The following is a 170,701-nucleotide window of genomic DNA, read 5'->3' on the forward strand; positions in this document are numbered from 1 at the left end:
CTTGGAGATGGTCGAGCAACTGTTTGAGCTTGATGGCCGCTCTGTGAGAACTGCGCAGAGCGCCAGAGAGGCTATCGAATCCATGGAACGTTTACACAGTGACGTGGTATGGATTGATGAAGACCTTTGGGACATGGTGGGGAATGACCTTGCGAAAGCTTTGAAAGCTATTTCTCATTCTCGGCATGGTGCAGCAGTGACGGCGCTGGCGGTCCGAAGTGACTACGTGCACGTCGATCTGGTGATGCTCGACGGTTTTGACGAGATAGTTGCAAAGCCAATCGACTTCCAAGCGCTTCAGCAACTGCTGTCGCGTATTGATCGACAACTTGCTGATAGGCCGAAGAAGTGAAGTGCTTCTATGCGATGAAGCGAAATACATATCGTCATCTCAATAGCCAATCACCGGCTCCTTCGTCATCACTTTGTCGTTTACCGATCTGGTCCGATTGCGCGGGTGTCGTATCTCTGACGGTCTTATGCCGCGTTAAGAAATCGAAGTGTGATTCGGACCAGTCATTCATGGCGTGTTCCCGTGCTGATAGCGTTTTGGGTCGACGCAGTCATCTGGAACGCGACGCGTAGGACTCTTTCACGCAAGCGCTGTGGATCACTCCTACACGGCCGAATCAATTGGAAGGTGAACATGATGGGCTATGATGTTTGTACAAATCTTTAGAATAGCTAAGCAGTCAGTCATTGAGTGGGTGGACGATTTCGCCCCCAGCATGGGTGCGGCTATCTCTTACTACACCGCGTTCTCGATTGCACCGTTACTGATCATAGTCATCGCTGTCGCCGGATACTTTTTTGGAGAGGATGCGGTGCGAGGATCTCTTCACAGCCAGATTTCTGGGCTCGTAGGCAAAGATGGTGCGAGCGCAATCCAAGGACTTATCAGCACGGCCAGGGAACCAGCTGAAGGAGTCATCGCTAGTGGGCTGAGCATTGTGATGCTGATTGTCGGCGCGACAACCGTCTTTGCAGAGCTTCAGAGCGCGCTTGATCGCATCTGGCACGTTCCGGAAAAGGCGCGGCCGAACGGGCTCTGGGGACTTTTGCGGGCACGCTTCTTGTCGTTCGGGCTCATACTGGGTTTGGCGTTCCTTTTAACTGCGTCCTTGGTGGTGAGCGCTGCAGTTGCAGCTACCGGCAAGCTGTTCTCTGCAATGCTTCCAGGTTGGGAGATTCTTCTCCAAGGTTTGAACCTTGCGCTGTCTTTAGCGCTCGAAGCCGCTATATTTGCGATGATTTTCAAGTTGATGCCTTCGATCAAGATTGCGTGGAGCGACGTCTGGATCGGTGCAGTTGTGACTGCCATTTTGTTTGAAATCGGCAAAGTGCTCATCGCCCTTTATGTCGGTAAAGCGGGGGTCAGTTCAACCTATGCAGCCGCAGGGTCGATAGCGGTACTACTTATATGGGTGTACTACGCGGCCCAAATCTTCCTGCTTGGCGCTGAATTCACCAAAGTCTATGCTCGAGAAAACGGCTCGCACAGACTACCAGCCGCACACCCCCAGCCCGCAAGCCCTGCGGCTGAGGGTGCTGAGACAGTTCAATCTCTTGACGAAAAGCTCTCCAAGATTGTGTATTCACTCTCTGTGGAGACACTCACCCCTGCTCGCGTAGGCTTAGCTGTCGTTGCCCTTACAGCGCGGTTCGCAGCACGACATAAGTCGTAAAGGCCAACACAGGGGGCACCTCGGCCCTCCTAGAGACTGCGCAAACCTATCTTCTGTTGCCCGGTTGCGCTCCACCTGGATTTGCGTATCGCTAATGGACCGGACAGGCGGGCACCCGGCCATCTCAAAAAGACTGGTGTATGGTTATATACCTACCGCCCCCCATTCGGTGCGTCAGGGGCGCCCTGGCGTCACCGCACGCATTGCTATCGCCGAATCACGGACCAAGATGGCCAAGTAGGTTTGATCACGTCTTTAGCGAGCGTGGTCGCAGGCGTGCGCTCATACCCCTCTGGTCGCTCAATCGCCACCACTACAGCAGACCCTTCATCGCGCACAAACGAGTATGACCACCCGGGTCTCATCGCATCTTCCATCACCAAGTCGTGGTGAACGTCTTCGTATCCGGCGTGTCGTTGTAGAGCGACCAAGACAGAGAAAAATTGGGTCATCGTTGGGTCTAAGATGCGTTTGTCGACGCGAGCATGTTGCCAGAGGTTACGGCATCTGAACACGAAATTCGACGAGTTGCTGCCTCGCTCATGACCCTATAGCGCGAGGCTTGGATTTTTGCGGACGCTGGCGTTTCAAGCAAGTCCCAACTTAATTCCTATGATTGCGTTCGGCCTGTACGATTTGCTTGAGCACTGCCGTGGGGTCGGTTTCATGAGCAAACTGGCGGACTTCCTCAGTGTCCTGTTCAGATAAGCCTGAGCGTTCGGCCACTTTGACCAACAGTCGCATCACAGCTGTGATTTCTCGCTCGGTAAGCAGATTCATCTGCAAGTCCAAGTGATGACGCCTCTCGCTTTCGGCTGCATCCATATTCTGACTAATGAGAATTAGTACAGACAAAAATATGGCCTCCAGTGACACTCCAAATAATAAAAAAGTGTACGGATAAGGATCAAATGCGTAGATGAAGCGATTGAAAACAACCCAGCCGACAAAAAAGGCTGCATTCGCCATTAAAAAACCAATGGTCCCGCAGGCACGTGCAATGTGAGTTACCACACGGTAACGCAAGGGTTTACGTCTTCGTCGCCTATCTTCTGTACAAAGCAAGTTCTCTATATTTTGCAGGGTTACATCTGCAATGTGACTGTTGACGCTGGCCATGTAAGTACGAAGGCAGTTGAGCGGCTTAGGTATACACCTGCAACTGAGTCGACCATGTCGGCAAACTGCTCAAAGGTTCATCAGCAACTGTGGTGCAGCCCGTTCATTTTTCCTATGCGGACGGTCTTGCCAAGACCATTCCTGTAGGCATCAGAACTATCTGCAATTGGCATGTTCGGTGAGCGTGGACCTGGCGCACTCCGCGCAATAAAGGATGGACCATCTGCGCCCATGCAAGCAGCGGTAACCCCTGGACGTTCTGCGTGCTTGGGTCCTGGGGGGACACGTGAAAAGTGCTTCAATGGAGCTCCTTACCATCAACCTGCTTGCCCTTCTGTGAATATTTTCGTCTCTTGGCCAAACCGAGTACGCGTGTCGGCCATACTGGCCCTGTCACTTGCGGGTGCGACTCTCCCCAATCTCTCCCAAGCCCGCATTGCGCAGTTCGACAACACCGCTCTGCTGACGCCACAGCCGTCCAGCTTCGCGCAGTGCCCCCAGTTTTTTGTGAATGGCAGCCCTCCCGCCATCAAACCAAGGCCGCAGTTGCGGGAGCTTTGTTATGAAGCTTTTGCGGTGCTGCACTCAGGGAGCACCAAGACTCCAGTCTACGTGGCGCAGCGCCTGAATCGCCGGATCCTTGAAGACGCCAACGAGAAGCGGTCCAAGCGATTCTTTGCCGATGCGCGGCTGCCTGGCGGTGAACGTGCAGAGTTGGAGGACTACAAGAACTCCGGCTACTCCCGAGGGCACATGGCTCCGGCGGGCGATATGGACACCCCGACCGCCATGGCCCAGAGTTTTAGCCTAGCTAACATGGTGCCTCAAAACGCGCAGCACAACGGCGGCGCCTGGAACAAGATCGAGCAGGACACCCGACAATATGTGAAGCGTGCCAAGGGGGACGTATATGTGATCACCGGGCCCGTGTTCACAGACAGCGGTCCACGCATTGGAGCCAACGGCGTGAAAGTGCCAACCTACTTGTACAAGCTGGTCTACGACGCCGTGACCCAGAGAGCCTGGGCGCACTGGCAGGAGAACCGTGAGGGTGAGAGGGTGAGCCGGCCCATCAGCTATCCAGACCTTGTCAAGCGCACGGGAGTGGAATTTTTGCCAAGAAGTGGCCTGCCTCACTAGCGGCAGTGGGCGGTGTGTCGGTGGTAGCACGGTAAGCGGCCCGTCCTCCCCCAATTGCAAGTGAGATGCTCAATATCGGCGTGATCTCAATGCCGCTCAGCGCGAGATAAATGAAAGATTGACCTCGGCTTGTGCGCAAACTCGCATCGCGTGCTCTGAAGCAAACCCTGGTCGAACGGCCAGCTTGGCAACCATTCCATATGTACCCCTTCATCAATGACCGGCCGGCCCCTGAAGTGTTATCGGAGCCAAAAACGAAGTTGCACCACTGGCGCATACTGAAGCGCGGCAACTGCGCGCTGCATATCACTGCACAGCTCCCTTCAGGATCGCTCCGAGTCACCTCGGCCCTGATTGCAATAGATGTCGAGCAAGGCACTGTCAGAACTGAATCGGGCCGGAGCTATCAGCTGTCCGCCCCACCAGAAGAGAGCCGAGGTCTGCGAGTACTGATGACCGCCAATGCCTCGCGCATGCTCGGTGTTATCGCAGATGACCTAAGTGACTCGATCTGGGATGCAGTCTGTGCTGGCGCGTGGCCAAGAGGGATGAAAAGTCTGTTGCCGCCCTCTCAATGAGCTGCATAGGCCTTCCACATGGAGGCAGATCTCGGGCAGCAATTCCTAGGTCAGCTATCGGGAGAAGACCGTCGCCGCCGGGGCGCATGCTTTTGCAGGAGTTACGCCGCAAGCCTGCTTTGCTTAGATCGCATCAGCGAGCGCCTGCAGATTGCCAAGCGCTCTTACGGCCATGGCTCAATCACGGCTATGGTACCGATCCTGGCCATGAAGGCGTCGGCAGATGCCGAACCTGACCTACCAAAGCCCTCTCTTGTTCACTTGGGCGAGAACCGTGGACAACGCAGCGAGAGATTGCGGCTCGGTCAGCACTTCGCTGAGCTTGAATGAATGTGGCAACGCAATCCCGGCGGCTTCGTGCGTACGCCTGAGCACTTGTTCCAGCAAGCTGGTCCGAGGGACGAACGTGTAATAAACATCGCAGTCGAGGCCCTGGGCCAAGCGCTCAAGGGTATTGAGCGTAATCGTTCCGTTTTCTTCGGCTTGCTCCAGCTTGCGAGCGCCCTGAGCGGTCACGCCCATGCGCTCCCCCAACGCTTTTGAGCTCATCCCCAGAGCCAGGCGCACCGTCTTGGCCCATCCGCATCTGGGCGTGGTGGGGCGCTGCAGTTTCGCGAAGTCGCAAAACTGCCTGTCGAGTTCGGCCAGGCGGGTGAGATCTAGGCGATTCTTCAAGAGGGTTAAATAGTATAGACAACAGACCGGTTGCCGGTAAAGACGGTTGGGCAACCCCTAGCTTTCCATTGAGTGCCAGGCAAACTTTGACGCTTCCGACCGCACTCCTGTTCCGGTATCTTCGCACGCCACGGTCCCGAATGGGACCAATTGGTCTCATATTAACTTGAATGGCGAATGATGCTGCGTTTGGAAAAATCGACTCTCGGACACTTTGGAGCCCACGACATGATGGACTTGGTCAGGTCGCGTGGGTGGGAAGCCGTCTTGCCGGACGCGCTTGACGATAAGCAGTTGTTGCTGGTGTCAGACCAGTTTAGAGATCTCCTATCCGGAGTCGCCTGGAGCGGAGACCAAGATCCAGCCCGAGCCGCTTTGCCGCTGACACTGCTACTTCTCGCAAAGGCGGGTGGGAAAGGATCAGACGACAGCTTCGAGGTCGGAATGGATACCCTGCAGGCGGCACTGTGCTTAATGAACACTGCAGTTGACCGGGAAATCGTCAATCGAATGCTGCACCGGAGTGATCCCCTGACATTGCCCTTGGGTCAAGATCTGATGCAGGCCCTGGTCATGCTGGTACAAGATGCCGAGGAGAACGCCCGACCGGCATGTGCGGCTTAGTTGGGACCGATGCTCTTGAAATCTGCTTTGACGGTGTTGAGGAGTTCGATGACCGACGCCTCATCCAGGTCCGGGCAGTACGCGGCAACCACCAGCGTCAAAGGATGAATCTGCATGTGTTGGGCTAACACTTCGACAGTGCGCAGGCTCGGCACTTGATGACCTTGCTCAATGCGGCTGATGTGCCGGCGGCTAGTTGCGAGCAACATGTCCTCCTGAACGAGGCCCCGTGCCGCGCGCAATTGCTGCAGCGCCCGACCAAAGTCGGCTTGAGGACGGACGCGCTTTCGGGAAGACATTCCCCCGATTTCCGCCCAGCGAGACCAAAAAGACCACGACCAACTAGTCTCATTGAAGCGTTAGTTGTATTCATCCCTGTCCGAAGTCTCCGTCTGAGCTAGCGCTATGCCCATACTCTTTCTGGACTTTCACGGTGTCCTGCATCCAGAGCATTGCCATGAGTCCAAGCATTTCTGCTGCCTACCCTTTCTAGAGGGCGTGCTGCGCGAGGTTCCGGACTGCGAGCTCGTGATCACAAGCACATGGCGGTTGCACAAGCCACTGGATGATCTGCGCAGCTATTTCTCCAGCGATGTAGCGAATCGGATTGCGGGGGTGACGCGCCGATTTAGCGAACTGCAAGATGTGCCAGACACATTAGTCTCGTACCAGCGACAAGCCGAGTGCCATGCTTGGCTATCAGAGCATGAAATGCGTCACAGCCCGTGGCTGGCTCTAGATGATCGATCGTGGCTGTATCGACCGTTAACGACATCTCTGTTTCCTGTGGATGGGCGAACTGGACTCACTAAGCATCAAGCGCTCCACCTTGCGGCGCGCCTGCGACAGCTTGCTTGAACCGAATCAGATAGCTGCGCAGTGGGGAGCTAAAAAAGCCGGATCCACTGAACGCCCAGTCCGCTCTGTTCTAAACCGACACTAGAGCTCGCCCAAGACGCCAAACCGGCTGATTGGGAACGCAAGTGGGAACGCCCAATGTGTCGGATCCACATAGGGTTAACCCTGTTCAGCAAGCGTAAAGATTGCACGGAAAACAGGATCACCCCCAACAGAATAACTTTAGCCAGTGGAATAAGCAGAGATCTGCAAATTTCAACATCTAATTTTCAATAATAAAATCTATCAACTCAAAAAGTCTTGCAAAATCGAATCGACATAATATTGCCTCATCATTTTATTTGCAAAAATAGCCTAGCGCTTAATCACTTTACAATACTGGTTGCCGCTAGCAAAAATCGACTATGGCCAGCAAATCTACGGCTTTATTGCAGACTAGTTCCGTAAGCATGATTTTTGGTACAGCATAGCAGCTTGTTTTAAACGAATTACTCCCTCACGCGTAGTACTCGAAAAAACCAAAATTGGCAGATCTAAGCACCGCAGTACCCAACGTTCGCAGTGCGCCACCAAATTACGCGGCAGTTCGGCGACGCAAAAGCGATAATAATTTCCATTGCCCATCACAAGGCGAGAACACCTGATCATCCCGTGTGCAAGATCCGACAGGTCTCCACGATATTGCCAAGAAGCGTCATTCCGGAATTCAATGACAGGGGCGATTATTTTTTTGTGCAGTTCCAGTTGGCGTGATATGTGCTTTTTCTCAGCTTCCGCAGTTCGCACAGTCTTAGATGGCGCTCTCGATGCGACACGATGCCAAAAAACGGATTGGCGCTGCATCACCGCGAGTCTCAAGCGATGATCGACGCCGCACCAAGCCCACCACTCTAAAGGAGTCCTCGGAGAAGTACCCCGCGATTCATCTATAAATCCTTGGTCCGTACAGCATCTTTGCAAATCCTCCGGTGTGGGAAATAGATCTAAAAGTGAGGCGGCATTAACTCGGTTTTCGATCCAAAGTTCGGACTTTTCTTGAGCTCCCGCAAGAATAACTCTTTGCGCTCCGTAAGTGCGCTTTTGATAGCCACCAAAAAAATAGTACTCAGAATCCTCTTCGTCTAGAAAGCCTTTAAACCACCTATCCACGACGACAGTACGCCAGATAGACGAACGCATCCAATGCAATATTGCCCAAGCGACAGCCACATAATAGCTTGCCTCCACTTTGGCTCTTAATAATCTCGCACTTTGATTTCTTTCAATCCAATGGATAAGATTAACCCTTTTCCCCAGCAAATGCTTAACTGCATAGCGCAACATACTCTTAAAAATGACAAAAGACGATATTTTATGTTTATCCAAATTTTCAAAATCAATTTCAACGCTATAGTTTTTAATTTTCAATCTAGAAATATCGTCAAACACAAATCCCGAATCAAATACACGTTTCGTTCGACCTCTAACCTTGATGACCACGCTTGAGAAATCGAGAATGGATCCAATCGAGAAAGGGCGATACCGAGGCGTCATGAATTGAGCATCCGGAGGAATTTTCATATCAACCCAAGCGGGCATCGATTCGTTAAGTTCAGAAAGCCCTAACGACAGATGGCGATAGCCCACAACAGAATTATCATATTCCTTAGAATATGGAATGTAGATCCAACATTTACTCGCCGAGTCTTCGATCCATTTAACCATATCCGACAGCAAATTGTCTCTATCTGGATTTTTGGGCGGGCATCGCGCCACTTCTATTGACATCCACTGATTATTACAATTGCAAATGGAGGCTGCGAATTTTTGCCTTGCCCTCATTGCGGATTTTAGTGACTTCCCACAGATAGGGCAAACGTATATCAGCTTCTCGTCATGCAAGGGGCATTTGTCAAACCACTTTAATGAATAAATGGCAGAGTGAAACCCATGTGATATACACTTCAAGCATATAGCCGGACTCTCGGAAAATATATTTAATTGAAAACCAAAAGGGAAATCACTCAAACTTGCCCATCGAAAGGAATCACGATTTTCTCGAAGTGATTCGACAAAAAAATCAACGTTAATGCATTTGCCTATAAGTTCAGGTGGTGCATCAATATAAATACACTTTTGCAGTTCGAATGTGTGACGATTTTTGCACACGTCGGCCACAAAAGTGGGAAAGTCCGGCCGATTCAAAATGAAAAACCTAAGTGCCGTGACCCAGAGGGATGCGTACTTATGTACGTAGCCAGGGCGCCACGCGTAGGCTGGTAGCTGTCCAAGGCGCAGCGGGTTAGCCCGAGCCGTCAAATCATTGACGACGACTGCCCGTTCAATGGCGCGCCCAGTTTCAGTCACATCAAATATCTAACGCGACTGCGCGCATATGATCCGCCAACCTATGAGTTGTCAGCGTATCCACCCAAGCTTCTACAGACGTGACGTCCTCCCAATCCGCACCAAAGGCCAACTGAAAGAGTACATCCTCAACGGCAAGGGCGATGTGCTTCATAGGAAAACTAATGCGACCTTCGTGATCGGATGGCAGTAAGGCAACAAGTGCTCGCCACATGCTGGGCGCTGCCCCTGCGAGGCGCTTTTGATGCCCAAAGTATGCTGGGGCGAAATGCTCCAAGTACGAAACACCACCGCTAGCTGGCCATCGACTTTGCTCGTCATACCCATCGAGTATGAAAGCAAGTTCTTCTTCACTTTCTACACCCGGGAATCGCCATTGGTCTACAAGGAAACGAGCACCGACGTGAGGGTTACCGGTTCTCGTCAACAGATCGAACTCATACGCCATCTGATGCGATGCGATTGAAAAGACGCTTAAGACATATCCTTGCTGATCCATCAAATTCTGCAGACTCAAAAGCCAGAGCCACTCCTTGGTTGTCATGCCTTGTGCTTCGTCAATGATTAGGATTACAGTCGTGGTTCTACAGTTGTCTGCGGACGCAAGAAAAAACTCTCTAAGCATTATTAATCGATCATTTGGACTGATGCGACCTTTGCTGAATTGATGTGTTACCCCGACATGTAGACTTTTGTAGAACTCTCCAGGCGTATTGAACGTCAGGGGGCGAATCCATATATGTAAAGGCTGATCTCCACCAAGGCGCTCCTCCAGCAGACTTTTTAGATACCATTGCACTGCACGCGTTTTACCCCACCGAGAAGGCCCATATATATAGGCCCCCGTTATTTTTTTGTCTAGCCAGTCACCTAGCGTATCTGCAAGTGCTGCAACTGCAGGAGTAAAAATCGCATACCGACCTGTCACAATCGGGTGGTCAGACGATATGTGATCAGGCAGTCTTCTCATTTCAATCCTTGGCTAAACGTTTAGTCGGGAGAGCCCTTTTACCGGCATCTTTACCAATTTTACGAATTTTCGATTCGTTGGAATTTGATGCAGATTCAGGATGTTTCTCCTCTCGGCTGGGGACTGGCGCCATTCCCTTAAGACTCTCTAGTGCACGTGCTGCGGCGCTATCACCTTCAAAACTCTCTGCCTGCTGTGACAATATTCTACGCACCTCTAGATATGTTGGATGAACTGGCAAAGTATTGTTTTTCTGAGCCTCAACAAACTTCATAAATGTACGGATTGCATCATTATTAAGGGATTCAATTTTCTTAATATTCTGAAATGACTTGATACTTCGACGGATGGATATCGTATGCGGCAATTTATCCCAAGGCGGTGCTACGCGTAATACACCAACAAGCTGCCCATTAATTGTTGTACAGCGGGCAACCCTAGCATCATCCTCGATATGGTTTGTCATCCACACTTTTGTTCCAACAAGATCTTCCCGGTCAGCGATTGCTGGACCACCATAGCGCCCATGATCAAAGTTCACGAATGGAGCCCTGCCCTCAGCTGCCCCCCCATGCACCAAACATAGCTTACGGTAACTGAGCAGACTTTGCACCAATTCTGGATCGGCGCGCCTCTCTGGTAGCATCCCCTGTTCAAAATAATACTTGATCATCTGGAGTGGAGATCTATAACCAAGAGCACCGTGTTTTGCAGCGTTATAATTACAAATCAATGACTGCAACAGCTCAATTAGGTATTCGTATTGAAACTGGCTTTCTAATGCCACCCCAGTAGGATTGATTTTCTTAGGATCTGTGGATTTAGATCCGGTCGTATTAGATAACCTCTGAAGTGCGCGATCCCCTAGCGTGCGGAAAAAGCTCTCTATATAAGGCCGATCGTCTAAGCTTCTTCTGACAGAAAAACTGTTTTCCGGGGAGAGCAGTTCTGCACCTACAACATTAGCCAGCTTGTCTTTAACAGTTTTGCAAGTTTCTGCAAGTGCTCCGTCGACACTCGTTTCTTTCCAGCATATACCAATAAAATCTTTGCCTAGAATTGGTGGGAGACCAGCGCCTTCCACTAGAGGTTTATCGCAGTATGAGACTTCTAACGGCTGCCAGTTAGTCAACGCGCATTTTATTGTTCTTAAAACGTCTTCTTTGTTCACTTCCTTTCTGATACTCAGATGATAACCAAGTACAGCGCGCGAAACCACTTCAACGATTACGATAACCCATAGACGATGAATAATGCGTGGAACCCAACCTCCACCAGGAGCCGGCATCAAGACACAAAACCGGCCATCTAATTTGTGCGCATCCATTTCTACCCGTTGAAATAACGCTAAATTTGGACGATTAACTCCATCGCCAGCGCGCAATTTACGTACGGCATCTTTTCCACCAACAGTATGGGCGAGGACTGTAGGTTTTGACTTGAGAAGCGCGTCTGTGTAATTTCGAAGTGCGTGGTAGCCGAGCGAGACTGAATTGAATGGCCACTCGTTTCTCAATTCATACCCACGAGCGCGAAGCTCGTCAAGAAACCAGCCCCAGAGCGCGCCCCGATGGCGCTTACCCTCCGCCAGCAGGGTGTCCTTGTGTACTCTCAGGATTCTGGAATCGAGCTTTTTCCGGAATTCCGGGTCCCCGAGTAGAAGGGCGCCCATCGCCCCGGTCCCGCCGTATCCGAACTGGTCGAGTACCACCGTTTTCTTCCTAACGGGGGCAGCAATGCGCTGATGCTTCACTAGACCACGAAAGCCAAAAATTAGACCATCGGGACTAGGAGCCATACAGCGCTCTTTAATCAAACGTGTAGCTTGCTTCAGCCCAATTCCGCATTTGCGCTTGATCGTAGCGTCCGATGCTCCCTCAATGCAGAGCTCTACAGCACGTTTGCGCCTAAAGTAATCTGCTTGGACGTCTGTTGAGAGGGAGCCGACGTCAGGTGTAGGCCAAGCCTCGAGAGAGAAGTCCGCTTGATCAGTCACCCCGCGAATCCGACGTCCGACTAGGACATTTGACATAGTCGTCCTTGAATCGTTGACCCGAGGAACAATAATACACAAATGATGAGCTAGGGAACAAACATCATCAAAAAGTGTCGCGGATAGTTGATCTTTTTCGCTTCTTTCTATAGCTACAGGAGAAGAGGAAACGGAACAACTTTAAGAAAATGAACGCACGCCGTGCAGATCGTCGTGATCGGCACAGGCCCCGTTCGCGCACTTCAGGCTTCGAGAGCCGAGCCGCTACCTTGCATTCGATATCAACCATCATCGCGTACAGACAGCAATCTTCTCAGCGGGTGACGGGCATTCACAGCCACCAAGCTGCTGCTCACGTGCGTCACCCAGTTGAGATGCTGAGCTATCGGCCATGTGCATGGCGATCTCACCCAGTCGGCCTGTCAACGGTAGGCCTGTACCCCAAAAGCTCTCTGGCTCACCTTGCGCGCTTGGCGAGATGCGGGTTGTGCACGGGGCCATCCCACGCCAGGCGCCAAAACTTGCCAGATTGGGGAATGGTGCTCGGTGGCGGCATATTTCAGCTTACAACCGGTTCCTTCGGCAGTTGGCCGCGTGATGGTGCTCTCCACTGATTGCCAGTGTTGCAGGTCTCGCGCCCTCCTCCCGCACAGAAGCCAGTGCCATGTGCGTCAGCGGAGCTCTGTGGAAGTTGCGGCTCGACCGTAATCACGCAACGCGTTTGCACCACTGGTTGATCCAGTTCATCGCCTCGGAGCTGTTGCCCGTTTCCAACGCGGTCATGACATACGCGAGGGTTCCAACGGCCTCATCTTTCGTGATTTCTCGAACTTTGTAGCTGTCGAGCACCCGGCCTAAAAAAGCATTCATTTCTTTTCTATCACGGGGAGTGCGGCTCCCATTTCTATCCGGCATACCTAGCGCCTCAATGCGATGACTATCAAGATCGCGCCCTTCGCAGTTCTAGCGCTTTCAACATATATTGCCCACGTACCCAACTATTCAACACTTGGCATCTCCAGTCAACTTCCGGTAGCAAAAAAGCGCAGCAAAAAACAAATTTGCGAACTTTTATATTATTCGCACAAAATAAAATGATAAAAACAGTTGAAATTCGATAGATCCAAGTGCGAGCGGCCCTTTGAAAAACACAGCGTTGACCACAGCAATACCTCCTCTTCAGCTCGTGTGCGCAATGGATCGTCTCAAAGTCATTGACGGCGTTTCGCCAAATTTTTTTGTGTATTGCGCTGAGAATGATGACATGTGGGGAAAGCCCCATGACATGGCCACATGAGAAACGGATTTTCCCAACGCCCCATTCAACAACTCCGCTCTCACACCGTTTAATCTGACCAGCCTCAGATATGCCATGGGAGTCATGGACTTGAAGTTCATGAAACCCATTTGAAGCGCGCGAACACCGACTCCAGACGCTTCCGCAATGTCTACCACCCTCATAGGTCGTGATGCATTCTCGACCATATAGTCTATTGCGCGCTTGACACTTCCCGGGCTTGGCATCGGCCCAGAGTTTTTCATCATGTCTGTGTAGCTGTGATACACGCCTTCCAGGATGACATTGATTACGTATTCGTTCATGCTGGTCAGCGCAGCCTGATATCTGAAAAGGGGCGTTGTGCCATCCTTTTCTTGGTGTACCATGTTCATCATCGACTTGATGACATGAGATTCATAGCTGTTGGTGTCAAGAACGGGATTGAACAATATCCTTTGGGTTGCAGGCCGCTCAATCAAATCGGACAGTCGTTTGTGGATTGCTTCTTTTTCGACCGAAACCCGATGCAGTGTGGTTCGTGGAGAAATATTCGCAATTTTGGTCAGTGATGAGTCCAAGACCAAGCCGCACGACCCGCTTGTTGCGTTTGCCTCTCCTCCGAAACGCACTGCCTCCAGCGTTCCACCGTCCGAAAAAGAAATTCCGTATCCGTCGTACGCTTCTTCAAATTTAATTTGAACATCGGACTTCCAGAATGTCCGGGAAAAACACAGCCCGCCAGTCAGTATTACGTCAGACCGCATCTCGAAATCACTCAAATTTCTGGTTCTCGCGGAGCCTGCGGAGTGATGGCGTGACACTATGGCCGTGTACTCGTCCAAATCAGATGTGAAGAGTTTTATTCTGTTAATCATATGCCTCATTGGTTTTTTGATTTTCAGAGCGATTTGAGGACCCAAGCTTCTCACCGTCATGATGGCAATCAAGTCACCGGTCGGCGTGCGTCCCCAAAGGCTTTGGGCGCGTCCTGCAGGCAGGCAAGCCGCAGCCCTCGGCACGAATGCGGCGGACATCGCACCTGTATCCGCACACCCATCCATCCACACCGCCGGTGCAGCGCTAGATCATCTCGCGAACGCGCATGCTGAAATCGTCGATGGAGAAAGGCTTGGTCATCACTGCCATGCCCGGCTCCAGGTGGCCGTTGCCGACGAGTGCATTCTCGGCATAGCCGGTGACGAACAGGACTTTCAGCTGCGGGCGCGCCGTGCGGGCTGCGTCGGCGAGTTGGCGGCCATTCATGCCGCCGGGCAATCCGACGTCGGTAACCAGCAGGTCGATGGCGGCATCGGACAGGAGCGTACGCAGGCCGGTGCTTCCATCGCTGGCTTCCAGCACGGTGTAGCCCTGCTGCTGCAGCACCTCGCCCATCAGCATGCGCACGGCGGATTCGTCGTCCACGACCAGCACCGTGCCATTTTGCGGGCCCAGCGGCACGGGCTGTTTTTCCGATGAGGGGCCGTCGTCCTTGGCGCCGGTATGGCGCGGCAGATAGATGCACATCGTGGTGCCGACGCCCACCTCCGAACGAATGCGTACCTGGCCGCCCGACTGCTGGGCAAAGCCGTAGATCATGGACAGGCCCAGGCCGGTTCCCTGGCCCATGGGCTTGGTGGTGAAGAACGGGTCGAATGCCTTCGCCTGGACTTCCGGCGTCATGCCGGCGCCGGTGTCCGTCACGCTGAGCGTCACGTAGTGTCCGGCACCCAGGCCCTGCGCTCGCGCCGCACGGTCGTCCATCCAGACGTTCTCCGTTTCCACGGTGATGCGGCCGCCGTGCGGCATCGCGTCGCGGGCATTGATGCAGAGGTTGAGCAGCGCACTTTCGAGCTGCGATGCGTCGACGAGTGTCGCCCAAAGGTCGGCCGCTGCGACCGTCTCCATGTGGACGGCGGGGCCCACTGTGCGGCGAATCAGCTCTTCCATGCCGGCCACCAACTGGTTCACATCCACGGCCTTGGGGTCCAGCGTCTGGCGACGGGAGAACGCCAGCAATCGATGGGTCAAGGCCGCTGCGCGGCGCGCCGCGCCCTGGGCCACCGTCACGTAGCGGCCGATTTCGGTGGTGCGGCCCTGTGCAATCTGCCGTTGCATCAGCTCCAGCGATCCCGTGATGGCTGCCAGCAGGTTGTTGAAGTCGTGGGCCAGGCCGCCGGTGAGCTGGCCGACTGCTTCCATTTTCTGGGCTTGGCGCAGAGCATCCTCGGTGGCCATCAACTCGCGCACCGTGGTGTTCACCCGCTGCGCCAGGTTCTGGTTGGCTTCGGCCAAGGCACGCTGGGCCCTGACCTGCTCGGTCACGTCATAGCCACCGACGAAGATGCCGCTGACGGCGCCACCCGGGTCGCGGACGGGCTCATACCGCAGGTCGATGTACCGGTCTGCCTGGTCTGCGGCCCGGTTGTCGAGGTGGATCGGCATGGCCTGCGCGGAATAGGACTCTCCCGTCGCATAGACCTTGTCGAGCAATTCATAGAACCCCTGGTTATGCAGTTCCGGAAACACCTCGCGCACCGTGCGCCCGAGAAAATCGCGGGCTCCGGATATCTCGACATACGCGTCGTTCACGTACTCGAACCTGTGCTCCGGTCCGCTCAGGATGCTGACGAATCCAGGCATCTGCTGCAGAGTCTGACGCTGGCGCTCGGTGCTTTCGCGCAGGGCCTTGTCTGCCAGGACCTTGGCCGTCGTTTCGTTGGTGAAGATGAAAAGCCCCGCTACTTCGCCATCGGCGCCAAGGATGCGTGAGTAGGAGAAAGTCCACCAGGTATCCGCCATGCCGCGATCGGTGGCCAGCTTCCAGTAAAGGTCATTGAAGCGCTGGCTTTTGCCGGACATCGCGTCGGCAATGATGGGATGGGCCTGCTCGAGCGCGTCCGACCAGACCTCGTCGAACAAAGCCCCCATGGCCCACTCCACGCGGGGGCCGAGCAATGGGATGTAGGTTTCGTTGAAGAAGAAGTGCAGCTGGGGTCCCCAGCACAGGATCATGGACTCGGGCGAGTTCAGGACCAGACTGAGCGATACCTTGAGTCCCTCCGGCCATTCTTCCGGCTGCCCCAGAGGATGGTTCGACCAGTCACGGCTCAGGATCAGTTCCGTGGCGCGGCCGCCACCGGAGAGGAAGGGGATCGGGGCGTCATGGCGCATACCTGATTTGAGAACTTTGTGCAGCAGCAGATTGTCGAGAATGGCAATGGGAACGCATCCACTGGACACCGGCAACACCAGCGGACTGTGCTTTGTGGATGCGCTCAGGCGCTCGTCATTGCCGAATCGGTCCTGCCGTACGCTGGCACGGGATGCGGCGCATGCGAAGCGCAAGACTGGATGGTAGCGGTGCCGAGCGACAAGGCTTGACAGGGCGCTTCAAAAAACTTCCCAATCCTCTGATTTCGCAGGAGCCGGCGGCACTGCGTGGACTCTGCCCCCGATTGTCGTCGTGCCTGAGGCCGAGGAACGCTAGGACCTGTTCGCGAACCCGCTGGCCGATAATCCGCCCCCATGAGCAGAACCGCCGCAATCCGCACGCATGCGCCGACATCGGGGAAGCGGCGTCCTGCAGCCAGCCTGATTCGATGGGTGCTGCTGTGGTTCGCGCTGTCTGTCGGCTCGGCCATTGCCTCACCGATGGTCCATGCGCAAACCCTGGAGCTGGTCTGCTCTGGGGCCGGTCTGGTCAAGGTCATCGTGCACACCGATGACGGCGTGCAGGAACTCGGGGCCGCCCACATGGACTGCCCGCTGTGCGTGCAGGCGGTCACGCCGCCCGCCACCACAGCCGTCGGACTGCCCTCGCCCTTGGCGCTTGCCTACGGGTTATGGGCAATCGCAGCCACGCACCTCATGGCGGCTGCCGCGGCTCCCATGCCGGCGCGCGGGCCGCCCTCCCCCTCGCTCTTCTGACGCTTCTTCTTCCGTTCGTCCGCGCGTGATGCCGCCTTCGGGCGCGCTTCGCGCCGCGCGTTTTCGCATCGAGTCGGCGCCCGCCGTGGGCGCCAGAGAGTCATTCATTCCATGAACCCCCATCGACGTCACGCCTTGTCCGCCCTCAGTGCGTTGTCCGCACTGGCGTCCCTCCACGCTTCAGCGGCGACCGACACCATCGCCCCAGCACTGCCACTGCCCAACGCCAACTCGCGCCCCCGGCTGCAGATCGTGATGGTCGTGCACCCTGACATGACCGCCCTCGATCTGGTCGCCCCCCAGCTCGTCTTCGCAACCATGGGCGACGCCGACACACACCTGGTCTGGAAAGACCTGTCCCCGGTCGCGACGGACAGCGGCTTGAAGATCTTGCCGAGCACGACTTTCGCCGATGCGCCTGCGACGCCTGACATCCTCTTCGTGCCCGGCGGGCTCAAGGGCACGACTGCGTTGCTGAAGGACGAAGACACGTTGCGCTTCCTGCGCGAGCGTGGCAAAGCCGCGCGCTGGGTCACCGGCGTGTGCACCGGGGTGCTGCTGCTCGGCGCGGCCGGCCTGCTGCGGGGACACCGCGCCACGGCCCACTGGTATGTGCGGGACCTGTTGCCGATCTTTGACGCGACTCCCGTGGCGCAGCGCGTGGTGGTCGACCGCAATCGTGTAACCGGCGGCGGCGTGACCGCGGGCATGGACATGGCATTGACGCTTTCCGCGCTGCTGCGCGGCGAGGCACATGCGCGTCTCCAGACGCTGCTCTTCGAGTACGACCCCCGGCCGCCCTATCCGTCAGGCACGCCCGAGCTGGCCGGCCAGGCCCTGACGACCACAGTCCGCGAGCGACGGGGCACCGCCATCGAAACCGCCCGCCAGGCAGCGCAGAAAGCCCGCGACCGCTGGCCCAATTGAACGGGTGAACACAACCACAGCACGGGTGGGATGCCGTCTGACGGCGCGTGCTGCTGGCCGCACGCGCCCAGGGCCCTGGCCCGCCCTACAACGACGCTCTCGCTGCATCGTGAAGAACTTTCGCGATCAGATCGAGCAACGCTGGCGACAGCTCCTTCGCCACCTCATCCATGGGTTCTGCAGTCGATAGGCTCACGTTGATCACGTACTGAGCGCCAGCGACCTCCAGCGGAGCGGCCAGCGCAACAACTTCGGGCTGCCATGATGCTGCGCAGTAGCCTTTGTCGGCGACATCAACCCGTGCCTGTTCAATGGCTGCCTTCAGCGTTGGCCAGGCCTCTGCACGCCGGCTGCGGAAGACATGCATCAGCGCATTGCGTCGAAGCTCCGGAGCGACGGCCAAATAGGCACGCCCGAGCGATGTCAGCTCCATGGGCACGCGCTGACCCGACACCACATGGCGCAGCGCTGCCCGCCGGGCGTAGCGGATGGATTCCAGGTACACCATCTCGTCGCGGTCGGGTGCGGCCAGGCCGACGTTGATGCGCCGCCCTTCTGCCAGAGCCCGCATCCTCGGAGCCGCAACCGCCAGAACGCGAGAGCCCGATCGCATGGCGTGCCCCAGGCTCAGCACAGCAGGGGCCAATCGATAGGCCCGGCTCGGCGCATCCAGCTGCAGCATGCCCGTGCCCACAAGAGTCTGGGTCAACCGGCTGACCGTGGACTTGGACAGGCCCGTACGTTCCGCCAGGTCGCCATTGCCCAGCAGCTCGGAGCCTTGCCTGAAGGCTCGCAACAGCTCGATGCCTCGCTCAAGGGAACGATTGGCCGGCGACATCCCTGGCTTGTCGTCGGCGATCCCGTTTCTTCGTACTTCCACACGGCTTCTCCATTGCCTGGCAACCATTCTAGTTCCACTGCATGGAATTGGCAGGGTTACTTTTCCGGCCTGCTTTCCTAAGCTACGGGCACGGTGCTCGAACGCCGACGCCGCAACCTGCCAAGGCCCTGCTGCCATGACTACTACGGAGACAAATACATGCGCCCATTGAACTTCCGCCTCTTGCGATCCTGCACCAAGCCCCTGCTCATCAGCACCTTGCTTTTGGCAGGCGCGGCATTCGCCAACACATTTCCGCAAAAGGCCGTGCGCATCGTGGTGCCGTTTTCGCCTGGAGGCGGCACGGACCTGATCGCGCGCACGCTGGGCCAGGAGATGTCCAAAGACCTCGGTCAGCCGGTCATCATCGAAAACAAGCCCGGCGCGGGCACGGTCATCGGCACTGACGCCGTGGCGAAGACCGCGCCTGACGGATACACGCTGGTCATGGCGAGCTTCGCGCACGCCGTCAACCTCAGCCTGCAGCCCAAGCTGCCTTTCGCCAACGACAAGGCGTTTGCGCCGGTCATTCTGGTCGGCCGCGGCCCTAACGTTCTGGTGGTGCGGCCTGCGAGCCCGTTCAAGACGGTGCAGGACATTCTGGCCGCTGCCAAGGCCAGCCCGGGCAAGCTGACCTACGCCTCGCAAGGTGCGGGCACGTCGGCCCATCTGGCCGGTGAAATGTTCGACAACCTGGCCAAGGTGAAGACCGTGCACATCCCCTACCGGGGCGCGGGTCCTGCAATGACCGATTTGATGGGGGGGCAGGTCGACATCTTCTTCGGTACGGCTGCCGCCGTCGCTCCTTTCGTGGAACGTGGCCAGCTGCGTGCCATCGCTGTGACCAGCGCCCAGCCCTCCCCTGCTTTCAAGGGCATTCCCATCATTGCAGAGAGCGTTCCGGGCTACGCGGTGGAAAGCTGGTACGGCCTGTACGCACCTGCAGGCACGTCCAAAGACGTCATCGCCCGCCTGAACGCCGCTGCGCGCAAGGCGGCCCGCGCGCCAGACTTCACGCGCAAGGTCGAGCAAGAGGGCCTTGCCGTGAGCGCTGGCGATCCTGCTGAACTCGACACCTACGTGCGTGGCGAAGAAGCACGCTGGGCTCGCATCGTCAAAGAAAACGGCATCAAAGCCGACTGATCACCACATCGAGGAGAACTGCCAATGAGCTTCGCTCTGATCCACCTGGAGGTCGCCGACGGCATCGCGACCATCACCCTCAACCGCCCCGACAAGCGCAACGCCATGAGCGATGCCATGCGCAGCGAGTTCATCGAAGCGCTGGAACTTGTCTCTGCCGACAAGGCGATCAAAGCCTTGGTGCTGACCGGGGCCGGTAAGGGTTTTTGCGCTGGAGGAGACATTGCCGGCATGGAAAAGCGCATGAACGCACCGGCCGGAGACGTGGGCTTCAACGGCTGGCATCGCCAGCAACGTGTGCATCACGCCCAGGCTTTGCTGCACACCATGCCCAAGCCGGTGATTGCCGCCGTCAACGCCGCCGCATCGGGGCTGGGCGCCGACACCGCGCTGGCTTGCGACTTCATCATCGCGAGCGAATGGGCCAGTTTCACTTGGTCGTACATCCACCGCGGGATCATTCCAGATGGCGGCGGCATGTACTTCCTGCCACGCCGTGTGGGGTTGCCCAAAGCGAAAGAACTGATCTTCACAGGTCGGCCGGTCAAGGTGGACGAAGCGCTGGCTCTGGGCATCGTGGATCGCCAGACCTCGGCCGACTCGCTGCTGGCCGATGCAAAGGCCTGGGCCGCCGAGTTGAGCCAGGGTTCGGCCACTGCGCTGGCGCTGACCAAGACCATCCTCAACCAGAGCTTCGAGATGTCCGCGCAGCAGGTCTTTGCTCAGGGCAGCCAAGCCCAGGGTATCTGCTACACGAGCACGGAGCACCGCGAATCGGTGATGGCGTTTCTCGCCAAATCCGCTGTTGCGACAGCCGCCAAGGATGAAGCACCATGAACGCTATTTCTCGCTTGCTCAATCCGCGCAGCGTGGCAGTGATCGGCGCTTCGGCCGATGCCAGCAAGACCGCGGGCCGCCCGGTCTCCTACCTCGTCAAGCATGGCTTCGCGGGCGACATCTACCCGGTGAACCCCAAGGCCGACCGAATCGGCGACCTGCCGTGCTACAGCGACGTCGCCTCTCTTCCTTCAGTGCCTGACGTGGCCATTGTCTTGCTGGGCGCCGAGCGCGCTCATCTGGCGGTACGAGAGCTGTCTGCCCGCGGCTGCGCGGCGGCCATCGTATTGGCCAGCGGCTACACCGAGACTGGCGAGGACGGCGCACGCCGCCAACAGCAACTGGTAGAGGCAGCCGGGAGCATGCGCATCCTGGGCCCCAACACCATCGGACTCGTGAACCTGACGGACAGCATTGTGCTGTCGGCCACCGGAGCGCTCGAAATGGAGCACTTCCCCGTTGGCGGTATCGGCGTGGTATCGCAAAGCGGCGGCATCCTGGGCGCGCTGTTGTCGCGCGCTGCGGCCCGGGGCATCGGCCTGTCCAAGCTCATATCCACCAGCAACGAGGTGGATCTTGAACTCGCGGATTTCATCGACCACCTCGCCGACGACGACGCCACCAAGGTGATCGCGCTGTATGTGGAAACCGTGCGCAATCCCGCCAAGTTCCGCAACGCCTGCCTGAAGGCAGCGCGCAACGGAAAACCGGTGGTGGCTTTCAAGATTGGCCGCTCCGAGGCCGGCGCGCAAGCGGCGGTTTCGCACACCGGCGCCCTGGCCGGGGCCGACCGCATGTACGACGCACTGTTCCAGCAGATCGGGGTGATCCGTGCGCAGACGTTCTCAGACCTGCTGGACATTCCCGCAGCGCTGGCCACAGGCCGCAAACTGCACGGCAAGCGGGTGGCTATTCTCACCTCCACCGGCGGCGCAGGCACACTGGTATCGGACGACCTCGGCATGGCGGGCTTTGACACGCCCGCACCGGATGCTGCCACCGCGCAGGCGCTGCGCGCCTTGCAGACCGGAGACCATGCGGTGCTGGACCGCAACCCCATCGACGTAACGCTGGCAGGCCTGAAGCCAGACCTGCTGCGCGGTGCCATCAATGTGTTGCTCAAGAGCCCGAGCTATGACGCGCTGACCATCATCGTCGGCTCCTCCAGCCTCGCCATGCCCGAGCTGCTGGTGGGAGCCATTCAGGACTGCCTCCCAAACTCTGACAAGCCTGTCATTGCGTACGTCAGCCCGCATGCTCCCGAAGTCGGCGCATTGCTGACGAAGCGTGGCGTACCGGCATTTGCGGCGGCCGAGAGTTGCACTGCGGCGCTGCAGGCGATGTTCAATGTGGCGCAGCTCAAGCCGCAACTCGACGCCGTCGTTCCCCCCCAGGCCATCGTGGTGGACGATCTGCCCAACGGGTCGCTCGACGAATACCAGGCCAAGCAGCTGTTTACACGCTTCGGCATACCCTGCGCGGGAGAGCGCATCGTGGCAACGCCAGCCGAAGCACAGGTTGCGGCACGCGAAATGGGTGGCCGCGTGGTGCTGAAGATTCTCTCCGCCGAGATCACCCACAAGAGCGATGTGGGTGGCGTGGCGGTCAACCTGACGGCCGACACGGTGGGCGAGCGCCTGTCTGCCATGGCAGCCGAAGTGCAGACCAAGGCCGGCGTGCGGCCCGATCGCTTCCTCGTCCAGGAAATGGTCGGCGGCGGAACAGAACTGATCCTGGGCATGCACCGGGACTCTCTGGGCACAGCCATCCTGCTGGGTATGGGGGGCGTGACAGCGGAACTCTTCAAAGACGCGGCCATGCGGCTGCTGCCACCGGGCAGTGGTCTATCGCGGGAAGACGCCCTGTCGATGGCGCAGCAACTCAAGACATGGCCTCTGCTGGACGGCTTTCGCGGCAGGCCCAAAGCCGATGTGGATGCACTCGTATCAGCCATCGTGGCCTTCTCTCTGATGGCTGCGCAATTGGGCGACCGGCTGCTGGAAGCGGAGATCAACCCGGTGTTCGTACTGCCGCAAGGCCAAGGTGTCCGGGCAGCCGACGGTGTCGTGGTGCTGGCCTGATGAGCGCTTTTTCTACAGACCAGGTGCGTCTGGAGCGCGACGGTGACGTGGGCGTGATCTGGATCGACAACCCCCCGATCAACGCCGGCTCGGCGGCCGTACGTGCGGGCCTCATGCGCGCAGTCGCTGAAGTGGCATCCGACGACCATCTGACCGCTGCTGTTTTGATCGGAGCGGGCACTACATTCATCGCCGGCTCGGACCTGCGCGAGTTCGGTCAACCGCTGGTCGATCCGCAGCTTCCCGCCGTGATCGCTGCCATCGAAGCCTGTCACAAGCCGTTCGTCGCCGCGCTGCATGGTGCTGCGCTGGGAGGTGGGTTCGAGCTTGCGCTCGGCTGCGACGCTCGCTTGGCGGCACGGGGCACGGTCGTAGGCCTGCCCGAAGTCACGCTGGGCATCATCCCCGGCGCGGGTGGAACGCAAAGGCTGCCTCGCCTGGTCGGCATACCTCGCGCCATATCGATGATCTGCGCTGGGGAGCGGATCCAAAGCGCCGCGGCGCTCGACTCTGGACTGGTCGATGCCTTGACCGATGGCGATCTGCTGGAAGCGGCGGTGGCGCTTGCACGAAGCTTGGCGGGCACCAAGCAACGGCTGCGGGACCGCGTCGTACCGGCGGCTCCACCGCACGCGGTGGCGGACGCTGCGGCCGCCGCCCTGAAGGCAGGCAAAGCACGGCCGGCAGTCATCGCCGCCATCGCAGCCGTGAAGGCGGCGGCCGAGCCGGACTTCGACGTGGCTCTTGCCAGTGAGCGCGCGGCATTTGAGCAACTTCGGCTGTCGCCAGAGGCTGCGGCGCTGCGCCATCAGTTTTTCGCAGAACGAGAAAGCGCAAAGCATTCGACACTGGCGCACATCGCCCCCCGCGCCGTGCGCTGCGCAGCGGTCATTGGCGCCGGCACCATGGGCACAGGCATCGCCATCGCCGTGCTGGATGCAGGCTTCGATGTGTTGCTGCTCGAGCACGATGGCATGGCACTGGAGCGTGGCCGCACCCGCATCTCCGACCACTACTCGGGGCGCGTGAAGGCTGGCAAGTTGGCACCCGCGCTCGCACAGGATCGCCAAAGCAGGCTTAGCGCAACGCTGGACTGGGATGGCCTCTCTGCTGCAGATCTGGTGATCGAGGCAGTATTTGAAAGCCTGGACGTCAAGCGCCAGGTCTTTGCGCGCATCGATGCACTGGCCCGCCCCGGTGCCGTGCTGGCCAGCAACACGTCCTACCTGGACCTGGATGCCATCGCCCGCGCGACCACCCGGCCTCAGGATGTCATCGGGCTGCACTTCTTCAGTCCTGCCAACGTGATGCGACTGGTGGAAGTCGTACGGGGAAAGGCCTCGTCGCCAGACGCCTTGGCCACCGGGCTGGCGTTCGCCCGCAAGCTCCGCAAGTTGCCACTGTTGACAGGCAATGCTTTCGGATTCGTCGGCAATCGGCTTTACGCCGCATATCGGCGCCAGTGTGAGTTCCTGATCGAAGAAGGCGCCTGGCCCGAACAGGTGGATGCGGCCTTGCAAAGCTTTGGCTTTGCGATGGGCCCCTTCGCCGTGGCCGACCTGTCGGGCCTCGACATCGCTTGGCGAATGCGACAAGCCCAGGCCGCCACACGCGGTCTTGCAGGGCGCTATGTGGACATTGCCGACCGGCTGTGCGAGGCTGGCCGATGGGGTCGCAAGACAGGCGCAGGCTACTACCGCTACCCCGACGGCCGAACACCAGAGGTGGACGGCTCCACGCAGGCGCTGATCGCAGCCGCTCGCGCCGACAAGGGCATCGTGGCACGCGCCATCAGCGACGAAGAGATCCAGCGCCGCGCGTTGTTGGCGCTCGTCAATGAGGCGCTGTTGTTGCTCACCGACGGCATCGCTGCCCATGCCACGGATATCGATGTCGCGCTGGTCAACGGCTATGGTTTCCCACGCTGGGAAGGCGGGCCGGTGTTCTGGTCGCGGATGCGCGGCAAGGACGCCCTCGCGAAGGATCTCGACATGCTTGCGGACTGCAGCGGGCCAGGCTTCGTGCGCGGAGACATTCACCAATTATTCCAATGAGACAGTCCCCATGACCTTTCATGCCTATATCTGCGACGCAGTTCGCACTCCTTTTGGACGCTACGGCGGCAGCTTGTCGACCATGCGCGCGGACGACCTGGGCGCCGTGCCCTTGCGCGCTCTGATGGCGCGCAATCCGACACTCGACTGGGACGCCGTCAACGACATCGTCTACGGCTGTGCCAACCAGGCCGGTGAGGACAACCGAAACGTCGCGCGCATGTCCGCACTGCTGGCCGGCCTTCCTGTCAGCCTGCCGGGCAGTACCGTGAACCGGCTGTGCGGCTCGGGCCTTGACGCGCTGGGCACGGCGGCGCGCGCCATCAAGTCTGGAGAGGCGCACCTGATGCTGGCCGGTGGTGTGGAGAGCATGAGCCGCGCACCCTTTGTGATGGCCAAGGCCGAGGCAGCTTTCTCGCGCGCCGCCCAGATCGAGGACACGACGATTGGATGGCGCTTCGTCAATCCACGCATGAGGGTCTTGCACGGTGTGGACAGCATGCCTCTAACGGCAGAGAACGTCGCTGCCGACTTCCGCATCTCCCGGCTGGACCAGGATCGCATGGCACTGGCGTCTCAACGCAAGGCTGTCGCTGCGCAGCAGCGCGGGTTCTTCGACGCGGAAATCGTGCCGGTCGCGGTACCTCAAAAGAAAGGCGACCCCTTTGTCGTGGCGCGCGATGAGCATCCGCGCGAGACCAGCGCGGAGGCGCTTGCCAAACTGAAAGGGGTCGTGCGTGCGGACGGCACCGTCACGGCGGGCAATGCATCTGGTGTCAATGACGGCGCCTGTGCTCTGCTGCTGGCCAGTGAAGACGGTGCTGCGCGGCATGGCCTCAGCCCACGCGCCCGCGTGGTGGCGATGGCCACGGCCGGCGTGCCTCCCCGGATCATGGGCATGGGCCCCGCACCTGCCACGCGCAAGGTCTTGGAGCTGGCCGGTTTGACGCTGGCGAAGATGGATGTGATCGAGCTCAACGAAGCATTTGCGGCGCAGGGCCTGGCCGTGCTGCGCGATCTCGGTCTGGACGATGACGACCCTCGCGTCAATCCCAATGGCGGAGCCATCGCCTTGGGCCATCCGCTGGGTGCATCCGGGGCGCGGCTTGCCACCACGGCGGTGAACCAGCTGCACGCCAGTGGCGGCCGCTATGCCTTGGCCACCATGTGCATCGGCGTCGGCCAGGGCATCGCCGTGGTATTGGAGCGCGTATGAACCGCGGAATGACGAATCGTCGCGCCCTATTGGCTGGTGCTGCTTGTGCCCTTGTGGCGCCCTGGGTATCAGCGCAAGCGTTCCCCAGCAAACCCCTGCGGCTCATCGTGCCCTTCCCTGCAGGCGGGGGTACGGACGCCATGGCAAGAGCACTCGGTGACGCGCTGTCTCGCGACCTGGGCCAGTCCGTGATCGTCGACAACAGGTCCGGCGCGGGCACCGTGATCGGCAACGACGCTTTGGCCAAGAGTCCGCCAGATGGGCACAGCTTGCTGCTCAATACCAGTGCGATCGCCATCGTGCCCAGCCTTCACCCCAAACTGCCCTACCCTGCGGACACGGCCTTCGCGCCGGTCATGCTGCTGGGCCGCGCGCCCAACGTAGCGGTCGTGCGCATGGACAGTCCCATGAAGTCCGCCGCAGACTTCATCGCGCAGGCCCGAGCCCATCCGGGAAAGATGGCCTATGGCTCGGCCGGCAACGGGACCTCCACGCACCTGGCGGCAGAACTGCTCAAAAGCACGGCCAAACTGTTCGTCACCCATGTGCCGTACCGTGGCGCGGCACCGGTCATCAACGATGTGGTGGCCGGACAGATCGACCTGGCTTTCGGCACCCTGCCCAGCGTGGCCCCGATGCTTACCAGCGGCAAGTTGCGGGCGTTGGCAGTCACAAGTGCCAAGCGCTCCCCACTGCTTCCGGATGTGCCCACCTTTGCCGAGTCGGGCGTGACCGGCTACGAAGCAGATGTCTGGTACGGGGTGTTCGTGCCGGGCGCAACGCCTGCAGGTATCGTTGATCAACTGTATGCCGCCGTCCAGCGTGCGGCCCAGACCGATTCATTCCAGCGCCGTGCTGCGGCGGAGGGCCTGGTGCTGACCATGGACCGCCCCCAGGAGACTGCCCGCATCGTGCGTGCCGAAGAGTCCAAGTGGCGGCGTGTAATCCAGGCCCAATCCATCAAAATCGAATGATTCAAATGCCTGTGCGTGCACAGAACGATGAGCAAGCGGCCGACGAGCAACTCGCTGCATTGAGGCGTTTGACGCAACGCCACGTTGTTCACAGCCACGGTGGTCGCGTCGTGTGGCGGATGCTGGGTGCCGGTCGACCCCTGGTCATGCTGCACGGCGGCCACGGCAGCTGGCTGCATTGGGCACGCAATATCGAGGCCCTGGCTGCGCAACGAAGCGTCTGGGTACCCGACATGCCCGGCTACGGCGAGTCGGATGCTCCGGCCGACGCCACACTGGCATCCTTGCTACAGCGCCTCGGCGGCAGCCTTGACAGGTTGTTAGGCCCCCAGACTCCGATTGACCTTGCCGGCTTTTCGTTTGGCGGCCTGGTGGCTGCCCATCTGGCCGCGGTTCGGTCCGGCGTAGATCGCCTGGCTTTGCTCGGTGCCGCGGGCCATGGCGGCGCTCGGCGTCCATCCGCCCCCTTGATCGCATGGCGCGACGTGGTGGGCGATGCTGCTGCACTCAGGCATGTGATGCGCCACAACCTGCTGGCCCACATGCTTCATGAACCGGACAACGTTGACGCGCTGGCATTGCGCATCCAAACCGATGCCTGCCTGCACACGCGCTTTCGCAGCAAGAGCATTTCGCGCGCCGGCGGTCTCCAGGCTTTGCTAGGAAGGGTTCGAGGAACCGTGAGGATGGCCTGGGGCGCGCACGACTCCACGGCCACCCCTGAGGTGCTGGCCCCCCAACTTGCAGCCTGCCATCCAAACGTCGGATGTGTGATCGTGCCAAGCGCGGGTCACTGGGTGCAATACGAATCAGCGCCTGCAGTCAACGCGATGCTGCGCGACTGGCTGGCATGAAATCCAATCTTTGAAAGAACATATCACCATGCATGCCACCGAAGTGTTCGGCCGCTACGCCGAAGAATACCGACAGTCAGTCCTCGACGACGATGTCATCCACCACGCCAAGCGGGCTGTCATCGATTGGTACGCATCTCTGTTTCCAGGATTGGCGGCCGATCCGCTGACGCAGCTGGAGCAGGTGCTGGCCGACGACCTGGACCATGGCCGCGCTCGGCTGGGAAATGGCCGCAGCGCTACGGCCCGGGCTGCCGCGCTTTACAACGGTACGGCGGCACACGCCGCCGAAGTGGACGACAGTTTTCGCGACGCCATGTACCACCCAGGCGCCGCCACCATTGCGGCGGCCCTCGCGGTCAGCCAGGATGTGAACGCCAGTGGCTTGGCTTTTCTGCGCTCGCTGGTGCTGGGCTACGAGGTCTCGACGCGCATCGGCGTGGTGATGGGCCGCCGTCACTACCGGTTCTGGCACAACACCGGCACGATCGGCAGCTTTGGCGCCGCGGCTGCCGCTGGTGGCGCACTCGGGCTGGGGGCACAACCCTTCGCTCATGCACTCGCCACCGCCGCCACGTTTGCCGCGGGCCTCCAACAGGCGTTTCGCATGGACTCCATGTCCAAACCGCTGCATGCCGGGCGGGCGGCCGAAGCGGGCCTGCTGGCCGCGCAGCTGGCCGCCAAGGGCGTGACAGGATCTCTGGACGTGCTCGACGGCGAGGCCGGACTGGGCCGCGCCATGAGCAATGGGCCGGACTGGTCGCAGGTCGGTGACGGTCTCGGCAGCGATTTCCACATCAAGCGCCTGACGTTCAAGAATCACATCGGGTGCGGCCATACTTTCGCGGCCATTGACGCGGCACTGGCACTGAGAGAGCAGCACAGCCTGCAGGTGCAGGACATTGCGCACGTCCAGATCGACACCTACAAGCCTGCGCTGGACATCGCATGCTACGAACGCCCCAGCACCGCAAATGAAGCGCGTTTCAGCCTGAGATATGTGGTGGCAACCGCATTGGCACGCGGCAGTGTTCGGTTGGCCGCCTACGAACCGCAGCAACTCGAGCACCAGCAAACACGCGATCTCATGACGCGCATCGAAGCCCGTGTTGACCCTGACATCGACGCTGCATTCCCTGGGCAACGCGCCGCACGCGTCGAGATCACGACCTGCAGCGGCGACAAGTTGGTGCACTTGCAGCCCAACCGCAAGGGTGACCCGGAGCTGCCGCTGTCCGACACAGAACTGGAGAGCAAGTTAATCGAACTGGCATCTCCGGTGATCGGCGGGCAGCGGGCTGCGCAACTGCTGCAGCGGATCTGGAGCCTCGAACAAGCCTTGGACCTGCGAGGTTTGAACTGAGTCCGTTTTCGATCCTGGCCTATCGGATCATGGGCTGACATCCGCCGAATGGGCGGCATGCAACCACAAAAGCTACCATTGGCGTATGAATACATTTTCCAACGCCTTTCGCGCTGAAGTCGTCCGCATGGCGCGCAAGGAGCTCAAGCCCGAGCTGCAAGGCATGCGCAAGGCGATCACCAGCCAACGCTCCGAGATCGCGGCCTTGAAGCGGGATGTGAAGAACCTCACCTCGCAACTCAAGGCTGCGCAACGCCAGACCCAGGCCGCGGCAGCGGCCGAGCCGTCCAATTCTGTCAAGGCCCCGAAACAGGCCGCCAGCGACACGTTCGAGTTTGCGCCCGAGATGCTCGCACGGATGCGCCAGGCGCTGGGCGCGACTCAGCTCCAAATGGCAGCGCTGTTGGCCGTCAGCCCGCTGTCGTACTCCAGGTGGGAAAAGGGCCAAACCCAGCCCCGTACCAAGCAGCTTGCGAAGATCGAGGACGTCGTGAGGATGGGGCTGGTCAAGGCAGGAAAGAAGATGCACCGGGCAGCAGCGAAGGCCTGAGTTCAGAGCCGCGGTGCGCTGAGGATCACCCCTCTCGCCCGGCGTACGCGCTGGATCCACATTGCAGTTACGTTTTCAGCAGATGAAGGATCTGCGCAAGAGACTGCTTTTTAACCCCCAGGCACTGGGCCTCAGATTCTCAAAGTCATCAATGCTTGGAGGCGTTGTCGATTGATCGACCAATTGACGACTTGGGGTTGCGTCTTGATGAACTCTATACGCGCGATTTTTCGGCGCTGCCGTGGTGGGCGCCAACAAGAAGGCCGTCTTTGGCCATGTGGACAAATCGCGCGTGATCGCCACGCTCACCAGGACGCTGTGACAAGCGCTGGGCTTGCCAGCATGGCTTGGCTCAGGGCTTGCACTGGCGGAGTGCCCCCCGAGAAGCACCGGCTGTGGCGGCGCGAACGCCCTGCGCTCTTGGGTCGTCACAACGGCTACCCTGGCGCCCATTGCGAACGATGGTGTCGCCGCAGCTCCTGCATCGCATGACACCGGCCCCGCGCTTATGCCAGACATAAACGCGGGGCGCTTTCTTTGCTGCACGCGGTCTGCCATCATTCGCCACACTGACGGGAGGGAGTTGCAGGTTCCTGGTGTGCGGGTGATCCGCAGACTGTCCGCACACCAGGCGGCTTGCTTCCCTGCACCTTCACTTCGCGTTATCTACCATGCCCATCGACCCAGACGCACAACGAGAACTTCAAGCCCTGATCCGCGGCGGCTTCGAGGACCGACATCGCATCATCGAAATCCTGACCGAAGAGATGTATGAACCTGGCGAACTCGACGCCGCCGAGGTCGAACACGCATTGGACGCGGCGATTCGAGCGCACGAGGAGTCCAAAATTGGTTGGCCTGCAATCACAGACTGCGATCGGCTGGACGCAACATTTGATGCGCTCGGCCAGCGCGGCATCATCGCGCTACAGAATGCAGGCTACACGCAAAGCGATGGCTATGACGACGTGATCAGCGAGCACCAGGAAGCTGCGGATCCGGACCGTTTTTTCGGCTACTGCTTCTTTCACGGACAGGACTTGGCGCGCGCAATCGAGGGCGGCGGGCTCTTTCTGGCCTTCGGGCCACTGGACGCCAGCAAGGAAGACATCGAAGGTCCGCGTGTTGGCGAACTGGTGGCTGAGGAGCTGCGCCGTGCAGGGTTCGAAGTGCGGTGGAATGGGTCGTTCCAGCAGCGCATTCATGTGCCAGCCTTCGACTGGAAAAGGCGCTGACGCCCTCATTCTCAACCGCGTCAGGCAGTGCCCCAGCCGTGCAGCAGTGGGCGACCTCCTACGGGTTCAGGGCCTGGAAGACCTCGAGAGTGGTTCATCGAGACATCACGGCGTAACGCCACGCTCATGCGACCAGGCAAGTGCCTGCATGGCTTTGTGAATGTCGGCGGGACGTGCTCCCTCGCAGCAATGATATTTGACATACGTAACGTATGCGAAATAACATACGCCACGTATGTCTAGAGATTCATTGCCCAAACCCCAACGCCGCACCAGAGCCGACATGGCCGAAGAGACCCGGGCCAAACTGGTGGCTACCGCACGGCGGGCGTTTGCCGAGCAGGGCTACGCGCAGACGTCGATGGACGACTTCACCAGCGAGGCCGGCCTGACGCGTGGCGCGCTCTACCACCACTTTGGCAGCAAGCAGGGTCTGCTCGTCGCGGTCATCGAGCAGATCGAAGCCGAGGTCGGCCTGCGTCTGGACGCTGTGTCTGCGGCAGCGCCCAATCTGTGGGAGGGCTTTCGCAGCCGGTGCCGCACCTACCTGGAGCTGGCGCTGGAGCCGGAGATCCGCCGGGTCATCCTGCAGGATGCGCGCGCGGTGTTCGGGGACGTGCCGCAAGCCGCGCAGTCCGTGGGAATCTCCGCGTTGCAGGCAGCCCTGCAGCGGATGGTTGACGAGCAAACGATCAGGCCACTCCACGCCGGTGCGATGGCCCGCATGCTCTACGGCGTTGTCACCGAGGCATCGTTCTGGATCGCTGAACCGGATGGCGATCAGCCCGAGCGCCTGGCCCAGGCGCTCGCCGGCCTGGACCGCCTGCTCAGCGGATTGCTTGCCTGACTGGGCCGCGAACCGCCTCCCCTTCTCCTGTTTCTCTTGATCAGCCGGGAATCATCCATATATCCATATGCAGTGGCATAACTCCGCCGCCCGCTTCGGCGCGCTTGCCAAGCTTTTTCATTGGACCAGCGCAGCCGCATTCATCGGTGCCTACCTCGTCGTCTATTACGTAATCTGGTTCATGGACGACACCACCCCCGAAGCACTGCCGGTGCTCAACGTCCATTGGGCACTGGGCCTGTTGGTGGGATTTGTCACGCTGCCGCGCTTGCTGTGGCGCCTGTGGAACGTGCAGCCACAGCAGCCTCCAGGGACAGCCGTGGAGCATGTGCTGGCCCACACAGCGCACGCCGGCCTGTATGCCCTGCTGATCGCCATGCCCTTGACCGGCTACATCGGCACCGGCGCTCCCACCGACATGGGCCTGTTTGCGGTGCCAGGCTTCAACGAGACGCAACTGTTCAGCTGGATCAGCCAAACCTTTGGTGTGGACTGGGACACGTTCGAGGCGCCGGTTGATGCGGTGCATCACTTTCTCGGCAAATTCGTGGCCTGGGTAGTGGTGGCGCTGCATGTGGCGGCGGCACTGATCCACCACATGGGGCGGCGGGACGACGTCCTCACACGCATGCTGCCTTTCAAGGACTGAGGCGCTAGGCGCTTCGCAACACCAAACACGCCGTCAGTTGCAGATCGCGGCCCATTTGGGGGGCATGCACTGCGGCTTGCGTTTCCCGCAGTCCGATGACGTGGCCCATAGTCATCACCAGCTCCGGCAGGCGGGCTCGGGTGAGAGTTTTCGATCCCAGGGAAAAGCGCAGACCGACGCGATTCAATCGGCCGACCTCACAAGGCCCAAGCCACCACCACCGCGCTCATTCACACGTCCACCGCTGTGCTACAGCTACGCAGGGCGGTCGCTTGTCAAACCGTAAGCAGTCGCTTCGATGCTAATTGGCAACGGTATGGCTAGTAGAAATGATAGCCCTCTCATTCCTGATGGTGGCACTGCGGCGCCGCGTGCGTAGAGTTGCCGCGATGTCGCCGCTCACGACCCACCTACGTCAACAACCCCAGGCGGAATGCAACCGCTATTGCCTGGGAGCGGTTTTTCACGTCCAGCTTCTCCATGACATTCTTGATGTGAAACACCACGGTGGGCTCTGCGATGGACATGATCTGCCCGATCTCGGCGGATGTCTTGCCCAGGGCGACCCAGCTGAGGCACTGGGACTCCTGCGCCGACATGGGGGGTCTGCCTGCGAGTGCTGCCTCCGTGGCGATCAACCCTCTGTGCGCAAAATGAGCGCAACTGGCAAGCACCTTTCCCGCCGCCAGCAGTTGTTGCTGCTCCCGAGGGTCAGAAATGGGCTGGTCGCGGGCCAGGCTGACCATGGTTTTGACACCCCGCGCCTCGTGCACAGGCACACTGAGTCCGAAGCCCAGGCCGTGCGAGCGAGCTTCTTCGAAGAAGTGAAGCGTCCCGGACTGGGCAAAAAAGTCTTCGGACCACACAATCGCGTCTGTGGACGTCCGGCAATGGTGTACGGTGGGGTCGAGCGCGGCATACTGCCGCTCGGCGTAAAGGCGTTGCCATCCGGGCGGATACCCGCTCGCAATCTTGTACACAGGGGCCCCGTTATCGTCGAACCACTGCGTGCCCACCATGAATCGTTCAAAACCGATCTCGCGAGAAATTGTCTCCATGGCCGAAAAAAACGCTTGATCAGTCGACGCGTCAAATATCTTCGACATCAGGTCGAACGAACCGGGCATTGAAACGCCTGTCGACATTGGATACTCCACCTCTCAGTTGGTAACAACTCCATGATAGGCGTCAGCAGAGCAAACCACGACTACTATGTGCGCATACCGGTGGGTGAAATTCATCGCATCGGCCTCGAGCACCACTCCACCGAGACCAGCTGCGCCATGGCGCGAAGCGGGTTCACAGAGTGGATTGCGCGCTGTGACAGCGCTTTGGTGGTGGTGAGCTGGGATTGGACACGGCTGGACGACGGGTCGATCGTGCATCCTCACCCGCGCATCGTCCTGTCCAACCTCATGCTGTTGAATGACCATGCTTTTGACCAGGGAATCGACCGGACCGAGGCAGAGCTGCTGCTGCTGCTCGACCGGATCGACTGGAAGTCCGCAGTGTCCAGCACCTGCGAACGGGTGATGCGCGGTCTCAGTGGCTACGCTGAGCTTGGATGGCCGAGAGTGTGATGTGATCGATTTCAATCATCAGCGCCACTGCCGACGCAACTCCGATCCGGATGGAAGGACCCATCCTGTGCACGTTCAGCCCTTGGTGGCGGAGCATTCTTTCCATGACGGGGGTGGTCACCGTCACGTACCGGGCAATGTTGTTCTCGATCGCATGCTGGGCGGTCTGGCGCATCAACGCCATCGGCATCTCACCGAAGGTGGCGTTCGCAGTCCCCACGCGGTCGGTCGCTACCGCGAACCGGCTCAGTTCCCAGCAGTCGTCACTCGCAGGTGCCGCCTGACCATGAAGCAGCTCCGGAAAGCTGTCCTTGAGCATGTAGGAGCCTGTCGTGGGAAGCAGTCTCCAGCAGGCGTCCACCGACCCGTTGGGATGTTTGGCCAGAACGTAGGCCACATCGGGCAGATCATCGAAATGGTCTCTCTCCATTCCGTCCTGCGCCTTCACGTCCCAACCGAGCCTTTCGTGGAAAACAGCATACCGAAGCTGGAACATCGCTCGCAGGTCGCCGTGGTCGATGTGCGCGGGTGTGAAAATTTGGATGTCGTAGTTCATCTGGCTTTTGCGGAAGTGGTCCGAAAAGCTATTGAACCCAGCAGCGCACGCCGTAGAAACTGTCAGAAGAGGTAGCTTGCGCCCTCCTTCAACTTGAGGCTGCGAAGCCTGCTGTTCGTCGACAATCGCGATTTGCCGTTCGCTGTTTCGACCATGTTCTCCATCCACCTGCCCCGCCGCGCCACCGCCTACTTCGCCCCCTTTCTCACCATCCTCGCGCTGCTTTGGCTCGCAGCCTTGGCGCCCGTCCACGCAGCACCGGCCATCAGCTACAGCAAGGATGGGGTGAGCTTCGAGCACCCCGAGGGATGGAAGGTCACCGAGGACGTGGTCGCGCAGGATGAAACCCGCTTGCGCAGCATCGACATCGAGGGGCCCGACGAAGCCGTCGTGACCTTGATGTTCAGCCCACTGCTGGCCGGCCAGGACATCGAGAAATTTGCAGCGACTGCAGCCCGCAATCGCGAGGATGCGGCGCGGGCCAATACCGCCCAGAAGGTAAAAATGGGCCCTGCGACCACCGCACCCATTGCCCGCCCAGTGGGCGGCAAGGACACCAAGGGTGTGTCCCAACGCTTCGTGGTCAGCCTGCTTGGCCAGGACCTGCCCCACGAGGCGCGTTTCTTCAAGGCGACGCTGGGCGGAACCACCGTCATCATCATGACCCAGGTGGCCGACGAAAACGCCCGGGCTGCCGAGCCCGGCTTTGCGATGGCGCTCGGTACGTTGCGCTACAGCGGCAGCAAGCGCTGAGCCGCCACAGCGCACAGCGCGCGATACAGGCTGTGTGAACGCGTGGACTTCGGTGGTCTTGCGGGCGCTGAAAAGACGATGACGATGACGGTGACGACGGCGCGGCTCCCGCATCGCTCAGCAGGCGCCCGCCCCTAGCCTGCACCTTCCCCCCGCGAGGCTTTCCATCGCTCCAGCAGTTCAAAGATGCCCATGCCCGCCAGCATCGCGATCGCAAAGATGATGGCCTTGGCCTGCCCCATTCCCACCGCCACCATCGCCGGCCCTGGGCAAAACCCTGCAACGCCCCAGCCCACGCCAAACAGCAGGCTTCCGCCGATCAGGCGGCGATCAATGCTGCGAGTCTGAGGCAACTTCATCTGTGCACCCAGGAAGGACTCCCTGCGGCGTTTGGCGACGGAGAAGGCCACGAGGCCGATACTGATGGCCCCGGCCATCACCAACGCGAGCGACGGGTCCCAGCGGCCGGCCAGATCCAGAAAGCCAAGCACCTTGGCCGGATCGGCCATGCCGGAGACGATCAATCCGATGCCAAACACCAGGCCAGCCACGAAAGTGGTGAACAGTTTCATCTGAATGCCTCAGGTCCCGACGATGTGCCGGGCAACGAACACGGTCGCGAACCCCGCGCCCATGAAGATTGCGGTGGCGGCCAGCGACCGCAGCGACAGGCGGGAGAGCCCGCACACGCCGTGGCCGCTGGTGCAGCCAGAGCCGTAGCGCGTACCCACCCCCACCAGAATGCCGGCCATCACCAGTGCGCCAGTCCCCACATCGATCTGGGGCTGGGGCAAGTCCAGGCACAAGGTATACATCAGTGGCGCCACGAGCAAGCCTGCGACAAAAGCCGCGCGCCAGGCGACCTCCCCTTTGACGGGCTGAAGCAAGCCCCCCAGGATTCCGCTGATGCCGGCTACGCGCCCATTCAGCAGCACCAGGATGCCAGCGGCGATGCCGATCAGCACACCGCCCGCCAGCGACGACCAGGGGGTGAACGCATTCCAGTCGATGGTCATGGGTCAGTCTTTCGGGCAGTAAAGGCGATAGAGCACCGCCAGGATTTCAAGGAGCGCAGCGTCGGCCACGCTGTAGTAGATGTTCTTGCCCTGGCGGCGCGTGTTGACCACGCCTTCGGTGCGCAGCACGCCCAGTTGCTGTGACAACGTGGGCTGGCGGATGCCCAGGGCTTCCTCCAGTTCGCTCACGCACATCTCGCCTTGGGAGAGCTGACACAGCAAAAGCAGCCGATCCTCATTGGCCAGGACCTTGAGGGTTGCGACCGCCTGGCCAGCAGCACTTCGCAATGCCTCGGGGTCCAGGGTCAAAGACTTGTGTGCCATGCGCTTGATTTTTCAACTTGCAAACAATATATTGAATTATATAATCAATGTCAACATATTGAAACGGATCCCGCATGAGCCGCATCTCCATCCAGGCCTTCTTCGACAATGAGACTGGCACCGTCTCGTACGTGTTAACGGACGTGGCGAGCCGGCGCGCTGCCGTCATTGATCCCGTGCTGGACTTCGACTTCAAGTCGGGCCGCACAGGCACAAAGTCGGCCGACGCCCTGCTCGACCATCTGCAGGCGAACGCCATCACCGTCGATTGGATTCTGGAAACGCATGCCCACGCCGACCACCTTTCCGGCGCGCGGTACATCCAGCAGCAGGTGGGCGGCAAGATCGGCATCGGAGAGCGGATTCGCGAGGTGCAGTCCACGTTCAAGAAGCTCTACAACCTGGGGCCTTCATTCCTGCCCGACGGCACACAGTTCGACCATCTGTTCACGGATGGCGAGGTCTTTCATGTCGGGCAGATTCAAGCCACTGCCCTGCTGGTGCCGGGCCACACGCCTGCGGATTTGGCGTACGCCATCGACGGCGCGGTTTTCACGGGCGACACGCTGTTCATGCCCGACATCGGTACAGCGCGGGCAGACTTTCCCGGAGGCGATGCGCGCACGCTGTACCGGTCTGTTCAGCGCCTGCTGAGGCTGCCGCCCGACACCCGGGTATTCGTCTGCCACGACTATCCGCCAGAGGGACGCGAGGCCGCATGGGAAACCACGGTGGCGCAGCAGCGCGCCACGAACATCCACGTGCGCGATGGCATCAGCGAAGATGAATTCGTGGCCTTGCGAACCGCCCGCGACGCCACTCTGGACGTGCCTGCGCTCATCCTGCCGTCCATGCAGGTCAATATCCGGGCCGGCCTGCTGCCTCCGGCGGAAGACAATGGGGTCGCTTATCTGCGCATCCCGCTCAATGCCCTGCCGCAGGCACAGCCGCAGCGGTGATCGTGATGCTGGTCTGTACGTTCTGCGCAAGACACTGCCTGCCTCCCGCGGGCAGCACTGCGCAGTGCTCTCGGTGGAGGAAATCCGCTGCATGAATGTTCTGGCAGCCCTTTTCCGCGTGGACCAGCGCAACGGGATCAGCGGCTGCCGCAGAGATTTTGCTGAGTCGGCGCCGGTGCAACCGCTAAGCGGGCGATGACAAGGCCTGCAAGAGCAGGTGTGGTTGCAGTGGTTTGCCCAAGTGCAGGTCGAAGCCTGCGGCCAGCGCCCGGTCGCGGTCCTGGGGCCGCGCAAAGGCCGTGAGCGCGATGGACCGCAGGCGTGGCCGGCCGGCGGACGCTTCCAGCTCCCGGACCTTGGCAATGAGCTCGTACCCATCACGGCCCGGCAGGCCAATGTCGCTCACGAACAGGTCGGGCCATGCCTGCTCGAACTGGGCGATCGCAGCCTCGTAGCTGTCGGCCACCCGCACCCTGGCCCCTTCGTCCGACAGCACGATGCTCAGCATCTCACTGGTATCGGCGTTGTCGTCCACCACCAGGACGTCCTTGCCTTGCAAGATGCGGGATTCGTGCATGGGCAGTGCGCCATGGCCGTCTTCGGATGCCGCCTGGGACTCCTCGTACGCCACCATCAGCCGCGCGGTCATGGCCGTCCCGTGGCCCGGCCCCTGGCTGGCGGCGGAGATGGTGCCGCCGTGCAGGTCTACCAGGTGCTTGACGATGGACAGGCCCAGGCCCAGGCCGCCGTGGGCCCGGTTGCCTGGCGCTCCGCTCTGCGTGAACCGCTGGAAGAGATAAGGCACGAAGGCGGCATCAATGCCTGCGCCGTGGTCCTGCACCACCAGGGTCAGTTCGTCCCCCGTTCTGTGCAGGCGCACCTCGACCAGGCCGCCTTGCTCGGAGAACTTGATGGCGTTGGTCACGAGGTTCCACACGATCTGCTGGAAACGCGTGACGTCGAGCCACACAGGATCCTGCATGTCGGCGCAGATCACCTCCAGTTTGATCTGCCGGGCCTGGGCCGCGTCGCGCAGGGCGTCGATGGACACGCGCACCAGCTCTGCGGGGTTGGCCCATTCGCGGTGAAGGCGCAGCTTGCCAGACGCTATGCGCGAGACATCGAGGATGTCCGAGATGATCCGCCCCTGCGCCTTGGCGCCCCGCTCGATCGCGTCGATGCCGCGTGCCAGCATCTCCGGCTTGGTGTTGGGGCGCTTGAGCATGTGCACCCAGCCGGTGATGAGGGTGAGCGGGGTGCGCAGCTCATGCGACAGCACCGCCACGAAATCGTCCTTCGTGCGGCTGTGGCGCTCGGCGAGTACCCGGGCTGCCTGCTCGCGCTCCAGCAGTTCCTCGCGCCGGCGCTCGAAATCCATGCGCTCGGACAGGTCGGTGGCGATGCCGATGCGCAAACCCGGCTCCACGTGGTCGGACATGCTCCAGTCGAGCAGCACTTCCTTGCCGTCGCCCCGGATGAGCGGGAACTCGCCCTTCCAGTCCACCGCGGAACCAGACTCCATGCAGCTTTGAACGAAAGCCTGCCATGCCGAAGGCGCAAGCGATGTCACCACCTGGCCGATGAGATCGCTGCGGGGGCGCTGCAGCAGCGCCTCGGCTGCCGGATTCAGGTCGGCAAAACGCCCGAAGGCGTCGATGAGCATCATGGCCACCGGCGCCTGGTCGTAGATGGCACGAAACCGTGTTTCGCTGCGCCGCAGTTTTTCTTCCGCGGTGCGCGCACGGATCAGCGCCTGCAGCGTGGCCACCATGAGCGCGGGCTCGGCCGGGTGCACCATGTACGCATCGGCACCGGCATTGAGACCGGCCACCTTGTGCTCGCTTTGCACATACGTGGCAGACAGGTGGATGATGGGCGTGAGCTCGGTCTTTGCACCAGCGCGCAAGACCCGGCAGACTTCAAACCCGTCCATGTCCGGCAGGTGCACATCCAGCACGACAGCCGAAACATCGCGCTGCGCAGCCAGGATCGCCGCTGACCCGGTGTCCGCTTCTTCGGTGTGGAACCCCGCGGCACGGATCACCCGCGCCGTCGCATACCGGGTGACCGGGTTGTCGTCGACCACCAGCACCGTGTGCAGGCTGCGGTCGATGGTCGGCGAAATCATGGCGGATGTGGGCATGCTCTAGCTCGTGGTGCCGTCCTTGCCAGAGGGCATCTGGACAGGAACGATGACCGAAAAAACCGACCCCTCCCCAACCACGCTGTGCACGCTGACATGGCCGCCCAGCAGCTCCGCCAGCTGTTTGGACAGTGCCAGGCCCAGCCCGGTGCCGCGCAGCCGCTTCTGAATGGGGGCATTCACCTGCGTGAAATCGCTGAAGAGACTTTCCAGATGCTCGGGCGCGATGCCGATGCCGGTGTCGGAGACCGAAAAGCGCACCATGCCGCCGCCCTCCAATGTGGCAGACACCCGCACTTCGCCACGCGCCGTGAACTTGAGCGCATTGGACACGAAGTTGCGCAGGATCTGCGACAGCTTGCGGTCGTCGGTAAACAGCCGCGGCAGGCCCATGGGCTCTTCGAACACCAGGTGAAGTTCGTCGTTGTCCAGCAGCGGCTTGAACATGCCGCGCAGCGCTGCGAACAGGTCCATCATTTCAAACCATGCGGGCGATACGTCGAGCCGGCCTGCCTCGATCTTGGCCAGGTCGAGCAGGTCGTCCACCATCGTCGAGAACTCTTCGCAGGTGCTCTGGATGAACCGCACCTGGCGCTCCTGCTCCGCAGTGAGCGGCCCGTCCACATGGTCGAGCAGCAGGCGAGCGATGCTCAGCGTGGCGCCGATGGGCGTGCGGAACTCATGGCTCATGTACGACAGGAACCGGCTCTTGAGCTGGGTGGCATGCCGCAACTGATCGGCCTGCTCGTCAAGTTCTGCATACAGCGCCACCACGCCACGGTTGGTCTCTTCCAGCTCTTCCCGCAGGGCCTGAATTTCGCCCTGCAAGGCCAGCACTTCGGCCTGGCTTTGCTCCAGCCGCATTGTCAATTCTTCAGTCAAGCGCATTCCCCTGTTTCACCACCAGCACGGTGGCGTCATCACGACCCCTAGCCTGCCGCCACAGCAGCGAGGCGGCGATCAGCGTGGGGTCGCGTTGCAGCAGCGGCACCACTTCATCGGACCTCCACCGCGAGGCAATACCGTCGCTGTGCAACACCGCCAATGCATGTTCCGGCATCTCCTGCGTCGCCACCTCGGTCTTGCGCAGTTGCACGCCCACGGTGCCGTGCTGGGTGAGCATGGACCGGTCGAACACGCCAGAGAGCACACGCCCTATCACGTTGCCTGCACCGGTGTACTGCAGCCGCTGCGCCTCCATCCGCATGACGAACAGTGCCGCACCGCGCGTCGTCTGCAGGCCGGCGTGTGCATCCTGCACCAGGGTTTCCAGCGACGCAAATGGCGCTTCGGCGAAAACGTCCAGCGCAGCATCGGAGGCCTGCGCCGCATGCGGCCCATGGCCGAGGCCGTCTGCCACCACGGCGGCCAGCTTGTCGCCGTCCACCGCAACAGCCCAGCCGTCACCACATACCGTCTCGCCCGGCGCAGCAATGCTGATGGCGCCCCAGCGGCGTTGTGCCACTGCTGGCGACCCCGATGTGCGCACGCGCACCAGGCAGGCCGTGCCTTGCGCGGTGGAGTGGATGTCGAAATCGCTGGCCAACCGGCGTATGGCACCCAGGCCCGTGCCTGGCGACCCCACGCCGGTGGACACGCCGTCCTGGCTGGAGCGCTGCACGTCCGCCATCCCGGGGCCCTTGTCCAGCGCGATCACTTCCACCTCGTGCCCGGTCGGCAGCAAGGCAATCCACAACTGGCCCTCTTTCGCATGCCGGACCAGGTTGGTCCCCAGCTCCGTGACCACGATGGACAGGCGCCCCGCGTCGATCTCGCTCCAGCCCCAATCCTGCACCGTACGCGCGCAAAAGCGCCGTGCCTCGCCGACGCAGCTGCCATCGGTCATGGGAAAGGGGCGGTGGCTCCACCCGCGGCTCACTTCCACTTGGTAATGCTCACGCGTGTGCCTTGGCCAGGGGCCGAGTCCACCAGGAAATCGCTGACAAGCCGTTTGCTGCCCGGCAGGCCCAGGCCCATGCCGCCGCCAGATGTCCAGCCGTCCGTCATGGCCAGCTTCATGTCGGCAATGCCGGGGCCTTCATCCTCGAAGTGCAGCGCAAGGCCTGTCTTGGCGCCCGCTTCGAGCACCTCCCAGCGCATGCGTCCACCACCGCCATGGATCAGCGTGTTGCGAGACAGCTCGCTCGCCGCGGTGATCATCTTGGTCTGCTCGACAAGGGAGAACTTGAGCAACTGGCAGAGCGAGCGCACGGTCTGGCGGCTGGCCACGATGTGTTGCTCCGACTCCAGGGGCAGCGTGCCGGAGCGTTCAACTGACAAAGCCAGCCTCCTTGCGCACCCGGTCGAGCAATGCCAGCCCGCGCTCCACGTTCAGGGCCGTCTTCACGCCATCGAGCGACAAGCCCAGCTCCACCAGCGTGATCGCCACCGCCGGCTGCATGCCCACGACCACCGTGGTGGCCGAGAGGATGCGCGCGATGCCCGAAATGCTGGCCAGCATGCGGCCCACGAACGAGTCGACGATTTCCAGTGCAGAAATGTCGATCATCACACCGCTCGCGCCGGTCTTGGCGATGCGCTCGGCCAGGTCGTCCTGCAGCGCCAATGCGGTCTGGTCCTGCATGTCCACCTGGATGGTGACCAGCAGAGTCGAGCCCATGCGCAGTATTGGTATGCGTTCCATAAATGTGCGGGTCCGGATCAGGCCACCTGGCGGGCGATGCGCCAGCCCGTGCGCTGCAGGGCGAGCGCCAGCGCATCGGCCAGCGTGGCCTTGGTGCTGACGCCCTGCAGGTCGATGCCCAGGTGCACGATGGTCTGAGCGATCTGCGGGCGGATGCCGCTGATGATGCAGTCCGCGCCCATGAGGCGGATGGCGGTCACGGTCTTGAGCAGATGCTGGGCCACCAGCGTGTCCACGGTGGGCACGCCGGTGATGTCGATGATGGCCAGCTCCGAGCCGGTGTCCACGATGGACTGCAACAGCGTTTCCATCACGACCTGGGTGCGGTTGCTGTCCAGCGTGCCGATCATCGGCACCGCGAGCACACCCTCCCACAGCTTGACCACGGGGGTGGAGAGTTCCAGCAGCTCTTCCTGCTGGCGGGAGATGATTTCCTCGCGTGCCCTCTGGAAGGTGGTGGCGGTGAATTGCGCCATGCCGTCCACCAGCGTTGTAAGGCCCCAGAACGACGCTGGCAACTCCCCGGTGTTGGCGTTGCCTTGCGCCAGGGCTGACAGCAGCGGCTTCTTCAGCGCCAGGATGAAAACGCTGGTATTGCCAGCGCTTTGCCCCTGCGCTGCCCCCGATCGCGAGAGATTGACCAGCAACTGTTGCAGTGCAGACCACTTCGGGTCCTTGAAGGAATCGGCCTGCGCACCCTCGCCCAAACCACGGGCCAGCAAGGAGGCTATTTCCTCCGCATCGGCCACCGCCGACCGCGGGAGGCTCGCATTGTGGGTTCTGGCTTCTTGGATCCACTCCGCAATGATCGCTGCCCGCTTGCTGTCCTGCAGCGCATCCAAGATCTGGGTCGTCAAGTTGTTCATTGGGTTCTCGTTGAAATGAATGCCAGGCCAGCCAGCACGCCTGACAGCCTTGTAAGTCATTGTAGGAGGCGGCGGGCGCAAGCACGGTTTTTGCAATCAATGCGCGCGATGTCGAGGCGTTGTCCTACGCCTGAATGCGCTTGAAAACACCGAACTCCTGTCACCATCGCCGTCGCCAGGTGATCCGCCTCCCCCTCACAGCATCGTGTGTCTCAAGCACTTGTCCTGCACAACCGCCCATTCCTTTTTCGGTCCAATACCGCATGAGCTCCGAACCAGAAAAGCCGCCCATCACTGGATCCACAGCGCCCGAGGTGTCGCTGATAGGGTCGAATGTGAACACCATCACTGACCACTCCAGCGACATCTTTTTCACTGCCATCGAAACCACGCGCATGCCCATGCTCGTGACGGACCCCCGGCAACCCGACAACCCCATCGTGTTCGCCAACCGCGCATTCCTGTCGATGAGCGGCTACTCGCGCGAAGAAATCGTGGGCTCCAACTGCCGTTTTCTCCAGGGCCCCGGCACCGACCGCACCACGGTGGCATCGCTGCGGCAAGCGATTGCGGACCGCACCGAGATCACCACGGAAATCCTGAACTACCGCAAGGACGGCACCTCCTTCTGGAATGCGCTGTACATATCGCCGGTCTACAACAAGGATAAGGAACTCGTCTACTTCTTCGCATCGCAACTGGACGTGAGCCGGCGCCGCGACGCGGAGCAGGCCTTGGCCCAGGCGCAGAAGATGGAAGCGCTCGGGCAGTTGACGGGGGGCATATCGCACGACTTCAACAACCTGCTGCAGGTGATCTCCGGCCACCTGGAAATCCTCAAGCGCCGTGTGAAGACCCACAAAGGCGACGAAGCAGTGCTGGCAAGCGCCGACAGCGCCGCGGCGGCCGTCAAGAAAGCCTCGACGTTGACCCAGCAACTGCTCGCTTTCGCGCGCAAGCAGCGCCTGGAGGGCCGGCCCATCAACCTGAACACGGCGGCCGAAAACATCCGCAGCCTGATCGAGGACACCGTGGACGGCGGCATCGCGCTGCAGATGGACCTGGCGCCTGACCTGGCCAACTGCCAGGTGGACCCCACGCAACTTGAACTGGCCATCCTCAACATCATCACCAACGCGCGCGATGCGATGCCGCACGGCGGCCAGGTGTCCGTGTCCACCTCCAATGTGCAGGTCACCGGGGCCGACGTGACCGCGTTCGGAGGCCTGCGGCCCGGAGCCTACGTGTCGATGACCATCACCGACACCGGGGAAGGCATCCCGCCCGAGCTCATCAAGCAGGTGGTCAACCCCTTCTTCACCACCAAGCCCGAAGGCAAGGGCACGGGCCTTGGGTTGTCGATGGTGTATGGCTTTGCCAAGCAGTCCGGCGGCACGGTCAACCTTTATTCAGAAGTCGGCATCGGAACGACGGTACGGCTGTACTTTCCGGCCACCACCCAGGCATCCAGCTACCGCGAAAGCCGCGACGACGAGTCGTCCGAGCGCGGCGGCTCCGAGAAAATCCTGGTGGTGGACGACCGCCGAGAGGTCGCCGACCTGGCGGGCGCCATGCTGGAGAGCCTGGGCTACAGCGTCCACATCGAGACCGATGCCGCCACTGCGCTGGCGTGGATCGGAGAGCCCGGCAGCGACACCAGGCCGGACATGGTGTTCTCGGACGTGTTGATGCCAGGGGGCATGAACGGCTTCATGCTGGCGCGCGAACTGCGCAGGCGCCACCCCCAGATCGCCATCCTGCTCACCACAGGGTATGCCGGCGACGGGAACATGACGGACGACATCGAGGGTGTCGAGTTCGACATCCTGAAGAAGCCCTACGGCATGAAAGACCTGGCCCGGCGCGTGCGGCTGGCGTTGGACGGCCACACCGGTGCGCGGGTGAAGTCACAGGCGCCCAGAGTGCGCCCGGCCAACGAGGGCCCGGCGACGGAATAAAGGAACAGCCGACCTGCAGCAGCCGGCCAAGACTCGGCGACGCGCGCAGGCCGCTCGCGTCGGCCCGGCAAAAATCAGCAATGTGACTGACCGAGGTCGCCATGCCCATCATGCGCCGCAGCGGTGCGGTGGCCGTTGAGTCCAAGCTTGGCCAGCAGTTGCACGTCGGCATCGACATCCGGATTGCCGGTGACCAGCAGCTTGTCGCCGTAGAAGATGGAATTGGCACCCGCCAGAAAGCACAGCGCCTGCACGGCCTCGCCCATCTGCTGGCGGCCCGCCGACAGGCGCACGCGCGCCTTGGGCATGGTGATGCGCGCCACGGCGATCATCCGCACGAAGTCCAGCGGGTCGATGGGCTCGCTGTCTGCCAGCGGCGTGCCCGGCACACGCACCAGGCTGTTGATGGGCACGGACTCGGGGTACGGGTTCAGGTTGGCCAGTTGCGCGATCAGGCCTGCACGGTGCACGGGCGCTTCACCCATCCCCACAATGCCGCCGCAGCACACGCTGATGCCGGCGCCGCGCACGTGTTGCAGGGTGTCCAACCGGTCCTGGTAGGCGCGGGTGCTGACGACATCGGTGTAGTACTCGGGTGCGGTGTCCAGGTTGTGGTTGTAGTAGTCGAGCCCGGCATCCTTCAGGGCGTGCGCCTGGTGGGCTTCCAGCATGCCCAGCGTGGCGCAGGTCTGCAGGCCCAGGTCCTTCACGGCCGTGATCAGCTCGCTCATCTTCTCGATGTCACGGTCCTTGGGCGCTCGCCAGGCCGCTCCCATGCAAAAACGGGTGGCGCCCGCATCCTTGGCAGCCTGGGCGGCGCGCACCACCTCGTCCACCTCCATGAGCTTTTGCGCCTTCACGCCGGTGTCGAACTCGGCCGCCTGCGGGCAATAGCCGCAGTTTTCGGGGCAGCCGCCGGTCTTGACCGACAGCAGCGTGGCCAGTTCGATATCGCCTGCGGGCCAATGCTGCCGGTGCACGGTCTGCGCTTCGAACAGCAGGTCCATCAGCGGCTTGTCGAGCAGCGCCTGGATGGCTTCGAGCGACCAGGCGCCCTTCTGAGCGGCTGGCGGGGTGCGACGGTGCACCTGCACCGTGGTGTGCGAGGACGACTTCGGCGTAGCGGCAAGGGTAGACATCGAGTGGTTTCCTTTCGAGACGTCTGCAGAACACCATGTGGCACATGGGTGACCCCGGGTTTTTCTGCAAAAGGTGGTCAAGCCTGACGCCCACGGTGTCGACGGGCCATCGGGCTGCGAGTGAGAGCGGATTCTGGAGGAGAAAAAGGTGCGGATGATTCCCCTGTGGTCACAAAAAGTGCCAACCCAGAGAGTGCGCTAACGCCGCCCAATTCACAGATCCTGTTGGCGTCTGTAGCCTGCAAATCGCCGGCATTTGCGCTGCGTTGAAAGCAGGGAATTTTTTGATGTGCGTGGCGCTGCGTAACGTGCGCTCTTCTGACGCGATCTGCCGTGGATACGGACCACGAACCTGCTGAAATTGAACGGAGTTGCCGAGTGATCGCATCCAAGCCGGCGGCTCACCGTTGGGTTGTGATGGCGCGGTGGGTCTGGCTCCGTGGCTATGATCGAACCCATGAAATTCATCCGTGCTGCCACCCTGGGCCTCGCGCTGTTCGCTGCGGCCCTCCCGTCCCAAGCGGGCATCTACTCGGACGACATGGCCAAGTGCCTTGTCTCCTCCACCACCGATGCCGATCGCACCTTGCTCGTACGCTGGATCTTTGCAACGACTGCGCTGCACCCGGATTTGGCGACCATTGCCTCGGTGACGTCAGCTCAGCGCGATGCCATGAACCAGGACGCGGCGAAGCTGCTGGAAAGACTGCTCACCGTCACCTGCCGCCAGCAGACGAAGGAGGCCCTCAAAAACGAAGGGAACATAGCGCTGCAGCAGAGTTTTCAGGTGCTGGGGCAAGTGGCGATGCGATCAATGATGACCAATCCCGCAGTGGCGCGCGGTTTTGAAAGTCTCGGCAAGCATCTGGACGAAAAGAAAATGCAGGATCTTTCCAAGTAACTGCGTGCGCCGCGCAAAACCGGCACAGTGAACGCCCCTCGGAGTGCGCCGTCCATAGCGCACCCATCCGGACTGCGGCCTCAGCGCCGCACCAACTCTTCCAATGCTTGGCGGATGGCCTGGGGTTTGTCGTTGTCGCCCTCAAACGCACTGCAGCTCGGGGCGTAGAGCTGTTCGCGCCCCCTGGCGCCCACCACCGCATAGGCTTTCTCGCAGTCGCACCGCAGTTGCGCCAGTGTCTGCTGCGTCCTGACGTTCTTCACACGGGCGACCCAGCAGCTGTCCGCGCAGCCGCAAGACCGGTACTCCAGCACCTCGCCCGAGTGTGCCCATTCCAACGGATAAGTGCCCGAGCCGCCCGCAGCCACCGCCAGACCGGATGCGCTGGCAACAGCCGCGGCCAGCGCAATGGCGACCAGGCCGGGGAGGTTTTTCACCTTTCGCAGGCTGCCCAAGGCGCGGGTGGTACCCACAGGCAGCCGCCATCGCGGTGGGCATCTGACCGCCATGGGTTGCATGGATGGTTCAGCCCAGGGCCGCGATCACGTCGGCGGGTGCCTGCACCAGTTCGATGAGCACACCCTCGCCCGCAATCGGAAACTCGTCATTGCTCTTGGGGTGCAAAAAGGTGATGTCGTAGCCCGCCGCCCCCTTGCGAATTCCGCCCGGCGCAAACCGCACGCCCTGGGCGGTGAGCCACTCCACCGCCTGGGGCAGGTCGTCGATCCACAGGCCGATGTGGTTGAGCGGCGTGGTGTGCACTGCCGGCTTCTTGTCGATGTCCAGCGGCTGCATGATGTCCACCTCCACCTTCCAGGGCCCCTGCCCCATCGCCAGGATGTCTTCGTCGACGTTCTCGCGTTCGCTCTGGAAGGTGCCGGTCTGTTCCAGGCCGAGCATGTCCACCCACAGGGTTTTCATGCGCTGCTTGTCGGTACCGCCGATGGCGACTTGCTGGATGCCCAGCACTTTGAAGGGGCGTGTGGAAATGGTCATGGGCCGGTCTACCTCTTTGCAATCTTGTGAAAACGTGTCACACCTCGCGCAGCAACCAGCTGCTGGCCATGGCGAAATACTCGCGCAGCCAGGCGTTGTAGCGGATGTAGAGCGGTGTGGGTGCAGCCACCGGAATGGCCTGCGTGAAGCCCATCTTGCGGGCGATGCGCTGGGCGCGCACGGTGTGGAAGTCGCTGGTCACCACGGCCAGGGCCGAGTCCAGGCCCACGCCCTGCGCCTGCATCAGCGGCAGGCTGTACTGCAGGTTCAGCTCGGTGCTGGTGCTGCGCTCTTCTTGCAGGATGCGGCCCGGCGCCATGCCCTGCTCGCGCAGGTAGTTGCCCATGACCTGACCTTCACTCAGGGTCTCGCCAAAGTCCACGCCCCCGGACACCACCAGCCAGGCCTGCGGATGCAGGGTCGCCAGTTCGCGCGCCTTGTCCAGGCGCGCGCGCAGCGCGGGCGACGGCTGTGCACGGGGTGTGCCGCTGCCCAGTACCACGATCGCCTTCAAGGGCGCAGCATGGGCAGCGCCCTCGAACTGGCGCACCTGCTGCGCGAGCCAGGCCCAGAACACCGCCACGCTGATGACCCACACGGCCATCAGCAGCCAGCCTGCGCGCCACGCCAGCCGACCCCAGCGCCTGCCGGACAGCCATGCCTGCACGCGGTGCCACGACAGCGCCAGTGCACACAGCGCCAGGCCCAGCACGCCCGGCAAGGTCACGCCGAGCATGAAGAAGCCTTGGCCCATGAGCGCCAGCGCATCGGCCAGCAGCACGACACCTGCCAGCAAGCTGGCTGCGCGCGCCCAAGGCCAGCGGCGCTGGGAGCCGGCGGGACGCCCCGGGAGCAGGTCTAGAGTGATCCGCGTTGACGATGCAGCCTGGATCAAGCGAACTCCAGAATGACTTGGTCCACCGCCAGCGACTCACCCTTGCCGGCCATCACCTTGCCCACCACTCCGTCCTGTGCGGCAAACAGGATGTTCTCCATCTTCATGGCTTCAATGACCGCCAGCTTTTCGCCGGCCTGTACATTCTGGCCTGGCTGCACCGCCACATCCACCAGCAGGCCGGGCATGGGCGACAGCAAAAACTTGGACAGATCCGGCGGTGCCTTGAAAGGCATCAGCTGGTGCAGGCGTGCCCCCAGCGGCGACAGCACGACGGCGTCGATCTGCGTGCCGTTGTGCACAATGCGCAGCGCCAGCGGGTTCTTGCCAGCGCCCCGCTCCACCTGCGCGGTGAAGCCCACGCCGTTGCACTGGCCCTGCACGCGGATCTGGCCCAGCGTGGCGGCGCTACTGATTTGATAGCTTCTGCCGCCCACTGCCACGACGCTGGAGCCTGATTTGTCCTGAAAATCGGTCACCGACACCGCGTGGTGTTCGTTCTGGCCCTCGGCGCCCATTACCACCACCACGAACTGCTCGCCCACCTTGACCTCGTGCCCCGCCAGTTGCCCGCTGATGCCGGATGCCCGCGCGCGGTAGCGGCGGTTCATGAAGGCGGCCAGCGCCACCAGGAACAGCGGGTCTTCGTGCGGCACATCTTCGGCATGGAAGCCCTTGCCGTAGTGCTCGGCGATGAAACCGGTGTTGAACTCGCCCGTCACGAATTTCGGGTGGGCCAGCAGGGCGGCTTGGAAGGGGATGTTGCTGCTGATGCCGCGGATCACGAAGCCATTGAGCGCCGCGCGCATCTTGGCAATGGCGTGGTTGCGGTCGGTGCCGTGCACGATGAGCTTGGCGATCATCGAGTCGTAGTACATCGGGATCTCGCCGCCCTCGTACACGCCCGTGTCCACGCGCACACCGAGCTTCTTGTCGGTGTCGCCCTGGAACATGGTCTCCTCGGGCGGCTGAAAGCGCACCAGGCGGCCTGTGGAAGGCAGGAAGTTGCGGAACGGGTCTTCGGCGTTGATGCGGCACTCGATGGCCCAGCCGTCGCGCTTCACGTCGGCCTGGGTCAACGGCAGTTTTTCACCCGCAGCCACGCGGATCATCAGCTCCACCAGGTCCAGGCCGGTGATGCATTCCGTCACCGGGTGCTCCACCTGCAGGCGCGTGTTCATCTCGAGGAAGTAGAAGTCCTGGTCCTTGCCGACCACGAACTCCACCGTGCCGGCCGACTGGTACTTGACCGCCTTGGCCAACTGCACCGCCTGCTCGCCCATGGCCTTGCGCGTGGCATCAGAGATGAAAGGCGATGGTGCCTCTTCGATCACCTTCTGGTGGCGGCGCTGGATGGAGCATTCGCGCTCGTTCAGGTAGATCACGTTGCCGTGGCTGTCGCCCAGCACCTGGATCTCGATGTGGCGCGGCTCCTGCACGAACTTCTCGATGAAGATGCGGTCATCGCCAAAGCTGTTGCGGGCCTCGTTCTGGCAGCTGGTGAAGCCTTCGAACGCTTCCTTGTCGTTGAAAGCCACGCGCAGGCCCTTGCCGCCGCCGCCGGCCGACGCCTTGATCATCACGGGGTAGCCGATGCCCTTGGCGATCTCCACCGCCTGCTCGGGGCCAGCAATGGCGTCGTTGTAGCCAGGGATGGTGTTGACCTGGGCCTCGTTGGCCAGCTTCTTGGACGCGATCTTGTCGCCCATGGCCGCGATCGAATGCGCCTTGGGGCCGATGAAGGCAATGCCCTCGTCCTCGCAGCGTTTGGCAAAGGCCTCGTTCTCCGACAGGAAACCGTATCCGGGGTGGATGGCCTGGGCGCCGGTCTCTTTGGCGGCCGCGATGATCTTGTCGGCCAGCAGGTACGACTCGCGGCTGGGTGCGGCACCGATGTGCACGGCTTCGTCGGCCAGCTTGACGTGGCGGGCCTCACGGTCGGCGTCGGAGTAGACGGCGACGGTGGCGATGCCCATTTTCTTGGCCGTAGCGATGACCCTACACGCTATTTCGCCCCGATTCGCGATCAGGATTTTTGTGAACATGACGAGTTCCTCAAAAGAAATTCAAAAACCAGTAACTAGTACAGATGGGCAGCGCTCGCGCAGAGCATCGATAAAGCGTTGCTTTTCGCGCGGCGATATCAGAATGCTGCGGCCTTGGCCGTAGCGGATGCGCAGTCGGTCCAGCGACAGCGCCGGCGAAGACACCCAGCTGCGGGACGGCAACACCTCGCGCACGTCGCCGAGCGCAATGCGCCAGCGCAAGGGGCCACTGCGAACCAGCAGTTCCTCCGCGGTCAAGGTGTAGCTGGTGTCCAGCAGCAACCACAGGGGCAACACCAGCGTCAGAGCAAACACCACGGCGATCAGGCTCAGCATTGTCTTGTCGTGCAACACCCCGGCATTGAACGCCAGCGGCACCACCGTCACCGCCACCGAGGTGATGGCAAACAGGCCCGCCAGCGGACCGATGGCCAGTAGCCAGGAGTCCACCCGGGAAGTGAAGAATGCGCGGGACTGGGCCATGGCCTGACTTGTGGAGGCCAGCGTTTACAACGGGATGTTCCCGTGCTTGCGCCACGGGTTCTCGAGCTTCTTGTCGCGCAGCATGACCAGTGAACGGCAGATGCGCTTGCGCGTCTCGTGCGGCAGGATCACGTCGTCGATAAAGCCCCGCGCACCCGCCACGAACGGGTTGGCAAAGCGTTCCTTGTATTCCGACTCGCGGGCGGCCAGCTTGACGGGGTCGTTCTTGTCTTCGCGGAAGATGATCTCCACCGCGCCCTTGGCGCCCATCACCGCGATTTCGGCCTGCGGCCAGGCCAGGTTCACGTCGCCGCGCAGGTGCTTGGAGCTCATCACGTCGTACGCGCCGCCGTAGGCCTTGCGGGTGATGACGGTGATCTTGGGCACGGTGCACTCGGCGTACGCGTACAGCAGCTTGGCGCCGTGCTTGATGATGCCGCCATATTCCTGGCTGGTGCCGGGCATGAAGCCGGGCACGTCGACAAAGGTGACCACGGGAATGTTGAACGCATCGCAAAAGCGCACGAAGCGCGCGGCCTTGATGCTGGACTTGATGTCCAGGCAGCCGGCCAGCACCAGGGGCTGGTTGGCCACGATGCCCACGGTCTGGCCTTCCATGCGGGCCAGGCCGATGACGATGTTCTTGGCGTAGTCGGGCTGCAGCTCGAAGAAGTCGCCGTCGTCCACCACCTTGGTGATCAGCTCCTTCATGTCGTAGGGCTTGTTGGCGTTTTCGGGCACCAGCGTGTCGAGGCTGCGGTCCATGCGGTCGGCCGGGTCGTTGCTCGGGCGCACGGGCGGCTTTTCGCGGTTGTTCAGCGGCAGGTAGTTGTACAGGCGGCGCAGCATCATCAGCGCCTCCACGTCGTTCTCGAACGCCATGTCGGCCACGCCGCTCTTGGTGGTGTGGGTGCTGGCGCCGCCCAGTTCCTCGGCCGTGACTTCTTCGTGCGTCACGGTCTTGACCACCTCGGGGCCGGTGACGAACATGTACGAGCTGTCCTTGACCATGAAGATGAAGTCGGTCATGGCCGGGGAGTACACGGCGCCGCCGGCGCAGGGGCCCATGATCATGCTGATCTGCGGGATCACGCCGCTGGCCAGCACGTTCTTCTGGAACACGTCGGCATAGCCGCCCAGGCTGGCCACGCCTTCCTGGATGCGCGCGCCACCGGAGTCGTTCAGCCCGATGACCGGCGCGCCGACCTTCATGGCCTGGTCCATCACCTTGCAGATCTTCTCGGCATGGGTTTCAGACAAGGCACCGCCGAACACGGTGAAGTCCTGGCTGAAGACGAACGCCAGGCGCCCGTTGATCATGCCGTAGCCGGTGACCACGCCGTCGCCCGGAACACGCGAGTCTTCCATGCCGAAGTCGGTGCAGCGGTGCTCGACGAACATGTCCCATTCTTCGAAGGTGCCGTCGTCCATCAGCAGCTCGATGCGTTCGCGCGCGGTGAGCTTGCCCTTGGCGTGCTGCGCGTCGATGCGCTTTTGCCCGCCACCCAGGCGTGCCTGGGCGCGCTTTTTCTCCAGTTGATCCAGGATGTCTTGCATGGTCGTCCTTTGGTGAAATTTCGGTGAAATGGTCAGGGGAGCTGTTTGCTACTTATTTGATAGCTGGTGGCGCTTGCGGGGATTGCGCAAGCAGCAAATTTCTGGCCGCAGTGGACGCAGCGATGCGCCCTGCGATCACATCGGCTTGCATCTGGGGCAGCAGCTCTTTCACGGCGGCGTGCTGGCGGAACGCGAGCTTGAGGCCCGCGTCGATGCGCTCCCACATCCAGGCGAGCGATTGTTTTTCGCGCCGCGCTGCCAGGCGGCCGTTGGTGGACTGCATGTCGCGAAACAGTGCCACGGTGGTCCAGAAAGCATCCACCCCCTGCCCCAGCAAAGCGCTGATCTGCAGCACGCGGGGTTGCCACAGTGCGCCGTGCGTCGCGTGGTCGGGGTTGCCGTGCATGCCGAGCAGGCGCAGGCTGGATGTGATCTGCGCCTCGGCCCGCGTGGCGGCGTTCTTGTCGATGTCAGCCTTGTTGATGACGACCAGGTCGGCGATCTCCATCACGCCCTTCTTGATCGCTTGCAGGTCGTCGCCGGCGTTGGGCAACTGCATGAGCACGAACATGTCCGTCATGCCCGCCACCGCGATCTCGCTCTGGCCCACGCCCACGGTCTCGACGATGACGACGTCGTAGCCCCCGGCCTCGCAGACCAGCATGGCCTCGCGGGTCTTCTCTGCCACGCCGCCCAGGGTGCCGCTCGACGGGCTGGGGCGGATGTAGGCCTTGTCGTGCACCGACAGGTGCTCCATGCGCGTCTTGTCGCCCAGGATGGAGCCGCCCGAGACGGTGCTGGACGGGTCGATGGTGAGCACGGCCACGCGGTGGCCCAGGCCGATGAGGTACAGGCCGAGGGCCTCGATGAAGGTGGACTTGCCGACGCCGGGTACGCCGCTGATGCCCAGGCGAAAGGCCTGGCCGGTGTGGGGCAGCAGCGCGGTGAGCAGCTCGTCCGCCTGCGCGCGGTGGTCGGCGCGGGTGGATTCGAGCAGCGTGATGGCCTTGGACATGGCGCGGCGCTGGATGGGGCCGGCGGGGCCGGTGATTCCATCGAGCAGTGAGTGCAATGGTTTGGGCCGGCCTTCGACAGGCTCAGGCTGAACGGTCGGGGGTGTGCAGGCGCCCGCGGCGATGGGCATGCGTCCACTCAACCGTTCGGGCTGAGCTTGTCGAAGCCGGGAGACATCCGCAACCTTGCCGCGTGAACTTGCCAGCACCTGCAGACGCTCCCAATCACCCGCCATCAGCGCTTCCTTCTTGGCCCGAGACCAGCCTTTGACCTGCTGCTCAAACGCAATGGCGCCCTCACGGGTTTCAAACTCGCCCTGCCAGACAAGCTCCACAGGCTTTCGCAGCGGCGTGTAGCCGATGTCTCCATTGGCATGCTGCTGCATGCGCGGATCCATGTCATCGGTGTGGCCCACGTAATAAGACCCGTCGGCACAACGAAGGATGTAGACGTAGAAGGGGCGCATGCTTCAGTGATTGACCAGACCGGACGTTCGCACCCCGCCACGGCGTTCAGTCCCAGCCACCCAAAGCCGTTCAGCCTGAGCCTGTCGAAGGCCATCAAAGGTCTGCGCCCTGGCTTCGACGAGCTCAGCCCGAACGGACAGGAACCCACCGTGGTCAAGGGTGCGCTCAGCCTGATGACTCCCAAACCGTTCAGCCTGAGCTTGTCGAAGGCCGTCACGGGTTCCGGCCCCTGCTTCGACAGGCTCAGCCCGAACGGATGGGGTGACCGAGAGCTGGCTCGTCACGCCGCCACCGCCTTGCGAATCTGCTCCAGCACATCCTTGGCGCTCGCCGGGATGGGCGTGCCGGGGCCGTAAATGCCCTTCACGCCCGCTTCGTACAAATGCTCATAGTCCTGCGCCGGGATCACCCCGCCCACGAACACGATGATGTCGTCGGCGCCCTGGTCCTTGAGCGACTGGATGATGGCGGGCACCAGCGTCTTGTGGCCGGCGGCCAGCGTGCTCACGCCCACGGCGTGCACGTCGTTTTCAATCGCCTGGCGCGCGCACTCCTCGGGGGTCTGGAACAGCGGGCCCATGTCCACGTCGAAGCCCAAGTCGGCAAAGGCCGTGGCCACCACCTTGGCGCCGCGGTCGTGGCCGTCCTGGCCCAGCTTGGCGATCATGACGCGGGGCCGGCGGCCCTCGGTGTCGGCAAATTCGTTGATTTCAGCCTTGAGCTTGTCCCAGCCTTCGGCCGAGTCATAGGCGGCTGCGTACACACCGGTCACCTTTTGCGTATCGGCACGATGGCGGCCGAAGACCTTCTCCAGCGCATCGCTCACCTCGCCCACCGTGGCGCGCAGGCGCACCGCCTTGATCGCCAGGTCGAGCAGGTTGCCGCTGCCGTCTTCTGCTGCAGAAGTGAGAGCATCCAGCGCTTGCTGGACCAGCGCTGGGTCGCGGCTGGCCCTGATGTTTTTCAGGCGCTCGATCTGCCCGTCGCGCACCTTCACGTTGTCGATCTGCAGGATGTCGACCCGGTCTTCCTTGGCCAGCTTGTACTTGTTGACACCGACGATCACGTCCTTGCCGCTGTCGATGCGTGCCTGCTTTTCAGCCGCAGCCGCCTCGATCTTGAGCTTGGCCCAGCCGCTGTCCACGGCCTGGGTCATGCCGCCCATGGCCTCGACCTCTTCGATGATCTTCCAGGCGGCGTCCATCATGTCCTGGGTGAGCTTTTCCATCATGTAGCTGCCGGCCCAGGGGTCCACCACGTTGGTGATGTGCGTCTCTTCCTGGATGATGAGCTGCGTATTGCGCGCGATGCGCGAGCTGAACTCGGTGGGCAGCGCAATGGCCTCGTCGAGCGCATTGGTGTGCAGGCTCTGCGTGCCGCCAAACACGGCGGCCATGGCCTCTATGGTGGTACGCACGATGTTGTTGTACGGGTCCTGCTCCGTCAGCGACCAGCCCGAGGTCTGGCAGTGCGTGCGCAGCATCAGGCTCTTGGGGTTCTTGGCACCGGTCTCCTTCATGATGCGGCACCACAGCAGGCGCGCGGCGCGCATCTTGGCGACTTCCAGGTAGAAGTTCATGCCGATGGCCCAGAAGAAGCTCAGGCGCCCCGCGAACTCGTCCACGTCCAGGCCCGAGGCGATGGCCGTCTTCACGTATTCCTTGCCGTCGGCCAGGGTGAAGGCCAGCTCCAGCGCCTGGTTGGCGCCCGCCTCCTGCATGTGGTAACCCGAGATCGAGATCGAGTTGAACTTGGGCATATTGCGTGCCGTGTAGCCAATGATGTCGCCGATGATGCGCATCGAGGGCTTGGGCGGGTAGATGTAGGTGTTGCGCACCATGAACTCTTTCAGAATGTCGTTCTGAATGGTTCCCGAGAGCTGGTCTTGCGACACGCCCTGCTCTTCCGCCGCCACCACGTAGCCCGCCAGCACGGGCAGCACGGCGCCGTTCATGGTCATGGAGACGCTCACCTTGTCCAGCGGAATCTGGTCGAACAGGATCTTCATGTCCTCCACCGAATCGATGGCCACGCCGGCCTTGCCCACGTCGCCGGTCACACGGGGATGGTCGCTGTCGTAGCCGCGGTGGGTGGCCAGGTCGAACGCCACGCTCACGCCCTGCCCGCCCGCGGCCAGCGCCTTGCGGTAGAAGGCGTTCGATTCTTCGGCGGTGGAAAAGCCCGCGTACTGGCGGATGGTCCACGGCCGCACCGCATACATGGTGGCCTGCGGGCCGCGCAGGTAGGGCTCGAAGCCCGGCAGCGTGTTGGCGTACGGCAGGCCCGCGGTGTCTTCGGCGGTGTACAGCGGCTTGACGGTGATGCCGTCGGGCGTCACCCAGTTGAGCGCTTCGACATTGCCACCCGGGGCGGACTTGGCTGCGGCCTTGGCCCAGGCCTGCAGCGACGCGGGTGCAAACTCGGGCGTCGGCGTTGCGGACGGTGCGTTGTGGGGCGTGTCACTCATGGCGAAGCGGTCTCCGAAGATGGCAGTGGGCTGGGGGCGGGCGATGCGCTGCAAGCTGCGCCGGGAGCCTCCCCCGATGTGGCGGCGAGTTTACATCATTCATAATTATTGATTCAAAATATTCCTCCCCGCTTACAATCCGCCCATGTCCGCTGTCACCCTCACGCCCCGCGCCCTCTATGAAGAAGTTGCTGAGCAACTGCGCCAGCGCATCTTCCGGCGCGAGCTGGAGCCCGGCAGCTGGATCGACGAGCTCAAGATCGCCGAGGAGTTCGGCATCAGCCGCACCCCTCTGCGCGAGGCACTGAAGGTGCTGGCCGCCGAGGGCCTGGTCACGATGAAGGTGCGCCGTGGCGCCTATGTGACCGAGATGAGCGAGAAGGACCTGCGTGACGTGTACCACCTGCTGAGCCTGCTGGAGAGCGATGCCGCCGGCGTGGTGGCCACCACGGCCAGCCCTGCCCAGTTGCAGGCGCTGCAGGACCTGCACGCCGAGCTGGAGGCCGCGGCCAGCGAGCGGGAGCGCTTCTTTGCGGTGAACGAGCGCTTTCACATGCTGCTGCTGGAGCTGGCCGACAACCGCTGGCGCAGCCAGATGGTGGCCGACCTGCGCAAGGTGATGAAGCTCAACCGCCACAACTCGCTGTTCAAGCAGGGGCGCATCGAGGATTCACTGAACGAGCACCGCGCCATCCTGGCCGCCATGGTGGCCCGCGATGCCAAGGCGACGATGAAGGCCATGCAGGCCCACTTTGCGCACGGACTGGAAGCCGCGACCTGAACTGATCCACCCTCCTGCCCCGCCGGCAATGCAACCCCGGCTATGGGCCGCGGCGCATCAGCCCGCCATCTCCACCCTATTGCGCCCCGCGGCCTTGGCGATGTAAAGCGCCTCGTCCGCGCGGCGCAGCAGGTCGCTGAAGCTCCGGTCGCCCTCGCCTGCAGCGGCCACGCCCATCGACACGGTCATCGGGATCAGCGCGCCGCCCGCGTGCAGCGGCTCCCGGGCCACCAGCGCGCGCAGGCGCTCGCCGGCGGTCAGCGCGGCGGCAGCGTCGAGCCCGTCCCACAGCACCACGAACTCCTCGCCCCCATGGCGCGCCGCCAGGTCGCTGCCGCGGCACGCGGCGCGCAGGTGCTCGGCCACATGGCGCAGCGCCACGTCGCCCAGCTCGTGGCCGTGCCGGTCGTTGATGGCCTTGAAGTGGTCGATATCGATCACGGCCAGGGCCAGGCTGCGCCCCTGCGGCTGCTGCCGCTCGGCGAACCGCCGCTCCCCCACGGTGACCAGCGTGCGCCGGTTGGGCAGGCCGGTGAGGTAGTCGGTGGATGCGGCCAGCTCCCATTGGCGGCCGATGCGTTCGGAGCACATCAGCAAGAAGGCCGTGGTGCCCACCACGGGCAGCAGCGCCGTGACCATGGGGCTGGCGATGTTGATCCAGGCCCCGTCGCCGGTGATGTCGAACGACGGGCTGACGCCCCGCCCCACGAAATACGCCGCCCGGAACACCATGAACCCCGCCACCATGGCAAACAGCCCAGCCACCACGCGGCGGCTGTGCACGCCCTCGGGTGCCTTCTGCGAGACCAGCAGCATGAAGCTTGCGAGCAGCAGCAAGGTGCAGCAGGCCGACAGAATGAACACGCGCATCCGGGTGTCGGGCGCAACCACCGCAAACCACAGGATGCCGATGAACCCGACCAGGGCCGGGGCGAACAGCCAGCGGGGGTCGGGCAAGCCGTAGAACTGGCGCAATGCGCGCAGGTAGCCCGTGCAGCCCAGCATGACCAGGCCGTTAGCCAGTGGCGACGCCACACCCAGCGGCATCTGGTACTGGAACGCGTACAGCACTGCGCTGCCCGCCAGCAGCAGCGTGGCGGTGCGCCAGGTCTCGGTACACGGGCGCAGCGCCGCCGGAAAGTCCTTGCGCATCAGGCCCAGCACCCACCCGTTGGCCAGCATCATCAGCATGACGACAATGAAGATGGTGACGGGATCCATGGCAATGACGGGGGATGTGGGCAGGGTGCGGTGGGTCAGGGTCGATGGGCGTGCGGCCAACGGCCTGGCGGCCCGTGGCCGGAGCGTCCAAGGTGGGGCATTGTGGCTGAGCCGGGCCCGGGGCACGCCGGGGATTTGCGCTTGCCCTTCCGGCCCGAGTGCCATGCCGCCACGCAGCGGGGCCACCCTGACTGTGACCAGATGCACAGGTGCCAGCAGGCGGGCCGTGGGTACGGCACCCCGGGTTCGGCCGTTCCGGCCCTGCGCGGCGGCACGCCATGCTGTGGCCGGCCCGGCCGATCATTCCGGGAATCGGAACGCACCATTTGCAACACAAGAGCGGTCGGCCAAGGCGTTTTGCCCGGGCGTGATGGGTATGATCCCGCGGGTTTTCACCGAGGCGGTGCGCCTTCGGCGCGCACGGCCTTCACCGCAGGTTCCATGGCTTCCACTCCTTCCGATATCGCCAGCGTCCAGACGCTGCCGCAGCTTCTCGCCTACCGCGCCGCGCGCACCCCCGACAAAGAGGCCTACCGCGCCTTCGACAGTGCCACCCAGGCCTGGACCAGCCTGTCCTGGTCGGACACCGCCCGGCGCGTCGACCAGTGGGCCCAGGCTCTGGCGGCCATGCAGTTGCCCCCGGCTGCGCGCGTGGCCATCCTGCTGCCCAACGGCCTGAACGCCATGTGCGCAGACCAGGCCACGCTGGCCACGGGTTGCGTGCCCGTGCCCCTGCACGCCATCGACAACCCCGGCAGCATCGCCTACATCCTGTCGGACTGCGAAGCGTCGATGCTGATCGTGGGCCAGGCGGAACAGTGGGCCAAGGTCCAGGCGGTCGGCACGCCGTTTCCGGCGCTGCGCGCCGTGGTCATCGCCGACGACGATGCCGCGGCCATCGCCGCCCTGCCACCCACCGAAGGCGGGCCCATCGTGGGGTCGCTGGCACAGTGGCTGGCGGGTGCGCAGCACGCCGCCACGTCGGCTTCGACACCGGCCACGTATGTGCCGCCCGCAGAGGACGACCTGGCCGCCATCGTCTACACCTCCGGCACCACCGGCAAGCCCAAGGGCGTGATGCTGACCCACCGCAATGTGGTGAGCGACGTGAAAGCCGTGCTCGACCGCATTGCGCCCACGGTGGACGATGTGTTTTTGTCGTTCCTGCCGCTGTCGCACACCTTCGAGCGCACGGGCGGCTACTACCTGCCCATCGCTGCGGGTAGCTGCGTGGCCTATTCGCGGTCGGTGGCGCTGTTGGCTGAAGATTTGAAGACGGTGCGCCCCACCGTGCTGGTGTCGGTGCCGCGCATCTATGAGCGCATCCACGCCAAGCTGCTCGAAAAATTGTCGCCCTCGCCCTGGAAGATGCAGCTGTACGAGGCCGCCCAGCACAAGGGCTGGACGCAGTTTTGCGCCACGCAGGCCCTGGCTGCGCCGGCGGCAGACGAGGGCCGCGCCGCCGGGTGGATGGCAGCCCTGCCCTGGCCGCTGCTTCAGATGCTGGTGGCCAAGCCGCTGCTCGCGCAGTTCGGTGGGCGTGTGCGCGTGGCCGTGAGCGGCGGCGCTCCCCTGTCGCCCACCATCGCCAAGTGCTTTCTGGGCCTGGGCCTGCCGCTCATCCAGGGCTACGGCATGACCGAGACCGCGCCCGTGGTGTCGGTGAACTCGCTGGACGACAACGACCCGGCCTGCGTGGGCAAGGCCCTGCCGGGCGTGGAAGTGCGCATCGGCGACAACCGCGAGTTGCAGGTGCGCGGCCCCATCGTGATGAAGGGCTACTGGAAGCGGCCCGAAGACACCGCCCGCATCCTGAGCGCCGACGGCTGGCTGGGCACCGGCGACCAGGCCGACATCGTGGGCGGGCGCATCTACATCAAGGGCCGCATCAAGGAGATCATCGTCACCTCCACCGGGGAAAAGGTGCCGCCCGGCGACCTGGAACTGGCCCTGCTGGCCGATCCGCTGCTGGAGCAGGCCTTTGTCGTGGGCGAAAACCGCCCGTTTATCGCCTGCGTAGCGGTGCTCAATGCGGGCGAATGGCAGCGGCTGGCCGCGGACCTGGGCCTGTCCGCGCAAGATGCCGACAGCCTGAACCACCCCAGCGTGCACCGCGCGGTGCTGGCCCGCATCGAGAAGAACACCGCCAGCTTTGCCCGCTACGCCGTGCCACGCGCCGTGCACTGCACGCTGGAGCCGTGGACGATCGAAAACACCTTCATGACACCCACGCTCAAGCTCAAGCGCAACAACCTGATGGCGCATTTTGCGCAGGCGGTTGACGGGATGTACCAGAAGCCGGGTGGGCGCTGAGGCTTGCACCTTTGCCTCAGGACAGTAGCATTCCCTGGTCGAGCAGGGATTGAACGATATCGGCCTGGCGCCGATCCCGGTTGCGCTTGAGTGGCTCGCGCGCCGGGGCCTTTTCTGCCATCCAGCGCTTGAATTCCACAAAGGTGGCAGGCGCAATGGTGCGCATCATCGCCATGTGCCCAGTGGCCGATGCCACCACGTGCTCAAAGCGCGGTGCATTGGTCAACACCGACGCGCGGACCGCCTGCACAGGCCACAAATCGTCTTCGTCGGCGGAAAAGCGAAACGGGTGTGGGTCGTCCCCCTCGGCCATTCTGCGCAAGAAATCCACTTCGAAGCCTTTTGCGTTGATGGCGGTTTCGTTCTGCCCTTCCTTGCGCTGGAAGGTGGAATCCGCGCGCTGCAGTACCTGCAGCATCGACACGTCGGAGCGCTTCATCTCGGTGATGAACCGCACCTTTCTGCGCGCGTCCCACAGCAGGTCCACGTCTTGCGTAGCCAGTGCGCCCTGCACGATGCGCACGCCCGCCGCGCTTTCGTACGCGTACAGCGAATGGGTGCCGACTACGGTGAAGTGCTCCGCAAGGCCCGACGTTTCGAGCGCCTGCAGAATGTCGATCACCGTGGAAGGCGTGCGGCCCACTTTCAGCGCTTTGTTCAGCCGCTGCGCATCCGTGAGGGCTGCGCGCAGGGTCTTGAGACGATCTTCCAGCGCGGTCTTCCGGCCGGTGAACTCCTTGTAGATGGCCTCGGTTTGTTCGTTGCGCGGTCCGACGCGCTCCTGGCTGTTGTCGCGCTGGGTCTTCACCAGGTACTCGTAGGCGCCCTGCACCTTCCAGTAAATGCCACCCGCGTACTGGGCCGCCTGTTTGCGTGTGCGCTGGTACTCCTCGAAGATGGTGATCGAGTCTATGAACTGCCGCGCAGCACTGTCTGGAAGTGGCAGAAAATCCATTGGCCGTATAAATAGTGTTTTTTAATTTTATACGGCCATTCTGCTCAGGGGCAACTCTGAAGTGCCATGACCCCTTTCTCCGCATACGCCATCCCGAACCGATTCGCCAAGAAATCCCCCAGCTGCACTGCCTCTTGCCCCACAAACCCGCGCTGCGGCAGCCGCCCCTGCGCCACCAGATCCAGCGCCGTGCAAATGCCCGCGGCCGTGGTGAGCTGGATCGCGCTCAACCTGTGCCCCGCCACCTCCGTGCCCACGATGCGGGCCGAATACGAGTCCTGGACCAGCCGCCCGCCGCGCGTGCCTGCCGCCGTGGCAAAGATGACGATCACATCCTGGTCGGTGGTGGGCACCGCCGTTTCCAGGATGTCTTTTAAGAGGTCTCGCCGCTCGCGCAGGCGCAGGTCGTTGAGCAGCAGCTTCAAGATGGCGCAGTGGCCGGGATAGCGGATGGACTGGTAGTCCACTTGGCGCGCCTGGCCCGCCAGCGTTTCGGTCAGCGTACCCAGGCCCCCCGAGGTGTTGAAGGCCTCGTATTCGACGCCATCCAGCGCAAAAGTCTCCAGCCCTTCCAGCGCCGGCACGCTAGTGCGCACGCCGTCCACAATGGCTTCGCAGGGGTTGCAGTACTCGTTGATCAGGCCTTCGGTGCTCCAGGTCAGGTTGTAGCGCAGGGCGCCCTGCGGATAGCGCGGCAGTGCCCCCACGCGCATGCGCAAGGTGTGCAGGGTGTCGAAGCGGCGGGCCAGGTCGTTGCCCACGATGCCGATGAACCCCGGCGCCAGGCCGCACTGGGGCATGAGTACGCTGCCTGCGCCACCAGCCGCCAGCGCGCGGATGGCCTGGGTGCTCTGCACGTCTTCGGTCAGGTCGAAGTAGTGGACCCCGGCCGCCACACACAGGGTGGCCACCGTCACGGCGCGGTGAAAAGGCAGCGCGTTCAGCACCGCGAAGCGGCCTGCAATGGCGGCCTCCAGACTGGCGTCATCGGCAGTCAGCCGCGTAGCGATACCGAGGGCGGCTACCTCTGCCAGGCGCACGGGGTCGCGGTCTGCCACTTCGATGTCGTAGTCCCCAGACTGCTGCAACAGCAATGCCATGGCAAAACCGATGTGACCGGCGCCCAATATGGTGACGGCAAGACGCCCTGCTGACGGATGGCGGAGTGTTGGGAGAGACGTGGATTTCATGGTGTGCTCCTGGTGGGATTGCTGCCGGCGGCATGCCGGGCCATCGAATGCAGATGCAGTGATGCTAAGCGGGACAACTGACAATGTGTAGCAGGCAAAACGTCGAAAAGCTCTTCGCAATTGGTCATATCGGCGATTAACATCGCCATCATGATTTTTTGATCGATAAAGGTGCTGCATGACCCCCTTGGACGACACGGACCGCCAGCTGTTGAGCCTGCTGCAAACCAACGCCCGCGAGGGCACGGCGACCCTGGCGCGCAAGCTGGGCCTGGCGCGCACCACGGTGGTGGCGCGCATTGCCCGCCTGGAGCGCTCTGGCGTGGTGGCGGGCTATGGGGTGCGCCTGGGGCCACAGCTGGAGGCCCTGGCCGTGCGGGCATGGTGCTCCCTGAGCGTCTTGCCCAGAACCGCACCGGCCGTGCTGCGCGCGCTGCAGGCCATGCCCGAGGTGGAAGAGGTCTCGGCCGTGAGCGGGCCGTTCGACTACCTGGTGTTTCTGCGCTGCACCAGCCACGAGCAACTCGACAGCCTGCTCGACCGCCTGGGCCAGCTCGACGGGGTGCACCAGACGCAGACCAGCATCGTGCTCAGCCGCAAGATCGACCGGCGCAGCGTGGGGTGATACCCCTCGCAGACGCGCCTCCAGCCTGGTATCTGAATTGCTACAAATACAGTAGCGTCTGGCGCTTTCCTATCAAGCGGCAGGGGCGGTTTTTACCTTCAATTTACTCACGCATCGAACTGCGTGGGGTTCTTGCCCTGGATGGGCGCGTAAAACGCCTTGATGCTCGCCATGTCGCGCTCCACATCGCCTGTGGGTTCGAACACCGGCCCCAGTCCGCCCACCTTGCGGCCGTAGTCCACAAAGGCCAGCACGATGGGCACGCCGGCCTGCTGGGCAATGAAATAAAAGCCCGTCTTCCAGTGCCGCGTCTTGCCGCGCGTGCCCTCGGGCGGCACGATGAGCTGCATGGGCCCGTCCGCATCCCGCATGGCCTGGGCCGAACTGGCCACCAAGTTGTTCGCCTGATTCCGATTCACCGGAATGCCGCCCAGCCAGCGCATCACGCCGCCAAACGGCGCCCTGAACAGGCTCTGCTTGCCCATCCAGTACACCCGCAGCCGCAGCGAAAACGCGAGCATCAGCGTGAACGGCAGGTCCCAGTTGCTGGTGTGCGGCGCGGCGATCAGCACGCTTTTGGCGGCGTGGGCCGGCAAGGCGCCCTCCACCCGCCAACCCGTCAGGCGCAAGGTGGCCCGCGACAGCGCGCGCAGCAGGGTGTTGACAACCGGCGTGTCAAAAATCGTGTGGTGCATGGGGAATACAGCGGCAAGCAGGGCCGCAGGACGCGGCGGCACGACCGGTTCTGCAGACATCACAGGTCGTACATCAGAAGAAAAGCGCCGCGAGTATCGCCGATGCCGCCTTGGCCCTGCCTTGCGGCTGGACAAGGGCTGGAGTCATTCTGGCGGTGCATACGCCAAGCACTACTGTTTTGATAGCTATTGGCGCTTGCCTAGCAAGCGGTAGCACCGAATTTTTCTCATATCCACAGGCTGGCGCGGCCGGCAAGCGGGTGGGATAATCGGGCCGTCCTTACCCCTGCAGCCTTGCGCGCGCCCTGCGGGTGTGCGCCGCTACAGCCCTCTCTTTTGTCTTGCTTCTATCTCCCCTGCCTTTTGTGACTGCCGTGGAATCCCCTGCTTTGAGCCCCTGGCGCATGTCCGTCGCGCCCATGATGGATTGGACTGACCGCCACTGCCGGTACTTCCACCGCCTGCTGACGCGCCAGACCCTGCTGTACACCGAGATGGTGAACGCTGGCGCCATCATCCACGGCGGTACCGAGCGCCACCTGCGCTTCAACTGCGAAGAGCACCCGGTGGCCCTGCAGTTGGGCGGCAACGAGCCCGACAAGCTGGCCCACGCCGCGCGGCTGGGCGAGGAATGGGGCTACGACGAGATCAACCTGAACTGCGGCTGCCCCAGCGACCGGGTGCAGCGCGGCGCCTTTGGTGCCAGCCTGATGAAGGCGCCACAGCTGGTGGCCGACTGCGTGAAGGCCATGAAGGACGTTGTGGATGTGCCGGTGACGGTCAAGCACCGCATCGGCATCGACAAGGCCGAAGACTACGGCTTCGTGCGCGACTTCATCGGCACCGTGGCCGAGGCGGGCTGCACCGTGTTCATCGTGCACGCGCGCAACGCGTGGCTGCAGGGCCTGAGCCCGAAGGAAAACCGCGACATTCCGCCCCTGCGCTACGAGGTGGTGCACCAGCTCAAGGCCGAGTTTCCGCAGTTCACCATCGCCATCAACGGCGGCATCCAGACCGACGATGTGGTGCTGCAGCAGCTGGAGCACCTGGACGGCGTGATGATCGGCCGCGAGGCGTACCACAACCCCTGGTGGATGGCGCGCTGGGACCAGCTCTACTACGGCAGTCAGGGTGGTATGCCCTGCCCCCTGACCCGCGAAGAGGTGGAGCTGGCCATGGTCGAGTACATGGAGCGCGAGGCCGCGCAACACGGCACGCCCTGGCCCCACATCGCCCGCCACATGCTGGGCCTGCGCCACAGCCTGCCCGGCGCGCGCATCTGGCGCCAGGTGTGGAGCAACCATTTGCTCAAGGACCGCCCGGCGCGCGAGGTGCATGCGCTGGCCATGGCGTCCTATGCCAACACGGCGCCGGACGCTGCTGCAGAACCATTGGCGCAGGCCGTGGCCTGACCCGGCGTTCTGGCGGGATGCAAGGTGCTGGAACCCGAGCCTTCCGTGACGCCAGGCGCGCGGCCCGCAGTCTTTGTGCGCCCGCCGGTGATGGCCGATGCGCCCAGCTTCATCGCGCTGGCCTGCCAAAGCCGTGCGCTGCACGCGCCCTGGACCACCGCACCGTGCGATGCAAAGGCGTTCTCGGACTTCCTGGCAACAATGGACTCGCGCAACAACCACAGCTTTCTGGTGTGCCTGCGCTCCGCTGACGGCGCCGAAGCGATGGCCGGCGTGATCAACATCACCCAGATCGTGATGGGAGCGTTTTGCAGTGGTTATCTCGGGTACTACGCGTTCGCCGGCCATGAGCGGCAAGGGCGCATGCGCGCAGGCCTGCTGCAAGTGCTGCTGCACGCGGTTGGGGTCTTGAAGCTGCACCGCCTGGAGGCCAACATCCAGCCCGGCAACCTGCGCTCCATCGCACTGGTACGGTCCTGCGGGTTCGTGCAGGAGGGGTTCTCGCCGCGCTACCTCAAAATCGACGGACACTGGCGGGACCATGAGCGCTGGGCTGTTCTGGCGGACTGAGTGCTGTGGCGGGCCTTGGCAGTGGTGGCCGTCCGCACCATGATGGGCAATCGTCCGGCACGGCGCCTTTGCATTTGCGAACACACTCGGGGGAAGCGATCCACCACTACGCTGACAGCTATGCTCTGTGGGCGCGGAACCCACGCGTGCGATTGCACTCTTCACCCATTCAACAACAACATCCGAGACACGGCATGCCATCGCTTGATTTCGACCTGGAGGAATCCGCCTTCCGCGCGTTCTACGCGCAACAGTCCGCCGCGCTGCAGGATGCCTGTGCGGCACTGACCGGCCTGGTCGCGGCCACCGTGACGCAGGCTGGCGGGGTGGACATCACCAAGGTCGAGGGCCGGGTGAAGGATGCCGACGAGTGCATCCGCAAGTTCATCCGCAAGTACCGCCCGGCGCTGGAAGAAAGCAACACGCCGTACGACATCCAGAGCTACATCACCGACCTGATCGGCGTGCGCGTGGTGTGCCTGTACGAAGACGAGCTGGAAAAAATCGCCCAGATCATGCGCGCGCACTTTGCGGTGATCGACGTGACCGACAAGGTCAGCGCGGTGGAGAGCACCGAGGCATCGTTCGGCTACAAGGGCCTGCACCTGGACTTGCGCCTGTCCGCCGCGGAGCGCTCGTTGCCGGAGCATGCGGCCTATGCGCACCTGCCCTTCGAGCTGCAGGTGCGCACCATCATCCAGGACTCCTGGAGCGTGCTGGACCACCGCATCAAGTACAAGAAGTCGATCCCGGGCCAGCTCAAGCGGCGCATCAACGTGCTGTCGGCGCTGTTCGAGCTGGCCGACCGCGAGTTCCGCCAGATCCGCGACGCCACCGCCGCCGAGCTGTTGCAGGCGCCGGACGAGACTGCCGAGCCCCTGCCCGGCGATGACGCTGCGGCGGAAGGCAATGTCGATGGCGCCCAGGCACCGGCCAAGGCGGCAGCGCCCAGCAGCGAGCTCAACGCGTTCACCTTCCTGAAGATCGCCACGCACTTCTTCAAGGACTTCGAATTCGAGCCCTCCAAGGTGGACGGCTTCGTGGACGACATCCAGGCATGGTCGCCCGGCATGACCCGCGCACGCTTCAACGCGCTGATGCGGGAGACGGTGGGCGTGGTCAAGCGCTACAAGCAGCACTTTGAGGAGCAAAACCCTAAAGCCAGCTTCAACCCCTACACCGTGATCCGGCACTGCCTGTACCTGAGCAACAAGGCAGCGTTTCGCCCCGCCCTGCGCAACTCGGCGCGGGAGTCCTTCGAGTCGTGGATGCAGGAACAGGGCGAGCCCAAACCGCATTGACCACGCTCGAAACATGCAGTGGCGCTGGCCTGCTCAGCGCAACATGCTATTGATTTGATAGTGGACCAATGATAGTGCGGCCGAGCAGGCCGGCACACTGCAGGCCGCACGCCATGTCGCATACGCGACTTGAGACTGGTGGTTTTCCTCCATGCGCTTGTTACCAAGTGCTGCTATATTGCACTGCAACATAACGGAGTTTCGCCCATGCTGTACCACATCTACGAGACACAGCGCTCTCTGATGGAGCCCTTCACTGATTTCGCTCAAGCAGCTGCCAAGCTCTACAGCAATCCTCTGTCGCCCTTCAGCCAGAGCCCCCTGGCGCAGCGCATGTCCGCTGGCTACGACCTGCTGTACCGGCTGGGCAAGGACTACGAAAAGCCATCGTTCGACATTCCCTCGGTGGACGTGAACGGCGTTGGCGTGGCAGTGCACGAACGCATCGAGCTGGACAAGCCGTTTTGCGAGCTGCGCCGCTTCAAGCGCTTCTCGGACGACCCGGCGACGCTGGTCAAGCTCAAGGCCCAGCCCGTGGTGCTGATCGTGGCTCCGCTGTCGGGCCACTACGCCACGCTGCTGCGCGACACGGTGCGCACCATGCTCAAGGACCACAAGGTCTACATCACCGACTGGAAGAACGCGCGCCTGGTGCCCCTGTCGGACGGCGAATTCCACCTGGACGACTACGTGAACTACGTGCAGGAGTTCATCCGCCACCTGCAAGGCATCTACGGCAACTGCCACGTGATCAGCGTGTGCCAGCCCACGGTGCCCGTGCTGGCCGCCGTGTCCCTGATGGCCAGCCGCGGCGAGACCACGCCGCTGACCATGACCATGATGGGTGGCCCCATCGACGCGCGCAAGTCGCCGACGGCGGTGAACAACCTGGCCACGAACCGCAGCTACGAATGGTTCGAGAACAACGTGATCTACCGCGTGCCCGACAACTTCCCAGGGGCCGGCCGCCGCGTGTACCCCGGCTTCCTGCAGTACACCGGCTTCGTGGCCATGAACCCCGACCGGCATGCCACCAGCCACTACGACTATTTCAAGGACTTGATCAAGGGCGACGACGCGAGCGCGGAAGCCCACCGCAAGTTCTACGACGAGTACAACGCCGTGCTGGACATGGACGCCGACTACTACCTGGAAACCATCGAGACGGTGTTCCAGGAATACAAGCTGGTCCACGGCACCTGGGACGTGCGCTCGCCGGACGGCAAGATCGAGCGTGTGCGCCCCGAGGACATCAAGACCACCGCCCTGTTCACGGTGGAGGGTGAGCTTGACGACATCTCCGGCTCCGGCCAGACCGAGGCAGCCCACGGACTGTGCAGTGGCATCGTGCACAAGGAGCAGCGGCACCTGGAAGCCAAGGGCGCAGGCCACTACGGTATTTTCAGCGGCCGCCGCTGGCGCGAAGTCGTGTATCCGCAAGTGCGCGCTTTCATCCACGGCCACGAAAAGCCCCAGAAGAAAGCCGCTCCCCGCGTGATCGAAACGCCGGACGACAACCCACCCGCACCCGCTGCGCCGGCTCCGAAAGCGGCCGTCGCAGCCAAGGCGGTCGCGCCAAAAGCCGCTCCAGCCAAGTCGGCACCGGCCAAAGCAGCCACCAAGACAGCGCCCCAGCCTGCGGCCAAAGCCACGAAAGCAGCCGCAAAGACTGGGTCCAAGCCAGCCGCCAAGGCCGCATCGGCCGCTGCTGCCGCATCGTCGGCCGCAGCGCCTGCCGTGGCCACCCGCTGGGTGACCCCGGCCGCGGCAGGCCGCGGCAAGGCGACGGCCACCGGGGCTGCCAGCCCTGCTGCTGCAGCCGCCGCCGATGCGCCCGAAGCGGCCAAGGCCTCCGTTACCGCAGCGGCCACGCCCCGCACCCGCCGCGGCGCGGCGCGCAAGGCTTGATCGCCGCGCTTCGCACGCCACCCACGCCGCCTGCCGCCACCGCCGCGCTCGCGGCGCGGATCAATGCGGTCCTGCCGCAGACGCAGTGCACGCGCTGCGGCTACCCGGACTGCAGCGCATACGCCCAGGCGATCGCGGACGGCCTGGCCGCCATCAACCAGTGCCCACCGGGGGGCGCCGAAGGCATCGCACGGCTGGCGGCCATCACCGGCCTGCCGGCAGCGCCCCTGAGCGCGGAGCACGGCCAGGAAGCACCGCGCGCTGTGGCCTTCATTGATGAATCCTGGTGCATCGGTTGCACGCTGTGCATCAAGGCCTGCCCCACCGACGCCATCGTGGGGTCTAACAAGGTGATGCACACCGTGATCGAGCCCTACTGCACGGGGTGCGAGCTGTGCATTCCGGTCTGCCCGGTCGATTGCATCCAGCTGGAGAACGTGACAGGCACTGCGACTGGCTGGGCGGCCTGGTCGGCCCCTCTGGCCCGGCAGGCGCAGCAACGCTACGCGGCACACCGCGAGCGCTTGCCGCTGGACGCGATAGCGGACGATGAGCCCGCCGTTGATGCCGTGACCACCGCGCCATCGGCCCCGCGCAGCGATGCCACGGACGCTGCTGCGCCCGCACCAATGGGCGCAGTGGACGACGCCCAGGCAGTGCGCAAGGCGGCCATCGCAGCCGCGATGGAACGTGCCCGGCAACGCCGGGCGCAGGCGCCCCGCTAGTACGCGAACGGGCCGGCACGCGGCAGCCGGCGCATGCAGGCAACTCGCTCGATCCCGCCCCGTTGCGATCAGCGCGCGGCCAGCTTCTTGTACACGCCGCAGCCCAGGTACAGGTCGCCCACGCGGCTCACATACGACATCTTGGTCTGCACCGCGCCGGAGGCCGGGTTGACGATGTCGTACTCCACCCAGCCCGGTGCATGGTCGGCCTGCGCCACGATATCGCTCACCAGCTGGTCACCCGCAATGCCCGGAATGTCCTGCACCCGCGTGCCCACCTTGGCAGGGTTGCCGCCGAAGGCCCGGTAGGTTCCGCCGGTGTCGAGCGCGAACACGTACATGTCGCGGTCGTGGTAGGGCTGGCTTTTGTCCGTGATGCTGCGCAGGAACTGCTCGCGCGAGGAGCTCTTGTGCAAGGCCACGGCCCGGTGCACCAGCGCCACCGCCTCCTCGGCTGTCCCCTGCTGCAGACGAAACGCCGACACCGCGCGCGACAGCGTGGACGCGCGGCTTTCCAGCGCCTCGGCCTGCTGCACCGCCTGGCCCACCATCTGCGCGTTGTGCTGGGTGATCTGGTCGAGCTGCTGCACGGCAGCGCTGACCTCGCGCAGGCCGGTGCTTTGCTCGGTGCTGGACCCCGATATCTCGCTCATGCTGGCCGCCACGCTGCGGATCCCGCTGGCCATGTCCGCAATGCCCTCGCCCGCGGACCGGATCAGGCCGGCGCTGGTTTCCACCTGGCTCACCGACGCGCCGATCAACTCGCGGATCTCGCGGGCTGCATCGCCCGAACGCTTGGCCAGCGTGCGCACCTCGGCCGCCACCACCGCAAAGCCCCGGCCCTGTTCGCCAGCGCGCGCAGCCTCCACCGCGGCGTTGAGCGCCAGGATGTTGGTCTGGAATGCGATGCTGTCGATGACCCCGATGATCTCGGTCATGCGGCGCGCGCCCTGCTGGATCGCCTCCACCGACTGCACCGCGCGGTCCATCGCCTGCGCGCCCTGGTCGGCCGCCTGGCGCACCTGGGCAGCGCGCGCGTCGGCACTCTGGGCCGTCTGGGCGTTGTTCTGCACGGCGGACGAAAGCTGTTCGACGCTGGCCGCGGTCTGCTCGAGGTTCGCGGCCTGCTGCTCGGTGCGGTCGGCCAGCGAGCGGTTGCCCTGGGCCAGGCTCTGCCCGGCATGGGCCACCAGCGCGGCGTTGCTGCGGATGTCTGCCACCATCGATGACAGTGTGATCACCATGCGGTCGAGCGACTGGGCCATCTGCGCCACCTCGTCCCTGCCATGGCTGGCACCCGCACGCGCGCACAGGTCGCCTCCCTGCGTGCGCTCAATGGCCTGCGCGAGGGTGCTCAGGTCGGCCGACAGGCTGGCGTAAAGCGCCACCAGCGCATACAGCACCACGGCGGCCGCCAGCGCCAGCAGCCACCAGGGCGCGCCGGCCACGGCGGCGGCGAGTGCCAGCGCCACCAGCACGCCCAGCGTCAGCAGCTTTCCTGGCAAGCGCCACCTGCGCATCCACCCCAGTCCCGGCCTCAGCGGCAGAAATGCTGACATCTTGTCTCCTCTTATCGTTCTGGTAGTGGCCGAAATCCTAGGGGGACGCACTTACTGTGAATTGACAGCGGGCGTCGCTGCGGGTTTGCACCAATGCGCGCGCCGGGCCCTCGGACGGCGTGCCGCACCCATCGCCCATAATGACGCCCCATGAATCCCCTGCTTTCCCATCTACAGCCCTACCCGTTCGAGCGGTTGCGGCAGCTCTTTGCCGGGGTCACGCCCCCCGCCAACTACGGCCCCATCAGCCTGGGCATGGGGGAGCCGCGCCATCCTACCCCTCAGTTCATCAGGGATGCACTCAGTAACAACCTCGATGGCCTGGCCAGCTACCCGGCCACCGCGGGGGATTTGAAGCTGCGCGAAGCGTTCACCGGCTGGATCGCACAGCGCTATGCGCTCCAGCTCGACCCTGCCACCCAGGTGCTGCCGGTCAACGGCTCGCGCGAGGCGCTGTTCGCATTTGCCCAGACGGTGATCGACCCGTCCCGGGGCCAGGCGCTCGTGGTCTGCCCCAACCCGTTCTATCAAATCTACGAGGGCGCGGCCCTGCTCTCGGGGGCGCAGCCCTACTACGCGGCCAGCGACCCGGCCCGCAACTTCGCGGTCAACTGGGACACCGTGCCGGAATCCGTCTGGAAGCAGACGCAGCTTCTGTTCGTGTGCTCGCCCGGCAATCCCACCGGCGCCGTGATGCCGATCACCGAATGGCAAAAGCTGTTCGACCTGAGCGACCGCTATGGCTTCGTCATCGCCTCGGACGAGTGCTACAGCGAAATCTACTTCCGCGACGAGCCTCCCCTGGGTGGACTGCAGGCCGCCCACCGGCTGGGCCGGCACGATTTCAAGAACCTGATCTCGTTCACCAGCCTGTCCAAGCGCAGCAATGTGCCGGGCATGCGCAGCGGTTTCGTGGCAGGCGACGCGGCCCTGATCAAGGCCTTCCTGCTGTACCGCACCTACCACGGCAGCGCAATGAGCCCCATCGTGCAGGCGGCCAGCATCGCGGCCTGGGGCGACGAGCAGCACGTGGTCGAAAACCGCGCGCGCTACCGCAAGAAATTCGCCCAGGTCACCCCCCTGCTGGCGGGCGTGATGGACGTGGCCCTGCCCGACGCAGGTTTCTACCTGTGGGCCAAGGTGCCCGACGCCCTGGGCATGACGGACGCCGAGTTCGCGCGGGCCCTTCTGGCTCAATACAATGTCACGGTGCTGCCCGGCAGCTACCTGGCCCGCGAGGCCCAGGGCAGCAACCCCGGCGCCCAGCGCGTGCGCATGGCCCTGGTGGCCGAAACCGAAGAATGCGTGGAAGCCGCGCTGCGCATCGTGCAATTCATCCAATCCCGTACCGCCTGATCCGATCCCTGATCCACAGACGACCGACTTACCGACCGATCGATAGACCGACGACAACCATGACACAACAACTGCAAACCCTCATCGACAACGCCTGGGACAACCGCGCCAGCCTCTCTCCCGCTGCCGCCCCCAAGGAAATCCAGGACGCTGTCGAGCACGTGATCGCCGAGCTGAACAACGGCACGCTGCGCGTGGCCACCCGTGAAGGCGTGGGCCAGTGGACCGTGCACCAGTGGATCAAGAAGGCCGTGCTGCTGTCGTTCCGCCTGAAGGACAACGAACTCGTGAAGGCCGGCGACCTGGGCTTCTACGACAAGGTGCAGACCAAGTTCGCGCATCTGTCCGAAGAACAAATGAAGGCCACCGGCGTGCGCGTGGTGCCGCCTGCCGTGGCCCGCCGCGGCAGCTTCATCGCCAAGGGCGCGATCCTGATGCCGTCGTACGTGAACATCGGCGCCTACGTGGGCGAAGGCACCATGGTCGACACCTGGGCCACCGTGGGCTCGTGCGCGCAGATCGGTGCCAACGTCCACCTGTCGGGCGGCGTGGGCATCGGCGGTGTGCTGGAGCCGCTGCAGGCAGGCCCCACCATCATCGAAGACAACTGCTTCATCGGCGCGCGCTCCGAAGTCGTCGAAGGTGTCGTCGTGGAAGAGCACTCGGTGCTGGGCATGGGCGTCTACCTGGGCCAGAGCACCCCCATCTTCAACCGCGCCACGGGCGAGATCACCTACGGCCGCGTGCCCTCGGGCTCGGTGGTGGTGAGCGGCAACCTGCCCAAGACCGCCGCCAACGGCGCGCCGTACAGCATGTACGCCGCCATCATCGTCAAGCAGGTGGATGCGCAGACCCGCTCCAAGACCAGCATCAACGACCTGCTGCGCGACTGAGCCATCGAACGGTTGACCGGGCCACTCGCCGCGCGGCACGATCAGCGCCACAGACGATAACGACACCAGAGGGACACACCATGAGCACGATGGAACGGATTCTTCGCCTGATGGCCGAGAAAAAGGCGTCCGACGTCTACCTGTCGGCCAATGCGCCTGCGCTGATCAAGATCAACGGCGAGTGCGTGCCGATCAACAACCAGATCCTGCCCGCCGACGCGCCGCGCAACCTGCTCTCCGAGGTGGTCCCCCCGGACCGCATCGAAGAGCTGGAAGAGACCGGCGAACTCAACATGGGCGTGCCGCTCAGCGGCGTGGGCCGGTTCCGGGTCAGCGCCATGCGCCAGCGTGGCAGCTACGCGGTGGTGATCCGCTTCATCTCGCAGCACATCCCCGAGTTCGACTCGCTGGGCCTGCCGCCCGTGCTGCGTGAGCTCATCATGGAAAAGCGCGGCCTCATCCTGATGGTGGGTGCCACGGGCTCGGGCAAGAGCACCTCGCTGGCGTCGATGATCGACACCCGCAACGAGTCGCTCACCGGCCACATCCTCACCATCGAGGACCCGGTCGAGTACCAGTTCCGCAACAAGAAATCCATCGTCAACCAGCGCGAGATCGGCAGCGACACCCAGTCGTTGCAGACAGCGCTGAAGAACGCGCTGCGCCAGGCGCCCGACGTGATCCTGATCGGCGAAATCCGCGACCGCGAGACCATGTCCGCCGCCATCGCCTACGCGCAGTCGGGCCACCTGTGCCTGGCCACGCTGCACGGCAACAACAGCTACCACGCGCTCAACCGCATCCTGAGCTTCTACCCGGTGGAAGTGCGCCCCACCATGCTGGGCGACCTGGCTTCCGCGCTCAAGGCCGTGATCTCGCAGCGCCTGGTGCGCAAGATCGACGGCTCGCGCGTGCCCGCCGTGGAGGTCATGCTCAATTCCAAGCTCGTTTCCGAGCTGATCGAAAAGGGCGACTTCTCCGGCGTGAAGGAAGCCATGGAAAAGTCCATGGCCGAAGGCTCCCAGACCTTCGAAGAAGCCTTGGCCCAGCTCATCATGGACGCCAAGATCGACCGCAAGGAAGGCATTGCCTACGCAGACTCGCCCACCAACCTGATGTGGCGCCTGCAAAACGACTTTTCCCTGGCGGCCAACGCCGCCAAGGCCCAGAAGGAAGCGCGCGATGCGCCCGATGATCAGCCCTCGTTCACCGAGATCGTGCTGGACGTCAAGCCCGCCGCCTGAACGACACTTTTCACGCCCCGATGTCCCGCACACTGCACCTCGCCGAACAGCTCATTGCCCTGCCCTCCATCACCCCCGAGGACGCCGGGTGCCTGGATCTTCTGGCCGCCCGCCTGGCGCCCCTGGGTTTCGTGTGCGAACGCCTGGACAGCGGCCCGGCAGACTTCCGCGTCAGCAATTTATGGGCAAAAAGGCCTGCAGCGCTCGCTAAGCGTGCGCAAGCAGCTATCAAAACCATAGTATTTGCAGGCCACACCGATGTCGTTCCCACCGGGCCGCTGGCACAGTGGAGTAGCGACCCCTTTGTGCCGACGCACCGGGACGGCAAGCTCTTCGGCCGCGGCGCCAGCGACATGAAGACCTCGATCGCCGCCTTCGTGGTGGCGGTCGAAGAATTCCTCGCCGCCACGCCCGAGCCGCTGATCACGCTGGCGTTCCTGCTGACCAGCGATGAAGAAGGCCCGTCCGTCGACGGCACCAAGGTCGTGGTCGAGCAGCTGCAGGCGCGCGGCGAGCCCCTGCACTACTGCATCGTGGGCGAACCCACATCGGTGGAGCGCACCGGCGACATGATCAAGAACGGCCGCCGCGGCACCCTGAGCGGCAAGCTCACCGTGCGCGGCATCCAGGGCCACATTGCCTACCCGCAACTGGCGCGCAACCCCATCCACCAGGCGCTGCCGGCACTGGCTGAGCTGGCCGCTACCGAGTGGGACCAGGGCAACGCCTTCTTCCCGCCCACCAGCTGGCAGATCAGCAACATGCACGGTGGCACCGGTGCCACCAATGTGATCCCGGGCGAAGCGGTGATCGATTTCAACTTCCGCTTCTCCACGGAGTCCACGGCCGAAGGCCTGCGCGAGCGCGTGCATGCCCTGCTCGACCGCCACGGCCTGGAGTACGACCTGCGCTGGACGCTGGGCGGCCAGCCCTTCCTCACGACGCCCGGCGAGCTGGTCAGCGCGGTGCAGCAGGCCATCGCCGCTGAAACCGGCCTCACGACCGAGCTGTCCACCACCGGCGGCACCAGCGACGGGCGCTTCATCGCCCAGGTCTGCCCCCAGGTCATCGAGATGGGGCCGCCCAACGCCACCATCCACAAGATCGACGAGCACATCGTCGTGGCCGACATCGAGCCACTCAAGAACATCTACCGCCGCACGCTGGAGAACCTCGACGCTGCGGCGAGGGCCGCTGCATGACGACCGTGCAGAAGCTCATCGACTCCGTCGCCGCGCGCCTGGATGCCGCGGGGGTGGCTTTCGGCCACGGCACCACCAACGCGTTCGATGAAGCCGCCTGGCTGGTGCTCTGGCAGCTGGGGCTGCCGCTCGATGATCTCGATAGCGTGGAAGGCATGCCCATCACTGGCGAGCAGCGCGACGAGGTCGAGGCCCTGCTGAACGAGCGCATCACCACCCGCAAACCCGCCGCCTACCTGACGCAAGAGGCCTGGCTGCAGGGCATACCGTTTTATGTGGACGAACGCGCCATCGTGCCGCGCAGCTTCATTGCCGAGCTGCTGGCCGATGGCAGCGTGGACGAATTCCTGAGCGAGAACACCCGCCGGGTGCTCGACCTGTGCACCGGCAACGGCAGCCTGGCCGTGTTGGCCGCCATGGCGTGGCCCGAGGTGGTGGTGACAGGAGCGGACATCTCGCCCGATGCCCTCGCCGTCGCGCGCATCAACGTCGACAAGCATGGCCTGCAGGAGCGCATCACCCTGCAACTGTCGGACGGCCTGGCAGCCCTGCCCGGCCCGTGGGACCTGATCCTGTGCAATCCACCGTATGTGAACGCAGCCAGCATGGCAGCACTGCCCGCGGAGTACCGCGCGGAGCCAGAGCTCGCACTGGCGGGCGGCAGCGACGGCATGGACTTCATCCGCCAGCTGTTTGCGGCTGCGCCGGCGTGCATGAGCGAAGACGCTGTGATCGTGCTGGAGATCGGCAACGAGCGTGAAAACTTTGAAGCAGCGTTCCCCCAACTGCCGGTTTTTTGGCTCGACACCAGTGCAGGCGAAGACCAGGTTTTGCTGGTGACCCGGCAGGCCCTGATCGCCGAAACCCGCCTCACGGCACAATAGAGGGTTGCGCGCCACGGGTTTGGGCACCGGTTAGACCGGTTGCAAAGCCTTGGGCCCCCTTGATTTTCAATGCCACCCGCCCCGTGCGGGTGCGCCTTTTTCTGAGCTCCGGATGATCACCCTCAAGAACGTTACCCTGCGACGCGGCGCCAAAGTCGTGCTCGACAGCGTGTCTGCCACCATCAACCCCGGCGAGAACGTCGGTTTGGTGGGGCGCAATGGCGCGGGCAAGTCCAGCCTGTTTGCGCTGCTCAGCGGCAAGCTGCACGAAGACGGAGGGGACTTTCACATCCCCAGCAGCTGGCGGATGGCAGAAGTCGCGCAGAACATGCCCGAAACCGACCAGTCGGCCACGGACTTCGTCCTGGAGGGTGACACGCGCCTGGCCGAAGTGCAGCAGCAGTTGCTGGACGCCGAGGCCAGCGACGATGGCATGGCCATCGCCCACGCCTACTCGGACCTGCACGACGCTGGCGCGCACGACGCAGTCGCGCGGGCGCAGGCGCTGATCCTGGGCCTGGGTTTTCGGGTCAGCGAACTCGACAACCCGGTCGACAGCTTCTCGGGCGGCTGGCGCATGCGCCTGCAATTGGCGCGCGCGCTGATGTGCCCCAGCGACCTGCTGCTGCTCGACGAGCCAACCAATCACTTGGACCTGGACGCCCTGGTCTGGCTGGAAGCCTGGCTCAAGCGCTATGCGGGCACCATGATCGTGATCAGCCATGACCGCGAGTTTCTGGATGCCATCACCAACGTGACCCTGCAGATCCAGGCCGGCCAATTGAACCGCTACGGCGGCAACTACAGCAAGTTCGAGGAGCTGCGCGCGCAGCAGCTCGAGCTGCAACAGGCCAGCTTCTCCAAGCAGCAGGAGAAGATGGCCCACCTGCAAAAATTCATCGACCGCTTCAAGGCCAAGGCCAGCAAGGCCAAGCAGGCGCAAAGCCGCGTCAAGCAGCTGGACCGCATGGAGAAGATCGCTCCGGTGCTGGCCGAGGCCGACTTCACCTTCGAGTTCAAGGAACCGGCCAACCTGCCCAACCCGATGCTCGCCATCAGCGATGCGTCGTTCGGCTATGTGGACGACGAGGGCGTGCCCACCACCATCCTCTCGGGCGTGAACCGCTCGGTGCTGGCAGGCCAGCGGATCGGCATTCTGGGTGCCAACGGCCAGGGCAAGTCGACCCTGGTGAAGACCATCGCGCGCACCATGAAGGCGCTGGGCGGCAGCGTGACCGAGGGCAAGGGCCTGAACATCGGCTACTTCGCGCAGCAAGAGCTCGATGTGCTGCGCCCCGCGGAGAACCCGCTGGAGCACATGATCCGCCTGGCCAAGGAGCTGGGCCCAGACCTCAAGCAACCCAGCCGCGAACAGGACTTGCGCAGCTACCTGGGCACGTTCAACTTCACGGGCGACATGGTCAAGCAGGCTGTGGGCACGATGAGCGGAGGGGAAAAAGCCCGCCTGGTGCTGGCGATGATCGTCTGGCAACGCCCCAACCTGCTGCTGCTGGACGAGCCCACCAACCACCTGGACTTGGCCACCCGCGAAGCCCTGGCCATGGCGCTCAACGACTTCGACGGCACCGTCATGCTGGTCAGCCATGACCGCGCGCTGCTGCGCTCGGTCTGCGAGGACTTCTGGATGGTGGGCCGCGGCGTGGTGGGGCCCTTTGACGGGGACCTGGACGCCTACCAGCGCTACCTGCTCGATGAATCCCGGCGTCTGCGCGAAGAGGCACGACTGGCCGATCAGGCGCAGACGTCCACAGCGCGTGCGGACGCCCCCGCTGCGGCTGCCACGCCGCCCGCAGCAGCCGCAGCGGCTGCACCACCGGCCCCTGCAGCCGCCCCCGTGCAGAGCACTCCTGTGGCTGCCCCATCCCCTGCTCGCGATGGACGGGAACAGCGCAAGCTCGATGCCCAGGCGCGGCAACAGCAGGCCGAAAAGACCAAGCCGCTGAAAAAAGAGCTGGAGCAAATCGACAAACGCCTGGCAGCGCTCTCGGCCGAACGGGCCACCCTGGAGCACAAACTGACTGAATCGCTCGCCCCGGCCGACATCGCAGACTGCGGAAAACGGCTGAAAGCCGGCCATGACGAGACGGCGCGACTGGAAGAAAGATGGCTTGAAATTTCTTCGCTGCTGGAGGAAATTCAGGCGGCCGTCGCCGGATAAAAATGTAAAACCCTGTAAGAGATGCTGGATGATTTTGGCATCCAGCGCTTTCTGGGCAACAACTTTTTGCTACAAATAGAGTAGCGGTTTGGAAGCTGAAGAACAGGGGCGTTGCGGTTGCATTTTTTTGCGAAACGCTGTCAACGCATCCGGATGGGCCCGCGTTGTTGGTACATCACAGGAGTTTTTCAGTATGAATACCACCGCAATCTTGTCCGCTTGGCCCGAAGACGAACGCGACCGCAAGCGCGCTCCCGCCCGCTTCTAAGACCGCCGTCCGGCCTCTGTCCTGAATCCCGATCCAAGGATTCCAACCCATGCAAGCCCTGAGCCTTGTTCGCAGACCGTGCATTTCGTGCGCAGGTGCGGCTAGCTGTCTGGCTTCATCCAGGAGGCGTATCCATCAGCAGCGGCTTTGATGCCCTGCATCCATGAATGCACTCCCCCAACAAAAAACCCCGCACTGCGGGGTTTTTGCTTTTTGGGGAAACAGGCTGGGTTTGCGCGGCGCACTTGGCCTCCCATCCTCCTACCCCAAGATCAACCAAGGCCCACCGCTGCGCGCCGCCTTGGGGCGCCTGGGCAGCGGGGTCCTCGCGATGGCCTGTCAGCCCATGTGCAGGCCGCCGTTGACGGAGAAATCGGCACCCGTGGCGTAGCCGCCCTCTTCCGATGCGAGCCAGGCGATGATCGACGCGATCTCGCTAGGTTCACCCAGACGCTTGACGGGCACAGTGGCGACGATTTTCTCCAGCACGTCGGGGCGGATGGCCTTGACCATGTCCGTCCCGATGTAGCCAGGGCTCACGGTGTTGACGGTCACGCCCTTGGTGGCGAGTTCCTGGGCCAGCGCCATCGAAAAACCGTGCATGCCGGCCTTGGCGGCTGAATAGTTGGTCTGGCCTGCCTGGCCCTTTTCGCCGTTGACGGAGCTGATGTTGATGATGCGGCCCCAGCCTTTTTCCACCATGTCCGCCACCACTTGCTTGGTGACGTTGAACATGCTGTTGAGGTTGGTTTCGATCACTGCATCCCAGTCTTCGCGCGACATCTTGAGGAACATGCGGTCGCGGGTGATGCCGGCGTTGTTCACCAGCACGTCGATGGTGCCGTGCTCGGCCTTGGTCTTGCCAAATGCTTCCACGGTGGAATCCCAGTCGCCGACATTGCCCACCGATGCGTAGAAAGTGAAGCCCTGGGCCTTTTGTTCAGCCAGCCATTTGGCATGGTCACGGGTCGGGCCGCAGCCTGCGATGACCTTGAAGCCCTCCTTGTGCAGGCGCTGGCAGATGGCGGTTCCGATGCCGCCCATGCCGCCGGTGACGTATGCGACTTTCTGGCTCATGTGATTTCTCCTTGTTGGTTGTGTAAAGCGCTCACCGCCACTCTAACCAAGAAATCAGACACTGCCGTGAAGGAAAACACTGAACCCCTTTCGTTTTCGACATATTGATATGCCCGCCATGAGCCCTATCTCCGTCTCCTGCGGTTGATCACTGTTTTGGTGCGTTTTGGCAGCCCCGCGATAGCGACATCCGGAAACAAAAAAAGCCGCGCAATGCGCGGCTTTCTCATGGCAGGACCGGGGCCAATGCGGGTCGCAGAGGCTTTCTCCGTGGCCTGGTCGATACCCGATCAGCGCTCCAGCGCCAGCGACACGCCCATGCCGCCGCCAATGCACAGCGCGGCGACGCCTTTCTTCGCGTCGCGGCGCTGCATTTCATGCAGCAGCGTGACCAGGATGCGGCAGCCGGATGCGCCGATGGGGTGGCCGATGGCGATGGCACCACCATTCACGTTGACCTTGGCGGGGTCGATGGCCAGTTCTTTGTTCACAGCGCAGGCTTGCGCGGCAAAGGCTTCGTTCAGTTCGAACAGGTCCACGTCGGCAGCGTTCCAGCCAGCGCGCTCCAGCGCCCTGCGCGTGGCCGACACGGGGCCCATGCCCATGGTGGCGGGGTCAAGGCCCGTGGTGCCAAAGGACGCGATGCGGGCCAGGGGCTTGAGGCCCAGGGCCGCCGCCTTCTTGGCGCTCATCACCACCACGGCGGCCGCGCCGTCGTTCAGGCCCGAGGCATTGCCAGCGGTCACGCTGCCCGCCTTGTCGAACGCGGGGCGCAGGCCGGCCAGGGCTTCTGCATTGGTCTTGCGGTTCAGGTATTCGTCGGCGTTGAAGAGGATGGGATCGCCCTTCTTTTGCGCCAGGCTCACGCCCACGATCTCATCGACGAACTTGCCGGCATCCTGCGCGGCGGCCGCCTTTTGCTGGCTGCCCAGCGCCAGCGCGTCCTGCATGTCGCGGGTGATGCCGTATTGCTTGGCCACGTTCTCGGCGGTGATGCCCATGTGGTACTGGTTGTAGACGTCCCACAGGCCGTCGACGATCATGGTGTCGACGAGTTTCCAGTCGCCCATGCGCTGGCCTTCGCGCGAGCCGGGCAGCACGTGGGGGGCCAGGCTCATGCTCTCCTGCCCGCCGGCCACCACGATCTCGCTGTCGCCCCAGGCCACGGCCTGGGCGGCCAGCATCACGGCCTTGAGGCCAGAGCCGCACACGGCGTTGATGGTCAGGGCCGGGGTTTCCTTGGCCACACCGGCCTTGATGGACGCCTGGCGCGCGGCGTTCTGCCCCACGCCGGCGGTCAGCACCTGGCCCATGATGACTTCGCCGATCTGGTCGGACGACAGGCCCGCGCGGGCGATGGCTTCGCGTATCACGATAGAGCCCAGCTCGGTGGCCGGGGTCTTGGCCAGCGCGCCACCAAACTTGCCCACTGCAGTGCGGGTGGCCGAAACAATGACGATGTCTTCCATGGAATGTCCTTCTTTGTGGTTGGGTCGGTGCGTGCCCGCACAGGCGGGCTTGTCTGGTTGGCGTGAACGGCGGTCTCGCCGGGTAAGGTAATTCTCTCAGGCCTTCAAGTCAGGACTTTTCAGGACTTTTGCTTAACGTAGCTGCCTGGTGCGGGCTCGATGGCCTTGAATTTGGTGCCCTTGCCATACGCCTTGGGCGCGGCGATCTGCTTGCCGGCGTGGCCCTTGAGCCAGCCCGACCAGTCGGTCCACCAGCTGCCAGGGTGCTCGGTGGCACCTTCGAGCCACTGGTCCAGCGTGGCCGGGAACTTGCCGTCGGCGCGTATCCAGTGGCTGCGCTTGCCTTTGGAGGGCGGGTTGATCACGCCGGCGATGTGGCCCGATGCGCCCATCACGAAGCGCTTCTTGCCCGGCAGCACCTGGGTGGAGGCATAGGCGGCAGTGGCTGGCACGATATGGTCTTCGCGCGAGCCGTAGATGTACACGGGCAAGGTCAGCTGGCCCAGGTCCATCTTCTCGCTGCACACGGTGAGCTTGCCGGGTTGCACCAGGCTGTTTTCCAGGTAGAAATTGCGCAGGTACCAGGCATAGAACGGGCCGGGCAGGTTGGTGCTGTCGCTGTTCCAGTACAGCAGGTCGAACGGGGGTGGCGTCTCGCCCTTGAGGTAGTTGCCCACCACGTAGTTCCACACCAGGTCGTTGGGCCGCAAAAAGCTGAAGGTCGATGCCAGGTCCTGCCCCTTCATCAGCCCGCCCTGGCCCATCTGCATCTCGCGGAACTTGACGAAGGCTTCGTCGATGAACACATCGAGAATGCCGGTGTCCGAAAAGTCGATGAGCGTGGTGAGGAAGGTGGCGCTGGCCACAGGCTCTTCGCCCCGCGCCGCCAGCACCGCCAGGGCGTTGCTCAGGATGGTGCCCCCCACACAAAAGCCCAGCGCATTGATCTGCTCGGCCCCGGTGATGCTCTGCACCACGTCGATGGCCGCCATCGCGCCGTCTTCCACATAGTCGTCCCAGGCCTTGTGGGCCAGGGTGTCGTCAGGGTTGCGCCAGCTGACGACGAAGGTGCGGTGGCCCTGCTCCACCGCATAGCGGATGAGCGAGTTCTCGGGCTGCAGGTCCAGGATGTAGAACTTGTTGATGCACGGTGGCACCAGCAGGAAGGGCCGCTCGTACACCTTGGCGGTGAGCGGCTTGTACTCGAGCAGCTGGAACAGCTCGTTCTCGAACACCACGGCGCCCTCGGTGGTGGCCACGTTGCGGCCCACTTCGAACAGGCTTTCGTCCGTCATGGAGACATGGCCCTGCGTGATGTCGTGCAGCAGGTTCTGCATGCCCTTGGCGATGCTCTCGCCCTTGGTTTCGATGGCCTTCTTCTGCGCTTCGGCGTTGAAGGCCAGGAAGTTGCTGGGCGCCATGGCGGCCATCCATTGCTCGACGCCGAAGCGGATGCGCGCCTTGGTCTTCTCGTCGGACTCCACCGCGTCGGCCAGGCCCATCAGGGTGCGGGCGTTGAGCAGGTAGGCAGCGGCAGAAAATGCGGCCACCGGGTTGCTGGCCCAGCCTTCGCCGGAAAACCGCCGGTCCTTGACCTCGGGCGTGCCCTGCAGGCCCTGCGCCCACAGTTGCTTGGCTTCGTCCAGGTACTGCTGCTGCAGTGCCTGCAGCTTGGAGGGAGAAAATTGAAGCTGCGGGGCCGCGGGTGCGGATGCGCCCAGATCCATCTTTTGGAACGACTGCAGTGCCTGCGACCAGCTTTGCCCGAAAATCTGTTGGAACTGCTGGGCGCTATCGGCCCAGGGTGATTCAGAATTCATGCTCTTTCCTCGGTGGTTGGTCGTTCGCAGCGGCTGGGCTGTGTGTCTCGGCTTCATTGTTGCCCACCGGCTTGTGCAAGGCAACGGCTTCACCCCACTCTTGCATCCAACCGCTTGTTCAATACCCGCAATCAATGTACCTGATCGTCATCGTCTGGACCTACGTCACCCTCATGATGGCCGTGGCCGAAGCCACCAGCCCGGTCGGCACCGTGCTGGGGGCCATCGTCACCTTCGTGCTGTATGGACTGCTGCCCATGAGCATCCTGGTGTACATCCTCGGAACACCGTCCCGCAAACGCAAGATCAAGGCGCGCCAGGCGGCCGAGCAGGCTGCGTACGACGCACAGCAGGCGGCAGCCAAATCAGTGGATGCAGACGTCAGCGGCGATGTGGTTGACCTGACACCTGCACCAGGGTCAGTCGCGCCAGATGCAGGCGGCGAAGCGCCCGCTATTCCCCAAGGTGCCGCTGTCGCGCCGGTGCGAAAAGAACCGTGAGGCATTGGTCACCGTGCACCAGGCCAAGCTGCTGTCGTTGCCGTAGATGCTGGTGATGCCCAGCGCCTGCAACCGCAGCCGCGCCAGCCCCGCCAGATCGCACAGGTACTTGCCCGGCATGCCGGCGCGGGGCGTGAAGCAGGCCTGCGCAGCCGCAGACACGTCGCAGAACGCGGCCCGCACCTCGGCACCGACCTCGAATGCGGTGGGCCCGATACAAGGACCTAACCAGGCCATGGTCTCCGGTGCGGCACCAGGGGTCGCCCTCGCAGATGCTGCCAGGAAGCTCGCTTCGATATTGATAGCGACTGGCGCTTGATGGGCAAGCGCAAGAGCACCAAAGCGCCCTACCACAGCCTCCAGCACACCTTGGCCGCCCTGACCGGCCAAGCCTCGCCACCCTGCATGCGCTGCAGCCACCACAGTGCCTGATCGATGGGCCAGCAGCACCGGCAGGCAGTCGGCCACCATGATCGTGCAGGCCACGCCGGTGTCCGTGGCCACGCAGGCATCGGCATCGGTGCCATCGGCCGTGGCGTGGTCAAGCTGCACCACGCCGTCGCCATGCACCTGGTTCAAAAAGACGGGCCGCACGCCGGCGGACACGGCCTGCACACGGGCCTGCAAGCGCAGGCGGTTGGTGTGCACGGCCGCGGGGTCGTCGCCCACATGGGTGCCCAGGTTCAGGCTGTCGTAGGGCGGCTGGCTGACTCCGCCGGTGCGCGTGGTGCACAGCGCATGCACGCCCGGTGGCGCAGGCCAGTCGGGCACCAGCCAGTCGGCGCTGGCCCCTGGGGCAGCAGTGTGGCCGGTCAAGCTTCGTGGTCCGGGCAGGCCGAAGGCTGGGCCTTCTGGAATGCAGGCAGTGCCATGCACGCCACGTGCACGCCCATGGTGAGCGGCAGGCCGTCGAGGTTCACCTTGAAACGCTGGGCATTGAAGATCTGCGGCACCAGGCAACAATCGGCCAGCGTGGGCGTGTCGCCCCAGCACAGCAGCGACGGCGGCAGGCCCTGGCTCTCGCGCTCCTGTGCCAGCAGGCCCAGCTGGCGCTCGAAGGCCTCCAGCCCGCTGCGGGCCCAGTGGTGGTACCACGTGTTCTTGGCCTCTTCGTCCACCTTGAGTTCATGCACCAGGTACTTGAGCACCCGCAGGTTGTTGATGGGATGGATCTCGCACGCCACCATCTGTGCCAGCGCACGCACCCGTGCTCGTGCCAGCGGGTCGGCGGGCAGCAGCGCGGGCGTGGGATGCGTTTCGTCGAGGTATTCGATGATGGCCATCGACTGCACCAGCGCTGCGCCATCGTCGGTTATCAGCGTGGGCACCAGCGCATCGCCCACGCGGCTGGCGTAGGCCGGTTGTCGGTGCTCGCCTTTGACCAGGTGCACCGGCAGGTAGTCGTAGTCCAGGCCCTTGATCGCCAGCGCGATGCGCACGCGGTAGGACGCGGAGGAGCGAAAGTAGTTGTAGAGCTGCATGCGAAGGTCTCGGGATGGGTACGGCGCACTGCACGCCGGGGTGGTGGGCGGGGTGCGCCGTCGGCGCGTGTCGCCGGGCCGGGTGCAATCAGGCGCCCGAGGCGCCCGCGGGGTCCTGGTGGTGGTAGACCACCTTGGTCAGCATGGCCATGAGGTCGCTGCGCTCCTGCGCATCGAGCGGGGCCATCAGGCGCTCCTGCACGCGCTGTGCGGCGTCGCGCATCTGCAGGGCCGCGACTTCGCCCTCCGGGGTGATCCACAGCAGCTTGCGGCGGCGGTCGCGGGTGTCGGGTTCGCGGCGGATCCAGCCGCGCTTTTCGAGCCGGCCGATCACCGAGCCCGACGTGGCCGCATCGAATGCGACGCGCGATGCCAAGGTGACCTGGTCCTCGCCCGGCTGGGCCAGCAGCTCGTGCAGGATGGCGAACTGCACCGGCGTCACATCGAACCCGGCCGTCTCTTCCATGAAAAGTGCCACGGTCCGCTGGTGTGCGCGGCGAACCAGGTGGCCTGGCGTGTTGTGGAAATCGAAGCTCTTTGCCATGGGCGCGAGTGTAGCCTCTGGCAGCGCGGGCCTTGCAGCCATGGCACACTGCCACTTTCGGGCTGGCTGCGGTGCCCCCGGGTCCACAGACCCCGTCGCCGCGCTTGTCACGGCCCGTTGCGGCCCGTGGCGGCTGGACAACGGCCGGGCCCGTCATTCACATCATCGAGCGACACAAGAAAAGAAAGGCAGACATGAGCTACGTGTTTTCTCCCGCGCCGGTGGCCAGCGTGCCCGTGGTGGGCAGCGGCGACCGTTTTCCCGTCCACCGCATCTACTGCGTGGGCCGCAACTACGAAGAGCATGCCAAGGAGATGGGCTTCACCGGCCGCGAGCCGCCCTTCTTCTTCATGAAGCCGGCCGATGCCATCGTGGTGGTCAACGCGGGCGAAACGGGCCAGCTGCCCTACCCCACCCTCACCGCCAACCTGCACCACGAGATCGAGCTGGTGGTGGCCATTGGCAAGGGCGGCAAGAACATCGCTGCCGCCGACGCGCTCTCGCACATCTACGGCTACGCCGTGGGCCTGGACATGACGCGCCGCGACCTGCAGAACGACATGAAGAAGCAAGGCCGCCCCTGGTGCATCGGCAAGGGCTTTGACGCCAGCGCACCCATCGGCCCCATCACGCCCGCAGCCCAGGCGGGCGACGTCTCCAACGCCGGCATCTGGCTGCAGGTCAACGGCGCCGACAAGCAGCGCAGCACCGTGGCGCAGCTGATCTGGAACATCGCCGAGACCATCGAGCACCTGTCCGCAGCCTGGGAGCTGCAGCCCGGCGACCTGATCTACACGGGCACCCCCGAAGGCGTGGGCGCCGTGGTGCGCGGTGACGTGCTGGAAGGTGGCGTGGAAGGCCTGGGCACGCTGCGCCTGACCGTGGTGTGACCACCGACGGCGCGCGCACCGTGGCCCGCTGTGCACGGCCTTGCATTGGCCGGCCCTGCGCACAGGCCTTGGCGCCCGCGCCGCCCGCTACACTATGCTTTTCATAGCTGCTTGCGCATGCTGAACAAGCGGTAGCGGCCTATTTGAACCAAAAACCACGCATGACCTTCCGCAGCCCCATCCAACACTGCCGCGCCTGCGGCACCGCCGTGGTCTACCGCCTGCCCGACGACGGCGATACCAAGCTGCGTGCCGTCTGCCCTGCCTGCAACACCGTGCACTACGAAAACCCGCTCAATGTGGTGGGCACGGTGCCCGTCATGGCGGATGGGCGCGTGCTGCTGTGCAAGCGCAACATCGAGCCGCGCTGGGGCAAGTGGACGCTGCCGGCCGGGTTCATGGAGCTGGAAGAAACCACGGCCCAGGGCGCCGCGCGCGAGACGGATGAGGAAGCCGGTGCGCAGATCGAGATGGGCCCGCTGTTCAGCCTGCTCAATGTGCCCCGCGTGGGGCAGGTGCATTTCTTCTACCGGGCCCACTTGCTCAGCGACCAGTTCAACCCGGGTTTCGAGACCATCGAGGCGCGCCTGTTCACCGAAGACGAGATCCCGTGGGACGAGATCGCCTTTCGCACGGTCAAGGAAACGCTGGAGGCCTACTTCGCGGACCGCAAGGCGGGCAGCTTCGGACTGCACTGCATCGACATCGAGTAGCGAGCCGCGAGCCGCACAGCGACACGCTGGCGGTCGCACCCCACCCCACCCTACCCACCATGCCCTTGCCTTCTGCCCCACCCACTGCGGCGGCACCACCGGACGGGATGCCCAGCTACCGGTTGCTCACCGGCCCCGACGATGCCGCGTTCTGCCGCCGGCTGAGCGATGCGCTGGCGCTGGGCTACGTCCTGCACGGCTCGCCCGCAGCCACGTTCAACGGCTAGACCGTGATCGTGGCGCAGGCGGTCATCTGGCCGGGCGTTCGGCACACAACGCTCTAGGCAGGCATCGGCGAGGCAACGCTGCCACGACCAGAGCGATGACTCCAGCGCTGCGCATGTCTGACCGCTAACCGCCCGTGCGTTCCTCGGCGGGCACCGGTGGTGCCGTCGAACCCGGTGGGTCATGCGTCACCGGTGGCAGCCCGCCGGGCCCTTGCCCCGGCATCTGGGGCTGCGACTGCGGGTCGCCGCCGAACAACCCACGGATCCAGTCGCGCATCGCGCCGAGCGGGGCATCGGCCGGAGGCGGCATCTGCGACGGCGGCGGCGTGGTGTCGAACTCGTCGAAGAAGCGCTCCTGGCCATCGATCACCTTGGTGCGGATGGCCTGCTGCATGAAGTCGCCCACCATGGGCAGCGCGCTGCGGGCGCCCTGACCCCAGTGGTCGCTGCGCAGCGTGATGCGGCCGTCGTTGAAGCCCGCCCAGGCGCCCGCCACCACGTGCGGCTGCATCAGGATGAACCAGCCGTCCGTGTTGTCCTGCGTGGTGCCCGTCTTGCCCGCCACGTCGGCCTGGATGCCGTAGCGCGAGCGGATCGCCGTGGCCGTGCCCCGGTCCACCGCACCGCGCATGGTGTTGCGCAGCACCTGGGCGGCGCGCGCGTCGAAGACGGCCTCGGGCACGGGCTTGGCAAAGGTCTCCAGCACCTTGCCGTGGCGGTCCTCGATGCTGGTGATGAGCACCGGCTCCACATAGCGGCCCAGGTTCACGATGCTGCTGTAGGCCGAGATCATCTCCTTGAGCGTCACCGGGCTCGTGCCGAGTGCCAGCGAGGGCACTTCTTCCAGCGGCGACTGGCGCACGCCCAGCGCCCGCGCCACCTCGGCCACGCGGGCCGGGCCCACCTGGTGCATCACCTGGGCGGTGATGGTGTTCTTGGACAGCGCCAGACCGTCGGCCAGGCTCATGGGCTGGTCGCTCGGCGGGCCGCCGTCGGTGGGGCGCCACACGCGGCCGCCGCCCAACGGGATTTCCACCGCAGCGTCCATCAGCATGTTGGTGGGCTGGGCACCCTGCGCAAACGCGGCGCCATAGACGAAGGGCTTGAAGGTGGAGCCCGGCTGGCGGCGCGCTGCCTGCACATGGTCGAACGGGTCCTGCGCGAAGTCGCGGCTGCCCACCCAGGCCAGCACGTGGCCGGTGACAGGGTCCTGCGCCAGAAAGCCGGCCTGCACCCGTGTCTTCTCGGCACGCAGCTTCTGCAGGAAGGCCTCGTCCGCCAGCAGCGCCTTCTGGGCGTCCTCGGGCGTCTCGCCCTTGTCGACGGCCGCGCGGAACTCAGCGCTTTCGCGCACCAGCGTCTGCACCAGCTCGTTGCCCGGCCCCCAGCCGTCGCGCTTGCTCCAGGCGGCGTCGGCCACGGTTTGCAGCTGCTTGCCCTGGCGGGCCACGGCCTGGTTGGCAAAGTTCTGCAGCCGAGAGTCGATGGTGGTGCGGATCACCAGGCCATCGGCATACAGGTTGTAGCCATGGCTGTCGGCCCAGTCGATGAGCTGCTTGCGCAGCTGCATCGCAAAGTGCGGCGCCGGGCCCATGACCTCGGTCTGGCGCTCGAAGTTCACGCGCAGCGGGCGCTTTTGCAGATCATCGAACTGCGCCTGCTCCAGCTTGCCGCGCTTGACCATCTGCGACAGCACGGTGTTGCGCCGTGCCTGGGCGCGCTCGGGGTTGAGCACGGGGTTGTAGTAGGCCGTGCCCTTGAGCATGCCGATCAGCGTGGCGCTTTCGAGCACCGTGAGCTTGTCGGCCGACTTGTCGAAGTACGTGCGGGCCGCCATCTCGATGCCGTAGGCGTTGTACAGAAACGGTACGGTGTTGAGGTACGTCTCCAGCACCTCGTCCTTGCTGTACGAGGCCTCGATCTTCACCGCCGTGATCGCCTCCTTGAGCTTGCGCGTCAAGGCCTGCGGAAACACCCGCGAACGGCCGATCTCGTCCGGGAACAGATTGCGCGCCAGCTGCTGTGTGATGGTGGAGCCGCCCTGCGGGTCGCCGCGCAGCGTGTGCACCACCGACGACGCCGTGCGGCGCCAGTCGAGCCCGAAGTGGTTGTAGAAACGGTGGTCCTCGGTGGCGATCAGCGCGTCCACCACGTGGGGCGAGATCTTGTCGAGCTCGACCCATTCGCGGTTCGCCCAGCGGTACTCGGCCAGCAGCTTGCCGTCCACCGACATGAGCTGCGCGGGCAGCTCGCTCTTGGCCTTGCGGATGTCGGCGGTGGACGGCGTGAACGGGATCAGCGCCAGCGTGTACACCAGCACCGCCGCGGGCACCGACAGCGCCCCCCAGAACAGTGCCAGGCGCAGCGGCCGGGGCATCCAGGCGAACAGGCCCGCCAGCCAGCGGAAGAACGCCGCGGCACGGGCCTTGAAGGAAAGCAGCAATGTGCGCATCAAAAACTCGAAAAAATGAAAGGTGCCTCAGGCACCAGGGCCGGACAGCAGAGCCAGCATGCCGGCTTCGTCCAGCACCGGCACGCCCAGCTCTTCGGCCTTGGCCAGCTTGCTGCCCGCCTCTTCGCCAGCCACGACGTAGCTCGTCTTCTTGCTGACGGAGCCCGAGACCTTGGCGCCTGCGGCCTCCAGCATGTCCTTGGCCTCGTCACGGCTCAGGGTGGGCAGCGTGCCCGTGAGCACGATGGTCTTGCCGGCCAGCACCTGCGGTGCCTTGTCGGCACGGGCCGATTCGGACCAGGTCACGCCGCAGGCGCGCAGTTGCTCGACCACTTCGCGGTTGTGTGGCTGTTGAAAGAAGGTGTGCACGCTCTGCGCGACGATGGGGCCCACGTCGGGCACCTCCAGCAGTTGCTCCACGGTGGCGGCGGTCTCTTGCGTTGCGCCCATCAGCGCGTCGAGCGTGCCGAAATGCTTGGCCAGGTCCTTGGCGGTGGATTCGCCCACCTGGCGGATGCCCAGGCCGAACAGAAAGCGCGGCAGCGTGGTCTGCTTGGACTTTTCGAGTGCGGCGAGCACGTTCTGCGCAGACTTCTCGGCCATGCGCTCCAGCGCCACCAGGGACGACAGGCCCAGGCGGTACAGGTCGGGCAGCGTGCGGATGACGTTGGACTCGACCAACTGGTCCACCAGCTTGTCCCCCAGGCCCTCGATGTCCATCGCGCGGCGGGCGGCGAAGTGCAAAATGGCTTCCTTGCGCTGCGCGGCGCAGAACAGGCCGCCAGTGCAGCGGTGGTTGGCCTCGCCCTTCACCCGCACCACATCGCTGCCGCACACCGGGCAGGTCTTGGGCATGTGGAAGTTGGGCACATAGCCGACCCGGTTGCCTGGCATCACACCCACCACTTCGGGGATCACGTCGCCGGCGCGCCGCACGATGACGGTGTCGCCCACGCGCACACCCTTCTTGCGGATCTCGAACAGGTTGTGCAGCGTGGCATTGGTCACGGTGACGCCCCCCACGAACACCGGCGCCAGGCGCGCCACGGGCGTGATCTTGCCGGTGCGGCCCACCTGCACGTCGATGCCTTCCACCTTGGTGGCCATCTCCTGCGCAGGGTATTTGTGGGCCACCGCCCAGCGCGGCTCGCGCGTCTTGAAACCCAGGTCGCGCTGCAGCTGCAGCGCGTTGACCTTGTAGACCACGCCGTCGATGTCGTAGGGCAAGGCGTCGCGGCCGGCGCCCACCTGCTGGTGGTACGCTACTAATTCTGTAGCGCCTGTCGCAATCTGGACCTGCGCCGCGACCGGAAAACCCCAGGATTTGAGCGTCTGCAGCAGCTCGAAATGCGTGCGGAACACCGGCCCGCCCTCCGCGGCCGGGGTGATGGCGCCCAGGCCGTAGGCAAAAAAGCTCAAGGGACGCTGCAGCGTGATGTTCGAATCCAGCTGCCGCACCGCGCCCGCCGCCGCATTGCGCGGGTTCACAAACGTCTTGCCACCCTGCTCGCGCTGGCGCTCGTTGAGCGCGTCGAAGTCGGCGCGGCGCATGTAGACCTCGCCGCGCACTTCCAGCAGGGGCGGCACGCCGTCGGGCAGCGTCAGCGGGATCTGGCGGATGGTGCGGATGTTGTGGGTCACGTCCTCGCCCACCTCGCCATCGCCGCGCGTGGCGGCCTGCACCAGACGGCCTTTTTCGTAGCGCAAGTTCATGGCCAGGCCGTCGAACTTGGGCTCGGCCACGTACTCGATGGCCGGGTCGGCGTCCGACAGGCCCAGCTCGCGCCGCACCCGGGCATCGAACGCCTGGGCCCCCGTGGCCTCGGTGTCGGTTTCGGTGTGGATGCTCAGCATCGGCACCGCATGGCGCACCGCCGTCAGGCCCTCCATCACCGCCCCGATCACGCGTTGCGTGGGCGAGTCGGAGGTGATGAGGTCGGGGTGCTCGGCCTCCAGCGCCTGCAGTTCGCGAAAGACCCGGTCGTACTCGGCATCGGGCACGGTGGGCTCGTCCAGCACGTAGTACTGGTGCGCCCAGCGCTGCAACTGGTCGCGCAGCGCTTTGGTTTTGATAGCTGCCTGCGCTGGGCTGGTCTGCGCTGCGGCGGAAAAAAGTTGGGATTGTTCAGTCATGGGGTGCCCCACTGGGATTCTCTCGGGCAACACCGGGTTCCTTGCGCGCCAGCCGGACCAGCGTTGCGCTCATGTCTTGCACTAGCTGAACAGCCTGCGCGCCAGTACGGACCCCGCCGACAGGTCGCGCCCGTCGAGCTGGTCGTACAGCAGCTCCAGGTCGGCCGTGATCGGGTCCATGGCCATCGCGGGCAGCGGGTGGCCGTTCTGGTCGCACAGCACGCCGTCCATGGCGTCGCACAGGGCCTTGCCCACGTCGCGCAGGCGGGCGAAGGGCTGCTCGGAGCGGTGCACCTGGGCAACGTCCAGGCTCAGGGTGATGTCGCGGATGGCGGACTGGTCCGGGTCGTCCGCCAGTGCGGCGGCGGTGTCGTAGCCCAGCGTGAGCAGGGGCGGCAGGCCCGCGGCGCTGGTGGCGGGCAGCACCAGCCGGCCGGGCATGGCACCGGCCACAAAGCCCAGGCGGCCGGCGTTCTGCTGCACATAGCCGGGGCTCCAGGCAGCCTGGCGGGCGCGCAGCATGAAGGCTAGTTGCGCGTCGTGGTCGCTGGCGAACTGGTCCAGCTCGCGGGCGCGGGCCACCTCCTGCAGCATGTCGGGGAAGTCGGGCGCGGCATTGATCGCGTCCGCAAACGCCTGCACCTTGACCACGAACTCCGAGAATTCGATCTCATTGAGCGCGCCCATGCGGTTGGCCAGTTGCACCCCCGCCTGGAAGGCCTGGTAGCGTTGGCCGGGCGCGGGCGTTTCCCACTGCTGGGTGGCTTCGTTCAAGCCTTCGATGGCAAAGGGCTTGCTGCCTGCGCGCCGCGTGGGCGGCAGTGCCGCCAGTGCGGCGTCGCCCGAGACGACATGCTCAGGCTGCAGCGGCGCGATCACATCGATGAGCGGATCCAGCCCCGGGCGGCGCTCCACCGAGAACGAGGGCACGGGCATCTGCAGCGCATCGGTCGGGTCCACCGCGTGTTCGGACGACGGGTCCGTGCCGCGGTCCAGGGCCTGCAATTCGTCGGGCGTGAGCTCCACCGCACCGCCCCCCTCAAAGCCGGGCTCCTGGCGCAGCGCGGGCTCGGCCATGCCACTGCCGGGCGTGCCCCGCTCGGCCTCCTGGGGCACCGCGCGCTTGGGAGCGTTGCGGCGCGATGTCCAGGTGTTGTAGGCCACGATACCGGCCAGCAGCAGGCCACCGATGATCGCCAGACTGAGTTGAAGTGTGCTCATAAAAATGTTTTTCTAGCTATCCCATGGCCCGGTGTGCCACCCAGCCACCTTCGAGAGCCCCACGCGCCGCGTTGCACCACCGGCGCAAGCCGACCCGCGCCACTTTAGGCGCTGCTGGGCCGGCAGGCCGTAGGCGGCACCCCCGCCCGGGCGCAGGTGCACCGCGAATCATGCGGGTTCCGCTCATGCCTCGGCCATCGAGAGTGCGCTTTCCATGTCCACCGCCACGATGCGCGAGACGCCCTGCTCCTGCATGGTCACGCCGATGAGCTGCTCGGCCATCTCCATCGCGATCTTGTTGTGGCTGATGAACAGGAACTGCGTGCCCTTGGACATGCTGGACACCAGCTTCGCGTAGCGCTCGGTGTTGGCATCGTCGAGCGGCGCGTCCACCTCGTCCAGCAGGCAGAACGGCGCGGGGTTGAGCTGGAAGATCGCAAACACCAGCGCGATGGCCGTGAGGGCCTTTTCGCCGCCGGACAGCAGGTGGATGGTCTGGTTCTTCTTGCCGGGCGGCTGCGCCATCACCTGCACGCCGGAGTCCAGGATTTCGTCGCCGGTGATGATGAGCTTGGCCTGCCCGCCGCCGAAGAGCTCGGGGAACATGCGCCCAAAGTGCGCGTTCACGGTGTCGAAGGTGCCCGACAGCAGCTGGCGCGTTTCGCCGTCGATCTTGCGGATCGCGTCTTCCAGCGTGTTCATGGCTTCGGTCAGGTCGGCGGTCTGCGCATCGAGGAAGATCTTGCGCTCGCTGGCCAGCTTGAGTTCGTCCAGCGCGGCCAGGTTGACCGCGCCCAGCGCGGTGATCTCGCGGTGCAGGCGGTCGATTTCGCCCTGCAGACCGGTCACGCGCACATTGCCATCCCCGATCGACTGGGCGATGGCGTCCAGGTCGGCCTGTGCGTCGGTCAGCAGCGTGGTGTACTGCTCCAGGCCCAGGCGCGCGGCCTGCTCCTTGAGCTGGAATTCGGTGATGCGGGCGCGCAGCGGGTCCAGGGCCCGTTCGAGCTGCATGCGGCGTTCGTCGCTCGCGCGCAGCTTGGTGGTGAGGTCGTCGTACTCGCTGCGCTGGGCGCCCAGCGCCTTCTCGCGCTCCATCTTCACGTCCAGGGCCTGCTGCAGCCCGCCCTGCGCGGCGGCGTCGGACAGGCGGGCCAGCTCGTCGCGGGCGCGCTGCTGCTCGTCGGCCAGAGCGGTCGCCTGCTGGGTGGCGGTCTCGATGGAGCGGTTGAGTTCGCCGCGCCGTGCCTCCAGGCTGCGCTGGGAGAACGTGGCCTCCTGCGCCTGGCGCTCCAGCGCGCGCTGCTGCTCGCGGCAGGCGGCCAGCTTGCGCTCGGCCTCGATCACGTTGTCGCCCAGTTGGGCTTCGCGCTCCTGGCTGTCGGCCAGCTGCATGTCCAGCTCTTCGAAGCGCGCCTCGGCCGCCACGCGGCGCTCCTGCAGGTCGGCCAGCTGGGCCTCCACCTCGGCCAGGTCGGCGTCGATCTGCTGGCTGCGCGCCCGAGTCTGCTCGGCCAGTTGCGCAAGGCGCATGGTCTCGACCTGCAGCTCGTGCGCGCGGCTCTGGGTTTCGGTGGCTTCGCGGCGGGCGGCCACCAGTCGCTGCGAGGCGTCGGCATAGGCAGCCTCGGCGCGGACCAGCGCGGCGCGGGATTCTTCGGCGATCAGGGCCTGGGCGCGCAGCTCTTTCTCCAGGTGCTCGATCTCCTGCGCGCGCGCCAGCAGGCCCGACTGCTCGGAATCCTGGGCGTAGAAGCTCACGCTGTGGGCGCTGACTGAGTGCCCGGTGGGCACGAACACGACCTCGCCAGGCTGCAGGCTCGCGCGGCGGCTCAGGGCTTCGTCCAGCGTCGGGGCGGTGGTGCAGCCCTGCAGCCAGTCGGTCAGCACGGCGCGCAGGCCAGCATCGTTCAGGCGCAGCAGGTCCGACAGGCGCGGGTTCTGCGATGGCGCATCGGGCTGGCCGGCTGCCGGCGCGCTGTAGAACGCCAGCCGTGCGGGCGGTGCATCGGTGCCGCCCGATCCGAGAAAGCCGCGCACCATGTCCAGGCGACCGACTTCAAGGGCGCCCAGGCGTTCGCGCAGCGCGGCTTCCAGCGCGTTTTCCCAGCCCTTTTCGATGTGGATGCGGCTCCACAGGCCCTGCAGGCCATCCAGGCCATGCTTGGCCAGCCAGGGGCGCAGCTTGCCGTCGGTCTTGACCTTTTCCTGCAGCGCCTTCAGGGCCTCCATGCGGGCCGACAGGTCGGCCTGGCGCGCGCTTTCAGTGTTCACGGCCTGCTGGCGCGTGCGGCGGTCGTCGTCGAGCTGGGGCACGGACTCCTGCAGCTCGTGCAGGCGGGCTTCGGTGGTTTCGGCGATCTCCTGGGCTTCTTCCAGTTGCTCGCGCAGGTTGGCAAGGCGCGCCTCGTCCGGGGCGGCCAGCGCGTTGCGGTCGGTGCGCAGCCGCTCGAAGCGGCTGTCGAGCTGGCGGCTTTGCTCGTCGATGCTGCGCTGCTCGGCGGCCAGCACGCCGATCTGCTGCTGCACCTGCACCACGCTGCCGCGCTGCTCGCTGGCCCGGCTCTGGGCCTGGCGCAGAGCGTCTTCCAGGTCGGGCAGCTGCATCGCCTGTTCTTCGACCTGGGCGGCCAGCATCTCGGCGCGCTCTTCGGCATCCACACCGGCACCGGCCAGGTTTTCAAGCTCGATGTCGGCCTCTTCCTTGCGCGACTGCCACTGCGCGATCTGCTCGGCCAGCGTGACCAGCCGCTGCTCCACGCGCTGGCGGCCTTCGACCACGTAGCGGATCTCGGCTTCGAGCTTGCCGACTTCGGCCGTGGCTTCGTACAGCCGGCCCTGGGCCTGGTTGACCTGGTCGCCGGCCGCATAGTGGGCCTGGCGGATGGTTTCGAGGTCGGACTCCACCGCGCGCAGGTCGGCCATCCGCGACTCGAGGTCGTTCACGGCCTGCAGGCCATCGAGGCGCACCTTGGTCTGGTCGGCTTCGGCGTCGGCGCGCTTCAAGAACCACAGCTGGTGCTGCTTGAGCGTGGCGTCAGCGTTCAGCGCGTTGTACTTGGCGGCCACTTCGGCCTGCTTTTCCAGCTTTTCGAGGTTGGCGTTGAGCTCGCGCAGGATGTCTTCGACCCGCGTGAGGTTCTCGCGCGTGTCCGACAGGCGGTTTTCGGTCTCGCGGCGTCGCTCCTTGTACTTGGAGACGCCCGCGGCCTCTTCGAGGAACAGGCGCAGCTCTTCGGGGCGCGATTCGATGATGCGGCTGATGGTGCCCTGGCCGATGATGGCGTAGGCCCGCGGGCCCAGGCCCGTGCCCAGGAACACGTCCTGCACGTCGCGGCGACGCACGGGCTGGTTGTTCAGGTAGTAGCTGCTGGTGCCGTCGCGCGTGAGCACGCGGCGCACAGCCACTTCGCCGTACTGGCCCCACTGGCCGCCGGCGCGGTGGTCGGAGTTGTCGAACACCAGCTCCACGCTGGCGCGGCTGGCCTGCTTGCGGGTGGTGGTGCCGCTGAAGATCACGTCCTGCATGGACTCGCCGCGCAGCTCGCTGGCCTTACTCTCGCCCAGCACCCAGCGCACCGCGTCCATGATGTTGGACTTGCCGCAGCCGTTCGGACCCACCACGCCCACCAGTTGGCCGGGCAGCATGAAGTTGGTGGGTTCAGCGAACGACTTGAAACCGGAAAGCTTGATGGAGGTAAGACGCACGGGTCAGGGGGCGGGCAATGAGGGGCGGGACTTCAGTGGCAAAAAGTGGTGCCGCAGGGGCGTTCCAGGCAAGGAGCGCACAGGCTGCGGCAAGGCCGGAATGATACCGCGCCGCCTGGGCGGCTCCCCCACGGGCCGGCCCCGGCAACGCTCCAAAAGCAAACACCTGGGAAATATTTGGCAAAAACAGCCTCTACCGCTTGTGGTGCAAGCGCCAGCTGCTATCAATTTTGAACATCTCGGTGCCGCGTGGCTGCCCGGAATGCCGGCTCGCGCAACCAGGCCATCAGGGCAGCACGCACACCTGGTTGCGCCCGTCGGCCTTGGCCTGCAGCAATGCCTGGTCGGCGCGGGCCACGGCGTCCGCCAGGTGCTGCAGGCAGGGAATCTCGCTCACGCCGATGGATACCGTGAGCGGCACCGGGTCGGTGATGGCCGCCACGCTCTTGCGCAGCTTCTCGGCCACGACCAGGGCGTCCTGCAGGGGCGTCTGCGGCAGGCAGACCATGAACTCCTCGCCGCCCCAGCGCACTACCTCGTCGCCGCGCCGCAGGGCATGCTGCAGCGTGCGCGCCACCGCCTGCAGGGCCTGGTCGCCCACCGAATGCCCGTGCTGGTCGTTGATGCTCTTGAAGCGGTCCATGTCCAGCATGAGCAGCGACGAAGGCGGCTCGAACAGCGAGGTGCGGTACACGCGCCGGTCGATGAGGTCGAGCGCATGGCGGTTGAGCAGGCCGGTGAGCGCATCGTGGTAGGCCGCGCGCTGCAGCTCGCTGCGCTCGGACGCCACCGTCATCAGCGAGCCGAACAGCTCGGCCAGCGTGGCAAACAGGCTCACGCCCACCTCGTCGAAATAGCCGTCGCGGTCCGCGTACAGCACGAAGATGCCGCTGTAGCCGTTGAACGCGGAACTGATGGGCAGGGCCACCACGTGGTGGATGCCGTGCTGGCGTGCTGCGTCGCGCCACGGGCCGAACAGCGAGAACTGCGACACCGTGAAGGGCTCGGCCGGCGCGCCGCTGTCCAGCGCCGAGAACGCGGGGCCGATGCGGGTGAGCAGGTTGCGCTCGATGCACAGCGACTCGGCGTAGGCTGACGCCGGGCCGGCGAACACCTGCGGGCGGATGGTCTGCGTGTCGGACGGACCGAACCACGTCCAGGCCAGGCGGATGTGGGGGGTGATCTCGACGATGGCCTGGCAGATGCCGCGGATGATCTCCAACTCGCCACGGCCCAGGATGAGCTGCGCGGAGCGCTTGAGCAGCATCTCGGCGATGGCGGACTTTTCGCGCTGCGCGTCGAACTCGCCGGAGTCGGTGGCCGACGGGCCCGCGGGCGGGGCCGCCGCTTTTTTCTTCAACAGGAACATGGTGGTCAGGGCCCTGGCTGGCGGTGGCAATCGGAGGGCCGCAGCCCATCACGCATGCTGCAGCCCGCTGGCGTTGGTGTTGCGCACCAGCGCCTCGAACTCGGCCACCGGTACCGGCGGGCTGAACAGGTAGCCCTGCCAGGCGTGGCATTGGTGGCGCTCCAGAAACTCGCGCTGGGCTTCGGTCTCCACCCCCTCGGCGATCACGCGCAGGCCCAGGCTGGTACCCAGCGCCACCACGGTGCGCGCGATGGCGGCATCGTTGGGGTCGGTGAGCACGTCGCGCACAAAGCTCTGGTCGATCTTGAGCTGGTCCAGTGGCAGCCGCTTGAGGTAGGCGAGCGAAGAATACCCGGTGCCGAAGTCATCCAGCGAAAAGCCCAGTCCATAACCCTTGAGCTGCCCCATCTTCTCGATGGTGTCTTCCACATCCTGCAGCAGCAGGCCCTCGGTCATCTCCAGCTTGAGCTGGTGTCCCGGCGCGCCCGAGCTGGCGAGCGCCTCCAGCACCTGGGCCACGAAGTTGTGCTGGTGGAACTGGCGCGGGCTCACATTCACCGCCAGGCTCAGCGCCGCCAGTTCGGGGTATTCCGCCCAGGCCGACAGCTGGCTGCAGGCCATCTTGAGCACCCATTCGCCCAGGGGAAGGATGAGGCCCGTCTCTTCGGCCAGCGGGATGAAGTGCGCGGGCGAGACAAAGCCGTCGCGCGGGTGGCGCCAGCGCAGCAGCGCCTCGGCCCCGGTGATGCGGCCGCGGTCGATCTGCGGCTGGTAGTACAGCTCGAACTGGCCCAGCGCCAGGCCGATGCGCATGTCGCGCTCCAGCGTGGCCCGCGCGCTCACGGCGGCCTGCATCTTGGGGTCGTAGTAGCGCAGCGTGTCGCGGCCTGCGCTCTTGGCCTGGTAGAGCGCGAGATCAGCGCGCTTGAGGAGTTCGTCCACCGTCTCGCGCATGCCGCTGAACACGGTGACGCCCATGCTGAGCGAGCTGTGGTGCGCGGCGCCGTGCAGCATGTAGGGCGCGCGCAGCGCCGCCAGGATGCGCTGGCCCACCTCCTCGCTGCGCGCGGCGGCTTCTTCGGGGTTGTCGCCCAGGTCTTCCAGCACCACGACGAACTCGTCGCCCCCCTGGCGGGCGACGGTGTCGTCCTCGTGCACGCATTCGCGCAGGCGCTGCGCCACCTGCAGCAGCAGGTGGTCGCCGCTGTCGTGGCCGCGGGTTTCGTTCAGGGTCTTGAAGTTGTCCAGGTCCAGCAGCAGCAAGGCCCCGCTGCGGTGGTGGCGCGTGCTCGCCGCCAGCGCCTGCTGCAGCCGGTCCATGAGCAGGCGGCGGTTGGGCAGGCTGGTGAGCGGGTCGTAGTAGGCCAGGTTGTTGATTTCCTCCTCGGCCGCCTTGCGCTGGCTCAGGTCCTGCATGGTGACCAGGTGCCCGCCTTCCACCTGCACGCCCGAGACCTCGATCGGGCGCTTGGTGCCGTCGCGGCAGGTGATGAGGTATTCGGCACCGGGGATCACGCCGTCCACGCCCGCGGCGCGCTTGACCGCAGCGCGCCAGCCGTCGCGCACGGCCTCGCGTTCGGCCACATTGGGAAAGGCGCGCTGCCACCAGGTGTCCACGTCGGGCACCTCGGCCTCGGTGTAGCCGCAGATCTCCACATAGCGCTGGTTGCGAAAGCCGATGCGCCCGTCCGGATGGACCAGGCACAGGCCCATGGGCAGCCGCTCCAGAATGCCGCGCAGCCGGTGCTCGTTGGTGCGCAGCGTGTCTTCCATGTGCTTGCGCGAGGTGATGTCCTGCACCACGGCGATGTGGCTGTCAGGCGTGGCGCCGGGCGACACCGTGAGGTCCGCCCAGACCAGACGCCCTTCCTTGTGCAGGTAGCGCTTTTCGAGCCGGTACTCCGGGATCTCGCCGACCTTCAGGCGTTCGAGCTGCTGGACGTCCGCCGCCAGGTCACCCGGGTGGGTGATGGCCTGAAAATTCAGGGCGAGCATCTCGTCGGGCGTGTAGCCCACGATGTCCGCATAGCGCTGGTTCACGCGCAGGAAGCGGCCGGTGGTGCTGTCCAGCATGGCCACGCCCACGCTGGCCTGGTTGAACAGCGCGCGAAAGCGTTCTTCGCTCTCGCGCCGCGCGTCGTCGGACGCCTGGGCCCGCACGAGGGCCAGCGTGCGCTGGCGCACCAGCAGCCCCACGGTGGATGCCAGCAGCAGCGACACCAGCACCCCGCCCGCCCCGGCCAGGATGGGCAGCCTCGCCTCCGACGCCGACAGGAACGAGCGCGTGGGCAGAAAGGTCAGCCGCCAGCGCCGGTCGTGCACCGGCAGGTCCCGCACGAAGGGCACCGAACCCGGCAGCGCCGCGGACGACTGCGTGAGCAGCGTGCGCACCGTGGTGTCGGTCGTGCCCACGCGCACCGATCCGTGGTCGGCCATCGATACCGCAATGCCGTTGAGCAGGCCCTGGCTGCCCAGCGCCTGGACCAGGTCGTACACCCGGATGGTGGAGGCCACCGCACCCAGAAAGCGCGGCTCCGGCGTGCCCGCGGTGTAGTCGAACACCGGCACGCGGATCACGAAGCCGGGGCGGTGGGTTTCTTCCTGCAGCAGATCGAACGGCGCCGACGCCACGGTGTGGCCGCTGTCCCGGCTGTACTGCATGGCCGCCAGGTTGGTGGGCTGCGCGCTGATGTCGAGGCCCAGCACGCTCTCGTTGCCGGACATGGGCCAGAGGTACTCGGCCACGAAGTACTCGGCCCGGTCCCCCGGCGGGCGGATGGCGAAGTCGGGGTAGCCATTGGCGGAGATGGACCGGTCGGCGCGCACCCGGGCCTCGTAGGCAGCGCGCTCGGAGCCCGGCACCCAGCGGGTGAACGACAGGTTGCGCACGCCGGCGTAGCGCTGGCCCACCTCCAGGTCGCTGGCGGCGCGCTCGAACTCGGCGCGCGTGAGGTGGGGGTTGGCAGTGAACAGCCCGCGCAGGCCGTTGACGACCTCGGTGTGCCCCTCGATGCGCTGGCCCAGCGCATCGGCGAACGACCGGGCCTCCTGCACGAACCGCGCCTGCCCGACCTGGGCCACGGCCTGGGACTGCTGCCAGGCCAGCCACAGGCTCAGCGCGATGCCAAGCGTGGCCACACCTATCCCGGACAACCAATGCCGGTAGCTACCTGAATAGGTGAAGGAGGACATGGCGTGGCGTGCTGGGCGGGCAGTGTTCGGCGAGGGTGTCGCGGTGGCCGGATCGGGGGGCTCAAACCCTGTGTTCACGCGCAGGATAGCGGCAATCGAACGGGCTTTTGGGGCCCGGTGCGCGATAACAACTGGTTACCACCCATTATTGAGACAAAAGCGCTTCCACCGCAATACGGTCATGCGCAAGGCGCTATGAATTCATGAGCAAACTGCATAGACCCTGCACCAGCACATCGCCAGCCCGAGGGTCTACCCTGCCCCCACGGTGGCAGCCACCGGGTAGGGCGCGAACCGGCTGCGGTTCTCGTTCACATCCAGCGCCCGGCCGATGGGCGGAAAGGCGCGCTGCGGGCAGGCCGGCCGCTCGCACACCTTGCAGCCCATGCCGATGGGGACGGCCGCGTCGGGGTTGGCCAGGTCGAGCCCTTGCGAATAGACCAGCTGCGGCGCGTGCCGCACATCGCAGCCCAGCGCCACGGAAAACTCCTTGCCCGGCAAGCCCCACCCCATGCCGGCGCGCGACACGGTGCGCGCCACCCACAGGTAGGCCCGCCCGTCGGGCATGCGGGCGATTTGCGGCACGATGCGGCCCGGCTGGGCGAACGCCTCGTACACGTTCCACAGCGGGCAGGTGCCGCCGATCTTGCTGAAGTGAAAGTGGGTGGCCGACTGGCGCTTGCTGATGTTGCCCGCCCGGTCCACCCGGATGAAGAAAAACGGCACACCCCGCGCGCCGGGCCGTTGCAGGGTGGACAGCCGGTGGCACACCGTCTCGAAACCCACGCCGAACTCGTGGCCCAGGCGGTCGATGTCGTAGCGCACCGCCTCGGCCGCGCGCAAGAAGGCGGTGTAGGGCAACACCAGCGCCCCGGCGAAGTAGTTGGCCAGGCCGATGCGCGCCAGCGCCCGCGCCTGGTCGCTCGACAAGCCCGCCGCGTCCGCGAGCCGCGCCAGCGGCGGGCCCATTTCCAGAAACGCCAGCTGCGTTGCCATCTGGAAAGCGCGCTGCCCGGGCTCCAGCCCGGCCGCGAGTTGCAACACGCCGGAGCCGGGCTCGAACACCCGCTGGGCCTGGCCCGGCAGATCGATCGCGCTCACCACCCGCACCCCGTGGGCCTGCAGCAGCCGCTGGGCCAGCGCCTCGCCCGCGCGGCCCGGCTGCAGGGCCCATTCGGCGGCGCAACGCTCGGCCGCATCGTCCAGCTCTGCGATGTGGTTCTGGCGCGCGAAGAAGAAGTCGCGCACTTCTTCGTACGCCATGGGCAGGTGGCCGCCCGCCAGCGGCGGCGCCGCCGCCGCGCCGCGCTCGTCGCCCAGGCCCCACTGGGCGTTCTGGGCGCTCAGCGCCTCCAGCCGCTCCAGGGCCTGGCGGTGGCGCTGGTGCAGCGCCAGCAGCGTGCGGGCCACTGCCGGCATGCCGGCGGCCAGCTCGCGGATTTCGGCCAGCGACACGGCGTCGCCCGCGCCCTCGCCGCCCAGGCCCGCGGGCAGGTCGGACAGCACCTCGCGCAGGCCGGTGATCAGGCGCGCCTCGTCATCGTCCGAAAAGCGCTGCACATCCACGCCGAACACCGCGTTGATCTTGAGCAGCACCGGCACGGTGAGCGGCCGCTGGTTCTGTTCGAGCTGGTTGAGGTAGCTCGCCGACAGGTCCAGCGCGCGCGCCAGCGCCACCTGGGTCATGCCCCGCTCCTCGCGCAGGCGGCGCAGGCGCACGCCCATGAACGTCTTTTTCATCGATTGGCCTCGGCAACAAATAACTTCGCAAAATTTGCAATCTGCGGGGATTTCATTCGCAAACATTCGCCAATTCAGCCCTTCTGCAGGGCCGCTATTGTGCGTAGATTGCGAAGCATGACAACCCCCAACGGCACCCTGGAGCTCACGGAAATCATCTTTCCCGAGCACGCCAACCACTACGGCACCCTGTTCGGCGGGCATGCGCTGCTGCTCATGTCCAAGGCGGCGTTTCTGGCCGCCCGCAGCGCGGCCGGCAGCAACGTGGTGATGGCCGGCGTGAGCGACGTGCGATTCGTGGCGCCCGTGGGCGTGGGGCATGTGCTCACCCTGCGCGCCTGGGCGACGCGGCTCGGGCGCAGCTCGCTCACCGTGTGCGTGGCCGGCTTCGCGCAGGCGCTGGGCTCGCCCGCCGAAGAGGTGCTCCAGGGGGTGTTCGAGATGGTGGCGGTGGATGCCAAGGGCCGCCCCGCACCCATCGCCCATGCCTATCTGGCACCACAGTGACACCCCAGGAGACCCCATGACCATGGAAACAACGACCCCTACCGCAGGCTTCAAGCCCAAGAAATCCGTCGCGCTGTCGGGCGTGACTGCCGGCAGCACTGCGCTGTGCACCGTGGGCCGCACGGGCAACGACCTGCACTACCGGGGCTATGACATCCTCGATATCGCCGAGGTCTGCGAATTCGAAGAGATCGCCCACCTGCTGGTGCACGGCAAGCTGCCCACGCGCGCCGAGCTCAAGGCCTACAAAACCAAACTCAAGGCCCTGCGCGGCCTGCCGGCCAGCGTGAAGGACGCGCTGGAAAAGCTGCCTGCCAGCAGCCACCCGATGGATGTGATGCGCACCGGCGTCTCGGCCCTGGGCTGCGTGCTGCCCGAAAAGGACGACCACAACACGCCCGGCGCCAGGGACATCGCCGACCGGCTGCTCGCCTCGCTCGGCTCCATGCTGCTGTACTGGTACCACTGGAGCACCCAGGGCAAGCGCATCGACGTCGAGACGGACGACGACTCCATCGGCGCCCACTTCCTGCACCTGCTGCATGGCGCCCGCCCCGGCGCGGCCTGGGAGCGCGCGATGCACACCTCGCTCAACCTGTATGCCGAGCACGAGTTCAACGCATCGACCTTCACCGCGCGCGTCGTGGCGGGCACGGGCAGCGATGTGTATTCGTGCATCACCGGCGCCATCGGAGCACTGCGCGGCCCCAAGCATGGCGGGGCCAACGAGGTGGCCTTCGAGATCCAGAAGCGCTACGACAGCCCGGACGAGGCCGAGGCCGACGTCCGCCGGCGCGTGCAGGCCAAGGAGGTCGTGATCGGCTTCGGCCACCCGGTCTACACCGTGAGCGACCCGCGCAATGGCGTCATCAAGGGCGTGGCGCGGTCCCTGTCCGAAGAGGCGGGCAGCACCAAGATGTTCGACATCGCCGAGCGGCTCGAGTCGGTGATGTGGGACGCCAAGAGCATGTTCCCCAACCTCGACTGGTTCAGTGCGGTGAGCTACCACATGATGGGCGTGCCCACCGCCATGTTCACGCCGCTGTTCGTGATCGCGCGCACGAGCGGCTGGGCGGCGCACATCATCGAGCAGCGCCTGGACAACAAGATCATCCGCCCCAGTGCGCATTACACCGGCCCGGACAATCTGCCGTTTGTGCGGATCGAGGACCGTGTTTGACAGCCATGAGCGCTGCATCGTCTCCCTCTCCCTCTCCCTCTCCCTCGAGGGGAGAGGGGGAATCGAAAGACAGTGACGAACTGACAGGTATTTGAAGCCGAGCGACACAACACCATGATGAACACCCGACATCGCCGGCCCTTGCCCGGCACCGCACTGGACTACTTCGACGCCCGCGCGGCCGTCGATGCCCTCACGCCCGGCGCGTGGGCCACCCTGCCCTACACATCGCGTGTGCACGCCGAGAACATCGTGCGCCGGGCCGACCCGGCCATCGTGGACGACTGCCTGCGCCAGCTGATCGGGCGCCGGCGCGAGCGCGACTTTCCGTGGTTTCCGGCGCGTGTGGTGTGCCATGACATCCTGGGCCAGACCGCGCTGGTGGACCTGGCGGGCCTGCGCGACGCCATCGCGGCCGCGGGTGGGGACCCCGCCCAGGTGAACCCCGTGGTGCCCGTGCAGCTGGTCGTGGACCATTCGCTGGCCGTGGAATGCGGCGGGTCCGACCCCGGTGCATTCGCAAGAAACCGCGCCATCGAAGACCGCCGCAACGAAGACCGCTTTCACTTCATCGAGTGGACGAAAAAGGCCTTTTCCAATGTGCAGGTCATCCCCGCAGGGAACGGAATCATGCACCAGATCAACCTGGAGAAGATGTCGCCCGTGGTCCATGCCGACAACGGCGTGGCCTACCCCGACACCTGCGTGGGCACCGACAGCCACACGCCGCACATCGATGCGCTGGGCGTCGTTGCCATCGGCGTCGGCGGCCTGGAGGCCGAGAACGTGATGCTGGGCCGCGCGTCGTGGATGCGGCTGCCGGAGATCGTGGGCGTGCAGCTCACCGGCCAGCGCCAGAGCGGCATCACCGCCACCGACGTGGTACTGGCGCTGACCGAGTTCCTGCGCCGGTCCAAGGTGGTCGGCGCCTACCTGGAGTTCTACGGCGAGGGCGCCGCCAGGCTCACCATCGGCGACCGCGCGACCATCTCGAACATGGCCCCCGAGTACGGCGCGACCGCGGCCCTGTTCAGCATCGACGACCAGACGCTCGAGTACCTGACGCTCACGGGCCGCACGCCGGTCCAGGTCCGTCTGGTGGAGACCTATGCCAAGGCCGCAGGCTTGTGGTCCGACACGCTGAGCGATGCGGTGTACGAGCGCACGCTGAGTTTCGATCTGTCCAGCGTCGTGCGCAACATGGCGGGCCCGTCCAACCCGCACGCGCGCGTGGCCACCAGCGACCTGGCGGCCCGCGGCATCGCCCGCGCATGGCAGATGCCGGCGGCCCACGAAGGCACCCTGCCCGATGGCGCCGTGGTGATTGCCGCCATCACAAGCTGCACCAACACCTCCAACCCGCGCAATGTGATCGCGGCGGCGCTGCTGGCGCGCAACGCCCACCGCTTGCGCCTGGCGCGCAAGCCCTGGGTGAAAACATCGCTCGCCCCCGGCTCCAAGGCCGTCGAGCTGTACCTGCAGGAAGCAGGCCTGCTGCAGGACCTGGAACACCTCGGCTTCGGCATCGTGGGTTTTGCCTGCACCACCTGCAACGGCATGTCGGGCGCGCTCGACCCCGCCATAGAGCAAGAGATCATCGACCGCCAGCTGTACGCGACCGCCGTGCTGTCGGGCAACCGCAACTTCGACGGCCGCATCCACCCGTACGCCAGCCAGGCCTTCCTGGCCTCGCCGCCGCTGGTGGTGGCCTATGCGATCGCGGGCACGGTGCGCTTCGACATCGAAAACGACGTGCTGGCGGTGGTGGACGGCCGGGAGATCCGCCTCCAAGACATCTGGCCGAGCGATGCAGAGATCGACGCCGTGGTGAAATCCGCCGTCAAGCCCGCACAGTACCGCGCCGTCTACGAGCCCATGTTCGCGATCCGCGCCGACACTGGCGACGCGGTGAGCCCGCAGTACGGCTGGCGCCCGGAGTCCACCTACATTCGCCGCCCGCCCTACTGGGACACCGACGGCGTGGGGGCCCTGGCGGCCCAACCGCGCACGCGCCAGGGCATGCGCCCGCTGGCCATCCTGCCGGACAACATCACCACCGACCACCTCTCGCCGTCGAACGCCATCCTGCGGGACAGCGCAGCCGGCGAGTACCTGCACCGCATGGGCGTGCCCGAGGAAGATTTCAACTCCTACGCCACGCACCGCGGCGACCACCTGACGGCCATGCGGGCCACGTTTGCCAACCCCACGCTCCGAAACGAGATGGTGCGCAACCCCGACGGCAGCGTGCAGCCCGGGTCGCTGGCCCGGGTGGAGCCCGAAGGCCAGATCCTGCGCATGTGGGAGGCCATGGAGACCTACCTGAACCGCCGCCAGCCCTTGATCATCATCGCCGGCGCCGACTACGGCCAGGGCTCCTCGCGCGACTGGGCCGCCAAGGGCGTGCGCCTGGCGGGTGTGGAAGTGGTGGTGGCCGAGGGCTTCGAGCGCATCCACCGCACCAACCTGATCGGCATGGGGGTGCTGCCCGTGGAGTTCCAGCCCGGCACGAACCGGCTGACGCTGGGCCTGGATGGCACCGAGGTCTATGGCGTGGAGGGGCTGTGCACGGCGCGGGCTGACTTGACGCTGGTGGTGCGGCGCCGAAGCGGCGAGGTGCTGCGGGTGCCTGTGGCCTGCCGGCTGGACACGGCGGAGGAGGTGTCGGTGTATGAAGCGGGGGGCGTGCTGCAGAGGTTTGCGCAGGATTTTCTGGAGCGGGGTGGCGGTGGTGCCTCGGCCCCCTCTCCCCAACCCCTCTCCCGCGAGGGGAGAGGGGCTTCCCTGGATAAGCACGGCTGACGATCATTGGCTGGGCCCACTTCAATCATCCGAGAGAACATCCCGAACAACACCAGCGCCATGCACCCCTCCCCTCTCCCCTCGCGGGAGAGGGGCCGGGGGAGAGGGGGCCTCAGCGCAACCACCAACCCATTGGCAAAGCCCACACGCCCTTCCCGCAAACGTAGACCCGCCACCCCATGACACCCCCCTCACCCCAACTCAAAATCCCCGCTACCTACATGCGCGGCGGCACCAGCAAAGGCCTCTTCTTCCGCCTGGACGACCTGCCCGCCCCGGCCCGCCAGCCTGGCGCCGCCCGCGACGCCATCCTGCTGCGCGCTCTGGGCAGCCCGGACCCGTACGGCAAGCAGATCGACGGCCTGGGTAATGCCTCGTCCAGCACCAGCAAGGCCGTGATCCTGTCGCGCAGCCTGCGGCCCGGGCACGATGTGGACTACCTCTTCGGCCAGGTGTCCATCGACCAGCCGTTCGTGGACTGGAGCGGCAACTGTGGCAACCTCTCGGCCGCCGTGGGCCCCTGCGCCATCCACATGGGATTGATCGATGCAGCGCGCATCCCGAGCAACGGTGCCTGTGCCATGCGCATCTGGCAGGCCAACATCGGCAAGACCATCGTGGCGCATGTGCCGATCGCGAACGGGCAGGTGCAGGAGACCGGGGACTTCGAGCTGGACGGCGTCACCTTTGCAGCGGCCGAAATACCACTCGAATTCATGGACCCCGCCGACGGTGCGGAAGGCGCGGGATCGATGTTCCCTACCGGCAACGTGGTGGACACGCTGGAGGTCCCAGGTGTCGGCACCTTTCCCGCCACGCTGATCGACGCGGGCATTCCCACCATTTTTCTCAATGCCCACAACCTGGGCTACGCCGGCACCGAGCTGCAGGACGCGATCAACGGTGACGCCGCGGCGCTCGCACGCTTCGAAGCCATCCGCGCCCACGGCGCGCTGCGCATGGGCCTGGTCCGCGAACTGGCGGATGCCGCCACCCGCCAGCACACGCCCAAGATCGCTTTCGTGGCGCCGCCCGCGGCCTACACCGCCTCCAGCGGCAAGCGCATCGAAGCCCGGGATATCGATCTGCTGGTGCGCGCCCTCTCCATGGGCAAGCTGCACCACGCGATGATGGGGACCGCCGCGGTGGCCATCGGCACAGCCGCCGCCATCCCTGGCACGCTGGTCAACCTGGCCGCGGGTGGTGGGGCGCGCAACGCGGTGCGCTTCGGGCACCCCTCGGGCACGCTGCGCGTGGGCGCCGAGGCCACGCATCACGGTGGCCAATGGACGGTGACCAAAGCCTTGATGAGCCGCAGCGCCCGCATTCTCATGGAAGGGTGCATTCGCATCCCCGCCGACTGCTTCTGACACACCCTTATGAACACCCAACAACAACTCAAGGCCCTGGCCGAAGCCCGCCGTGGCGTCATCGTGCCCGGCGCGTTCAATGCCCTGTCCGCCCGTGTGGTGGCCGACCTGGGGTTCGAGGCGCTCTACGTCACTGGCGCGGGCGTCACCAACATGTGGTTCGGCCTGCCCGACCAGGCGTTCATGGGCCTCACCGACATCGCCGACCACACGGCACGCATCCGCGACGCGGTGGAGCTGCCGCTCATCGTCGATGCCGACACGGGCTTCGGCAACGCGCTCAACACGTACCACGCGGTGCGCACGCTGGAGCGCGCAGGTGCAGACTGCATCCAGCTGGAAGACCAGGTCTCGCCCAAGCGCTGCGGGCATTTCAACGGCAAGGAGGTGATCTCCACCGACGAGATGCTGGGCAAGATCAAGGCCGCCGTGGACGCGCGCCGCGACCCGGGCACCCTGATCATGGCGCGCACCGACGCCTGCGCCACCCAGGGTTTCGAGGCGGCGGTCGAGCGCGCGCAGCGGTTTGGCGAGGCGGGGGCCGACATCCTGTTCGTGGAAGCCGTCACCACGGCCGACGAGATCCGCGCCCTGCCCCGGCGCCTGGCCGACCGGCCCCAGCTCATGAACATGGTGATCGGCGGCAAGACGCCCATCTTCAGCGCCGACGAGCTGGCGGGCCTGGGCTACGGCCTGGTGCTGTACGCCAACGCGGCATTGCAGGGCGCAGTGGCCGGCATGCAGAAGGTGCTGACCGTGCTGCGCGACGAGCGCCGTGTGGATGAGGACCCTGCGATGGTGGCGCCGTTTGCCGAACGCCAGCGGCTGGTGTGCAAGCCGCAGTGGGATGCGCTGGAGAAAAAGTACGAGTAAAAATGGGCGCTATCGCTTGTCCAACAAGCGCAACCAGCTACACATTTGATAGCAAACCCTGCCCTGCCCCGCCGCTGCCTGCAAGCCCTCTCGCGCGGTGCCGCGGTGCCGCGGTGCCGCTGTGGCGGCGCATGCCCGCAGCCTCTTGAATGCGCCAGCGCGCCACACTAAAGGCAGCGCTCGGCCCGCCCCGGTGACGGGAGCCGCGGGAGCCGTCACCGTCACCGTCACCGCTCACCCATCGATTGCGACAACGTCTTGGTCAAGGGCTTGGTCAGGTAGCTCAACACCGTCCGCTCCATCGCCTTGATGTCGACGGAGGCCGTCATGCCCGGCCTGATCTTGACGTCGCTGCCCTTGGTGAACTCCTTGCCCCGGATGCGGATCTGCACCCGGTAGTAGGGCTCCATCTTGCCCTGGCGGTTTTCCTCCAGCGTGTCGGGGCTCACGTAGAAGACCTCGCCCTTCATGGTGCCGAAGATCGAGTAGTCGTAGGCATCGAGCTTGACGCTGGCGACCTGGCCGACCTCGACGAACGCGATGTCGGCCGTGCTGATCTTGGCCTCCACGATCAGGTCCTCACCCGTCGGCACGATTTCCATGATCACGTCGCCGGGCTTGACCACCGCGCCCACGGTGGTGAGCTGGATGCTCTTGACCTGGCCGTTCAGCGGCGCAAACAGCTCGGTGTGCTCCATCACCTGCTTGCGGTCCCGCACGGTTTCGATCTGGGTGTTCAGGTCCTCCTGGGCCTTGGTCATCTCCGCCTGGGAGTCCTGGAAATACTTGTTCCGCTTGTTGGCGATCTGCGCCTGGATCTCGGCGACCGTGCGCTTGAGCCGCAGCACGTCCGCCAGGCTCACGTCGCCGGTGGCCACGAGCTTCTGGTTCATGTCGAGCTCCTGCTTGGCCAGGTCCATGGCGCCGCGCAGCGAGGCCACGTCCTCGTCGATGGCCTGCTTGCGCCGCTCGTACAGGGCGCGCTGGTTGCGCACATATTCGGGATAGGCCAGCAGTTCCGCGTCGAACTTCAGGGGCTCGCCATACACCTCGGCGCGCAGGCGCACCAGCGCGGACCGCAGGGCGGCGACCTTGGACTGCGCGTCGTCCACCGCGGCTTCGGCCCGGGCCTTTTCCAGCGTCACCAGCAACTGGCCTGCCTTCACGTCATCGCCCTCGCGCACGTGCAGGCGGCTCACCACCCCCTGGTCCACGGCCTGGATGACCTGCGTGCGGGCACTGGCGATCACCTGCGCCTGTGCGCGCGTGACCTGGTCGATCTTGGAAAACGCGGCCCATGTGACCAGGGCGACGATGCCCACCATGGCCACGCGCAGCGTCCAGCGGGAGCGGCGCTGCGGCGCGAGCAGGTCGGCGATGTCTGCATCGGCGCTGGCATGGGCAGCGTGGCGGTGCGGCTGCACCGCCAGGCCGCGGGCGGTTGCTTCAGAGTCCATCCTGGGTTCGATCCTCATGCGGTCACTGTCTCCACGCCGGGTGCTACTGCATCGTGCCGCTGCACCGGTACGGGCTCTGAGGCTTTCTTCAAGCGCATCAGCACGGCATCACGCGGTCCATCCATCACCACCTTGTGGCCGGACACGACCACGATGCGGTCCACCAGCGGCAGCACGCTGGGCTTGTGGGTCACGACCACCAGCGTCTTGTCCGGGCCCACTTCCTCGGCCAGCACCGACAGGCAGCGCTTTTCCTGCGCCGAATCCATGTTGGCCGTGGGTTCGTCGAGCAGCAGCACCGCCGGGCGTGTCAGCAGCAGGCGGGTGAAGGCCACCAGCTGCCGCTGGCCGCCCGACAGCCCTTTGCCGCCTTCGTGGATGGGCAAGTCCAGCCCACGGGGGTGGCCCGCCACCAGCTGGATCAAGCCCGAGCGCTGCAAGGCCGCCTGCATGGCGTCGTCGCCCGGATCGGGCATGCCGATGAGCAGGTTCTCGCGCAAGGTGCCCTGGAAAAGGCGGTGCTCCTGCTGCAGGTAGCCGATGTGCTGGCTGATGACCTGCTGGCTCACCTGGGCCATGTCCAGGCTGTCGATCAGCACCCGTCCCGCGGTGGGCCGGTACAGCCCCGCCAGCAGCTTGAGCAGCGAGGACTTGCCGGAGCCGATGGGCCCGATCACCGCGACTTTCTCGCCGGGCTGGATCGTCAGGCTCTGGATGGAGACGGCCGGGCCGGCATTCTGGCCGTAGGCGAACGCCACCTCCTGCAGCACATAGTGGCCGTGCAGCTTGTGGGGCAGCAAGGGGCGCGGCACGCCGTGGTTGTCGGCCTGCAGCGCATAGAGCTTCTCGAGCGAGCGCGTCGCTGCCTGCGCGTGGGCGTGCTGCACGATCAGGCCCGGCAGCGCCACCAGCGGCGCCATGATGCGGCCACCAATGATGGAGCAGGCGATCAGGGCGCCCATCGTCATGCCCCCATTGATGATGACCCAGGAGCCGAGCATCACGATGCCCACATAGCTGAACTGCTGCAGCATGGCCGCCAAGTACCCCGCGCCCTCGCTCACATGGCGCATGTCCAGGTCCTGCCGGATGGTGTCGCTGTTCACCCCGATCCAGCGCGAGAGGAACTTCCAGCCACCGACGCCCGCCTTGATGGTCTCGGCGCCCTCCACCACCTCGACCAGCAGGCCGGTCTTGCGGCTGGCGGCCGACAGCCCCTGCTGGGCCAAGGCGTTCACCCGCCGGTGCCGGCTCACGCCGACCAACAAGGCCAGCAGTCCGCAGACCAGGGGCACCAGGGCCACCAGCGGGTGCCCGATCACCATCAGCACCGCCAGGAACAGCAGCGCCATCGGAAAGTCCACCAGCGCGAACAGCGTGCTGCCGGTGTAGAACCCCCGCACCTGCTCGTACCCGCGGATCTGCCCTGCCAGGCTGCCGACCGACCCAGGCAACTGGTCGACGCGGATGCTGAGCAGGCGCTGGAAGATGTCCCGCGACAACCGGCTGTCCAGGCCCGCCGTGAGCGAATCCATGACCCGGGAGCGCGCGAACTTCATGGCCGTCTCCAGCAGGATGGCCAGCAGCACGCCCAGGCCCAGGATGATCAGGGTGTACTCGCTGCGCGTGGGGATCACCCGGTCGTAGACCTGCATCGAGAACAGCGAGATCGCCAGCGCCAGCAGGCCCATGAACACCGACGCGAGGGCGGCCTCGACCAGCACGCCCCGGTACTGGCGCAGCGCATGCTGGAGCACCGCCTCGAAGGTGTCGGACTGCGCGGCAGCGCCCCGCTGGCGCATCGCCACCATGGCGGTCTGGCTCAGCGCGGCCTCGTCCACCGGGCGGGTGCCGTGCGCAAACTCCACCACCCACCGCTGCTGCGGGTCGCGGTCCACGACCACGCCCCAGCCATCGCTGCGCGTCTGGCACAGCAGCGGCAGCATCACGCGGTCGGGGTGGTCCATCGCCACGGGTGCCGACAGGTCGAGACTGGCGCACACCGCCGCCACGTCCGGCGCCGAACCCAGGCGCGCCGGGCGCTCCACGGCGGAGCGCAGGCGCATCACATTGATGCTCACGCCCTGCAGTTGGGCCAGCCGCTCCAGCGCCCACGCCAGGGAATCCTGGGTCTTGTTGTTATTCATGGCAGAGGCACCAAGCCGGACACGGCCTCACACGCATCGCGCGCGCAGCCAGGGGGTTGACAAGCGGCCACACAGGTTGGCGAAGAAGACGCAGCAGCGACGGGTGCGCGGGTGCCGTCGCACTTGAAGGGCCAGATTGGCCCAGAGCGTCTGCAGGGCCCGCGGGGCCCGCCGGACCCGCGATGACGATGGCGATATCACGGGGCATTGCGCTGCCAATCCATGTCGCCACGCACCACCTGCAGCCGATAGGACGCCGCCAGCAGCGCCGCACGCGCATCGACCAGCGCCAGGCGGTTGTCGCCGCCCTCCCGCACGGTGTTGAGGACTTCCTGCCAACTGCGCTTGCCCGCGACGAACAGCTTTTCGTTGGAGCCGAGCACCGCCGCAGACGACTCCACCGCCGTGGCCAGGGCCTCGGCACGCATCTGGGCGCTGGCCATGTTCTCCAGATCGGTGCGCATCTGCTCGTTGAGCTCGCGCTGCACTGTCTCTGCCGCGAAGGCCTGCCCCTGGGCGCGTTCCGACGCTGCCCGGCTCAACGCGAGCGAGGACAAGCCCGCGCCCGGCTGGTAGCGCACGCCCACGAAAACGCTGCGCTCACCCGGCACCGCTGCGCCACCGGCCCGGTACTGGGCCCTGAGGTACACCTCGGGGCCGAGCCCGGCGCGCTGAATATCCGCCTGGTACTGCACCACCCGCGCCCGCTCCCGGGCCTTGCGCACAGAGGGGTGCACGTCGATGGCGTCGTCGATCTGCAAGCCCAGCGCCTGCCGGGTGTCGGAGGCAGCCAGCGCGAGCGCCGCCAGGGGCTGCTCGGCATCCCACTCGGTGTCGCTCTCGGGCTCGCGCCCCACCAGCTGGCGCAGGCGGTTGCGGGACAGCGTGCGCGCCGTGCGCGTCTGCTGCAGGTCCACCCGCGCCTGGAAGGTGCGCCATTCGAGCAGTGTGAACTCGATCTGTGGCGACACCTGGGCTTCCACCCGTCGGCGTATCAGCGCCTTGTACCGGTCGAGCTGCTCGATGGTGCGGGTGGTCTCCCGAATGCGCTCATCCGCCTGCACCATGGCGACCCAGGAGTCGACGACCTTGGAGGCAAGCTGGTACTGCACCTCCTTCTTCTGGGCCGCCTGCAGAGCCTCTTGCGCCCGGGCCATGTCCCGCTGCGCATCCAGGCGCCCGCCCGTCCACAGCGGCTGCTCCAGGCTGAGCTGGGTGGACAGCCGCGGGGTGTTGGACGACGTCTGGGCGGCCAGCGTGGGGAAACGCTGCCAATCCGCTGCCGACACATCCTCCTTGGCGGCCCGCACGAAGGCGGACTCCATCCGCACCGATGGATGCGACTCCACCGTCTGCCGGATCAGGTTCATCAACACCGGGGAGACGGTGGGCTGCGCGAGCGCCGCCCCGCCCACCTGAAGGCACAGGACCAGGCCCACGCCCCTGCATCCGCGCAGCGCGGCCGCGGCCACGGCCACCAAGGCACTACTCTTTTTCAATCCGCACTCACTTGCTTGCTTGCTTGCTTACTGGCTCAATTGCTCACTGGCATGCCTGCATGCTGGCCTGCCGCGCCCGTCCGCGCCCGTCCGCGCCCACAGCAGGGTTGGCGGGCATTCGATGCACAGAGGAGAAACAGCCACGGGCCTCATGGCCCGTGGCTTCGGTCGCACCCAGCGTCAGAGGACCGGGTGCAGCGTGGCGTGCTGGTCGACCAGCAGTTGCGCCAACGTGCCGTTCCACGCCTCATGGGTGGGGTTGTCCACAGAGGCCGTCGCACCCCCGCTCTTCGCGCCAGCGTCATCCAGTCGCCCTGCATCGTGGCCGTCCACCGTCACCAGCAGCGGCTTGAGGGCATAGGCATTGACCTCCGAAGGTGTGACCGCCGTCGCGCTGGCCGCCGCCCCGCCCTTGCTCGCATCCGCGCCCTGGGTGCCCATGGCGTTGTGCAGCAGGGAGTCCAGCGTTTCGTGGGCGAACATCGCATCCGCGACCAACATGGACGAACCGTCCGCCATCGTGGCGGAGGTGCGGCCCAGCTCGATCACACCGTCGCTGTGCCGCACCTGGCCATCGCTGGTCAGGCCGATGGAGGTGATGCCCCAGTCGGCCAGCGACCGGACCTCGCCCGCATCGCTCACGCCGTTCTGGTTGGCGTCGCGCCACACCGCAAACTGCGAGAACTGCCGGTCGTGGGCATCGAACACGCCGTCCTGGTTGGTGTCAAAGCCCACCGCCAGCCCCTGCAGGTCGGTGCTGCCGCCGTACTGGGTGAAGGCGTACTGGCTGCTGTCGTGCACCAGGCCGTCGCCATGCTTGTCCCACACCAGCACGCCATCATGGGCGCCCGTCCAGGTGGTGCGCTCGGCCACGCCGTCGCCGGTCACGTCCATCACCACATGGCCGTATTCGATGCGGCCATCGTGGTTAAGGTCCAGCACCACGGGCGGCGTGAAGTTGATGGGCTTGGTCACGCTGTTGCCAGCCTTGTCGACCACGGTCGCGTACAGCGGCTTGGTGCTGTCCTGCACATCGCTCGTCGTGATCTGCCACTGTCCTTGCGCATCGGTCACCGTCGTACCCAGGACCGTGCCGGCACCGTCCTTCAGCGTCACCGTACTGTTCAGTTCCGCCGTGCCATTGACCACTGTCGTGGCTGGCATGTCGATGATGGCCTGATAGACAGCGGCACCGCTGCCGTCCCTGGCATCGTCAGCCTCGGTGTTCCAGGACACCACCACCTTGCCACCGACCAACGCGGTGACGTGCAGCGGTGGCTGCTCTCCGGCGTCGCTGAGTTCCGCCCGGTAGTTGCTCACCAGTATTTCGCTACCGACCTTCGCGCCCTGGGCATCGAAATACTGACCGCGGATCACGGAATTTCCGGGGTCAGCCCAGGAATCGTCATACCAGGCAGCAAAGAATCCGCCGGTGTCCAGTCCCACCACGGTCGGTGGGGACTGGTTACCTGCCGTGGTCGTATTGATCATGGTTTGGGCACTCACCGTCACCGCACCAGCGTTGTTGCTCACCACCACCATCGCTGCCTCGTTGGTATCCGTGGGGCCGGTGTTGTTGGTACTGTCTTCGGTTTGCCAGCCCACAGCGACCTTGCCACCTTTGAGCGCGGTGGCCGTCAGGAAGGGCATGTCGACCTGGGTGTTTTCATTGACCACCCAGGTACCCAGGGCCACTTCACCACCCACCTTGCTGCCACTGGCATTGAAGTACTGGCCGCTGATCTGGCCTTGGCCGCCTTTGACGCTGCTGTCGTCGTTGAACCAGGCGAGGAAGTAACCGCCATCGCTGGTCGCCACCATCACCGGCGCGCCCTGGTTGCCTGCTGTCGTGGTGTTGGCCACGGATTGCGGGCCCACCGTGCCCGAGCTGGACACCACGACCTGGGCTACTTCGGTCGATCCCGTGTTGGGGCCTGCTGTGCCGCCTTCGGCCGTCCATGCCACAGCGATGCTGCCATTGCTGAGTGTCACGGCGCTCAGCGGTGGCTGACCCACAGCCCAGGAATCACCATTGACCTGCCAGCTACCCAGTTGGAGCTCCCCACCGGTCTTGCTTCCATTGGCGTCAAAGAACTGCCCACGCACTACGCCTTGAGGGTCCGCGTCGTCCGCGTTGTACCAGGCCATGAAGAATCCGCCGTCCTTGGTAGCCACCATGGCCGGGCCGGACTGGTTTCCAGCCAGTGTCGTGTTCGCCAACGTAGGCGCACCTGCCGAAGCCGTGCTGCCTGTCAGGGTGGCCGTTGCATAGGCCACTTCGCTGGTGGCGTTGGAGCCGCCGCCACCCACACCGCCGTTGGAGTCCTCGGTCTGCCACGACAGTACCACCTTGCCATTGTCCAGCGCCACGGCGCTCAGCATCGGCATGTTGGCATAGCCATTGCCGTTGACCTGCCAGTTGCCGCCACCAAAAGTCAGCTCATTGCCGATCTTGATGCCATTGGCGGTGTAGTACTGCCCGTGCACTGCGCCTGCAGGGTCGTTCAGTGCGTTGTCGTACCAGGCTGTGAAATAGCCGCCGTTGTTGGTCTTCACCGTGACAGGACCGGACTGATCGCCCGCCGTGGTGGTGTTGACCTGCTGCCCAGTCAGCACAAAGGACGGCGTGGTACCAACGAAGACGTTCTGCGCCGTTGTCTGGCTGGGCGCAGCGGTGCTCGTGTCCAGAGTGAATGACACCGAGTTGCTGCCGCTCACATTGCCCGCTGCATCGATCTGGCGAACACTGATCGTGTTGGCCCCCTCCACCGCGGTGGGTTTGCTCGCGCTCCAGTTGGTACCGTCCTGGCTGTACTGGACGACCGCGCCTTGCTCCACGCCGCCTGCTGTGTAGCTTCCGTTCCTGGTGTAGGCGTCGCTCGACGAACCCGTCTGAGTGCCTGCAGTGTCCTGGTCCAAGGCAATCGTGGGCGCCGCCGGTGGCGTGGTGTCCACCTTGAGCACCAAGGGGCCGCTCTGGGCACTGTCCGTGCCCGCGCTGTTGGCGGACGTGTAGGTCAGGTTGTAGGTCCCGTCGGCCAGCGCGACGTTGGGCGTGAGTGTGCCCGTCGCCGCGTTGTAGGTCGCGGCCACCGCCGTGCCATTCACGTACAGCTTGGGGTTGGTCAGGCCGGTGCCGATGTTGATGCCGGGAGTGGTGTCGTTGGTGGCCGGTGACGTGCTGTTGGCATTGGTGACCGGCGCGGAATTGTCGTCGTAGCTCGTCGGCGCTGCTCCGGCCACTGGGGCACCGGTGTCCACCGTGATGCTCAGTGCCGGGCTCTTGCCGCTTTCGTTGCCCGCCGCATCGGTCAGCGTGTAGCTGAAGGTGTGTGCGCCGTCCGCCAGCCCGGCCGTGGGCGTGAGCGTGCCGGTGGCCGGATCGTAGGCTGCGGCCACCGCCACGCCATCGACATACAGCTTGGGGGTGTCCGTCAGGTTCTGGCCCACCAGGATGCCGGGGCGGGTGTCGTCCGTGGTCGGCGCCGTGCTGTTGGCGCTCTGCACCGCGCCGACATCGTCCTTGTAGCCCACAGGTGCGGACGCGGGCGTGGCCGGTGCCGCCGTGTCGACCCGGACCGTGTACGCCGCACTGGGCGTGCTTTCGTTGCCCTGCGGGTCGGTGGCAGTCACCGTCAGCGGGTGGCTGCCTTCGGTCAGCGGTGCCGTGGGCGTGAAGCTCCAGCTGCCGTTGGCCTGCACGGTAGTGGTGCCCAGCAGCGAGCCGTTGTCGTAGACCTTGATGGTGTCGCCGGCCGTTCCGCCCAAGCCCGACAGCGTGGGCGTGGTGTCGTCGGTGCTGGCACCGTTGGCCACCGGGCCCTGCACCGTGCCCACGTCGTCCGAGACGCTGGCGATGGACGGCACCGCTGGAGCCGTGGTGTCAATGGTCAAGCCAAAGGTCGTGCTGCCGGTCGTGCCCGCGGCGTTGCGCGCCTCCACGGTGTAGTTATGGGGGCCTTGCGCCTGCGCCGGCAGGGTGAAGTTCCACGCACCGTTGGCGTCGGCCGTGGCCGTACCGAGGGTGGTCGCTCCTTCCTTGATGGTGATGGTCGCATTGGCCGCCGCCGTGCCCACCAGCGTGGGCGTGGTGTCGTCGGTGCTCGCGCCGTTGGCCAGGTCGCCCTGCTTGCTGCCGGCGTTGTCCGTGGCCTTGCCCACCGACACGGTGACGTTGCTCGTGTCCACCGTGAAGTTCAGCGGGTCGCTCGTGGCGCTGGTGTTGCCCGCCGCATCGGTCGCCGTGGCGGTGATGGCGTGCGCGCCGCTGGCCAACTGCGTGGTGGGGGTGAAGCTCCAGCTGCCGTTGCTTTGCACGGCGGCGCTGCCCAGCAGCGTGCCGTTGTTGTAGACCTTGACGGTGTCCCCTGGCGTGCCCGAGCCGCTGAAGGTCGGGGTGGCGTCGTCGGTTGTGCTGCCGTTGGCGACGGTGCCTTGCACGGCGCCCTGGTCGTCCGTGGCTGTGGGCGCGCCCGGCTTGGCCGGACCAGTGGTATCCAGCACGATGGCATAGGCACCCGTCTCGGCACTGGACTGGCCCGCGCCGTCGATGGCCTTGGCCGTCAGCAGCTTGGTGCCGTCGCCGGCCAGGGCATTGCTCGTCACCGTCCAGGTGCCATTGGCCGCCACGGTGGTGGAGCCTACTTCCTGGCCATCCGCATACAGCTTGATGGTGGTGCCGGCCGTGCCCGTACCGCTGACGGTCGGCGTGGTGTCGTCCGTCGTTTCGCCCTTGGCGATCGGTCCCGTCACGCTGCCTGCGTTGTCGCTCACGCCGGTGATGGCCGGCTGAGCTGGCGCGTCGCCCAGCAGCTTGAAGTTCCAGCCTGCACTGGAGGGGCCTTCGTTGCCCGCAGCGTCCACGGGACGCGCGGTCAGGTTGTGGTCACCGCTGGCCAGCGGGGTGGCGGGCTCGAAGCTCCATGCGCCGTTGGTCACCACGGCGCTGCCCAGCAGCGTGGAGCCGTCGTAGACGTTGACCTTGGCCACGTCCGCACCCACACCCGTGCCCTTGAAGGTGGGGCGCGCGTCGTCCGTCATGCTGCCACGGGCGATCTCGCCCTTGACCGCGCCCACGTCGTCCAGCAGCGTGAGCGTGCCTTCGCTGCCGGCGGCCGGGCCGCTCGTGTCCACCGTGATGTTCAGCACCGGGCTCTTGGCGCTTTCGTTGCCGGCTGCATCGGTCAGCGTGTAGCTGAAGGTGTGTGCGCCGTCCGCCAGCCCTGCTGACGGTGTGAGCGTACCCGTGGTCGGGTCGTAGGTGGCGGCCACCTGCACGCCGTCCACGTACAGCTTGGGCGTCTCCGTGAGGTTGGCGCCGACTTGGATGCCCGGGCGGGTGTCGTCCGAGGTCGGTGCCGTGCTGTTGGCGCTTTGCAGTGCGCCCACGTCGTCCTTGTAGGCCGCGGGTGCGGCCGGCGCGGCCGGTGCGGTCGTGTCGACCCGGACCGTGTAGGCGGCGCTCGGGGTGCTTTCATTGCCCTGCGGGTCGGTGGCGGTCACTGTCAGCGGGTGGCTGCCTTCGGTCAGCGGTGCGGTGGGCGTGAAGCTCCAGCTGCCGTTGGACTGCACCGTGGTGGTGCCCAGCAGTGCGCCGTTGTCGTAGACCTTGATGATGTCTCCCGCCGTGGCTGCCGTGCCGGTGAGCGTCGGCGTGGTGTCGTCCGTGCTGGCGCCGCTCGCCACCGGGCCCTGCACCGTGCCCACGTCGTCCGTGACGCCGCCGATGGACGGCACCGTGGGGGGTGTGGTGTCGATCGTCAAGCCGAAGGTGGTACTGCCGGTGGTGCCCGCCGCATTGCGCGCCTCCACGGTGTAGTTGTGCGGGCCTTGCGCCTGCTGCGGCAGCGTGAACGACCATGCCCCGCTGCCGTCCGCGGTGGCGGTACCCAGCGTGGTCCCGCCTTCCTTGACGGTGATCGTGGCGCCGGCCGCCGCGGTGCCCACCAGCGTGGGCGTGGTGTCGTCGGTGCTCGCGCCGTTGGCCAGATCACCCTGCTTGGTACCTGCGTTGTCCGTGGCCTTGCCGACCGAAACGTTCACATTGCCAGTGTCCACCGTGAAGTTCAGCGGGTCGCTGGCCGCACTGGTGTTGCCCGCCGCATCGGTGGCGGTGGTGGTGATGGCGTGCGTGCCGCTGGCCAGTTGCGATGTGGGCGTGAAGCTCCAGCTGCCGTTGGCCTGCACCGATGCACTGCCCAGCAGGATGCCGTTGTCGAACACCTTGACGGTATCGCCGGGGGTGCCCGATCCGCTCAGCGTGGGGGTGGCGTCGTCGGTGGTACCGCCGCTGGCCACGGGGCCCTGGACAGCGCCCTGGTCGTCGTTGGCCGTGGGCACGCCCGGCTTGGCCGGTGCCGTGGTGTCCAGCACGATCGCGTAGGCACCGGTTTCGGTGCTCGACTGGCCTGCGCCGTCGAAGGCCTTGGCCGTCAGCAGCTTGGTGCCGTCGCCTGCCAGCGCGCTGCTCGTCACCTGCCAGGTGCCGTCCTGCGCCACGGTGGTCGAACCCACCTGCACACCGTCGGCATAGAGCCTGACGGTGGTGCCGGCGGCGCCCGTTCCGCTGACGGTGGGCGTGGTGTCGTCGGTGGCAGCGCCCTTGGCGACATTGCCTTGCACGCCGCCCGCGTTGTCGCTCACGCCGGTGATGGCGGGCTCCCGCGGGGCGTCGCCCAGCAGCTTGAAGTTCCACGCGGTGCTGGCGGGGCCTTCGTTGCCTGCAGCGTCGACAGGGCGCGCCGTGAAGTTGTGGTCGCCACTGGCCAGGGGGGTGGAAGGCTCGAAGCTCCAGCTGCGGTTGGTCACCACCGCGCTGCCCAGCAACGTGGCGCCGTCGTAGATGTTGACCTTCGCCACGTCGGCGCCGGCGTTCATGCCCTTGAAGGTGGGCTTCGCGTCGTCGGTCATGCTGCCCGGGGTGATCTCGCCCTTGACGGCGCCCACGTCGTCCAGCAGGGTCAAGGTGCCTTCGCTGCCTGCGGTCGGTGCACTGGTGTCGACCGTCAGGTTCAGCGCCGGGCTCTTGCCGCTCTCGTTGCCCGCCGCGTCGGTCAGCGTGTAGCTGACGGTGTGCGCACCTTCGGCCAGCGCTGTGCTGGGGGTGAGAGTGCCCGTGGCGGGGTCGTAGGCCGCGGCCACCTGCACGCCGTCCACGTACAGCCTGGGCGTGTCGGTGAGGTTCTGGCCCACCAGGATGCCCGGGCGGGTGTCGTCGGTGGCGGGCGCCGTGCTGTTGGCACTTTGCACTGCTCCCACGTCGTCCTTGTAGCCAGCGGGTGCGGCCGCCGGGGTGGTCGGAGCCGCCGTATCCACCCGGACCGTGTAGGCCGCGCTCGGCGTGCTTTCGTTGCCCTGCGGGTCGGTCGCAGTCACCGTCAGCGGGTGGCTGCCGTCGGTCAAGGGTGTCTGCGGCGTGAAGCTCCAGCCGCCACCCGGCCTGACTTGTGTGCTGCCCAGCAGCACGCCATTGTCATAGACCTTGATGGTGTCGCCCGCCGTGGCACCGGTACCCGACAGCGTGGGCGTGGTGTCGTCGGTGCTGGCGCCGTTGGCGACCGGACCTTGCACCGTGCCCACGTCGTCCGCAACGTCCCCGATGGACGCCACCGCGGGCGCCGTGGTGTCGATCGTCAAGCCGAAGCTGGTGCTGCCGGTGGTGCCAGCGGCGTTGCGCGCCTCGACGGTGTAGTTGTGCAAACCCTGCGCCTGTGTGGGCAGGGTAAAGCTCCAGGCTCCGTTCGCGTCGGCCGTGGCGGTACCCAGCGTGGTGGCGCCTTCCTTGACGGTGATTGTGGCGTTGGCCGCAGCGGTGCCCACCAGGGTGGGCGTGGTGTCGTCGGTGCTGGCGCCGTTGGCCAGGTCGCCCTGCTTGCTGCCCGCGTTGTCCGTGGCCTTGCCGACCGACACGCTCACGTTGCTGGTGTCCACGGTGAAATTCAGCGGGTCGCTGGTGGCGCTGGTGTTGCCTGCCGCGTCGGTCGCCGTGGTGGTGATGGCATGCGCACCGCCGCCCAGCGGAGCCGTGGGGGTGAAGCTCCAACTGCCGTTGGGCTGCACCTGCGCAGTGCCCAGCAAGGTGGCGCCGCTGCCGTTGTTGTCGTAGACCTTGACCGTGTCGCCCGGCGTGCCGGAGCCGCTCAGCGTCGGGTAGGCGTCGTCGGTGGTGCCGCCGTTGGTGACCGGCCCCTGCACGGAGCCCTGGTCATCCGTCGCCACCGCCACGCCCGGCTTGGCGGGTGCCGTGGTGTCCAGCACGATCGTGTAGGTGCCGGTCTCCGGGCTGGCCTGGCCCGCGCCGTCGATGGCCTTGGCCGTCAGCTGCTTGGCGCCGTCGCCTGCGAGCGCAGTGCTCGTGACCCGCCAGGTGCCGTCCTGCGCCACCGTGGTCGAGCCGACTTCCACGCCGTCTGCGTACAGCTTGACGGTGGTGCCCGCCGTGCCCGTGCCGCTGACCGTGGGGGTGGTGTCATCGGTCGTCGCCCCCTTGGCGATGCTGCCGGTGGCGCTGCCCGCGTCGTCGCTCACCCCCGTGATCGCTGGCGCTGCCGGCGCGTCGCCCAGCAGCCTGAAGTTCCACCCGGCGCTGGCCGGGCCCTCGTTGCCGGCCGCGTCCACCGGGCGGGCGGTCAGGGTGTGGTCGCCGCTGGCCAGCGGTGTCGCCGGCTCGAAGATCCAGTTGCCGTTGCTGACCACGGCACTGCCCAGCAGGGTGCTGCCGTCGTACACGTTGACCTTGGCCACATCGGCACCGGCGCCCGTGCCCTTGAAGGTGGGGCGTGCGTCGTCGGTGACGCTGCCGCGCGTGATTTCGCCCCGGACCGCGCCCACGTCGTCGAGGAGGGTCAGGGTGCCTTCGCTGCCCACCGCAGGAGCACTGGTGTCCACCGTGAGGCTCAGCGCGGGGCTCTTGCCGCTTTCGTTGCCGGCTGCATCGGTCAGCGTGTAGCTGAAGGTGTGCGCGCCGTCCGCCAGTGCGGTGCTGGGCGTGAGGGTGCCTGTCGCGGGGTCGTACGCGGCCGCCACGGCCACGCCGTCCACGTACAGCTTGGGCGTATCGGTGAGGTTCTGGCCCACCAGGATGCCGGGGCGCGTGTCATCCGTGGCGGGCGCCGTGCTGTTGGCGCTTTGCACCGCGCCCACATCGTCCTTGTAGCCTGCGGGTGCGGCCGTGGGGGTTGTCGGAGCCGCCGTGTCCACCTTCAGCGTGTAGGCTGCGCTCGGCGTGCTTTCGTTGCCCTGGGAGTCGGTGGCAGTCACCGTCAGCGGGTGGCTGCCGTCGGTCAGCGGCGTGAGCGGCGTGAAGCTCCAGCTGCCGTTGGCCTGCACGGTGGTGGTGCCCAGCAGCGAGCCGTTGTCGTAGACCTTGATGGTGTCGCCGGCCGTTCCGCCCGAGCCCGACAGCGTGGGCGTGGTGTCGTCGGTGCTGGCACCGTTGGCCACCGGGCCCTGCACCGTGCCCACGTCGTCCGTGGCACCACCGATGGCTGGTGCCGAAGGGGGCGTGGTGTCGACCGCGAGCGCGAAGCTGGTGCTGCCGGTGGTGCCCGCCGCGTTGCGTGCCTCGATGGTGTAGTTGTGCTGGCCCTGCGTCTGCACTGGCAGCGTGAAGCTCCATGCACCGCTGGCGTCGGCGGTGGCCGTGCCCAGCGTGGCACCGCCTTCCTTGACGGTGACGGTGGCGCCGGCCGCTGCGGTACCCACCAGCGTGGGGGTGGTGTCGTCCGTGCTGGCGCCGTTGGCCAGATCGCCCCGCTTGCTGCCCGCATCGTCAACCGCCTTGCCCACCGATACGGTGACGTTGCTGGTGTCGACCGTGAAGTTCAGCGGGTCGCTGGCCGTGCCGGTATTGCCTGCCGCGTCGGTGGCCGTGGTGGTGATGGCGTGTGCGCCACTGCCCAGTGGCGCCGTCGGCGTGAAGCTCCAGCTGCCGTTGCCCTGCACGGCGGCGCTGCCCAGCAGCGTGCCGTTGTCGTAGATCTTGACGGTATCGCCCGGCGTGCCGGAGCCACTGAGCGTCGGGGTGGCGTCGTCGGTGGTGCTGCCACTCGTCACGGGGCCCTGCACCGCTCCCTGGTCATCGGTCGCCGCGGCCACGCCCGGCTTGGCGGGCGCCGTGGTGTCGAGCACGATGGGGTAGGCACCGGTCTCGGCGCTGGACTGGCCCGCACCGTCGATGGCCTTGGCCGTGAGCAGCTTGGTGCCGTCGCCGGACAGGGTGTTGCTGGTCACCCTCCAGGTGCCGTCCTGCGCCACCGTGGTCGAGCCCACTTCCACGCCGTCTGCGTACAGCTTGACGGTGGTTCCGGCCGTGCCGGTCCCGCTGACCGTGGGGGTCGCGTCGTCGGTCGTCGCGCCCTTGGCGATATTGCCCTGCACACCGCCCGCGTTGTCGCCCACGCCGGTGATGGCCGGCTGCGCCGGTGCATCGCCCAGCAGTTTGAAGTTCCACCCGGCGCTCGCCGGGCCTTCGTTGCCCGCAGCGTCCACGGGTCGCGCAGTCAGGGTGTGGTCTCCACTGGCCAGCGGGGTTGCGGGCTCGAACGCCCAGCTGCCGTTGCTCACCGTGGCGCTGCCCAGCAGCGTGGCGCCGTCATATACGTTCACCTTGGCCACGTCGGCACCGGCCCCCATGCCCTTGAAGGTGGGGCGTGCGTCGTCGGTCATGCTGCCGCGGGCGATCTCGCCCTTGACGGCACCGACGTCGTCCAGCAGCGTGAGGCTCCCCTCGCTGCCTGCCCCAGGCGCGGTCGTATCCACCGTGATGTTCAGGGGGTCGCTGGCAGCACTGGTATTGCCGGCGGCATCCGTTGCCGTGCTGGTGATGGCGTGCGCGCCATTGCTCAGCGGCGCGGCTGGCGCAAAGCTCCAGGTGCCGTTGCCCTGCACCTGCGTGCTGCCGAGCAAGGTCCCGTTGTCGTACACCTTGATGGTGTCGCCGGGCGTGCCCGAGCCGCTCAACGCCGGGGTGGTGTCATCGGTCGAACCGCCGTTGGCGATGGTACCGACGACTGCGCCCTGGTCGTCGGTCGCAGCGGCCACAACTGGCTTGGCCGGGGCCGTCGTGTCCAGCACGATCGGGTAGGCGACCGCCTCGGCACTCGACTGGCCGGCGCCATCGATGGTCTTGGCCGTCAGCAGCTTGGTGCCGTCGCCGGTGAGCGCGCTGCTTGTCACTGTCCAGCTGCCATCGGCCGCCACCGTGGTGGAGCCAACTTCCTGGCCGTTGGCATACAGCTTGACGGTGGCACCTGCCGTCGCGGTGCCGGCGACCGTGGGGGTGGTGTCATCTGTCGTTGCGTTTCTGGCAAGGCTCCCCGTCATGCTGCCTGTGTTATCGGTCACGCCCGTGATGGACGGTGCCTGCGGCGTGTCCCCTTGCACCTTGAAGTTCCATCCGGTGCTGGCAGGGCCTTCGTTGCCTGCCGCGTCCACCGGGCGCGCCGTCAGGGTGTGGTCGCCGCTGCTCATCGGCACCGTGGGCTCGAAACTCCAGTTGCCATTGCTGCCCGTGGCGCTGCCGACCAGCGTGTTGCCGTCATACACATTGACCTTGACCACGTCGGCCCCTGTCCCCGTGCCCTTGAAGGTGGGTTTTGCGTCATCGGTGACTCCGCCGCGTGCAATTTCGCCCCGGACAGCGCCCACGTCGTCCGTCACCGTCAAGGTGCCTTCGCTGCCTGCCACCGGCGCACTGGTGTCGACGGTGAGGCTGAGCGCCGGGCTCTTGCCGCTTTCGTTGCCGGCCGCGTCGGTCAGCGTGTAGGTGATGCTGTGCGCACCCTCGGCCAGCGCGGTGCTGGGCGTGAGCGTGCCTGTGGCAGCATCGTAGACTGCGGTGACCTGCACGCCGTCCACATACAGTTTGGGCGCATCCGTCAGGTTCTGGCCCACCAGAACGCCTGGCCTGGTGTCGTCGGTCGCTGCAGCGGTGCTGCTGGCGCTTTGCACAGACCCCACGTCGTCCTTGTAGCCCCCAGGCGCCGCGGTCGGCGTGGCCGGGGGCGTCGTGTCCACCGTCAGCACCAGGGGGTCGCTGCGCTCGCTCAACGTGCCCGAGGCGTTGGTGGTGGCATAGGTCAGGCTGTGCCGTCCTTCGGACAACGGCGACGTTGGTGTGAGCGTGCCCGTCGCTGCGTCGTAGGTGGCGGAGACCTCGGCGCCGTCCACATACAGCTTCGGGTTGCTCAGGCCCGTGCCCACTTTCAGCCCTGGCGTGGTGTCGTTGGTGGTGGGTGCCGCGCTTTGGGTATTGATGATGGGTGCGGCATTGTCGTCGTAGCCCGTGGGCGTGGCCGGCTTGGGCACCGTGACGGTGTTGACAGAGACCGATATCGGATCGCTCTGGACGCTCTCATTGCCAGCCTCATCGCTGACGGTGTACGTGATTTTGTGCGCGCCGTCCGCCAGCGGGGTGCTGGGCGTCAGGGTGCCTGTTTCTGCATCGTAGGTTGCAGGCACCTGTACGCCATCCACGTACAGTCTGGCCCCGGCATGGCCCAGGCCGATGTTCAGCCCCGGGGTGCTGTCGTCGGTCGTTGCGGCGGTGCTGCTGGCGTTTTGCACTGTGCCGACGTTGTCGTTGTAGCCCGTGGCCGCGGCAGGCTTGGCCGGTGCCGTGGTGTCCACCACGAACTCCAGCGGGGGACTTTGCTCGCTGTAGACGCCGTCGCTGTTGGCGTAGGTGTAAGTGAGCTTGTAGGAGCCTTCAGGCAAGGGCACGTTGGGCGTGAGTGTGCCGGTGGTCGCATCGTAGGTAGCTGCGACCTCCTTGCCATTCACATACAGCTTTGGATTGATCAAGCCGGCGCCGATGTTCAACCCAGGCGTGGTGTCGTTGGTGGCCGCCGAAGTGCTGCGGGCATTGACGACGGGCGCGGAATTGTCGTTGTAGCTGGTGGGCGCGCCGGGCTTGGGGGGTACGGGTGCCGCAGCCGGAGGCGGGTTGGTATTTTGCGTGGCAATGGCCACGGTCGACAGCGCTGCCCCACCCACCAGCAGCATCGGCAGGGCGGCGAACCCCTCGCCCGCACCGGCTAGCGCAGCCGAATCGCCCAGAACCTGCACGGCGCCTTCGCCACCGTCGATCAGTCCAGCCACCCCTTGGTCGGCACCGCCGGCCTGGGGCATGTAGTCATAGACGACACCGTCCTTGCCATAGCCCACCAACCGCGAGCCATCCTGGTCATAAAAGTCCTCGATGATCAGGTCGGAACTGCCGGTGCCGTCTTCCAGGAAGTCCACTTGCAGATCAGTGCCGACCCGGCGCACCTTGACTACTTGAGGGGCTCTCTGGGTATCCGCCTGCATGAGTTCGATGGTGACGCCTCCCCGTGCGCTGATTCTGGCCACGCCTTGGCCTGGGGTCGCCACTGTTTTCGGCGCCAGTGATCTTTCGATGCTGACCCCGCCAGATGCAGAGGATTTATCTATTTTTACTACGGATGCATAGACTTCAGCGTTCATTTTATTTCAATCAGGTAATATAATAAGCACAAAGTATTGCCCAGCCGACATAAGCAGCGGCAGGAAAATAAATCAATACTACAAATTTGATGAAGCCGCAAAAATGAAAATCAAATGAGACGATCCACACGGATCGTTCTTGTTATTTGGCATTCCATTCGTACGCGCGATTACAAACCAGCCCAAATAGCCAAAACCCCCATGCGCCAGAGTTGCCAAGCATTTGCAAATCGCTGGCGGCAGGCATTGCGCAAGAGATGGTCAAAGCCGTTGAATCGAGGTTTGAAGCATTGAAAATAAACTGCATGAACGCTGATTTCACGATGCATGGAGCCCCATGGCTTTGCACTGCAGTTATTGTTGGAGCCTGCCCTGATTTGGGGGGGCTATCGTTATGGCACGATGAATCTGCTCTGGCCATCAACCACCCGACTGCCTGGCGCGCCGCACGTGACTGACGGCGACTTGCCACACCCGTGGGACTGAAAGCAATGGTCGAAATCATGAAGCGCGAGCCGTTCCAACATGGCCAAGGCCACCCGGACAGGATGGGCCATGACTGCATGCCGTGCAGGTTCAGAACATTCAACGAGGCGGTCAAGGATGGAGCGATTCAACAACCGTGATTCAACAAGAAAGTGAATTATCTTTGTGGACCGGATGCCGCAAATTCCAAAAAGACGCCATCAACACAACAATGTGCTGATGAGAACGATTGCAACAGGCATTTTTTTTGAAAAAACACTTTTAGCTGAAAAAACCAAGTGCAACGGCATATTGTTTTGCAATACCGCGCAACAGGATTTCAGTTCTTCGTGACACCCTGCCTCCGCAGCTTCTACCAAATGCAGGCACATGGCAGGGGTGATTGCAGCGTTCCGTCAGCAAGCCGTGCCAGCACTGATGGAACTCGGTTGAACTGCTGCCGGCGCGGAGGGCAGCGCCATCCCACGCGAGGGCGTGGACAACGTCAGCAGTGAATGGCACGCAGCCGTCCTGGCGTACGCAACCCGGCACCACTTTGTGTTGTTCAACAGGTATCCAGCCAGTAGCGCATGGGGGCTGTGCGCACACAGGGGACAGCAATCGCCGCGCAGCACTGCACAATGGGCGTTCTCCCTTCGCACACCCAGTAACGCCCAGCGCATGCAAAGCATCTCCTCCGTGAATGTCGTCGATCTGTTGCTGGACGCGGTCTGCATCGTCCAGCCGGACAGCACCATCGTTTTCGTGAGCCCGGCGTTCGAGCGCATCTTCGGCTACACCCCGCAGGAAGCGGTCGGGCTGCGCATGCTCGACCTGGTGCACCCCGAGGACCTGCCCACCACCAGCCAGCAGGCGCAGCGTGTGATGGACGGCCAATTGCAGCTGCAGTTCGAAAACCGCTACGTGCGCAAGGACGGCAGCGTGGCCCACATCCGCTGGACGGCCCGCTGGTTGCCCGACCGGCAGGTGCGCCTGGCGGTGGCGCACGACATCACGGAGCGCAAGTTCACCGAGTCCATGCAATCGGCGATCTATGAAATCTCCGAAGCCGCGCATGCCGCGCGCACGCTGGAGTCGCTGTTCCAGCGCATCCACGAGATCGTGGGCGTGCTGCTGCATGCAGCGCACTTTTCGGTGGCGCTGTACGACGCGGGCAGCGATACGCTGAGCTTTCCATACCACGTGCATCCCGGCGACGCACCCGCATCTGCGGCGCCGGCGCCCGTGTCCGAAGAGCAGATCCGGCTGTGCCGCGAGGTCATCCACACCGGCACCACCCTGCTCATCACCCCCGATACCCACCGCGTCCTCCCCACGCCGCAACCCGCGCCGGGCGCCCCGCTCTACTGGCTGGCCGTGCCGCTGTCCACCCAGAACGGCGTGCTAGGCGCGCTCGTGCTGCAAAGCTACAGCGACCAAGGGCGGTACACCCACAAGGACAAGGAGCTGCTGCAGTTCGTGTCGACCCAGGTGGCGGCAGCCATCGAGCGCAAGCAGATGCACGAGCGTCTCGAACGCATGGCGCAGTACGACCAGCTCACCCAGTTGCCCAACCGGCAGCTGTTTCTGGACCGCCTGGGCACGGCACTGGCCCGCGCGCGGCGGGACGACCGCCTGCTGTCGCTGCTGTTCATCGACCTGGACCGCTTCAAGGACGTCAACGACACCCTGGGCCATGCGATGGGGGACCTGTTGCTGCAGCGGGTGGCGCAGCGCCTGCAAGGCTGCGTGCGCGGCTCCGACACCGTGGCACGCCTGGGCGGCGATGAGTTCGTGGTGCTGCTGGAGTCCGGCCACGCGAGCGACCACGCCAGTGCCGTGGCAGGCAAGATTCTGGCGGCGTTTGGTGACGCCTTCGACCTGGGCGGCCACAGCGTGGCCATGCAGCCGAGCATCGGCATAGCCGTCTACCCCGAGCACGGCACGGACGCCCACCTGCTGCTGACCCATGCGGACGAGGCCATGTACCTGGCCAAGAAAAACGGGGGCAACCAGGTGTGCGTCGCGGTACAGCACCATATGGCCGCGCCGTGACCCGCGTGAATCACCGGCTCGCCCGCAGTGGCGCGCCCATTGACGCTGCCTGCAAACGGGGTCCAGCCCTTGGCACTACCGGCCCCGCCACGCCACGTTGCCCGCCGCCTCCCGGTGTCGACATCCGAATCCATATGGCCCTGCGCTGCCTAGGGTGGCTGCAAGGCACTACCACGGCACAATCGGCAGCGGGCTGAAAGTCCGCACACCCTCCCCGGCTCCGGGCCGGCGCATCCCCACAAGCTCCCACAACCACGCACGACCATGCTCTACAACGCCCTCAAGCTCGCTCACATCCTGTCCATCATCGTGTGGATCGGCGGCATGGTCTTCGCCCATTTCTTCCTGCGCCCCGCTGCCCAATCGCTGGAGCCGCCGCAACGACTGCGCTTGATGCACGACGTGCTGCAGCGCTTTCTGGCGGCCGTGACGGTGGCGGTCGTGGTGGTGCTCGCCAGCGGGCTCTGGATGATCGGCCGGGTGGCCAAGCAGACGGTGCAGTCCGGCGGCGCCTTTGCGATGCCGCTCGACTGGACGATCATGGCCACGCTGGGCATCGTGATGATGGCCATCTTCGGCCACATCCGCTTCGCGCTGTTCAAGCGCCTGCAACGCGCGGTGGCAGCGTCCGACTGGCCCGCGGGCGGCCAGGCCATGGCCAGCATCCGCCAGTGGGTGGGGGTGAACCTGGCGCTGGGCGTGGTGATCGTGGTGGTCACCGTGCTGCTGTAGCGCAGCACCAGGGATCATTTCCGCTGCGGGCGGCATGGGGCTGCGCGCACAAAAACGCGGGCGCTGCCAGGCGGCCCCAAGGTTCACCCACACAAGTGGCGGACAAGCTCTCTGCTGACATACCCCGGCCTTGCGGGTCCTCTACCATCGGGGATTCACAAACCTGATCCCTGTCTTTTTGAAGCCGCGCGGGCACCGGCCCCGGTGGCATGCACGCTGGCGCGCAGGTATGCAGCACACGGTGCCGCAAAGCCGCACAGCCCCGTAGCGCACAGACCCGACGTTCGGACTGATATCGCCAAAAAGACACGCGACGGGTGCCAAGGAGCCCTGCTACGTGTTCAAGTATTTCGAAAGCCGAATTTCCCCCTACCCTCCCGCTGAACCCCATTTGCCCCCGAAGGACTTCATGGCCTTCGTGTGGGACGGCACGCGCGGCGTGCGCGGCTACGTCGTGGCGATGGCGGCCCTCTCTGCGGCGATCGCCGTGTTCGAGGCGCTGCTGTTCGCCGTGCTCGGGCACGTGGTCGACTGGCTGTCCACCGTGGCGCCGGCCGCGCTGTGGGACGAGCGCAAGGGTGCCATCCTGGGCATCGTCGCACTGCTGATGGGCACGCTGGTGCTGGTGTCGCTGCAGACCAGCCTCAAGCACCAGGCGCTGGCCATCAACTTCCCGCTGCGCCTGCGCTGGAACTTCCACCGCTTGATGCTGGGCCAGAGCATGGCCTTCTATGCCGATGAGTTCGCAGGCCGCATCACCACCAAGATCATGCAGACCGCGCTGGCGGTGCGCGACATGATCTTCACCACGACCGATGTGGTGATCGGCATGGGCATCTACCTGGCCACCATCCTCATCCTGCTGGCAGGTTTCGATGCGCGCCTGATCGTGCCCTTCGCGGTGTGGATCGTGGCCTACGGCCTGGCCTGCTGGTACTTCGTGCCCCGCCTGGGCAAGGTCGGCAAGGCGCAGGCCGATGCGCGATCGGTGATGACCGGGCGCATCACCGATGCCTACACCAACATCGCCACCGTCAAGCTCTTCTCGCACACGCGGCGCGAGTCGGAGTTTGCACGTGCGGCCATGGATGCCTTCAAGCTCACGGGCTACGCGCAGATGCGCCTGGTGAGCCGGTTCGAGATCGTGAACCAGGCCCTGGTGGTGGCCATGATCCTGGGCGCCTGCGGCACGGCATTGTGGCTGTGGACGCAGGGCCAGGTGGGCGCAGGCGCGGTGGCCGCCGTCATCGCCATGACGCTGCGCGTCTCCGGCCATGCCCACTGGGTGATGTGGGAGATGACCACGCTGTTCGAGAGCGTCGGCACCATCCAGGACGGCATCAACACGCTGACCAAGCCGCGCACCGTCGTGGATGCGCCCGACGCGCAGCCCCTGCAGGTGACCCAAGGCCAGGTGCACTTCGACAATGTGAGCTTTGCCTACGGCAACGGCCGCCCCGTCATCGACCAGCTGCAACTCACGATCCGGCCCGGCGAGAAGATCGGCCTCATCGGCCGGTCCGGCGCGGGCAAGTCCACGCTGGTGAACCTGCTGCTGCGCTTTCATGACGTGCGCGCCGGCCGGGTGCTGATCGACGGCCAGGACATCGCCCATGTGACGCAGGACAGCCTGCGCCGCAACATCGGCATGGTCACACAGGACACGTCCCTGCTACACCGCTCGATGCGCGACAACATCCTGTACGGCCGTCCTGATGCGACGGAAGAAGACATGCATGCCGCAGCGCAACGCGCCGAGGCCGCCGAGTTCATCGAGAACCTGAGCGACCTGCACGGGCGCTCCGGCTACGACGCCCAGGTGGGCGAGCGCGGCGTGAAACTGTCGGGCGGGCAGCGCCAGCGCGTGGCCATTGCGCGCGTGATGCTCAAGGACGCGCCCATACTGCTGCTGGACGAAGCCACCAGCGCGCTCGACTCCGAGGTCGAAGCCGCCATCCAGCAAAGCCTGGACGGCCTGATGCAAGGCAAGACCGTGATCGCCATTGCACACCGCCTGTCCACCATCGCGGCCATGGACCGGCTCATCGTGCTGGATGCCGGCCGCATCGTGGAGGAAGGCACCCACGCGCAACTGCTGGCGCAAGGCGGCGTGTACGCGCGGCTGTGGGGCCACCAGAGCGGCGGGTTCCTGGGCGAGGAGGAGTAGGCCCCTCAAGGCGCTGAGCGCCTCCCCCACCTGGGGGTCGCACCTGTGGCGCGGAAAAGTGCGATCCAAGGGTGCGCTCGCGGTGGGGGCTGTTGAGGTTGCCGCGCGCTGGTTGGCGCGGTGACCGGGCCATTCAGGCTTCACGGCCCTCGTGCAGCAGCGTGGCGCCAGGCCTCGGCGCGTGGCGTCACATGGCGGCGCAGTGCTAGGCTCGCGGCTTCCCCTTGCCAAGACGCCATGCTCCAATCCCTGCTTCCCGTGTACTACGTGCAGCTCTCGCCGGCCGAGGTCAGCGTGCTCAATGTGAAGTCCAACGTACTGGTCCGCAACCTGCCGGAGGTGGCGTTGTCTGCGGGCGCGACGCCGAGCGTCCTGGCAGTAGGCCGCGCAGCCAGGCAGGCTGCGGCGCAGTCGGGCGGGTCGTGGGCCAACCCGTTCGGACATCCGCGGTCGTTGGTATCCGACTTCGTGCTGGCGGAAGCGGTGCTCAAGCACTTCGTCATCCAGGCCGCTCCCGCTGGCTGGAAGCGCCTGGTGGCGCCATCGCCGCGCATGGTGATCCACCCCCTCGGAGACCCCGAAGGCGGCTACACCCAGGTGGAGATTCGTGCCTTGCGCGAGCTGGCCGTCGCGGCGGGCGCCGCGCACGCCACCGTGTGGCAGGGCCGCCCTTTGACGCGCGAGGAACTGAAGTCAGGCGCCTTTCCTGCCGAGGGTCGGGTGCTGTTGTAGCGCCTCTCCAACGCCGCGCTTTTCCCTCGAAGGAGGCTGCGTGCACGCACCAAGGAGGTTTGGCGGCACCGAGCAATGCACTCCCATGACGCCCATCATCGGCCCCGTCGCCGTGCACTGTCGCGCAGGCGGCTGCAGACACGGGCCGCGCGCCCTTACCGCGCAAGCCGCAGGCGGGCATGGCGGCGGCCTTTGACGGGACACACGCTGCATGATCAAGATCACTGCCCTGTACCGCTGGCGCGAGGGCGCCAGCTTCGACCACGACTACTATCACAGCGAGCATATGCGCATTGCCCGCGCGGCCCTTCAGCCGCTGGGCTTGGTGAGGCTGGAGAGCGACCGCATGCTCTACCCTGGCGAGCCCCGCCCCGGTCAGGTGGTGGCGCTGACCAACGCATTCTTCAGCGACCTGAAGCAGGCGCAGACGGCCGCACGTCAGACCGCGGCGGAGCTGACGGCGGACATCTCGAACTACACCAATATCACGCCGGAATCTTACGTTGCGCAGATGCTGCCGCACGAGGTGTCGGCCGTTTGACGGCAATGCCTGTCTGCCCGGTCGGCTTTCGCAGGCACCTGAAGGGGGGCGCCGCGGTCACGGTGCCGGATCACCCGCGCTCTCGCACCGCCTTGAAGAGCAAACTCAGGCACACGGCCGTGCCCAAGATGGGCACGGCCGCCAACACCGCCGCCACAGCGCGCGCAGGCACCGACCAGTCGAAATCGCGCGCGGTGCGCCAGGCACCGAAGGCTGCGACCAACCCCAGCGCCGCCATCGCCATCCGAAAACTCGCGCCAGGCTTCACGAACGCAATGAGCAACACCACATTGGCCACACCGATGGCCAGCGCCACATGGCCCAGGTGCAACGAAAAACCCGAAGTGGCGGCCGGGCTGTGTCGCCCGCGGCGGCCTGCGCTCCCCGGCAGGCCTTCGCTGTCGCCGTCGTCCAACGTGGCTGGAGGGCGCGGCTTGGCGGTATAGGTAGCAGGTGCAGAGGGTGTATTGCGCGGACTCCCGGCGGGCTGTGGCGCGGCCTCGCCCGTGCGGCCCCACTCCGTGGCAGACAGGCCTGCTGACGCAGTGGCCGCCAGGGGCTTGCCGGCTGACGGAGGAGGCGCCACAGGTGCAACAACTGCCGCTGGGGCCAAAAGGCTACGCTCATTCAGCACTGCGCACAGGCGTCCCGGCTCGCGCAGCGCGGCCACCAGGGCGCGCACGGGGCTCTGCTCCTCACGCCGGATTCGCAGGTCGGCTACCTGCATGGTGGTGCCGCGCGTGTTGGCCAGCATGAACAGCGCCTTGGACATCAGCACGTCCTTGGCGCCGCCCTTGCCGCTCTCGATGAAGTTCCCCAGGTTGTAGGTGGCATCTGCATGGCCCGCCTCTGCCGCACGGGCGTACCAGGCGCGGGCCTGGGCCAGGTTGACAGGTGCGCCATAGCGGCCGTGCTCGTCACTCGTCCCCAGGTGAAAGGCGGCATGGGGGTTGCCTTCGCGCGCATACCAGCCTGGCAGGTCGCGCAGCACGTTGCCGGTCCAGGCCACAGGTGCTGCTGCGCCCGGCGCAGGTGAGGCGGGCGCCATGGGCACGAGGCTCAGGCCGCCGGGCGATTCGGCCTCTTTCAGTGCCTGCTGCGTTGTCTGCGCCCGTTGCCGCTGCTCTTGCGCGGCGGCGCTCCACTTCATGGCTTGCTGCGTGTCCACCGTGCCGCCCCAGCCCCGCTCATGCATCACGGCCAGCAGGCGCTTGGCGGGCTCGTGGTCCCATTCGGCCGCGCGCTGGCACCAGTAGCGGGCGTTTTCGTAGTTGGGCTGCTCCCAGCCGATCACGGTCTCCAGCGCATGCAGGAAGGCTGCGACCTCGTGGCCCTGGGCCGCAGCAGGCTGCAGGGCATCAGTGGCTTCGATGTGTTTGCGCGAGTACAGGGCCAATTGCTCGCTGCGGGCCACGGCGTCGTCCACCGCTTTGCGATCGTTGTCGATGATTTGCAGCAGTTGCTCGCCTGGCGCCGACTTCAGGCGCGCCATCAACACCTGTATGCGCGCCTTGGCTTCGTCGGGAAACCGCTGGAAAAACGTCTGGGCATCCTGACGAGTTTCCGCATCGTGTGCGCCCATGAGCTGCAGCGCGGCTGCCAGGTCAAAGTGCCTGCGCTGTCCCATGGTGCCAAAGCGCAAGGCCCGGCCCAGCGCGTAGACGGCATGCGGGTTGCCCCGCGCAGCCCAGCGGCGGTACTCCGCCCAGGCTCCGGCATCGTCGCCAGCCTCGCGAGCGCGCGCCGCGCGCCGCACCGGCAGGTCCGGCTCTTCTGGCGCATCGCCGTTGGCCAGGTAATGCACACCGCTTTGCGGGTCATACAGGTTCAAACCCAACCGGACTGCCTGCTCCCAGCCATCGTCAAACGGCTGGCCCCAATCCGAAGAGCGGGTGTTGATACCCACACCCCAGGTGGGATCGGTCAACTCCGGGCCACCGAGGTAGACGTCCCAGAACCCCGGAAACCGCTGCTCGACGGCTTGGGCCCAGGCTGCGAACTTGGGGTTCATGAGCACCTGGGGAGCAGCCTCCGCACGCTCGTACTGCGCGTCCGCTTCGGCCTTGGTGGTGGGCCAAGGCCAATCCGCGGGCTTTTCCCAGATCTGGATGGTGTAACTCACGAATCCCTCCTCGGATGCCGCTGGGTGCGCGGCTTGTTGTCGGTGTTGACGCTCGTCAAGTAAGAATAAATTCTAGAAGCTGCCCACGTCGACAGGCATCGCGGCCGTTCCTCATCTTCTCCAATGACGCGCCTGCGCCACACTTATATGTCGGCATGCGATTTTGACTAAGAATGGCCTCTGACGCGCCCTCCTGCAGCGTAAAAAGCTCTCATTTTCATAGCAAAACCATGCCCGAGTCTTCACGCCCTGCCATCCCCCTGGCCATGCCCATCCCCACCGGCGACCAGCTCAAGGCCAGCCGCACCGCCGCCGGGCTCAGCCAGGCGCAGGCCGCGGAACTGATGGGTTACCCGCTGCAGACCGGCAGCCGGGGCGGCGTGCAGTCGCGCACCTGGCAGGCGCTCGAGAGCAATACCGACGAGCGCAACATGCAGGGGCCCGCGTACGCGATGTTCCTGCTGCTCACGGGGCAGCACCCCGACTACGTGCTGGCCCGGCGCTCCGGCGCGGCCCACCCTGCCGACGCGCCATAAAAAAAGCGGAATGGCCCGAAGACCATTCCGCAACCTACTTACAGGGAGATCGCTGAAAAGTGCTGGTGGCTCAGTCCACCTTGATGTTGGCGGCCTTGATCACCTGGGCCCACTTGTCTACCTCGGCCTTCTGGAACGTGGCGATCTGGGCGGTGGTCATGTCGGCAGGCTCCATGCCGAAGCCCTTCAGGCGGGTCTGCATGTCGGGCTGGGCCAGGATCTTGCGGATCTCGTCATGCAGGCGCGTGACGATGGGCGCTGGGGTGTTGGCCGGCGCGAAGATCGCCTGCCACGACTGCACCTGAAAGTCCGCCAGGCCGTTCACGCCCGACTCTGCCACCGTGGGCACGTCGGGCATCGACGCCAGGCGCTTGGGCGAGGTCACCGCGATGGCGCGCAGCTTGCCGCTCTGGATGTGCGGGGCGGCGACCACGGTGGTGTCGAACATCATGTCGACCTGGCCGCTGATCACGTCCTGGATGGCCGGGCCGCTGCCCTTGTACGGGATGTGCGTGAACTTCACGCCCGACTTGTAGGCCAGCAGTTCCACGGCCAGATGCTGGGAGCTGCCGGTGCCTGCAGACGCGGACGACAGGCCGCCTTCCTTGCCCTTGGCCGCGGCCAGCACGTCCTTGAGCGTCTTGTGCGGGCTGTTGGCCGACACCACCAGCACCACCGGGTTGGTGCCGATCAGCGTGACCGGGCTGAACGACTTGATGGGGTCGTAGCCCAGCTTGGGGTACAGGCTCACGTTGATGGCGTGCGAGCTCACGGTGCCGCCCAGGAGCGTGTAGCCGTCGGGTGCGGCACGTGCCGCGGCTTCCGAGCCGATGCTGCCGGCCGCGCCGCCCTTGTTCTCGACCACGACGGTGGTCCCGAGGGCCGTGCCCAGTTGCTGGCCGATCAGGCGGCCCAACGTGTCGGTGGTGCCGCCTGCGGCAAACGGCACGACGTAGCTGATGGTCTTGCCGGTGGGCCAGGTGCCCTGGGCCGCAGCCGGCAAGGCGGCGAGGCCCACAGCGGCGGCCAGAGCGGCCGTGTGGATGAGGGTTCTGCGTTGCATGGAAAGTCTCCTGGTTTGTGGATGATGGGATGAAACGGGTGGAATGAGGGGCTAGGCCCGGGGCCAGGCAGGCGCGCGATGGCGCCTAGACGGCGCCTAGACGGCGCCCCGCGTCTCCACGTACAGCGCGTAGACGGAATGGCTGCTGGCCATGAACAGGCGGTTCTTCTTGGGCCCGCCGAACACCAGGTTGGCGCAGCGCTCGGGCAGGCGGATGTGGCCGATGGGCTTGCCCGCGGGGTTGAACACCATCACGCCGTCAAGGTCGGCCGCACTGGCGCTGGGCGAGCCATTGCTGCCCCAGCCGCACCACAGGTTGCCGTCCTCGTCGCACTTGATGCCGTCGAGCGCGCCCGGGCCACCGGCGTCGATGTGCACGCGCTTGTTGGCAAGGCGTGCGCCGGTGCCCACATCAAACGCCCAGACCAGGCGGTTCGGTTGCGCGCGGCCTTCGACGATGTACAGGCGTTTTTCGTCGGGCGAGAAGCACAGGCCGTTGGGGCCGGCCAGGTCATTCAGCACCAGCTCGGTCTTGCCGCTGCTCGGGTCGATGCGGTAGACGGAATGCGGCAGCTCGGCCGCGGCCTTGTCGCCCTCCCAATGGCCGCCGATGCCGAACGGCGGGTCGGTGAACCAGATCGAGCCGTCGCTCTTGCAGACGATGTCGTTGGGCGAGTTCAGGCGCTTGCCGTTGAAGCCGTCGGACAGCACGGTGATGCTGCCGTCGTATTCGGTGCGGGTCACGCGGCGCGTGAGGTGCTCGCACACCAGCAGGCGGCCCTGCCGGTCGCGCGCCAGGCCGTTCGAGAAATTGGCCGGGTGGCGGAACACGCCTGTCTGGCCTGTGGCCTCGTCCCAGCGGACGATGCGGTTGTTGGGGATGTCCGAGAACAGCAGGTAGCGGCCGTCGCCCACCCACACAGGGCCCTCCACCCAGCGAAAGCCGGTGGCGATCTGCTCCACGCTGCTGCTGAACAGGCGGTACTTGGCAAACGACGGGTCCAGCACCTGCACGGCCGGATCGGGGTAGCGCTGGTGGGGCTTGAAGTCGAAGGACTGGGCCTGCGCCAGGCCGCCGGTGCCTGCGGCGGTGGCGGCGATGGCGCCGGCCATGAAGGCACGGCGCGAGGCCGGCGCTGCGGTGGGGGCCGTTGAGGCTGTGGGGTTGGAGGCCTGGTCGGTCGGTGGCTGCGGGCTCATGCGGCGGTGTCTCCTCGGGTTGTCATGGGGTTCGCTTCGGTGCCAGTGCGTTGTCGGACGCCGGGGCTCAGGGCAGGTCGACGATCTCGACCCAGTTGGGGTTCTTGCCCGCGGGCACGCGCGTGGGCGCACCGGGGATACCGGTGGCGGGGTCGATGGGGTGCAGCGATACCTGGTGCGACTCCTGCCCTGCGGCGATGAGGAAGCGGCCGGACGAGTCCACCGCAAAGCCGCGCGGGGATTTTTCGGTGGGCAGCTGGCCCAGCGGCTGCAACTGGCCCGTGGCCGCATCGACCCGGAAGCTGCTGAGCGTGCTGGAGGTGCGCTCGGACGCATACAGCGTGCGGCCATCGGGCGACAGGTGCAGGTCGGCCGCCCAGGGCTTGCCGGTAAAGCCGGCGGGCAGCGCACTGGCGCGCTGCACCGAGCGCAGGCCACCGCGCGCAGCGTCGTAGGCCATCACGTGCACGGCGGCGTCCAGTTCGTTCAGCACGTACATGAAGCGCTGGCCCTTGTCCCACACAAAGTGGCGCGGGCCCGATTTCTCAGGCGCCACCGTGGTGAGGGCGGGCTCGTTCGCAGAAAGCTTGCCGGTTTCGGCATCGAAGCGCCAGGCCGACAGGTTGTCGCCGCCCAGGCTGGTGGCAAACACAAAGCGGTTGGTCGCGTCGGCGTGAATGGCATGGGCGTTCGGTGCCGTCGGGATGAGCTGCTGCACCGCCCCCACCGCCCCGTCCTTGCCAATGCTGTTGACCGTGATCTTGTGACCGGGGTAAGACGCCGCAAACAGCCAGCGCCCCGTGGCATCGGTGTCGATATTGGCCATGCTGTCGGCCAGCGGGGCTTCGCCCAGCTTGCGCAGCTTGCCGCTGGCGGGATCGATCGCCAGGCTCACCACGCGAAAAGGCTGCGAGCGCAGCGCCACATACAACACCTTCTTGTCCGGGCTCACAGCCATGGGCATGGCCATACCGCCGACCGCCGTGGTGTCCACGGGCTTGAGCGCCGCGGCGCTGCGGTCCAGCTCATAGACCGACACGTCCTGGCTGTCGGCATTGGACACATAGACCCAGGTGGCGGCCCAGGCACCGGGGGTGGCCAGTGCGGCGCCCACGGCAAAGGCCAGCTGCGCCAGCCGTCCCGGACGGCGGTGGGTACGAAGTGCTGCGATCATTCCTATCCCCTTTGGTTGTTGCTTGCGTCCCGGCGTGACCAGGCGTTGTTCGGCCGCGGTTCGTTGCCATGCGGCGTCGGTTTGTTATATGTCGTCATACAACATGGGCGCCATTGTGGCCCCACACATGCGGGGCATGACAAAGGGATTACCCGAGGTTTTCAGTGATCAATCCAGCGCCTTTTCCCTCGACAGCGCAGGGAAATTCGTCCCTGAAATATCAGTGATTACCCTGATTTTTTACGGGTAAACCCGTGGTTTGAGGGATTGATCATTGCGCTTTGCCGGTCTTAGTTGTACGATGACTAACAACAACCTAACGAACGGAGACATTCCATGACTTTGAAGCGTCGCGCCATCCTTCTTGCCTGCACTGCCGCCCTGTCCGCAGCATCCGCCACGGCCCAGACCGCTGAATGGCCTGCCAAGACACTGCGCATCGTGGTGCCCTACCCTCCAGGCGGCAGCTCGGACATCATTGCGCGCTCCATCAGCCAGTCGCTGTCCGAAGCGCTCAAGCAAAGCGTGATCGTGGAGAACAAGCCCGGCGCCAATGGCAACCTGGGTGCCGACTTCGTCGCCAAGGCAGAACCGGACGGCTACACCGTGCTGCTGTGCGACGTGGGCGCGCTGGCCATCAGCCCCTCGGTTTACACCAAGCTGTCGTTCGACCCCTCCAAGGACCTGCGTGGCGTGACCATGCTGGCCTACTCGCCCCACCTGCTGGTAGTGCACCCCTCCGTGCCGGTGAGCAACCTCAAGGAGCTGGTCGCCTACTCCAAGAAGAACGACCTGAACTTTGCCGTCACGGCCACCGGCAGCGCCCCCCACCTGGCCGGTGTGGCGCTGGAGCGCGCCAGCGGCGCGCGCTGGCAGTACATCCCCTACAAGGGCGGCGTGACCGCCATCCAGGACACCGTCGCCGGCCAGACCCAGGTGCTGATGAACGGGATGCTGGCCACCCTGCCCCAGGTGCAGAACGGCAAGCTCAAGGTGCTGGGCGTCTCCAAGGCCACGCGCATGCCGCTGATCGGCGACGTGCCCACCATCGCCGAGCAGGGCGTGGCGGGCTACGAGTCGGGCACATGGCAAGGCATCCTGGTGCCGCGCGGCACGCCCGAGGCCGTGGTGCAAAAGCTCAACAAGGCACTGATCACCGCCATCCGCGCTCCGGAAATCCGCTCGCGCCTGGCCGGCCAGGGTGCTGAAGTCGTCACGATGACCCCCACCGAGCAAGACCAGTTCTTCGCCAAGGAGCGCGCGCGCTGGGCCAGCGTGGTCAAGGCCGCCAACATCAAGCTCGACTGAGCCCCTGACACACCTGTTTCATCCACCTTTCTCCCCTCGTTGCAATGACCATGAACCCGCAAGAACTCAAATCCATCATGGGCTCCGGCCTGCTGTCGTTCCCCATCACCGACTTCGACGAGCAGGGTGAATTCCGCCCCAAGACCTACATCGAGCGCCTGGAGTGGCTGGCTCCCTACGGCGCCAGCGCCCTGTTCGCCGCCGGCGGCACGGGCGAGTACTTCTCGCTGTCGGGCCCCGAGTACGGCCAGGTGGTCAAGACCGCGGTGGACACCTGCCGCGGCAAGGTGCCGATCATTGCCGGCGCCGGCGGTCCCACCCGCACCGCCATCGCCCATGCCCAGGAAGCCGAGCGCCTGGGCGCCCACGGTATCCTGCTCTTGCCCCACTACCTGACCGAAGCCGGCCAGGAAGGCCTGATCGAGCATGTGGCCCAGGTGTGCAACAGCGTGAAGTTCGGCGTCATCGTCTACAACCGCGACCGCACCAAGCTCACGGCCAACTCCCTGGCCATCCTGGCCGACCGCTGCCCCAACCTGATCGGCTTCAAGGACGGCGTGGGCAACATCGAGACCATGTCTTCGATCTTCATGAAGATGGGCGACCGCTTCTCCTACCTGGGCGGGCTGCCCACGGCCGAGGTCTATGCGGCTGCCTACAAGGCGCTGGGCACGCCGGTGTATTCGTCGGCAGTGTTCAACTTCATCCCCAAGACGGCGATGGAGTTCTACAAGGCCGTGGCGGCGGACGACACCGCCACGCAGCACAAGCTGCTCAAGGAGTTCTTCATGCCCTACCTGGCCATCCGCAACCGGGTGGAAGGCTATGGCGTCTCCATCATCAAGGCGGGCGCCAAGATCGTGGGCCACGACGGCGGGCCGGTGCGCGCGCCGCTGACGGACTTGAAGCCCAGCGAGATGGAAGAGCTCAAGGCGCTCATCGACAAGCTCGGCCCGCAGTAATACCCACGCCCCCCCAGAAACAGGAAATCCCCCGCGTCCGGCCGTGCACGGACGCGGGGTTCTGCAGCGGCACGCCTTTGCACTCTTCATCCATCACACATAACAACGGAGACAGACAAGATGTTCAGAAAGCTCATTCTCGCCACGGCCACCATCGTGGCTGTCGCGGCCCTCGCGGGCTGCGCCAACCACGCACCCGCCACGTCGTCGGCATCGGCCGAGCAGGCCGTGGCCGCTGCGGCCGAGCGCCTGCGCGTGGCCATGATCGACCCGACGCCTGCGGCCCTGGCCCAGTTGGTGGCTGATGACCTGAGCTACGGTCACTCTGGCGGCCGCGTGGACACCAAGGACAGCTTTATCGGTGACCTCGTGGCCGGCAAGTCGGACTTCGTGACCATCGCCATCACCGAGCAGACCATCAAGGTCGTGGGCAACACCGCCATCGTGCGCCACACGTTGACGGCCGACACCAACGACTCAGGCAAGCCCGGCAAGGTGCAGATCAAGATTCTGGGCGTGTGGCAGGATCAAGGCGGCACCTGGAAGCTGCTGGCCCGCCAGGCCGTGCGCGTCGCGGCTTGAAGCGCAGACCCGACCAAGGGCCGCCGATGCGGCCCTTTTTTCTTTAAGGGCCGTTTGCGCCCACCATTCTTTCCCGCACCCATGACCACCACCGCCCTGCCCCGCATCCTGCAAATCGGCCGCCTGCCCCTTCCTGCGCTGGAGACAGAACTGGCCGCCCGCTACCACGTCACCTGCCTGGCGGACCAGGCCGACCCGGCCGGCTACTTGGCGATGCATGGGGCGGAGTTTTCGGGCGTGGTCACCACCGCGTCCATCGGACTTCAGGGCGAGGTGATTGCCGCCCTGCCCCACCTGCAGGTCATCAGCAGCTTCGGCGTGGGCTTCGACGCGCTGGACATCGACGCCGCCAAGGCGCGCGGCGTGCAGGTGGGCTACACGCCCGGCGTGCTCAACGACTGCGTGGCCGACATGGCCTTCGCGCTGATGCTGGATGTGTCGCGCGGCATCGCCGCCAGCGACCGCTTCGTGCGGCGCGGCGCATGGACGCAGAGCCGCTTCGCCCTGGGCAGCCGCGTCTCGGGCAAGCGCCTGGGCATCGTCGGCATGGGCCGCATCGGCCAGGCCGTGGCCGAGCGCGCCAGTGGGTTCCGCATGGAAGTGGCCTACCACAACCGCCGCCGCGACCCCGGCATCGCGCAGCAGTACTTCGAGTCGCTGGTCGAGCTGGCGCGCTGGGCCGACTACCTGGTGCTCACCGTCGCCGGTGGACCGGCCACGCGCCACTTGGTGGACAGCACTGTGCTGCAAGCGCTGGGCCCGCAAGGCTTCCTCATCAATGTGGCCCGCGGCAGCGTGGTGGATGAAGCGGCATTGATCGATGCGCTGACACACCGCCGCATCGCCGGCGCCGGCCTGGACGTCTTCGAGGACGAACCCCGCGTGCCCGAGGCATTGATGGTGCTCGACAACGTGGTGCTCACGCCCCACACCGCCAGCGCCACGCACGAAACCCGCCGAGCCATGGCCGACCTGGTGCTGGAGAATCTTGACGCGTTTTACACACAGGGCGCGGTGAGCGTGCCCGTGCCTGGGACCACTCGGCCTCAGTAGGGATTGCCACATCAAAGATATTGCATAGGACATTCAACGGCATCGTCGCCGAGTTCAAACTCGCCGCAGCGCCAAACGACCGCATAATTGAAAATAACTGGCAGCAATCGCCGAAGCCACGCCACAGCGGCCTGCCAGCCAACGCAAATGGTCGCACCCAAATCAAAATTTGGTTGATATTAAATATTCATAAATATGAATTTATTATCACGACTAATTGACATCGAGCGGTTGAAATCGACTTTCCCACGCCTTGTCAAGACTGTGCTGAAAGGTACTATCTTTGAACGGAACAATCGCCGCCCCGAAATCAGCATCGGAGAGGGCTTGGCGAGCAGCTGGCGTCAGTCGAGACCACGCAATGGCGGGTTGAGAGCCGCCCAGATGGTCCGTATAGGTCAAGCTGTGGTTGAAAGGGAAATCTGTCTCTGTGTATTTCACCAGTGGCCTCGACCCGTAAAGAGGTGGACGGAAAAGCGTTTGATACCCGCCATGTGCCGAGTAAGAAACTGCATTGATTTGGGCTTGCGAAGAACATTGGCTCAGCCAAACGACGACGGCCTCCCAATCATGGGTATGTCCCTGACCGAGAACAACGATATCCTTGGGGAAATACCATGCATACATGACAGCACATTCATTGTGGTAAGGCTCCGCCCGAACATATACCTGGCCAATGCTTTGTGAACACCCTCCATTGACGGGATAGGTAGGACGCAAACCCCGGCCTACATTGCCGTAGGCATCCACGGCAGGGTACGGTACACAGCCTCCATCCACAAAAAGCCTGGGCTTGAAAGTGGCTTCAAATTCATCCACGCTCTCCGGGAAGTTCACAATTTGGTTATGGGGCAGGCTATGAAAATAGACCGATGCTCCACCGTCTTCAAAAAATTCGTCGGCTTCGTCCAATCCACTTTGCGCGTGCGCGGCTCCACAAGACATCGCCGCGATACATGCGGAAAATATAATTTGGGTAAAATTGCGATTTTTGACCATGATCCGCCTCCAAATGAAGTGGTGTAGGAAAATTCAGGGCTCAAGCATCCCGGATAAAAACCGTCCAAATCTTATAAGCAGTACATCAATATTTAATATTCAAGATCAACCTACTCATACCATTAAATACTCTTTTCAAGCCCGACGACAGCTACATTAACCATAGGTCCCGCATCGCAATGCGCTGCGCTGCACGGCGGGTCCATAGCAGGTCACCACCCACCTACCAACGGATTCGTCCCACTGTGCGTGTGCCCTGCAGCCAATTCAATTTCAAACTACAACCATCCCGCCGATCGGGCTGCGCGCGAGATGGTGATAGCGACAAACTCAGGATATGGCGTCTATGTGCAGCTGCACCGAATCATTCAGGTACACCGGCGTCACCTTGAAGCCCTTGACCGTGACCGAGCCGAACGTGCCACGCACCATGGTGCCCCGCACGATGGTGATGGTGGAGCCCACTGCGGGGACGTAGCCCGCCCGGAAGCTGACCAGCAGCGAACCTGCAAGCGTCGCGGGGCCGCTGGCGTTCAACTGGCCCGCGCCGTTGGCGCCCAGTCGCAGATCCAGCGTGCTGCTGCCGCCTTGGGTGTACGCACCGCCAATGACCACCGCGGAGGCTGCGTTGCTGATGAAGGTGCCGCCGCTCAGGTACACGTCGCCCTTGCCTGCTGCATTGGCAGAGTCCGCCTGCACGGCGCCAGCCGCGACCTCGGTGCCACCGGTGTAGGTGTTGGCCCCTGACAGCGCCAGCGTGCCGCTGCCGCGCTTGGTCAGCTTGCCGGCGCCGGCAATGTCGTTGCGCCAGGTGTCCAGGGCGTGGAAGCCGCCTTGCGCGGCGTCCATCGCCACCGCCACATCGCCGTTGAAGTTGCCGTAGCCGTCGCCTGCCGCAAACAGGTTCAGGCGCCCCCAGCCTTCGGCGTCGTCCATCACCGGGTAGCCCGAGGCGATGGCCGTTGTCTTGAGCACCACGCGGCGCTGGCTGGCATCCAGGTACGGAAAGCGGGTTTCGAGCAGCACTTCTGCGCCCTTGGGCACCACGGCAGCGCGCGTGGTGTCGCCGATCGGTGCGAAGCCGAAGGTCATGCGGCGCAGGTACTCGGCCTTGTTCGTGGCGCGGTCGGCAAAGCGGTCAGTGCCCACGGGCTGCGAATGTGCGAACTGCTGGAACTCGGCGGGCGTTTTCGCGCCGACGGCGGCCATCAGCGTGCCGCGGGCCTGCGCCAGCGCGGCGGCCTTGCGCGGGGCGTTCACGCCGGTGGCGATGCTGGCGGCAGCCACGGCCTGGCCGTGGATGCGGCCGCTGATCACGTCCAGGGGCGAATGCATGCCGGCCAGGATGCGGCTTTCGCCCAGCTCCAGCCCACGGGCGAGCATTTCCTGGAAGCGTTCGGGCACCACGTACGCCATGGCGATGGCGTCGCGCACACCCTCGGCCGTGTGGCCGCTGGTGAAGCCGCCATCGGTGGCGGGGGTGGTGCTCTTGGCGGGCACCAGGGTCGGCAGCACCATCACGCTGGCGCTCCAGCGCCAGGGGCGTGCGTATTTGTAGAACCGCTTGGCAGGTTCGGTGGAGCCGTTGTCGCCGATGCCCCCCAGAAAGTCCACCACCGTGCCGAAGCTGGTGTTGGCACTGCCGCCCACGCCCACGTTGTTGCCGCTGTCGTTGTACACGACGCTGGTCGCGTCGGTCGGAACGTTGGTGATGGAGGTGGTCTGCTGCGCGGCGGTGCGCCACGCGCTGGTGAGCGGGCCCAGGCCATCGGTCACGCTGTAGCCCTTGCCACGGCGGTCATCCAGGTAGGCCTGTTGTTCCTGCGCGGCGGTGCGGCGCGTGGTGGCATCCACCACGTACTGGATGTTGCGGGCATGCACGTCCCGGTTCAGCACCGTGCCGTCCGTGGCGTCGCCCGGGATGCCGCTCCAGCTCGATGGGGCAATGGCGGGGAAGGTGCCGTTGGCCGGGGCAGTCACGCCGGCGTCCACCAGCTGGGTGCTCGGCTTCCAGATGTCGAGGAACCCGCCCAGCACGCGCACCCCGGCGTTGGTGGCCAGCGTGGCGTAGCGCGCGTCGCCGCGCTGGTTGGTGAATGCGAAGTCGACGAACGGCGGGGTGCTGGCCTCGTTGGGCACGGGGGCCGTATCGGCACGGCCCAGGCCGACGGGTGCTTGCGGGGCGGCCGGTTCTGCGTCGCCTCCCCCTCCACAGGCGGACAGGGCCAGGGCGGCGGCAAGGGCAATGACAAGGGGGCGGTAGGTGGGAAGCTGCAACATGGCGGAGGACACGGGTTGGACGGGCAAAGGCGGTCGCTGCAAACAGCGCCGGTGCAGGCCCACGCGGGCCGGCTGCGTCGCACTGTAGAAACGGCCCATGACACTTGCGTGACGGCTGCTGGACGGTCAAACGGGTGTCATGTGCAGCTGAAACCCACGCCTGCAGAGGGCTGCCGGGGGGCGCGCCCGTCCCCGCGCTTCTTCGATGGCCTACAAAGCGTTTTTGGTGCACCCAACAAAAAATAAAACCCCGCAAGTCGCGACGACTGCGGGGTTTTCAGCGGCAGGCCGACAGGCCGGCAGAGCGGCCGCGGGTTACTTCACGGCACCGCGGGAGATGTCCATGATCATGCGGGTGGCCAGGTACAGGCGCGGCACGATGGTGTTGACCTGCACGTACTCGGCGTCATTGGAGTGCGCGCCGTAGCCCGACAGGCCCATGCCCTCCACCACCGCGCCCTTGGTCTTCAGCGCCGCAAAGGCGGCATCGGTACCGCCGCCCGTGGCCTTTTCAACCACGTTGAGCGGCAGGCCCAGCTCCTGGTAGATGACCTTGCCGTAGCCGGCCACTCGGCGCGATGCCTCGCTCGCTTCGAGCGGCGGGCGGCGCACCTCGAACTTCACGTCCACCTTGGAGGCCGGCAGCAGCTTGGCCTTAACCTTCTCCTGCAGCGTCTTTTCCAGGCCGTCGAAGTCGGACACCTTCAGGGCACGTGCATCGGCCTGGGCGGTGGCCTCGGCCGGGATCACGTTGCGGTTGGTGCCGGACTTGGACACCGTCCAGTTGAGCTTGAGGCCTTCGTCGTTCTTCGACAGGTCCTTCATCTGCAGCAACTGGTGCGACAGCTCGTACAGCGCGTTCACGCCGTCTTCGGGCTTGGCGCCCGCGTGCGATGCCTTGCCCTGCACCGTGAGGTAGGCCGCGCCGATGCCGCTGGTCGCCAGGCGCAGCGAGCCATCGGTGCCGCCGCCTTCAAAAGAAAACACCGCGTCGTGCTCGGCCGCCACGCGGGTGATGGTGCTGCGCCAGCCGGGCGAGCTGATTTCCTCGTCGCCATTGATCAGCACCGTGAGGGTGCCGTAGTCCTTGAAGTTGAGCTTTTGCAGCAGGGCCACGGTGTGGATGATCAGCGCCACGCCCTGCTTGTCGTCCGAGATGCCCAGGCCGTAGGCCTTGTCGCCCTCGATGCGAAACGGCTGGGCCTTGAGCATGCCCTTGAGGTACACCGTGTCCATGTGGGCGATGAGCATGATTTTTCGGGTGCCCGTGCCCTTGAACACGGCCTGCACGGCGGGCCCCACCTTCTCGGGCGTGTCGTCCAGGCGGTAGATGTCGCTGGTCTGCAGCACGTCCACCGTGCCGCCCAGTTGCTTGAGCTGGCTGGCGATGCGCTCGGCGATCTGGTTCAGGCCCTCGATGTCCTTGCTGCCCGATTCGATGTGAACCAGGTCGCGCAGCGTGTCCAGCAGCGGCTGCTGCTCCTTCTGGGCCAGGGCATGCACATCCGCCACAGGCGCGGCCTGGGCTGCGCTGGCGCACAAGGCCAGTGCGATCGATGCGATCAACGGACGGACGAAGGACGGAGCGGAGTGCGGGTGTTGCATGGTGCGGCGGGGCCTGAAAAAAGGGAAAAGCCATTATGGAGCGTTGCAACGTCTGTTTCAAACATTTCGGCCACTTGCAACGCCTGTATCACACCACCGGTTCGCCAGCCGCCACAAGGTCGGCCCACAGCTGCGGGCCGATGCGCGGCGCATGGTGGCGCAACTCGAACAGCCACATGGCATACAGCGGCAAGGCTTCGGCCAGCCGAAGCGCTGCCACCTGCGGCGCGGCGGCGCCCAGCAATGCGGGGTGCGGCACCACGGCCAGCAGGTCCGACGTTGCCACCAGGTTCAGCAGGCTGGCGAAATCAGGGCAGCGCACTGCCATGCGTGGCGCGGGCATGCGCCGCACGCGGTGTGCCTCGGTCAGCACATCCACCGGCCCGCTGACGCTCTGCCCCACGCAGGCCCAGGCCGCGCCCTGGAGCTGCGCGAGCGACCGGGCTTGGACCAATGGATGGCGGCGGCGCGCGTAGACCAGCGGCTGCAGGTCGTACAGCCGCCGGGCGGACACGTCCGCATGGTCGAACTTGCGCGGCCGGGGCGCAATGACCGCGTCGAACCGCCCCTGCAGCAATCCGGCCAGCAAGCTGCCCTCATCTGCCGTCGCCATGGCCAGCGAACGCCTGCCTTGCGGCACGCACCAGCCCCGGTACAGCACCGGCCCGCACACCAGGGCTGCAGACGAGGTGAGCCCCACGCGCAGTTGGTGGCGTTCCGCCGTGCCTGTGCCCAGCCGAGGCAGCGCGTCGATGCGCTCTCCGACGGACGCCGCCTCCGCCGACACCGCTCGGGCCAGGTCGGTGGGCAGGTAGCGGCGCCCCTGCCGCACGAGCAGCGGCGCGGCAAAGTGCGCCTGCAGCGACTTCATGCCCTGGCTGATGGCCGGTTGCGACACGCCGCAGGCCAGCGCGGCCCGTGCAAAGCTGCCGTGTTCGATGATGGAACGCAGGTACTCAAGGTGGCGAAGATACATAAGCCGCATTTATGTATGGAGCGCCATTGTCGCTTGCCGGACGGCGCAGACGGCGCGAAGCTCAGGCATCCATCCCACCCCAGCGAGATACACCCCGTGACCCAGCAACCGATTGACACCGTACGCACCTACCTCGGCCACCTGCATGCGAGCAACACCGAGGGGCTGATCGCCTGCTTCGAGCCCGATGGCGTGGTGCACTCACCGTTTCTCGGCACCATGCGCGCCAGCGACTTCTTCAAGAAGCTGGCCCAGGCCTCCAGCGGCAGCGTGATCACCGTGCTGGACCTGTTTGGCTCGGTGCTGCCTGGCGCTGACGGGGGCGCCGTGCGCGTTGCCGCCTACTTCCGCTATGACTGGACGCTGAACGACGGACGCGAGGTGACCTTCACTTGCGTGGACGTTTTCACCTTCGGCGCGGGCAGCGCGCTCATCCGCGACATGAACATCGTCTACGACACCCACCCCCTGCGCGAAGAGGTGGGCGACAAGTACGCGCCGGACTGATGCGCGCGCTTGGGCCCAAGCTTGGGCGGTGGACGCTGCGCACCGCGCGCGGCGTGCTGGGCGGCGTTGCGGATTTAGCCTGATTGGCGCAAAATGCGCCAATCAGGAGACCACCATGTCCGCCACCGCCTTTTCTTCCGTCAAACTCCCCGCGCACCTGGTGGAGCAGGCCCGCCAGGCCGCGCAGCCCATGCGCCGCTCGGTGGCCAGCCAGATCGAATACTGGGCCACGCTGGGGCAGATCGTGGAACACACGGGTTTGAGCGTGTCGGAAGCCCGCAGCGCCATCGAACAGTACGAGGCGGCAGCCTTGCGGCACCACACCCTGGCGGCCCCGGCGTCGGTGGACGCACTCACCGCCCGCCTGCTGGCTGCACAAACACGCGGCACGCTGGCCCAGCGGGTGCGTGAGGTGGTTCAGGAAAACCAGGCCAAGGCCGGCGCCACCGCCGCTTGACAGCCGGATGGCGTGATGGCTTGATGACTTCTTCGCAGTCTCGCTCTTCACCACCCGGCATCGCCACCTCACCCCGCTGGTTCCACCTGCTGGCCGGCCCCAACGGCGCAGGCAAATCCACGCTGTACCGCGCGCTGGTGCGCGAAGGCATCCTGGGCCCGCCGCTGGAATTCGTGAACGCCGACCTGCATGAACAGGCCCACCTGCAGCACATCGCCGACCCCGAGGCCCGGTCCGAAGCCGCCCGGCAATGGGCCGATGCACGCCGGGCCACGCTGCTGCGCGAAGGTGCTGATTTCGCCAGCGAGACCGTGTTCTCGCACCCCTCCAAACTCACGCTGATTGAAGACGCCCAGCGATGCGGCTACACAGTGGCCCTGTACATCGTGGCGCTGGACGACCCGGCGCGGCTGCTGCCCCGCGTGGCGCAGCGCGTGCGCGAAGGCGGGCACGCCGTGCCGCCAGACCGCATCCTGGCGCGCTACCCCCGCACCATGGACAACCTGGCCCTGGCCGTGCGCCGGGCCGACGTGTCGTACCTGTATGACGCTGCCGAAGCCATGGACACCGGACCTCAGTTGGTGGCGATGTGCTCGCCCACGCAGACCACGCCGCTGGTCCCACCGCTGCCCGCATGGGCCCGGCGCCTGGTCGGCCACTGACTAGCTGCTTGAGGCGCCGGCCTCTGGGGGCGTCAACGGCGGACTGCACCGAGCGTGGGAGGCCAACATCAGGCTAAAAATCTGCCCCTACCGCTTGACCACATTGCGCTAGCAGCTATTCATTTCATAGCAAATCGTCTGCACAAAAAATCCCTGATGCCGTTGTGGGCGTTTCTCATTGCCAAGACAATAATTGTCTAGTCAATTAAATTCCCTACCCATGACATCTCAGCCTTCCGACTCTTCCGCCCAAGGTTTTTACAGCCCCAGCCACCTGGAGCCTGAGGAAAGCGTGGGCTACCTGATGCGCAAGGTGATGTCGTCGATCCGCACGCAGGCCGACGCGCAGCTGTCTACGCACGACCTGACGTATGCGCAGTGGCTGCCGTTGTTCAAGATCTCGCGCTGCGACCAGACCACCGTGGCCAGCCTGGCGCGGGACCTGGAGACCGACCCGGCCTCGATGACCCGCGCGATGGACCGCCTGGAGGCCAAGGGCCTGGTGGTGCGCGAGCGGTCCACCACCGACCGCCGCGTCGTCCGCCTGACGCTCACGCCCGATGGCGACCAGGTCGCATCGCGCGTGCCGGCGGTGCTGGCCGACGTGCTCAACGTCCACCTCAGCGACTTCAGCCACGCGGAGTGGCAACTGCTGCTGAGCCTGCTGCGCCGCATGCTGGTGAACGGCAAGCCGCCTTCAACGGCGTCAACGCCTTCAACGCCGGCTGCATCTTCGGCGCCGTCAGCATGAAGGAACGCCCGGGGCCTTGACCCCACCGATGCAACCGCCTTCGTCCTCCTCCATACAACACACCAAAACCATTCTGGAGAACCCCGTGACCACCACCGCCACCACTCCCCTGCCCTCGGTCCGCTCTGCCTTTGCCGCCCATTTCGCCGTGTCGGCACTGGCCCTGGCCGCCGCCATCCTGCTGGTCGGCTGCGCCAGCCCCGGCGCGCCGCACACCCCGCTGGCGCAGACCACGCCCGCCGCCGTGGGCCTGAATGCATCCACCGCCAGCGACACCGCCGCACCCAGCCAGTGGTGGACCACGCTGGGCGATGCACAGCTCAACACCCTGATCGAACAAGCCCTGCAGGGCAGCCCCAGCCTGGCCGTCAGCCGCGCCCGGCTGGAGCAGGCGGTTGCCCTGAGCCAGGTGCGTGAAGCGGCCAACGGCCCGCAGGTCAACCTGGGTGTGGATGTGACCCGCCAGCGCTACACCGCCAACGGCCTGGTGCCCGCGCCCATCGCCGGCAACACCTACAACAGCGGCACGGTGCAGGCCACCCTGTCGTGGTCGCCGGACTTCTTCGGCCAGCATGCCGCCGAGCTGCAGGCCGCGCTGGGCCAGGCCCGCGCCGCGCAGGCCGATGCCGCCGCCGCCGCCAACACCCTGGCCGCGCAGGTGGGCCGCAGCTATGTGGCGCTGGCCCGGCTGGTATCGCAACGCGATGTGGCCCAGCGTGCGCTCGCCCAGCGCGAAGAGCAACAGCGCCTGACGCAGGAACGCGTGTCCGCCGGCCTGGACAGCCAGGTCGAGCTGACGCAGGCCCAGGCCGCCGTGCCCGACGCCCGCACCCAGATCGAAGCGCTGGAAGAGCAGATCACGCTGGCCCGCCGCCAGATCGCGGTGCTGAGCGGACAGGCGCCCGATGCGCTGCCGACGCTGGCCCCGCAGTTGTCCCAGCTGCAGCGCAACACGGTGCCGGACGTGCTGGGCGCCGACCTGCTGGGCCGCCGCCCCGACGTGGTGGCCGCACGCTGGCGCGTCGAAGCCGCCACGCAGGGCGTGAACAGTGCGCGCAGCGAGTTCTACCCCAACATCAACATCGCAGCGTTCATCGGCCTGAACTCGCTGGGCCTGGACAATCTGTTCAACGCCGGCTCGCGCCAGATGGGCGTGACCCCGGCGCTGCGCCTGCCCATCTTCGACGGCGGCCGTCTGCGCGCGCAGCTGGGCGGCCGCCAGGCCGAACTGGACGCCGCCATCGCCCAGTACAACGGCGCGGTGCTCGATGCCGTGAAGGAAGCCGGCGACGCCATGGCCTCCATCCAGTCGCTCACCCGCCAGCAAACGCTGCAGGACGACGCCGTGGCCAGCGCCGAGAAGGCCTACCGCTTTGCGCAAGAGCGCTACCGCGCGGGCCTGGGCAACTACCTGGTGGTGCTGTCCACCGAAAACCAGGTCCTGGCCCAGCGCCGTCTGGCCGTGGACCTGCGCGCCCGCCAGATCGATACCCGCCTGCAGCTGATGAAGGCGCTGGGCGGCGGCTGGACGGATGACACGGCAGTGCTGCAGACCGCGGCGCGATAGACATCCACTGAGGCTGCATGCATGCCGGTCCCCCATCCGTTCACGCTGAGCCTGTCGACGCGCCGCGCAAGGCTTCGATAGGCTCAGCCCGAACGGTCGGGGTGACGCCCGAACGCTGACCAGCGCAACAGCCCCGAGCCTGCCCCGAGCCTGCCCCCTACAAAAACCACATAACAACGCATTCCTGAAAGACCACTGCCATGAGCGAACCCCTTGCCACCCCCAAAGCCACCAACCCCGCCCGCCGCCGCGGCCTGACCGTGATCGCCGCTGCCGTGGCGATCGCTGCCATCGCCTGGGGCGGATGGCACTGGGCCAACGGCCGCCATGTGGAGACCACCGACAACGCCTACGTGGCCGGCAACGTGGTGCAGATCACGCCCCAGGTGGGCGGCACCGTCGTCTCCATCGGCGCGGACGACACCGACTATGTCAAGGCCGGCCAGTTGCTGGTCAAGCTCGACCCTGCCGACGCCCGCGTGGCGCTGGAGCAGGCCGAGGCCCAGCTGGCGCAGGCCGTGCGCGAAGTGCGCACGCTGTTCGCCAACAACTCCACGCTGAAGGCCCAGGTCAGCCTGCGCAGCGCCGACCTGGCCCGCGCGCAGGCAGAAGCCGCACGCCTGCAGGACGACGTGACCCGCCGTGCCCCGCTGATGGCCAGCGGCGCCGTGGGCAAGGAAGAGTTCCAGCACGCCACGGCCCAGGTCACGGCCGCCAAGAGCACCGTGGCCGCTGCGCAGTCGGCCGTGGTGGCCGCGCAAGAGCAACTGGCCGCCAGCCAGACGCAGACCGAAGGCACCTCCATCGAGCAGCACCCCAACGTGCAGCGCGCCTCGGCCCGCGTGCGCGAGGCCTACCTGGCCGTGCAACGCGCCCAGCTGGTCGCGCCGCTGGACGGCCACGTGGCCAAGCGCGGCGTGCAGGTGGGACAGCGCGTGCAGGCCGGCGCGCCGCTGATGACGCTGGTGGCCCTGAACGATCTGTGGGTAGACGCGAACTTCAAGGAAAGCCAGCTGCAAAGCCTGCGCATCGGCCAGCCCGCCGAGCTGGAAGCCGATGTGTACGGCACCAAGGTCAAGTACCACGGCACCGTGACCGGCCTGGGTGCCGGCACCGGCGCAGCGTTTGCGCTGCTGCCCGCACAGAACGCCACGGGCAACTGGATCAAGGTGGTGCAGCGGGTGCCCGTGCGCATCGCGCTGGACGCCAAGCAGGTGGCCGAGCACCCGCTGCGTGTGGGCCTGTCGATGGAAGTCAAGGTGGACACGGCCGACCAGAGCGGCAAGACCCTGGCCGACACGCAGCGCTCCACCCCCGTGGCCGCCACCGCCGTGTTCGACGAGCAGTTCAAGGCAGCCGACGATGAAGTCGCGCAGATCATCGCCGCCAACCTGGGCCGCAGCAGCAAGGCCGCCGTGGCCGCGGCGTCGCCCAGGGTGAGCGCGGCTGGCACAGGCACTGCAAAGGCTCCGGCACTCGCCACGACGCTCCCTGCGCCCCGTGTCGAAAAACATGCGTCAGCCCCCGCAGCGTCGTCACAGCCACTGCAGTCGCCAGCGGTGCAGTAAGCCGGGGTTCGCATGACTGCCGCCAACCCCACTGCAGACACCGCAGGCCAGGCACCCGCCGCGCCAGCGGCCCCTGCCGCACCGCCGCCTTCGGCCCCCTCGGGCCCACCCGCCGCGTACCCGCCACTGCAGGGCACCGCCCTGCTGCTGGGCACGCTGTCGCTGTCGCTGGCCACGTTCATGAACGTGCTGGACTCGTCCATCGCCAACGTCTCCATCCCCGCCATTGCCGGCGACCTGGGCGTGAGCCCCGGCCAGGGCACGTGGGTCATCACCAGCTTTGGCGTGGCCAATGCCATCTCGGTGCCGCTCACCGGCTGGCTCACGCAGCGCTTTGGCGCCGTGCGCCTGTTCACCATGAGCGTGCTGCTGTTCGTGCTCACCTCCTGGCTGTGCGGGTTCGCCTCGTCGCTGGAGATGCTGGTGTTCTTCCGCGTGCTGCAGGGCCTGGTGGCCGGGCCGATGATCCCGCTGAGCCAGACGCTGCTGCTCGCCAGTTACCCCAAGGCGCTGGCGGGCACCGCTCTTGCCCTGTGGGGGGTCACCACGCTGGTCGCGCCGGTGGTGGGGCCGCTGCTGGGCGGATGGATCACGGACAACATCTCCTGGCCGTGGATCTTCTACATCAACGTGCCCGTGGGCCTGCTGGCCGGTCTGCTCACCTGGGGCATCTACCGCAAGCGCGAGACGCCGATCCGCAAGCTGCCCATCGACACGGTGGGGCTGTCCCTGCTGGTGCTGTGGGTCGGTGCGCTGCAGCTCATGCTCGACAAGGGCAAGGAGCTCGACTGGTTCGCCTCCGGCGAGATCGTCATCATGGCCGTGGTGGCCGTGGTCGCGTTTGCGGTGTTCCTGGTGTGGGAGCTGACCGAGAAGCACCCGGTGGTGGACTTGAAGCTCTTCAAGGGCCGCAACTTCACCTTCGGTGCACTCGCGCTGTCGGTGGCGTATGCCCTCTTCTTCGGCAACGTGGTGCTGCTGCCGCTGTGGCTGCAGCAGTGGATGGGCTACACCGCCACCTCGGCCGGCATGGCGCTGGCGCCGGTGGGCGTGTTCGCCATCCTGCTCACGCCACTGGTGGGCAAGAAGGTCGGCCAGTGGGACCCGCGCCGCATGGCCACGGGCGCGTTCATCGTGTTCAGCACGGTGCTGTGGATGCGCTCGCAGTTCACGGTGCAGACGGACTTCATCCACATCCTGATCCCCACCCTGCTGCAGGGCGCGGCCATGGCGTTCTTCTTCATTCCGTTGACGACGCTGACCTTGGCCGGCATCCCGCCCGAGCGCATACCGGCGGCTGCGGGGTTGTCCAACTTCGTGCGGATCACCGCCGGGGCCATGGGCACGTCGATCGCCACCACGCTCTGGGAGAGCCGCGCCGCCATGCACCACGCGCACCTGACCGAAGGGCTGGTGCAAGGCCAGGGGGTGTTCGGGCAGACGCTGGACAATCTCACCGCATCGGGCCTCACGCAGATGCAGGCGCTGGCGCAGATCAACCGGCTGATCGACCAGCAGGCCTTCACGCGGGCTGCCAACGACATCTTCCTCGGGTCGGCGTTTTTGTTCCTGCTGCTCATCGGGCTGATCTGGCTGACCAAGCGGCCGCCACGGGCCGCGGGCGGCGGCGCGGCCGACGCCGGTGGGGCGCACTGACAGCGCAGCGGGGCCTGCGCCCGCAGTGCCACAGCGCGAAGAACCGGCCCTCAGGCCGGTTCTTTTTTTGGTGCCACGCATCGCGCGGCAACTGCAGGGCTCGCCACACGCCACGCTGACGCCCCAACTCCAAAATGATCGCTACCGCTTGCCTGGATTGCGCCAGCAGCTATCCCATTGATAGCAATCACACGGGCGGTCACCCAGCGAGCAACGGCAGATGCCATCCTCGCCCGCGGGCCGCCACGCGCCCCTGCAATCCCACACTCCCTGTCGGAAATTCCTGACCCGGGAGCAGGCGCAGCACCTTCGGTCACCTGCAGGGTACGGGCCCAACAATTCATTCACCGTAACCCATAACAAGGAACTGCCATGTCGCTCTCGCTGATTCTGCTGATTGTCCTGATCCTCATCCTCGTTGGCGCACTGCCAACCTGGGGCCACAGCCGCTCGTGGGGCTACGGACCCAGCGGTGGTATCGGCCTCGTGGTGTTGATCCTGGTGATCCTGCTGCTCATGGGCAGGATATAAAAGTGCGGCACCAGGGTGGCGCGGGCGGATAACGCCCGCAGCATCCCGTTGTCACACCTTCCAGAAAAAAGCGGCCCTCGGGCCGCTTTTTCGTGGGCGCTGTACTTACACCGTGCCCACGCGCTTTTCTGCGCCGGCGAACGCGGTGGTGAACGCTGCGAACTCGTTCTGGTTCACCACGCCATTGGCATCGCCACCCTTGTCCATCAACTGAAGCACCGCTTGCGAGAAATCAGTGCCCTGCTTCTGGATCGATGTGCTGGCCATGCCCTTCAAGAACTCGTCGTGCGAGATGCTGCCGTCCTTGTTGGCATCAAAGCCCGCCGTGATCTGCTGCTTTTGGGCATCGTCGGCGCCAAAGCGGGTCAGGATCTCCTGAAAGTCCTGCACCGACACGGACGAGCCATTGCCGGCAAGACCTGCACTGCCCCCGCTCTGCGCGCCACCGCGCTGGACGGCACCCAAGGCACCATCGAGCTTGCCTTGCGACACCAGAATGCCCTTGCCGGCGAACCCGGCCAGCGCCTCGGCCTGCGGGCTGAGCGTGACGACCGCAGAGGGCTGCGCATCGGCCGTCTCGCTGCTGCGGCGCGTGGCCGCTGCCTTGGAGGATCCGCCCGAGGCGGCGTTGAAGACCATCGACGCGACGGACGCCAGGCCGGAAATGAGAGGTGACATCGCCATGAACTCCTGTGTGGCGACACTCCGGTGCCGTGGGACGACCATCGACGGGCCACCGTTTCGCCTTGCCCCGCCAGGGTACCCGCACCGTGCACCTGGCAAAGGCCTGAAAAGCGGCGACATCGCCCCCCACCTTGCCTACTTGAGCACGTAGCCCGCCAGCACCGACTGCACCTCGTAGATGCTGAGCCGCTTGTTGAACTGCTTTTGAAACGGCGCGGCGCTGCCCGATATCCAGATTTTCAACTCGGCATCCAGATCGAAGGTTCCGCCGGTCTCGATGCTGAAGTGCGTGATGCTCTTGTAGGGCAGCGAGTGGTATTCGACCTTGCTTCCCGTCATGCCCTGCTTGTCCACCAGCACCAGCCGCTTGTTGGTGAACACGAAGTAGTCGCGGATGAGCTGGTAGGCATGCTCCACCACCTCGCCGGGCGCGAGGATGCGCCCGAACTCTTCCTGGATCTTCGCTGCATCGATCTTGGATGCATTGCCCATGACGCCGTCAAAAAGTCCCATCGTGTTCTCCTGCTGTTGTGATGTTCCGGTGGCCCGGCAAGCCCCGGCCCTTCAGGCCAGCGACTGGTAGCCCGGCCCGAAGGCGACGAACTCGCCCTCCAGCCGCCCGGCGGGCTGGCCCTCGTAGTGCAGCACCGACGCCTGCACGATGCGCCCGATGCCCTTGCGCTGCAGCATGCGGGTGAAGGAACTCCACACCGCGGCCGACGGGGCGTCGGCCACGGCAGTGAAGGTGCCGGCCATGGGCGCCAGGTAGTCCATGGTGTTGCGCTGGATGACCAGCCGGCTGCCCAGCCCTTCGGCCGACAGCCGCACATGCAGCATGCTCCACGCGGCCAGGATCGCCACGGCCGACGCGCTGCCGCCAAACACCGTGTCGCGGTGGTTGATGTTGGGCGCCAGCGGCGCAGTCAGCACCACGCGCTGCGGTGATGCGTCCACCACCGACACGCCCATGGCACGGGCCAGGGGGATGTGGTCGTGCAGGTAGGACTCCAGGTCGCGAGGATTCATGCGGGGGCTTTCGGGTCGGTGGGTGCGGGGGCCGGGTCGCGGTGCACGAAGTGAGGCACAGGGCCAGGCACGTCACCCAGCGTTGCCAAGGCTTCGCCAAGGAAGGCCGGGCGCAGGTCCAGTTGGGCCAGGCTGGCACGGGCAAACCACGCAAACTCCAGCCCGCGATGGCCTTCGGCACCCACATACGGGCCGGGCGTCTGGTCCAGAAGGCTGCCGGGCTGCGGCTCGGCATGCAGGTACAGACCCATCTCGTGGTAGTCCACGCCGCCATAGGCAAAGAAGTTCTCCACCACGCAGGCCAGCGCGCCCGGCTCCACCGCCACGCCCAGTTCTTCGTGCATCTCGCGCACCAGCGCTTGGGCGGCGCTCTCGCCCGGCTCGATGCCGCCGCCGGGCAGTGCCCAGAACATGTCGCCTTCGGCACGGTGCAGCAGCACCTGCCCGGGCCGGGTGATGACTGCCGCTGCCCGCAGGCGAATGCGCGGCGCGATGGGGGTGGACGGTGCTGTTGGGTTCATGCCGCCGATCCTATCGCGGCATGGTGACAGGCACCGTGTGCGCAACGCTCACCGGGCCCGGCCGCGCCGTGCGCCCCGCTCAGTCGGGCAGCAGCACGCCCTGCTGGGCACCCACGGTCTCACGCAGGAAGGCCCAGGTGGCCTGCATGCGGGCCACGTGCTTGTTTTCCTCGGGCATCGACATCCAGAACGTGCGGGTGAAACGCGCCGTGCCGGGCAGCACGGCCGTGAGCGCCGGGTCTTGCGCCGCAACGAAGGCCGGCAGCACTGCCAGCCCGGCACCGGCGCGCACTGCCTCGTACTGCGCCAGGATGCTGGTGCTGCGCAGCGCAAACCGCGCGGGGCGGTGCAGCTCGTCCAGGATCTGCAGCTCCTTGGTGAACAGCAGGTCGTCCACATAGCTGATGAAGCTGTGGCCGCGCAGGTCGTCCGCCGTGCGGATGGGCGCATGGCGGGCCAAGTAGCTGCGCGTGCCGTACAACTGCAGCACGTAGTCGGTGAGCTTGACCACCAGCACCGCCCCGCGCGCAGGCCGCTCCAGCGATATCACGATGTCCGCCTCGCGCCGCGACAGGTGCACCAGGCGCGGCAAGGCCAGCAGGTCCAGCACCAGGCCGGGGTGCTCCAGCGCAAAGTGCGCCAGCTGCGGCGCCAGCACCAAGTTGCCGAAGCCTTCGGTGGTGCCGATGCGCACCAGGCCCTGCAGGCCCTGGCGCGCGCCGGGCGCGGCGTTCTCCACCGCCAAAAAGGCGGCCTCCATGGCCTCCACCTGGGGCTGGAGCGCGCGGCCCGCCTCGGTCAGCCGGTGGCCGCCGGCCTCACGGGCGAACAGGGCCGAGCCAACCTGCTTTTCCAGCGCCTGGATGCGCCGCGCCACCGTGGTGTGGTCCACGGCCAGGCGGCGCGCAGCGCCCACCAGCGTGCCGGCGCGGGCCAGCTCCAGGAAGTAGCGCAGGTTGTCCCAGTCCATAAGCCCTCTCTGTACGGCGTCTCGCGAGCCCCATCGCTCGCGACCGATCTGCATTTTTGCAAACCTTGTGCGCAGTATTGTCTATTGTCTTCACAAATTTGCACAGCTACCATGCGCTGGTTACCCGCTGCGGCGCCCTATTCCATTCAGGAGACAACACCCATGAACGCACCCACCTCGCAGGCCGTGCTGGCCCCCACCGTCAAGCTGCTGATCGGCGGACAGTTCGTCGAGTCCAAGACCACCGAGTGGCGCGATGTGGTCAACCCCGCCACGCAAGAAGTGCTGGCGCGCGTGCCGTTTGCCACGGCCGACGAGATCGATGCCGCAGTCGCCTCGGCCAAGGAAGCCTTCAAGACCTGGAAGAAGACGCCCATCGGCACGCGCGCCCGCATCTTCCTCAAGTACCAGCAGCTCATCCGCGAGAACATGGCCGAGCTGGCCGCCATCCTCACCGCCGAGCAAGGCAAGACGCTGCCGGACGCCGAAGGCGACGTGTTCCGCGGCCTGGAAGTGGTCGAGCACGCCGCCAGCATCGGCAACCTGCAGTTGGGCGAGCTGGCCAACAACGTGGCCGGTGGTGTGGACACCTACACGCTGATGCAGCCGCTGGGCGTGTGTGCGGGCATCACGCCCTTCAACTTCCCGGCCATGATCCCGCTGTGGATGTTCCCGATGGCGATCGCCACCGGCAACACCTTCGTGCTCAAGCCCTCCGAGCAGGACCCGATGGTCACCATGCGCCTGGTGGAGCTGGCGCTCGAAGCCGGCGTGCCTGCGGGCGTGCTCAACGTGATACACGGCGGCGAGATGGCCGTGAACGCGATCTGCGACCACCAGGACATCAAGGCGATCAGCTTCGTGGGCTCCACCAAGGTCGGCACCCACGTCTACAACCGCGCCAGCCTGGCCGGCAAGCGCGTGCAGTGCATGATGGGCGCCAAGAACCACGCCATCGTGCTGCCCGATGCGAACAAGGAGCAGACCCTGAACGCCCTGGCCGGTGCGGCCTTTGGCGCTGCAGGCCAGCGCTGCATGGCGCTGTCGGTGGTGGTGCTGGTGGGCGAGGCGCAAAGCTGGATTCCCGACCTGGTGGCCAAGGCCAAGACGCTGAAGATCAGCGCCGGCACCGAAAAGGGCACGGACGTGGGCCCCGTGGTGTCTTGCGCCGCCAAGGACCGCGTCGAAGGCCTGATCGCGCGCGGCGTGGCCGATGGCGCGAAGCTGGAGCTCGATGGCCGCAAACCCGTGGTGGCTGGCTTTGAGAAGGGCAACTTCGTGGGCCCCACGGTGTTCAGCGGCGTCAAGCCCGGCATGAGCATCTACGAGCAGGAAGTCTTCGGCCCCGTGCTGTGCCTGTCGGCCGCGGCAGACATCGACGAAGCCATCGCCTTCATCAACGACAACCCCAACGGCAACGGCACCGCCATCTTCACCCAGTCGGGTGCCGCGGCGCGCAAGTTCCAGGAAGAGATCGATGTGGGCCAGGTCGGCATCAACGTGCCGATCCCCGTGCCGGTGCCGCTGTTCTCGTTCTCGGGCTCGCGCGCGTCCAAGCTGGGCGACCTGGGCCCGTACGGCAAGCAGGTCGTGCTGTTCTACACGCAGACCAAGACGGTGACCTCACGCTGGTTTGACGACAGCACCGTGTCGCACGGTGTGAATACCACGATCAGCTTGAAGTAAGTGCTGCCGGGGGTTGGTACATGCCGCGCTGGCCGAGAGCCAGACACCCGTTCATGCTGAGTGGGGGTCGAAGCGCTGCGCAGGGCTTCGACGGGCTCAGCCCTAACGGATGTGAGATGGCGGCCGGTGCGACAACACCCGGACCAACCCCAACCCAACCGCGACGGTTCAGCCTGACTTGTCGAAGGCCCCCATGCTGCGCAACGACGGTGTTAAAACCAGGCCATGCAACTCCACCTGCCAAAGATCAAAGTGCCTGCCTGGGCCATCGCTGTTGTGCTGCCCTGCTCTGTGCTCTTGACCATGCCGCAAGCCCACGCCCAGGCCGGCGCTGCCTGCAACCCCGGCGGCACAGTGCCAGAAACCAATGCCTGCGCCGTGCAAGCCTTCCAGGCGGCGGACACTGAGATCGCCATCCTCTACGGCGACGTGATGCGCGCCCTGTCGGCCCACGAGCGGCCCCAGCTGCGCCAGGAGCATTCGGCCTGGCTGCGCGAGCGCACCACGCGCTGCAAGCAGTCCACGCGTAGTGCCGAGTCAGAGCCCACAGGGCCGCGCGTTTACCACGAGTGCCTGACCGCCGAGACCCAGGCGCGGCGCAAGGCGTTGATGCGCTGGCTGACGCTGGACCACCCTTCCGCCAAGCCATGAAAGCCATGCGCACCATGGATTCAGAGCCTTTGAACTCGACATACCCGTTCGGGCTGAGCCTGTCGAAGCCTTACGCGGCGCACCGTCCCTTCGACGAAGCTCAGGACAGGCAAGCTCCGCGTGAGCAGTGCGTTTGCGCAAACCCTGTCCCCCAGAAAAACACAACGACAACCAGCGACCCCGAGACACACCATGGACTTTGAACTCACCGAAGAGCAGCGCGCCTTTGCCCAGACCGCCCGCGACTTCGCCCAGGCGGAGCTGGCACCCCACGCCGCGCACTGGGACGAGGAAGGCATCTTCCCGCGCGAGGCCATCGCCAAGGCCGGCGAGCTGGGCTTTTGCGGCCTGTATGCGCCCGAGGCGGCAGGAGGCCTCGCCCTGCCCCGCCTGGACGCCACGCTGGTGTTCGAAGAGATGGCGGCGGTAGACCCATCGACCACCGCCTTCATCACCATCCACAACATGGCCACCTGGATGCTGGGCACCTGGGCCACGCCCGCGTTGCGCGACCACTGGGGCCCGCTGCTGACCACCGGCGAAAAGCTCGCGTCGTACTGCCTGACCGAGCCCGGCGCAGGCTCAGACGCGGCCTCGCTCAAGACCCGCGCCGAGCTGGTGGGCCACGACTACGTCATCAACGGCAGCAAGGCCTTCATCAGCGGCGCGGGCGCCACCGACGTGCTGGTGCTCATGGCCCGCACGGGCGACGCGGCATCGGGCGCGGGCGGAATCAGCGCGTTTGTGGTGCCAGCCGACGCCCCGGGCATCAGCTACGGCAAAAAGGAACAGAAGATGGGCTGGAACAGCCAGCCCACGCGCACCATCAGCTTCGACAACGTGCGCATCCCCGCCGACCACCTGTTGGGCCGCGAAGGCGAAGGCTTCAAGATCGCGATGAAGGGCCTGGACGGCGGCCGCATCAACATCGCCACCTGCTCGGTGGGCGCTGCGCAAGGCGCGCTGAACGCCGCCCAGCAGTACATGCAGGACCGCAAGCAGTTCGGCAAGCCGATCGCAAGCTTTCAGGCGCTGCAGTTCAAGCTGGCCGACATGGCCACCGAACTCGTCGCCGCGCGCCAGATGGTGCGCCTGGCCGCGAGCAAACTGGACGCCGGTGCGCGGGATGCATCCACCTACTGCGCCATGGCCAAGCGCTTTGCCACGGACGCGGGTTTTACCGTCATCAACGACGCCCTGCAGCTGCACGGCGGCTACGGCTACATCCGCGAATACCCGCTGGAGCGCCTGCTGCGCGACGCCCGCGTGCACCAGATCCTGGAAGGCACGAACGAGATCATGCGGGTGATCATTGCGCGGCGCATGCTGGATGGGGATGCGACGGAGGCGATTCGATAGCTGGTGAAAATACCGCTCCATGACACACAGTCCCGTTCGCTATTCCCACTTTCCACGCTTTGAGGAAACCACGCTGCCGCGATGTCCGGGGTGCCAATCGGAGCGCCTGCAGGCAGGGCATCTTCATATGGGCGAAGGCGCGGGCGAGTTCATTCCGGCGGGATACAAGTGGAAGTTTTTTAGGGCGTCTTATGGCGTGGCTGTTCACTCGAACCAATTCCAGATGTGCAAAGACTGCGGCTTGCTCTTCCGGCACGAAGACCCGCGCGCTCTCCAAGCCTACATAGACCGCAACGCCAAGACCTGAACACCCGGATACGCCATGCCCGCCCGCCCCCTCTCCGACGAAACCCTGCACCTGATCGACGCAGTGCGCACCGCGCTGGACCACCGCAGCGATGTGGAAGAACGCCCGCTGTTCGGCACCCATGCGTTCTTCGTGGACGGCAAGATGTGCATCGCGGTCAAGGGGGAAGAACTGCTGGTGCGCCTGCCTCCCGAGCGCCATGGCGAGGTGCAGGAGATGCAGAACACGCGGGAGCTGTCGCCCGGCGGGGGCATGAAAGGCTACTTCTGGGTGGAGCCCAACGGCTACTCCACGCGGGCGCAGTGGAGCTTCTGGGTCGACGAAGCCCTGGCGTACAACCCGCTGGCCAAGGCCAGTCCGCGCAAGAAACGCGCGCCCGCCGCAGCAGCCGGCAAGGCAGCAACCACCGCTGGCAAGAAGCCAGCCGCCAAAGCGTCCGCCAAGAGTGCGGGCGCGAACAAGCCGCCAACGAAGACCGCGGCAACGAGGACAGCTGCAGCCAAGAAGCACAGCATCTTCGAAGCCGACGACTGAGCCGCCCTCGCCCCGCGCAAGCACACGCCATCCCTCCAGCCCACCCCGGAGCCACCACCATGCCCATCCGCATCGTCCGCCTCGGCACCCCGCGCGCCACGGGGGAAGGCACCCGCATCGGCACCGTGCGCCGCCCGCCGCGCGGCGTGCCCAAGGCCGAGTTCGCCAGCCGCGACTACTACGACGTGTGGTACCCGCTGCTCGCCCCCACGCAAGAGCTGATGACCCAAGGCCAGCAGGTCCCCGCGGGCCCCGAGGGCGACAAGGACTGGCAGGCGTTCGTCCAACATTTCCGCAAGGAGCTGGCCCAGCCCGAGGCCAGCCGCACATTGGACCTGCTGGCCGCGCTGTCGCACCACAGCGCGATGTCGGTGGGCTGCTACTGCGAGCACGAGCCGCGCTGCCACCGCTCGGTGCTACGGGCCGAGCTGCTGGCGCGCGGCGCCCGTGTGGAGGGCTGAGTTTGAAGCTTTTTCGGCCCCTACCGCCTAATGGACAAGCGCTACCAGCTACAAATTTAATAGCAATCCTTTTCTAACCGATCACACCGTTCTGCACGGCCCCGCCATCGCAGGCGGTGCCAGCATCACCGTCACTCCCCCCTCACCCCCTCATCACAACGACATCAAGGAGCAACACAGCATGAAGATCGCATTCATCGGCCTGGGCAACATGGGCGGCCCCATGGCCCTGAACCTGCACAAGGCCGGCCACGACGTGGGCGCCTTCGACCTCTCCAAACCCGCCTGCGACAAGCTGGCCGCTGACGGCGTGCGCATTGCCGCCGACGCCGCCACCTGCGTGCTGGGCGCCGAAGTCGTCATCAGCATGCTGCCCGCCAGCCAGCATGTGGAATCGCTCTACCTGGGCAACGACAAGCAGCCCGGCCTGCTGCCCCAGCTGGCCGAGGGCGCACTGGTGATCGACTGCTCCACCATCGCCGCCGCCACCTCGCGCAAGGTGGCCGATGCCGCCAAGGCCCGGGGCCTGGCCTTCATCGACGCGCCCGTCTCGGGCGGCACCGGCGGCGCCATCGCCGGCACGCTCACCTTCATGGTGGGCGGCGACACCGCAGCGCTGGAGCGCGCCCGCCCCATCCTCGAAAAGATGGGCGCCAACATCTTCCACGCAGGCGACGTGGGTGCGGGCCAGACCGCCAAGATCTGCAACAACATGCTGCTGGGAATCCTGATGGCCGGCACCAGCGAAGCCATCGCCCTGGGCGTGGCCAACGGCCTGGACCCCAAGGTGCTGAGCGAAATCATGCGCCGCAGCTCGGGCGGCAACTGGGCGCTGGAGAAGTACAACCCCTACCCCGGCGTGATGGAAACCGCGCCTGCGAGCAAGGGCTATGCGGGTGGCTTTGGTACGGACCTGATGCTCAAGGACCTGGGCTTGGCGCAAGAGAACGCCATTGCGGTGAAGGCCAGTACCCCGCTCGGCGGCATGGCGCGTGCGATTTACGCAGCGCACAGCATTGCGGGGTTTGGAGGAGAGGATTTCTCGAGTGTGATCAAGATGGTGCAGAAGAAGCAGGGGTAGGCTGCGTTTTCCAGCAAGCTAAACGCAACACGGGCGCTGTAGCATGCCGATACAGCGCTCGTGCTCATTTCTTGACCGGGAATTTTTAGGTTTGACTAAGCGGCGGGGGGTTGTAAGCTTGCACGGGAGCGTGAAATACACTGTTTTTATCCGACAAGTGTCAGTTGAACTGCAGTCATCTAATGCTAGGTGGACCTCTCGCGATCAACGAGATTGAGTTATGCGAGACAAAGCGGAAATCTACTGCCCTCACTGCAAGTGGCGCCCGGGACCCGAGGACCGGTGGGACTGTATGCCATCTTGTGGAACTACGTGGAACACATTTTGGACACGCGGCGTTTGTCCCGGTTGCTCTTACAAGTGGCTCAAAACTCAGTGTATCGAGTGCGGCAAACTAGCACCACATGAAGCTTGGTACCACTATCCAAAGAACGGCGAGCTCAAGCAGGTGGAAATCGAGCATGTTTTATCAAACTAGGCCCAACAC

General features: G+C 65.1%; 136 protein-coding genes and 1 pseudogene. 71 read left to right on the plus strand and 66 right to left on the minus strand.

Features of this window, described 5'->3' with window-relative positions; all coding sequences use genetic code 11:
• Both ACSQ3D_RS21930 and ACSQ3D_RS21935 read left to right on the plus strand, forming a co-directional pair.
• Positions 1–352, plus strand: a 352-nt coding sequence (locus ACSQ3D_RS21930) for a response regulator (protein WP_436128313.1), incomplete at its 5' end; no start/stop codon positions are given.
• A gap of 307 nt (positions 353–659) precedes the next feature.
• The gene (locus tag ACSQ3D_RS21935) at positions 660–1,685 is read left to right on the plus strand and encodes a YihY/virulence factor BrkB family protein (protein WP_436128314.1); all 1,026 of its coding nucleotides are present in this window, start codon (positions 660–662) and stop codon (positions 1,683–1,685) included.
• A 603-nt stretch (positions 1,686–2,288) separates the two neighbouring features.
• Here ACSQ3D_RS21935 and ACSQ3D_RS21940 read toward each other — a convergent pair.
• A complete protein-coding gene (locus ACSQ3D_RS21940; protein ID WP_436128315.1) occupies positions 2,289–2,804 on the minus strand; it encodes a DUF1003 domain-containing protein in 516 nt (171 codons plus the stop codon).
• Between the two features lie 336 nt (positions 2,805–3,140).
• Here ACSQ3D_RS21940 and ACSQ3D_RS21945 point away from each other — a divergent pair, with 336 nt between their 5' ends.
• Complete coding sequence (locus ACSQ3D_RS21945) at positions 3,141–3,944, plus strand: DNA/RNA non-specific endonuclease (RefSeq protein ID WP_436128316.1); 804 nt, start codon at positions 3,141–3,143, stop codon at positions 3,942–3,944.
• An 815-nt stretch (positions 3,945–4,759) separates the two neighbouring features.
• Here ACSQ3D_RS21945 and ACSQ3D_RS21950 read toward each other — a convergent pair.
• The gene (locus ACSQ3D_RS21950) at positions 4,760–5,197 is read right to left on the minus strand and encodes a helix-turn-helix domain-containing protein (protein WP_436128317.1); all 438 of its coding nucleotides are present in this window, start codon (positions 5,195–5,197) and stop codon (positions 4,760–4,762) included.
• 228 nt (positions 5,198–5,425) lie between these two features.
• On the opposite strand from ACSQ3D_RS21950, the gene ACSQ3D_RS21955 reads away from it, so the two are divergent.
• Positions 5,426–5,821, plus strand: a complete 396-nt coding sequence (locus ACSQ3D_RS21955) for a hypothetical protein (RefSeq protein WP_436128318.1) — start codon at positions 5,426–5,428, stop codon at positions 5,819–5,821.
• Here the strand turns inward: ACSQ3D_RS21955 and ACSQ3D_RS21960 are convergent.
• Positions 5,818–6,120 (minus strand): helix-turn-helix domain-containing protein, encoded by a 303-nt coding sequence (locus ACSQ3D_RS21960; protein WP_436128319.1) that lies wholly within the window; start codon positions 6,118–6,120, stop codon positions 5,818–5,820. The genes ACSQ3D_RS21955 and ACSQ3D_RS21960 overlap by 4 nt on opposite strands.
• A 106-nt stretch (positions 6,121–6,226) precedes the next feature.
• On the opposite strand from ACSQ3D_RS21960, the gene ACSQ3D_RS21965 reads away from it, so the two are divergent.
• Positions 6,227–6,679 carry an HAD domain-containing protein gene (locus ACSQ3D_RS21965; RefSeq protein ID WP_436128320.1) on the plus strand — a complete coding sequence of 151 codons (453 nt, stop codon included), beginning with the start codon at positions 6,227–6,229 and terminating at the stop codon, positions 6,677–6,679.
• Between the two features lie 435 nt (positions 6,680–7,114).
• Here the strand turns inward: ACSQ3D_RS21965 and ACSQ3D_RS21970 are convergent, their stop codons facing one another.
• The 6 genes from ACSQ3D_RS21970 to ACSQ3D_RS21995 form a co-directional block, all read right to left on the minus strand.
• Entirely contained in the window at positions 7,115–8,446 is a 1,332-nt protein-coding gene (locus ACSQ3D_RS21970; protein WP_436128321.1) for a hypothetical protein, read from the minus strand.
• A 580-nt stretch (positions 8,447–9,026) separates the two neighbouring features.
• Positions 9,027–9,995: an ATP-binding protein gene (locus ACSQ3D_RS21975; protein ID WP_436128322.1), complete on the minus strand. Its 969-nt coding sequence runs from the start codon at positions 9,993–9,995 to the stop codon at positions 9,027–9,029.
• 1 nt (position 9,996) lies between these two features.
• Positions 9,997–11,991: a hypothetical protein gene (locus tag ACSQ3D_RS21980; RefSeq protein WP_436128323.1), complete on the minus strand. Its 1,995-nt coding sequence runs from the start codon at positions 11,989–11,991 to the stop codon at positions 9,997–9,999.
• Positions 11,992–12,696: 705 nt separating this feature from the next.
• Complete coding sequence (locus tag ACSQ3D_RS21985; RefSeq protein WP_200912387.1) at positions 12,697–12,858, minus strand: hypothetical protein; 162 nt, start codon at positions 12,856–12,858, stop codon at positions 12,697–12,699.
• 309 nt (positions 12,859–13,167) lie between these two features.
• The gene (locus ACSQ3D_RS21990; protein WP_436128324.1) at positions 13,168–14,301 is read right to left on the minus strand and encodes a helix-turn-helix domain-containing protein; all 1,134 of its coding nucleotides are present in this window, start codon (positions 14,299–14,301) and stop codon (positions 13,168–13,170) included.
• Positions 14,302–14,347: 46 nt separating this feature from the next.
• Entirely contained in the window at positions 14,348–16,612 is a 2,265-nt protein-coding gene (locus ACSQ3D_RS21995; RefSeq protein ID WP_436128325.1) for an ATP-binding protein, read from the minus strand.
• Positions 16,613–16,792: 180 nt separating this feature from the next.
• Between ACSQ3D_RS21995 and ACSQ3D_RS22000 the strand changes: the two genes are divergently transcribed.
• Together ACSQ3D_RS22000 and ACSQ3D_RS22005 are read left to right on the plus strand one after the other, a co-directional pair.
• Positions 16,793–17,194, plus strand: coding sequence for a hypothetical protein (locus tag ACSQ3D_RS22000; protein WP_436128326.1), 402 nt, complete (start codon positions 16,793–16,795; stop codon positions 17,192–17,194).
• 135 nt (positions 17,195–17,329) lie between these two features.
• The gene (locus ACSQ3D_RS22005) at positions 17,330–18,121 is read left to right on the plus strand and encodes a DJ-1/PfpI family protein (protein WP_436128327.1); all 792 of its coding nucleotides are present in this window, start codon (positions 17,330–17,332) and stop codon (positions 18,119–18,121) included.
• A gap of 85 nt (positions 18,122–18,206) precedes the next feature.
• Here ACSQ3D_RS22005 and ACSQ3D_RS22010 read toward each other — a convergent pair whose 3' ends face one another.
• On the minus strand, positions 18,207–19,001 hold the full coding sequence (locus tag ACSQ3D_RS22010; protein WP_436128328.1) for an IclR family transcriptional regulator: 795 nt from the start codon (positions 18,999–19,001) through the stop codon (positions 18,207–18,209).
• Positions 19,002–19,160: 159 nt separating this feature from the next.
• Between ACSQ3D_RS22010 and ACSQ3D_RS22015 the strand changes: the two genes are divergently transcribed.
• The 12 genes from ACSQ3D_RS22015 to ACSQ3D_RS22070 all read left to right on the plus strand — a co-directional run bounded on the left by ACSQ3D_RS22015 (position 19,161) and on the right by ACSQ3D_RS22070 (position 32,804).
• Positions 19,161–20,144 (plus strand): tripartite tricarboxylate transporter substrate binding protein, encoded by a 984-nt coding sequence (locus tag ACSQ3D_RS22015; protein WP_436128329.1) that lies wholly within the window; start codon positions 19,161–19,163, stop codon positions 20,142–20,144.
• Positions 20,145–20,168: 24 nt separating this feature from the next.
• Positions 20,169–20,981: an enoyl-CoA hydratase/isomerase family protein gene (locus ACSQ3D_RS22020; protein ID WP_436128330.1), complete on the plus strand. Its 813-nt coding sequence runs from the start codon at positions 20,169–20,171 to the stop codon at positions 20,979–20,981.
• Complete coding sequence (locus ACSQ3D_RS22025; RefSeq protein ID WP_436128331.1) at positions 20,978–23,062, plus strand: acetate--CoA ligase family protein; 2,085 nt, start codon at positions 20,978–20,980, stop codon at positions 23,060–23,062. Before ACSQ3D_RS22020 ends, ACSQ3D_RS22025 begins: the two co-directional genes overlap by 4 nt.
• Entirely contained in the window at positions 23,062–25,116 is a 2,055-nt protein-coding gene (locus ACSQ3D_RS22030) for a 3-hydroxyacyl-CoA dehydrogenase NAD-binding domain-containing protein (RefSeq protein ID WP_436128332.1), read from the plus strand. The genes ACSQ3D_RS22025 and ACSQ3D_RS22030 overlap by 1 nt, the downstream gene beginning before the upstream one ends.
• 10 nt (positions 25,117–25,126) lie before the next feature.
• Positions 25,127–26,332, plus strand: a complete 1,206-nt coding sequence (gene pcaF, locus ACSQ3D_RS22035) for a 3-oxoadipyl-CoA thiolase (RefSeq protein WP_436128333.1) — start codon at positions 25,127–25,129, stop codon at positions 26,330–26,332.
• 140 nt (positions 26,333–26,472) lie between these two features.
• A complete protein-coding gene (locus ACSQ3D_RS22040) occupies positions 26,473–27,306 on the plus strand; it encodes a tripartite tricarboxylate transporter substrate binding protein (RefSeq protein ID WP_436128334.1) in 834 nt (277 codons plus the stop codon).
• Positions 27,303–28,160, plus strand: coding sequence for an alpha/beta fold hydrolase (locus ACSQ3D_RS22045; protein ID WP_436128335.1), 858 nt, complete (start codon positions 27,303–27,305; stop codon positions 28,158–28,160). The genes ACSQ3D_RS22040 and ACSQ3D_RS22045 overlap by 4 nt, the downstream gene beginning before the upstream one ends.
• A gap of 28 nt (positions 28,161–28,188) precedes the next feature.
• Complete coding sequence (locus ACSQ3D_RS22050) at positions 28,189–29,523, plus strand: MmgE/PrpD family protein (protein WP_436128336.1); 1,335 nt, start codon at positions 28,189–28,191, stop codon at positions 29,521–29,523.
• 85 nt (positions 29,524–29,608) lie between these two features.
• Positions 29,609–30,073 (plus strand): helix-turn-helix domain-containing protein, encoded by a 465-nt coding sequence (locus ACSQ3D_RS22055; protein WP_436128337.1) that lies wholly within the window; start codon positions 29,609–29,611, stop codon positions 30,071–30,073.
• A 671-nt stretch (positions 30,074–30,744) separates the two neighbouring features.
• The gene (locus ACSQ3D_RS22060; RefSeq protein WP_436128338.1) at positions 30,745–31,308 is read left to right on the plus strand and encodes a DUF6891 domain-containing protein; all 564 of its coding nucleotides are present in this window, start codon (positions 30,745–30,747) and stop codon (positions 31,306–31,308) included.
• Positions 31,309–31,591: 283 nt separating this feature from the next.
• Positions 31,592–32,155: a TetR/AcrR family transcriptional regulator gene (locus ACSQ3D_RS22065; RefSeq protein WP_082486141.1), complete on the plus strand. Its 564-nt coding sequence runs from the start codon at positions 31,592–31,594 to the stop codon at positions 32,153–32,155.
• A gap of 67 nt (positions 32,156–32,222) precedes the next feature.
• A complete protein-coding gene (locus ACSQ3D_RS22070) occupies positions 32,223–32,804 on the plus strand; it encodes a cytochrome b (protein WP_436128339.1) in 582 nt (193 codons plus the stop codon).
• A 410-nt stretch (positions 32,805–33,214) separates the two neighbouring features.
• On the opposite strand, the gene ACSQ3D_RS22075 is transcribed toward ACSQ3D_RS22070, so the two are convergent.
• Positions 33,215–33,949, minus strand: coding sequence for a LuxR family transcriptional regulator (locus ACSQ3D_RS22075; RefSeq protein WP_082486142.1), 735 nt, complete (start codon positions 33,947–33,949; stop codon positions 33,215–33,217).
• Positions 33,950–33,982: 33 nt separating this feature from the next.
• On the opposite strand from ACSQ3D_RS22075, the gene ACSQ3D_RS22080 reads away from it, so the two are divergent.
• On the plus strand, positions 33,983–34,384 hold the full coding sequence (locus tag ACSQ3D_RS22080) for a DUF4902 domain-containing protein (RefSeq protein ID WP_056412162.1): 402 nt from the start codon (positions 33,983–33,985) through the stop codon (positions 34,382–34,384).
• Here the strand turns inward: ACSQ3D_RS22080 and ACSQ3D_RS22085 are convergent.
• Positions 34,347–34,940, minus strand: a complete 594-nt coding sequence (locus tag ACSQ3D_RS22085; protein WP_056412166.1) for an acyl-homoserine-lactone synthase — start codon at positions 34,938–34,940, stop codon at positions 34,347–34,349. The two genes, ACSQ3D_RS22080 and ACSQ3D_RS22085, sit on opposite strands and share 38 nt — an antisense overlap.
• Positions 34,941–35,093: 153 nt before the next feature.
• Between ACSQ3D_RS22085 and ACSQ3D_RS22090 the strand changes: the two genes are divergently transcribed.
• Positions 35,094–35,693: a hypothetical protein gene (locus tag ACSQ3D_RS22090; protein WP_056412169.1), complete on the plus strand. Its 600-nt coding sequence runs from the start codon at positions 35,094–35,096 to the stop codon at positions 35,691–35,693.
• Between the two features lie 134 nt (positions 35,694–35,827).
• Here ACSQ3D_RS22090 and ACSQ3D_RS22095 read toward each other — a convergent pair whose 3' ends face one another.
• From ACSQ3D_RS22095 to ACSQ3D_RS22105, 3 genes are read right to left on the minus strand one after another with little or no spacing between them, the layout of a single operon-like run.
• Positions 35,828–36,265, minus strand: coding sequence for a DUF6691 family protein (locus tag ACSQ3D_RS22095; protein WP_056412172.1), 438 nt, complete (start codon positions 36,263–36,265; stop codon positions 35,828–35,830).
• Positions 36,266–36,274: 9 nt separating this feature from the next.
• Entirely contained in the window at positions 36,275–36,709 is a 435-nt protein-coding gene (locus tag ACSQ3D_RS22100; protein ID WP_056412175.1) for a YeeE/YedE family protein, read from the minus strand.
• A gap of 3 nt (positions 36,710–36,712) precedes the next feature.
• Complete coding sequence (locus ACSQ3D_RS22105) at positions 36,713–37,033, minus strand: ArsR/SmtB family transcription factor (protein ID WP_056412178.1); 321 nt, start codon at positions 37,031–37,033, stop codon at positions 36,713–36,715.
• A gap of 74 nt (positions 37,034–37,107) precedes the next feature.
• On the opposite strand from ACSQ3D_RS22105, the gene ACSQ3D_RS22110 reads away from it, so the two are divergent.
• Positions 37,108–37,992 carry an MBL fold metallo-hydrolase gene (locus tag ACSQ3D_RS22110; protein ID WP_056412181.1) on the plus strand — a complete coding sequence of 295 codons (885 nt, stop codon included), beginning with the start codon at positions 37,108–37,110 and terminating at the stop codon, positions 37,990–37,992.
• 184 nt (positions 37,993–38,176) lie between these two features.
• On the opposite strand, the gene ACSQ3D_RS22115 is transcribed toward ACSQ3D_RS22110, so the two are convergent.
• From ACSQ3D_RS22115 to ACSQ3D_RS22140, 6 genes are read right to left on the minus strand one after another with little or no spacing between them, the layout of a single operon-like run.
• Entirely contained in the window at positions 38,177–40,135 is a 1,959-nt protein-coding gene (locus tag ACSQ3D_RS22115; protein ID WP_056412183.1) for a hybrid sensor histidine kinase/response regulator, read from the minus strand.
• 3 nt (positions 40,136–40,138) lie between these two features.
• Positions 40,139–40,999 (minus strand): sensor histidine kinase, encoded by an 861-nt coding sequence (locus tag ACSQ3D_RS22120; RefSeq protein ID WP_436128405.1) that lies wholly within the window; start codon positions 40,997–40,999, stop codon positions 40,139–40,141.
• Positions 41,000–41,009: 10 nt separating this feature from the next.
• Positions 41,010–41,981: an ATP-binding protein gene (locus tag ACSQ3D_RS22125; protein WP_056412189.1), complete on the minus strand. Its 972-nt coding sequence runs from the start codon at positions 41,979–41,981 to the stop codon at positions 41,010–41,012.
• A 29-nt stretch (positions 41,982–42,010) separates the two neighbouring features.
• Positions 42,011–42,415, minus strand: coding sequence for an anti-sigma regulatory factor (locus tag ACSQ3D_RS22130; RefSeq protein WP_056412191.1), 405 nt, complete (start codon positions 42,413–42,415; stop codon positions 42,011–42,013).
• Positions 42,405–42,779 (minus strand): STAS domain-containing protein, encoded by a 375-nt coding sequence (locus ACSQ3D_RS22135; protein ID WP_056412195.1) that lies wholly within the window; start codon positions 42,777–42,779, stop codon positions 42,405–42,407. The genes ACSQ3D_RS22130 and ACSQ3D_RS22135 overlap by 11 nt, the downstream gene beginning before the upstream one ends.
• Positions 42,780–42,796: 17 nt before the next feature.
• Positions 42,797–43,645: an STAS domain-containing protein gene (locus ACSQ3D_RS22140; protein ID WP_436128340.1), complete on the minus strand. Its 849-nt coding sequence runs from the start codon at positions 43,643–43,645 to the stop codon at positions 42,797–42,799.
• A 263-nt stretch (positions 43,646–43,908) separates the two neighbouring features.
• Here ACSQ3D_RS22140 and ACSQ3D_RS22145 point away from each other — a divergent pair, with 263 nt between their 5' ends.
• Positions 43,909–45,603: a histidine kinase famiy protein gene (locus tag ACSQ3D_RS22145; RefSeq protein ID WP_436128341.1), complete on the plus strand. Its 1,695-nt coding sequence runs from the start codon at positions 43,909–43,911 to the stop codon at positions 45,601–45,603.
• Between the two features lie 74 nt (positions 45,604–45,677).
• Here ACSQ3D_RS22145 and bioB read toward each other — a convergent pair whose 3' ends face one another.
• Positions 45,678–46,742 (minus strand): biotin synthase BioB, encoded by a 1,065-nt coding sequence (gene bioB, locus ACSQ3D_RS22150; protein WP_436128342.1) that lies wholly within the window; start codon positions 46,740–46,742, stop codon positions 45,678–45,680.
• Between the two features lie 457 nt (positions 46,743–47,199).
• On the opposite strand from bioB, the gene ACSQ3D_RS22155 reads away from it, so the two are divergent.
• Positions 47,200–47,643: a hypothetical protein gene (locus ACSQ3D_RS22155; protein WP_436128343.1), complete on the plus strand. Its 444-nt coding sequence runs from the start codon at positions 47,200–47,202 to the stop codon at positions 47,641–47,643.
• An 80-nt stretch (positions 47,644–47,723) separates the two neighbouring features.
• Here ACSQ3D_RS22155 and ACSQ3D_RS22160 read toward each other — a convergent pair whose 3' ends face one another.
• From ACSQ3D_RS22160 to scpA, 9 genes and pseudogenes are all read right to left on the minus strand, one after another.
• Positions 47,724–48,080, minus strand: coding sequence for a hypothetical protein (locus ACSQ3D_RS22160; protein ID WP_396504623.1), 357 nt, complete (start codon positions 48,078–48,080; stop codon positions 47,724–47,726).
• A gap of 88 nt (positions 48,081–48,168) precedes the next feature.
• A complete protein-coding gene (locus ACSQ3D_RS22165; protein ID WP_056412207.1) occupies positions 48,169–48,639 on the minus strand; it encodes a VOC family protein in 471 nt (156 codons plus the stop codon).
• Between the two features lie 37 nt (positions 48,640–48,676).
• Positions 48,677–49,435, minus strand: coding sequence for a YdcF family protein (locus ACSQ3D_RS22170; RefSeq protein ID WP_436128344.1), 759 nt, complete (start codon positions 49,433–49,435; stop codon positions 48,677–48,679).
• A gap of 95 nt (positions 49,436–49,530) precedes the next feature.
• Positions 49,531–51,579, minus strand: coding sequence for an acetyl-CoA carboxylase biotin carboxylase subunit (locus tag ACSQ3D_RS22175; RefSeq protein ID WP_436128345.1), 2,049 nt, complete (start codon positions 51,577–51,579; stop codon positions 49,531–49,533).
• Between the two features lie 21 nt (positions 51,580–51,600).
• Positions 51,601–52,062 (minus strand): PH domain-containing protein, encoded by a 462-nt coding sequence (locus tag ACSQ3D_RS22180; RefSeq protein WP_436128346.1) that lies wholly within the window; start codon positions 52,060–52,062, stop codon positions 51,601–51,603.
• Between the two features lie 24 nt (positions 52,063–52,086).
• Positions 52,087–53,619, minus strand: coding sequence for an acyl-CoA carboxylase subunit beta (locus ACSQ3D_RS22185; protein WP_056412213.1), 1,533 nt, complete (start codon positions 53,617–53,619; stop codon positions 52,087–52,089).
• Positions 53,620–53,671: 52 nt separating this feature from the next.
• Complete coding sequence (meaB, locus tag ACSQ3D_RS22190; protein ID WP_436128406.1) at positions 53,672–54,691, minus strand: methylmalonyl Co-A mutase-associated GTPase MeaB; 1,020 nt, start codon at positions 54,689–54,691, stop codon at positions 53,672–53,674.
• A gap of 198 nt (positions 54,692–54,889) precedes the next feature.
• Positions 54,890–55,099, minus strand: a pseudogene (locus ACSQ3D_RS22195) (GIY-YIG nuclease family protein); the annotation flags it as partial.
• A gap of 281 nt (positions 55,100–55,380) precedes the next feature.
• Positions 55,381–57,567, minus strand: a complete 2,187-nt coding sequence (gene scpA, locus ACSQ3D_RS22200; RefSeq protein WP_436128347.1) for a methylmalonyl-CoA mutase — start codon at positions 57,565–57,567, stop codon at positions 55,381–55,383.
• Between the two features lie 145 nt (positions 57,568–57,712).
• Between scpA and ACSQ3D_RS22205 the strand changes: the two genes are divergently transcribed.
• A complete protein-coding gene (locus tag ACSQ3D_RS22205) occupies positions 57,713–58,348 on the plus strand; it encodes a GntR family transcriptional regulator (RefSeq protein ID WP_436128348.1) in 636 nt (211 codons plus the stop codon).
• Positions 58,349–58,405: 57 nt separating this feature from the next.
• Here ACSQ3D_RS22205 and ACSQ3D_RS22210 read toward each other — a convergent pair whose 3' ends face one another.
• On the minus strand, positions 58,406–59,569 hold the full coding sequence (locus tag ACSQ3D_RS22210) for a diguanylate cyclase (protein ID WP_436128349.1): 1,164 nt from the start codon (positions 59,567–59,569) through the stop codon (positions 58,406–58,408).
• Between the two features lie 441 nt (positions 59,570–60,010).
• Between ACSQ3D_RS22210 and ACSQ3D_RS22215 the strand changes: the two genes are divergently transcribed.
• Complete coding sequence (locus ACSQ3D_RS22215) at positions 60,011–61,882, plus strand: AMP-dependent synthetase/ligase (protein ID WP_436128350.1); 1,872 nt, start codon at positions 60,011–60,013, stop codon at positions 61,880–61,882.
• Positions 61,883–61,898: 16 nt separating this feature from the next.
• Here the strand turns inward: ACSQ3D_RS22215 and ACSQ3D_RS22220 are convergent, their stop codons facing one another.
• Positions 61,899–62,837: a GSU2403 family nucleotidyltransferase fold protein gene (locus tag ACSQ3D_RS22220; RefSeq protein WP_436128351.1), complete on the minus strand. Its 939-nt coding sequence runs from the start codon at positions 62,835–62,837 to the stop codon at positions 61,899–61,901.
• 44 nt (positions 62,838–62,881) lie between these two features.
• Positions 62,882–64,027, minus strand: a complete 1,146-nt coding sequence (locus ACSQ3D_RS22225; protein ID WP_436128352.1) for a saccharopine dehydrogenase NADP-binding domain-containing protein — start codon at positions 64,025–64,027, stop codon at positions 62,882–62,884.
• A 178-nt stretch (positions 64,028–64,205) separates the two neighbouring features.
• Here ACSQ3D_RS22225 and ACSQ3D_RS22230 point away from each other — a divergent pair, with 178 nt between their 5' ends.
• On the plus strand, positions 64,206–64,652 hold the full coding sequence (locus tag ACSQ3D_RS22230) for an Lrp/AsnC family transcriptional regulator (RefSeq protein WP_396504631.1): 447 nt from the start codon (positions 64,206–64,208) through the stop codon (positions 64,650–64,652).
• Between the two features lie 107 nt (positions 64,653–64,759).
• On the opposite strand, the gene ACSQ3D_RS22235 is transcribed toward ACSQ3D_RS22230, so the two are convergent.
• Positions 64,760–65,347 carry a lysophospholipid acyltransferase family protein gene (locus ACSQ3D_RS22235; protein ID WP_436128353.1) on the minus strand — a complete coding sequence of 196 codons (588 nt, stop codon included), beginning with the start codon at positions 65,345–65,347 and terminating at the stop codon, positions 64,760–64,762.
• A 365-nt stretch (positions 65,348–65,712) separates the two neighbouring features.
• On the opposite strand from ACSQ3D_RS22235, the gene dusA reads away from it, so the two are divergent.
• From dusA to rsxB, 5 genes are all read left to right on the plus strand, one after another.
• Positions 65,713–66,759: a tRNA dihydrouridine(20/20a) synthase DusA gene (dusA, locus tag ACSQ3D_RS22240; RefSeq protein WP_436128354.1), complete on the plus strand. Its 1,047-nt coding sequence runs from the start codon at positions 65,713–65,715 to the stop codon at positions 66,757–66,759.
• A gap of 45 nt (positions 66,760–66,804) precedes the next feature.
• A complete protein-coding gene (locus tag ACSQ3D_RS22245) occupies positions 66,805–67,329 on the plus strand; it encodes a GNAT family N-acetyltransferase (protein ID WP_436128355.1) in 525 nt (174 codons plus the stop codon).
• A gap of 194 nt (positions 67,330–67,523) precedes the next feature.
• Positions 67,524–68,630 (plus strand): GTP pyrophosphokinase, encoded by a 1,107-nt coding sequence (locus tag ACSQ3D_RS22250; protein WP_436128356.1) that lies wholly within the window; start codon positions 67,524–67,526, stop codon positions 68,628–68,630.
• Between the two features lie 207 nt (positions 68,631–68,837).
• Entirely contained in the window at positions 68,838–70,538 is a 1,701-nt protein-coding gene (locus tag ACSQ3D_RS22255) for a polyhydroxyalkanoate depolymerase (protein ID WP_436128357.1), read from the plus strand.
• Positions 70,538–71,263: an electron transport complex subunit RsxB gene (gene rsxB / locus ACSQ3D_RS22260; protein ID WP_436128407.1), complete on the plus strand. Its 726-nt coding sequence runs from the start codon at positions 70,538–70,540 to the stop codon at positions 71,261–71,263. The genes ACSQ3D_RS22255 and rsxB overlap by 1 nt, the downstream gene beginning before the upstream one ends.
• Positions 71,264–71,331: 68 nt before the next feature.
• Here rsxB and ACSQ3D_RS22265 read toward each other — a convergent pair whose 3' ends face one another.
• Positions 71,332–72,822, minus strand: a complete 1,491-nt coding sequence (locus ACSQ3D_RS22265) for a methyl-accepting chemotaxis protein (protein ID WP_436128358.1) — start codon at positions 72,820–72,822, stop codon at positions 71,332–71,334.
• A 150-nt stretch (positions 72,823–72,972) separates the two neighbouring features.
• On the opposite strand from ACSQ3D_RS22265, the gene dapC reads away from it, so the two are divergent.
• The 6 genes from dapC to ACSQ3D_RS22295 all read left to right on the plus strand — a co-directional run bounded on the left by dapC (position 72,973) and on the right by ACSQ3D_RS22295 (position 80,580).
• Entirely contained in the window at positions 72,973–74,178 is a 1,206-nt protein-coding gene (gene dapC / locus ACSQ3D_RS22270) for a succinyldiaminopimelate transaminase (protein ID WP_056412250.1), read from the plus strand.
• Positions 74,179–74,237: 59 nt separating this feature from the next.
• Positions 74,238–75,071 carry a 2,3,4,5-tetrahydropyridine-2,6-dicarboxylate N-succinyltransferase gene (gene dapD / locus ACSQ3D_RS22275; protein WP_436128359.1) on the plus strand — a complete coding sequence of 278 codons (834 nt, stop codon included), beginning with the start codon at positions 74,238–74,240 and terminating at the stop codon, positions 75,069–75,071.
• Between the two features lie 80 nt (positions 75,072–75,151).
• Positions 75,152–76,315, plus strand: a complete 1,164-nt coding sequence (locus ACSQ3D_RS22280) for a PilT/PilU family type 4a pilus ATPase (RefSeq protein ID WP_056412256.1) — start codon at positions 75,152–75,154, stop codon at positions 76,313–76,315.
• A 20-nt stretch (positions 76,316–76,335) separates the two neighbouring features.
• A complete protein-coding gene (gene dapE / locus ACSQ3D_RS22285) occupies positions 76,336–77,517 on the plus strand; it encodes a succinyl-diaminopimelate desuccinylase (protein WP_436128360.1) in 1,182 nt (393 codons plus the stop codon).
• Complete coding sequence (prmB, locus tag ACSQ3D_RS22290) at positions 77,514–78,401, plus strand: 50S ribosomal protein L3 N(5)-glutamine methyltransferase (RefSeq protein WP_436128361.1); 888 nt, start codon at positions 77,514–77,516, stop codon at positions 78,399–78,401. The genes dapE and prmB overlap by 4 nt, the downstream gene beginning before the upstream one ends.
• A gap of 112 nt (positions 78,402–78,513) precedes the next feature.
• A complete protein-coding gene (locus tag ACSQ3D_RS22295) occupies positions 78,514–80,580 on the plus strand; it encodes an ABC-F family ATP-binding cassette domain-containing protein (protein ID WP_436128362.1) in 2,067 nt (688 codons plus the stop codon).
• A gap of 607 nt (positions 80,581–81,187) precedes the next feature.
• Here the strand turns inward: ACSQ3D_RS22295 and phbB are convergent.
• From phbB to ACSQ3D_RS22310, 3 genes are all read right to left on the minus strand, one after another.
• Positions 81,188–81,925, minus strand: coding sequence for an acetoacetyl-CoA reductase (gene phbB, locus ACSQ3D_RS22300; RefSeq protein ID WP_056412270.1), 738 nt, complete (start codon positions 81,923–81,925; stop codon positions 81,188–81,190).
• Positions 81,926–82,215: 290 nt separating this feature from the next.
• Positions 82,216–83,394 carry an acetyl-CoA C-acetyltransferase gene (locus ACSQ3D_RS22305; RefSeq protein WP_056412273.1) on the minus strand — a complete coding sequence of 393 codons (1,179 nt, stop codon included), beginning with the start codon at positions 83,392–83,394 and terminating at the stop codon, positions 82,216–82,218.
• Positions 83,395–83,513: 119 nt separating this feature from the next.
• Positions 83,514–85,214, minus strand: a complete 1,701-nt coding sequence (locus ACSQ3D_RS22310) for a PHA/PHB synthase family protein (RefSeq protein ID WP_436128363.1) — start codon at positions 85,212–85,214, stop codon at positions 83,514–83,516.
• 134 nt (positions 85,215–85,348) lie between these two features.
• Here ACSQ3D_RS22310 and ACSQ3D_RS22315 point away from each other — a divergent pair, with 134 nt between their 5' ends.
• Entirely contained in the window at positions 85,349–85,714 is a 366-nt protein-coding gene (locus ACSQ3D_RS22315; RefSeq protein WP_436128364.1) for a hypothetical protein, read from the plus strand.
• Here the strand turns inward: ACSQ3D_RS22315 and ACSQ3D_RS22320 are convergent.
• The 3 genes from ACSQ3D_RS22320 to ACSQ3D_RS22330 all read right to left on the minus strand — a co-directional run bounded on the left by ACSQ3D_RS22320 (position 85,634) and on the right by ACSQ3D_RS22330 (position 87,739).
• The gene (locus ACSQ3D_RS22320; protein WP_436128365.1) at positions 85,634–86,530 is read right to left on the minus strand and encodes a polyphenol oxidase family protein; all 897 of its coding nucleotides are present in this window, start codon (positions 86,528–86,530) and stop codon (positions 85,634–85,636) included. The two genes, ACSQ3D_RS22315 and ACSQ3D_RS22320, sit on opposite strands and share 81 nt — an antisense overlap.
• Positions 86,527–87,195 carry a maleylacetoacetate isomerase gene (gene maiA / locus ACSQ3D_RS22325; RefSeq protein WP_436128366.1) on the minus strand — a complete coding sequence of 223 codons (669 nt, stop codon included), beginning with the start codon at positions 87,193–87,195 and terminating at the stop codon, positions 86,527–86,529. Before maiA ends, ACSQ3D_RS22320 begins: the two co-directional genes overlap by 4 nt.
• 88 nt (positions 87,196–87,283) lie before the next feature.
• Positions 87,284–87,739, minus strand: a complete 456-nt coding sequence (locus ACSQ3D_RS22330; protein WP_056412289.1) for a MarR family winged helix-turn-helix transcriptional regulator — start codon at positions 87,737–87,739, stop codon at positions 87,284–87,286.
• A gap of 194 nt (positions 87,740–87,933) precedes the next feature.
• Between ACSQ3D_RS22330 and ACSQ3D_RS22335 the strand changes: the two genes are divergently transcribed.
• The 3 genes from ACSQ3D_RS22335 (at position 87,934) to ACSQ3D_RS22345 (ending at position 89,569) form a co-directional block, all read left to right on the plus strand.
• On the plus strand, positions 87,934–88,629 hold the full coding sequence (locus ACSQ3D_RS22335) for a fumarylacetoacetate hydrolase family protein (RefSeq protein ID WP_436128367.1): 696 nt from the start codon (positions 87,934–87,936) through the stop codon (positions 88,627–88,629).
• 161 nt (positions 88,630–88,790) lie between these two features.
• Positions 88,791–89,342 (plus strand): NUDIX hydrolase, encoded by a 552-nt coding sequence (locus tag ACSQ3D_RS22340; RefSeq protein ID WP_436128368.1) that lies wholly within the window; start codon positions 88,791–88,793, stop codon positions 89,340–89,342.
• Positions 89,343–89,401: 59 nt separating this feature from the next.
• Entirely contained in the window at positions 89,402–89,569 is a 168-nt protein-coding gene (locus tag ACSQ3D_RS22345; protein ID WP_436128369.1) for a DUF1737 domain-containing protein, read from the plus strand.
• A 124-nt stretch (positions 89,570–89,693) separates the two neighbouring features.
• On the opposite strand, the gene ACSQ3D_RS22350 is transcribed toward ACSQ3D_RS22345, so the two are convergent.
• The 7 genes from ACSQ3D_RS22350 to ACSQ3D_RS22380 form a co-directional block, all read right to left on the minus strand.
• Entirely contained in the window at positions 89,694–92,021 is a 2,328-nt protein-coding gene (locus ACSQ3D_RS22350) for a penicillin-binding protein 1A (RefSeq protein WP_436128370.1), read from the minus strand.
• 27 nt (positions 92,022–92,048) lie between these two features.
• Positions 92,049–94,154: an NAD-dependent DNA ligase LigA gene (gene ligA / locus ACSQ3D_RS22355; protein WP_436128371.1), complete on the minus strand. Its 2,106-nt coding sequence runs from the start codon at positions 94,152–94,154 to the stop codon at positions 92,049–92,051.
• An 81-nt stretch (positions 94,155–94,235) separates the two neighbouring features.
• Positions 94,236–95,375 carry a hypothetical protein gene (locus ACSQ3D_RS22360; protein WP_056412302.1) on the minus strand — a complete coding sequence of 380 codons (1,140 nt, stop codon included), beginning with the start codon at positions 95,373–95,375 and terminating at the stop codon, positions 94,236–94,238.
• A 183-nt stretch (positions 95,376–95,558) separates the two neighbouring features.
• A complete protein-coding gene (smc, locus tag ACSQ3D_RS22365; protein ID WP_436128372.1) occupies positions 95,559–99,083 on the minus strand; it encodes a chromosome segregation protein SMC in 3,525 nt (1,174 codons plus the stop codon).
• Positions 99,084–99,369: 286 nt separating this feature from the next.
• Positions 99,370–100,452 carry a diguanylate cyclase gene (locus ACSQ3D_RS22370; protein WP_436128373.1) on the minus strand — a complete coding sequence of 361 codons (1,083 nt, stop codon included), beginning with the start codon at positions 100,450–100,452 and terminating at the stop codon, positions 99,370–99,372.
• Between the two features lie 48 nt (positions 100,453–100,500).
• Positions 100,501–103,644, minus strand: a complete 3,144-nt coding sequence (locus tag ACSQ3D_RS22375; protein WP_436128374.1) for a bifunctional diguanylate cyclase/phosphodiesterase — start codon at positions 103,642–103,644, stop codon at positions 100,501–100,503.
• 252 nt (positions 103,645–103,896) lie between these two features.
• A complete protein-coding gene (locus tag ACSQ3D_RS22380) occupies positions 103,897–105,384 on the minus strand; it encodes a short-chain fatty acyl-CoA regulator family protein (RefSeq protein WP_436128375.1) in 1,488 nt (495 codons plus the stop codon).
• Positions 105,385–105,501: 117 nt separating this feature from the next.
• Here ACSQ3D_RS22380 and ACSQ3D_RS22385 point away from each other — a divergent pair, with 117 nt between their 5' ends.
• The 5 genes from ACSQ3D_RS22385 to ACSQ3D_RS22405 all read left to right on the plus strand — a co-directional run bounded on the left by ACSQ3D_RS22385 (position 105,502) and on the right by ACSQ3D_RS22405 (position 112,116).
• Entirely contained in the window at positions 105,502–105,891 is a 390-nt protein-coding gene (locus tag ACSQ3D_RS22385) for an acyl-CoA thioesterase (protein WP_056165784.1), read from the plus strand.
• Positions 105,892–105,913: 22 nt separating this feature from the next.
• Positions 105,914–107,071, plus strand: a complete 1,158-nt coding sequence (gene prpC, locus ACSQ3D_RS22390; protein WP_436128408.1) for a bifunctional 2-methylcitrate synthase/citrate synthase — start codon at positions 105,914–105,916, stop codon at positions 107,069–107,071.
• Positions 107,072–107,188: 117 nt separating this feature from the next.
• Positions 107,189–109,873 carry a Fe/S-dependent 2-methylisocitrate dehydratase AcnD gene (acnD, locus tag ACSQ3D_RS22395; protein WP_436128409.1) on the plus strand — a complete coding sequence of 895 codons (2,685 nt, stop codon included), beginning with the start codon at positions 107,189–107,191 and terminating at the stop codon, positions 109,871–109,873.
• Positions 109,874–110,052: 179 nt separating this feature from the next.
• On the plus strand, positions 110,053–111,243 hold the full coding sequence (gene prpF, locus ACSQ3D_RS22400) for a 2-methylaconitate cis-trans isomerase PrpF (protein WP_436128376.1): 1,191 nt from the start codon (positions 110,053–110,055) through the stop codon (positions 111,241–111,243).
• A 9-nt stretch (positions 111,244–111,252) separates the two neighbouring features.
• The gene (locus ACSQ3D_RS22405; RefSeq protein ID WP_436128377.1) at positions 111,253–112,116 is read left to right on the plus strand and encodes an isocitrate lyase/PEP mutase family protein; all 864 of its coding nucleotides are present in this window, start codon (positions 111,253–111,255) and stop codon (positions 112,114–112,116) included.
• A 227-nt stretch (positions 112,117–112,343) separates the two neighbouring features.
• On the opposite strand, the gene ACSQ3D_RS22410 is transcribed toward ACSQ3D_RS22405, so the two are convergent.
• The 4 genes from ACSQ3D_RS22410 to ACSQ3D_RS22425 all read right to left on the minus strand — a co-directional run bounded on the left by ACSQ3D_RS22410 (position 112,344) and on the right by ACSQ3D_RS22425 (position 130,569).
• Positions 112,344–113,573: an HlyD family type I secretion periplasmic adaptor subunit gene (locus ACSQ3D_RS22410; protein WP_082486144.1), complete on the minus strand. Its 1,230-nt coding sequence runs from the start codon at positions 113,571–113,573 to the stop codon at positions 112,344–112,346.
• Between the two features lie 14 nt (positions 113,574–113,587).
• Positions 113,588–115,720 (minus strand): ATP-binding cassette domain-containing protein, encoded by a 2,133-nt coding sequence (locus ACSQ3D_RS22415; RefSeq protein WP_436128378.1) that lies wholly within the window; start codon positions 115,718–115,720, stop codon positions 113,588–113,590.
• Between the two features lie 197 nt (positions 115,721–115,917).
• Entirely contained in the window at positions 115,918–117,219 is a 1,302-nt protein-coding gene (locus ACSQ3D_RS22420) for a TolC family protein (RefSeq protein WP_436128379.1), read from the minus strand.
• A 180-nt stretch (positions 117,220–117,399) separates the two neighbouring features.
• Positions 117,400–130,569: an Ig-like domain-containing protein gene (locus tag ACSQ3D_RS22425; protein WP_436128380.1), complete on the minus strand. Its 13,170-nt coding sequence runs from the start codon at positions 130,567–130,569 to the stop codon at positions 117,400–117,402.
• Positions 130,570–131,829: 1,260 nt separating this feature from the next.
• Between ACSQ3D_RS22425 and ACSQ3D_RS22430 the strand changes: the two genes are divergently transcribed.
• The 5 genes from ACSQ3D_RS22430 (at position 131,830) to ACSQ3D_RS22450 (ending at position 137,375) form a co-directional block, all read left to right on the plus strand.
• Entirely contained in the window at positions 131,830–133,203 is a 1,374-nt protein-coding gene (locus ACSQ3D_RS22430) for a diguanylate cyclase domain-containing protein (protein ID WP_436128381.1), read from the plus strand.
• A gap of 264 nt (positions 133,204–133,467) precedes the next feature.
• Positions 133,468–133,935 carry a CopD family protein gene (locus ACSQ3D_RS22435; protein ID WP_396504692.1) on the plus strand — a complete coding sequence of 156 codons (468 nt, stop codon included), beginning with the start codon at positions 133,468–133,470 and terminating at the stop codon, positions 133,933–133,935.
• Positions 133,936–134,272: 337 nt separating this feature from the next.
• Positions 134,273–136,102 carry an ABC transporter ATP-binding protein gene (locus ACSQ3D_RS22440; RefSeq protein ID WP_056417129.1) on the plus strand — a complete coding sequence of 610 codons (1,830 nt, stop codon included), beginning with the start codon at positions 134,273–134,275 and terminating at the stop codon, positions 136,100–136,102.
• A gap of 237 nt (positions 136,103–136,339) precedes the next feature.
• Entirely contained in the window at positions 136,340–136,834 is a 495-nt protein-coding gene (locus ACSQ3D_RS22445; RefSeq protein ID WP_436128382.1) for a rod shape-determining protein, read from the plus strand.
• Between the two features lie 211 nt (positions 136,835–137,045).
• Positions 137,046–137,375 (plus strand): EthD family reductase, encoded by a 330-nt coding sequence (locus ACSQ3D_RS22450; RefSeq protein WP_436128383.1) that lies wholly within the window; start codon positions 137,046–137,048, stop codon positions 137,373–137,375.
• Positions 137,376–137,445: 70 nt separating this feature from the next.
• Here ACSQ3D_RS22450 and ACSQ3D_RS22455 read toward each other — a convergent pair whose 3' ends face one another.
• Positions 137,446–139,497: a tetratricopeptide repeat protein gene (locus ACSQ3D_RS22455; protein WP_436128384.1), complete on the minus strand. Its 2,052-nt coding sequence runs from the start codon at positions 139,495–139,497 to the stop codon at positions 137,446–137,448.
• A 230-nt stretch (positions 139,498–139,727) separates the two neighbouring features.
• On the opposite strand from ACSQ3D_RS22455, the gene ACSQ3D_RS22460 reads away from it, so the two are divergent.
• Complete coding sequence (locus ACSQ3D_RS22460; protein WP_436128385.1) at positions 139,728–140,033, plus strand: XRE family transcriptional regulator; 306 nt, start codon at positions 139,728–139,730, stop codon at positions 140,031–140,033.
• Between the two features lie 70 nt (positions 140,034–140,103).
• On the opposite strand, the gene ACSQ3D_RS22465 is transcribed toward ACSQ3D_RS22460, so the two are convergent.
• From ACSQ3D_RS22465 to ACSQ3D_RS22475, 3 genes are all read right to left on the minus strand, one after another.
• On the minus strand, positions 140,104–141,096 hold the full coding sequence (locus ACSQ3D_RS22465; protein WP_396504697.1) for a Bug family tripartite tricarboxylate transporter substrate binding protein: 993 nt from the start codon (positions 141,094–141,096) through the stop codon (positions 140,104–140,106).
• Positions 141,097–141,192: 96 nt separating this feature from the next.
• Positions 141,193–142,209 (minus strand): SMP-30/gluconolactonase/LRE family protein, encoded by a 1,017-nt coding sequence (locus tag ACSQ3D_RS22470; RefSeq protein ID WP_436128410.1) that lies wholly within the window; start codon positions 142,207–142,209, stop codon positions 141,193–141,195.
• A 154-nt stretch (positions 142,210–142,363) separates the two neighbouring features.
• Positions 142,364–143,470 (minus strand): lactonase family protein, encoded by a 1,107-nt coding sequence (locus ACSQ3D_RS22475; protein ID WP_436128386.1) that lies wholly within the window; start codon positions 143,468–143,470, stop codon positions 142,364–142,366.
• 336 nt (positions 143,471–143,806) lie between these two features.
• Between ACSQ3D_RS22475 and ACSQ3D_RS22480 the strand changes: the two genes are divergently transcribed.
• From ACSQ3D_RS22480 to ACSQ3D_RS22495, 4 genes are all read left to right on the plus strand, one after another.
• Complete coding sequence (locus tag ACSQ3D_RS22480; protein ID WP_436128387.1) at positions 143,807–144,778, plus strand: Bug family tripartite tricarboxylate transporter substrate binding protein; 972 nt, start codon at positions 143,807–143,809, stop codon at positions 144,776–144,778.
• 50 nt (positions 144,779–144,828) lie between these two features.
• Positions 144,829–145,740: a 5-dehydro-4-deoxyglucarate dehydratase gene (gene kdgD / locus ACSQ3D_RS22485; protein ID WP_396504457.1), complete on the plus strand. Its 912-nt coding sequence runs from the start codon at positions 144,829–144,831 to the stop codon at positions 145,738–145,740.
• Between the two features lie 120 nt (positions 145,741–145,860).
• On the plus strand, positions 145,861–146,322 hold the full coding sequence (locus ACSQ3D_RS22490; RefSeq protein ID WP_396504699.1) for a nuclear transport factor 2 family protein: 462 nt from the start codon (positions 145,861–145,863) through the stop codon (positions 146,320–146,322).
• Positions 146,323–146,403: 81 nt separating this feature from the next.
• Entirely contained in the window at positions 146,404–147,375 is a 972-nt protein-coding gene (locus ACSQ3D_RS22495) for a 2-hydroxyacid dehydrogenase (protein WP_436128388.1), read from the plus strand.
• Positions 147,376–147,588: 213 nt separating this feature from the next.
• On the opposite strand, the gene ACSQ3D_RS22500 is transcribed toward ACSQ3D_RS22495, so the two are convergent.
• From ACSQ3D_RS22500 to ACSQ3D_RS22515, 4 genes are all read right to left on the minus strand, one after another.
• Positions 147,589–148,374: an NPP1 family protein gene (locus tag ACSQ3D_RS22500; protein ID WP_436128389.1), complete on the minus strand. Its 786-nt coding sequence runs from the start codon at positions 148,372–148,374 to the stop codon at positions 147,589–147,591.
• A 330-nt stretch (positions 148,375–148,704) separates the two neighbouring features.
• A complete protein-coding gene (locus ACSQ3D_RS22505) occupies positions 148,705–150,654 on the minus strand; it encodes a phosphatase PAP2 family protein (RefSeq protein ID WP_436128390.1) in 1,950 nt (649 codons plus the stop codon).
• A 315-nt stretch (positions 150,655–150,969) separates the two neighbouring features.
• On the minus strand, positions 150,970–152,259 hold the full coding sequence (locus tag ACSQ3D_RS22510; RefSeq protein ID WP_056414860.1) for a M20/M25/M40 family metallo-hydrolase: 1,290 nt from the start codon (positions 152,257–152,259) through the stop codon (positions 150,970–150,972).
• Between the two features lie 88 nt (positions 152,260–152,347).
• The gene (locus tag ACSQ3D_RS22515; RefSeq protein ID WP_436128391.1) at positions 152,348–153,235 is read right to left on the minus strand and encodes a LysR family transcriptional regulator; all 888 of its coding nucleotides are present in this window, start codon (positions 153,233–153,235) and stop codon (positions 152,348–152,350) included.
• Positions 153,236–153,331: 96 nt separating this feature from the next.
• Between ACSQ3D_RS22515 and ACSQ3D_RS22520 the strand changes: the two genes are divergently transcribed.
• The 8 genes from ACSQ3D_RS22520 to ACSQ3D_RS22555 all read left to right on the plus strand — a co-directional run bounded on the left by ACSQ3D_RS22520 (position 153,332) and on the right by ACSQ3D_RS22555 (position 160,934).
• Positions 153,332–153,742: a nuclear transport factor 2 family protein gene (locus ACSQ3D_RS22520; protein WP_056414852.1), complete on the plus strand. Its 411-nt coding sequence runs from the start codon at positions 153,332–153,334 to the stop codon at positions 153,740–153,742.
• Positions 153,743–153,857: 115 nt separating this feature from the next.
• A complete protein-coding gene (locus tag ACSQ3D_RS22525) occupies positions 153,858–154,199 on the plus strand; it encodes a TA system antitoxin ParD family protein (protein WP_436128392.1) in 342 nt (113 codons plus the stop codon).
• A gap of 23 nt (positions 154,200–154,222) precedes the next feature.
• Positions 154,223–154,861, plus strand: coding sequence for a zeta toxin family protein (locus ACSQ3D_RS22530; protein ID WP_436128393.1), 639 nt, complete (start codon positions 154,223–154,225; stop codon positions 154,859–154,861).
• 220 nt (positions 154,862–155,081) lie between these two features.
• On the plus strand, positions 155,082–155,612 hold the full coding sequence (locus ACSQ3D_RS22535; RefSeq protein ID WP_056414845.1) for a MarR family winged helix-turn-helix transcriptional regulator: 531 nt from the start codon (positions 155,082–155,084) through the stop codon (positions 155,610–155,612).
• A gap of 85 nt (positions 155,613–155,697) precedes the next feature.
• Complete coding sequence (locus ACSQ3D_RS22540) at positions 155,698–157,179, plus strand: efflux transporter outer membrane subunit (protein ID WP_436128394.1); 1,482 nt, start codon at positions 155,698–155,700, stop codon at positions 157,177–157,179.
• A 200-nt stretch (positions 157,180–157,379) separates the two neighbouring features.
• Positions 157,380–158,747, plus strand: coding sequence for an HlyD family secretion protein (locus tag ACSQ3D_RS22545; protein WP_436128395.1), 1,368 nt, complete (start codon positions 157,380–157,382; stop codon positions 158,745–158,747).
• Between the two features lie 12 nt (positions 158,748–158,759).
• Positions 158,760–160,403 carry a DHA2 family efflux MFS transporter permease subunit gene (locus tag ACSQ3D_RS22550; protein ID WP_056414839.1) on the plus strand — a complete coding sequence of 548 codons (1,644 nt, stop codon included), beginning with the start codon at positions 158,760–158,762 and terminating at the stop codon, positions 160,401–160,403.
• 372 nt (positions 160,404–160,775) lie between these two features.
• A complete protein-coding gene (locus ACSQ3D_RS22555; RefSeq protein WP_007856361.1) occupies positions 160,776–160,934 on the plus strand; it encodes a DUF3309 family protein in 159 nt (52 codons plus the stop codon).
• Positions 160,935–161,039: 105 nt separating this feature from the next.
• Here ACSQ3D_RS22555 and ACSQ3D_RS22560 read toward each other — a convergent pair whose 3' ends face one another.
• The 5 genes from ACSQ3D_RS22560 to ACSQ3D_RS22580 all read right to left on the minus strand — a co-directional run bounded on the left by ACSQ3D_RS22560 (position 161,040) and on the right by ACSQ3D_RS22580 (position 164,135).
• A complete protein-coding gene (locus ACSQ3D_RS22560; RefSeq protein ID WP_436128396.1) occupies positions 161,040–161,612 on the minus strand; it encodes an EF-hand domain-containing protein in 573 nt (190 codons plus the stop codon).
• Positions 161,613–161,753: 141 nt separating this feature from the next.
• Complete coding sequence (locus tag ACSQ3D_RS22565) at positions 161,754–162,131, minus strand: PH domain-containing protein (protein WP_056414834.1); 378 nt, start codon at positions 162,129–162,131, stop codon at positions 161,754–161,756.
• A gap of 51 nt (positions 162,132–162,182) precedes the next feature.
• On the minus strand, positions 162,183–162,644 hold the full coding sequence (locus ACSQ3D_RS22570; RefSeq protein WP_436128397.1) for a YiiD C-terminal domain-containing protein: 462 nt from the start codon (positions 162,642–162,644) through the stop codon (positions 162,183–162,185).
• Positions 162,641–163,165 carry an NUDIX hydrolase gene (locus tag ACSQ3D_RS22575; RefSeq protein WP_436128398.1) on the minus strand — a complete coding sequence of 175 codons (525 nt, stop codon included), beginning with the start codon at positions 163,163–163,165 and terminating at the stop codon, positions 162,641–162,643. The genes ACSQ3D_RS22570 and ACSQ3D_RS22575 overlap by 4 nt, the downstream gene beginning before the upstream one ends.
• Before the next feature lie 79 nt (positions 163,166–163,244).
• Entirely contained in the window at positions 163,245–164,135 is an 891-nt protein-coding gene (locus ACSQ3D_RS22580) for a LysR family transcriptional regulator (RefSeq protein ID WP_436128399.1), read from the minus strand.
• A gap of 162 nt (positions 164,136–164,297) precedes the next feature.
• Between ACSQ3D_RS22580 and ACSQ3D_RS22585 the strand changes: the two genes are divergently transcribed.
• From ACSQ3D_RS22585 to mmsB, 6 genes are all read left to right on the plus strand, one after another.
• Positions 164,298–165,821 (plus strand): CoA-acylating methylmalonate-semialdehyde dehydrogenase, encoded by a 1,524-nt coding sequence (locus ACSQ3D_RS22585; protein WP_436128400.1) that lies wholly within the window; start codon positions 164,298–164,300, stop codon positions 165,819–165,821.
• A 303-nt stretch (positions 165,822–166,124) separates the two neighbouring features.
• Positions 166,125–166,472, plus strand: coding sequence for a lysozyme inhibitor LprI family protein (locus ACSQ3D_RS22590; RefSeq protein ID WP_156370780.1), 348 nt, complete (start codon positions 166,125–166,127; stop codon positions 166,470–166,472).
• A 192-nt stretch (positions 166,473–166,664) separates the two neighbouring features.
• Positions 166,665–167,831: an acyl-CoA dehydrogenase family protein gene (locus ACSQ3D_RS22595; protein ID WP_436128401.1), complete on the plus strand. Its 1,167-nt coding sequence runs from the start codon at positions 166,665–166,667 to the stop codon at positions 167,829–167,831.
• 322 nt (positions 167,832–168,153) lie between these two features.
• Positions 168,154–168,672 (plus strand): TfoX/Sxy family protein, encoded by a 519-nt coding sequence (locus tag ACSQ3D_RS22600; RefSeq protein ID WP_436128402.1) that lies wholly within the window; start codon positions 168,154–168,156, stop codon positions 168,670–168,672.
• 59 nt (positions 168,673–168,731) lie between these two features.
• Positions 168,732–169,133, plus strand: coding sequence for a DUF488 domain-containing protein (locus ACSQ3D_RS22605; RefSeq protein WP_436128403.1), 402 nt, complete (start codon positions 168,732–168,734; stop codon positions 169,131–169,133).
• Between the two features lie 181 nt (positions 169,134–169,314).
• Positions 169,315–170,214, plus strand: coding sequence for a 3-hydroxyisobutyrate dehydrogenase (gene mmsB, locus ACSQ3D_RS22610; RefSeq protein WP_436128404.1), 900 nt, complete (start codon positions 169,315–169,317; stop codon positions 170,212–170,214).
• Positions 170,215–170,701: the final 487 nt, after the last annotated feature.

This window comes from Acidovorax sp. LjRoot117 (assembly GCF_964252695.1).
GTDB lineage: Bacteria > Pseudomonadota > Gammaproteobacteria > Burkholderiales > Burkholderiaceae_C > Acidovorax.

What these genes read in the sequence shown, in the direction of transcription:
- ACSQ3D_RS21935 (WP_436128314.1), top strand. Translation starts at nt 660, where the DNA reads ATGTTTGTACAAATCTTTAGAATAGCTAAGCAGTCAGTCATTGAGTGG.
- ACSQ3D_RS21940 (WP_436128315.1), bottom strand. Translation starts at nt 2,804, where the DNA reads ATGGCCAGCGTCAACAGTCACATTGCAGATGTAACCCTGCAAAATATA.
- ACSQ3D_RS21955 (WP_436128318.1), top strand. Translation starts at nt 5,426, where the DNA reads ATGATGGACTTGGTCAGGTCGCGTGGGTGGGAAGCCGTCTTGCCGGAC.
- ACSQ3D_RS21960 (WP_436128319.1), bottom strand. Translation starts at nt 6,120, where the DNA reads ATGTCTTCCCGAAAGCGCGTCCGTCCTCAAGCCGACTTTGGTCGGGCG.
- ACSQ3D_RS21965 (WP_436128320.1), top strand. Translation starts at nt 6,227, where the DNA reads ATGCCCATACTCTTTCTGGACTTTCACGGTGTCCTGCATCCAGAGCAT.
- ACSQ3D_RS21970 (WP_436128321.1), bottom strand. Translation starts at nt 8,446, where the DNA reads ATGTCAATAGAAGTGGCGCGATGCCCGCCCAAAAATCCAGATAGAGAC.
- ACSQ3D_RS21975 (WP_436128322.1), bottom strand. Translation starts at nt 9,995, where the DNA reads ATGAGAAGACTGCCTGATCACATATCGTCTGACCACCCGATTGTGACA.
- ACSQ3D_RS21985 (WP_200912387.1), bottom strand. Translation starts at nt 12,858, where the DNA reads ATGAATGCTTTTTTAGGCCGGGTGCTCGACAGCTACAAAGTTCGAGAA.
- ACSQ3D_RS21990 (WP_436128324.1), bottom strand. Translation starts at nt 14,301, where the DNA reads ATGTCCGCCGCATTCGTGCCGAGGGCTGCGGCTTGCCTGCCTGCAGGA.
- ACSQ3D_RS22000 (WP_436128326.1), top strand. Translation starts at nt 16,793, where the DNA reads ATGAGCAGAACCGCCGCAATCCGCACGCATGCGCCGACATCGGGGAAG.
- ACSQ3D_RS22015 (WP_436128329.1), top strand. Translation starts at nt 19,161, where the DNA reads ATGCGCCCATTGAACTTCCGCCTCTTGCGATCCTGCACCAAGCCCCTG.
- ACSQ3D_RS22020 (WP_436128330.1), top strand. Translation starts at nt 20,169, where the DNA reads ATGAGCTTCGCTCTGATCCACCTGGAGGTCGCCGACGGCATCGCGACC.
- ACSQ3D_RS22025 (WP_436128331.1), top strand. Translation starts at nt 20,978, where the DNA reads ATGAACGCTATTTCTCGCTTGCTCAATCCGCGCAGCGTGGCAGTGATC.
- ACSQ3D_RS22030 (WP_436128332.1), top strand. Translation starts at nt 23,062, where the DNA reads ATGAGCGCTTTTTCTACAGACCAGGTGCGTCTGGAGCGCGACGGTGAC.
- pcaF (WP_436128333.1), top strand. Translation starts at nt 25,127, where the DNA reads ATGACCTTTCATGCCTATATCTGCGACGCAGTTCGCACTCCTTTTGGA.
- ACSQ3D_RS22040 (WP_436128334.1), top strand. Translation starts at nt 26,473, where the DNA reads ATGGCAAGAGCACTCGGTGACGCGCTGTCTCGCGACCTGGGCCAGTCC.
- ACSQ3D_RS22045 (WP_436128335.1), top strand. Translation starts at nt 27,303, where the DNA reads ATGATTCAAATGCCTGTGCGTGCACAGAACGATGAGCAAGCGGCCGAC.
- ACSQ3D_RS22050 (WP_436128336.1), top strand. Translation starts at nt 28,189, where the DNA reads ATGCATGCCACCGAAGTGTTCGGCCGCTACGCCGAAGAATACCGACAG.
- ACSQ3D_RS22055 (WP_436128337.1), top strand. Translation starts at nt 29,609, where the DNA reads ATGAATACATTTTCCAACGCCTTTCGCGCTGAAGTCGTCCGCATGGCG.
- ACSQ3D_RS22060 (WP_436128338.1), top strand. Translation starts at nt 30,745, where the DNA reads ATGCCCATCGACCCAGACGCACAACGAGAACTTCAAGCCCTGATCCGC.
- ACSQ3D_RS22065 (WP_082486141.1), top strand. Translation starts at nt 31,592, where the DNA reads ATGGCCGAAGAGACCCGGGCCAAACTGGTGGCTACCGCACGGCGGGCG.
- ACSQ3D_RS22070 (WP_436128339.1), top strand. Translation starts at nt 32,223, where the DNA reads ATGCAGTGGCATAACTCCGCCGCCCGCTTCGGCGCGCTTGCCAAGCTT.
- ACSQ3D_RS22075 (WP_082486142.1), bottom strand. Translation starts at nt 33,949, where the DNA reads ATGTCGACAGGCGTTTCAATGCCCGGTTCGTTCGACCTGATGTCGAAG.
- ACSQ3D_RS22080 (WP_056412162.1), top strand. Translation starts at nt 33,983, where the DNA reads ATGATAGGCGTCAGCAGAGCAAACCACGACTACTATGTGCGCATACCG.
- ACSQ3D_RS22085 (WP_056412166.1), bottom strand. Translation starts at nt 34,940, where the DNA reads ATGAACTACGACATCCAAATTTTCACACCCGCGCACATCGACCACGGC.
- ACSQ3D_RS22090 (WP_056412169.1), top strand. Translation starts at nt 35,094, where the DNA reads ATGTTCTCCATCCACCTGCCCCGCCGCGCCACCGCCTACTTCGCCCCC.
- ACSQ3D_RS22095 (WP_056412172.1), bottom strand. Translation starts at nt 36,265, where the DNA reads ATGAAACTGTTCACCACTTTCGTGGCTGGCCTGGTGTTTGGCATCGGA.
- ACSQ3D_RS22100 (WP_056412175.1), bottom strand. Translation starts at nt 36,709, where the DNA reads ATGACCATCGACTGGAATGCGTTCACCCCCTGGTCGTCGCTGGCGGGC.
- ACSQ3D_RS22105 (WP_056412178.1), bottom strand. Translation starts at nt 37,033, where the DNA reads ATGGCACACAAGTCTTTGACCCTGGACCCCGAGGCATTGCGAAGTGCT.
- ACSQ3D_RS22110 (WP_056412181.1), top strand. Translation starts at nt 37,108, where the DNA reads ATGAGCCGCATCTCCATCCAGGCCTTCTTCGACAATGAGACTGGCACC.
- ACSQ3D_RS22115 (WP_056412183.1), bottom strand. Translation starts at nt 40,135, where the DNA reads ATGCCCACATCCGCCATGATTTCGCCGACCATCGACCGCAGCCTGCAC.
- ACSQ3D_RS22120 (WP_436128405.1), bottom strand. Translation starts at nt 40,999, where the DNA reads ATGCGGCTGGAGCAAAGCCAGGCCGAAGTGCTGGCCTTGCAGGGCGAA.
- ACSQ3D_RS22125 (WP_056412189.1), bottom strand. Translation starts at nt 41,981, where the DNA reads ATGACCGATGGCAGCTGCGTCGGCGAGGCACGGCGCTTTTGCGCGCGT.
- ACSQ3D_RS22135 (WP_056412195.1), bottom strand. Translation starts at nt 42,779, where the DNA reads ATGGAACGCATACCAATACTGCGCATGGGCTCGACTCTGCTGGTCACC.
- ACSQ3D_RS22140 (WP_436128340.1), bottom strand. Translation starts at nt 43,645, where the DNA reads ATGAACAACTTGACGACCCAGATCTTGGATGCGCTGCAGGACAGCAAG.
- ACSQ3D_RS22145 (WP_436128341.1), top strand. Translation starts at nt 43,909, where the DNA reads ATGAGCTCCGAACCAGAAAAGCCGCCCATCACTGGATCCACAGCGCCC.
- bioB (WP_436128342.1), bottom strand. Translation starts at nt 46,742, where the DNA reads ATGTCTACCCTTGCCGCTACGCCGAAGTCGTCCTCGCACACCACGGTG.
- ACSQ3D_RS22155 (WP_436128343.1), top strand. Translation starts at nt 47,200, where the DNA reads ATGAAATTCATCCGTGCTGCCACCCTGGGCCTCGCGCTGTTCGCTGCG.
- ACSQ3D_RS22165 (WP_056412207.1), bottom strand. Translation starts at nt 48,639, where the DNA reads ATGACCATTTCCACACGCCCCTTCAAAGTGCTGGGCATCCAGCAAGTC.
- ACSQ3D_RS22175 (WP_436128345.1), bottom strand. Translation starts at nt 51,579, where the DNA reads ATGTTCACAAAAATCCTGATCGCGAATCGGGGCGAAATAGCGTGTAGG.
- ACSQ3D_RS22180 (WP_436128346.1), bottom strand. Translation starts at nt 52,062, where the DNA reads ATGGCCCAGTCCCGCGCATTCTTCACTTCCCGGGTGGACTCCTGGCTA.
- ACSQ3D_RS22185 (WP_056412213.1), bottom strand. Translation starts at nt 53,619, where the DNA reads ATGCAAGACATCCTGGATCAACTGGAGAAAAAGCGCGCCCAGGCACGC.
- scpA (WP_436128347.1), bottom strand. Translation starts at nt 57,567, where the DNA reads ATGAGTGACACGCCCCACAACGCACCGTCCGCAACGCCGACGCCCGAG.
- ACSQ3D_RS22205 (WP_436128348.1), top strand. Translation starts at nt 57,713, where the DNA reads ATGTCCGCTGTCACCCTCACGCCCCGCGCCCTCTATGAAGAAGTTGCT.
- ACSQ3D_RS22210 (WP_436128349.1), bottom strand. Translation starts at nt 59,569, where the DNA reads ATGGATCCCGTCACCATCTTCATTGTCGTCATGCTGATGATGCTGGCC.
- ACSQ3D_RS22215 (WP_436128350.1), top strand. Translation starts at nt 60,011, where the DNA reads ATGGCTTCCACTCCTTCCGATATCGCCAGCGTCCAGACGCTGCCGCAG.
- ACSQ3D_RS22220 (WP_436128351.1), bottom strand. Translation starts at nt 62,837, where the DNA reads ATGGATTTTCTGCCACTTCCAGACAGTGCTGCGCGGCAGTTCATAGAC.
- ACSQ3D_RS22225 (WP_436128352.1), bottom strand. Translation starts at nt 64,027, where the DNA reads ATGAAATCCACGTCTCTCCCAACACTCCGCCATCCGTCAGCAGGGCGT.
- ACSQ3D_RS22230 (WP_396504631.1), top strand. Translation starts at nt 64,206, where the DNA reads ATGACCCCCTTGGACGACACGGACCGCCAGCTGTTGAGCCTGCTGCAA.
- ACSQ3D_RS22235 (WP_436128353.1), bottom strand. Translation starts at nt 65,347, where the DNA reads ATGCACCACACGATTTTTGACACGCCGGTTGTCAACACCCTGCTGCGC.
- ACSQ3D_RS22250 (WP_436128356.1), top strand. Translation starts at nt 67,524, where the DNA reads ATGCCATCGCTTGATTTCGACCTGGAGGAATCCGCCTTCCGCGCGTTC.
- ACSQ3D_RS22255 (WP_436128357.1), top strand. Translation starts at nt 68,838, where the DNA reads ATGCTGTACCACATCTACGAGACACAGCGCTCTCTGATGGAGCCCTTC.
- ACSQ3D_RS22265 (WP_436128358.1), bottom strand. Translation starts at nt 72,822, where the DNA reads ATGTCAGCATTTCTGCCGCTGAGGCCGGGACTGGGGTGGATGCGCAGG.
- dapC (WP_056412250.1), top strand. Translation starts at nt 72,973, where the DNA reads ATGAATCCCCTGCTTTCCCATCTACAGCCCTACCCGTTCGAGCGGTTG.
- dapD (WP_436128359.1), top strand. Translation starts at nt 74,238, where the DNA reads ATGACACAACAACTGCAAACCCTCATCGACAACGCCTGGGACAACCGC.
- ACSQ3D_RS22280 (WP_056412256.1), top strand. Translation starts at nt 75,152, where the DNA reads ATGAGCACGATGGAACGGATTCTTCGCCTGATGGCCGAGAAAAAGGCG.
- dapE (WP_436128360.1), top strand. Translation starts at nt 76,336, where the DNA reads ATGTCCCGCACACTGCACCTCGCCGAACAGCTCATTGCCCTGCCCTCC.
- prmB (WP_436128361.1), top strand. Translation starts at nt 77,514, where the DNA reads ATGACGACCGTGCAGAAGCTCATCGACTCCGTCGCCGCGCGCCTGGAT.
- ACSQ3D_RS22295 (WP_436128362.1), top strand. Translation starts at nt 78,514, where the DNA reads ATGATCACCCTCAAGAACGTTACCCTGCGACGCGGCGCCAAAGTCGTG.
- phbB (WP_056412270.1), bottom strand. Translation starts at nt 81,925, where the DNA reads ATGAGCCAGAAAGTCGCATACGTCACCGGCGGCATGGGCGGCATCGGA.
- ACSQ3D_RS22305 (WP_056412273.1), bottom strand. Translation starts at nt 83,394, where the DNA reads ATGGAAGACATCGTCATTGTTTCGGCCACCCGCACTGCAGTGGGCAAG.
- ACSQ3D_RS22310 (WP_436128363.1), bottom strand. Translation starts at nt 85,214, where the DNA reads ATGAATTCTGAATCACCCTGGGCCGATAGCGCCCAGCAGTTCCAACAG.
- ACSQ3D_RS22315 (WP_436128364.1), top strand. Translation starts at nt 85,349, where the DNA reads ATGTACCTGATCGTCATCGTCTGGACCTACGTCACCCTCATGATGGCC.
- maiA (WP_436128366.1), bottom strand. Translation starts at nt 87,195, where the DNA reads ATGCAGCTCTACAACTACTTTCGCTCCTCCGCGTCCTACCGCGTGCGC.
- ACSQ3D_RS22330 (WP_056412289.1), bottom strand. Translation starts at nt 87,739, where the DNA reads ATGGCAAAGAGCTTCGATTTCCACAACACGCCAGGCCACCTGGTTCGC.
- ACSQ3D_RS22335 (WP_436128367.1), top strand. Translation starts at nt 87,934, where the DNA reads ATGAGCTACGTGTTTTCTCCCGCGCCGGTGGCCAGCGTGCCCGTGGTG.
- ACSQ3D_RS22340 (WP_436128368.1), top strand. Translation starts at nt 88,791, where the DNA reads ATGACCTTCCGCAGCCCCATCCAACACTGCCGCGCCTGCGGCACCGCC.
- ACSQ3D_RS22345 (WP_436128369.1), top strand. Translation starts at nt 89,402, where the DNA reads ATGCCCTTGCCTTCTGCCCCACCCACTGCGGCGGCACCACCGGACGGG.
- ACSQ3D_RS22350 (WP_436128370.1), bottom strand. Translation starts at nt 92,021, where the DNA reads ATGCGCACATTGCTGCTTTCCTTCAAGGCCCGTGCCGCGGCGTTCTTC.
- ligA (WP_436128371.1), bottom strand. Translation starts at nt 94,154, where the DNA reads ATGACTGAACAATCCCAACTTTTTTCCGCCGCAGCGCAGACCAGCCCA.
- ACSQ3D_RS22360 (WP_056412302.1), bottom strand. Translation starts at nt 95,375, where the DNA reads ATGAGCACACTTCAACTCAGTCTGGCGATCATCGGTGGCCTGCTGCTG.
- ACSQ3D_RS22370 (WP_436128373.1), bottom strand. Translation starts at nt 100,452, where the DNA reads ATGTTCCTGTTGAAGAAAAAAGCGGCGGCCCCGCCCGCGGGCCCGTCG.
- ACSQ3D_RS22375 (WP_436128374.1), bottom strand. Translation starts at nt 103,644, where the DNA reads ATGTCCTCCTTCACCTATTCAGGTAGCTACCGGCATTGGTTGTCCGGG.
- ACSQ3D_RS22380 (WP_436128375.1), bottom strand. Translation starts at nt 105,384, where the DNA reads ATGAAAAAGACGTTCATGGGCGTGCGCCTGCGCCGCCTGCGCGAGGAG.
- ACSQ3D_RS22385 (WP_056165784.1), top strand. Translation starts at nt 105,502, where the DNA reads ATGACAACCCCCAACGGCACCCTGGAGCTCACGGAAATCATCTTTCCC.
- prpC (WP_436128408.1), top strand. Translation starts at nt 105,914, where the DNA reads ATGGAAACAACGACCCCTACCGCAGGCTTCAAGCCCAAGAAATCCGTC.
- acnD (WP_436128409.1), top strand. Translation starts at nt 107,189, where the DNA reads ATGAACACCCGACATCGCCGGCCCTTGCCCGGCACCGCACTGGACTAC.
- prpF (WP_436128376.1), top strand. Translation starts at nt 110,053, where the DNA reads ATGACACCCCCCTCACCCCAACTCAAAATCCCCGCTACCTACATGCGC.
- ACSQ3D_RS22405 (WP_436128377.1), top strand. Translation starts at nt 111,253, where the DNA reads ATGAACACCCAACAACAACTCAAGGCCCTGGCCGAAGCCCGCCGTGGC.
- ACSQ3D_RS22410 (WP_082486144.1), bottom strand. Translation starts at nt 113,573, where the DNA reads ATGGACTCTGAAGCAACCGCCCGCGGCCTGGCGGTGCAGCCGCACCGC.
- ACSQ3D_RS22415 (WP_436128378.1), bottom strand. Translation starts at nt 115,720, where the DNA reads ATGAATAACAACAAGACCCAGGATTCCCTGGCGTGGGCGCTGGAGCGG.
- ACSQ3D_RS22430 (WP_436128381.1), top strand. Translation starts at nt 131,830, where the DNA reads ATGCAAAGCATCTCCTCCGTGAATGTCGTCGATCTGTTGCTGGACGCG.
- ACSQ3D_RS22435 (WP_396504692.1), top strand. Translation starts at nt 133,468, where the DNA reads ATGCTCTACAACGCCCTCAAGCTCGCTCACATCCTGTCCATCATCGTG.
- ACSQ3D_RS22445 (WP_436128382.1), top strand. Translation starts at nt 136,340, where the DNA reads ATGCTCCAATCCCTGCTTCCCGTGTACTACGTGCAGCTCTCGCCGGCC.
- ACSQ3D_RS22450 (WP_436128383.1), top strand. Translation starts at nt 137,046, where the DNA reads ATGATCAAGATCACTGCCCTGTACCGCTGGCGCGAGGGCGCCAGCTTC.
- ACSQ3D_RS22460 (WP_436128385.1), top strand. Translation starts at nt 139,728, where the DNA reads ATGCCCGAGTCTTCACGCCCTGCCATCCCCCTGGCCATGCCCATCCCC.
- ACSQ3D_RS22465 (WP_396504697.1), bottom strand. Translation starts at nt 141,096, where the DNA reads ATGCAACGCAGAACCCTCATCCACACGGCCGCTCTGGCCGCCGCTGTG.
- ACSQ3D_RS22470 (WP_436128410.1), bottom strand. Translation starts at nt 142,209, where the DNA reads ATGGCCGGCGCCATCGCCGCCACCGCCGCAGGCACCGGCGGCCTGGCG.
- ACSQ3D_RS22475 (WP_436128386.1), bottom strand. Translation starts at nt 143,470, where the DNA reads ATGATCGCAGCACTTCGTACCCACCGCCGTCCGGGACGGCTGGCGCAG.
- ACSQ3D_RS22480 (WP_436128387.1), top strand. Translation starts at nt 143,807, where the DNA reads ATGACTTTGAAGCGTCGCGCCATCCTTCTTGCCTGCACTGCCGCCCTG.
- kdgD (WP_396504457.1), top strand. Translation starts at nt 144,829, where the DNA reads ATGAACCCGCAAGAACTCAAATCCATCATGGGCTCCGGCCTGCTGTCG.
- ACSQ3D_RS22490 (WP_396504699.1), top strand. Translation starts at nt 145,861, where the DNA reads ATGTTCAGAAAGCTCATTCTCGCCACGGCCACCATCGTGGCTGTCGCG.
- ACSQ3D_RS22495 (WP_436128388.1), top strand. Translation starts at nt 146,404, where the DNA reads ATGACCACCACCGCCCTGCCCCGCATCCTGCAAATCGGCCGCCTGCCC.
- ACSQ3D_RS22500 (WP_436128389.1), bottom strand. Translation starts at nt 148,374, where the DNA reads ATGGTCAAAAATCGCAATTTTACCCAAATTATATTTTCCGCATGTATC.
- ACSQ3D_RS22505 (WP_436128390.1), bottom strand. Translation starts at nt 150,654, where the DNA reads ATGTTGCAGCTTCCCACCTACCGCCCCCTTGTCATTGCCCTTGCCGCC.
- ACSQ3D_RS22510 (WP_056414860.1), bottom strand. Translation starts at nt 152,259, where the DNA reads ATGCAACACCCGCACTCCGCTCCGTCCTTCGTCCGTCCGTTGATCGCA.
- ACSQ3D_RS22515 (WP_436128391.1), bottom strand. Translation starts at nt 153,235, where the DNA reads ATGTATCTTCGCCACCTTGAGTACCTGCGTTCCATCATCGAACACGGC.
- ACSQ3D_RS22525 (WP_436128392.1), top strand. Translation starts at nt 153,858, where the DNA reads ATGTCCGCCACCGCCTTTTCTTCCGTCAAACTCCCCGCGCACCTGGTG.
- ACSQ3D_RS22530 (WP_436128393.1), top strand. Translation starts at nt 154,223, where the DNA reads ATGACTTCTTCGCAGTCTCGCTCTTCACCACCCGGCATCGCCACCTCA.
- ACSQ3D_RS22535 (WP_056414845.1), top strand. Translation starts at nt 155,082, where the DNA reads ATGACATCTCAGCCTTCCGACTCTTCCGCCCAAGGTTTTTACAGCCCC.
- ACSQ3D_RS22545 (WP_436128395.1), top strand. Translation starts at nt 157,380, where the DNA reads ATGAGCGAACCCCTTGCCACCCCCAAAGCCACCAACCCCGCCCGCCGC.
- ACSQ3D_RS22550 (WP_056414839.1), top strand. Translation starts at nt 158,760, where the DNA reads ATGACTGCCGCCAACCCCACTGCAGACACCGCAGGCCAGGCACCCGCC.
- ACSQ3D_RS22555 (WP_007856361.1), top strand. Translation starts at nt 160,776, where the DNA reads ATGTCGCTCTCGCTGATTCTGCTGATTGTCCTGATCCTCATCCTCGTT.
- ACSQ3D_RS22560 (WP_436128396.1), bottom strand. Translation starts at nt 161,612, where the DNA reads ATGTCACCTCTCATTTCCGGCCTGGCGTCCGTCGCGTCGATGGTCTTC.
- ACSQ3D_RS22565 (WP_056414834.1), bottom strand. Translation starts at nt 162,131, where the DNA reads ATGGGACTTTTTGACGGCGTCATGGGCAATGCATCCAAGATCGATGCA.
- ACSQ3D_RS22570 (WP_436128397.1), bottom strand. Translation starts at nt 162,644, where the DNA reads ATGAATCCTCGCGACCTGGAGTCCTACCTGCACGACCACATCCCCCTG.
- ACSQ3D_RS22575 (WP_436128398.1), bottom strand. Translation starts at nt 163,165, where the DNA reads ATGAACCCAACAGCACCGTCCACCCCCATCGCGCCGCGCATTCGCCTG.
- ACSQ3D_RS22580 (WP_436128399.1), bottom strand. Translation starts at nt 164,135, where the DNA reads ATGGACTGGGACAACCTGCGCTACTTCCTGGAGCTGGCCCGCGCCGGC.
- ACSQ3D_RS22585 (WP_436128400.1), top strand. Translation starts at nt 164,298, where the DNA reads ATGAACGCACCCACCTCGCAGGCCGTGCTGGCCCCCACCGTCAAGCTG.
- ACSQ3D_RS22590 (WP_156370780.1), top strand. Translation starts at nt 166,125, where the DNA reads ATGCCGCAAGCCCACGCCCAGGCCGGCGCTGCCTGCAACCCCGGCGGC.
- ACSQ3D_RS22595 (WP_436128401.1), top strand. Translation starts at nt 166,665, where the DNA reads ATGGACTTTGAACTCACCGAAGAGCAGCGCGCCTTTGCCCAGACCGCC.
- ACSQ3D_RS22600 (WP_436128402.1), top strand. Translation starts at nt 168,154, where the DNA reads ATGCCCGCCCGCCCCCTCTCCGACGAAACCCTGCACCTGATCGACGCA.
- ACSQ3D_RS22605 (WP_436128403.1), top strand. Translation starts at nt 168,732, where the DNA reads ATGCCCATCCGCATCGTCCGCCTCGGCACCCCGCGCGCCACGGGGGAA.
- mmsB (WP_436128404.1), top strand. Translation starts at nt 169,315, where the DNA reads ATGAAGATCGCATTCATCGGCCTGGGCAACATGGGCGGCCCCATGGCC.